This is a genomic window from Streptomyces sp. NPDC002574, from assembly GCF_042889545.1.
Taxonomy (GTDB): Bacteria; Actinomycetota; Actinomycetes; order Streptomycetales; family Streptomycetaceae; genus Actinacidiphila.
On sequence record NZ_JBIARB010000009.1, the window covers coordinates 280,586 to 465,798 of the forward strand.

General features: G+C 72.4%; 167 protein-coding genes, 1 tRNA gene and 2 riboswitches (1 of these 170 cut by a window edge). Of the genes, 74 read left to right on the top strand and 94 right to left on the bottom strand.

Features of this window, described 5'->3' with window-relative positions; genetic code table 11:
- The 6 genes from murF to mraZ all read right to left on the bottom strand — a co-directional run.
- A protein-coding gene (murF, locus tag ACFYXS_RS23790; RefSeq protein ID WP_389251346.1) for a UDP-N-acetylmuramoyl-tripeptide--D-alanyl-D-alanine ligase crosses the window boundary here: on the bottom strand, window positions 1-266 show its 5' portion. Its footprint begins 1,159 nt before the window's first position; only the first 266 of its 1,425 coding nucleotides appear in the window; the start codon lies at window positions 264-266; its stop codon lies off the left edge, out of view.
- Entirely contained in the window at window positions 263-2,008 is a 1,746-nt protein-coding gene (locus tag ACFYXS_RS23795; RefSeq protein WP_389251348.1) for a UDP-N-acetylmuramoyl-L-alanyl-D-glutamate--2,6-diaminopimelate ligase, read from the bottom strand. The genes murF and ACFYXS_RS23795 overlap by 4 nt, the downstream gene beginning before the upstream one ends.
- A 95-nt stretch (window positions 2,009-2,103) precedes the next feature.
- The gene (locus tag ACFYXS_RS23800) at window positions 2,104-4,134 is read right to left on the bottom strand and encodes a peptidoglycan D,D-transpeptidase FtsI family protein (protein WP_389251350.1); all 2,031 of its coding nucleotides are present in this window, start codon (window positions 4,132-4,134) and stop codon (window positions 2,104-2,106) included.
- A 64-nt stretch (window positions 4,135-4,198) separates the two neighbouring features.
- The gene (locus tag ACFYXS_RS23805) at window positions 4,199-4,669 is read right to left on the bottom strand and encodes a septum formation initiator family protein (RefSeq protein WP_389251352.1); all 471 of its coding nucleotides are present in this window, start codon (window positions 4,667-4,669) and stop codon (window positions 4,199-4,201) included.
- Window positions 4,666-5,634: a 16S rRNA (cytosine(1402)-N(4))-methyltransferase RsmH gene (gene rsmH, locus ACFYXS_RS23810; protein WP_389251354.1), complete on the bottom strand. Its 969-nt coding sequence runs from the start codon at window positions 5,632-5,634 to the stop codon at window positions 4,666-4,668. The genes ACFYXS_RS23805 and rsmH overlap by 4 nt, the downstream gene beginning before the upstream one ends.
- A 214-nt stretch (window positions 5,635-5,848) precedes the next feature.
- Window positions 5,849-6,280, bottom strand: a complete 432-nt coding sequence (mraZ, locus tag ACFYXS_RS23815; RefSeq protein WP_389251356.1) for a division/cell wall cluster transcriptional repressor MraZ — start codon at window positions 6,278-6,280, stop codon at window positions 5,849-5,851.
- A gap of 244 nt (window positions 6,281-6,524) precedes the next feature.
- On the opposite strand from mraZ, the gene ACFYXS_RS23820 reads away from it, so the two are divergent.
- The 4 genes from ACFYXS_RS23820 (at window position 6,525) to ACFYXS_RS23835 (ending at window position 12,017) form a co-directional block, all read left to right on the top strand.
- Window positions 6,525-7,067 carry a beta-class carbonic anhydrase gene (locus ACFYXS_RS23820; RefSeq protein WP_389251358.1) on the top strand — a complete coding sequence of 181 codons (543 nt, stop codon included), beginning with the start codon at window positions 6,525-6,527 and terminating at the stop codon, window positions 7,065-7,067.
- A gap of 109 nt (window positions 7,068-7,176) precedes the next feature.
- Entirely contained in the window at window positions 7,177-8,154 is a 978-nt protein-coding gene (locus ACFYXS_RS23825) for an AAA family ATPase (RefSeq protein WP_389251360.1), read from the top strand.
- Window positions 8,155-8,187: 33 nt separating this feature from the next.
- Window positions 8,188-9,531 carry a DUF58 domain-containing protein gene (locus ACFYXS_RS23830; RefSeq protein ID WP_389251362.1) on the top strand — a complete coding sequence of 448 codons (1,344 nt, stop codon included), beginning with the start codon at window positions 8,188-8,190 and terminating at the stop codon, window positions 9,529-9,531.
- On the top strand, window positions 9,531-12,017 hold the full coding sequence (locus ACFYXS_RS23835; protein WP_389251682.1) for a DUF3488 and DUF4129 domain-containing transglutaminase family protein: 2,487 nt from the start codon (window positions 9,531-9,533) through the stop codon (window positions 12,015-12,017). Before ACFYXS_RS23830 ends, ACFYXS_RS23835 begins: the two co-directional genes overlap by 1 nt.
- Window positions 12,018-12,252: 235 nt before the next feature.
- Here the strand turns inward: ACFYXS_RS23835 and ACFYXS_RS23840 are convergent, their stop codons facing one another.
- From ACFYXS_RS23840 to ACFYXS_RS23850, 3 genes are all read right to left on the bottom strand, one after another.
- On the bottom strand, window positions 12,253-12,660 hold the full coding sequence (locus ACFYXS_RS23840) for a DUF3040 domain-containing protein (protein ID WP_389251364.1): 408 nt from the start codon (window positions 12,658-12,660) through the stop codon (window positions 12,253-12,255).
- 235 nt (window positions 12,661-12,895) lie between these two features.
- Window positions 12,896-13,666: a methyltransferase gene (locus tag ACFYXS_RS23845; protein WP_389251366.1), complete on the bottom strand. Its 771-nt coding sequence runs from the start codon at window positions 13,664-13,666 to the stop codon at window positions 12,896-12,898.
- 87 nt (window positions 13,667-13,753) lie between these two features.
- Window positions 13,754-14,242 carry an SAV_6107 family HEPN domain-containing protein gene (locus ACFYXS_RS23850; RefSeq protein WP_389251368.1) on the bottom strand — a complete coding sequence of 163 codons (489 nt, stop codon included), beginning with the start codon at window positions 14,240-14,242 and terminating at the stop codon, window positions 13,754-13,756.
- 225 nt (window positions 14,243-14,467) lie between these two features.
- Here ACFYXS_RS23850 and ACFYXS_RS23855 point away from each other — a divergent pair, with 225 nt between their 5' ends.
- The 5 genes from ACFYXS_RS23855 (at window position 14,468) to ACFYXS_RS23875 (ending at window position 20,350) form a co-directional block, all read left to right on the top strand.
- Window positions 14,468-15,208: an ATP-binding cassette domain-containing protein gene (locus tag ACFYXS_RS23855; RefSeq protein ID WP_389251370.1), complete on the top strand. Its 741-nt coding sequence runs from the start codon at window positions 14,468-14,470 to the stop codon at window positions 15,206-15,208.
- Window positions 15,180-17,294: a YhgE/Pip family protein gene (locus tag ACFYXS_RS23860; RefSeq protein WP_389251372.1), complete on the top strand. Its 2,115-nt coding sequence runs from the start codon at window positions 15,180-15,182 to the stop codon at window positions 17,292-17,294. The genes ACFYXS_RS23855 and ACFYXS_RS23860 overlap by 29 nt, the downstream gene beginning before the upstream one ends.
- A gap of 34 nt (window positions 17,295-17,328) precedes the next feature.
- On the top strand, window positions 17,329-17,940 hold the full coding sequence (locus ACFYXS_RS23865; RefSeq protein ID WP_389251374.1) for a TetR/AcrR family transcriptional regulator: 612 nt from the start codon (window positions 17,329-17,331) through the stop codon (window positions 17,938-17,940).
- Window positions 17,941-18,225: 285 nt separating this feature from the next.
- Entirely contained in the window at window positions 18,226-18,840 is a 615-nt protein-coding gene (locus tag ACFYXS_RS23870) for a DUF4126 domain-containing protein (protein ID WP_389251376.1), read from the top strand.
- A 10-nt stretch (window positions 18,841-18,850) separates the two neighbouring features.
- Complete coding sequence (locus ACFYXS_RS23875; RefSeq protein ID WP_389251378.1) at window positions 18,851-20,350, top strand: phytoene desaturase family protein; 1,500 nt, start codon at window positions 18,851-18,853, stop codon at window positions 20,348-20,350.
- Here the strand turns inward: ACFYXS_RS23875 and ACFYXS_RS23880 are convergent.
- The 5 genes from ACFYXS_RS23880 to ACFYXS_RS23900 form a co-directional block, all read right to left on the bottom strand.
- Window positions 20,347-21,372, bottom strand: coding sequence for a hypothetical protein (locus ACFYXS_RS23880; RefSeq protein WP_389251380.1), 1,026 nt, complete (start codon window positions 21,370-21,372; stop codon window positions 20,347-20,349). The genes ACFYXS_RS23875 and ACFYXS_RS23880 overlap by 4 nt on opposite strands.
- A 56-nt stretch (window positions 21,373-21,428) precedes the next feature.
- Window positions 21,429-22,346: a methylenetetrahydrofolate reductase [NAD(P)H] gene (gene metF / locus ACFYXS_RS23885; RefSeq protein ID WP_389251382.1), complete on the bottom strand. Its 918-nt coding sequence runs from the start codon at window positions 22,344-22,346 to the stop codon at window positions 21,429-21,431.
- A gap of 123 nt (window positions 22,347-22,469) precedes the next feature.
- Complete coding sequence (gene thiE / locus ACFYXS_RS23890; RefSeq protein ID WP_389251384.1) at window positions 22,470-23,135, bottom strand: thiamine phosphate synthase; 666 nt, start codon at window positions 23,133-23,135, stop codon at window positions 22,470-22,472.
- A gap of 90 nt (window positions 23,136-23,225) precedes the next feature.
- On the bottom strand, window positions 23,226-23,591 hold the full coding sequence (locus ACFYXS_RS23895) for an Rv2175c family DNA-binding protein (RefSeq protein ID WP_389251386.1): 366 nt from the start codon (window positions 23,589-23,591) through the stop codon (window positions 23,226-23,228).
- A gap of 100 nt (window positions 23,592-23,691) precedes the next feature.
- Complete coding sequence (locus tag ACFYXS_RS23900; protein ID WP_389251388.1) at window positions 23,692-24,903, bottom strand: NAD(P)/FAD-dependent oxidoreductase; 1,212 nt, start codon at window positions 24,901-24,903, stop codon at window positions 23,692-23,694.
- Window positions 24,904-24,984: 81 nt separating this feature from the next.
- Window positions 24,985-25,097, top strand: a riboswitch (TPP riboswitch).
- Here ACFYXS_RS23900 and thiO point away from each other — a divergent pair.
- From thiO to ACFYXS_RS23930, 6 genes are all read left to right on the top strand, one after another.
- The gene (thiO, locus tag ACFYXS_RS23905; protein ID WP_389251390.1) at window positions 25,095-26,252 is read left to right on the top strand and encodes a glycine oxidase ThiO; all 1,158 of its coding nucleotides are present in this window, start codon (window positions 25,095-25,097) and stop codon (window positions 26,250-26,252) included. (Overlaps the previous riboswitch by 3 nt.)
- A 5-nt stretch (window positions 26,253-26,257) precedes the next feature.
- The gene (gene thiS, locus ACFYXS_RS23910) at window positions 26,258-26,458 is read left to right on the top strand and encodes a sulfur carrier protein ThiS (RefSeq protein WP_389251684.1); all 201 of its coding nucleotides are present in this window, start codon (window positions 26,258-26,260) and stop codon (window positions 26,456-26,458) included.
- 5 nt (window positions 26,459-26,463) lie between these two features.
- Window positions 26,464-27,264, top strand: coding sequence for a thiazole synthase (locus tag ACFYXS_RS23915; protein WP_389251392.1), 801 nt, complete (start codon window positions 26,464-26,466; stop codon window positions 27,262-27,264).
- 130 nt (window positions 27,265-27,394) lie between these two features.
- On the top strand, window positions 27,395-29,314 hold the full coding sequence (pknB, locus tag ACFYXS_RS23920; RefSeq protein WP_389251394.1) for a Stk1 family PASTA domain-containing Ser/Thr kinase: 1,920 nt from the start codon (window positions 27,395-27,397) through the stop codon (window positions 29,312-29,314).
- 23 nt (window positions 29,315-29,337) lie between these two features.
- Window positions 29,338-30,198 (top strand): deoxyribonuclease IV, encoded by an 861-nt coding sequence (locus ACFYXS_RS23925; protein WP_389251686.1) that lies wholly within the window; start codon window positions 29,338-29,340, stop codon window positions 30,196-30,198.
- A gap of 104 nt (window positions 30,199-30,302) precedes the next feature.
- Window positions 30,303-30,800 (top strand): DUF4396 domain-containing protein, encoded by a 498-nt coding sequence (locus ACFYXS_RS23930; RefSeq protein WP_389251396.1) that lies wholly within the window; start codon window positions 30,303-30,305, stop codon window positions 30,798-30,800.
- A gap of 16 nt (window positions 30,801-30,816) precedes the next feature.
- On the opposite strand, the gene ACFYXS_RS23935 is transcribed toward ACFYXS_RS23930, so the two are convergent.
- Window positions 30,817-31,431 carry a sulfite oxidase-like oxidoreductase gene (locus ACFYXS_RS23935; RefSeq protein ID WP_389251398.1) on the bottom strand — a complete coding sequence of 205 codons (615 nt, stop codon included), beginning with the start codon at window positions 31,429-31,431 and terminating at the stop codon, window positions 30,817-30,819.
- Window positions 31,432-31,598: 167 nt separating this feature from the next.
- Between ACFYXS_RS23935 and bfr the strand changes: the two genes are divergently transcribed.
- Complete coding sequence (gene bfr, locus ACFYXS_RS23940) at window positions 31,599-32,078, top strand: bacterioferritin (protein ID WP_389251401.1); 480 nt, start codon at window positions 31,599-31,601, stop codon at window positions 32,076-32,078.
- A gap of 9 nt (window positions 32,079-32,087) precedes the next feature.
- Here bfr and ACFYXS_RS23945 read toward each other — a convergent pair whose 3' ends face one another.
- The 3 genes from ACFYXS_RS23945 to ACFYXS_RS23955 form a co-directional block, all read right to left on the bottom strand.
- Window positions 32,088-32,384, bottom strand: a complete 297-nt coding sequence (locus tag ACFYXS_RS23945) for a bacterioferritin-associated ferredoxin (RefSeq protein WP_389251403.1) — start codon at window positions 32,382-32,384, stop codon at window positions 32,088-32,090.
- 141 nt (window positions 32,385-32,525) lie between these two features.
- The gene (locus ACFYXS_RS23950) at window positions 32,526-33,875 is read right to left on the bottom strand and encodes a class II 3-deoxy-7-phosphoheptulonate synthase (RefSeq protein ID WP_389251405.1); all 1,350 of its coding nucleotides are present in this window, start codon (window positions 33,873-33,875) and stop codon (window positions 32,526-32,528) included.
- A 108-nt stretch (window positions 33,876-33,983) separates the two neighbouring features.
- Window positions 33,984-34,490 carry a DUF1772 domain-containing protein gene (locus ACFYXS_RS23955; protein WP_389251407.1) on the bottom strand — a complete coding sequence of 169 codons (507 nt, stop codon included), beginning with the start codon at window positions 34,488-34,490 and terminating at the stop codon, window positions 33,984-33,986.
- Between the two features lie 238 nt (window positions 34,491-34,728).
- On the opposite strand from ACFYXS_RS23955, the gene erm reads away from it, so the two are divergent.
- The 3 genes from erm (at window position 34,729) to ACFYXS_RS23970 (ending at window position 38,300) form a co-directional block, all read left to right on the top strand.
- The gene (erm, locus tag ACFYXS_RS23960) at window positions 34,729-35,526 is read left to right on the top strand and encodes a 23S ribosomal RNA methyltransferase Erm (RefSeq protein WP_389251409.1); all 798 of its coding nucleotides are present in this window, start codon (window positions 34,729-34,731) and stop codon (window positions 35,524-35,526) included.
- 185 nt (window positions 35,527-35,711) lie between these two features.
- A complete protein-coding gene (locus ACFYXS_RS23965; protein WP_389251412.1) occupies window positions 35,712-37,697 on the top strand; it encodes an anthranilate synthase family protein in 1,986 nt (661 codons plus the stop codon).
- Window positions 37,698-37,874: 177 nt separating this feature from the next.
- Window positions 37,875-38,300, top strand: a complete 426-nt coding sequence (locus ACFYXS_RS23970) for a hypothetical protein (protein ID WP_389251414.1) — start codon at window positions 37,875-37,877, stop codon at window positions 38,298-38,300.
- A gap of 4 nt (window positions 38,301-38,304) precedes the next feature.
- Here the strand turns inward: ACFYXS_RS23970 and ACFYXS_RS23975 are convergent, their stop codons facing one another.
- The 5 genes from ACFYXS_RS23975 to ACFYXS_RS23995 all read right to left on the bottom strand — a co-directional run bounded on the left by ACFYXS_RS23975 (window position 38,305) and on the right by ACFYXS_RS23995 (window position 42,926).
- A complete protein-coding gene (locus tag ACFYXS_RS23975) occupies window positions 38,305-38,952 on the bottom strand; it encodes a uridine kinase (protein WP_389251416.1) in 648 nt (215 codons plus the stop codon).
- Window positions 38,953-39,083: 131 nt separating this feature from the next.
- Window positions 39,084-40,112 carry a 6-phosphofructokinase gene (locus ACFYXS_RS23980; protein ID WP_389251418.1) on the bottom strand — a complete coding sequence of 343 codons (1,029 nt, stop codon included), beginning with the start codon at window positions 40,110-40,112 and terminating at the stop codon, window positions 39,084-39,086.
- Window positions 40,113-40,286: 174 nt separating this feature from the next.
- A complete protein-coding gene (locus tag ACFYXS_RS23985; RefSeq protein ID WP_319662094.1) occupies window positions 40,287-40,946 on the bottom strand; it encodes a response regulator transcription factor in 660 nt (219 codons plus the stop codon).
- Window positions 40,947-40,963: 17 nt separating this feature from the next.
- A complete protein-coding gene (macS, locus tag ACFYXS_RS23990) occupies window positions 40,964-42,100 on the bottom strand; it encodes a MacS family sensor histidine kinase (protein WP_389251688.1) in 1,137 nt (378 codons plus the stop codon).
- Window positions 42,101-42,209: 109 nt separating this feature from the next.
- Window positions 42,210-42,926 (bottom strand): lysophospholipid acyltransferase family protein, encoded by a 717-nt coding sequence (locus ACFYXS_RS23995; RefSeq protein ID WP_319662095.1) that lies wholly within the window; start codon window positions 42,924-42,926, stop codon window positions 42,210-42,212.
- 127 nt (window positions 42,927-43,053) lie between these two features.
- Here ACFYXS_RS23995 and ACFYXS_RS24000 point away from each other — a divergent pair, with 127 nt between their 5' ends.
- Both ACFYXS_RS24000 and ACFYXS_RS24005 read left to right on the top strand, forming a co-directional pair.
- The gene (locus ACFYXS_RS24000) at window positions 43,054-43,857 is read left to right on the top strand and encodes an alpha/beta hydrolase (protein WP_389251421.1); all 804 of its coding nucleotides are present in this window, start codon (window positions 43,054-43,056) and stop codon (window positions 43,855-43,857) included.
- Complete coding sequence (locus ACFYXS_RS24005) at window positions 43,850-44,377, top strand: hypothetical protein (protein ID WP_389251423.1); 528 nt, start codon at window positions 43,850-43,852, stop codon at window positions 44,375-44,377. The genes ACFYXS_RS24000 and ACFYXS_RS24005 overlap by 8 nt, the downstream gene beginning before the upstream one ends.
- A 6-nt stretch (window positions 44,378-44,383) precedes the next feature.
- On the opposite strand, the gene ACFYXS_RS24010 is transcribed toward ACFYXS_RS24005, so the two are convergent.
- From ACFYXS_RS24010 to ACFYXS_RS24035, 6 genes are all read right to left on the bottom strand, one after another.
- Window positions 44,384-45,148 (bottom strand): endonuclease/exonuclease/phosphatase family protein, encoded by a 765-nt coding sequence (locus tag ACFYXS_RS24010; protein WP_389251425.1) that lies wholly within the window; start codon window positions 45,146-45,148, stop codon window positions 44,384-44,386.
- A gap of 92 nt (window positions 45,149-45,240) precedes the next feature.
- Window positions 45,241-46,182, bottom strand: coding sequence for an ROK family glucokinase (locus ACFYXS_RS24015; protein WP_319662104.1), 942 nt, complete (start codon window positions 46,180-46,182; stop codon window positions 45,241-45,243).
- A gap of 89 nt (window positions 46,183-46,271) precedes the next feature.
- Window positions 46,272-46,673, bottom strand: a complete 402-nt coding sequence (locus tag ACFYXS_RS24020) for a DUF5304 family protein (RefSeq protein WP_319662106.1) — start codon at window positions 46,671-46,673, stop codon at window positions 46,272-46,274.
- Between the two features lie 79 nt (window positions 46,674-46,752).
- Window positions 46,753-47,985 carry an ArsA family ATPase gene (locus ACFYXS_RS24025; protein ID WP_389251428.1) on the bottom strand — a complete coding sequence of 411 codons (1,233 nt, stop codon included), beginning with the start codon at window positions 47,983-47,985 and terminating at the stop codon, window positions 46,753-46,755.
- A gap of 1 nt (window position 47,986) precedes the next feature.
- Window positions 47,987-48,430, bottom strand: coding sequence for an SRPBCC family protein (locus ACFYXS_RS24030; protein ID WP_389251430.1), 444 nt, complete (start codon window positions 48,428-48,430; stop codon window positions 47,987-47,989).
- Window positions 48,431-48,529: 99 nt separating this feature from the next.
- The gene (locus ACFYXS_RS24035; protein WP_389251432.1) at window positions 48,530-49,297 is read right to left on the bottom strand and encodes a metallophosphoesterase; all 768 of its coding nucleotides are present in this window, start codon (window positions 49,295-49,297) and stop codon (window positions 48,530-48,532) included.
- Between the two features lie 285 nt (window positions 49,298-49,582).
- Here ACFYXS_RS24035 and ACFYXS_RS24040 point away from each other — a divergent pair, with 285 nt between their 5' ends.
- Window positions 49,583-51,379: an AMP-dependent synthetase/ligase gene (locus ACFYXS_RS24040; protein WP_389251434.1), complete on the top strand. Its 1,797-nt coding sequence runs from the start codon at window positions 49,583-49,585 to the stop codon at window positions 51,377-51,379.
- 140 nt (window positions 51,380-51,519) lie between these two features.
- Here ACFYXS_RS24040 and ACFYXS_RS24045 read toward each other — a convergent pair whose 3' ends face one another.
- The gene (locus ACFYXS_RS24045) at window positions 51,520-52,650 is read right to left on the bottom strand and encodes a glycosyltransferase family 4 protein (protein ID WP_389251436.1); all 1,131 of its coding nucleotides are present in this window, start codon (window positions 52,648-52,650) and stop codon (window positions 51,520-51,522) included.
- Window positions 52,651-52,785: 135 nt separating this feature from the next.
- Between ACFYXS_RS24045 and ACFYXS_RS24050 the strand changes: the two genes are divergently transcribed.
- Entirely contained in the window at window positions 52,786-54,048 is a 1,263-nt protein-coding gene (locus tag ACFYXS_RS24050) for a glycosyltransferase 87 family protein (protein ID WP_389251438.1), read from the top strand.
- Window positions 54,049-54,384: 336 nt separating this feature from the next.
- On the opposite strand, the gene ACFYXS_RS24055 is transcribed toward ACFYXS_RS24050, so the two are convergent.
- From ACFYXS_RS24055 to ACFYXS_RS24080, 6 genes are all read right to left on the bottom strand, one after another.
- On the bottom strand, window positions 54,385-55,470 hold the full coding sequence (locus ACFYXS_RS24055) for a M48 family metalloprotease (protein WP_389251440.1): 1,086 nt from the start codon (window positions 55,468-55,470) through the stop codon (window positions 54,385-54,387).
- Complete coding sequence (locus ACFYXS_RS24060; protein WP_389251442.1) at window positions 55,467-56,636, bottom strand: hypothetical protein; 1,170 nt, start codon at window positions 56,634-56,636, stop codon at window positions 55,467-55,469. Before ACFYXS_RS24060 ends, ACFYXS_RS24055 begins: the two co-directional genes overlap by 4 nt.
- A gap of 52 nt (window positions 56,637-56,688) precedes the next feature.
- Window positions 56,689-57,741: an NlpC/P60 family protein gene (locus ACFYXS_RS24065; protein WP_389251445.1), complete on the bottom strand. Its 1,053-nt coding sequence runs from the start codon at window positions 57,739-57,741 to the stop codon at window positions 56,689-56,691.
- A 159-nt stretch (window positions 57,742-57,900) separates the two neighbouring features.
- Window positions 57,901-58,926, bottom strand: coding sequence for an NlpC/P60 family protein (locus ACFYXS_RS24070; protein WP_389251447.1), 1,026 nt, complete (start codon window positions 58,924-58,926; stop codon window positions 57,901-57,903).
- 316 nt (window positions 58,927-59,242) lie between these two features.
- Window positions 59,243-60,646: an NYN domain-containing protein gene (locus ACFYXS_RS24075; RefSeq protein WP_389251449.1), complete on the bottom strand. Its 1,404-nt coding sequence runs from the start codon at window positions 60,644-60,646 to the stop codon at window positions 59,243-59,245.
- Window positions 60,647-60,735: 89 nt separating this feature from the next.
- The gene (locus ACFYXS_RS24080; RefSeq protein ID WP_384292321.1) at window positions 60,736-60,984 is read right to left on the bottom strand and encodes a hypothetical protein; all 249 of its coding nucleotides are present in this window, start codon (window positions 60,982-60,984) and stop codon (window positions 60,736-60,738) included.
- A gap of 115 nt (window positions 60,985-61,099) precedes the next feature.
- On the opposite strand from ACFYXS_RS24080, the gene ACFYXS_RS24085 reads away from it, so the two are divergent.
- Window positions 61,100-61,879, top strand: a complete 780-nt coding sequence (locus tag ACFYXS_RS24085) for a rhomboid family intramembrane serine protease (protein WP_389251452.1) — start codon at window positions 61,100-61,102, stop codon at window positions 61,877-61,879.
- Entirely contained in the window at window positions 61,876-62,157 is a 282-nt protein-coding gene (locus tag ACFYXS_RS24090) for an Lrp/AsnC ligand binding domain-containing protein (protein ID WP_319662123.1), read from the top strand. The genes ACFYXS_RS24085 and ACFYXS_RS24090 overlap by 4 nt, the downstream gene beginning before the upstream one ends.
- Before the next feature lie 31 nt (window positions 62,158-62,188).
- Here the strand turns inward: ACFYXS_RS24090 and ACFYXS_RS24095 are convergent, their stop codons facing one another.
- The 6 genes from ACFYXS_RS24095 to ACFYXS_RS24120 all read right to left on the bottom strand — a co-directional run bounded on the left by ACFYXS_RS24095 (window position 62,189) and on the right by ACFYXS_RS24120 (window position 69,366).
- Window positions 62,189-63,523 carry an aminotransferase class V-fold PLP-dependent enzyme gene (locus ACFYXS_RS24095; RefSeq protein WP_389251457.1) on the bottom strand — a complete coding sequence of 445 codons (1,335 nt, stop codon included), beginning with the start codon at window positions 63,521-63,523 and terminating at the stop codon, window positions 62,189-62,191.
- A 155-nt stretch (window positions 63,524-63,678) separates the two neighbouring features.
- Window positions 63,679-63,795, bottom strand: a riboswitch (SAM riboswitch).
- Window positions 63,796-63,959: 164 nt separating this feature from the next.
- Window positions 63,960-65,024 (bottom strand): anthranilate phosphoribosyltransferase, encoded by a 1,065-nt coding sequence (gene trpD, locus ACFYXS_RS24100; protein WP_389251459.1) that lies wholly within the window; start codon window positions 65,022-65,024, stop codon window positions 63,960-63,962.
- 148 nt (window positions 65,025-65,172) lie between these two features.
- Complete coding sequence (locus ACFYXS_RS24105) at window positions 65,173-66,810, bottom strand: cytochrome bc complex cytochrome b subunit (RefSeq protein WP_389251461.1); 1,638 nt, start codon at window positions 66,808-66,810, stop codon at window positions 65,173-65,175.
- Window positions 66,807-67,847 (bottom strand): Rieske 2Fe-2S domain-containing protein, encoded by a 1,041-nt coding sequence (locus ACFYXS_RS24110; protein ID WP_389251463.1) that lies wholly within the window; start codon window positions 67,845-67,847, stop codon window positions 66,807-66,809. The genes ACFYXS_RS24105 and ACFYXS_RS24110 overlap by 4 nt, the downstream gene beginning before the upstream one ends.
- A gap of 8 nt (window positions 67,848-67,855) precedes the next feature.
- The gene (locus ACFYXS_RS24115) at window positions 67,856-68,665 is read right to left on the bottom strand and encodes a c-type cytochrome (RefSeq protein WP_389251465.1); all 810 of its coding nucleotides are present in this window, start codon (window positions 68,663-68,665) and stop codon (window positions 67,856-67,858) included.
- A gap of 80 nt (window positions 68,666-68,745) precedes the next feature.
- Window positions 68,746-69,366: a heme-copper oxidase subunit III gene (locus ACFYXS_RS24120; RefSeq protein WP_389251467.1), complete on the bottom strand. Its 621-nt coding sequence runs from the start codon at window positions 69,364-69,366 to the stop codon at window positions 68,746-68,748.
- A gap of 169 nt (window positions 69,367-69,535) precedes the next feature.
- On the opposite strand from ACFYXS_RS24120, the gene ACFYXS_RS24125 reads away from it, so the two are divergent.
- A complete protein-coding gene (locus ACFYXS_RS24125) occupies window positions 69,536-69,937 on the top strand; it encodes a hypothetical protein (protein WP_319662131.1) in 402 nt (133 codons plus the stop codon).
- A 12-nt stretch (window positions 69,938-69,949) separates the two neighbouring features.
- Here ACFYXS_RS24125 and ACFYXS_RS24130 read toward each other — a convergent pair whose 3' ends face one another.
- The 4 genes from ACFYXS_RS24130 to coxB all read right to left on the bottom strand — a co-directional run bounded on the left by ACFYXS_RS24130 (window position 69,950) and on the right by coxB (window position 74,423).
- Entirely contained in the window at window positions 69,950-71,188 is a 1,239-nt protein-coding gene (locus ACFYXS_RS24130; protein ID WP_389251691.1) for an Ig-like domain-containing protein, read from the bottom strand.
- 132 nt (window positions 71,189-71,320) lie between these two features.
- Window positions 71,321-71,719: a cytochrome c oxidase subunit 4 gene (locus ACFYXS_RS24135; RefSeq protein WP_389251469.1), complete on the bottom strand. Its 399-nt coding sequence runs from the start codon at window positions 71,717-71,719 to the stop codon at window positions 71,321-71,323.
- Complete coding sequence (gene ctaD, locus ACFYXS_RS24140) at window positions 71,716-73,461, bottom strand: cytochrome c oxidase subunit I (RefSeq protein WP_389251471.1); 1,746 nt, start codon at window positions 73,459-73,461, stop codon at window positions 71,716-71,718. Before ctaD ends, ACFYXS_RS24135 begins: the two co-directional genes overlap by 4 nt.
- Window positions 73,458-74,423, bottom strand: a complete 966-nt coding sequence (gene coxB / locus ACFYXS_RS24145) for a cytochrome c oxidase subunit II (protein ID WP_389251473.1) — start codon at window positions 74,421-74,423, stop codon at window positions 73,458-73,460. Before coxB ends, ctaD begins: the two co-directional genes overlap by 4 nt.
- Before the next feature lie 268 nt (window positions 74,424-74,691).
- Between coxB and ACFYXS_RS24150 the strand changes: the two genes are divergently transcribed.
- Window positions 74,692-76,071, top strand: coding sequence for a cysteine desulfurase/sulfurtransferase TusA family protein (locus ACFYXS_RS24150; protein ID WP_389251475.1), 1,380 nt, complete (start codon window positions 74,692-74,694; stop codon window positions 76,069-76,071).
- Between the two features lie 66 nt (window positions 76,072-76,137).
- Here ACFYXS_RS24150 and ACFYXS_RS24155 read toward each other — a convergent pair whose 3' ends face one another.
- Window positions 76,138-77,112, bottom strand: a complete 975-nt coding sequence (locus ACFYXS_RS24155) for a carbohydrate kinase family protein (RefSeq protein WP_389251477.1) — start codon at window positions 77,110-77,112, stop codon at window positions 76,138-76,140.
- 145 nt (window positions 77,113-77,257) lie between these two features.
- On the opposite strand from ACFYXS_RS24155, the gene ACFYXS_RS24160 reads away from it, so the two are divergent.
- Window positions 77,258-77,461 carry a hypothetical protein gene (locus tag ACFYXS_RS24160; protein WP_389251479.1) on the top strand — a complete coding sequence of 68 codons (204 nt, stop codon included), beginning with the start codon at window positions 77,258-77,260 and terminating at the stop codon, window positions 77,459-77,461.
- A 103-nt stretch (window positions 77,462-77,564) separates the two neighbouring features.
- Window positions 77,565-78,947 (top strand): hypothetical protein, encoded by a 1,383-nt coding sequence (locus ACFYXS_RS24165; RefSeq protein WP_389251481.1) that lies wholly within the window; start codon window positions 77,565-77,567, stop codon window positions 78,945-78,947.
- A 76-nt stretch (window positions 78,948-79,023) separates the two neighbouring features.
- Here the strand turns inward: ACFYXS_RS24165 and ACFYXS_RS24170 are convergent, their stop codons facing one another.
- Window positions 79,024-79,377 carry an iron-sulfur cluster assembly accessory protein gene (locus ACFYXS_RS24170; RefSeq protein ID WP_319662142.1) on the bottom strand — a complete coding sequence of 118 codons (354 nt, stop codon included), beginning with the start codon at window positions 79,375-79,377 and terminating at the stop codon, window positions 79,024-79,026.
- A gap of 241 nt (window positions 79,378-79,618) precedes the next feature.
- On the opposite strand from ACFYXS_RS24170, the gene nadA reads away from it, so the two are divergent.
- Together nadA and ACFYXS_RS24180 are read left to right on the top strand one after the other, a co-directional pair.
- Window positions 79,619-80,806 carry a quinolinate synthase NadA gene (nadA, locus tag ACFYXS_RS24175; protein ID WP_389251483.1) on the top strand — a complete coding sequence of 396 codons (1,188 nt, stop codon included), beginning with the start codon at window positions 79,619-79,621 and terminating at the stop codon, window positions 80,804-80,806.
- Between the two features lie 16 nt (window positions 80,807-80,822).
- On the top strand, window positions 80,823-81,707 hold the full coding sequence (locus tag ACFYXS_RS24180) for a GNAT family N-acetyltransferase (RefSeq protein WP_389251485.1): 885 nt from the start codon (window positions 80,823-80,825) through the stop codon (window positions 81,705-81,707).
- 81 nt (window positions 81,708-81,788) lie between these two features.
- Here ACFYXS_RS24180 and ACFYXS_RS24185 read toward each other — a convergent pair whose 3' ends face one another.
- The 5 genes from ACFYXS_RS24185 to ACFYXS_RS24205 all read right to left on the bottom strand — a co-directional run bounded on the left by ACFYXS_RS24185 (window position 81,789) and on the right by ACFYXS_RS24205 (window position 88,221).
- The gene (locus ACFYXS_RS24185; protein ID WP_389251487.1) at window positions 81,789-84,929 is read right to left on the bottom strand and encodes an efflux RND transporter permease subunit; all 3,141 of its coding nucleotides are present in this window, start codon (window positions 84,927-84,929) and stop codon (window positions 81,789-81,791) included.
- A 156-nt stretch (window positions 84,930-85,085) separates the two neighbouring features.
- Window positions 85,086-85,751: a response regulator gene (locus ACFYXS_RS24190; protein WP_389251489.1), complete on the bottom strand. Its 666-nt coding sequence runs from the start codon at window positions 85,749-85,751 to the stop codon at window positions 85,086-85,088.
- 40 nt (window positions 85,752-85,791) lie between these two features.
- The gene (locus tag ACFYXS_RS24195) at window positions 85,792-86,982 is read right to left on the bottom strand and encodes a sensor histidine kinase (RefSeq protein WP_389251693.1); all 1,191 of its coding nucleotides are present in this window, start codon (window positions 86,980-86,982) and stop codon (window positions 85,792-85,794) included.
- Between the two features lie 107 nt (window positions 86,983-87,089).
- Window positions 87,090-87,368, bottom strand: a complete 279-nt coding sequence (locus ACFYXS_RS24200) for a hypothetical protein (RefSeq protein WP_389251491.1) — start codon at window positions 87,366-87,368, stop codon at window positions 87,090-87,092.
- Window positions 87,369-87,432: 64 nt separating this feature from the next.
- Window positions 87,433-88,221, bottom strand: a complete 789-nt coding sequence (locus tag ACFYXS_RS24205) for a PspA/IM30 family protein (RefSeq protein WP_389251493.1) — start codon at window positions 88,219-88,221, stop codon at window positions 87,433-87,435.
- Window positions 88,222-88,417: 196 nt separating this feature from the next.
- On the opposite strand from ACFYXS_RS24205, the gene ACFYXS_RS24210 reads away from it, so the two are divergent.
- The 3 genes from ACFYXS_RS24210 to ACFYXS_RS24220 all read left to right on the top strand — a co-directional run bounded on the left by ACFYXS_RS24210 (window position 88,418) and on the right by ACFYXS_RS24220 (window position 90,949).
- A complete protein-coding gene (locus ACFYXS_RS24210; RefSeq protein WP_389251495.1) occupies window positions 88,418-89,011 on the top strand; it encodes a DUF3043 domain-containing protein in 594 nt (197 codons plus the stop codon).
- A gap of 83 nt (window positions 89,012-89,094) precedes the next feature.
- Window positions 89,095-89,808 carry a class I SAM-dependent methyltransferase gene (locus ACFYXS_RS24215; RefSeq protein ID WP_389251497.1) on the top strand — a complete coding sequence of 238 codons (714 nt, stop codon included), beginning with the start codon at window positions 89,095-89,097 and terminating at the stop codon, window positions 89,806-89,808.
- Window positions 89,809-89,857: 49 nt separating this feature from the next.
- The gene (locus ACFYXS_RS24220; protein WP_389251499.1) at window positions 89,858-90,949 is read left to right on the top strand and encodes a S1C family serine protease; all 1,092 of its coding nucleotides are present in this window, start codon (window positions 89,858-89,860) and stop codon (window positions 90,947-90,949) included.
- A gap of 90 nt (window positions 90,950-91,039) precedes the next feature.
- On the opposite strand, the gene ACFYXS_RS24225 is transcribed toward ACFYXS_RS24220, so the two are convergent.
- Window positions 91,040-91,246: a hypothetical protein gene (locus ACFYXS_RS24225; RefSeq protein ID WP_389251501.1), complete on the bottom strand. Its 207-nt coding sequence runs from the start codon at window positions 91,244-91,246 to the stop codon at window positions 91,040-91,042.
- Window positions 91,247-91,315: 69 nt separating this feature from the next.
- Here ACFYXS_RS24225 and ACFYXS_RS24230 point away from each other — a divergent pair, with 69 nt between their 5' ends.
- Both ACFYXS_RS24230 and cobT read left to right on the top strand, forming a co-directional pair.
- Complete coding sequence (locus tag ACFYXS_RS24230) at window positions 91,316-92,518, top strand: bifunctional adenosylcobinamide kinase/adenosylcobinamide-phosphate guanylyltransferase (protein ID WP_389251503.1); 1,203 nt, start codon at window positions 91,316-91,318, stop codon at window positions 92,516-92,518.
- Between the two features lie 40 nt (window positions 92,519-92,558).
- On the top strand, window positions 92,559-93,602 hold the full coding sequence (gene cobT / locus ACFYXS_RS24235; protein WP_389251505.1) for a nicotinate-nucleotide--dimethylbenzimidazole phosphoribosyltransferase: 1,044 nt from the start codon (window positions 92,559-92,561) through the stop codon (window positions 93,600-93,602).
- A gap of 269 nt (window positions 93,603-93,871) precedes the next feature.
- On the opposite strand, the gene ACFYXS_RS24240 is transcribed toward cobT, so the two are convergent.
- On the bottom strand, window positions 93,872-94,609 hold the full coding sequence (locus ACFYXS_RS24240) for a hypothetical protein (protein WP_389251507.1): 738 nt from the start codon (window positions 94,607-94,609) through the stop codon (window positions 93,872-93,874).
- A 68-nt stretch (window positions 94,610-94,677) separates the two neighbouring features.
- Here ACFYXS_RS24240 and ACFYXS_RS24245 point away from each other — a divergent pair, with 68 nt between their 5' ends.
- The 6 genes from ACFYXS_RS24245 to ACFYXS_RS24270 all read left to right on the top strand — a co-directional run bounded on the left by ACFYXS_RS24245 (window position 94,678) and on the right by ACFYXS_RS24270 (window position 102,623).
- Window positions 94,678-95,484 (top strand): adenosylcobinamide-GDP ribazoletransferase, encoded by an 807-nt coding sequence (locus ACFYXS_RS24245; protein WP_389251509.1) that lies wholly within the window; start codon window positions 94,678-94,680, stop codon window positions 95,482-95,484.
- A gap of 151 nt (window positions 95,485-95,635) precedes the next feature.
- Window positions 95,636-97,147: a leucyl aminopeptidase gene (locus ACFYXS_RS24250; protein ID WP_389251511.1), complete on the top strand. Its 1,512-nt coding sequence runs from the start codon at window positions 95,636-95,638 to the stop codon at window positions 97,145-97,147.
- A gap of 304 nt (window positions 97,148-97,451) precedes the next feature.
- Window positions 97,452-98,840, top strand: coding sequence for a dihydrolipoyl dehydrogenase (lpdA, locus tag ACFYXS_RS24255; RefSeq protein WP_389251513.1), 1,389 nt, complete (start codon window positions 97,452-97,454; stop codon window positions 98,838-98,840).
- Window positions 98,841-98,891: 51 nt separating this feature from the next.
- The gene (gene sucB / locus ACFYXS_RS24260; protein ID WP_389251515.1) at window positions 98,892-100,658 is read left to right on the top strand and encodes a 2-oxoglutarate dehydrogenase, E2 component, dihydrolipoamide succinyltransferase; all 1,767 of its coding nucleotides are present in this window, start codon (window positions 98,892-98,894) and stop codon (window positions 100,656-100,658) included.
- Between the two features lie 321 nt (window positions 100,659-100,979).
- Window positions 100,980-101,948 (top strand): helix-turn-helix transcriptional regulator, encoded by a 969-nt coding sequence (locus ACFYXS_RS24265; protein WP_389251517.1) that lies wholly within the window; start codon window positions 100,980-100,982, stop codon window positions 101,946-101,948.
- Between the two features lie 159 nt (window positions 101,949-102,107).
- Window positions 102,108-102,623, top strand: coding sequence for a DUF4240 domain-containing protein (locus ACFYXS_RS24270; protein ID WP_389251519.1), 516 nt, complete (start codon window positions 102,108-102,110; stop codon window positions 102,621-102,623).
- A 34-nt stretch (window positions 102,624-102,657) separates the two neighbouring features.
- On the opposite strand, the gene ACFYXS_RS24275 is transcribed toward ACFYXS_RS24270, so the two are convergent.
- Window positions 102,658-103,143 carry a GNAT family N-acetyltransferase gene (locus ACFYXS_RS24275; protein ID WP_389251521.1) on the bottom strand — a complete coding sequence of 162 codons (486 nt, stop codon included), beginning with the start codon at window positions 103,141-103,143 and terminating at the stop codon, window positions 102,658-102,660.
- A 49-nt stretch (window positions 103,144-103,192) separates the two neighbouring features.
- Here ACFYXS_RS24275 and ACFYXS_RS24280 point away from each other — a divergent pair, with 49 nt between their 5' ends.
- Together ACFYXS_RS24280 and ACFYXS_RS24285 are read left to right on the top strand one after the other, a co-directional pair.
- A complete protein-coding gene (locus ACFYXS_RS24280; RefSeq protein WP_389251523.1) occupies window positions 103,193-104,095 on the top strand; it encodes a TIGR01777 family oxidoreductase in 903 nt (300 codons plus the stop codon).
- Window positions 104,096-104,250: 155 nt separating this feature from the next.
- Window positions 104,251-105,492, top strand: a complete 1,242-nt coding sequence (locus tag ACFYXS_RS24285; protein ID WP_389251525.1) for an NAD(P)/FAD-dependent oxidoreductase — start codon at window positions 104,251-104,253, stop codon at window positions 105,490-105,492.
- A 65-nt stretch (window positions 105,493-105,557) separates the two neighbouring features.
- Here the strand turns inward: ACFYXS_RS24285 and ACFYXS_RS24290 are convergent, their stop codons facing one another.
- Window positions 105,558-107,021 carry a regulator gene (locus ACFYXS_RS24290; protein WP_389251527.1) on the bottom strand — a complete coding sequence of 488 codons (1,464 nt, stop codon included), beginning with the start codon at window positions 107,019-107,021 and terminating at the stop codon, window positions 105,558-105,560.
- A gap of 263 nt (window positions 107,022-107,284) precedes the next feature.
- Here ACFYXS_RS24290 and lipB point away from each other — a divergent pair, with 263 nt between their 5' ends.
- From lipB to ACFYXS_RS24310, 4 genes are all read left to right on the top strand, one after another.
- Window positions 107,285-108,070: a lipoyl(octanoyl) transferase LipB gene (lipB, locus tag ACFYXS_RS24295; protein ID WP_389251529.1), complete on the top strand. Its 786-nt coding sequence runs from the start codon at window positions 107,285-107,287 to the stop codon at window positions 108,068-108,070.
- A gap of 65 nt (window positions 108,071-108,135) precedes the next feature.
- Entirely contained in the window at window positions 108,136-109,098 is a 963-nt protein-coding gene (lipA, locus tag ACFYXS_RS24300) for a lipoyl synthase (RefSeq protein WP_389251531.1), read from the top strand.
- A 227-nt stretch (window positions 109,099-109,325) separates the two neighbouring features.
- Window positions 109,326-109,556 carry a hypothetical protein gene (locus ACFYXS_RS24305; protein WP_389251695.1) on the top strand — a complete coding sequence of 77 codons (231 nt, stop codon included), beginning with the start codon at window positions 109,326-109,328 and terminating at the stop codon, window positions 109,554-109,556.
- A gap of 59 nt (window positions 109,557-109,615) precedes the next feature.
- Window positions 109,616-110,296 (top strand): DUF4191 domain-containing protein, encoded by a 681-nt coding sequence (locus ACFYXS_RS24310; protein ID WP_389251533.1) that lies wholly within the window; start codon window positions 109,616-109,618, stop codon window positions 110,294-110,296.
- A 126-nt stretch (window positions 110,297-110,422) separates the two neighbouring features.
- Here ACFYXS_RS24310 and ACFYXS_RS24315 read toward each other — a convergent pair whose 3' ends face one another.
- Window positions 110,423-110,890, bottom strand: a complete 468-nt coding sequence (locus ACFYXS_RS24315; protein WP_389251535.1) for an RDD family protein — start codon at window positions 110,888-110,890, stop codon at window positions 110,423-110,425.
- 199 nt (window positions 110,891-111,089) lie between these two features.
- On the opposite strand from ACFYXS_RS24315, the gene glnA (ACFYXS_RS24320) reads away from it, so the two are divergent.
- Together glnA (ACFYXS_RS24320) and ACFYXS_RS24325 are read left to right on the top strand one after the other, a co-directional pair.
- Window positions 111,090-112,502 (top strand): type I glutamate--ammonia ligase, encoded by a 1,413-nt coding sequence (gene glnA / locus ACFYXS_RS24320; RefSeq protein ID WP_389251537.1) that lies wholly within the window; start codon window positions 111,090-111,092, stop codon window positions 112,500-112,502.
- Between the two features lie 277 nt (window positions 112,503-112,779).
- Window positions 112,780-112,854 (top strand) — tRNA-Trp (locus tag ACFYXS_RS24325).
- 182 nt (window positions 112,855-113,036) lie between these two features.
- Here ACFYXS_RS24325 and ACFYXS_RS24330 read toward each other — a convergent pair.
- Window positions 113,037-113,399, bottom strand: a complete 363-nt coding sequence (locus ACFYXS_RS24330; protein WP_389251540.1) for a hypothetical protein — start codon at window positions 113,397-113,399, stop codon at window positions 113,037-113,039.
- A 335-nt stretch (window positions 113,400-113,734) separates the two neighbouring features.
- Between ACFYXS_RS24330 and ACFYXS_RS24335 the strand changes: the two genes are divergently transcribed.
- Window positions 113,735-115,129, top strand: coding sequence for an MFS transporter (locus ACFYXS_RS24335; protein WP_389251542.1), 1,395 nt, complete (start codon window positions 113,735-113,737; stop codon window positions 115,127-115,129).
- A 238-nt stretch (window positions 115,130-115,367) separates the two neighbouring features.
- On the opposite strand, the gene ACFYXS_RS24340 is transcribed toward ACFYXS_RS24335, so the two are convergent.
- From ACFYXS_RS24340 to ACFYXS_RS24375, 8 genes are all read right to left on the bottom strand, one after another.
- Window positions 115,368-116,042, bottom strand: coding sequence for a (2Fe-2S)-binding protein (locus tag ACFYXS_RS24340; protein WP_389251544.1), 675 nt, complete (start codon window positions 116,040-116,042; stop codon window positions 115,368-115,370).
- Window positions 116,043-116,188: 146 nt separating this feature from the next.
- Entirely contained in the window at window positions 116,189-116,857 is a 669-nt protein-coding gene (locus tag ACFYXS_RS24345; protein ID WP_389251546.1) for a GntR family transcriptional regulator, read from the bottom strand.
- A gap of 60 nt (window positions 116,858-116,917) precedes the next feature.
- Complete coding sequence (locus ACFYXS_RS24350) at window positions 116,918-117,919, bottom strand: proline racemase family protein (RefSeq protein WP_389251548.1); 1,002 nt, start codon at window positions 117,917-117,919, stop codon at window positions 116,918-116,920.
- 14 nt (window positions 117,920-117,933) lie between these two features.
- Window positions 117,934-118,830: a dihydrodipicolinate synthase family protein gene (locus ACFYXS_RS24355; protein WP_389251550.1), complete on the bottom strand. Its 897-nt coding sequence runs from the start codon at window positions 118,828-118,830 to the stop codon at window positions 117,934-117,936.
- Complete coding sequence (locus ACFYXS_RS24360) at window positions 118,817-120,202, bottom strand: FAD-dependent oxidoreductase (protein WP_389251552.1); 1,386 nt, start codon at window positions 120,200-120,202, stop codon at window positions 118,817-118,819. The genes ACFYXS_RS24355 and ACFYXS_RS24360 overlap by 14 nt, the downstream gene beginning before the upstream one ends.
- Window positions 120,199-120,522, bottom strand: a complete 324-nt coding sequence (locus ACFYXS_RS24365) for a (2Fe-2S)-binding protein (protein ID WP_389251554.1) — start codon at window positions 120,520-120,522, stop codon at window positions 120,199-120,201. Before ACFYXS_RS24365 ends, ACFYXS_RS24360 begins: the two co-directional genes overlap by 4 nt.
- Window positions 120,519-121,691, bottom strand: coding sequence for an NAD(P)/FAD-dependent oxidoreductase (locus tag ACFYXS_RS24370; RefSeq protein ID WP_389251556.1), 1,173 nt, complete (start codon window positions 121,689-121,691; stop codon window positions 120,519-120,521). The genes ACFYXS_RS24365 and ACFYXS_RS24370 overlap by 4 nt, the downstream gene beginning before the upstream one ends.
- A gap of 50 nt (window positions 121,692-121,741) precedes the next feature.
- Complete coding sequence (locus ACFYXS_RS24375; protein ID WP_389251558.1) at window positions 121,742-122,836, bottom strand: magnesium and cobalt transport protein CorA; 1,095 nt, start codon at window positions 122,834-122,836, stop codon at window positions 121,742-121,744.
- Between the two features lie 218 nt (window positions 122,837-123,054).
- Here ACFYXS_RS24375 and ACFYXS_RS24380 point away from each other — a divergent pair, with 218 nt between their 5' ends.
- The gene (locus tag ACFYXS_RS24380) at window positions 123,055-123,891 is read left to right on the top strand and encodes an undecaprenyl-diphosphate phosphatase (RefSeq protein ID WP_389251560.1); all 837 of its coding nucleotides are present in this window, start codon (window positions 123,055-123,057) and stop codon (window positions 123,889-123,891) included.
- A 26-nt stretch (window positions 123,892-123,917) separates the two neighbouring features.
- On the opposite strand, the gene ACFYXS_RS24385 is transcribed toward ACFYXS_RS24380, so the two are convergent.
- From ACFYXS_RS24385 to ACFYXS_RS24405, 5 genes are all read right to left on the bottom strand, one after another.
- Complete coding sequence (locus ACFYXS_RS24385) at window positions 123,918-124,502, bottom strand: TIGR03086 family metal-binding protein (RefSeq protein WP_389251562.1); 585 nt, start codon at window positions 124,500-124,502, stop codon at window positions 123,918-123,920.
- A 69-nt stretch (window positions 124,503-124,571) separates the two neighbouring features.
- Window positions 124,572-125,579, bottom strand: coding sequence for an NADPH:quinone reductase (locus tag ACFYXS_RS24390; RefSeq protein ID WP_389251564.1), 1,008 nt, complete (start codon window positions 125,577-125,579; stop codon window positions 124,572-124,574).
- A 55-nt stretch (window positions 125,580-125,634) separates the two neighbouring features.
- A complete protein-coding gene (locus ACFYXS_RS24395) occupies window positions 125,635-126,036 on the bottom strand; it encodes a hypothetical protein (protein WP_389251566.1) in 402 nt (133 codons plus the stop codon).
- Window positions 126,037-126,115: 79 nt separating this feature from the next.
- Entirely contained in the window at window positions 126,116-126,976 is an 861-nt protein-coding gene (locus ACFYXS_RS24400; RefSeq protein WP_389251697.1) for a Gfo/Idh/MocA family protein, read from the bottom strand.
- A 2-nt stretch (window positions 126,977-126,978) separates the two neighbouring features.
- Window positions 126,979-127,353, bottom strand: a complete 375-nt coding sequence (locus ACFYXS_RS24405) for a 5-carboxymethyl-2-hydroxymuconate Delta-isomerase (protein WP_389251568.1) — start codon at window positions 127,351-127,353, stop codon at window positions 126,979-126,981.
- Between the two features lie 196 nt (window positions 127,354-127,549).
- Here ACFYXS_RS24405 and glnII point away from each other — a divergent pair, with 196 nt between their 5' ends.
- Complete coding sequence (gene glnII / locus ACFYXS_RS24410) at window positions 127,550-128,569, top strand: glutamine synthetase (RefSeq protein ID WP_389251570.1); 1,020 nt, start codon at window positions 127,550-127,552, stop codon at window positions 128,567-128,569.
- A gap of 67 nt (window positions 128,570-128,636) precedes the next feature.
- Here the strand turns inward: glnII and ACFYXS_RS24415 are convergent, their stop codons facing one another.
- The gene (locus ACFYXS_RS24415) at window positions 128,637-129,170 is read right to left on the bottom strand and encodes a DUF1203 domain-containing protein (RefSeq protein ID WP_389251572.1); all 534 of its coding nucleotides are present in this window, start codon (window positions 129,168-129,170) and stop codon (window positions 128,637-128,639) included.
- Between the two features lie 178 nt (window positions 129,171-129,348).
- Between ACFYXS_RS24415 and ACFYXS_RS24420 the strand changes: the two genes are divergently transcribed.
- Complete coding sequence (locus ACFYXS_RS24420; protein WP_389251574.1) at window positions 129,349-131,328, top strand: hypothetical protein; 1,980 nt, start codon at window positions 129,349-129,351, stop codon at window positions 131,326-131,328.
- Window positions 131,329-131,687: 359 nt separating this feature from the next.
- Entirely contained in the window at window positions 131,688-132,194 is a 507-nt protein-coding gene (locus tag ACFYXS_RS24425) for a GNAT family N-acetyltransferase (protein WP_389251576.1), read from the top strand.
- Between the two features lie 75 nt (window positions 132,195-132,269).
- Here the strand turns inward: ACFYXS_RS24425 and ACFYXS_RS24430 are convergent, their stop codons facing one another.
- From ACFYXS_RS24430 to pulA, 3 genes are all read right to left on the bottom strand, one after another.
- Window positions 132,270-132,620, bottom strand: a complete 351-nt coding sequence (locus ACFYXS_RS24430) for a hypothetical protein (RefSeq protein WP_389251578.1) — start codon at window positions 132,618-132,620, stop codon at window positions 132,270-132,272.
- 10 nt (window positions 132,621-132,630) lie between these two features.
- Window positions 132,631-133,344 carry a TNT domain-containing protein gene (locus tag ACFYXS_RS24435; protein ID WP_389251580.1) on the bottom strand — a complete coding sequence of 238 codons (714 nt, stop codon included), beginning with the start codon at window positions 133,342-133,344 and terminating at the stop codon, window positions 132,631-132,633.
- 304 nt (window positions 133,345-133,648) lie between these two features.
- On the bottom strand, window positions 133,649-139,081 hold the full coding sequence (gene pulA / locus ACFYXS_RS24440; protein ID WP_389251582.1) for a pullulanase-type alpha-1,6-glucosidase: 5,433 nt from the start codon (window positions 139,079-139,081) through the stop codon (window positions 133,649-133,651).
- Between the two features lie 324 nt (window positions 139,082-139,405).
- On the opposite strand from pulA, the gene ACFYXS_RS24445 reads away from it, so the two are divergent.
- The gene (locus tag ACFYXS_RS24445) at window positions 139,406-140,911 is read left to right on the top strand and encodes a hypothetical protein (protein WP_389251584.1); all 1,506 of its coding nucleotides are present in this window, start codon (window positions 139,406-139,408) and stop codon (window positions 140,909-140,911) included.
- 304 nt (window positions 140,912-141,215) lie between these two features.
- Here ACFYXS_RS24445 and ACFYXS_RS24450 read toward each other — a convergent pair whose 3' ends face one another.
- From ACFYXS_RS24450 to ACFYXS_RS24470, 5 genes are all read right to left on the bottom strand, one after another.
- Window positions 141,216-142,253, bottom strand: a complete 1,038-nt coding sequence (locus ACFYXS_RS24450; protein WP_389251586.1) for a LacI family DNA-binding transcriptional regulator — start codon at window positions 142,251-142,253, stop codon at window positions 141,216-141,218.
- Window positions 142,254-142,284: 31 nt separating this feature from the next.
- Window positions 142,285-143,931: a glycoside hydrolase family 13 protein gene (locus ACFYXS_RS24455; protein ID WP_389251588.1), complete on the bottom strand. Its 1,647-nt coding sequence runs from the start codon at window positions 143,929-143,931 to the stop codon at window positions 142,285-142,287.
- A gap of 92 nt (window positions 143,932-144,023) precedes the next feature.
- A complete protein-coding gene (locus ACFYXS_RS24460; RefSeq protein ID WP_389251591.1) occupies window positions 144,024-144,950 on the bottom strand; it encodes a sugar ABC transporter permease in 927 nt (308 codons plus the stop codon).
- 13 nt (window positions 144,951-144,963) lie between these two features.
- Window positions 144,964-145,965: a sugar ABC transporter permease gene (locus ACFYXS_RS24465; protein ID WP_319662194.1), complete on the bottom strand. Its 1,002-nt coding sequence runs from the start codon at window positions 145,963-145,965 to the stop codon at window positions 144,964-144,966.
- A gap of 118 nt (window positions 145,966-146,083) precedes the next feature.
- Complete coding sequence (locus ACFYXS_RS24470; protein ID WP_389251594.1) at window positions 146,084-147,355, bottom strand: extracellular solute-binding protein; 1,272 nt, start codon at window positions 147,353-147,355, stop codon at window positions 146,084-146,086.
- A gap of 326 nt (window positions 147,356-147,681) precedes the next feature.
- Between ACFYXS_RS24470 and ACFYXS_RS24475 the strand changes: the two genes are divergently transcribed.
- The 3 genes from ACFYXS_RS24475 to ACFYXS_RS24485 are packed head-to-tail and all read left to right on the top strand — an operon-like array spanning window position 147,682 to window position 151,307.
- Entirely contained in the window at window positions 147,682-149,313 is a 1,632-nt protein-coding gene (locus ACFYXS_RS24475; RefSeq protein ID WP_389251596.1) for a glycoside hydrolase family 13 protein, read from the top strand.
- A 25-nt stretch (window positions 149,314-149,338) separates the two neighbouring features.
- Window positions 149,339-150,427: a LacI family DNA-binding transcriptional regulator gene (locus tag ACFYXS_RS24480; protein WP_389251598.1), complete on the top strand. Its 1,089-nt coding sequence runs from the start codon at window positions 149,339-149,341 to the stop codon at window positions 150,425-150,427.
- Between the two features lie 37 nt (window positions 150,428-150,464).
- Complete coding sequence (locus ACFYXS_RS24485; protein ID WP_389251600.1) at window positions 150,465-151,307, top strand: phosphatase PAP2 family protein; 843 nt, start codon at window positions 150,465-150,467, stop codon at window positions 151,305-151,307.
- A 33-nt stretch (window positions 151,308-151,340) separates the two neighbouring features.
- Here the strand turns inward: ACFYXS_RS24485 and ACFYXS_RS24490 are convergent, their stop codons facing one another.
- A complete protein-coding gene (locus ACFYXS_RS24490; RefSeq protein ID WP_389251602.1) occupies window positions 151,341-154,313 on the bottom strand; it encodes a bifunctional [glutamine synthetase] adenylyltransferase/[glutamine synthetase]-adenylyl-L-tyrosine phosphorylase in 2,973 nt (990 codons plus the stop codon).
- A 353-nt stretch (window positions 154,314-154,666) separates the two neighbouring features.
- Between ACFYXS_RS24490 and ACFYXS_RS24495 the strand changes: the two genes are divergently transcribed.
- From ACFYXS_RS24495 to ACFYXS_RS24510, 4 genes are all read left to right on the top strand, one after another.
- Window positions 154,667-156,955, top strand: coding sequence for an N-acetylmuramoyl-L-alanine amidase (locus ACFYXS_RS24495; RefSeq protein ID WP_389251604.1), 2,289 nt, complete (start codon window positions 154,667-154,669; stop codon window positions 156,953-156,955).
- A 210-nt stretch (window positions 156,956-157,165) separates the two neighbouring features.
- Entirely contained in the window at window positions 157,166-158,065 is a 900-nt protein-coding gene (locus ACFYXS_RS24500) for an alkaline phosphatase family protein (RefSeq protein ID WP_389251606.1), read from the top strand.
- A 2-nt stretch (window positions 158,066-158,067) separates the two neighbouring features.
- A complete protein-coding gene (locus ACFYXS_RS24505) occupies window positions 158,068-159,348 on the top strand; it encodes an MFS transporter (protein ID WP_389251608.1) in 1,281 nt (426 codons plus the stop codon).
- Between the two features lie 20 nt (window positions 159,349-159,368).
- The gene (locus ACFYXS_RS24510; protein WP_389251610.1) at window positions 159,369-160,406 is read left to right on the top strand and encodes a TolB family protein; all 1,038 of its coding nucleotides are present in this window, start codon (window positions 159,369-159,371) and stop codon (window positions 160,404-160,406) included.
- A gap of 19 nt (window positions 160,407-160,425) precedes the next feature.
- Here ACFYXS_RS24510 and ACFYXS_RS24515 read toward each other — a convergent pair whose 3' ends face one another.
- Window positions 160,426-160,860 (bottom strand): ATP-binding protein, encoded by a 435-nt coding sequence (locus ACFYXS_RS24515; protein WP_389251612.1) that lies wholly within the window; start codon window positions 160,858-160,860, stop codon window positions 160,426-160,428.
- Window positions 160,861-161,039: 179 nt separating this feature from the next.
- Between ACFYXS_RS24515 and ACFYXS_RS24520 the strand changes: the two genes are divergently transcribed.
- From ACFYXS_RS24520 to ACFYXS_RS24535, 4 genes are all read left to right on the top strand, one after another.
- The gene (locus tag ACFYXS_RS24520) at window positions 161,040-161,807 is read left to right on the top strand and encodes an IclR family transcriptional regulator (protein ID WP_389251615.1); all 768 of its coding nucleotides are present in this window, start codon (window positions 161,040-161,042) and stop codon (window positions 161,805-161,807) included.
- Window positions 161,808-161,854: 47 nt separating this feature from the next.
- Window positions 161,855-163,369, top strand: a complete 1,515-nt coding sequence (glpK, locus tag ACFYXS_RS24525) for a glycerol kinase GlpK (protein WP_389251618.1) — start codon at window positions 161,855-161,857, stop codon at window positions 163,367-163,369.
- Between the two features lie 122 nt (window positions 163,370-163,491).
- Complete coding sequence (locus tag ACFYXS_RS24530; protein ID WP_389251620.1) at window positions 163,492-163,896, top strand: DUF6416 domain-containing protein; 405 nt, start codon at window positions 163,492-163,494, stop codon at window positions 163,894-163,896.
- A gap of 127 nt (window positions 163,897-164,023) precedes the next feature.
- A complete protein-coding gene (locus ACFYXS_RS24535) occupies window positions 164,024-164,701 on the top strand; it encodes a hypothetical protein (RefSeq protein ID WP_389251624.1) in 678 nt (225 codons plus the stop codon).
- 14 nt (window positions 164,702-164,715) lie between these two features.
- On the opposite strand, the gene ACFYXS_RS24540 is transcribed toward ACFYXS_RS24535, so the two are convergent.
- Window positions 164,716-165,273, bottom strand: coding sequence for a DUF1990 family protein (locus tag ACFYXS_RS24540; RefSeq protein WP_389251626.1), 558 nt, complete (start codon window positions 165,271-165,273; stop codon window positions 164,716-164,718).
- A 368-nt stretch (window positions 165,274-165,641) separates the two neighbouring features.
- Between ACFYXS_RS24540 and ACFYXS_RS24545 the strand changes: the two genes are divergently transcribed.
- Both ACFYXS_RS24545 and ACFYXS_RS24550 read left to right on the top strand, forming a co-directional pair.
- A complete protein-coding gene (locus tag ACFYXS_RS24545) occupies window positions 165,642-165,872 on the top strand; it encodes a hypothetical protein (protein ID WP_389251628.1) in 231 nt (76 codons plus the stop codon).
- Between the two features lie 195 nt (window positions 165,873-166,067).
- Window positions 166,068-166,538, top strand: coding sequence for a VOC family protein (locus tag ACFYXS_RS24550; RefSeq protein ID WP_389251630.1), 471 nt, complete (start codon window positions 166,068-166,070; stop codon window positions 166,536-166,538).
- Window positions 166,539-166,958: 420 nt separating this feature from the next.
- Here the strand turns inward: ACFYXS_RS24550 and ACFYXS_RS24555 are convergent, their stop codons facing one another.
- From ACFYXS_RS24555 to glnA (ACFYXS_RS24570), 4 genes are all read right to left on the bottom strand, one after another.
- Entirely contained in the window at window positions 166,959-167,171 is a 213-nt protein-coding gene (locus ACFYXS_RS24555; protein WP_389251632.1) for a hypothetical protein, read from the bottom strand.
- A 31-nt stretch (window positions 167,172-167,202) separates the two neighbouring features.
- Window positions 167,203-167,502 (bottom strand): putative quinol monooxygenase, encoded by a 300-nt coding sequence (locus ACFYXS_RS24560; RefSeq protein ID WP_389251634.1) that lies wholly within the window; start codon window positions 167,500-167,502, stop codon window positions 167,203-167,205.
- Between the two features lie 381 nt (window positions 167,503-167,883).
- Window positions 167,884-169,935: a SpoIIE family protein phosphatase gene (locus ACFYXS_RS24565; RefSeq protein ID WP_389251636.1), complete on the bottom strand. Its 2,052-nt coding sequence runs from the start codon at window positions 169,933-169,935 to the stop codon at window positions 167,884-167,886.
- Window positions 169,936-170,294: 359 nt separating this feature from the next.
- Window positions 170,295-171,656, bottom strand: a complete 1,362-nt coding sequence (gene glnA / locus ACFYXS_RS24570) for a type I glutamate--ammonia ligase (protein WP_389251638.1) — start codon at window positions 171,654-171,656, stop codon at window positions 170,295-170,297.
- A 198-nt stretch (window positions 171,657-171,854) separates the two neighbouring features.
- Here glnA (ACFYXS_RS24570) and ACFYXS_RS24575 point away from each other — a divergent pair, with 198 nt between their 5' ends.
- Complete coding sequence (locus ACFYXS_RS24575; RefSeq protein ID WP_389251640.1) at window positions 171,855-173,612, top strand: NAD+ synthase; 1,758 nt, start codon at window positions 171,855-171,857, stop codon at window positions 173,610-173,612.
- A 502-nt stretch (window positions 173,613-174,114) separates the two neighbouring features.
- On the opposite strand, the gene ACFYXS_RS24580 is transcribed toward ACFYXS_RS24575, so the two are convergent.
- From ACFYXS_RS24580 to ACFYXS_RS24595, 4 genes are all read right to left on the bottom strand, one after another.
- Window positions 174,115-175,323 carry an MFS transporter gene (locus ACFYXS_RS24580; RefSeq protein WP_389251642.1) on the bottom strand — a complete coding sequence of 403 codons (1,209 nt, stop codon included), beginning with the start codon at window positions 175,321-175,323 and terminating at the stop codon, window positions 174,115-174,117.
- A gap of 122 nt (window positions 175,324-175,445) precedes the next feature.
- Window positions 175,446-176,366, bottom strand: a complete 921-nt coding sequence (locus tag ACFYXS_RS24585) for an endonuclease/exonuclease/phosphatase family protein (RefSeq protein ID WP_389251699.1) — start codon at window positions 176,364-176,366, stop codon at window positions 175,446-175,448.
- Between the two features lie 261 nt (window positions 176,367-176,627).
- Window positions 176,628-177,275 (bottom strand): TetR/AcrR family transcriptional regulator, encoded by a 648-nt coding sequence (locus ACFYXS_RS24590; protein ID WP_389251644.1) that lies wholly within the window; start codon window positions 177,273-177,275, stop codon window positions 176,628-176,630.
- Window positions 177,272-178,876, bottom strand: coding sequence for an MFS transporter (locus ACFYXS_RS24595; protein WP_389251646.1), 1,605 nt, complete (start codon window positions 178,874-178,876; stop codon window positions 177,272-177,274). Before ACFYXS_RS24595 ends, ACFYXS_RS24590 begins: the two co-directional genes overlap by 4 nt.
- Window positions 178,877-179,044: 168 nt before the next feature.
- On the opposite strand from ACFYXS_RS24595, the gene panB reads away from it, so the two are divergent.
- The 4 genes from panB (at window position 179,045) to ACFYXS_RS24615 (ending at window position 181,978) form a co-directional block, all read left to right on the top strand.
- The gene (panB, locus tag ACFYXS_RS24600; protein ID WP_389251648.1) at window positions 179,045-179,926 is read left to right on the top strand and encodes a 3-methyl-2-oxobutanoate hydroxymethyltransferase; all 882 of its coding nucleotides are present in this window, start codon (window positions 179,045-179,047) and stop codon (window positions 179,924-179,926) included.
- Window positions 179,927-180,129: 203 nt separating this feature from the next.
- Complete coding sequence (locus tag ACFYXS_RS24605) at window positions 180,130-180,678, top strand: hypothetical protein (protein ID WP_389251650.1); 549 nt, start codon at window positions 180,130-180,132, stop codon at window positions 180,676-180,678.
- Window positions 180,678-181,271, top strand: coding sequence for a sigma-70 family RNA polymerase sigma factor (locus ACFYXS_RS24610; protein ID WP_389251652.1), 594 nt, complete (start codon window positions 180,678-180,680; stop codon window positions 181,269-181,271). Before ACFYXS_RS24605 ends, ACFYXS_RS24610 begins: the two co-directional genes overlap by 1 nt.
- Window positions 181,268-181,978: an anti-sigma factor family protein gene (locus tag ACFYXS_RS24615; RefSeq protein WP_389251654.1), complete on the top strand. Its 711-nt coding sequence runs from the start codon at window positions 181,268-181,270 to the stop codon at window positions 181,976-181,978. Before ACFYXS_RS24610 ends, ACFYXS_RS24615 begins: the two co-directional genes overlap by 4 nt.
- A gap of 65 nt (window positions 181,979-182,043) precedes the next feature.
- Here ACFYXS_RS24615 and ACFYXS_RS24620 read toward each other — a convergent pair whose 3' ends face one another.
- Entirely contained in the window at window positions 182,044-182,760 is a 717-nt protein-coding gene (locus tag ACFYXS_RS24620) for a DUF6193 family natural product biosynthesis protein (protein WP_389251701.1), read from the bottom strand.
- 35 nt (window positions 182,761-182,795) lie between these two features.
- Window positions 182,796-185,213: polymorphic toxin-type HINT domain-containing protein (locus ACFYXS_RS24625; protein WP_389251656.1), on the bottom strand; the 2,418-nt coding region annotated here is incomplete at its 5' end.

Consider the following 185,213-nt stretch of genomic DNA (forward strand, 5'->3'; position numbering starts at 1 on the left):
AGGGCGAGCTGGACGTCGTCCACGACGATCGCGGGCACACCGACCGGCCGGGCGGCCAGTACGGCGACCGCGCCGGCCGCGACGGCCCGCTCCGCGTAGTCGTGACCGTCCACGCGCTCGCCCTGGAAGGCGACGAACAGCCCGCCCGGCTGCACCTGACGGGAGTCGATCTCCACGGACCCGGTGACCCGAAGGCCGGGGTCCGGTATGTCGTACGTGCTCCCGCCGACCGCCTGGGCGACCTCGGCGAGGGTGAGTGGGATCACAGCTGGTCCTGGTCCTTCTCCTGCGCTGGCGTGCCCGCGGCGTGCCCGATGGCAGCGCGGAGTACTTCTCGGTCGTCGAAGGGGCGTACCACTCCGGCGATGTCCTGACCCTGCTCATGGCCCTTGCCGGCCACCAGTACGGTGTCGCCGGGCCGGGCCATCGCGACGGCCGTCGCGATGGCGGCCGCCCGTTCCGGCTCGACGACGACGTGGCCCCGCTCGTGCGCCGGCACCCCGGCGGCACCGGAGAGCATCGCGGTGAGGATCGCGAGCGGGTCCTCGGAGCGGGGGTTGTCGGAGGTGAGCACCACGGTGTCGGCGAGCCGCGCGGCGGCGGCGCCCATCGGGCCCCGCTTGGTCTGGTCGCGGTCGCCGCCGCAGCCGAGCACGATGTGCAGGCTGCCCTTGGTGACCTTGCGCAGCGCCCGCAGCACCGACTCGACGGCGTCGGTCTTGTGCGCGTAGTCCACGACCGCCAGGTACGGCTGACCCGCGTCGACCCGCTCCAGCCGGCCCGGTACGCCCGGCACGGCGGCCACGCCGTCGGCGGCCGTCTGCGGGTCGATCCCGGCCACCGCCAGGGCGGTGATCGCCGCGAGCGCGTTGGCGACGTTGAAGGGGCCGGGCAGCGGCGAGACGGCACTGACGCGCCGTCCCCCGGGGCCCACGGCGGTGAACGTGGAGCGCGACGCGCCGATCTCGACGTGCTCGGCCCGCCAGTCGGCGTCCGGGTGGCCCTCGGCGGAGAAGGTCGTCACCGGCACGCCCGCCTCGCGGACCAGCCGGCGGCCGTACTCGTCGTCGATGTTGACCACGCCGAGCCGGCTGCGGCGCGGGGTGAACAACTGCGCCTTGGCCTGGAAGTAGTCCTCCATCCCCGAGTGGAACTCCATGTGCTCGGGGCTGAGGTTGTTGAAGACGGCGACGTCGAACACCGCGCCGTCCACCCGGCCCAGCACCAGGGCGTGGCTGGAGACCTCCATGACGACCGCGCCGACGGCCCGTTCGCGCATCACCGCGAACAGCGCCTGCAGGTCGGTGGCCTCGGGGGTGGTGCGCTCGCTCTTGATGCGCTCGTCGCCGATCCGCGACTCGACGGTGCCGATGAGGCCGGTGTGCGTGCCGTGCACCGCGCGCAGACCGCCCTCGACGAGGTACGCGGTCGTGGTCTTGCCTGAGGTGCCGGTGATGCCGATCTGCAGCAGGTCCTCGCCCGGCCGGTCGTAGATCTCGGCGGCCAGTTCGCCCATCGAGGACCGGGGGTCCTCGACGGTCAGGACCGGCAGCCCGGTCGCGGCGGCGCGCTCGGCGCCCGCCGGGTCGGTGAGGATCGCGACGGCGCCCAGATCGGCCGCCTGGGCGGCGAAGTCGGCGCCGTGGAAACGGGCCCCCGGCAGGGCCGCGTAGAGGTCGCCGGGGCGGACGGCACGCGAGTCGTGGGTGATCCCGGTGACCGGGGCGGCGTCCTGTGCGGGCGGCTGTGCGCCCAGCCTCGCGGCCAGATCCGCGGGCGACTTGGGGCGGACCCGGGACGGGCGGGGCGCGCCGGGCTGGGGCTGTTCGGGTGTGGGGGACTGATCAGCGAGTGACACGGCGGTGAGAGTACCCGCCGGGCCGGGCCCGGGGCCAAAAGGCCTCCGCCCCTCTTCCCGCGCGGCCCTTCGCCCGCCGGGGTGCCCGGTACGTTCCGCGTCCGCGGCGCGACCGTGCGTGCCCGCCGCGGCGGGGCCGTCCTGCGTCATGTCCGCCGTCCCCTTCCCGCCTTCACGTCGTGCGCGAATTTCGGGCGGTTCGCGCCCTTCGCGCCTTTCCTGTCCTTCTTGCCCGTGACGCCCTTTCACGATGTCGACGGGTCCCACTCGACCGGCAGGCTCGGCGTCCGCGTGCCGCTCGGCGCCACCCGCAGGGACTTCAGGGCGAACTCCATGACCTGTTTGAAGACCGGGCCGCAGATCTGGCCGCCGAAGTAGCTGCCGCGCGTGGGGTTCTGGATCACGCAGGAGACGGTCAGCCGTGGCTTGTCCGCCGGAGCGAAGCCCATGAAGGAGGCGGTGTAGCCACTGTAGGTGCCGGTGTCCGGGTCCACCCGGTTGGCCGTGCCGGTCTTGCCCGCCACGCGGTACCCGGCGATCCGGGCCTTGACCCCGGTGCCCTGCTCGCTGCCGACGACCGACTCCAGCATCGTCGCGAGCGTCCGCGCGGTCTTCGTGCTGACCACCCGGGTCTTCTTCGGCGCGGCGGCGGGCACGAACTGCCCGTCGGGGCCGGTCGTCCCGCGCACCAGGCTGGGTTCCACCCGGACGCCGCCGTTGGCGATCGTCGAGTAGACCGAGGTGGCCTGCACGGCGTTCAGCGACAGGCCCTGCCCAAACGGGATCGTGTACTGCTGGGAGGCGTTCCAGTCGTCCGGCTTCGCCAGGATGCCCGGCGTCTCGCCGGGGAAGTCGAGACCGGTGAGCCGCCCGATGCCGAACCTGTGCAAGTAGGAGTAGAGGACGCGATTGGCCTGTTTCTGGTTCTTGCCGAGCTGTTCCGCGGCGAGGATCGTGCCGATGTTGCTCGACTTGGCGAGCACGCCGTTCAGCGTCAGGTACCAGGTGCCGTGGTCCACGTCGTCGTGGAAGACCCGGTCGGCGCGGGGCAGCGTGCCCGGCACCGTCACATGGGTCTGCGGGGTGGCCACGCCCTCGTCGAGGACGGCGGCCATGGACATCAGCTTGCTGACGCTGCCGGGCTCGTAGGCGTCCTCGATCGCGAAGTTGTGCAGCGCCGAGGCGTCCGCCCGGGACAGGTCGTTGGCGTCGAAGCCGGGCGAGTTGGCCATGGCCAGGATCTGCCCGGTGCGGGTGTCCTGGACGACGACGTAGCCGCGGTCCGCGTCGGACTGCGCGACCTGGTCGGTGATGGCCCGCTGCGCCGCCCACTGGATGTCCCGGTCGAGGGTCAGCTCCACGTCCGTGCCGGGCTCCGCGGCCTGTTCGCGCACACTGGCCGTGGGCACCCGGCGGCCTCCGGACTGGGCGTAGGTGATCGTGCCGTCCTTGCCCGCCAGGAGCTTGTTGAGGCTGTTCTCCAGCCCGCCGCCGCCCACGTCGGAGGCATTGACCCAGCCGATGACGCCGGCGGCGAGGTCCCCCGCGGGATAGACCCGCTTGCTGTGCCGCAGCCGGAAGACACCGGCCAGGTAGTTGCCGTCGTCGCCCTTGGCGGCCTTGTCGGCCAGCGCGTTCTGCAGGTCCCTGATCTGGTTCCAGACCTGTGGCGACTGCTGGCGGGCGATGATCTCGTTGCGCGACTTGGGGTAGTTCGCCAGCTGCTTGGCGATGGTCTGCGCGTCGCCGTCGACGATCGGGGCCAGCAGTTCGGCCGCGCGCTGCGGGGCGTCCTTGACCTTGGCGTACTCGGGGGTGAACAGCAGCGGGTCGGCGGTGATGTCGTACGCGTCGACCGTGGTGGCCAGGTCGATGCCGTTGCGGTCGGTGACCGTGCCCCGCTCGGCCGGCAGAGTGGCCTTGAAGTTCCGGTTGATCTCGGCCTTGGCGGTGAACGTCGCCGCGTCGACGGCCTGCACCTGGAAGAGCCGGATCACGAAGGTCAGCATCACCAGGGAGAGCGCCAGGCTCACCAGCCGCAGCCGGGGGCGCGGCCTGCCCAGCCGCAGCAGCGCCGCCCCGGAGGGCGAGACCGGTCCCCGCGACGCGGGACGACGCGCCCGCTGCCGCGGCGGGGGGTTGCCGCGGGCGTGCGCCTCACGGGGCGGAACGGGCCTGCGCCCGCCGCCGCGCGGGGGCTGGCGGCGCCCCGCCGCCTCGCGGCCGGCGCCGGGCGCGGGCCGCCTGCGCGGCGGTTCGCCGTCGTGGCTCACCACGCGGCGGTACCTTCACCGGCGCGGGACGGCGGGGTGCGCCGGCGTCCCGGTACGGGGGCGGGGGTCACGGCGTCTCCTGGGGGGTGACGGACGGACTGGCGGACGAACTGACGGTCGGGCTCCCGGACGGGCCGACGGAGGGCACCGGGCCGAGGGAGGCGGCGGCGGAGCCGCTGGGGGCCACCGTGGCCGGGGCGGTGCTCGGGGACAGCGGGGGCACCGGGGCATCGGTCGCGTTGCCCGGGTCGCCGAGCACGGAGCCGTCGGGGGCGAGGAAGGCCGGGTTGCCGCCGGGCACCATGCCGAGGTCGCGGGCGCGCCGGTCGAGCGCGTCGGGGGCGGAGTACTGGTCGACCTCCTGCTGCAGCTCCTGCTCGTCGTCGGTGTACTGGGTGGTCTCCTTCTGCAGCTCGCTGAGCTTGAAGGAGTCCCGGTTCACCGCGGAGTTGAGCAGCAGCAGGGTGATCAGGCCGCCGCCGAGCAGGAGCACGATCAGCAGGACGAAGGGCGAGCGTGCCGCGGTGCGCCGTCTCATGCCCGGGCCTCCCTGATCCGTTGTGCGCCGCGCAACCGGGCGGGGGCCGCGCGGCGGTTGGCGGCGATCTCGTCCTCCGTGGGGAGTTCGGCGCCGCGCGTGAGCAGCTTGAGCCGGGGCTGGTACTCCTCGGGGACGACCGGCAGCCCCTGCGGCGCGGTGGTGGCCGCGCCGGCCGCGAAGACGCCCTTGACCAGGCGGTCCTCCAGCGAGTGGTAGGACAGCACGGCGATCCGGCCGCCCACCGCCAGCGCGGCGACGGCGGCCGGGATCGCCCGCTCGAGCACCGTCAGCTCGCCGTTGACCTCGATGCGCAGCGCCTGGAAGGTGCGCTTGGCCGGGTTGCCCCCGGTGCGCTTGGCGGCCTGGGGAAGCGCCTCACGGATCAGCTCGACCAGCCGCGCGCTGTGCGAGAAGGGCTCCTGGGTCCGTTGCCTGACGACCGCCTCGACGATCTTGCGGGCGAACTTCTCCTCGCCGTACTCGCGCAGGACGCGGACCAGTTCGCCCGGCGGGTAGGTGTTGAGCACCTCGGCGGCGCTGATGCCCCTGCTCTGGTCCATCCGCATGTCCAGCGGCGCGTCCTGGGCGTAGGCGAAGCCCCGGTCGGCCTCGTCGAGCTGCATGGAGGAGACGCCGAGGTCGAACAGGACGCCCTGTACGCGCGGGACGCCCAGCCGGTCGAGCACCTCGGGCAGCTCGTCGTAGACGGCGTGCACGAGCGTGGCCCGGTCGCCGTACGGGGCGAGCCGCTCCCCCGCCAGCCGCAGCGCGGCGGGATCGCGGTCCACGGCGACGAGCCGGGCCTCCGGGAAACGCCGCAGCAGCGCCTCGCTGTGCCCGCCGAGGCCGAGGGTGGCGTCCACGACCACGGCGCCCGGGGCGCCGAGGGCGGGGGCCAGCATGTCCAGGCAGCGGTCCAGCATGACCGGGACGTGGCGTGGCTCGGAGGGGGTGGTGCTCATGGGGCCCTTCTCAAGTACTTCCGGGGACGTACCACTGGGTCCCCGCCCGCTCGTGGACGGACCCCTGGCACCGGGGAAGGAGTGCCGGCGGACCGGAGAGCGGGAGGAGGCCGAGTGTCACGTACTCGTACGTGAGCCATCAGGCTAGATCAGCGGGTGTGCGCGGCTCCTCGGAAGGTTCGGTGTACGGCGGGGCGGGGCGGAACGGGCGGGGTCACAGTAGGCCGGGCGGCACCTCCTGCGACAACGCCGAGAAGGCGTCCTCCTGGGCGGTCAGGTACTCCTCCCAGGCGGTCGCGTCCCACACCTCGACCCGGGTGTTGGCGCCGATGACGGCGCAGTCCCGGCGCAGGCCGGCGTAGTCGCGGAGCGGCTGCGGAAGGGTGACACGGCCCTGTTTGTCGGGCACCTCGTCGTGGGCGCCGGCGAACAGCACGCGCATGTAGTCCCGAGCCGCCTTCGAGGTGACCGGCGCCCTGCCAAGCTCCTCGGTGAAGGCGCGGAAGCCCGCCACGGGCCAGACGTAGAGGCAGCGTTCCTGCCCCTTGGTGATGACCAGGCCGTCGGCGAGCTGCTCGCGGAACTTCGCAGGCAGGACCAGCCGGCTCTTGTCGTCCAGCCGCGGCGCGTACGTCCCGAGGAACATCCGCACCTCCCGCTTGACCGGCCACTGGCTGGCGACCCACTTCGCGCCACTTTACTCCACCGGGCCCCACGGTCAACGAGAAGCCCGCCCCGGCACGGGCGTACGAGGGTGCGGCCGCACCGGAATCACTCGCATGGGCGATCGGCGACGGCCCCTGTGGGTTACCTCACACTGCGGGTGTTTGACCGAGTTTTGCCGGTCCCGGCAGCGGGTGTGTCGGCCCCACGCCGTCTACGGTCGTCCCATGTCGACAAACGCGCAGCAGCCGGCGGACCGCGCCGGCACCGGCACCTCCTCCGTCACCGATCGCCTGGTCGAGGCGAACCGCGGTTACGCGGCGCGGTTCGACGACCCCGGCATGGACGCCCGGCCGGTCCTCCAGGTCGCCGTGGTCGCCTGCATGGACGCCCGGATCGACCTGCACGCCGCGCTCGGCCTCGAGCTCGGCGACTGCCACACGATCCGCAACGCGGGCGGCGTGGTCACCGACGACACCATCCGCTCGCTCACCATCAGCCAGCGCGCCCTCGGCACCCGCTCGGTGGTGCTGATCCACCACACCGGCTGCGGCCTGGAGTCGCTGACCGAGGACTTCCGCACCGAACTGGAGGAGGAGGTCGGCCAGCGGCCGACCTGGGCGGTGGAGGCGTTCCGCGATGTCGACCAGGACGTCCGGCAGTCGATACGGCGCGTGCGGACCTCGCCGTTCCTGGCCCATACGGACGATGTGCGGGGATTTGTCTTCGACGTGCACACCGGCCTGCTGCGGGAAATCACGAACGAGTAACGGAAGCCGAGTGACGCGGAGCATAGTTGAAGGGGAGAATGCTCCATGAACACGGGGAGGGCCGGTCCAGGAATGGCCGCGACCCTAGGAACGGGCCGAGGAGAACCGGGTGACGACCTATGAGTCGCGAGCAAGCCTCAGCGATCTGACCGCCACGGCGGACCGCGTACGACGGTCGGTGGAGAACGTGATCGAGGGCAAGCCCGAGGTCGTACGGACTGCCCTGACAGTGCTGCTCGCCGAGGGACACCTCCTGATCGAGGATGTCCCCGGCGTCGGCAAGACAATGCTCTCCAAGGCGCTGGCCCGGTCGATCGACTGCTCGGTCCGGCGCATCCAGTTCACGCCGGACCTGCTGCCGTCCGACATCACCGGCGTCAGCGTCTTCGACCAGCAGCGCCGCGACTTCGAGTTCAAGCCGGGCGCGATCTTCGCCCAGATCGTCGTGGGCGACGAGATCAACCGCGCGTCGCCCAAGACGCAGTCGGCGCTGCTGGAGTCGATGGAGGAGCGGCAGGTCACCATCGACGGCAGCACCTACCCGCTGCCGAGCCCCTTCATGGTCATCGCCACCCAGAACCCGGTGGAGATGGAGGGGACCTACCCGCTGCCCGAGGCACAGCGCGACCGCTTCATGGCCCGGGTCTCCATCGGCTACCCGAGCATGGAGGCGGAACTGGAGATGCTGGACGTGCACTCCGGCGCCAGCCCGCTGGACGACCTCCAGCCGGTGGCCCACGCCCACGAGATCGTCAAGCTGGTCGACGCGGTGCGCACCGTGCACGTGTCGGCCGCGGTGCGGCACTACGCCGTCTCCCTGGTCACCGCCACCCGCGACCACCCCGACCTGCGCCTGGGCGCCTCCCCCCGCGCGACGCTGCACCTGGTGCGCGCCGCCCGCGCGGCGGCGGCCCTGGACGGCCGGGACTTCGTCCTCCCGGACGACGTCCAGTCGCTGGCCTCCACCGTTCTGGCGCACCGTCTGCTGCCCACGGCGCAGGCACAGTTGAACCGGCGCACGCCGGAACAGGTGGTCGCCGAGATCCTGCAGCGCACCCCGGTTCCCGACCCGTACGGCAGCCGATGAATCCGAGACGGGGCGGGGCGCAGGAGGCATCACGTGACCGAGCGTGAAGGCGGCCTCCGCGCCGCCCTGGGCGGCCTCACGACCCGAGGCCGCTCCTTCCTCGCGGCGGGCGTGGCCGCCGCGGTCTGCGCGTTCGTGCTCGGCCAGACCGACCTGCTGCGCGTCGGTCTGCTGCTGGCCGTACTGCCGCTGCTGTGCGTGACCGTGCTCCACCGGACGCGGTACCGCGTCGCGGGCAGCCGCCGGCTGACGCCGTCGCGGGTGCCGGCGATGTCGGAGGCCCGGGTCCACCTGCGGGTGGACAACGTGTCACGGCTGCCCACCGGGCTGCTGATGCTCCAGGACCGGGTGCCGTACGTGCTGGGGCCGCGGCCGCGGTTCGTGCTGGACCGCGTGGAGCCCGGCGGCCACCGGGAGGTCTCCTACCGGGTCCGCTCCGACCTGCGCGGCCGCTACCCGCTGGGGCCGCTGCAACTGCGGCTGACGGACCCCTTCGGCATGTGCGAACTGACCCGTTCCTTCAGCGCGCAGGACACCCTCACCGTCGTGCCCCGGGTCGAGTCGCTGCCCGCGGTCAAGCTCAAGGGCGACTCCTCCGGCTACGGCGAGAGCCGCACCCGTGCCCTGGCGCTGGCCGGCGAGGACGACGTGATCCCGCGCGGCTACCGCTACGGGGACGACCTGCGCCGCGTGCACTGGCGCTCCACCGCCAAGTACGGCGAGCTGATGGTGCGCCGCGAGGAGCAGCCGCACCGGGCCCGCTGCACGGTCCTGCTGGACACCCGGGAGCTCGCCTACTTCGGGGCCGGGCCCGACTCCGCCTTCGAGTGGGCGGTCTCCGGTGCCGCGTCCGTGGCGGTGCACATGCTGGAGCGGGGCTACACGGTGCGGCTGCTGACCGACAACGGCAGCACCGTGCCCGGCAACGAGGGCTTCGGCTCGGACACCTCGGACGCGGCCGGGGTGCTGCTCGACACGCTGGCCGTGATCGACCACTCCGACGGCGCGGGGCTGTCGCGGGCGCTCGACGTGCTGCGGGCCGGCACCGAAGGGCTGATCGTGGCGTTCTTCGGCGACCTGGACGAGGAGCAGGCCGCGATGGCCGCCCGGATGCGCCAGCGCGCCGGCGGGGCCGTCGCCTTCCTGATGAGCCGCGAGGCCTGGGGCGGGGCGGACACCGGCGACGGCTACCGCGGCGCGGGCCCGCCCGACCCGTCGGCGGGCCCGGAGAGCGACCACGACGGCACTGCGCGCGGCGTACGGATGCTGCGCGAGGCCGGCTGGACGGTGCTGACGGTCTCCCACGGTGACGGTCTGGCGGAGCTGTGGCAGCGCGCCGACCGGCGCCGCGCCCAGGAGGAGGCGGGATCCCGATGATGAGCGGACGCGCACGGATCGCGGCGTTCGCGGCACTGGCGACGATCCTGACCTCCTTCGCCCTGACGCCGCTGGCGACACCGAGCTCATGGGTCCTGCAGGCGATGGTCCTGGTGCTGCTGCAGACCGGCGTCGGCGCCGCGGCCCGGCGGGTGCCGCTGGCCCGGCCGCTGACGATCGGGGCGCAGGCGATCGTGTCGCTGCTGGCGCTGACCCTGCTCTTCGTCCACGACCAGGCCGTGCTCGGGGTGTTCCCCGGGCCCCCTGCCTTCACCGAGTTCGGGCGTCTGCTGACGGCGGGCGTGCAGGACGTGGGCCAGTTCGCGATCCCGGCGCCGGTCACCGAGGGCATCCGCCTGCTGCTGGTGGGCGGCGTCGTGCTCATCGGGCTGGTCGTCGACGCGCTGGCGGTCACCTACGGCACCGCGGCCCCGGCGGGGCTGCCGCTGCTGGCGCTGTACTCGGTCGCGGCCGGGCTGTCCGGGGGCGCGAGCAAGTGGTGGCTCTTCCTGCTGGCCGGCGTGGGCTACCTGCTGCTCCTGCTCGCCGAGGGCCGGGACCGACTCTCCCGCTGGGGCCGGATATTCGGCGGTGCGGGCCGCGCGCCGCGCAGCGGGAGCGGCCCCGCGGCGCTGTCGGCGGGCGGCCCGGTGGCACCGGTGCGCACCGGGCACCGCATCGGGGCGGTCGCCCTGGGCGTCGCGCTCATGGCGGGCCTGGCACCCGGGCTCGGCGGCGGGCTGCTCGGTGCCACGGGCGCGGGCCAGGGCGGCGGGGGCGGAGGCGGGACGATCGCCGCGGTCAACCCCGTGGTCGCCCTGCAGGACAACCTGAACCAGCCCGAGGACCGCGAGGTGCTCCGCTACCGCACCAACGCCCAGACGACCGCGGACATGTACCTGCGGATCGTCTCCCTCGACCAGTTCACCGGCGACAAGTGGGAGCCCTCGCAGCGCGCCCTCACCGACGTCCCCAAGGTGCTGCCGGTCCCCCAGGGGCTCGGTCCGCAGATCGCGACCTCGCTGACCGAGACCTCGGTCGTGGCCGACCGCGGCTATGTGCAGATGTGGCTGCCGATGCCGTACCCGGCGCAGAAGGTGCACGTCGACGGCCGCTGGCGGTACGAGCCCGAGGGCCGCACCATCATCGGCGACCGCGGGCAGAACACCTCCGGTGCCAGCTACGAGGTCACCAGCCTGCGGCTGCAGCCGACGGCCCAGCAGTTGGCCGACGCCCCGCCGGCACCGGCCACGTTGCGCGAGGAGTACACCAAGGTCCCGGACTCGCTGCCGGACGAGGTCAACCGCACCGCGCTGGAGATCACCAAGAACGCCACCAACGACTACGAGCGGGCCGTGGCGCTGCAGCGCTGGTTCACCTCGGGCGCCTTCACGTACGACACGTCGGTGCGGTCGGGCACGGGCGTCCAGGCGATCACGCGCTTCCTGCAGAACAAGGAAGGCTTCTGCATCCACTTCGCCTTCACCATGGCGGCGATGTCCCGCACGCTCGGCATCCCGGCCCGGGTGGCCGTGGGCTTCACCCCGGGCACGCCGCAGTCGGACGGCACGTACTCGGTGGGGCTGAAGGACGCGCACGCCTGGCCCGAGCTGTACTTCGAGGGCGTCGGGTGGACCCGCTTCGAGCCCACTCCTACCCGGGGCACCACCCCGGACTACACCGTGGAGACCTCGGCCGCGGATCCGGCCGGCGCCACCCCGGACACCCCCCAGCAGAACGCGACCACCGCCCCGAGCACCGGACCGACCGCCTCGCCGAGCTGCCAGGCCAAGGACATCCAGCTCGGCGACTGCGACCCGCTGGCCGGCTCCGCCGACAGCACCCCGCCGGACGGAGGCTTCTGGCAGAGCGTGCGGGACGTGCTGGCCAACGTGTGGTTCGGGTCCGGGATCCTGCTCGCGCTGCTGGTCCTCCTGCCCTTCGCGCCGCTGCTGTGGCGGCACCGGCTGCGGGTGCGCCGGCTGACCGGCGGGAGCGACCCGGCGGCCGTCGCCGCCTGGCTGCGGCTGACCGGACGGGACCCGTCCGATCCGGGCGCCCCTGAGGGCGCGCGCACGCTGGCGGCCTGGCAGGAGCTCACCGATACCGCCTGGGACTACGGACTGCAACCCGACGACTCGGAGACACCGCGCGCGGTGGTGGCCCGGCTGGTCAGGGTCGGCGGGCTGGAGGGCCCCGCGGAGGAGGCGGCCAGGCGGCTCGCCGGCGCCGTGGAGCAGGCCCTGTTCTCACCGCGGCCGGTCGCGGCCATGGGGAGCGCCGCCGACGTGCACCTGGTGATGGACGGCCTGCGGCACTCCGCCGACCGTCTCACCCGGTTGCGGGCGCTGATGCTGCCGCGTTCGGCGGTCAGGGTCGTGTGGCGGCTGAGCGAGGCCTGGTCCGACCGGAGGGTCCGCGCCTCCGAGCGTCTCCGCGACGTCGGTGACGCGCTGCGCAGGCCGCTGCGGCGCGACACCCCCTGAGCGGGGCCCACGGACGGCGGAGGGGCGGCATCCCCGGCAGGGAGGCCGCCCCTTTACCGTGCCCGGCCACGCCGCGACCGGGGAGGGGGCACCACGCGACACGCGCGGGGGCGGCTCCAGGGGGACGCTGCCGCCTCTCGGGCAGCAGGCCCCGCGGGGGACGCGAATGGGGGCGGGGTCCCGGTCGGGATCCCGCCCCCATGGGCGAAGACGGTGGAGGTCGGTGGGTCGTGGCTCACTGACCCTGTTCGTCGCGGCGGCGCTGCCACCGCTCCTCGATGCGGTCCATCATGCCGCGGCGCGACTGACGACGTGCACGGCCCGGGTTGCCCGGATGGGAGTGTCCTGCAGGGGCCGCGGTGGAGCCCGGTCGCGCAGCGCGACGCCAGCCGGTGACGGCGAGGACGGCACAGCCGAGCATGACCAGGAAGCCCACGACACTGATCCACGGCTGCTGGGCGATCATGCCGGCCATCAGCAGCCCGATGCCTACCAGGAAGCCCGCCACAGCCAGGTAGACCCGCCGCCTGGTGTAGGTGCGCAGCCCGCTTCCCTCAAGCGCCGACGCGAACTTGGGATCTTCGGCGTACAGCGCTCGCTCCATCTGCTCGAGCATGCGCTGCTCGTGCTCCGAGAGCGGCACGGAGTCCTCCTACTCGTCGGTCGCGGGGGAGCGACCGTTACGACCCTTCCAGGATAGGCAGGGAATCGCCCCCGTGAAACCCGCCCCACTGCGCCAATCCGACGGGGGAGGTTTTCCCCGTCGAACGCCACGTCATGCCAGCATACGGCCCGGAACCCCTTCTCGGGGGGCGTGTGACGGACTCCTCCCGCTGGGTGACCGGAAGGTGTAAGGCGCCCCGGCCCGGGGGACGGTGTCAGCCGCGCTCGGCCAGCACGTGCAGTTGGGTGGCCACCGCGTGAAACGCGGGTTGCTCCGCGGCGGCGAGTTCCAGTCGCAGGAGTGCCTCCAGGGCGCCCGGTTCGGTGTCCACCAGGACGCCGGGGACCAGATCGGCGAAGACCCGCACGCCGTGCACCGCGCCGACCCGCAGGCCCGCGTCGGCGACCAGGCCGGTCAGTTCCTCCGCGGTGAAGCGGCGCGGCACCGGATCGCCCTCGCCCCAACGGCCGTCGGCGTCGTCGAGGGTGTGCCGGGCCTCGGTGAAGTGACCGGCGATGGCGCGCGCGAGCACGGCCCCGTGACGGCCGGCGGCGAGCAGGCTCAGGGTCCCGGAGGGACGCAGGCTGCCGACGGCGTTGCGGATGCCCTCGGCGGGATCGTCCACGTACTCCAGCACACCGTGACAGAGCACCACGTCCTGGCTGCCGGCGGGCACGACGTCCAGGAGTCCGTGGGCGTCGCCCTGGACGCCGTGGACACGTTCGGTCACGCCGGCCTCGGCGGCGCGCCGCTCCAGGGCGAAGAGCGCGTCGGGGCTGGGGTCGACGACCGTGACGCGGTGGCCCAGACTGGCCACCGGCACCGCGAAGTTGCCGGTGCCCCCGCCTGTGTCGAGCACGTCGAGGACGTCCCGGCCGGCGGCCTTGGCCTGCCGGTCCAGCGCCTCGCGCAGGACCTCCCAGACCACGGCAGTACGCAGGGCTGCGCGGGGACGCAGCGGTTCGGCCCCTCCTGGACGGGACATGCGGACGGCTCCTCGCGGGCGGTCGGGGCTCGGGACCGGTCGGCCCGGCCTGGCACCCACTCTAGTGGGCCGCGCGAAGCCTCCCGATCAAGCCGGGCGGTCCACCTGCTGCCGCGGCAGGGCGGGCTGGAGCGTGAGCATGCGCTCCACGAGCCGCAGGAACATCCCGGCGGCCCGGACCAGGTCGTCGGCGTCCCGCCGGGTGGCGGCGCCCTGTATCCCGGCCTCGGCCAGGGCCCGGCGTCGCGCGCCCGCCTCGAACAGGGCGCTCCACTCGGCCAGTTCGGGCGCGACCTCGGGCAGCACCTCCCACGCGCTGCGGATGCGCTGCCGGCGCCGCTTCGTCGGTTCCGGGCGGCCGCGCACGGCGAGCACGGCGGCCGCGGTGCGCAGCGCTGCCAAGTGGGCGGTGGCGTAGCGGTCGTTGGCGGTCTCCAGCACGGCGGCCTCCTGCAGCCCCCGCGCGGCCTGGGCGAGCAGATCGAGCGCGGCCGCGGGCGCGCCCGCCCTGCGCAGCACGGGATGGACGTCGGTGGCACCGCCGCCGGCGGCGGTCCTGCGAGCTGGCGCGGTCATCACGTACCTCCTGTCTTCGTATGACGTGTCCGACAGTTCCTGGCCTTCGCAACTCATCGTGAAGCACACCTCTGACAATCGCCCTGACCTGCTCATTCGATGGGGAACGACGGAGTGCGCTACAGTTTTTGCACTGACTGGTCAGTTCAATTACACGGAGAAGGGGACGGGGGCGGGCGAGTGATCACCGCGGAAGGGTTCGGGCTCAAGGGGCCGCGGGGGTGGGTGTTCCATGACGTCACCTTCACGGCGCCGACGGGCAGTCTGATCGCCGTCGAAGGGGCTTCGGGGTCCGGCCGCACGTGTCTTCTGCTCGCGCTCACCGGGCGCATGCGGGCCGGCGAGGGACACGCCGAGGTGGCCGGGCTCCGGCTGCCCCGGCAGCTCGCCGCCGTACGGCAGGTCGCCGCGCTCGGCCCGGTCGACGGGGTCTCCGAACTCGACCCCGCGCTCAGCGTGGGCGAGCACCTGCGCGAACGGGTGCTGCTGCAGCAGCGGTTCGGCGGCTCGCTGCGCCAACTGGTGCGACCGCGCGCCGAGCGGGCGGCGGCAGGACGGCTCCGTGTCACGGAGGCACTGGAGGCGGCGGGGCTGGACCCGGCCACGCTGCCCAAGGCCGAGCGCACCGCCGCCCGCGACCTGGAACGGTTGGAGGCCCTGCGCCTGGGCGTCGCGCTCGCCCTGCTCGGCCGTCCCCAGGTCCTGGCCGTCGACGACGCCGACCACAAGCTGGGCCCGGCCGAACGCGACCTGGCCTGGGCGATGCTGCGCGGGATCGCCGCCGGCGGCACCACTGTGCTGGCGGTCTGCACACAGGCGCCCGAGGACGTCGTCGTGGTCCGCACGCACCCGCCCGTGGCCACGACCGGAACCGGGACCGAGTCCGACACCGCGACCGGCGGGAGCGCCGGCACCACGAGCGAGGAGGGGGCGGCGGATGCGCACGCCGAGGCTTGCAGCGCTTGAGCTGAGGAGGTTCGGCAGGGGGCGGTTGCCCCGCGCGGCGATGGTGTCGCTGCTGCTCCTGCCGCTGCTCTACGGCGCCTTGTACCTGTGGTCGTTCTGGGACCCGTACGGGCGCCTGGACAAGATCCCGGTCGCCCTGGTGAACGCCGACCAGGGCGCCACCGTGGACGGCGACCGGCTCGCCGCGGGCGACTCCATCGTCGACGGGCTGCGCCGCAGCGACACCTTCGACTGGCACGAGACCACCGCCGCCGAGGCCGCCCAAGGCGTCGAGGACGGCACCTACTACCTGTCGCTGACCATCCCGTCCGACTTCAGCGCCCGGATCGGCTCCAGCGCGGGCCGGCGGCCCGAGACCGGCGCCCTCCAGGTGCGCACGAACGACGCCAACAACTACATCGTCGGCCAGATCTCCCGCACGGTGTTCTCCGAGGTGCGCTCGGCCGCCTCCACCAAGGCGTCGCGCGGCTTCTACGACAAGATCTTCGTCTCCTTCTCCGACCTCCACGACCGAACGGTGAAGGCCGCCGACGGCGCGGACGACGTCACCAAGGGAGCCGGAACGGCGCGCACGGGCTCCGAGGAACTCGGTGACGGCATCAACAGCGCCGAGGACGGCGCGCGGCGGCTGGCGAACGGTCTGCGCGACGCGAAGAAGGGCAGCCACGCCCTGGCCACCGGGCTGGACACGCTGGACACCGGCGCCGGCCGCGTCGCGGCGGGTACCCGGACGCTGGCCGACAAGGTGAACGGCGCGTCCGACGAACTCGCCTTCGTCAAGAAGCACGTCAAGGAGATCAACGCGGTGGCGCGACTGGTCGCGCAGGGATCCAGGGCCGCGCAGGACGGTCTCGGTGATCTGCCGGGGCAGGCGCAGCGCGCCGTCACCGACGCCAGGGTCGCCGCCGCCCAGGTGCACAGCGCCTACGCGCAGCAGTGCCCGCTCGGCGCGGTCACCCCCGAGTGCCGGGCCCTCGACAAGGCCGGGCACGCCGCGGACGAGGTGGTGGGGGTCGCCGGCCGGCTCGACACCTATGTGCGCAGCCACGGCGAGCAACTGGACGATCTCCGCGGCGACCTGGGCACGCTGCACTCGGTCGCGACGGACCTGTCCGACCCGCACCTCGCCGGCAGGCTGCAGAGCGCCGTCGACAGCGTGAACGAGCTCAACGACGGGGCCAGGAAGGTCTCCAACGGTCTGCACACCGCCTCGTCGGGCGCCGGCACCCTCGACAGCGGACTGACGGACCTGTCCTCCGGCGCGAACGGCCTGGCCCGCGGCATGTACCGGCTGTCGGACGGCAGCAACCGGCTGACCGGCGGCCTGACCCGGCTGACCGACGGCAGCGCGGAGCTCGCCGACGGCCTCCACGACGGCGCCGCGCAGATCCCCGACTACGGCACCAAGGACCGCGACGACCGCACCGAGGTGATGGCCGACCCGGTACGGCTGGCGTCGGGCGCGCTGCACAAGGCGCCCAACTACGGCACCGGCTTCGCCCCCTACTTCATCCCGCTCTCGCTCTGGGTGGGCGCCATGGTCGCCTACATGCTGCTGCAGCCGCTGAGCAAGCGCGCCCTGGCGGCGGGCGCCCCCGCGTGGCGCATCGCGGTGGCGGGCTGGCTGCCGGTCGTCGCCATCGGCGTCCTGCAGGCGCTCGCGCTCATGGCCGTGCTGCACTGGGCCATCGGTCTCCAGATGGCCCGCGCCGGGGGCACGATCGGCTTCCTGGCGCTGGTGACCGCCTGCTTCGGCGCGATCGTCCAGTGGCTCAACGCCCGCTTCGGCCCGGCGGGCCGCGTCCTGGTGCTGGCGCTGCTCATGCTCCAGCTGACCTCGGCCGGGGGCACCTACCCCGTGCAGACCAGCCCGGGCTTCTTCAACGCCGTCCACCCGTTCCTGCCGATGAGCTACGTCGTCGAGGGACTGCGGCACCTCATCACGGGCGGCGGCCTGTGGCCGGTGTGGCGGGCCTGCCTGGTGCTGGCGGTCTTCACGGCGGGCGCGCTGGCGCTCACCGCGTGGTCGGCGCGCCGCAAGCAGGTCTGGACGCCGGCGCGGTTGCACCCGGAGCTGTCCCTGTGACGCCTGTGCGGCGCGGCCGGAGACAATCGACGTCATGAACAGTGCACGACGGCAGGCCACCCGGCAGAAGCTCTTCCAGGCCGCGGTCACCCTCATCGCCGAGCAGGGCTTCTCCGCCACCACGGTGGACGAGATCGCCGAGCGCGCCGGCGTGGCCAAGGGCACGGTCTACTACAACTTCACCAGCAAGAACGAGCTCTTCGAGGAGCTGCTGCGGCACGGCGTCGGCCTGCTCACCACCTCGCTGCGGGAGGCGGGCGACGCCGTGACCGCCCGCGGCGGCACCCATGTGGACGCGATCGACGCGATGATCCGCGCGGGCCTGGCCTTCATCGCGGAGTACCCGTCGTTCACGCAGCTGTACGTGGCCGAGTTGTGGCGCACCAACCGGGCGTGGCAGGACACCCTCATGGTGCTGCGCAAGGAGGCGGTGGCCGTCGTGGAGCGCACGCTGCAGGCTGCCGTGGAGGCGGGCGAGTTGAGCGACGAGATCGACGTGCCGCTGACGGCGGCCGCCCTGTTCGGGATGGTGCTGGTGGCGGCGCTGGACTGGCTGTCGTTCCAGCCGGAGCGGTCGATCGACGACGTGCACGCCGCCCTGTCCCGGCTGTTGCAGGGCCGGGTCGCGGGCCAGGCACGCACCTAGAAGCGGAAAACGAGAGCGCGCCGCCCCGGTGCGACCCGATCCCCCGTCGGGTCGTGCCGGGGCGACGCTCCCCCGTGGTGCCCCCGTGCACGTCCGGGCGCCGCGTCGTTCCGCCGCCCCGTGCCGGCGGTTCCGGCGCCTCGCCCGTCCGTTGACACCACCTTGGCGTCCCGGCGGGGTCGCGCTCATCCGCGCGCGTACTCAAGTGCGCGTCTAGGTACGGATACTCAGTACTGGGCGGTACCGCTCAAAGCCCCGGGCGCGGCTTCGCTAGCATCAGCGCCCATGTCGGTTCTTCCGCTCGTATTCACCAGCGGCTGGGCGAGCGGGATCAACGCCTACGCCGTGGTCTTCCTGCTCGGCCTGATGGGCGCCACCGGGATCAGCGACGAGGTGCCCGCCGCACTGGAGCGCCCGGACGTGCTGATCGTGGCGGGCGTGCTCTTCCTGTGCGAGGCGGTGGCGGACAAGATCCCTTATGTCGACACGGCGTGGGACGCCGTGCACACCGCGATCCGGCCCGTCGCGGGCGCCGTCGTGGCCGCCCTGCTGGCGGGTCACGACGGCTCACTGCCGGAGCTGGCGGCCGGGGCGGTCGGCGGCACGACGGCACTGGCCAGCCATCTGGTGAAGGCCGGACTGCGCATGGGGGTCAACACCTCGCCCGAGCCCGCGAGCAACATCGTGGTCAGTCTCGCCGAGGACATCGGCGTCTCCGGGGTCATCGTGCTCGCGCTGTTCCACCCGGTCGCGGCGGCGGTCGTCGCGGCGACGCTGCTCGCGCTCGGCACCGTCACGGTGTTCTTCGTGATGTCCCGGATCCGCCGCTACTGGCGGCGCTGGCGGGAACGCCGCCGTCAGCGCCGGTCCGGCCCCGGGACTGTCAGCGGGTGGGGATAGGGTCCTCGGCATGGCACGGATTGCGGTGATCGGCGCGGGTATGGGCGCCATGGCGGCCGCCGCCCGGCTCGCCACGGGCGGGCACCGGGTGGCGGTGTACGAGCGCGCGGACACGTACGGCGGTGCCGTCCGCCGGTTCGAGCGCGACGGCTTCGGGTTCGACACCGGGCCCGGCCTGCTGCATCTCCCCGCGGTCTACCGCGACCTGTTCCTCAAGACCGGCAAGAAGAGCCTGGAGCAGAGCGTCGCGCTGTCCCAGGTGGACCCCTCCGGCCGTCATCTGTTCGCGGACCGCACGGACGTGGTGCTGCCCAACGCGTCGCGCGGCGGTGTGGTGGCCGCGCTGGACGCCGCCTTGGGGCAGGGCTCGGGCGAGCGCTGGAGCGACCTGCTGGTGCGCGCCCGCGACGTGTGGGACGCCACCCGTCGGCCCCTGCTGGAGGACGCGCTCGCCGCCGACCCGGCCGTCCTCGGCCGCGACCCGTACCCGGCGGCGCCGGTCCGCCGCGGCCTGTTCCGGCGGGGCGCGCCGACGCTGGCCGAGACCGCCGCACGCGAGCTGCGCGACCCGCGGCTCGCCGGTCTGCTCGGCTCCTACGCCCTCGCCCACGGCTTCGACCCGCGGACCGCCCCCGCGAGCGCCGCCGTTCTGCCGTACATCGAGCAGACCTTCGGCTCCTGGTACGTGCGCGGCGGCATGCGCGCGCTGGCGGACGCCGTGCACCAGCGGTGCCTGGAGCGGCGGGTGGAGTTCCACTTCGGCGCGGAGGTGACGGCGGTCGTGGAGAAGGACGGCCGCGCGGCGGGGCTCGAACTCGCCGACGGCACAAAGGTGGAGGCCGATCAGGTCGTCGCGGGCGTCGCGCCCCTGGTGCTGTCCGCACTGCTGCCAGACGCCGGGAGCCCCGCACCGCACGGCCTGGACGGCGCGGGCCCCGGCCGGCTCACGGTGTGCCTCGCGCTGCGCGGCGCCCGGCCCGCCGGGACCCCGCACCGCACGGTCGTCCACGCCCCGGACCAGGCGGCGGAGGCGGCGGCCCTGGCCGGCGGTGAGCTGTACGAGCGGATGACCGTCACGGTGCTGCGGCCCGACGACGACACCCTGCGCCCTGACGACCGGTCGGAGGCGGTCACCGTCAGCGCGACCGTGCCGCCGCAGGGCGCCCACGGGCTGGACTGGGACGCCCCCGGCGTCGCGGACCGGTACGCGGACGCAGTGCTGGCGGCGGCCTCCGCCGCCCTGCCGGACCTCGCGGACCGGCTGCTGTGGCGCACGGTGCACACCCCGGCCCACACCGAGCGCGAAACGGGGCTCCCGGGCGGCCGGCTCCCCCGCCCGGCCCTGGCCGGCGCCGACGGGGCGCACCTCCACCCGGGGAACCGCACCCCGGTCCCCGGCCTCCACCTCGTCGGAGGCTGGTCCCACCCCGGTGGCGGGCTCGCCCACACCGGCATGTCCGGAGCCGTCACCGCCGACCTGATCATGGGCGGCCCCGGCGGCAGCCGCTAGTTGTAGCGGTAGGGGTCGTACGGGTCGTACTGACCCTGACCCTGGCCCTGCTGCTGCTCGTGCGGCTGCTGCTGCTGTTGTTGCTGCTGCTGGTCGTAGGTGTTCTGCTGCTGCGGGATGTACGGCTGCTCGCCGCCCTGCTGCGGCACCCAGACACCGCCCGCGGGCGTGTCGTAGCCGTACCCCTGCTGCTGCGGGGCTCCGGCGCCCTGCTGCCCCTGCTGTCCCTGCTGGTAGGGGTCCTGGTAGCCGCCGTAGTTGCCGTACGCCTGCTGGGTCTCCCAGCCGCCGGTCTGCTGCGGCTGGCCGTAGGCGTCGTACGAGGCCGCGGCGGGCTGCTGCTGCGCCCCGTTGTTCCAGTCGCCGTAGCCCGTGGTGCCGTATCCCTCGTAGCCGCCGCTGGTGTACGGGTCAGGGGTGTAGCCGGGCTGCTGCCCGTCGAACATCGGGTACTCACCGCTGTCCTCGTGCATGGGCATGGGCTGGTAGACCTGCGTGGAGTCCATGCCGTGCGCCGCCGGCACCTGGCCGGCGCCCTGGGGGCCGGCGTAGGCGTCGTACGACTGCCCGACGCCCGCGCCCTCCGGCACGCCCGCGCCCTGCTCCTCGGCCGGACCCTGCGTCACGGACTCGGCACCGTAACCGTCGTAGCCCTCGGCGGCCTCGCCGCGCGCGCCCCGGCCGCGGCGTCCGCCGGCCCGCCGGGAAGCGGGCGCGGGCTCGGCCGGGTCGTCGTCGGAGTCGCCGTCGCCGAGGTCGTCGTCCTTGGGGGCGTTGAGGGCCCAGCCCTCGACGAAGCCCCGCCGATAGGAGAGCGTCACGAAGGTCTGACCGGTGCCGAAGGCGAGCGCGCCCAGCACGATCACGACGACGGACGGCAGGTAGACGCCGAGGACGACGCCCATGAATCCCGCGAAGGCGAGCAGCCGCCACCTGAGCCGGGCCTTGTACTGGAGCAGCACTTCGCCGAGCAGCCACAGCGCGACCACGCCGAAGGCGATGTAGAGCACTGTGTAGGCCATGAGAGCACTTCCTCACCGTTCACCGTCGTCGGCCCACCGGGGCGGCGGCTCCGCCCTCACGACCTCTGGTGCAGTCCCAGATTCTCGTAGATTTCCAACGACGCCGTGGAGTGATTAAGGGTAATGAAGTGCAGCCCGGGAATGTCCTCGGCCATCAGCCGCCGGCACATCTCCGTCGCGTACTCGACCCCGATCGCCCGCACCGCGGCCGGATCGTCCTTGACCGCGAGGATACGGTCCGCGAGCTCCGGCGGGAAAGGCGCGTTGCCGAGCTGGGCGAAGCGCTCGATCTGCCGCACGTTCGTGACCGGCATGATCTCCGGAATGATGGGCGTCTCGCAACCGCCCTTCCCGACCCGGTCACGCAGCCGCAGGTAGTCCTCGGCGTCGAAGAACATCTGGGTGATGGCGTAGTCGGCGCCCGCACGGCACTTCGCGATGAAGTGACGCGTATCACTCTCCCAGTCCGTCGAGCGCGGGTGCATCTCCGTGAAGGCCGCGACGCCGACGCAGAAGTCGCCCGACTCCTTGATGAGCCGGACGAGTTCGTAGGCGTAGTCCACTCCCTCGGGGTGCCGCTGCCACTCCCCCAGCGGGTCGCCGGGCGGGTCGCCGCGCAGCGCGAGCATGTTGCGGATCCCGGCGTCGGCGTACTGGCCGATGATGTTGCGCAGCTCCGCGACGGAGTGGTCGACCGCGGTCAGATGCGCCACGGGCGTGAGGGTGGTGTCGGAGGCGATGCGCTCGGTCGCCCGGACGGTGCCGGACCGCGAGGTGCCGCCCGCGCCGTACGTGACGGAGACGAAGGTGGGACCCACCGCCTCGATGCGGCGGATGGCGTCCCACAGCGTCCGCTCGCCCTTCTCGGTCCTCGGCGCCATGAACTCGAAGGAGTACGAGCGCTGCCCTGAGGCCAGCAGCTCACGAATGGTGACCGCGTGATCGGTCCTGGTGGAAGGGGTTCCGAGGGCCATGCGCCTCAGGCTAGCCGCGGGGGCCGGAGGGCCCCAACAGGACGCGGTGAAATGCTCACTCCCTGGACACGCCGGGCCCGGCCGACGGGACCTCCGCTGTCCGGGGCACCGCTCCGCGCGCGGTCAGACGGTGTAGGAGCGGACCCGCTTGGCGAGCTCCGCGGCGGCCGCGCCGGGGTCCTCGGCCTCGGTGACGGCCCGTACGACGACGATCCGCCGGGCACCGGCGTCCAGCACCTGCTCGGCGTTGTCCAGGTCGATGCCGCCGATCGCGAACCACGGCCGGTCCGTGCCGAGCCCCGCCGCGTACCGGACGAGGCCGAGCCCCGGCGCGGGACGGCCCGGCTTGGTGGGGGTCGGCCACACCGGCCCGGTGCAGAAGTAGTCCGCACCGGGCTCCACGGCGGCCGCGGCCGCCTCGGACTCGGAGTGGCACGACCGTCCGACGACCGGGGAGTCCGCGCCGGAACCGAGGATCGCCCGCGCGGCCGGCACCGGCAGGTCGCCCTGCCCGAGGTGCAGCACGTCGGCCCCGGCCGCGTGCGCCACGTCCGCGCGGTCGTTCACCGCGAGGAGCGCGCCGTGCCGCCGGCACGCGTCACCGAGGACCGCGAGGTACTCCAGCTCCTCGCGGGCCTCGATGCCCTTGTCGCGCAGCTGCACGATGTCCACCCCGGAGGCCAGCACGGCGTCCGCGAAGGCCGCGAACTCGGCGATGCCGCCCTGGCGCCGGCGGGCGTCGGTGCACAGGTAGAGCCGGGCGTCGTCGAGCCGCGCGCGGATGCTCATGCGGTGGGTCCCCCTCGGGTGCGGTACGTGCCGTACGAGCGGTGAAACGGTTGAGTGCGGTGAGCGCGGTGAGTGCGCTGGTCGGACGGCTCAGACGGCCAGCGCCTGGGCCCGGCGCTTCACCTCGGTCCCGCGGTTCTCGCACAGGGCCTGCACCGGGGTGCCGGGCAGGCTCTCGTCCGGGGTGAACAGCCACTCCAGGGCTTCCTCGTCGCTGAACCCGTCGTCCTTGAGCAGGTTGAGCGTGCCGGCGAGGCCCTTCACGATCTTCCCGTCGCCGATGAAGTCGGCGGGGACCATCAGCACCCTGTTCTCTCCGCGGCGCACCGCGATGAGCTGCCCTTCCTTGATCAGCTGGCGGACCCGGGTCACCTCCACGTCGAGTTGCTCGGCGATCTCGGGGACGTTGAGCCAGGAGGGTACGAGGGCATCAATCTTTGCGTCGATCTCGGTCACAGGACAAGCGTGCCATCCCGGACCCCTACCGCGGTACTCGTGGCGTCCACCAGGGGCATGCGGGGCGTTCCGCGGGGCCGGCCGCCCGGCCCCGCGGCCGTCAGACGACGGCGGCCCGGAGCTGCACGGCAGGGTCGGCCACCAGGGCCCGGTCGACACGGGCCTCCCGGGCGATGAGCTTGCGGGCCTGGGCGAGGTCGCGCGGACGGCCCACCGCGAACAGGGCGACCAGCACCCCGTCGCGCAGCCACAGCACGGACCAGGCGAGGCCGTCCGGGTCGCCCCGCAGCAGCATCTCGTCGGAGTCGACGTGGTGCCCCGCGTACTGGACGAAGCGGCCGAACTGCTCGGACCAGAAGTACGGGACGGGGTCGTAGACCTCGTCGCCGCCCAGGATGTTGGCGGCCGCTGTGCGGGGCCCCTGGACCGCGTTGTCCCAGTGGTGGATGAGCAGCCGCTGCCCGTACCGGGCGGAGGGGAAGGAGGCGCAGTCGCCGACGGCGTACACGTCGGGCACGGAGGTGCGCAGCCGGTCGTCGGCCAGGACCGACCGGTCCGGGCCGAGGTCGACCCCGGAGCCGGCCAGCCAGCCCGTCGCCGGCCGGGCGCCGATGCCGACGACGACGGCCTCCGCGTCGATCACGCTGCCGTCGGCGAGCCGCACGACGCCCGGCTCGACCGCGGCGACGGCGGCGCCCGTGCGCAGTTCGACGTCGGCCTCCGCGTACCAGCCGCGCATCCGGTCGGCGATCCGCTCGGGCAGCACGCCCGCGAGCGGGCGGTCGGCGGCCTCGACGACGGTCACGGCGCAGCCCGCGTGCCGGGCGGCGGTGGCGAACTCGGCGCCGATCCAGCCCGCGCCGACCACGACCACGGAGTTCCGCGCCTCCAGGACGGGCCGCAGCCGGGCGGCGTCGTCCAGGGTGCGCAGCACGTGCACGCCGGGCACGCCCTCGCTGCCGGGCAGCGTCAGCGGCTCGGCGCCGCTGGCCACGACGAGCTTGTCGTACTCCACCGGTCCCGCGTCGGTGAGCACTCGGCGCTCGTCCGGGCGCAGCGCGCTCGCGTGCCGGCCGAGCAGCAGCTGGACGCCGATGCCGCCGAAGTCCACGTCCAGCAGCGCGCCCGGGCCCTCGTCGGCGCCGAAGAGGACGCCTTTGGACAGCGGGGGCCGGTCGTACGGCGGATGGCGCTCCGCGCCGAGCAGCGTGATCGTGCCGCCCCAGCCCTGCTCGCGCAGGGACACGGCGGTCTGCACCCCGGCCATCCCGGCCCCGACGACGACGACTCGCTGCTCGCTGCTGCTGGTCACGCTGATCACCGTAACGCCGCGCGGCGCGCGGTCCGGTACCGGCGCCCTACTCGCCGTCAGTCGTGCGTACTAAAGTGGCGGTCGAAGCACTCGCGGGAGCCCGGCGCACCGGGCTGAGAGGGCGGCTGGCCGGCCGCCGACCGTACGAACCTGATCCGGGTCATGCCGGCGAAGGGAGGAGCGGTACACCGATGCACCGTCATGACGTGCCCGACACCGTCGTCATCGGTGGCGGGATCATCGGCCTGGTCACCGCCTGGCGGGCGGCCCAACGCGGGCTGCGCACGGTGGTCGCAGACCCCGATCCGGGCGGCGGCGCGGCCCTGGTGGCCGCCGGGATGCTGGCCCCCGTCACCGAGCTGCAGTACGGCGAGCGGGCCCTGCTCGACCTCAACCTCGCCGCGATCCGCCGCTATCCGGCGTTCACGGCCGAGCTGGAGGAGACCACGGGCCTGGACCTCGGCTACCGGACCTGCGGCACCCTCGCCGTGGCCCTGGACGCCGACGACCGCGCCGAGCTGCGCGAACTGCACGCGTTCCAGACCTCCTTGGGGCTGCGGGCAGAGTGGCTGAGCGGACGCGAGTGCCGCCGCCTGGAACCGATGCTCGCGCCCGGCGTCCGCGGCGGCCTGCGCGTCGACGGCGACCACCAGGTCGACCCGCGACGCCTGGTGGCGGCGCTGCTGCGGGCCTGCGAGCTGTCCGGGGTGGCCTTCCGCCGCACGGCGGTGGCCGCGGTGGACGTGGCCGGCGACCGGGCGCGCGGGGTCGTGCTCGACGACGGCAGCGTGCTGGCCGCGGGGCAGACCGTGCTGGCCGCCGGGAGCCGCAGCGGCCGGCTCGGCGGGCTGCCGGAGCGCCTTCTGCCGCCGGTACGCCCGGTGAAGGGCCAGGTCCTGCGGCTGCGGGTGCCCGCGGCGTACGCGCCCTTCCTGTCCCGCACGGTGCGCGCCGTGGTGCGCGGCGCGCATGTCTACCTGGTGCCGCGCGAGAACGGCGAGCTGGTCGTCGGTGCCACCAGCGAGGAGATGGGCTGGGACACCACCGTCACGGCCGGCGGCGTGTACGAGCTGCTGCGCGACGCCCACGAGCTGGTGCCGGGCATCACCGAACTACCGCTGGTGGAAACGGTCGCGGGGCTGCGCCCCGGCTCCCCGGACAACGCCCCGCTGCTGGGCCGCAGCGCGCTGGAGGGCCTGCTCATGGCCACCGGCCACCACCGCAACGGCGTGCTGCTCACCCCGCTGACCGGCGACGTGATGGCCGAGGTGCTGACCGGCGGAGAGCTGCCCGAGGTGGCCCGTCCCTTCTCCCCCGGCCGTTTCACCCCTCAGGAGCAGTACGCATGAACGCGATGACCGTCTCCGTCAACGGCGAGCCGCGCCAGGTGGCCCCTGGCCTCACTCTCGACCGGCTGGTCGCCGGGCTGACCACCGCCTCCTCCGGTGTCGCCGCCGCGCTCAACGAGACCGTGGTGCCCCGCGGGCAGTGGCCCGCCACCGCGCTGACCGACGGCGACCGCGTCGAGGTCCTGACCGCGGTGCAGGGAGGCTGACCCGCATGGCCGACGACCCGCTGACCATCGCCGGCACGGCGTTCGGCTCCCGTCTGATCATGGGGACCGGCGGCGCGCCGAGCCTGGAGGTGCTGGAGCAGGCGCTGCTCGCCTCCGGAACCGAGCTCACCACGGTCGCCATGCGGCGGCTCGATCCCACGGTCAAGGGCTCCGTGCTGTCGGTGCTGTCCCGCCACGGCGTCCGCGTCCTGCCCAACACCGCGGGCTGCCGGACGGCGGGCGAGGCCGTCCTCACCGCCCGGCTGGCCCGGGAGGCACTGGGCACGGACTGGGTGAAGCTGGAGGTGATCGCGGACGAGCACACCCTGCTGCCCGACCCGGTCGAGCTCCTGGACGCGGCCGAGGTCCTGGTCGACGACGGCTTCACGGTGCTGCCGTACACCAACGACGACCCGGTGCTGGCCCGTCGGCTGGAGGACCTCGGCTGCGCCGCGGTCATGCCGCTGGGATCGCCCATCGGCTCCGGGCTCGGCATCCGCAACCCGCACAACTTCGAGCTGATCGTGGAGCGCGCCTCCGTGCCGGTGATCCTGGACGCCGGGGCGGGCACGGCCTCCGACGCGGCCTTCGCGATGGAGCTGGGCTGCGCCGCCGTGATGCTCGCCTCCGCGGTCACCCGGGCGCGGGAGCCGGTGCTCATGGCCGGCGCCATGCGCCATGCCGTGGAGGCCGGCCGCCTCGCGCACCGCGCGGGGCGCATCCCGCGGCGCCGGCACGCCCTGGCCTCCTCGCCGTCCGAGGGCGTCGCGGCCTTCGACCCGGAGCGGCCGGCCTTCGGCGCCTGAGGTGTCGTGCGGTGGTCCGGCGGGCGGCCGGCGCACCGCATCACGGTTTCGTGTCGGTACCGCACGACCGCGACACAACGTTGCCGCGTTAGCCCAAGCGGGTAAAGCGAACACCGTAAACTGCACGTTTGTGGATATGACCCTTCAAGACCCGCTGGTCGGGCGCACGCTCGACGGCCGCTACCGGGTGGAGGCCCGGATCGCGGTCGGCGGGATGGCGACGGTCTACCGGGCACTGGACACCCGTCTGGACCGTGTGCTCGCGCTGAAGGTGATGCACCCGGCGCTGGCGGCCGAGCCCGGCTTCGTGGAGCGCTTCATCCGTGAGGCGAAGTCCGTGGCGCGGCTGGACCACGCCAATGTGGTGCAGATCTACGACCAGGGCACGGACGGCACGTACGTGTACCTGGCGATGGAGTACATCGCCGGCTGCACGCTCCGTGACCTGCTGCGCGACCGGGGCGCGCTGCCGCCCCGCGCGGCGCTGGACATCCTGGAGCCCGTGCTGGCGGCCCTCGGCGCGGCGCACCGCGCGGGCCTGGTGCACCGCGACATGAAGCCGGAGAACGTCCTCATCGGCGACGACGGCCGGGTGAAGGTGGCGGACTTCGGCCTGGTCAGGGCCGTGGACGCGCACACCACGACGACCTCGACCACCGGCGTCGTGCTGGGCACCGTGTCCTACATGGCACCGGAGCAGATCGAGAGCGGCACGACCGACCCGCGCAGCGATGTGTACGCCTGCGGGGTGCTGCTCTACGAGATGCTCACCGGCGGCAAGCCCCGGGCGGGCGGCACGCCGATGCAGGTGATCTACCAGCACCTCAACGAGGACATCCCCGCGCCCTCGGCCACCGTGCCGGGGCTGGCCGCGCAGCTGGACGCCCTCGTGGCGAGCGCGGCGGCCCGCGAGCCCGCGCTGCGTCCCGCGGACGCCGTGGAGCTGCTGGGCCGGTTGCACTCGACACGCGCCGCCCTGAGCCCGGCGCAGCTGGACGCCGTACCGCCCACGGCGCACGCGCCCGCGCCCCCGGCGGCGCCGCGGCCGGCCGGGGCGGAGGAGGCGACGTCCGTGGTGCACCGCACCACGCGGCTGGAGATGCCGCCGGAGCCGACGCGCCGGCAGCCCGTCCCCGGCCCCGGGCACGCGGCCCCCGACGGCGCCCGGCTGCGGGCCCGGCCGGGCATGATCGCCGTGGTGATCGCCCTGCTGCTCGTCGCCGGCATCGGCGCGAGCGTCTGGTACATCAACGACGGCCAGTTCACCAGGACCCCCGCGGTGCTGGACCTGGCGCGGGCGGACGCCGAGAAGCAGCTGCGCGCGGCCGGGCTCAAGGTCGAGGTGGTCGAGGCGTTCGACGCGGCCACGCCGAAGGGCAGGGTCAGCGGTACCGATCCCGGCCCGGGCACGCGGATCCGCGACGACGGCACGGTCACCCTCACCGTCTCCAAGGGGCCGGAGCAGGTGAAGGTGCCGGATGTGACGGGCAGGTCGCTGGCCCGGGCCCGGCAGGACCTGGCGTCCGCCGGCCTGACGGCGGGCCGGGTGACCCGGGAGTTCAGCGACGACGTCCCCCAGGGCGAGGTGATCTCCACCGACCCGGGCAGCGAGACGACCCGCAAGCCGGACTCGGCGGTGGCGCTCGTGGTCAGCAAGGGTGTGCCGGTGGAGATGCCCGACGTCGTCGGCGCCCCGCTGGAGGACGCCCGCAAGGAGTTGCAGGAGGCCGGGCTGCGGGTGCGGGTCGCGCCGCAGCGGGTCTTCTCCGACCAGGCGGACGAGGGCGGGATCGCCGCGCAGAACAAGGACGCGGGGCAGCAGTTGGCGGCCGGCGACACGGTCACCCTGACCGTGTCCAAGGGCCAGCAGATGGTCGATGTCCCGGACGTCGGGGGCAAGGACGTCGAGACGGCCCGCCAGGAGCTGAAGGCCGCCGGATTCGACGTGCGGGTGATCCGCTTCTTCTTCACCGGCGAGGTCAGCAACCAGTCGCCGGCCGCCGGCAGCCAGGCACCGAAGGGGAGCACGATCACGCTGTGGGTGCGCTGAGCGAGTCCCGTGCACCCGCCGTCGTGCGCAATCCGGTCGGCGCCCACGTGCCCGTCGCGGGGGGCCTGGCCGCCACGGGCCTGGCGGCGGCCGCCCGGCTGGGGGCGGAGGCCGTGCAGGTCTTCGTCGCCAACCCGCGCGGCTGGGCCACTCCGGCGGGCGACCCGCGGCAGGACGAGCTCTTCCGCGAGCGCTGCGCCGCGGAGCGGATCCCGGCCTACGTCCACGCCCCCTACCTGATCAACTTCGGTTCGCACACCCCCGCCACCGTCGACCACTCGGTGGTCTCCCTCCGGCACTCGCTGCGCCGGGGCAGGGACATCGGCGCGCTCGGCACGGTCGTGCACACCGGCTCCGCGACCGGCGGACGCGCGCGGGAGACCGCTCTGGCGCAGGTGCGGGAGCGGATGCGGCCGCTGCTCGACGAGCTGACGCACGACGACGACCCCTGGCTGCTGCTGGAGCCCACGGCGGGGCAGGGCTTCTCGCTGTGCGCGCTGGTCGAGGACCTGGGCCCGTACTTCGAGGCGCTCGACCACCACCCGCGCCTCGGGGTCTGCCTGGACACCTGCCATGTCTTCGCCGCCGGGCACGACCTGGCGGCGGCCGGCGGCGTGAAGGCCGTACTGGACGAACTGGTCGCCACGGTCGGCCCGGGCAGGCTGCGGCTGGTCCATGCCAACGACTCCAAGGACGTCGTCGGCGCGCACAAGGACCGTCACGAGAACATCGGCGCCGGTCACATCGGCGCCGCGGCCTTCGCGGAGCTGTTCCACCATCCCGCGGCCGCCGGTGTCCCCCTGATCGTGGAGACACCGGACGGCCCCGACAAGACGGGGATGGCCAGGGACGTGGCGACGCTTCAGGCGCTCCGGGACGTCTGACCCGACTTGTCACCGCCATGGTCAGGAATACCCCACGGGGGTATGTTGTCGTACCGGGCGGCCAAGCTCCCGTCCTTCGGACGCGCACATGAGGGAGATGCACCATGCAGCACCTCGAGCACCCGCAGGAGCCGCACACCTCCACCGCGCACCACCACCCCGCGGCGCCGGCCGGCTGGCCGGACGCCGTCCGTGCGACGCTGCACTGCCTGACCGGCTGCGCCATCGGCGAGGTCGTCGGCATGGCCGTGGGCACCGCGCTCGGCTGGCACAACGTGCCGACCATGATCCTGGCCATCGTGCTGGCCTTCGTCTTCGGCTACTCGCTCACCATGCGCGGGGTCCTGCGGGCCGGCGTGGACTTCCGCTCCGCCGTGCGGGTGGCGCTCGCCGCCGACACCGTCTCGATCATCTTCATGGAGCTCGCCGACAACGCGACGATCGCGGTCTTCCCGGGCGCGATGGACGCGACGCTCGCCGACGCGCTGTTCTGGGTCAGCCTGGCGCTGTCCTTCGTGGTGGCGTTCCTGGTCACCACGCCCGTCAACAAGTGGATGCTGGGCCGCGGCAAGGGTCACGCGGTCGTCCACCAGTACCACTGAGCGCCGGGGCGAGGGGCTACAGCTCCGGCCCGTCGCCGGGCTCCTCCTGGTACGAGTAGCGCTGCTCCGCCCAGGGGTCGCCGAGGTTGTGGTAACCCCGCTCCTCCCAGAAGCCGCGGCGGTCGGCGGTCATGTACTCCACGCCCCTGACCCACTTGGGGCCCTTCCAGGCGTACAGGTGGGGCACGACCAGCCGGGCCGGGAAGCCGTGCTCGGCGGTCAGCGGTTCGCCGCCGCGGTGGGTCGCGAATATGGAGGTGCCGGCGGCGAAGTCGGACAGCCGCAGGTTGGAGCTGAAGCCGTACTCGGCCCACACCATCACATGGCTGACCTCGGGCGCGGGCGGCGCGAGCCGCAGCAGCTCGGCGGCGGCGACGCCGCCCCACTCGACACCGAGCATGCTGAACTTGGTGACGCAGTGGAAGTCGGCCATGACCGTCGCGTACGGCAGCGCCGAGAACTCGTCGTGGTTCCAGGCGTGCTTGCCGCCGTCGGCCGTGGCACCGAAGACCTGGAAGTCCCACCGGTCGGGCTTGAACCGCGGCACCGGACCGTAATGGGTCACCGGCCAGCCCCGCTGGAGCCGCTGCCCCGGAGGAAGCGCTCCTTCGTGGCGTTCGGACCGACCCATACGTCCATGGTGACAGACCGGACGCAGTGCTACCGACCAGCGAAGGGCCGGGGACCGGCAACCGGGCCCGGGCCTTCGGAGTAAGTGTCGACTTACTGGATCACCCCCGCCCGGCGGTGCGAGGATGCCCGCATCGTGTCGATTACTCCGGAAAGGACGGGTTTGCCATGCAAGGCGACCCCGAGGTCATCGAGTTCCTGAACGAGCAGCTGACGGGCGAGCTCACCGCCATCAACCAGTACTTCCTGCACGCCAAGATGCAGGAGAACTTCGGCTGGACGAAGCTCGCCAAGTACACGCGGCACGAGTCGTTCGACGAGATGAAGCACGCCGAGGTGCTGACGGACCGCATCCTCTTCCTCGAAGGCCTGCCGAACTACCAGCGGCTCTTCCATGTGCGGGTGGGACAGACCGTCACGGAGATGTTCCAGGCCGACCGCCAGGTCGAGGTGGAGGCGATCGACCGGCTCCGGCGCGGCATCGAGGTCATGCGGGCCAAGGGGGACATCACCTCGGCCAACATCTTCGAGGACATCCTCGCGGACGAGGAGCACCACATCGACTACCTCGACACGCAGCTCGAACTCATCGAGAAGCTCGGGGAGCCGCTCTACATCGCCCAGGTCATCGAGCAGCCGGACAGCTGAGCCGTCCGCTCAGGCGGCGCTCGCCGCGGCCGGTACCGCACTGGGTGCGGGCGACACGGCCGGCAGGGCGGCGGGGCGCGCCAACGGCGACGGAGCCGGCGTCGGCGCGGAGCTCCCGGCGGCGGGCGCGGTACGGCCGGCCCAGCTCTCGCCGCGGCCGAGAAGCGCCTGGATGCGGCGGACGCACGAGCCGCAGTCGGTGCCCGCCTTGCAGGCGGAGGCTATCTGGCGCGGGGTGCAGCGGCCGGCGTCCGCATGCTGCTTGACCTGCTCCTCGGTGATGCCGAAGCATGAGCAGACGTACACGCGGACTCACCCCACTTCTCGGTTCCGGCTGAGGTTAACCTAACCTTACCCGGCCATCGAGTGGCTGAAAACCGTCGAGGGGCGCGGATCGATGTGATCCGCGCCCCTTCGCGTGGGCGTCCGCGGTCAGCGGACTGCCGGCTACTGCCCGCGGTACATCTCGGCCACGAGGAACGCCAGGTCCAGCGACTGGCTGCGGTTGAGCCGCGGGTCGCAGGCCGTCTCGTAGCGCTGGTGCAGGTCGTCGACGAAGATCTCGTCGCCGCCGCCGACGCACTCGGTGACGTCCTCGCCGGTCAGCTCGACGTGGATGCCGCCGGGGTGGGTGCCGAGGGCGTGGTGCACCTCGAAGAAGCCCTTGACCTCGTCCAGGACGTCGTCGAAGCGGCGGGTCTTGTGGCCGGAGGCCGCCTCGAAGGTGTTGCCGTGCATCGGGTCGCACACCCAGGCCACCTGGGCGCCGGAGGCGGTGACCTTCTCCACCAGGTTCGGCAGCAGGTCGCGCACCTTGCCCGCGCCCATGCGCGTGATGAAGGTCAGCCGGCCCGGCTCGCGGTCCGGGTCCAGCCGATCGATCAGCGCCAGGGCTTCCTCGGGCGTGGTCGTCGGGCCGAGCTTCACCCCGAGCGGGTTGCGGATCCGGGACGCGAACTCGATGTGCGCGTGGTCCATCTGCCGGGTGCGCTCGCCGACCCACACCATGTGCGCGGAGACGTCGTACAGTCGGCCGGTCCGCGAGTCGACGCGGGTCAGCGCGCTCTCGTAGTCGAGCAGCAGCGCCTCGTGGGAGGAGTAGAACTCGACGGTCTTGAACTCCTCCGGGTCCGCGCCGCAGGCGTGCATGAAGTTCAGCGCGCGGTCGATCTCGCGGGCCAGGGCCTCGTAACGCTGCCCGGACGGAGAGGACTTGACGAAGTCCTGGTTCCAGGCGTGCACCTGGCGCAGGTCCGCGTAGCCGCCGGTGGTGAAGGCACGCACCAGGTTCAGCGTGGCGGAGGAGGCGTGGTACATCCGCTTCAGCCGGTCCGGGTCGGGCACCCGGGAGGCCTCGGTGAAGTCGAAGCCGTTCACCGAGTCACCGCGGTAGGTGGGCAGGGTCACCCCGTCGCGGGTCTCCGTCGGCTTGGAGCGCGGCTTGCTGTACTGGCCGGCAATGCGGCCCACCTTGACCACCGGCACGGAGGCGGCGTAGGTGAGCACCGCGCCCATCTGGAGCAGCGTCTTGAGCTTGCTGCGGATCTGGTCGGCGCCGATGTGGTCGAAGGCCTCGGCGCAGTCGCCGCCCTGGAGCAGGAACGCCTCACCGCGGGCCACGGCCCCCATACGGTCGCGCAGCTGATCGCACTCGCCGGCGAAGACGAGAGGGGGATACGACTCGAGTTCCGCGATCACTCGGCTCAGCGCCTCGGTGTCGGGGTACTCGGGCTGCTGGGCCGCGGGCAGAGAGCGCCAGGTGTTGCGCCCGGCGAGGGAATCAGCGTTCACGGTCACGCACCCCACATTACGTGGTTGTGTCCGGTGCTCGGCGCACCGGACCAGTGAATGAGACGGCGATTCCACATCGCGCGTACGGCCGGTCGGGGGCCGGCGGGGTCCCGGTCAGGACCCGGTGGCGCCGGCCCGCCCGCTGAGGACCAACGCCCAGCCGAGGCACGCCAGGGCACCGGTGCACAGCAGGGTGCGCACCAGGTTCCAGCGGACCCAGGCGGCCTCGAAACGGTCGCGCACCGCGGCGGGATCGGTCACGGCGTCCGGCGGCCCCGCGGCGTCCAGCCGGTCGTTGAGCGGGATGTTGACGACGAAGGTGACGACGAGGACCAGCAGGTAGCAGAGCGTGCCCGCGACCACCCAGGGCAGGACGGTCCGGGCGCCGTCGCGGACGCAGAGCACCACGCCGGCCGCGCCGAGCAGGAGGGCGCCCGCGAGGACGAGAAGGAACCATCCGTTCTGGATGGCCGCGTTGATCCGCTGCATGGCGTCGACCAGGGTGCGGTCGCCGGTCCGGGCGAGGCCGGGCATCACGGCGACGGAGAAGGCGAAGAAGAGGCCGGCCATCAGACCGGTGGCGACCGCGGCCGCTGTGAGGACTGCGTCTCGGGTTGTCATGGCACCAGTGAAGGACCGGCACCGTGAGACGGGACATGGCCGGAAGGCTCGATCGCATACGCGAGCGTCCACGCGACGCCGCGAAAAACCGGATGCGCCGAGGCGGCGGTCCCCGCTAGCGTGCCGCGCATGGGTTGCACGTACTACATCCGGATGCGCCGGGCATAACCGCGGCGCACACCGCCGCGGCATCGGGTCCACCGTCGGAGCCAGTCCACATGTCGCGGAGTACACACCCATGTCTGACCACCAGTCCCTGGTGGGCGGCCGGCACGAGCTCGGCCAGAACTTCCTCACCGACCGCACGGTCATCGCCTCCATCGAGGCCCTCGTCGCCCGCACCAGCGGCCCCATCGTCGAGATCGGGCCCGGCGACGGCGCGCTGACCGTCCCCCTCAGCCGCACCGGCCGTCCCCTGACGGCCGTCGAGATCGATCCCCGGCGCGCGCGGCGCCTGGCCCGGCGGCTGCCGCCGGGCGCGCGGGTCGTCAACGCCGACATCCTGCGCCACCGGCTGCCGCGCGAGCCGCACGTCGTCGTCGGCAACCTCCCCTTCCACCTCACCACCCCGATCCTGCGGCGGCTGCTGTCCGCCGGCGGGTGGGAGTCCGCCGTGCTGCTCGTCCAGTGGGAGGTCGCCCGCCGCCGCGCGGGCGTCGGCGGCGCCAGCATGCTGACCGCCGCCTGGTGGCCCTGGTACGACTTCGTCCTGCACTCCCGGGTGCCCGCGCGGGCGTTCCGCCCGGCACCGTCCGTCGACGGCGGTCTGCTCACGGTCGTCCGGCGCCGCGACCCGCTCGTCGCCCCGGCCGACCGGGACCCCTACCAGGCGTTCGTCCGGCGGGTCTTCACCGGGCCGGGCCGCGGCGTGCGCGAAGTCCTCGCGCGGACCGGGCACTTCGACCGCCGGGAGCTGCACGCCTGGCTGCGAGCCGAACGCCCGGCGCCGAACGCGCTGCCCAAGCACCTCACGGCGCGGCAGTGGGCGTCGCTGTGGGAAGTCGCCACGCCCCGGCCGGCCCGCGGCCGCGAGTGAAGGTGCGCGGCGGCGGAATGCGTTATCGTGCAGAACATGTACGCACAGCAGACGCACCTGCAGTGGTGGTGGACCGCGGATCCGGCGGCCCACTGACAACGCGTACGCACTGAACTGACGCGAAGGCCGCCCGAAGGGCGGCCTTCGGTGTTCCTGCGGCCGTCCCTTCCCTGGTGGTCCCCCTGATGGACGACGACCGGACGACGGAAGGAACCGCCGTGGACGACGAGAAGAACCCGCTTTCCGCAGCAGCACTCGTGGAGCGCCTGCTGGACCCGGCCTGCCCGCCGTTCGCGCTGATCCGGCGCAGGACGCCGGGGCGCGACGCGGACACGGTCGACGTGCTGCTCGGCCCGGTCTCCTCGGTGGAACGGCTGACGGACATCGCGCTGCCGAAGGGCGCGCCGGAGGCCGGACGGCCGGTCGCCGACGCGCTGGCCCTGGTGCCGTACCGGCAGATCAGGGAGCGCGGCTTCGAGGCGCGGGACGACGGGACGCCACTGGTGGTCCTGCACCCGCGCGAGGCGTACGAGATCCCCCTGCCGGAGCTCGAGCGGGCGCTGCCCGCCCACGGGGTGCACGTGGAGCACGGCGACTTCGACGTGGACGACGACACCTACGCCGGGATCGTGGACCGGGTGATCGAGGACGAGATCGGCCGCGGCGAGGGCGCGAACTTCGTCATCCGGCGGACCTTCCGCGGGCAGATCCCGGGCTTCTCCGCGTCGGACGCGCTCGCGTTGTTCCGGCGCCTGCTGGACGGCGAGCGCGGCGCGTACTGGACGTTCGTGGTGCGCACACCGGAGCGGACGCTGGTCGGCGCGAGCCCGGAGGTGCACGTGCGCATGGCGGGCGGCACGGTCGTGATGAACCCGATCAGCGGCACCTACCGCTACCCGGCGCAGGGACCGGACATGGACGGGCTGCTCGCCTTCCTCCGCGACGTGAAGGAGATGGAGGAGCTGACCATGGTCGTCGACGAGGAGCTGAAGATGATGTGCACCGTCGGCGACCTCGGCGGCGTGGTGGTCGGCCCGCGCCTGAAGGAGATGGCGCACCTGGCGCACACCGAGTACGAGCTGCGCGGCCGCAGCACCATGGACATCCGCGACGTGCTGCGCGAGACGATGTTCGCCGCGACGGTCACCGGTTCGCCGGTGCAGAACGCCTGCCGGGTCATCGAGCGGTACGAGCCAGGGGGCCGCGGTTACTACGCCGGGGCGCTGGCGCTGATCGGCCGCGACGGCGGCGGCGTCCAGACCCTGGACTCCCCCATCCTGATCCGCACCGCGGACATCGACGCCGGGGGCGCGCTGAAGGTGCCGGTCGGGGCGACGCTGGTGCGCCGCTCGGACCCGTACGGCGAGGTCGCCGAGACGCACGCGAAGGCGGCGGGCGTGCTGGCGGCGCTGGGGGTGCGGCCGGGCGCGGCGCGCGAGGCCGGGGGGCCGCGGCGCAGGCTCGGCGACGACACCCGTGTGCAGGCCGCGCTCGCGGGACGCCGCCGCAACCTCGCGCCGTTCTGGCTGCGGATGCAGGCCCCCGCGGGTGAGCAGGAGCGGCCGGGCCCGCTCGCCGGCCGGCACGCCTTCGTGGTCGACGGCGAGGACACCTTCACCGCGATGCTGGCGCACGTCCTGCGCTCCTCGGGGCTGGAGGTGACCGTGCGCCGCTACGACGAGCCCGGCCTGCGCGAGGCCGTCCTCGCGCACCGCGGCCCGGTCGTGCTCGGCCCCGGCCCGGGCAATCCGGCGGACACCACGGACCCCAAGATGGCGTTCCTGCGCGGCCTCGCCGCGCGCCTGGTGCGCGACCACCGGCACGGGCTGCTGGGGGTGTGCCTCGGCCACGAGCTGGTCGCCGCCGAGCTGGGGCTCGCCATCGAGCGCAAGGACGTGCCGTTCCAGGGCGCGCAGACGGCGGTCGACCTGTTCGGGCGCACGGAGACGGTCGGCTTCTACAACTCCTTCACCGCGCGCTGCGACGCCAGGACGGCGGAGGAGCTGGCCATGCACCGCGTCGAGCTGAGCCGCGACCCGGCCACGGGCGACGTGCACGCCATGCGCGGGCCCGGCTTCGCCGGGGTGCAGTTCCACCCCGAGTCCGTGCTCACCCTGAACGGCACGGCGATCGTGACGGAGCTGATGGCATCGGTGGTGGTCGCCGGCTGATGCGGCGGGCGGGGCGCCGCGGCGCGAAAAGGAAGCAGCGCGGCAGAAGAGTTGAACGCGTTCAAGAAATCTGCCACGCTGCTGCCCGGCCGGACAGCCGAACGGACGGGGTGGGCGGGGACGTTGAACGGCACATGGAGTCCGCGCACGCCTGTGCCGTCCCGCACGGACAGCCCCATGATGCTCGGAGTGCTCCTGGCGGCGGCTCCGCTGGTCCTGCTGGTCCTCTTCGCCCAGGGCGCGGTCTTCGCCCGGTCCGCGATGCAGCCGTACCCAGTGGACTGCGAGGAGACCGAGACCTTCCTCGGCGGCGCGGTCCCCGCCGAGGCCACGGACGTCAGATGCCGGGACGACGGCGGAGTGATGGACCGCGGCTACCGGGTCGACTTCCGGCTGCCGGGCGAACGGGCCGGCTCACTGCTGACCGCCGCGTATCCCCGGCTGACGGACGCGGACCCCTCCCCCTGCGACGCCGACCTGTGCCTGGAGGGTGGGGACCACGACCAGTGGCGGGACCACGCACTGTCGTGGTCCATGGACGTCACGGTGACCCACCGGTCCGACGGCAGCGCGGACGTGCACATCGACGCCCACGACGTGTGAGGCCTCAGACGGCGGCGGCCGGCAGCTGGCGCGTCCGGGCGGCGGCGCGGGAGCGCCGGGGGCGGACGGCGGCGACCGGCTCCGGGGCGGGAGTCAGGGCGGGGCCGACGAGGCCGAGGACCGCGGCCAGCATCTCGGGGCCGTCGGTGGTGCCGTCGACCACCAGGTCGGCCCGGGCCCGTGAGGGCGCCACATGGGCGGCGTGGCGGTCACGGCCGGTCTGCAGGTAGTTCCGCAGCGAAAGCCGCGGGTCCTGCCGCTGGACCTCGATCTTCCGCAGGATCTTGCGTGCCAGCCGGACGTCGTCGGGGGCGTCCACGTACACCCGCCAGGCCGCCCGTGACAGGACGGCCGGGAGGGTGAGCGCGAACAGCCCCTCGACGACGACCAGGCGCACCCCGGGGCGCAGCCGCGCCGCGTCGATGGCCTCGCCGACGGCGGTCTCGTCGATGGAGCCGGGGTGGTTCCAGTCCAGGACCGCGTGCCCGCCGGCGCTGACCGTCCACACGCCCCTCAGCGGGTCGTGCGCGGGCACGTAGTGGTCGTCCAGGTGGATCAGTGCGATGGTCTCGGGACACGTCAGCGACAGCGCCTCGGCAAGCGTGGACTTGCCGGATGCGGTGCCGCCTGCGACCGCCAGTACACCCGTCATGCCGGGCGCTCCTCATGTGCTCAAGGGGGATAAACGAAGCGGCCGGACAAGCCGGGTGGAGGGAATGTACGGCCGCGTGATCGCCCATGGCAAGCGGGGAAAGCCCAGGAGACGGCAGGGAAACGAGGTGTTTACCCGAAGAAGACGCCGGCCTCGGCGTAGAGCTTCGGGTCGACGGTCTTGAGCTGCTTGGTCGCGTCCGCCAGCGGGACCCGGACGATGTCCGTGCCGCGCAGCGCCACCATCTTCCCGAAGTCCCGGTCGCGGACCGCGTCGATGGCGTGCAGGCCGAAGCGGGTGGCCAGCCAGCGGTCGAAGGCACTGGGGGTGCCGCCGCGCTGGACGTGGCCGAGCACGGTGGTGCGGGCCTCCTTGCCGGTGCGGCTCTCGATCTCCTTGGCCAGCCACTCGCCGACGCCGGACAGGCGGACGTGGCCGAAGGAGTCCAGGGTGCCGTCCTTCAGCACCATGTCGCCGTCCTTGGGCATGGCGCCCTCGGCGATCACCACGATGGGCGCGTACCGGATCTTGAAGCGGCTCTCCACCCAGGCGCAGACCTGGTCCACGTCGAAGCGCTGCTCCGGCACCAGGATGACGTTGGCGCCGCCGGCCAGGCCGGAGTGCAGGGCGATCCAGCCCGCGTGCCGGCCCATGACCTCGACCACCAGGACCCGCATGTGCGACTCGGCGGTGGTGTGGAGGCGGTCGATGGCCTCGGTGGCGATGTTGACGGCCGTGTCGAAGCCGAAGGTGTAGTCGGTGGCGGCCAGGTCGTTGTCAATGGTCTTCGGTACGCCGACGCAGGGGATCCCGTACTCGTCCGACAGGGCGGTCGCCACGCCGAGGGTGTCCTCGCCCCCGATCGCGACGAGCGCCTCCACCTCGAACTTGGCGAGGTTCTCCTTGACCCGGCGCACGCCGTTCTCCACCTTGAGCGGATTCGTGCGCGAGGAGCCGAGGATCGTACCGCCGCGCGGCAGGATGCCGCGGACGGCCGGGATGTCGAGGGGCACGGTGTCCCCTTCGAGCGGCCCGCGCCAGCCGTCCCTGAATCCGACGAACTCGTACGCGTACTCCTGGACACCCTTGCGCACGATGGCACGGATGACCGCGTTGAGCCCGGGGCAGTCACCGCCGCCGGTCAGCACGCCAACTCGCATGATCCTTCCCCTTCCCGTTCGCACCATTTGCCTGCGCCAACGACGCTAGCGTGACCGGTGTCACATGTGGGATGGGCCGTTCGGTGAAATCCCTTGGCGTGCGGGGAGGTTGGAGCGGCGGATTCACTCGTCCGAGTGCGGCAGGCGGACCAGTGCCGTGATCGCGGCGAGAAGTTATTCCTCGTCCAGACCGCGCTCGATGGCGTAGCGGACCAGCTCGACGCGGTTGTGCAACTGGAGCTTGCCGAGGGTGTTCTGCACGTGGTTCTGCACGGTGCGGTGCGAGATGACGAGCCGTTCGGCGATCTGCTTGTAGCTCAGTCCCTTGGCCACCAGGCGCAGTACCTCGGTCTCGCGGTCGGTGAGCCGCGGCGCCTCGGGCCGGTCGGCCGCCGCGGGCGCGGGGTCGGAGGCCAGCCGCCGGTACTCGCCGAGGACGAGGCCGGCCAGGCCCGGGGTGAAGACGGGGTCGCCGACGGCGGTGCGGCTCACGGCGTCGAGGAGTTCGTCCCGGCCCGCGGACTTCAGCAGATAGCCGGTGGCCCCGGACTTCACGGCCTCCAGGACGTCCTCGTGCTCACCGCTGGCCGACAGCACCAGTACCCGCAGGGCGGGGTTCTCCGCGATGACGTCCTTGCAGACCTGGACGCCGGACAGGCCCGGCAGATTGAGGTCGAGGACCAGCACCTCCGGGAGGGCGGCCTTGGCGCGGCGCACCGCCTCCGGGCCGTCGCCGGCGGTCGCCACCACGACGTACCCGGCTTCGGTGAGGTCGCGCGCGACCGCGTCCCGCCACATGGGGTGGTCGTCCACCACCATCACCTTTACGGCCATGAGCCCAATCTCCTCTCTCATTTGCCGAGCCTCAACTCGACTTCTGTCCCCTGGCCCGGCACCGACACCAGCTCGGCCGTGCCGCCGAGGTCGCGCAGCCGCCCCTGGATGGACTGGGCGACGCCGAGCCGCCCCTCCGCCTCGGCGTCGGCGAGCCGGCGCTCGGGGATGCCGGGGCCGTCGTCGCGGACGCTGACGAGGACCGCGTCGGGCGCGTCCTCCACCAGGATCCAGGCGTGCGCCCGCTCCCCCGCGTGCTTGCGCACGTTCTCCAGGGCGGCGCCCACCGCGGCGGCGAGTTCGGCGGCCGCGTGCGCGGGCAGCAGGACGGGGGTGCCGGGGGCGGCCACGGTGACGCGGGTACTGCTGAACGGGGTGAGCAGGACCCTCAGGTCGCGGGGGGTGTCCGGGTCCGCGTCCGCGTCGCGCGGGCCGGGCACCCCGGACAGCGCCGTGGGACCGCCGCTGATCAGGGCGCGCAGCGCGGCCTCCTGCTCGCCGGCCATCGTGCCCAGCGCCTCGGCCTCGCCGCCGATCTCGGTGCCGCGCCGCTGCACCATGGCGAGCACCTGGAGCACGTTGTCGTGGATGTCGCGGGCCAGCCGCTCCCGCTCACGGGTGGCGGCCTCGATCTGCAGGGCGCGGGCGAGGGTGCGCTCGCTGGCGCGGGCGACCTCGACGACGTAGCCGATCGCGATGCTGGCGATGGCCACCAGCAGCACGTTGTGGACGGTGTCGCGGGCGAGCGCTCCGCGTTCGACCATGTTGGCCCCGCCGACCAGGCAGGACGCGGCCGCCGCCCACCGCCAGCCGCCCTTGATGGCGAAGGCGAGGACCGAGCCCGCCGTCCATATCGACGGCAGGGTGGGCCCGCCGTCGACGATGCGCTGGTGCGTCTCGACGAACGGGGTGAGGAGGATACCGGTGAGCGCGATGCCGAGGTCCACGAAGAGGAAGCCGCGGGTGCACCGCCGGGGCGAGGTGACCCTGCCGAGCGTGGCCAGCGTCCACACCACGAGGACCGCCATGAAGGCCATGCCCGGCACCGGCCGGGCATGCCCCTCGTAGCCGACGACGAACAGCGCGACGGCGTAGCCGGCGGTGAGCACCCGGTAGCCCGTCAGCGCGCGCCACAGCGGCTGCTCGACGGACATGCGCACGACGCGCTCCGGCGGGCGCCCGGCCGCTCCCGCCGCCGGGCGCGCCTCCGGCCCGCCGGCCGTGTCCCTGGCCATGGGCCTCCCCCGTTCCCCCTGGCCGGGGCTACGCCCCGGGTTCTGCCTGCTGCTTCTTCGCCGCCTCGGCGATCTGGCGCTTGGCGGCGGAGGCGTAGACGTCCACGTACTCCTGGCCGGAGAGCTTCATGATCTCGTACATCACCTCGTCGGTGACCGAGCGCAGGATGAAACGGTCCTGCTCCATGCCCTGGTACCGGCTGAAGTCGAGCGGCTTGCCGATCCGGATGCCGGGCCGCATGAGCTTGGGCACGACCTTGCCGGGCGGCTGGATCTTCTCGGTGTCGATCATGGCGACCGGGATCACCGGGGCGCCCGTGGCGAGCGCGATCCGGGCCAGGCCGCCGGGCTTGCCGCGGTAGAGGCGGCCGTCGGGCGAGCGGGTGCCCTCGGGGTAGATGCCGAAGAGCTCGCCGGACTCGATGACCTTTATCCCGCTGCGGATGGCCGCCTCGCCGGCGCCGCGCGCGCCCGAGCGGTCCACCGGCAGCTGGCCGACGCCCTTGAAGAACGCCGCGGTGAGCTTGCCCTTGACGCCCGGCGTGGTGAAGTACTCGGCCTTGGCGATGAAGGTGACCTTGCGGTCGAGCACGGCGGGCAGGAAGAAGGAGTCGGAGAAGGACAGATGGTTGCTCGCCAGTATCGCGGGTCCCTGCTTGGGGATGTTCTCCATGCCCTCCACCCACGGCCGGAAGGCGGCTCGCAGGGGGTGGCCGATCGCGATCTTCATCACGCCGTACAACAACCGATGACCTCCTGTGTCTGACGGGAAGACCTTAACGCCAGATCGGGCAGGGCTCTCCCCCGGTGTGGGCCGTCCGCGTACTGTGAGGTATCGCTTTCCGCGCATTCCACCGAACAGGAGACCTACGGTGCCGCTCATGCCCGGGGCCGAGCCCTATCGCCACGACGGCGGCGACATCGGCGTCCTGCTGTGCCACGGCTTCACCGGCACTCCGCAGTCCATGCGGCCGTGGGGCGAGTACCTGGCGGGGCGCGGTCTGAGTGTGTCGGCACCGCTGCTGCCCGGGCACGGGACGCGCTGGCAGGACATGCAGGTCACCGGCTGGCAGGACTGGTACGCCGAGGTGGACCGGGAATTCCGCGCGCTGTCCGGACGCTGTGAACGCGTGTTTGTCTTCGGAATGTCCATGGGCGGTGCGCTGACACTGCGCCTCGCCGCCCAGCACGGCGCGGCGGTCAGCGGCATCGCCCTCGTGAACCCCTCGGTCAAGGCCGACAGCCATCAACTCAAGGCCGTGCCGGTGCTGAGGCACTTCGTGCCCTCGGTGCCCGGCATCGCCAGCGACATCGCGAAGGAGGGCTCCGTGGAGGTGGGCTACGACCGCACCCCGCTGCACGCGGTGCACTCCCTGAGCCGCTTCTGGAACCTGGTGCGGCGCGACCTGCCCCAGGTGACCCAGCCGCTGCTGCTCCTGCGCAGCCGGGTCGACCACGTCGTCCACCCGTCCAACTCGGCGCTCGTGCTCAGCCGCGTCTCGTCGACGGACGTGACGGAGACGGTGCTGGAGCGCAGCTACCACGTGGCCACCCTCGACCACGACGCCGAGACGATCTTCGAGCAGTCGTACGCGTTCGTGGGCCGGCTCACCGGCACCGGGCCGGCCGCGGGCGACGACGAGAGCAACGAGAAGGAGGACGCCGCACGTGGCTGAGCCCGAGGACGACCGCCGTCCGCTGCCCGAGGGCGGCGAGCCCGAGCCCAAGCCGGTCGACGAGGCCGAGGCCTGGGCGCAGATCGTGGCGGGGTACGACGCCGACCCGGAGCCCGGCACGGCGTCCTGGCCGGAGGCCGAGGACGTCGCCGAGGGCTCCTCGAAGCCCGGCCCCTTCGTCGTGCCGACGACGCCCGAGACGACCTCCATCGTCATCCACCCCGTCATCTCCGGCCCCCGCGACTACGAACTCGACGAGGACGAGGACGAGGGCCACTTCGTACCGCCGGAGCCGCCGCCGCTGCCGAACGCCGACGTCACCACGAAGTTCGCCTGGCTGGCGGCGCTGGGCGGTCCGCTGCTGATCTTCGCGTTCATCCTCTTCCAGGAGGAGATGCCGTGGTGGGCCGTCACCGTCGGCATCGGCGGATTCCTCGGCGGATTCGCCACCCTGGTCACGCGGATGCGGCCGGGCGGCGACGAGGACGACGACCTGCCGGGCGGCGGCGCGGTCGTCTGACCGCGGTCACGACACCGACGGCACCCTGAGGGCGGCCAGGACCGGAAGATGGTCCGTGGCCGCCCTCAGGTCGTTCCTGGTGATGCCCGGCAGCGACTCCGGGACGCCGCAGCCGAGGACCTCGATGCCGGACGTGGTGAAGACGGCGTCGATGCGCTGGTGCGGGTCGCCGGGCGTGGAGGTGTACTCGCCGCCCCAGGGCCGGACCGCCCGGGCGTCCTGCAGTTCTCGGGCGAGCCGGCGGAAAGTGCGGCCCTGCGGGCGGTCGTTCAGGTCGCCGCCGGCAACGGCGTGGGGCTCGCCCATCGCGGCGAGGCGGTCCAGCAGCATGCCGCCCTGCTCGTAGCGCTCGTCGGCCCGCAACGACAGATGGCAGCTCAGCACGGACAGCCGGGCGCCGCCGACGCGGACCACGGCGGTGGCGAAGCCGCGCTGGTGCAGCCCGGGGGTGCGCGGCAGCAGGACGTCCTCCGTGCGCTCCACGTGGACCCGCAGCGAGGACAGGACGAGCGGGCCGGCGGCGGTCGCCCCTCCGGTGACGGTCACCAGGCCCGAGTCGCGGGCGAGCCGGGCGGCGGCCTTGCGCCAGCGGAAGAAGCGGGGGGCCTCCTGGATCAGCGCGATGTCGGGCGCGCAGGCGCGGATGACCCGGGCGAGGGCGGCCTCGTCGTCCCTCATCGAGCGGATGTTGTAGCTCAGGACGCGGATGACGGCGGAGCCGTCCGGCTCGGTGCGGGATGCCGGCAGACCCGGCCGCGGGACCTCGCTCACGCCGTCACCCTACCCGGCCGGAACGCCGGTGCCCCCGTACTCCGCGGAAGCGGGGTACGGGGGCACCGGCACACGACGGACGGCCCTCCGGGCTAGCCCTGGCGGGCGAGGTCGGCGGCGCCGACCAGTCCGGCCTTGCCGCCGAGTTGGGCGGCGAGGACCTGGGCGTGCGGCCGCAGCTGACCGCCGACCAGCCAGCGGCGGAAGGACTTGCGGATGGGGTCGAGGACGAGCTCGCCCTCGTCCGAGACACCGCCGCCGACGATGAAGGCGGAGGGGTCGAAGAGCGAGGCGAGGTCGGCCAGTCCCGCGCCGGCCCAGCGGGCGAGTTCGCGAAACGAGTCCACCGCCACGCTGTCGCCGCCGCGCGCGGCCTGGCTGATGTGCTGGCCCTGGATGCCGTCGGGGGTGCCGTCACCGAGCGACAGCAGCAACGCCGCGTTCTCGGGCTGGGCGACGGCGCGCTGCTTGGCGTAGCGCACCAGGGCGCGGCCGGAGGCGTACTGCTCCCAGCAGCCCTGGCTGCCGCAGCCGCACAGCAGGCCGTCCGGGACCATGCGGATGTGGCCGAACTCGCCGGCCACGCCGAAGCGGCCGCGGCGCAGCTTGTTGCCGATGATGATGCCGCCACCGAGGCCGGTGCCGAGCGTGATGCAGATGACGTCGTCGTGGCCCTGGCCGGCGCCGAAGCGGTACTCGCCCCAGGCGGCGGCGTTGGCGTCGTTCTCCACCACGACGGGGAGACCGACGCGCTGCTCGACCTTGTCCTTCAGCGGCTCGTGCCGCCAGCGGATGTTGGGCGCGAAGAGCACGGTGGCCCGCTTGTCGTCGACGTAGCCGGCGGCACCGATGCCCACGGCCTCGACCGTGTGGCTCGTGCTGACGTCGTGGACGGCGGCGGCGATGGCGTCGACGACGCCTTCGGAGGTCGACGGAGTCGGCACCTTGACGATTTCGAGAATCGAGCCTTCCTCGTCGACCACGCCGGCCGCGATCTTCGTGCCGCCGATGTCGACGCCGATGGTGAGTCCCATGTGTCCCTCAGTATTCGGTCGATCCCCGCTGCGTCCAACCGTACCGGAGGGCGAGGTGCGCCCCGTTCCGCCCTTTGTTCAGTTCGCGTTCAGTCCAGGTCAATGCGCTCGCTGGACGGCCCGCCGTCGCCGGACGTCCAGCGCCGTTCCTGGCGGCTGACGGCGGCCCGGTAGGCGGCCAGCAGTTCGGCGCCGGCCGCCGCGAGGTGGTCGAAGACCTCGGGGTTGCGTTCGACGACGGGCTCGACGGCCTGCTTCACCTGGGCGATGATCCCCTGCGCGGCCATCTCGGCGGCGGGGCTGCGCAGCAGGGAGATCCGCTCGGCCACGGCCTCGGCGAGCCGTCGCAGTTCCTCCGCGGCGCTGCCCGGCTCCTGTCCGGACTGCTGCCGGCGGCGGGCCTTCTCCGCGGCGATGTCCTCCGCGCTCGCCTTGGCCCAGGCGTCGTGATCGGCCTCGGGGCGGTCGGTACGGTCCGTGGATTCGCTCATGGTGGGCTCCGTAGGGCGCTCCGGCTTTTGACTACGACGTTACCCGAACGAAGCCGGTGCGTTCAGGGGGCCGTCGCCGTCATCGGGGCCACACGGCGGGGTCGGGGACGAACCGGACCTGCAGCACACCGTCGCGCAGCGCGGCCCCCTCCACGGTGCAGCGGCGCAGCGCGGAGGGCAGTGGCAGGACGCGCCGGTGGCCCTCGGCGTCCACGACGAGTTCGTCGCCGCGCCGGACGAGGTCCACGGTGTGCCGCAGCGCGCCGGGAAGCGGCAGCAGCCACAGGAAGTGGCCCTCGGCCGCGAGCCGGTCCTCGGTGGTCCAGGGCGGCGCGGCGGGGCCCTCGGCGGCCGGGGCGGGCGGCTCGGCCGCGAGCCGCGCCAGGTCCTCGGTCCCGCGCGGTTCGCGTCCCAGGTGCGGCAGTTCGTGCAGGGAGGTCCCCGTGCCCGCGATCTCGGCGCGCAGGGCGCGCAGTTCCTTGCGCTGCAGGCCCGACAGTTCGGCCAGCCACGGGTCGGGCGAGTGCGCGGGCAGCAGCCGGTTGGCCACGACCGCCTCCAGCCGGTGGCCGTACAGGGCGAGGCCGGCCCGGGCGTGGCGCACCGCCTCGGCGGCGTGCGCGCCGGGCTCGACCACCAGCCGTACGGTCGTTGCCGCGTCCTCCACCACCGCCTGGGCGGCGCCCAGTTCGCGGTCGGCACGGGCGGCGGCCTCGTACGCCCAGGGGCCGGGCGCGGGGACGCCGGCGAGCTGGGCGAGCATCGGGCGCAGGGCGCGGGCGGCCTGGCGCTGCTCGGGCAGCAGCCGGGCGAGGTAGCGGCGCAGTTGCTCCGGCAGGGCGAGCGCGGCGAGGGCGGCGCGCACCGGCGGGAGGTCGACCACGACCAGGTCCCAGCCGTCCGCGGTGTCGCGCAGGGCGCGCAGCAGCGCGAGCGGTTCCGCGCCGGGGAGTTCCGTGAGCTCCTCGGGGTCCAGCGGCGCGGCGCCGAGCAGTTCGAGCAGCGCGCCGACCCGGCCCTGGAACTCGATGGCGTCGGCGCGGAAGGAGGCGGCCGGGTCGATCCGGCCGGCCCACAGCCCGGGCACGGAGGGGACGGGGGCCGCGGAGACGGCGCGGCCGGCGCTCGGGCCGGACCCGTCGGGGACGGTGCCGGCACCGACGGCGGTGCCGAGGACGCGTGCCAGCGCCTCGCCGCGGTCCGCGGACAGCACCAGGACCCGGCGCCCGGGTGCGGCCGCGGTCACGGCGGTGGCGGCCGCGACGGTGGTGCGGCCCGCGCCGCCCGCGCCGGTGACCAGGACCGTGCGCACGTCAGTCCTGGGACTCGACGCGCTTCTTCAGGCCGGCCAGCGCCCGGTCGATGATGACCTTCTCGGCCTTGCGCTTGATCATGCCGAGCATGGGGATCTTGACGTCGACGGTCAGCTGGTAGGTGACCTCGGTGCGCTTGCCGTCCTCGACCGGGGCGAGGATGTAGGCGCCGTCCAGCACGCGCAGCATCTGGGACTTGACCAGCGTCCAGTGCACCTCGCTGGTGCCGACCCAGGTGTAGGCGAGCGTGTGGTCGTCCTTGATCGCACCGGCGTCGAGGAGGAGGCGGACCTGCTCGGCGCGGCCCTGGGCGTCGGCGGCGAGGATCTCTGCCTCCTTCACCTCCCCGGTCCACTCCGGGTAGCGGGCGAAGTCGGAGATGACACCCATGACATCGGCCGGGGCCGCGTCGATCGTGATGCTGGACCTCGTGTGTTCCGCCATCTCCGTGGCCCCTCCGGGACGTCGCTGCCTGTGCCTGCTGTCGTGTGTCTGCCGGTGAAGGCTACCGCCTGGTCGGGCGCCCGCAGACCTCCGGGGCGGTCACCATTGCAGCGCCCACGGCGTTCTCCTGGAGTTGAAGTGACCGACGTTCACGCATTCGGTCGTGCCGATCCGCATCCGGGGCACCAGAGGCTGGTGGACGTGCCCGAAGAGCGCGTACTTGGGCCGGATGCTGCGGATCGCGTCGAGCAGGGCCTCGCTGCCGCGTTCGAAGCGGCGGGCGACGGTGTCGTAGCAGAGCTCGGGCACGGCGGGCGGGATGTGCGAGCACAGCACGTCGACCTTGCCGAGGGCGGCCACCTTGGCGGCGTAGGTCTCGTCGTCGATCTCGTACGGGGTGCGGTAGGCCGTGCGCAGGCCGCCGCCGACGAACCCGAAGACCAGGCCGCCGATCTCGGCGGTGGCGCCGTCCAGCACCGTCGTACCGGGCCCGGCGTACTCCGCCCACAGCGCGGGGATGTCGACGTTCCCGTAGGTGGCGTACGTCGGTGCGGGGAAGGCGGCGAACAGTTCGGCGTACTGGCGGCGCACGGCGGCCTCGATGGCGGTGCGCCGGTCGGTGCCGAGGCCGTCCCACAGCTCGCGGTCCAGGGCCCGGGCCTCGTCCCAGCGCAGCGCGGTGCGCAGGGCGACCATGCGGGAGGCGTTCTCGGCGCCGAACAGGTCGGGGAAGATGCCGCGCGAGTGGTCCGCGTAGTCCAGGAAGAGGACGAGGTCCCCGAGGCAGATCAGGGCGTCGGCCCCGTCCCCGGCCTTGGCGAGCGCCTCGGCGGCGCCGTGGACATCACTGACGACATGGACGCGCATGACGATCACTCTAGGACGCCGGGACCCGCCGCGGGCGGCGAGTGCCGGGACGCTTGTTACCTGCGGGTCATAAAAGGCCTCGACTAGGCTTCCAACCAGTGGATACGCGCTGCGCCGCAGCCGGCCGCCGGTGTGTGACGACGGTGTGACACACAAAACATCTACACGGCACCCCCTACCGCTGGAGCTTTACCGGTGGGTAACGTCCGGGCAGTCCGCTCCACTGTTCAACGCCGCAGTGGACGCAGCCAGCACCGCCGCCGGCGCCGATGAGGAGCAGCAGTCTTGCGCGAGTTCAGCCTTCCGGCTCTTTACGAGGTCCCCGCGGACGGCAATCTGACGGATCTCATCCGCCGCAACGCCGCTCAGCACCCGGACGTTGCCGTCATCGCCCGCAAGACCGCCGCCGGGGACTGGGCGGACGTCACCGCCACCGCCTTCCTCGCCGAGGTCCGCGCGGTCGCCAAGGGCCTGATCGCCTCGGGCGTGCAGCCCGGCGACCGGGTCGCCCTGATCTCCCGCACCCGGTACGAGTGGACCCTGTTCGACTTCGCCGTCTGGAGCGCGGGCGCGGTCACCGTCCCGGTCTACGAGACCTCCTCGGCCGAGCAGATCGAGTGGATCCTCTCCGACTCCGGCGCCGTGGCCACCATCGTGGAGAGCGAGGCGCACGAGAAGTCGGTGGAGTCCGTCCGGGAGCGCCTGCCGCAGCTGAAGCACGTGTGGCGCATCGAGGGCGGCGCCGTGGAGACGCTGACCGCCACCGGGACCGACATCGCCGAGGCGACGGTCGACGAGCGCGGCGCGTTCGCCAAGGCCGACTCCCCCGCCACGATCGTCTACACGTCGGGCACCACCGGCCGCCCCAAGGGGTGCGTGCTCAGCCACCGCGCCTTCTTCGCCGAGTGCGGCAACGTGGTGGAGCGGCTCAAGCCGCTGTTCCGGACCGGCGACTCCTCGGTGCTGCTCTTCCTGCCGCTGGCGCACGTCTTCGGCCGGCTGGTCGAGGTGGCCAGTGTGATGGCCCCGATCAAGCTCGGGCACGTCAGCGACATCAAGAACCTCACCGGCGAGCTGTCCTCGTTCCGGCCGACGATGCTGCTGGGTGTGCCGCGCGTCTTCGAGAAGGTCTACAACTCCGCCCGCGCGCAGGCGCAGGCGGGCGGCAAGGGCAAGGTCTTCGACAAGGCGTCCGACGTCGCGATCGAGTTCAGCCGCGCGCTGGACTCGGCGAACGGGCCCTCGCTCGCCCTGCGCTTCAAGCACAAGGTCTTCGACCGGCTGGTCTACAGCAAGCTGCGCGCTGTCCTCGGCGGCCGCGCCGAGTACTCCATCTCCGGCGGCGCGCCGCTCGGCGAGCGGCTCGGCCACTTCTACCGGGGCATCGGCTTCACCGTCCTGGAGGGCTACGGCCTGACCGAGTCCTGTGCGGCCACGGCCTTCAACCCCTGGGACCGTACGAAGATCGGCACCGTCGGCCAGCCGCTGCCCGGCTCCACGGTCCGCATCGCCGACGACGGCGAAGTGCTGCTCCACGGCGAGCACCTGTTCAGCGGCTACTGGAACAACGAGGCCGCGACGGCGGAGGCCGTCACCGACGGCTGGTTCCACAGCGGCGACATCGGCGCGCTGGACGAGGACGGCTACATCACCATCACCGGCCGCAAGAAGGAGATCATCGTCACGGCGGGCGGCAAGAACGTCGCCCCGGCGGTGATCGAGGACCGCATCCGCGCCCACGCCCTGGTCGCGGAGTGCATGGTGGTCGGCGACGGCCGGCCCTTCATCGGCGCGCTGGTGACCCTGGACGAGGAGTTCCTGCCCCGCTGGGCCGAGCAGCACGACAAGGCCGGCCGCACGGCGGCGGAGCTGCGCGAGGACCCGGAGCTGCTGGCCGAGGTGCAGTCGGCGATCGACGACGGCAACGCCGCGGTGTCCAAGGCCGAGTCGGTGAAGAAGTTCCGCATCCTGGCGACGCAGTTCACCGAGGAGTCCGGGCACGTGACGCCGTCGCTGAAGCTGAAGCGCAATGTGGTGCTGCGGGAGTTCGCGGACGAGATCGCCGCGATCTACGCCAAGTGAGTCCCGCGCGTCCCGCTCGTTCCTGAGTCGACCACGGCCGCCGTACGCCTCGCGCGTGCGGCGGCCGGCGGCGTTCACGGGCCCGAGGGGCTGAGGGCCTCAGCGCCTGAGGGCCTCAGCGCCTGCCACCGAACAGCCTTCTACAGAAGGGCCTTCAGCCGGTCGGCGAGCAGGTCCCAGCGCCAGGCGTCCTCGACCCACTTGCGCCCGCGTTCGCCCATCCGCTGCCGCAGTTCGGCGTCGCCGAGCAGGGCCAGGATGCGGTCCGCCGCGTCCTCCGGCACGCCGCCGCGCACCACCCAGCCGGTCTCGCCGTCCAGCACCGCGTCCGGCGCGCCGCCGGAGTCGCCGGCCACCACCGGCAGCCCGGTCGCGGACGCCTCCAGGTAGACGATGCCGAGCCCCTCGACGTCCAGCCCGCGGCGCCGGGTGCGGCAGGGCATGGCGAAGACGTCGCCCGCGCCGAAGTGCGCGGGCAGTTCCTCCCAGGGCACCGCCCCGGTGAAGACGACGGAGTCGGTCACCCCGGTCTCCGCCGCGAGCCGCTTCAGCTCGTTCGCGTACGGGCCGCCGCCGACGACCAGCAGCACCGCGTCAGGCTGGACGGCCAGGATGCGCGGGAGCGCGAGGATCAGGGTGTCCTGGCCCTTGCGCGGCACCAGGCGGGACACGCACACGATCACCGGCCGGTCGGCCAGCCCGAGCCGGGCCCGGACCTTGTCGCCGCCGGAGGCGGGGTGGAAGGTCTTCTCGTCGACCCCCGGCGGCAACTGCACCATGCGCGCCGCGGCGCCCGGGGTGAGCGCGGGAGCGATCCGCGACCGGGTGTACTCACCCAGATAGGTGATGGTGTCGGTGCCCTCGCCGATCCGGCGCAGCAGTTGACGGCTCGCGGGCAACTGCGCCCACCCCGCCTCGTGGCCGTGCGTCGTCGCCACGATCCGCCGGGCCCCGGCCTTCCGCAGCGCGGGCGCCATCAGGCCCAGCGGCGCCGCCGCGCCGAACCACACCGACGTGCAGCCGTGCTCGCGCAGCAGCCCCGCGGCCCGCCCGGTCACGCGCGGGGTCGGCAGCAGCATCGACGTACGATCGCGGACGACGGGGAAGGGCTGCTCGGCGTCAAAGCGGGCGACCTCTGAGCCGTCGCGCCACGTGGAGGCGTACACCACGACCTGCCCGGGGTCCAGGCGCAGCGCCATGCTGTGCACGAAGGCCTGGATGCCGCCGGGGCGGGGCGGGAAGTCATTCGTGACGATCAAGGTCTTGTCCATACGGCGCCGAGCGTAGCGCTTGGCGGCCCCGGCAACCGACCGCGGCCGCGAATGCGTCCTTGAGAACCGGGGCCCGTCCACAGGCGCGACCGGCATCGTGCATCATCTCAGCAGAAGCGAAACGACGAGGTGGACATGGCAGGCAGTAACGGCGGGAGGTCCCGGGTGGGACCCGTCCTCGCCTGGGTGATCACCCGGATCGTGCTGCTGCTGTGCGTGTTCAAGGTGTTCAGCGTGTCGCCGCTCGACGTCACCAGCGACGTCTCGGCGATCTACCACGGCTGGTACGAAGTGCTGCGCTCCGGCACCTTCCCGCTCCACGACGTCACCTGGCAGTACCCGCCCGCCGCGGCACTGGCGGTGCTCTCCCCCGGGCTGCTGCCCTTCCTCGACTACACCACCGCCTTTTTCTGGCTCGCCTGTGCGGCCGACGCCGTCACCTTCGCCGTGCTGCTGCGCGGCTCGCGCGGCGAGGGGCGCCGGCAGGCGGGCGTCTGGGTCTGGGTGGTCGGCGTGCCGCTGCTGGGACCGACCGCCTACGCCCGGTACGACGTGATGGTCACCGCCGTGGCCGTGGCCGCGATGCCGGCGACGGTGCGGCGGCCCAAGGTCGCCGGCGCGCTCATCGCGTTCGCCGCGATGCTCAAGGTCTGGCCGGTGCTGCTGCTCACCGGGGTGCGGGACCGGCGGGTGTGGGCGGCGGCGGTGGCCTCGGCGGCCGTCCTCGCGCTGGGCTTCTGGCTGTGGATGCCGGGGGCCTTCGCGTTCCTGCGGTTCCAGGGCGAGCGGGGCACCGAGATCGAGTCGCTGGGCTCCCTGGTCTTCCACTTCGCCCGGCACCACGGCTGGCAGGGCCAGGTACTGCTCAACTACGGCTCCGTGGAGTTCCTCGGCCCCTACGTCGGCCTGGTGAGCGACATCGCGCTCACGCTCACCGTCACGGCCTTCGCCTGGCTGCTGCTGTGGCGGGTGCGGGCCCGCACCCTCGGAGCGGCGACGCCCTTCGACGCGGCCTTCACGGCGGTCCTGCTGTTCACCACGACCAGCAGGGTCATCAGCCCCCAGTACATGATCTGGCTGATCGGCATGGCCGCCGTCTGCCTCACGCTGCGTGCGAGCGTCATGGCCCTGCCCGCGGGGCTCGTGGTCGCCGCCACGGCCGTCACCCTCTACGAGTTCCCGATCCGCTTCGGCGACGTCGTCGGCAGCAGCCCGCTCGGGATCACGCTCCTCGTGCTCCGCAACGGCCTGCTCGTCGCCGCCTGCCTCATCGCCTGCCGCCGCCTGTGGACCGCCACGGCCCGCGACCCCGGCCCCTTCCCCGCCGCCCCCGCGGACCGTCCCGCCTCCGAGACGGAACCGGAGCCCGACGGCGGCCGCGAGCTCCTCACCTGGTGACGCCACACCCCTGACGGGGGGCTCACCGCCCCGGGAAGCGTGGGCCCGGGCAATGCGCCGGCCCGTCCGGGCGCGCGGAACGACCGCTCCGCCGGGCGGAGCACCAGCGGGCACCAGCCCAAAGCGGCACGGCGCCGGCCGAAGGCCCCTGGAGCGCGAGGAGTTCGGCCGGGCGCTGCACGGAGCAAGGCCGTGCGCTCGCCCTTTGCGCGCCCACGGCCCCGGCCCGCCGGCCGAAGGCTCCTGCGGAGCCCCAGCAGGCGACCGGCTCCTCCGCACTCCCGTGCGGCGCGCACCTCGCCCGTGTGCCGGCAAGCGGCGTGAGGTGCTCGCGGCTCAGGCGGCGGGCGTCGCGAAGGTGCGGGCGGCGGCGATGCGCTGGACGGGGGTGGGGTGGGTGCCGAAGAGGAGGTGGAGGGCGCGCGGGGGGTCGGGGTCGGAGACGTTGGCGACCGTGAGGCGGCGTTGCATGGCGATGAACTCGGCCGGGTCGCCGGTGAGTTCGAGGGCGTGGCGGTCCGCGCGGCGTTCGGCGCGGCGGCTGACGGCGCAGCCGAGGGGGCCGGCCAGTGCGGAGCCGACGGCCGCCGCCGCGGCGAGCAGGAAGAGGCCGCGGGGGTCGTCGGCGGCATAGGGGGAGGCGGCGGCGAGGAAGGCGGCCAGGACGCAGACGCCCGCGGCGGCGCCGAGCGCTCCGAAGAGGGTGCCGCGCAGGACGTCGCGGTGCTTGACGTGGCCGAGTTCGTGGGCGACGACGAGGGCCACCTCGCCGGCCGGGGCGGTCGTCAGGAGGGTGTCGTAGGCGACGATGCGCCGGGTCCTGCCGAAGCCGGAGACGTACGCGTTGAGGGCGGTCGTGCGGCGTGAGGCGTCCGCGACCAGGACGTCGCGCACCGGGACGCCGTCGCGTGCGGCCAGTTCCAGCAGCGCGTCGCGCAAGGGCCCGGCGTCCATGGGCCGGAAGCGGTTGAAGAGCGGTTCGAGGACGACGGGGGCGAGCCAGGACAGCGCCACGGCCGCACAGGCCGCGCCGAGGGCGGCCCAGGCCCAGCCGAGCCCGTAGAAGCCGTACAGGGCGGCGAGGACGAGCGGCACGGAGACCATGAGGCCGCGCGCGACGTCGGCCGCCCAGCCGCCCCAGCCCTGGGTCACCAGGCCGTAGCGGTGGCGGACGACCCTCACCCGGGCGGAGAAGGGCAGTGTGACGGCCTGCCGGAGCACGACCAGGAGGAGCCCGCCGGCCAGGACGCGCAGTCCCCACGCGTCGCCGAACACCCCGGTCAGCGCGGCCCCCGCGGGGGTGAGGCCGAGGACGAGCAGGAGGGTGAGTCCGGCGAGGCGGCCGGCCATGACGGGCGGCAGCTGGGCCCGGCGCAGCGCCCTGCCGCGTTCGGTCTCGGCGGGGCTGAAGTCCTCGGTCATCCCAACTCCCGCTCGACGTAGGCGCGCCAGCGCGCGGTGAGCTCGTCCGTGCCGATCCCGAGCACACGGCGTGTGTCCGCACCGGCACGGTACAGGGCGACGAGGCGGGCGTCGCCCCATTGCTCCGCGATGAACCGGCAGGCCAGCCACGCGCCCTCGTAGGCCTGCGCCAGCCCGGCGGCCCGCGTGCCGAAGTCCGCGTCGGAGGGGAGCGCCCGGGGCACGCGGCCCGCGGCGACGTCGCGGGCGAGTTCGGGGGCGACGTCCGGTGCGGAGCGGCCGGTGCCGCGGTAGGCGACCCAGTCGGCGAAGCCCTCGGAGAGCCAGAGCGGGGTGCCGGGGGCCGTGGCGGAGCGGGTCGCCACATGGGTGGCCTCGTGGGTGAGCACGACGCGGCGGCCGAAGGCGGACAGCTCCCCGAAGGCCTCGGGGTTGACGATGACACGGCCGCCGGGGGCGTCCGAGGCGGGGCCGCCGGCCTCGCCCGTGGTGACGGCGGCGATGCCCTGGTAGGCGTCGGCGGGGGCGTCGAGCAGTTCGCCCATGCTCCGCAGCGACGCGGGGACCTCGACGACGATCCTGCCGCTCCAGCCGCGGGTCCCCCAGGCCCGCAGCACGGCGGGGACCGCCCGGTCGGCGTCGGCGGCGTACGACTTCAGCGAGGCGGTGCCCACGGTGCCGAGGACGAGGCTGTACGTGCCGCGCACCACCCGTACCGGGCCCTGCTCCCACAACTGGTCGCCGTCCGCGCCCTCGGCGGCGACGCGCCACCGGCCGTCGCCGCCCCGTCCCAGCCGCACCGACTCCTGCGCGGCGACGGGCGCGCTGTCGTACCCCTTGACGCGGTAGTCCAGTTCGACGCGGGCGGACGGCCGGTCGCCGCCGTCCACCGAGACGACCCGGTACGACCAGGAGGCCAGCGGCACGTCCGCCAGATTGCGGAAGACCTGCCGTTCGGCGGCCCGCCGGGCGGGCACCGCACCCGCGAGGTACGCCTGCTCGTCCCGGTCCAGCAGTGCCGCCGCCCGCCCGTCCAGCAGCCGCTGCACGGCCGTACGGTCCGGGCGGTCGCCGGAGGCGCCGATGGGCCCGCAGCCGGCCGACACCGCCGCGCAGCACAGCGCGGCGGCGGCGAGTTCGACGAGGGGACGAGGGATGCGGGCCACGCCGCCGATCGTACGGTCCCGCGGACGCGTGGATCGGAGCACGTGGGCCGGGTCACGCGGGCCGGGTCACCGCCGCGACCGGCATCATCCCGATCGGGTCGTAGCGCACGCGCGCCCCTGGGTAGGGGGCGTGCACGACCTGGCCGCTCCCGACGTACATGCCGACATGGCTGGCGTCGCCCCGGTAGACGACCAGGTCGCCGGGGCGTGCCTGGCTGAGCGGCACCTGCCGCCCGGCGTGCATCTGTGCCTGGGAGGTGCGCGGCAGCCCGACACCGGCCTGCCGGTACGCCCAGACCATGAGCCCGGAGCAGTCGAAGGCGCCGGGGCCGGTGCTGCCCCAGGCGTAGGGGGCGCCGACGACGGACCGCACGGCCGCGACGGCCGCGGCGGCGCGTGCGGAGGACGCCCCGAGGTCCGGGATGTCGATCAGCCGTCCGGAACGGGAGGCACGCTGCTCCAGGCGGGAGGCGAGCCGCTCCCGCTCCTCGTCGGAGAGGGAGTTGACCAGGCGTGCGGCGGCCATCAGCTTGCGCTGCACCGTCCTCTTGCGGGCGTTGAGCGTGGTGCGGGCCTGCTCCAGCTCCACCAGCCGGCCCGCGGCCTGCGTGCGTTCCTGGTCCAGTACCCGCTGGGCGTCGCGCAGTTCGCCGAGCCGGGCGTTGCCGCGGCTGCTGATCCGGTCCACGGTGGCGGCCCGGTCGAGGTAGGTGCCCGGATCGGGCGAGAGCAGCAGGGCGAGCGTGGGGTCCACTCCCCCACTGCGGTACTGGGCGCCGGCGAGCATGCCGAGGTCGTTGCGGAGCCCGTTGACCCGTTCCTGGCCGCGTGCGGCGCGGTCCTGCAGGACCTCCACCTGGCCGCGGAGTTGCTCCGAGCGCTCCTTGGCCGCGTTGAACTGCTCGGTGGCCCGCTCGGCCTGCTCGTAGAGGTGGTCGATGCGGGTGGCCACGTCGGTCGCGGTGTCCGCGGGCCGGGCCTGCGCGTTCGGCGCGGAGGCGGCACCCGCCACCGCCGCGGCGGTGGCGGCAGCGGCGGTCAGGACCGTGACCCGTGCGGTACGGGGGCCCTGGCCGGGCTGCGGAATGCGTCGATGGGAAGGCACGTCGACCGACAGTAGTCAGCCGCGCACGCGGAGTTCAAAGACCCGGGGACGCGCAAAGGCCGGGCGACGCCCCACTTGTGCAGGTCACCGCCCGGCCGTCACCGTACGAGATCACCCGATAGGTTCAACCGGACCGCTCGGATGGTGATGAGATGCGGATCAGATGCGGACGCCGAACTGGAACGGCATGTTGTTGATCGACTCGTAGCGGACGACCGTGCCGGTGCGCGGCGCGTGCAGGACCATGCCGTTGCCCGCGTAGAGCGCAACGTGGTGCTGGTCGCCGTAGAAGATGACCAGGTCGCCGGGCATCAGCTCGCTCATCGACAGGTGCGTGCCGGCGTACGCCTGGGACTGGGAGGTCCGGGGTATGGAGACACCGGCCTGGGCGTAGGCCCAGGAGGTGAGGCCGGAGCAGTCGAAGGAGCTGGGGCCGGTGGCGCCGTAGACGTACGGCGAGCCGAGCTTGCTCTGGGCGGCCGAGAGCGCGGCGGCGGCGCGGCCGGAGGCCGGGGTGTCGTTGCCCAGGTTGACCCGCTCGTTGCTGCGGCTGGCACGCGCGTCCGCGGCGGCGACCGCCGCGCGCTGGGCGGCGGTCAGCGAGTTGAGCAACCGCTGCGCCTCGGCCAGCTTGCCCTGGACTTCCTTCTTCTTCTTGCCCAGTTCGGTGCGGGTCTGGTCGAGCTCGGAGAGCTTGCTCGCCGCTTCCGCCTTCTGCTGGTTGAGCGTGCGCTTCTTCTCCGCGATCTGCTGGAGACCTTCGGCCTGCTTGGTGCTCACCTGGTCGAGGGTGGACGCCTTGTCGAGGTAGCTGTCCGGGTCGGCGGAGAGGAAGAGCTGCAGCGTCGGGTCGATGCCGCCGCTGCGGTACTGGGCGCTGGCGAGGGTGCCGAGGTCGTCCTGGAGGTCGTTGAGCCCGGCCTGCTCGCGGGCCACCTCATCCTGGATGTCCTCGACCTGCTTCTGCAGCTGCTGCTGCTTCTCCTTGGCACCGTTGAACTTCTCGGTCGCCTGCTCGGCCTGCTCGTACAGGGCGTCGACCTTGGCCTTGACGCTCTTGACGGACTGCTTGGCGGGAGCGGCCTGGGCGGCCTGGGCGGAGAGCGCCACGGCTGCGGCGGCGGTCGCGGTGAGCACAGTGACACGTGCGCGACTGGTCTGCTTGGGTCGACGGTGGGACGCCACTCGGGCGAGCTCCTTCTTCCTCCAGCCGCCTGCCGCGTGCATCGGGAACCACGGTTCCCCGGCCCCGAGCGTCGGCGTCCCCCGTCGTACGCACGCCACTTCGGATCGGCGGGACCTCCGCTGCCACCCTGATTGGGTGATCGACTGCGCAGAGGTTCGAGGCCTGACCCTAGTGACCATCTTGTGATCGGATCAAATCTCTGAAGGAAAAAAGTCATTCACTCGCGTTTTCTTTACACACATCGCACGCGCTGTGATGGTGAGTTGACGCAGAGCTCCGAAAAACCGCCCCACCCGCCCCACGGTGTGCTCCAGGTCACACCCGGGCAAGTCGCTTGAGCAACAAGGTGGATGCGACGGGTCGCGCGCCGGCGCGAGCCACCCCGTCCGCGACCTCACGGTCGGACGAAACCACCACAATCGGACGACCGGGAGGTTCCGCCCGAACCAGACGCCGGATCAACTCGTCAGCCGTCTCACCGGCCTTGCTGAACAGCACCCGCACCCCGCGCGGCGGGGCGAGCAGCACCGGCGCGTCCAGGTCCGCGCCGTCGAAGACACAGGTGACCTCCGCGCCGCTCTGCGCGGCCAGCACCGCCAGGCCACCCAGCAGCCGCAGCCGCTGCTTCTCCAACGGCAGGGCGGGATAACCGGTCTTCGTGACGTTGTAGCCGTCGATGACCAGATGGGCCTGCGGGAGCGCGAGCAACTGGTCCAGCAGCGCCGGGTCGTCCTCCGACAGGGCGCGGCGCGCGATGTCCTTCGGGCTGATCGCCCCCGGCGCCACCGCGTCCACGGTGTCGGCAGGGCGCACGCCCAGGGTGTCGCGCGGCGGCAGCGCCAGCTCCCGGCGCAGTCCGGACGCGGCGTCCAGCACGGTGTCGAGCAGCAGTCGCAGCCGCATGTCCTCTACGGTGCGCCCCTCGCGCGCCGCCCGGCGGCCCGCCTCGACCGCCGACTCCGCCTCGGCCAGCCGGGCCCGCAGCCGGCGTGCCTCGCCGTCAGCGGCCGCCTTGTCCGCCGCGGCGGACGAACGCGTCTCGTCCAGTTCGGCCTCGACCTTGCGCAGCGCCGCCTCGGCGCGCTTCACATCGCTGGCGGCGCTGCGCAGTTTGCGCTGCAGCGACTCCGCCTCCTTGCGGGCCGCGTCCAGGTCGGCGCGGGCCCGGAGGGCCTCGGTGCGGGACTGCGCCCGTACCTCGTCGAGTTCGGTCCTCAGCTTCCGCAGTTCACGCAGCGCTTCCTCGCCGGCCCGCTCCGCGCCGGCGCGCTGCGCCTCCTCGCCGGCGGCGGCGACCAGCTTCGCCCAGCCCGCGGGCCGCAGCAGATAGGCGGCCGCGGCCACATCGAGCGGATCCACGGCCGGCGGCGGGGTGCCTGCGTCCAGCGCCTCGCACAGATCGGGCTCCGCCTCGCGCAGCCGTCCGGCGACGCGCTGCCGGAAGGCGGGATCGCTCTCCAGCGCGGTGGCCAGAGCGGTGGCCGCGAACTTGGCACGGCGACTCGGGGTGAACCGGGCGTAGGGGCGCAGCACCGCGGGCAGCTCGCCCAGGGTCAGCCCGCCGAAGGCATCGGCCGCCAGCGAGACCACGCGGTGGCGCACGCCCTCGGGCAGCGGACGGTCGAGGGCCTCGGGCGGGGCCGAGCCGTCCGGGGCAGCCGGAGCCGCGGGCCCGGCCGCCTCGTCGCCGTGGCCCGGATTACCGCCGGTCCGGTCCACCAGTCACTCCTGTCCAGTTCTTCGGCGCCTCCCCGGCCCCGCTCGGCCTCTCGGGCCACGCCGCGCCCCTCCATTGTCCCCGGCGGCGGTCAGGCCTGCGCAGCCGCCGCGTCGGGACGGTCCACCAGCTCGACCCGGTCCACGGCGTTGCACCAGCGGCAGCGCACCGACTCGACGGTCTCGCTGAGCACCTCGCGCTCCTCGACCTTGGGCTCCCCCGCGAGGTCCAGGTGCACGTACTCGACGACCCTGCTGGACCGCGTGACGTCGAACCGGGTCAGATTTCCGCAGAGGGTGCAGCGCCACCGGGTCGTGGACGTCGGCAGTGGAACCGTCATCGGATCTGCTCCTAGGTCGCGCGTTTGCGTTCCGGTCACCCTACGGCCTCGGCGGGATCCGGCGCTGCGGCGAGGCGTCCTGTGCCCGTTACACCCGTTCCGTCATGATCGATCCATGGTCATCCCGGTGTACGACAAGAACCCTGTCCGCCGCAGACCCGTGGTGACGTACGCCCTGATCGGGCTGTGCGTGGCGGTCTTCCTGATCGGCCCGGCCTCCGGGCTCAACCCCGTGTACGGCACCGGCCACGAGCTGGCGTGCGCCCAGGCCTCGTACTTCGCCCGGTGGGGTGTCATTCCCGCGGAACTGTGGCACGGGCGTGTCCCCGCCGCGTCGGTCGTGATGCCGACCGGGTGCCCCCCGCCGGGCGACCTCGGACGATCGCCCTTCGTCTCGGTGCTCACGGCGCTTTTCGTGCACGGGAGTTGGGTGCACCTGCTGGGCAACATGCTGTTCTTCTACGTCTTCGGCGACAACGTCGAGAACCGCATGGGCCGGCTGCGCTACCTCGTCTTCTACGTGGTGTGCGGCTACCTGGCCACCTACGGCTACGCCCTGGCGCACACCACATCCACCCAGGCACTGGTCGGCGCGTCCGGCGCCATCTCCGGCGTGCTCGGCGCGTACCTCTACCTCTATCCCCGGGCACGCGTGACCAGTCTCTTCCCCTTCCTCTTCTTCCTGCCGCTGCGCTTCCCCGCGTGGATGGTGCTGGTCTTCTGGTTCGTGCTGCAGTCCCTCGCCGGGCAGGCCCCCCAGTCCGGCCCGGGCGTGGCGTACCTGGCGCACATCACCGGCTTCCTCTTCGGTTTCCTGTGCGCCTGGGGGTGCTACCGGGCAAGGCCTAAGCTTGAGGCCGCAGCCAGGGCGACCCAAGGAGACCTACAACCGTGATCACCGCGATCGTGCTCATCAAGACCAGCGTCGACCGGATCCCCGAGATCGCGCAGTCCATCGCGGCGCTCGACAGCGTCAGCGAGGTCTACTCCGTCACCGGCACGTACGACCTGGTCGCCATGGTCCGGGTCGCCCAGCACGACCAGCTCGCGGACGTCATCCCCGGCCGCATCAGCAAGATCCCGGGCGTCGAGGCCACCGACACGCACGTGGCCTTCCGCACCTACTCCCAGCACGACCTCGAGGCCGCCTTCGCCATCGGCCTCGACTCCTAGGTTCCCGGCAGCCGGCGCCCCCGGCGCGCCGCTACGCGGGAACGCAGCGGCCGTTCTCGGTGCGGTAGCGCCACTGGGCGCCGTCGGTGACGAGGCCGGCGACGGCGGTGAGGAAGCGCTCGACGTGCTCGTCGGGGGTGCCCGCGCCGAAGGAGACGCGGACGGCGTTGAGGGTGGTGTCGCCCCCGCAGTCGCCCGGTTCCGTGTGGTCGCCGAGCAGGGTTCGGACCAGGGGATGGGCACAGAACAGCCCGTCGCGGACGCCGATGCCGTACTCGGCGGACAGCGCCGCGGCGAAATGGGAGCTGTTCCAGCCGTCGACCACGAAGGACAGGACGCCCACCCGCGGGGCGTCCTCGCCGAACAGCGAGAGCACCCGCACCTGCGGGATCCCCGCGAGCCCGTCGCGCACCCGGGCGACCAGTGCCTGCTCGCGCTCGACGAGGGACTCGAAACCCGCCTCGCGCAGGGCCCGGCAGGCTGAGGCGATGGCGTAGACGCCGATGACGTTGGGCGAACCGGCCTCGTGGCGGGCCTCCGTGGTGTGCCAGTCCACGTCGACGCCGCCGTCCTCGCGGCGGGTCACGCGCCGGGAGGCGCCGCCTCCCGCGAGATAGGGCTCGGCCTCGCGGAGCCAGTCGGCGCGGCCGGCCAGGACGCCGGAGCCGAAGGGCGCGTAGAGCTTGTGCCCGGAGAAGGCGACCCAGTCCACGTCGAGCGCCTCCACGTCGACGGGGTGGTGCGGCGCGAGCTGCGCGGCGTCCAGGACGATGCGCGCACCGTGCGCGTGGGCCGCGGCCGCCAGCTCGCGCACCGGCCAGAGCTCACCGGTCACATTGGACGCACCCGTCACGCAGACCAGCGCCGGACCCGGCGACCGACGCGCGGCGAGCGCGCGCTCCAGTACGGCCACGGCCTCCGCGGGGGTCCGGGGCGCGCTCAGGTAGGTGACGTCGCCGTCCCGCCAGGGCAGCAGCGAGGCGTGGTGCTCGGTCTCGAAAACGAAGACGCGGGTGCCGTCGGGCACGACGGACGCCAGCAGGTTGAGCGAATCCGTGGTCGACCGGGTGAAGACCACCTGGTCGTCGGCCCGACAGCCGAGGAAGGCGGCCACCTCCGCGCGGCTCTGCTCGAACAGGTCGGTCGACAGCTGCGAGAGGTAGCCCGCGCCCCGGTGCACGCTGCCGTAGTAGGGCGCGTACGCGGCCACGTCGTCCCACACCCGCTGCAGCGCGGGCGCGCTCGCGGCGTAGTCGAGGGCGGCGTAGGCGACCTCGCCGCCGGTGACCAGCGGGACGAGGACGTCACGGCCGAGGACGGGCAGCGGGGTGGTGGTGCGGACGGTCGCGGCAGAGTGCACGGACATGGCGAAGTCTCCTGTGGGCAGGGGGAAGCGACAGGGCGTCAGGGATGACGGGAAAGCCCTCGCGGCGCCGGACGGCACACGGCCGCGCGCCCGGGGAGGGTGGAAAGGGGCCTTCGGGCCCTAGCGCATTCGCTTGCTCATGGAAGAACTCCTCATGACCGTGCTTGCCGCGGACCTCGCTGCCTGCGGCCTGGTCATCACCCGGGGCACCCCGCCACGGAAGGAGGGTTGCCGGACAGCGGGCCGGGGCCGTGTCGCTGTCACTCGTGACCTGCGCAGCATCCTGCCACAGACGCCCGGCGCCGCAAGCCGCGGTCCGCATCCCGGACATCGCGCGCCGGCACCCGGGCCGTCGGCCGTGGCCGTGGCCGTGGCCGGGCAACGCGCGAGGGCCGGGGCACCCGGCCCCGGCCCTCGCGTACGAACGTCCGCGCGGCTACGCGTGCGTGGCCGCCGCCCACCGTTCCAGGGTCTTCGCGGCCGCGCCCGAGTCGATGGACTCCGCCGCCCGTACCATCCCCGCGGCGATCCGCTCCGTCAAGGTGCCCTCCGCGGCCTCCAGCGCCACCAGCGCGGCAGCGGAGTTGAGCAGGACGGCGTCCCGCACCGGCCCGGTCTCGCCGGCCAGCAGCCGGCGCGCCACATCGGCGTTGTAGGCCGCGTCGGCACCCCGCAACGCCTCGATCTCCACCAGCTCGATGCCGACGTCGCGCGGGTCGAAGGGGACCTGCTCCACGGTGCCTTCGCGCACGATCCACACCTGGGAGGTGGAGGTGACCGTCAGCTCGTCCAGTCCGTCGTCGCCCCGGAACACCAGCGCGGAGGAGCCGCGCCGCGCCAGTACGCCCGCGATCAGACCCGCCATCCGGGTGTCGAAGCAGCCGACCGCGGACGCCCCGACGCGGGCCGGATTGGTCAGCGGGCCGAGGATGTTGAAGGAGGTCGGCACCCCCAGGTCGCGCCGCGCCGAGGCCACGTAGCGCATCGCGGGGTGGAACTTGGCGGCGAAGCAGAAGGTGATGCCGGTCTCCTCGGCCACCCGGGCGACGCGGTCGGGCGACAGGTCCAGGTTGATGCCCAGTTTCTCCAGCACGTCGGAGGCCCCGCTGGCGCTGCTGGCCGCGCGGTTGCCGTGCTTGACGACCTTGGTCCCGGTCCCCGCGATGACGATGGCGGACATCGTCGAGATGTTGACGGTCCTGGCCCGGTCGCCACCGGTGCCCACGATGTCGACGGCCGGCCCGGGGATGTCGAGCGGCTGCGCGTGCGCGTACATCGACTCGACGAGGCCCGTGACCTCGTCGACCGTCTCGCCCTTGGCCCGCAGCGCCACCATGAAGCCGGCGATCTGGGCGTCGGAGGCCCCGCCGCTCATGATGCGGTCCATCGCCCAGGCGGTCTCCGCGGTGCTCAGGTCCTGCCCCGCCAGCAGGGCTCCCAGGATCCCGGGCCAGGAGCGGCCCGCCGCGGTGTCGCCTCCAGCGGGGTTCACAACGCTCATGGTCCACACTCCGGGTGGTCTGACGTGCAATGGACGGGCAATGGACTTCCTCGCCCCCACCCTATCGGCGCGAGGGAACGGGAAAGGGCCCCGTCCATCGGATGAACTCCGACGAACAGGGCCCTTCCCGGTGGCACAGCTTCCGGGATCAGTGGTGGCCGTGGCCGCTCGTGATCTCCTCGTACTCCTCGGCCGACGGCTTGGGGATCTGGGTGCCCTCGCCGTAGTAGCCGCGCGACAGCCTCGCGCGCAGTCGCGTGGTGAGACCGACCTTCTTCTCCACGCCGTTCTCGTCCGTGGCCGGGCCGATGGCCAGCGGCTCCGGCTGCTCGTGCGAGGTGAGCGTGAACAGCTTGGACTGGTCCAGCGGCTCGTGGATCTCGATGAACTCACCGTGCGGCAGCCGCTTGATGATGCCGGTCTCACGACCGTGCAGCACCTTGTCGCGGTCGCGCCGCTGCAGGCCCAGGCAGATCCGCTTCGTGATGAAGAAGACCAGCACCGGCAGCACGAAGAAGGAGATCCGGACCACCCAGGTGATCGCGTTGATCGACAGGTGGAACCGGGTGGCGAACAGGTCGTTGCCACCACCGACCAGCAGGATCAGGTAGAGGCTGATCCAGGCCGCGCCGATGCCGGTGCGGACCGGGCGGTTGCGCGGGCGGTCGAGCAGGTGGTGTTCGCGCTTGTCACCAGTGACCCACGACTCCAGGAACGGGTAGACGCCCATGAAGCCCAGGACCATGGGGAAGATCACCAGCGGGATGAAGACGCCCAGGACGAGGGTGTGGCCCCACAGGCTGATCTCCCAGCCCGGCATGATGCGGATCAGGCCCTCGGAGAAGCCCATGTACCAGTCGGGCTGCGCGTCGGTCGACACCTGGTCCGGCCGGTACGGGCCGTACGCCCAGACCGGGTTGACGGACACCAGCGCGGACATGGCCGCGATGACGCCGAAGACCAGGAAGAAGAAGCCGCCCGCCTTCGCGGTGTAGACCGGCAGCAGCGGCATGCCGACCACGTTCTTCTCGGTCTTGCCGGGACCGGGGAACTGCGTGTGCTTGTGGTAGAAGACCAGGATCAGGTGGGCCACCAGCAGGCCCGCCATGATGCCCGGGATCAGCAGCACGTGGATCGTGTAGAACCGCGGCACGATGTCGTGCCCCGGGAACTCCCCGCCGAAGAGGAAGAACGACAGGTACGTGCCCACGATCGGCACGGACAGGACCGCGCCCTCCATGAAGCGGATACCGGTGCCCGACAGCAGGTCGTCCGGCAGCGAGTAGCCCATGAAGCCGTCGAACATGCCGAGGAACAGCAGCAGGAAGCCGAAGAGCCAGTTGACCTCGCGCGGCTTGCGGAAGGCGCCGGTGAAGAAGACGCGCATCATGTGCACGAGCATCGCGGCCACGAAGACGATGGCCGCCCAGTGGTGGATCTGCCGGACCAGCAGACCGCCGCGCACGTCGAAGCTGATGTGCAGCGTCGAGGCGTACGCCTCGGACATCCTGATGCCCTGCAGCGGGGTGTACGAGCCGTCGTAGACGACCTCGTTCATCGCCGGGTGGAAGAACAGCGTCAGGTAGACACCGGTCAGGATGACGATGATGAAGCTGTAGAGGGAGATCTCGCCCAGCATGAAGGACCAGTGGTCCGGGAAGATCTTCCGCATGTTGGCCTTGGCCAGGCTGAAGATGCCCAGCCGGCCGTCCGCCCAGTCGGCGACACGCTCACCCGCGGGCGCCTTGCCGCGCGGCTTGGCGCTCACGCTCTCGTTGGTACTCATCCACGCTCCCAGAAGGCAGGGCCCACGGGCTCTTCGAAGTCGCCGAGCGCCTCGAGGTAGCCCTCGTCGTTCACGCTGATCCGCAGCTGCGGCAGAGCGTGGCCCGCCGGGCCGAAGATCACCCGGGCACCGTCGGACAGGTCGAACGTCGACTGGTGGCAGGGGCAGAGCACGTGGTGCGTCTGCTGCTCGTACAGGCTGATCGGGCAGCCGACGTGGGTGCAGATCTTCGAGTAGGCCAGGATGCCCTGGTGCGCCCAGTCGCGCGCCCGCTTGTCCTTGATGTCCTCCGGCTCGATGCGGACGATCATCAGCGCGGACTTGGCGATCTGCTCCTGGAAGTCCTCCTGGTCCTCCTCCAGCCCCTCGGGCACGGCGAAGGTCAGGGAACCGACGGCGACGTCCTCGGGACGCAGCGGCTGGTTGGTGTTCTGGTTGACCAGCAGCTTGCCCTTGGCCCACAGGGTGTGGCGGAGCTTCTCCTCCGGCAGCGGGCCGAGGTCGCGCAGCAGCATGACGCCGGACAGCGGGACCAGGGTGAGCGCACCGAGCAGGGTGTTGCGGATCAGCTTGCGGCGGCCGAGCTGGCTCTCGCGCGCGCCGTCGCCGAAGTCCTGCATCACCTGGGCCCGGGTCTCCGGGTCGGCCTCGATCGGGTGCCGCTCGGCCGGGCGCTCGGTGTCGTCCATCAGGGTGCGGGCCCAGTGGACCGCGCCGGCGCCGATGGCGAACAGGGAGACGCCCAGCGTCATGCCCAGCGCGAAGTTGAGCGCGCTGATGTGACCCAGCGGCCAGACGTAGACGATCTTGTCGATCGGGATGACGACGAAGCTCGCGATGAAACCGAGCGTGGCGATCATCGAGGCGGTGAACAGCAGCGCCACGGCGCGCTCGGAGGACTTCGCGGCCTTCTCGTCGATGTCCTGGCGACGCGGCAGGTGCGCGGGCAGGCCCGGGTCGGCGAACGGGTGCTCATCCGCGAGGCCGACCTGGCCACGATCGTGAGCCGAACGCTCCGGCAGGTTCTCTTCTGACATGTCCTGACTCATGACTTCTTGGCCTTGGTGGTGTGGGCGCCGATCCAGCACGCACAGACGATCAGAACGCCGAGGCCGAAGATCCAGCCGAACAGACCCTCGGTGACCGGGCCGAGGCTGCCCAGCGACATGCCGCCGGGGCTCGGTGCCTTGTCGCCGTTGACGGCGTTCAGGTAGGCGATGATGTCGCGCTTGTTCTGCTCGGGCATCGTGCTGTTGGGGAACGACGGCATGTTCTGCGGGCCGGTGAGCATGGCCTCGTACATGTGCTTGTTGCTCACGCCCGAGAGGGACGGGGCGTACTTGCCGTTCGTCAGGGCGCCACCCTTGCCCTGGTAGTTGTGGCACTGCGCGCAGTTGGTGCGGAACAGCTCCCCGCCCCGCGCCATGTCCGCGCCGTTCGGGCTGGTCTGCTCCTTGGTGGGCGTGGACGGGCCCGGGCCCAGCGACGCGATGTAGGCGCCGAGCTGGTCGATCTCCTTCTGCGAGTAGATGACCTTCTTGCTCGGAACCTGCGCGCCGGGCTGCTGGGCCGGCATGCGGCCGGTGCCGACCTGGAAGTCCACGGCCGCGGAGCCGACGCCCACCAGGCTGGGGCCGTCACTGCTTCCCTGGCCCGACGTACCGTGGCAGCTGGAGCAACCGACGGAGTACAGCTTCTTGCCCTCTTCGATGGCGAGGGACTGGGAGCTGTCGTCGGCCTGCGCCTTGGGCGCGGGCGCGAGCGCCGCGTACAGCCCCCCGATGGCCGTGAGCGCGAGAAGTAGGACGACAAGCGCCGCCATCGGGTGGCGCCGTCGTGCGGAGAGCTTTTTCACGGATTACCCCGGTGTCAGGATCTCTTGCGTCGATGGGTCTGGGACACGGACCGAAGGCCGCGGCGGTCGCGGCGGTCCGCTTACTTGATCAGGTAGATCGTGGCAAAGAGGCCGATCCAGACGACATCGACGAAGTGCCAGTAGTAGGAGACGACGATGGCGGCGGTGGCCTGTTCGTGGGTGAACCGCCTGGCCGCGTAGGTCCGTCCCAGGACCAGCAGGAAGGCGATGAGACCGCCCGTCACGTGCAGACCGTGGAAGCCGGTGGTCAGGTAGAACACCGAACCGTACGGGTCCGAGGAGAGCGAAAGGCCCTCCTCCTTCACCAGGTTCGTGTACTCGAAGATCTGACCGCCGACGAAGATCGCGCCCATGATGAAGGTCACGATGAACCACGCGCGCAGCTTCTTCACATCGCCGCGCTCGGCCGCGAAGACACCCATCTGGCAGGTGAAGGAGGAGAGCACGAGGATCGTCGTGTTCGTCGCCGAGAACGGGATGTTCAGAAAGTCGGCGTGAGCCTTCCAGTACTCGGCACCCGTCACCGAGCGAAGGGTGAAGTACATCGCGAAGAGGGCCGCGAAGAACATCAGCTCGGAACTCAGCCAGATGATGGTTCCGACGCTGGTGAGGTTCGGCCGGTTGACCGACGGGTGCGCGTGCCCGGTTTCTACTGCTGTTGCTGTCGCCACGACCGACATTATGTCGGTCCCTTATCTCGCGCTCACTCCGGGGGGTGCCATTCGGTGTGTCAACGCTGTTGGGACAGCGGCAGAGATCGCCCGAAGGGGCTAACACTCCTCGAAGGACCCTGCTCAGGAGTAAGGTTCGGCCACAGGCAGGCGACTCCACGAAGGCGAGGAGGCACGGATGCAGACGACCGCGACGGTGCTGGTCTACAGCGACGACAGGAACACCCGGGAGCAGGTCCGTCTGGCCGTCGGGCGCCGCCCCGCAGCCGACTTGCCGCCGGTGGAGTACCTGGAGTGCGCGACCCTTCCCGCCGTGCTGAGCGCGCTGGAGAACGGCGGCATCGACGCGTGCGTGCTGGACGGCGAGTCCGTACCGGCGGGCGGCATGGGTGTGTGCCGGCAGGTCAAGGACGAGATCTTCCGCTGCCCGCCGGTGCTGGTGCTGATCGGACGCCCCCAGGACGCCTGGCTGGCCAGCTGGAGCCGGGCCGACGCGGCGGTGAGCCACCCCGTCGACCCGGTCGAGCTGAGCGCCGCCCTGGCGGGGCTGCTCAGGCAGCGTCTGTCCGTCGACGCGTAACCGGCGCAGGGGTCACAGGACGGGCCGCAGGCGGGCCTGCGGGTCGTCCGTGTCGTCCGCCGCGGCCGGGTCGGAGCCGGCCCGCGCCCCGGCGGCGCTGCCCTTGCGCCAGTCGGCCCAACTGAGGTTCCAGTCGCCGAATCCGTTCCCGAACGGCGCCATTTCCTCACCCAGGCTGTGCGTGACCACCACGATGTCCCCACGCCGCACGTTCTCGAAGAACCAGTGGGCGTTGTCCGTGCTCATGCCGGTGCAGCCGTGGCTGACGTTGGCGACGCCCTGCGAGCCCACCGACCAGGGCGCGGCGTGCACGTACTCGCCGCTCCAGGTCACCCGGGTGGCCCACTGCACGGGCAGGTCGTAGGCGTCCGAACTGCCCGAGGCGATGCCCACGGTCTCGCTGCGCATCCGCACGTTGGCCTCCTGGCCCAGCACGACCTTGATGCCGTTGCGGGTGGAGAAGCCGGGCTTGCCGGTGGTGACCGGGATGGTGCGCACGACGCGGCCGTTGCGCTTGAAGGTCATGGTGTGCGTCTCGGCGTCCGTGAGAGCCTCCACGCGGTCGCCGGTGCGCAGCGTCAGGGGTTTGGCCGGGCCGCCGTACACGCCGCCCTTGATGTGCAGGCCGTCGAGGGTGCTGCGCACCTCGATCCGGGCGTGCGCGGGCCAGTAGGTGCGCGGGCGGTAGTGCAGGGTGCGGTCGTCCACCCAGTACCAGGCGCCCTGGCCGGCCGACGGCGCGGAGTCGACGTGCAGACTGCGCTCGACGGCGATGCGGGCGTTGATGTCCTTGACCGGGGCGCTGAGTTCGGCGGTGACGGGCTGTCCGACGCCGTAGGTGCCGCTCTCCGGGCCGAAGGTGACCCGCAGCAGCTTGTCGGGGGCACGGGTGTCCAGCGCCAGCGTCTTGCGGCCCTGACGGCCGTCCTTGTCCTCGGTGCTCACCCGAACGGTGTAGTGGGCCCCCGCCCCCAGTGCGGAGGTGCTCTGCCAGTGCCTGCCGTCCTCGGAGAGCCGCCCGCGGATGAATCGGCCGGCGCCGTCCGTGGCCGTCACATCCGTGATGCGTTTGCCGTCACCCTTGACGGTGATTTCCAGCGGCTTCCCGGGGTCGGCCTTCTTCGTGCCCGTGCCCGCGGCCCACACCACGTCGCCCGAAGCGTCGTAGGGAGCTTTGGCCAACGGATCGCCGCCACCCGAGCAGCTGGCCAACGGCGCTGCCACCACCGCTGTCACGAGTGCGATCGCCATTCGGCGGGGAGAAAAGAGACCCATGATCACACGTTATGCATAAGAGGCCGTTCGCGCGCGTCGGGCGCGTGCGAACGGGCGAGGCCCGGACCCCATTCGGGTGTCCGGGCCTCGCCCGTGTGCGCTACGAGCTCACTGGGTGCGGTTCTCGCCCCGGTAGTACTCGAAGACCCAGCCCCACAGTCCGAAGAGGATGAAGGGCGCGCCGAAGTAGATCAGCCACCAGCCGAAGATGATGCCGAGGAAGACGGTGGCACCACCGAAGGCCAGCAGCAGCGGCTGCCAGCTGTGCGGGCTGAAGAAGCCCATCTCGCCGGCGTCGTCAGCGACGTCCGCGTCCTCGCGGTCCTGGGCACCGGTGTCCGCCCGGCGGGCGGTGAAGGCCAGGTAGAAGCCGATCATCACGGCCAGGCCGAAGGAGAGGAACAGCGCCGTGGTGCCGACCGGCTCCTTGGACCACAGGCCGTAGATGATGGCCATGGCCAGGAAGAAGAAGGAGAGCCACAGGAACAGCCTGCCCTGGAACTTCACTTGCCCGTCTCCTTCTCATCGCCGCCGGAGACGGCCCTGGGGGCCGGACCGACGTTCTCCAGCTGGTCCTGAGCGGCGATCTCCGGGTGGTGGAGGTCGAACGCCGGGGATTCGGACCGGATGCGCGGCAGCGTGAGGAAGTTGTGCCGCGGCGGCGGGCAGGAGGTCGCCCACTCCAGCGAGCGGCCGTAGCCCCACGGGTCGTCGACCTCGACCGGCTTGCCGTACTTGGCGGTCTTCCACACGTTGTAGAAGAACGGCAGCATCGACAGGCCCAGCAGGAACGAGCTGATGGTCGAGATGGTGTTCAGCGTGGTGAAGCCGTCCGCGGCCAGGTAGTCCGCGTAGCGGCGCGGCATGCCCTCGGCGCCCAGCCAGTGCTGGACGAGGAACGTGCCGTGGAAGCCGAAGAACAGCGTCCAGAAGGTGATCTTGCCCAGTCGCTCGTCCAGCATCTTGCCGGTGAACTTCGGCCACCAGAAGTGGAAGCCGGAGAACATCGCGAAGACGACGGTTCCGAAGACGACGTAGTGGAAGTGCGCCACCACGAAGTACGAGTCGGAGACGTGGAAGTCCAGCGGTGGCGAGGCCAGGATGACACCGGTCAGACCACCGAAGGCGAAGGTGATCAGGAAGCCGATCGCCCAGAGCATCGGTGTCTCGAAACTCAGTGAGCCCTTCCACATCGTGCCGATCCAGTTGAAGAACTTCACACCGGTCGGTACCGCGATCAGGAAGGTCATGAACGAGAAGAACGGCAGCAGCACACCGCCGGTGACGTACATGTGGTGCGCCCACACGGTCGCCGAGAGGCCGGCGATGGAGATGGTCGCCGCGATGAGGCTGACGTAACCGAACATCGGTTTCCGGGAGAAGACCGGAATGACCTCACTGATGATGCCGAAGAACGGCAACGCGATGATGTACACCTCTGGATGCCCGAAGAACCAGAACAGGTGTTGCCATAGCAAGGCGCCGCCGTTGGCGGCGTCGAACACATGGGCACCGAACTTGCGGTCCGCCTCCAGGGCGAGCAGCGCGGCGGCCAGCACCGGGAAGGCGAAGAGCACCAGCACACCGGTGAGCAGCACGTTCCAGACGAAGATCGGCATCCGGAACATCGTCATGCCGGGGGCGCGCATGCAGATGATCGTGGTGATGAAGTTGACCGAGCCGAGGATCGTACCGAAGCCGGAGAAGGCCAGACCCATGATCCACAGGTCGCCGCCGATGCCCGGCGAGCGGACCGCGTCGGTGAGCGGGGAGTAGGCGAACCAGCCGAAGTCGGCGGCGCCGTTCGGGGTCAGGAAGCCGGCGACCGCGATGAGCGAGCCGAACAGGTAGAGCCAGTAGGCGAACATGTTCAGCCGCGGGAACGCGACGTCGGGGGCGCCGATCTGCAGCGGCATGATCCAGTTCGCGAAGCCGGCGAACAGCGGCGTCGCGAACATCAGCAGCATCACGGTGCCGTGCATCGTGAAGAGCTGGTTGAACTGCTCGTTCGACACCACCTGGGTGCCGGGGCGGGCGAGCTCGGCGCGCATGATGAGCGCCATGATGCCGCCGATGATGAAGAAGAAGAACGACGTCGCGAGGTAGAGCGAGCCGATCGTCTTGTGGTCGGTCGTGGTCAGCCACTTCACGACCGCCACGCCGGGCTGCTTCGTGCGCAGCGGCAGCTCGTCCTCGTACGTGTCTTCGTGCGCCGCGGCCGCGCCGTGGGGTTCGTTGAGAATGCTCACTGGGTCTTGGTCTCCGCGTTCTTGGCGTTGCCGGTGGTGGCAATGCCTGCCGGGACGTAACCGGTCTGGCCCTTCTTCGCCAGGTCCTTCAGGTGCTGCTGGTACTGCGCCGGAGAGACGACCTTGACGTTGAAGAGCATCCGGGAGTGGTCCACGCCGCACAGCTCGGCGCACTTGCCCATGAAGGTGCCCTCCTTGTTGGGGGTCACCTGGAAGACGTTGGTGTGGCCGGGGATGACGTCCATCTTCATCAGGAAGGGGACCACCCAGAAGTCGTGGATGACGTCACGCGAGGTGAGTACAAAACGAACCGACTCGCCCTTCGGCAGCCACAGGGTCGGGCCGGGGTTGCCGGTGTCCGGGTCCTTGGTGGCCGCGGATCCGAAGTCGTAGACGCCGTCCGCGCCTGCGGGCGCGTCCAGCTTCTTCGCCGAGATCGTGGAGAGCTCCGCGGGCACCTTGCCCGCCGGGGGCGTCGACGGGTTGCCGTCCACGTCCTCGACGTAGTTGAAGGCCCAGCTCCACTGGAAACCGACGACGTTGACGACGTGGTCGGGCCGCTTCGAGGTCTCCAGGAGCTTGGACTCGTCCCGCGCGGTGAAGTAGAAGAGCACCGAGATGATGACCAGCGGAACCGTGGTGAAGAGCGCCTCGATCGGCATGTTGTACCGGATCTGGGGCGGCACCTCCACCTTGGTGCGGCTGCGGCGGTGGAAGATGATGCTCCAGAGGATCAGCCCCCAGACGAGCACACCGACCGCGAACGCGGCCGCCCAGGAACCCTGCCAGAGCGAGAGGATCCGCGGTGCCTCGGCTGTTGCGGGGCTGGGCATGCCGAGGCGGGGGAAGTCCTCGTATGTGCAACCGGTGGCGGTCGCAAGGACCAGGCCCGCGGCCAGCGCCTGCGGCAGAATCCGCCGCATCGGGCGCCGCGACGAGCGGTCGGAGCCGTAGGGACTCACGTAGCGCCTTCCCGAGAGTCTCGCCCGCGCGTCCGGATTCCCGGCCTGTGCTGGTCGGTCGCCCTGGCGCGGGCAGTGGTGTGGATGTTTATGCGGACCAAACCCTACTGGACTCGTTTTTGGGCCGCGCGGGGAGGGGTGCCAACGCGCCGGGGCGGCCCCCGAAGGGGTGTCGGACGCCGTCCCGCACTCACGGAACGCCCCGTTCCGGGGTCTTCTGACGCAGGCCCAGACGCCGGCCGGACCCACGGGGCGTACCGTGCGGGACGTGCCCTATTTCGATGCCGCGTCCGCCGCTCCCTTGCATCCCGTCGCCCGTCAGGCCCTGCTCGCCGCCCTCGACGAGGGCTGGGCCGACCCCGCCCGGCTGTACCGGGAGGGGCGCCGTGCCCGGCTGCTGCTGGACGCGGCGCGGGAGGCCGCGGCGGAGGCCGTGGGATGCCGGCCGGACGAACTGGTTTTCACTCCTTCGGGGACACGCGCGGTCCACGCGGCGGTCTCCGGAGCGTTGGCCGGACGGCGGCGGGTGGGGCGGCACGCGGTCGTCTCGGCGGTCGAGCACTCCTCCGTCCTGCACGCGGTGGAGGACGGCCCGGTGACCGAGGTGGAGGTGGACCGTACCGGCCTGGTCGACGCCGCCGCCTTCGCGGAGGCGCTGCGGGAGGACACCGCGCTGGCGTGTCTGCAGTCCGCCAACCACGAGGTGGGCACGGTGCAGCCGGTCGCCCAGGTGGCGGAACTGTGCCGGGCGGCCGGGGTGCCGCTGCTGGTGGACGCCGCGCAGTCGCTGGGCTGGGGGCCGGTCGAGGGCCCCTGGTCCCTGCTGGCGGCGAGCGCGCACAAGTGGGGTGGGCCGTCCGGGGTCGGACTGCTCGCGGTGCGCAAGGGCACCCGCTTCGCTCCCCAGGGACCCGCGGACGAAAGGGAGTCCGGCCGCGCCCCGGGCTTCGAGAACCTCCCGGCCATCGTCGCGGCGGCCGCCTCGCTGCGCGCGGTGCGCGCGGAGGCGGTCGCGGAGGCGGCGCGCCTGTCGGCACTGGTCGACCGGATCCGCGCCCGGGTGCCGGAACTGGTGCCGGACGTCGAGGTCGTCGGGCACCCTTCGCTGCGACTGCCCAACGTCGTGACGTTCTCCTGCCTTTACGTCGACGGCGAGGCGCTGCTGCACGAACTCGACCGGGCGGGCTGGTCCGTCTCCTCCGGGTCGTCGTGCACGTCGAGCACCCTGACGCCCAGCCATGTCCTCAAGGCCATGGGCGTGCTGTCGGAGGGGAACGTCCGCGTGTCGCTCCCGTCCGGCGCGGTGGCCGACGACGTCGAGGGCTTCCTGGAGACCCTGCCCGGCGTGGTCCGGACCGTCCGCGAACGGCTCGGCGCCCCCGAGCCGTCGGCCCGTGCGACCGGTGGGGCGCGCGAGGGCCTGCCCGAGCTGGTGGTGGACTCGCTCGGCAAGCGGTGCCCGATCCCGGTCATCGAGCTGGCGAAGGTCATCGAGGACGTGCCGGTCGGCGGCATCGTCTCCGTCCTGTCCGACGACGAGGCCGCCCGGCTCGACATCCCCGCCTGGTGCGAGATGCGCGGCCAGGAGTACGCCGGTGCGCACGAGGCGCCGCACGGCGTCGCCTACTGGGTGCGCCGGTTGTCCTGACGACGCCACGCACCGCGCCCCGCCGCCCGGGAGGGGCGGCGGGGCGCGGTACGCGTCGCGGTGGGGTCAGCGCAGGTGCGTGCGGACCTCGTCGGCGGCCTCGTCGCCGTAGGCCTTGGTGAAGCGGTCCATGAAGTGCGCCCGGCGCAGCTGGTACTCCTGGGTGCCGAGGGTCTCGATGACCAGGGTGGCGAGCATGCAGCCCACCTGCGCGGCGCGCTCGTGCCCGACGCCCCAGGCGAGGCCGGACAGGAAGCCGGCGCGGAAGGCGTCGCCCACCCCGGTGGGGTCGACCTTGGCCTCCTCCTCGGCGCAGCCGACGACGACCGGCTCCTCGCCGACGCGGTCGATGCGCACACCGCGGGACCCCAGGGTGGTGACCCGGGTGCCGACACGGGCGAGGATCTCCTGCTCGGTCCAGCCGGTCTTGGACTCGATGAGGCCCTTCTCGTACTCGTTGGAGAAGAGGTAGGCCGCGCCGTCCAGCAGTATCCGGATCTCGTCGCCGTTCATGCGGGCGATCTGCTGCGAGAAGTCCGCGGCCCACGGGATGTCGCGCGAACGGCACTCCTCGGTGTGGCGGAGCATCGCCTCCGGGTCGTCGGCGCCGATGAGGACCAGGTCGAGACCGCCGACGCGGGCGGCGACGGAGTGCAGCTCGATGAGGCGGGCCTCGCTCATCGCACCGGTGTAGAAGGAGCCGATCTGGTTGTGGTCGGCGTCGGTGGTGCAGACGAAGCGCGCGGTGTGCAGGACCTCGGAGATCCGCACGGAGGCGGTGTCCACACCGTGCCGGTCCAGCCACGCCCGGTAGTCGTCGAAGTCGGAGCCGGCGGCCCCGACCAGCACGGGCCGTACACCCAGTTGGCCCATTCCGAAGCAGATGTTCGCGCCGACGCCTCCGCGGCGCACGTCGAGGGTGTCGACCAGGAAGGACAGGGAGACCGTGTGCAGCTGGTCCGCGACGAGCTGGTCGGCGAATCGGCCGGGGAAGGTCATCAGATGGTCGGTGGCGATGGAGCCGGTGACTGCGATACGCACGGCTGGGCTGCTCCTGCGGGGGGCGGACATTGGAAACGGGCAAGGGAACTGTCAACGCTACCGGGTGGGCCGGTGAACGCCGACACGGAGAAACTACCCGATAGTAGGGCTTTCTCATGTGATTCAGGATGCCTAGGGTCGGCTTATGACCCCTTCCCTGCCCGCCGCTCCGCTCGGCGAACCTGAGACGCTCGCCGAGCTGCTCGGCGACTGCCGCAAGATGGCCCAGCACTGGGAGACCCCCGCCACGCCGAAGGTCTCACGGGTCGCCCCGTCCACACTGCACGGCATCACGGTGCCCGAGGCATCCGCGCACGTCGTGGAGGGCATGGCCGAGTACGGCGACTGATCGGAACCGCGACGCGCTCCGGCCCGTCCAAGTGACGTCCCGCTCCTGAGTCACAGGGGCGTCATGTGCTGTACCCCGTGGTACGGGAGCCGAAGGAGCCATCGTGGAGAGCGAGAGCGCCCCGCCGCACCGCCGGCGCAGGCCGTCCTGGGCCGTCACCGCGGTCGCCGCGGCCGTGCTCGCCGCCGGGGGCGGCGGCGCCTACTGGGCGAACGCCCAGGCCGGTACGCCCCGCGCACCCGGTGATGCCGGGCACGGCGGCGGGAACGAGTCCCCGGCGCCGCTGGAACTCGACAGCCCCCCGCACGGCCCGGTCGGCGACCCGGTCCTGAGGACCGACCTGCCCGCCGGCCCGTCCTCCGCCGCCCTGCAGCGCCCCGGCACGGTCTCCCGCGCGGCGGTGGAGAAGCTGGCCCGCGCCCTGGGCGTGCCCGGGACGGTCCGCTCCGACCACGGTGCGTGGAAAGCCGGCGGCACCCCGGACGGCGGCGGGCCCGCGCTGCGGGTGGACCAGCAGGCGCCCGGCGACTGGGCGTACTCCCTCTACACGGTCTCCCCGCAGAAGAAGCGCGTCCCCGCCCCGGGCAGCGACCAGGCGGTGCCCGCGGACCGGGCGCTGCGCGAAGCGGCCCCGGTGCTCGCGGCACTCGGCCTGGAGGACGCCCGCACCGACGCGGGCGAATCCGTGGGAGCCCTGCGCGAGGTCACCGCGGACCCGCGGGTGGCGGGGCTGCCGACACACGGGTGGCGCACGGTGCTGACCGTGGGCCACGAGGGCGTGGTCATGGCGTACGGGACGATGGCGCCGCTGACCCGCGGCGCCACCTATCCCGTGGTGTCGGCCGCGGAGGCCCTGGAGCAGCTGCGGGGCTCCGGCACCGGCGGTGACCTGGGTCTGCGCAACTGCCCGACGGTGGCGCCCAAGGAGTCCCGGGCGCCCGGCGAGGACCCGGCGCTGCCGAGGCAGCTGCCGTGCCTGCCGTCCGGCCCCCGGGGCCAGGAGGTGCGCAAGGCCGAGTTCGGGCTGTCGTCGCAGTTCGTGGGCGGGCGGCGGGCGCTGGTCCCGTCGTGGCTGTTCTCGCTGACGCAGCCCGGCGTGCGGGGCACCTCGGTGCTGGCGCAGCCCGCCGTGGACCCGGCGTACGTGCGCAGCGGCCCCTCCCCCTCGCGGACCGGACCCGGCGCGCCCGGCGTCCCCGGTCCGGGCACGGCGCCGCGGGCGGGGACGACGAAGGTGGAGTCGTACGCCGTCGAGGGCTCGAAGCTGACCCTGCGCTTCTGGGGCGGCGTCTGCAGCAGCTACGCGGCGACCGCCGACGGCTCGGGCCGGGTGGTGGAGGTGCGCGTCACCTCGGTGGAGAAGAACCCCGGCGCCGTCTGCATCATGATCGCCAAGAAGTTCACCCGCACGGTCCCCCTCGACCGGCCGCTCGGCGACCGGAAGGTCGTGGACCTCTCCGACGGCAGCACCGTGCCGCACGCCTGACCCCGCACAACGCCGGAGGCGGCGGACACCGTTCGGTGTCCGCCGCCTCCGTGTGCGTGCGCGTCCGCGCCGGGACTCAGTGGAAGGAGTCGCCGCAGGCGCAGGAGCCGGTCGCGTTCGGGTTGTCGATCGTGAAGCCCTGCTTCTCGATCGTGTCCACGAAGTCGATCGAGGCGCCGCCGAGGTACGGGGCGCTCATGCGGTCGGTGACGACCTTGACGCCGCCGAAGTCCTTGACGACATCGCCGTCGAGCGCGCGCTCGTCGAAGAAGAGCTGGTAGCGAAGACCGGAGCAGCCGCCGGGCTGGACGGCGACACGCAGCGCGAGGTCTTCGCGGCCCTCCTGCTCGAGCAGGCTCTTGACCTTGGAGGCCGCTGCGTCGGACAGCAGGATGCCCTCGCTCTGGCTGGTCTCGTCCTGAACCGTCATCTGATCACTCCCGGGTTGTACGGACTGCTGCCACGACGGTCAACCGGTGGCTTCCCGGATTCATTCCTCCGGGTCCGACCGTCTTTCGCGTCATCCATGCTCGCACACCGAGGCCGCTCCGGGTAATGCGTCACAGTGACGCGATGCCCATCGTCATCCTGACGCGAACAGGTTATGATAGATAGCGTCAAATAGACGAAAAGGTTGAGCCGCAGTTCCGCAGAGAAAGGGCTCCGGGCCCGTGACCACCACCACCGAACCGCTGGACGTCCAGCCGACCCCGCTCGCGCTGCTTCTCCTGGGCCGCGAGTCCGATCCCCGCAGCGAGCGCGGTGTGGACTGTCCCGGCGACCTGCCTGCCGCCTCCGACCCGGACCTGGTGGAACGGGCCCGCGCCGCCAAGGAGAAGCTCGGCGACAAGGTCTTCGTCCTGGGCCACCACTACCAGCGCGACGAGGTCATCCAGTTCGCCGACGTCACCGGCGACTCCTTCAAGCTGGCGCGCGACGCCGCCGCCCGGCCCGACGCCGAGTACATCGTCTTCTGCGGTGTGCACTTCATGGCCGAGTCCGCGGACATCCTGACCTCCGACGACCAGGCGGTGATCCTTCCCGACCTGGCCGCCGGCTGCTCGATGGCCGACATGGCCACCGCCGAGCAGGTCGCCGAGTGCTGGGACGTGCTCACCGAGGCCGGCGTCGCCGGCATCACGGTGCCCGTCTCGTACATGAACTCCTCCGCCGACATCAAGGCGTTCACCGGCCGGCACGGCGGCACGATCTGCACCTCCAGCAACGCCAAGCGCGCCCTGGAGTGGGCCTTCGAGCAGGGCGAGGGCCGGGAGAACAAGGTGCTCTTCCTCCCCGACCAGCACCTCGGCCGCAACACCGCCGTCCGCGACATGGGCTTCTCCCTCGAGGACTGCGTCGTCTACAACCCGCACAAGCCGAACGGCGGGCTCACCACGGAGCAGCTGCGGGACGCCAGGATGATCCTGTGGCGCGGCCACTGCTCGGTGCACGGCCGCTTCTCGCTGGAGTCGGTCGAGGACGTCCGCGCCCGCATTCCCGGCGTCAACGTCCTGGTGCACCCCGAGTGCAAGCACGAGGTCGTGGCCGCGGCCGACGAGGTCGGCTCGACCGAGTACATCATCAAGGCGCTGGAGGCGGCCCCGGCCGGCTCCTCCTGGGCGATCGGCACCGAGCTCAACCTCGTGCGCCGGCTGGCCAAGGCGCACCCGGACAAGCAGATCGTCTTCCTCGACAAGACCGTCTGCTTCTGCTCGACCATGAACCGGATCGACCTGCCGCACCTGGTGTGGACGTTGGAGTCGCTGGCCGACGGCAAGGTCGTCAACCGCATCCAAGTCGACAAGGAGACCGAGCACTTCGCCAAGCTCGCGCTGGAGCGGATGCTCGCCCTGCCGTAGCGGGCAGGATGGGCGCATGATCCTGCGCCCTCTCCGCGACTCCGACGAGGACGCCGACGCGATAGCGGTCGTGGCCGCCGCCGCGTTCGGCGCCTCCGACGCACTGCCCGGCAGCGGCCCGCCCGAGGAGATGCCTCCCGAGCCGGCCGCCCTGCTGCGGCGGCGCAACCGGCACGTCGCGCGCACCGACCCCGGTGGCTGCTGGCTGGCCGTGGACGAGACCTCCGGCATGCCGCTCGGGGTCGCCCTGTCGACGCGCCGCGAGGGGACCTGGGTGCTGTCCACGTTCGCCGTGCTGCCGTCCGCGCAGCGGCAGGGGGTCGGACGCGAACTGCTCGCCGCCGCCCTGGCCTACGGGCGTGGCTGCCTGCGCGGCATCATCTGCAGCTCCCCCGACCCGCGGGCGGCGGCAACCTATCGCCGGGCGGGATTCGCGCTGCACCCGGCGACGCGCCTGGAGGGTGCCGTCCGCAAGGGCGACCTGCCGGCGCCGGACGGGGCGGTGCACGAGGGATCGGCCAAGCACCGCGACATCATGGACTCCGTCGACCGGCGCACCCGGGGCGGCGCCCACGGCCCCGACCACGACCAACTGCTCACCGAGAGCGCCCTGCTGGTGGTCGACGACCTGGCCGGCAGCGGCTACTGCTACATCGACCGGTACGGGAACGTGAGGCTGCTCGCCGCCACCTCCCGCAGGCTGGCGACCCGGCTGCTCACGGCCGCACTGCTCAGCCTGCCCGAGGGAACCCCTGCGCAGGTCGGCAATCTGACGGCCGAGCAGCAGTGGGCGGTGGACGTCGGCCTGACGGCGGGTCTGGAACTCAGCACGTCCGGCTGGGTCTGCCTGCGCGGAATGCGGCCACCGGAGCCGTACATCCCCTCGGGATTCTTCGGGTGAGAGCGCTACGGGCAGCAACGGACGGAGGGACCAGGGGCGTTCGCCCCTGGTCCCTCCGTCGTCAGGCCCTGCTCACGGGTGTCAGACCTTGGTCAGCTCGGGCGTCGGCTCGGCCTCGCCCGCGTCGGAACCGTCGGCCTTCGCGGCCCGCTTGAGCGCCTTGCGCTTGGCCCGCCGCTCCTTGCGGAGCTCGACCATCGTGTAGAGGGTCGGCACGAGCAGCAGCGTGAGCAGCGTCGACGTCAGCAGACCGCCGATGACGACCACGGCGAGCGGCTGGGCGATGAAGCCGCCCTCACCGGTGACCCCGAGGGCCATCGGCAGCAGCGCGAAGATGGTCGCCAGCGCGGTCATCAGGATCGGCCGCAGACGGTGCCGGCCACCCTCGATGACCGCCTCCACCACGCCGTAACCCTGCGCGCGGTACTGGTTGATGAGGTCCATCAGCACGATCGCGTTCGTCACCACGACGCCGATGAGCATCAGCATGCCGATCAGCGACGGCACACCCAGAGGGGTACCGGTGATGAGCAGCAGGCCGATGGCGCCGGTCGAGGCGAACGGGATGGACACCAGCAGCACCAGAGGCTGGACCAGGCTGCGGAAGGTACCGACCAGCAGCATGAAGACGATCGCCACGGCGGCGAGCATCGCCAGCGCGAGCCCGGAGAAGGCGTCGCCCTGGTCCGAGGAGACACCGCCGATCTCGGCGGTCGCCCCCTTGGGGAGGTGGAGCGACTTGATCTTGCTCTGCAGTGCTGTGCTGACCGCGCCGGTGTTGTCGGCGGTCGGCGTCGCCGTGATCGTCGCCGCTCGCGCGCCGTCGATCCGGGTCTTCTGCACCGGCCCGGGGGCCTCCACCACGTCGGCGACCTTGTCCAGCTTCACCGGGCCCACCGGGGTCTCGATGGTGAGCGCCTTGAGCCCGGCGAGGGTCGTGGCGCCCTGCTCGGAGGTGACCCGCACATCGCGCTCGGTGTCGTCCAGCACCGCCTTGCCGACGCTCGTGCCCTTCACGGCCTGGGTGACGGCGGCACCGATGGTGGTGTCGTTCAGGCCGTACCTTGCCGCCTCGGCCTGCTTGGCGTGGACCTCGATCCGGGGCACGGACTGCGCGAGGTCGCTGGTGACGTCGGTGACGTCGTCCAGTCCGGCCACGGCGTCGCGGACCTGCTCGGCGGCCTTGGCGAGGGTGTCGCCGTCGGCGGCCTTCACCACGACCGACAGGTTCTGGCTGCCGAAGCCGCCGCCCGCGGAGACCGACGTCGTGCCGACGCCGTCGAGCGCCTTCAGGCCGGTGCGGATCTTGTCCAGGGCGGCGGCGCTGTCGCCGGCGTCCTTCAGACGGACCTGGAAGCTGGCCTGGTTGGCACCGGTGCCGCCGCCGAAGGCCGCCAGGAAGCCGGAGGAACCGACGGTGACCTGGTAGTCCTTGACCTCGTCGATGCTCCCCAGCAGCTTCTCGACCTTGCCGGCCGCGGCGTCGGAGGTCTTCAGGCTGGTGCCCGGAGCGAGCTGCTGCTTGACCGTCAGGGTGTCCTGGTCGCCCTGGTCGAAGAAGTTGGTCTTCAGCAGCGGGACCAGGCCGAAGGTGCAGAACAGCACCGCGACCGCGATCACGACGCTGGTGATGCGGCGACGCGTGGCGAAGCGCAGCACCGGGACGTACAGCCGCTGCAGGAGGCTGCCCGCCTCCTTCGCCTCGGCCGCGCGGCGGATCTCCTCCGGGTCCACCGTCCCGGCGTCGGCCGGGGGCTTGAGGAACCAGTAGGAGAGGACCGGCACCACCGTCAGCGACACCAGCAGCGAGGAGAGCAGCGCCGCCGCCACGGTCAGCGAGAAGGAGCCGAACAGCGCTCCGACGAGGCCGCCGACCAGGCCGATCGGCAGGAAGACCGCGACCGTGGTGAGCGTGGACGCGGTGACCGCGCCGGAGACCTCGCGCACCGCGGCGATGATCGCCGAGTGCTTCTCCTCGCCGTAGGCGAGGTGCCGCTTGATGTTCTCCAGCACCACGATCGAGTCGTCGACGACCCGGCCGATGGCGATCGTCAGCGCGCCCAGGGTGAGCATGTTGAGCGACAGGTCGCGGGTCCACAGCACGATCAGCGTCAGCACGACCGACAGCGGGATGGAGACCGCCGTCACCAGCGTCGAGCGCAGCGACGCCAGGAAGACCAGGATGACGATGACCGCGAAGAGCAGGCCGAGCAGGCCCTCGGTGGTCAGGCCGTCGATCGCCTTGGAGACCGCCGGGCCCTGGTCGCTGACGACAGTGAGCTTCGCGCCCTTGCCGAGGTCCCGCTCCAGGTCCGCCAGCTTGTCCTTGACCGCCGTGGAGATCGCGACGGCGCTGCCGTCCTGGGTCATGGTGACGGCGATGCCGAGGCTCGGCTCGCCGTCGGTGCGCGTGATGGAGTCCGTGGCGTCCGGCGCCTCCTGGACGGTGGCGATGTCACCGAGCCGCACGGGCTTGGGGGCGGCCGGGATGCGCAGGTCCTTGATCTCGTCCAGCGAGGCGTACTCGCCGCCGACCTGGACCGTACGGCTCTTGCCGCTCTCGTCGAAGGAGCCGGCGGGCACCGGGTGGCCGCCGGCCTGCAGCGCCTGCACCACGGCGGCCGCGCCGATCTTGGCACTGGCGAGCTTCGCGTCGTCCGGGGTGACCGTGACGACCTGGTCCTGCACGCCGGTGACGGTGACCTGGCCGACGCCGTCGATGTCCTGCAGGACGGGGACCACGGAGCGGTCCAGACCGTCGGCGAGCGCCTGCTGGTCCAGCCCGGTGGAGGTGGCGGCGAGCACCACGGTCGGGATGTCGTCGGTCGAGCCGGCCACGACCTGCGGGTCCGCGGCCTCCGGCAGACGCGAGGAGACCCGGTTCACGGCCTGCTGGACGTTGGCCACCAGCTTGTCGCTGTCGCTGCCGTAGTCGAACTGGGCCATGATCACGGCCGAGCCCTCGCTGGCCGTCGAGGTGATGCCGGTGATCCCGTCGACACCCTTGATGCCGTCCTCGATCGGCTCGACGACCTGCTTCTCGACGACATCGGGCGAGGCACCCTGGAAGGTCGTGATCACCGAGACGATGGGCAGGTCGATGGAGGGCAGCAGCTGCTGCTTGAGCGAAGGTATCGCGATCGCGCCGAATACGACGGCGACCACGGCCATGAGCGCGATCAGGGCGCGCTGGGCGAGGCTGATTCTGGACAGCCAGGACATCGTGGTGCGGTCTCTTCTCTGGGTCAGAGGATGCGGATACAGATATCGGTCATCAGACCACCCCAGCTTCTCCTGTCCCGGAGGCCGGTTTCCTCACTCCGAGGTCGTGGTGTGCGGCCGTCGCGTACTGCGGCTGCGGTACGGCGCCGGGCGTAGTCAGCGCCCCGCCGGGCGCACCAGGCCGGACTCGTACGCCGCCACCACCAGCTGGGCGCGGTCACGGGCGCCCAGCTTGGCCATGGTGCGGTTGACATGGGTCTTGACGGTGAGCGGGCTCACGCCGAGGCGTTCGGCGATCTCGTCGTTCGGCAGACCCATCGCGACCTCGATCAGCACCTCGCGCTCGCGGGCGGTGAGCGCGTCCAGCTCGGGGGCGGGGCGGGACGGTGTGCCCGCCTGCGCCAGGAACTGCCCGATCAGGCTCTTCGTCGCGGACGGCGACAGCAGCGCGTCCCCGGCGGCCACGGTGCGGATCGCGCCCAGGAGTTCGTCGGGTTCGGCGCCCTTGCCGAGGAATCCGGCGGCGCCGGCGCGCAGCGCCTGGGCCACGTACTCGTCGGCCTCGAAGGTGGTGAGGACCAGTACGGCCACTCCCACCAGGTCCTCGTCGCCGGTGATCGCCCGGGTCGCGGCCAGGCCGTCCGTGCCGGGCATCCGGATGTCCATGAGCACGACGTCGGCCCGCGTGCTGCGGGCCATCACGATCGCCTCGGCGCCGTCGGAGGCCTCCCCGACGACCTCCATGTCCGGCTCGGACTCCACGAGGACGCGGAACGCACCCCGCAGCAGCGCCTGGTCGTCCGCGAGCAGCACCCTGATCATGGGGGCATCCTCCCACTGCCGCCGGGTGGCCGTGCCGCCCTCAGGCGGTCACCGCCAGCGGCAGCCGGGCATGCACGCGGAACCCGCCGTCCGGGCAGGGACCGGCCTCGCAGGTGCCGCCGAGGGCCGCGGCGCGTTCCCGCATGCCGATGAGGCCGTGGCCGCCGCCGGGGGCGGCGGGGGCCGGCACGGTGGCGTCGGGGCGGCCGCCGCGGTCCACGACGGTGACCTCCAGGGCGCCGGCGGCGCGGGCGATCCGCACCTCGGCGCGCGCGCCCCGGCCGGCGTGCTTGTGGACGTTGGTCAGCGACTCCTGGATCAGCCGGTAGGCCGTCAGGTCGACGGTCGCGGGCAGCGTGCCGGCGCCGTCCTCGTCGATGTCGACCGGCAGTCCGGCGCGCCGGAAGCCCTCGACGAGCTGGTCCAGGACGCCGAGCCCCGGCGCGGGTTCCATGGGCGCCGCGGGATCGCCGGACTGGCGGAGCAGTCCGACCGTGGCGCGCAGCTCGTCCAGGGCGGAACGGCTGGCCTCGCGGACGTGGGCGAGGGCCTGCTTGGCCTGGTCGGGCCGGGTGTCCATGACGTGGGCGGCGACGCCCGCCTGGACGTTGACCAGGGCGATGTGGTGGGCGACCACGTCGTGCAGCTCGCGGGCGATGCGCATGCGCTCCTCCGCGACCCGCCGCTTCGCCTCCTCCTCCCGGGTCCGTTCCGCGCGTTCGGCCCGCTCCTCGACGGCGACGATGTACGCACGCCGGCTGCGGGTGGCCTCACCGGCCGCGGCGGCCATGCCGGACCAGGCGAACAGGGCGATGTTCTCGGCGGAGTACCAGGGCCTGGCCCCGAAGAGCATGGCGACCGCGGTCAGCACCAGGCACGAGGCGAGCCCGATGCGGAAGGTGGTGGCGCGGTCGGTGCGGGCGGAGGCGGAGTACAGCGCGACGATGACGGCACCGGCCACCGGGCCCCGGCTGTCGCCGCTCGCGGTGAGCAGGTAGACGACGGTGACGGCGCCGGTGAACACCAGCACGCCCAGCGGGCTGCGGCGGCGCAGCAGCAGGGCGGCGCAGGCGACGACGCTGAGCACGATGTCGGTGACGGAGGTGTCGTACCGCTCCGCGTGCGGCCCGATGAACATGTTGCCGAGGATGATCGCCAGAACCGCGGCCGCCAGCCCGGCGTCGAGGGCGACGGGGTGGGCCGTCGGCCACAGGCGGGCCCGGTCCCGCATGGAACGATGCTGCACGCTGACCAACGGTACGGGCCCGGCGGGACGACCGTGCCCCGGTCCGGTACGGAACCGGGGCCGGGGCACGGTCGGGTGCGCTGGTGGGTGGGTCAGCCGGGGATCAACCCGTCGTCGCGGAGCATGGCCCGGACCTCCTCCAAGGTGGCGTCCGAGCCGGGCAGGATCAGCTCGGACGGCTCCAGGGAGTCGTCCGGAAGCGGTGTGCCGAGCCTGCGGACCGCGTCGAGGAGTGCGGTCAGCGTGCGCCGGAACGCGGTCTCGTCGCCGTTCTCCATCTCGGCCAGGAGCTCGTCGTCGAGCTTGTTGAGTTCGGCGAGGTGGCTCTCGTCCACCGTCACCTGGCCCTCCCCCATGATCCTCACGATCACGACGCCCTCCTCAGGGGTGCCTCAACGTTGCTTCCCACTGCGGGTCACTGCTTGTCGCTGCTCGTCACTGCTTGTCGAAACGCGGCTGGTCCTGCGGCTGTGCCTGCTGCTGGCCGGGCTGCCCGCTCTCGAGGGCCTGCTGCGGGGAACCCCCGGCGAGCTCCGCCTTCATGCGCTGCAGTTCCAGCTCCACGTCGCTGCCGCCGGACAGCCGGTCCAGCTCGGCCTGGATGTCGTCCTTGGCGATGCCGGTCGGGTCGTCCAACGCGCCGGAGGCCAGGAGCTCGTCCAAAGCCCCCGCGCGGGCGCGCAGTTGCTCGGTCTTGTCCTCGGCCCGCTGGATCGCCAGGCCGACGTCGCCCATCTCCTCGGAGATGCCGGAGAAGGCCTCGCCGATCTGGGTCTGGGCCTTGGCGGCGCTGTAGGTGGCCTTGATGGTCTCCTTCTTGGTGCGGAAGGCGTCCACCTTGGCCTGCAGCCGCTGGGCGGCGAGGGTGAGCTTCTCCTCCTCGCCCTGCAGGGTCTGGTGCTGCGTCTCGAGGTCGGTGACCTGCTGCTGCAGCGCGGCCCGGCGCGACAGCGCCTCGCGGGCCAGGTCCTCACGGCCCAGGGCGAGCGCCTTGCGGCCCTGGTCCTCGTACTTCGCGGACTGCTGCTGCAGCTGGTTCAGCTGCAGCTCCAGGCGCTTGCGGGACGTCGCGACGTCCGCCACCCCCCGGCGCACCTTCTGCAGCAGTTCCAGCTGCTTCTGGTACGAGTAGTCGAGGGTCTCGCGCGGATCCTCGGCCCGGTCAAGGGCCTTGTTGGCCTTCGCGCGGAAGATCATCCCCATCCGCTTCATGACACCGCTCATGGGCCTCGCGCGCCCCCTTCAGTCGGCTGGCCGGCACACCATCTACAGACCCCACAGTACGGGGCGTGGTTCCATTACCCCACTGTTCTGTTGCGGAAGCGCTCATCCTTGAGAACGATCACAGTTCGGTGACCTCAGGCCCAGGGAGTAGGTGAGGGGCTGGGGGTCCGCTCGGCGACCACGTAACCTTGGTGTTGTGTTCCGACGTCGTTCTCAAGATGAGCAGGCCTCAGCCACCACGGTGGTCGAGGACCAGCAGACCCGTGACCCGCAGGCCCCCAAGGGCCGCCCTACCCCCAAGCGCAGCGAGGCCCAGACGCAGCGGCGCAAGGTCGTGACCGCGCCCGGCGACCGCAAGGCGGCCGCCCGGCAGGCGCGCGACGCGCGCCGCACGGACATGACCAAGCAGCGCGAGGCGCTGATGAACGGCGACGAGCGCTACCTGCCCGCGCGTGACAAGGGCCCGGTGCGCAAGTTCGCCCGCAATTACGTGGACTCCCGCTTCCGCGCCGCCGAGTTCTTCCTGCCCATGGCCGTGGTCATCCTCGTGCTGAGCATCGTGCAGAACGACGCGCTGAAGCAGCTCTCGCTGCTGCTGTGGCTGGTGGTGATCGTGGTGATCGTCGCCGACTCGGCCCTCAGCGCCTTCCTCCTGCGCCGCGAACTGGCCAAGCGCTTCCCCGGCCAGAACACCCGGGGCGCCGTTCCCTACGCGCTGATGCGCTCCCTCCAGATGCGCCGCCTGCGCCTGCCCAAGCCGCAGGTCAAGCGCGGCACGAAGCAGCTCTGAGCGCGGACGGCGGGTTCGCCTCCGTCGCCGGCCGCTGGCTGGACGGGCTGGGCGGACTCCGGAACACAGTGCGCCAGGAGCTGGTGGCCCGCCAGCTCGACGAACAGATCACGGCCCGCTTCCCGGTGGGCCGGCGGCTGCGCATCCTCGACGTCGGCCCCGGCCAGGGCACCCAGGCCCTGCGGCTGGCCCGCGCCGGCCACCTCGTCACCGGCCTGGAGGCCGATCCGGCGATGGCGGGCACACTGCGCGAGGCGCTGGCCGTCGAGCCCGAGGGCATACGCGAGCGCGTCACCCTGGTCGAGGGCGACGGCCGGGAGACCGGCCGGCACTTCGGGCCCGGCAGCTTCGACGTGGTGCTCTGCCACGGGGTGCTCATGTACGTGCCCGAGCCCGACCCGATGCTCGCCGGGCTGGCCCGCGTGCTGGCCCCGGGCGGGCTGCTCTCCCTGCTGGTCCGCAACGCCGACGCGCTGGCGATGCGCCCCGCGCTGCAGGGCGACTGGCCGACCGCGCTGGCAGCGCTCTCGGGCGGCGGCACCACGTACACCAACCGGCTGGGAGTGACCGCCCGCGCCGACCGGCTCGCGGCACTCACCGCCACCCTGAACGGCATCGGCGCGCCGCTGCACGCCTGGTACGGGGTGCGGGTCTTCACCGACACCGCTCCGGACGGTGACGGCACCGCGCCCGGCAAGGTGCCGGACGAGCTGCTCGCCGCGGAGGAACTCGCCGGGCGCACCGATCCGTACCGTTCGGTGGCGGCACTGCTGCATCTGTGCGGCGTCCGGGACTGACCGGGGCGGGCTACACGCCGCAGCGTGCGCCGAAAGCGACACTTCCGGCATGACCGATTCCATGCCGACCTCCCGACGCACGCTCGGGGCCCTGTGCGCGGCGACCGCGACGCTGCTGATGCTCGCCGGATGCACCTCCGGCTCCCCCTCCTCCCCCCAGTCCCCCGCGGCGAAGACGTCCGCGGCGCCGGAGGTCTCGGAGGCCGCCGGCGCCCGCGAGCTGCAGGACAACTACCAGGACGTGGTCCGGAACGTGCTGCCCTCGGTCGTGCAGATCACGACGTCCGAGGAGCTCGGTTCCGGCATCGTCTACGACACCAAGGGCCACATCGTCACCAACGCCCATGTGGTCGGGAAGAACACCACCTTCCAGGTGACGCTGGCCAACGGCAACGAGCCGCGGAAGGCCACGCTGGTGGCGAGCTACCCGGAGCAGGACCTCGCGGTGATCGCCCTCGACAAACCGCCGTCCGACCTGCGCGCGGCCCGCTTCGCGGACTCCGCGAAGGTCGAGGTGGGGCAGATCGCGCTCGCCATGGGCAGCCCGCTGGGGCTCAGCGGCAGCGTCACCCAGGGCATCGTCTCCGCGCTGGGCCGCACCGTCACCGAGACCGCGTCCAGCGGCACCCCGGGGGCCACCATCGCCAACCTGGTGCAGACCTCCGCGCCCATCAACCCGGGCAACAGCGGCGGGGCACTGGTCAACCTGTCCGGCGAGATCATCGGCATCCCCACCCTCGGCGCGATCAACCCGACCTCCGGGAACGGGAACAACTCGGCGCCGGGCATCGGCTTCGCGATCCCCTCCTCGACGATCACCCGTATCGCCGATCAGATCATCAAGAACGGCAAGGTCACGTCGTCCGGGCGGGCCGCGCTCGGCGTCACGGGCCGCACCGTGCTCGGGCCGGACTTCAGCCCGGCCGGCGTCGCCGTCATCTCCGTCGTCAAGGGCGGCCCGGCCGACAAGGCGGGCATCGAGCCCGGCGACATCATCGTCGGCGTCGGCAACACCGAGATCCAGACCTCGCAGGCGCTCTCCGAGGCGCTGGCCCCGTCCGCTCCGGGCAAGAAGGTGGACGTCACCTTCGTGCGCGACGGCAACGAGAAGACGGTCAGCGTGACCCTGGGCGAGCTCTAGTACCTCTGGGACCCCCGGAGATCCCGCCCCTCGCGGGACACCCGGCGTGGAGGGCGCCGCACCGCGCCCTCCACGCCGCGGACGCGGCGGCTACTCGTCGCCGTGCAGGCTCATGGGGCCGTAGATCTTGGTGGAGTCCTCGAAGAGGACGACCTGATCGGCGCCGCCCTCGACCAGGTCCTTCCAGACCTCGCCGATCCAGGACTCGGCGTCGCCCTGTGTGGTGAACTCCTCGGGCTCGACCGCGGGTACGACCTCCGTGCCGTCGGTCTTCTCGAAACGCCAGGTCCACGCCATGTCCGTCTCCTCGTCCCTGGGGGTGCCTGCCCGGCAGCGTAGCGTGCGCGGACGCGAAAGAATCGGGACGTGGAACTGACACTTCTCGGCACCGGGGGCCCCGAGGGCCTGCCGCTGCCCGGCTGCCCGTGCGCGGCGTGCGCGGTGGCGGTGGGCGAGCGGGCGCGGGCGGCCACCTCCCTCCTCGTGGACGGGGTGCTGCTGCTGGACCTCACGCCCGGCGTGGCGCTGGCGGCCGCCCGGTCGGGGCATTCACTGGCCGGTGTGCAGCAGGTGCTGCTGTCGCATCCGCACGACGGGCCGGCCGTGGAGATCCCGGCGGGCCTGCCGGCCCCCGCGCGACTGCCCGCCGGGCAGGAGATGACGCTGCCGACGCGGCACCGGGTCCGGTCGGTGCCGGTGGACGCGCCCGGGGCCGGGTACGAGGTGGTGGCGCCGACGGGCGAACGGCTGCTGTACCTGCCGCCGGAGTGCGGCCCCGCGGGGCTCGCGGAGGCGGAACGTCCGTACGGGACCGTGCTGCTGGACGTCGTGGCGCGGCCCGACGCGCTGGCCCGGCTGCGCGCCGCGGGAGCGGTCACCGGCACGACGGACGTGGTCGCCGTGCACCTCGACCACACGGTGCACCCCGGACCGGAGACGCGCCGCCGGCTGGCCGCGCTCGGGGCGCGCGCCGTGCCGGACGGGACGACGCTGACCGTCGGCGACTTCCACGAGGTGCCGGACGTACCGCGCCGCACGCTCGTGCTGGGCGGGGCCCGTTCGGGCAAGTCGGCGGAGGCCGAGCGACGGCTGTCGGCCGTCCCGGACGTGCTGTACGTCGCCACCGGCGGGACCCGGGACGAGGACCCGGAGTGGGCGCGGCGCGTGGCCCTGCACCGGGAGCGGCGGCCGGGCGGCTGGCGGACACTGGAGACCTGCGACCTGGTGCCGCTGCTCGCGATGGACGGGGGCCCGGCGCTGCTGGTCGACTGCCTGTCGCTGTGGCTGACGCACGCGATGGACGAGGTCGGCGCCTGGTCCGACGAGAAGTGGGCGGACGGCGCCGAGCGTGAACTGCGCCGTCGCGTCGGGGAGTTGACGGCGGCGTGGCGCGCCACCCGGCGGACCGTGGTCGCCGTCAGCAACGAGGTGGGCTCCGGCGTGGTCCCGGCCACCGCGAGCGGGCGCCGTTTCCGGGACGAACTGGGCCGTCTGAACGCGATGGTGGCCGGCGAGTCGGAGCACGTGCTGCTGGTCGTGGCGGGACAGACGCTGACGCTGCGGGGCTGACCTCGGCGCGGGGCGCGGTGGAACGGTAGTGTTCGATCCCGTGAGCGGCCTGAATCTCGATGACTTCGCCTCCCGTGTGGAACGCCCGGACGCCGGCGTACGCCGTGACGCGCACGACCGCTGGCAGCGGCTGGTGCGCCCGGCCGGGGCACTGGGCAACCTGGCCGAACTCGCGGAGTGGCTCTCCGCGGCGCAGAGCGCGGCCACCGTGCGGCCGATCGAGCACCCCAAGGCCGTGCTGTTCGCGGCGGACCACGGGGTGGCGGCGCTGAAGGTGTCGGCGCGCCCGGCGGGCACCGCCGTGGAGCTGGTCCGCGCGGTCCTGGACGGGGCGTCGCCGGTGAACGTGCTGGCGCGTCAGTACGGCGCGGCGGTCCGGGTGGTGGACGTGGGTGTGGACTCCCCCGCCGAGGAACTGCCCGCCGACGTCACGACGCACCGGGTGCGGCGCGGCTCGGGCCGGATCGACGTCGAGGACGCGCTGACGGCCGAGGAGGCCGAGGCCGCGTTCCGCGCGGGCATGGCGGTCGCCGACGAGGAGGCGGACTCCGGCACCGACCTGGTCCTGCTCGGCGATCTGAGCGTCGGCGGCACCACGGTCGCCGGGGTGCTGATCGCCGCGCTCTGCGGCACGGACGCGTCCGTGGTGACGGGCCGGGGCTCCGGCATCGACGACGTGGCCTGGATGCGCAAGTGCGCGGCCATCCGGGACGCGCTGCGCCGGGCGCGGCCGGTCCTCGGCGACCAGTTGGAGCTGCTGGCCGCGGTGGGCGGCGCCGACGTGGCCGCGATCACCGGCTTCCTGCTGCAGGCCGCGGTGCGCAAGCTGCCCGTGGTCCTGGACGGCGTGGTGTCGGCGGCGTGCGCGCTCGTCGCGCAGCGCATCGCCTTCCGGGCGCCGGACTGGTGGCTGGCCGGGCAGGCGAGCGGCGAACCGGGGCAGGCCAAGGCGCTGGACCGGCTGTCGATCGAGCCGCAGCTGGACCTGAAGGTGACGGCCGGCGAGGGCACGGGCGCCCTGCTGGTGCTGCCCCTGCTCAAGGCCGCCGCGGCACTCTCCGCGGAACTGCCCGAGCGCGTCTGAGGCCTGACGGCCTCGGCGACCCGGAGCGCGGGGCCGCTCGGTATCCGGCGGCCGGCCGCCCCGCGCCGCTGGGGTGCGCGATGCCGAGGCAGGCGGGGCCCGGCTCGGCTCCGCGCCTCGGGATCCGCACGGGTTGCCGTCATCCGGCAGGCGAACGAGGTCGGCGCGGAACCCTTGATCAGGTACCGCCGAACATCGCGGAGCTCCGCTCGGTCCCTTGGTGCGGCACGCGGTGGGAAGCCTGACCGGTGCCGCCGGCCCCGGCCGGGTCAGTGTTCGGTGAAGCCGCCGAGCCAGTCCTGGAGGCGCCGGGTCGGGCCGCGCCAGCGGGCGGCGTGCTTGGCGGCGCGCAGCTCCGCGCGGTGTGCCGTCTTCGGGCGCCGCCCGTACAGCCGCTCGGCCCACAGGGAGTCCGGGCGGGCCAGCCGGAGCGCGCCGACGAGGGCGACGAAGGGCACGAAGACGCCCACGACGGCGGTGCGGAACTTGCCCTTCACGAGGGCGGCCAGGACGAAGAGGAAGTTGACGACGATCGTGGCGATCGCCGTCAGGCGGTTCTGCTGCTGGTCGGCGGAGAGCGAGTTGACCTCGAACGGGGCGAGGCCGCCGAGCAGCATGAGCACGAGGGAGAAGGTGATCACGACGGCCTCCACGCTCTTGCGGCCGCGGTCGCTCCAGTACACGTCGTCCAGGTAGAGCACGAGCGCGAACTCGTCCAGGACGAGCCCCGCCCCGATGCCGAAGACCACGGCCGCCAGCCCCGCTCCGAAGCCGTGCGTGGAACTGGCGACGGCCCCGAAGCCGCCGATCGTCATGAGGATGATGCCGGGCACCACGTGGTGGATGTGCGTCCCGCCCGAGGAGATGTTCCGGAACGGGCCCTTCCCGGCGCGGATCAGACGGGTGATGGTCCGTGTGATCACGAAGGTCGCGACGAAGGCGAAGAGGGCGAGGAGCAGTGGCAGCTTTCCCGGCTCGATGATGTTGCGGTACCACCAGTCGCTCATACCGATTGCTCCCGTTCGGCCTGGTATGCGCACTATACGGTCGGGAAGCGGCCGTTACCCTGCACGCCATGACCGCCAGCCCCACCGCCGCGACCCCCGCCGACGGACTGCGGTTCGCCTTCGGCACCCTGACCGTGCTGCGTGTGCGGGTCACCCGCTGGGACCGCCCGGCGGCCCGGGCGGGGATGCTGGCGGCGCCCCTGGTCGGCCTGGTCGCCGGGCTGTTCGCGGCCGCGGCCGGCGGGGTGCTGCTGCTGCTCGGCTGCGGACCGCTGCTCGCCGCGGCCGGCACCGTCGCGGTGACCGCGGCGCTCACCAGGGGACTGCATCTGGACGGACTCGCCGACACCGCCGACGGACTGGGCAGCGGACGGCCCGCCGAGGACGCGCTGCGCATCATGCGGCAGTCGGACATCGGGCCCTTCGGCGTACTCACCCTGGTCCTGGTCCTGCTCGGCCAAGTCGCCGCGCTGGCCGGGGCGTACGGGACCTCGTGGGCCCGCGGGGCGGCCGGCTTCGCGGTCGCGTCGGTGGCCGCCCGCACCGCCATGACGCTCGCCTGCCGCCAAGGGGTGCCCCCGGCCCGGCCGGAGGGGCTGGGCGCGGCGGTGGCCGGCGCGGTTCCGGCACGGGCGGCGTGGGGGCTGGCCGCCGGAGTGCCGGCGCTCTGCGCCGCGGCGGGGCTGCCGTTCGGGCCGTACGCGGTGGCGCAGTTCGCCGCGGCGGCCCTACTCGCCCTGGGCGCCGCGGAGTTGATGTTGCGTCGCTGCCGGGCGCGGCTGGGCGGTGTCACGGGCGACGTCTTCGGCGCGTTGTGCGAGACGGCGTGCACCGCCGCCCTGGTCGTGCTGGCCGCGGGCAGTGGAACCGGATAGGGAAAACCCGCGCCTTCGGCCTCGGGGTGCACGCCGCGGGCGGAAGTGTCAGGAGTGAGCGTAAGGTCGGTCCTGCACCCCCGCCCCGCGCCGCCGGGCGATGCCCGGTGCCAAGAATTCGGGCCTCTGAAGGAACAGGATCTCCATCACCGTGACTGCACTGACTCTCAGCACCTCCTCCGCCGCGGCGCTGCGCGCGGACGCCGTCGTCATCGGCGTGACCAAGGGGACGAAGGGCCCCGAGGTCGCCACCGGGGCGGAGGCGGTCGACCAGGCCTTCGACGGCAGGCTCGCCGCGACGCTCGAGACGCTGGGCGCCTCGGGCGCTGAGGGTGAGGTGACCAAGCTCCCCGCCCCGGCCGGGCTGAAGGCACCGGTCGTGCTGGCGGTCGGCCTCGGGGAGGCCCCGGCGGACGGTGCCGCGTTCGACACCGAGGTGCTGCGCAAGGCGGCCGGTGTCGCCGCCCGCACCCTGGCCGGCTCCAAGAAGGCCGCCTTCGCGCTGCCGGTGGAGGACGCCGCGGCCGCCCAGGCGGTCGCCGAGGGCGCGCTGCTGGGTGCGTACGCGTACACCGCGTACCAGGCGGGCAACGGCAAGGCCCCGCTGACGGAGGTGGCGCTGGTCGGCGCCAAGCCGCGCGACAAGGCCTTCAAGGCCGCCGCCGAGCGTGCCACGGTCATCGCCGAAGAGGTCAACCGCTCCCGTGACCTGATCAACATGCCGCCGAACGACCTCACGCCGAAGGCCTTCGCCGGCTTCGTGCAGGAGGCCGCCAAGGAGCACGGCCTCAAGGTCGAGGTGCTGGACGAGAAGGCGCTCCTCAAGGGCGGCTACGGCGGCATCATGGGCGTCGGCCAGGGCTCGGCGAACCCGCCGCGCCTGGTGAAGGTCGTCTACAGCGGCGGCAAGGGCCGCGACGCCAAGCACCTCGCGCTGGTCGGCAAGGGCATCACCTACGACTCGGGCGGCATCTCGCTGAAGCCGGCCGGCCACAACGAGACCATGAAGTGCGACATGAGCGGCGCCGCCGCCGTGTTCTCCACCGTGGTCGCCGCCGCCCGCCTGGGCCTGCCCGTCACCGTCACCGGCTGGCTGGCGCTCGCCGAGAACATGCCGTCCGGCGCGGCCACCCGCCCCGGCGACGTGCTGCGGATGTACAGCGGCAAGACCGTCGAGGTGCTCAACACCGACGCCGAGGGCCGCCTGGTCATGGCCGACGCGATCACCCGCGCCTCCGAGGAGAACCCGGACGCGATCATCGACGTGGCGACCCTGACCGGCGCCATGGTGCTGGCGCTCGGCACCCGCATCTTCGGCGTCATGTCCAACGACGACGCCTTCCGCACCGCGGTGCACGAGACGGCGGGCGAGGTCGGCGAGCAGTCCTGGCCCATGCCGCTCCCGACCGACCTGCGCAAGGCGATGGACTCCCCCACCGCCGACATCTCGAACATGGGCGAGCGGATGGGCGGCGGCCTGGCGGCCGGCCTGTTCCTGAAGGAGTTCGTCGGCGAGGGCATCACTTGGGCCCACGTGGACATCGCGGGCCCCGCCTTCAACGAGTCCGGCCCGTTCGGCTACACCCCCAAGGGTGGAACCGGCTCCGCCGTGCGCACCCTGGTGCGGCTGGCCGAGAAGGCCGGCGAGGGCGAGCTGCTCTGACCGCGGTGTAAGCCTCGGCACATTCCGTACGGCCCCGGGTATGACATCCGGGGCCGTACGCGTTCGCCAAGAGCGAGCAAAGGGACAACGCACTCCCGTATTTATCCGGGGATACCGGCGAGTAAGCCTGGCCAGGGACGTTCCGTACGTCTCACAGCCCGGCCCGGTGCCTCGTCCGCCCCGAACAAGTGCGAAGATGTTGTCTCGGCACGACAGGGCCCCGTTTAACAGAAGCGGCCGAACAAAAGCCGCCGCCCGGTCATGACGGACCGGCTCCGGCGTATCCATGCATGGAGGACGTGACGTGGCGAACGACGCCAGCACCGTTTTCGACCTAGTGATCCTCGGTGGCGGTAGCGGCGGCTACGCCGCAGCGCTGCGCGCGGCGCAGCTCGGTCTGGACGTCGCCCTGATCGAGAAGGACAAGCTCGGCGGCACCTGCCTGCACCGTGGCTGCATCCCCACAAAGGCTCTGCTGCACGCCGGTGAGATCGCGGACCAGGCCCGTGAGGCCGAGCAGTTCGGTGTCAAGGCCACCCTCGAGGGCATCGACATCGCCGGGGTCCACAAGTACAAGGACGACGTGATCGCGGGCCTGTACAAGGGTCTGCAGGGTCTGGTGGCCTCCCGCAAGGTCACCTACGTGACCGGCGAGGGCCGGCTCTCCTCCCCGACCTCGGTGGACGTCAACGGCCAGCGCTACACCGGCCGCCACGTGCTCCTGGCGACCGGCTCCGTGCCGAAGTCGCTGCCGGGCCTGGCCATCGACGGCGACCGGATCATCTCCTCCGACCACGCGCTGGTCCTGGACCGCATCCCGAAGTCCGCCATCGTGCTCGGCGGCGGCGTCATCGGCGTCGAGTTCGCCTCCGCGTGGAAGTCCTTCGGTGTCGACGTCACGGTCGTCGAGGGCCTGCCCCACCTCGTGCCGGTCGAGGACGAGAACAGCTCCAAGCTGCTGGAGCGCGCCTTCCGCAAGCGCGGCATCAAGTTCAACCTCGGCACCTTCTTCTCCAAGGCCGAGTACACCGCCGACGGCGTCAAGGTCACCCTCGCCGACGGCAAGGAGTTCGAGGCCGAGCTGCTGCTCGTCGCCGTCGGCCGCGGCCCGGTCTCCCAGGGCCTGGGCTACGAGGAGGCCGGGGTCGCGATGGACCGCGGCTACGTCCTGGTCGACGAGTACATGCGCACCAACGTGCCCACCATCTCCGCGGTCGGCGACCTGGTCCCGACCCTGCAGCTGGCCCACGTCGGCTTCGCCGAGGGCATCCTCGTCGCGGAGCGGCTGGCCGGTCTGAAGACCGTGCCGATCGACTACGACGGCGTGCCGCGCGTGACGTACTGCCACCCGGAGGTCGCCTCCGTGGGTATCTCCGAGGCCAAGGCCAAGGAGCTCTACGGTGCCGACAAGGTCGTCACCCTGAAGTACAGCCTGGCCGGCAACGGCAAGAGCAAGATCCTCAAGACCGCCGGCGAGATCAAGCTCGTCCAGGTCCGCGACGGCGCCGTGGTCGGCGTCCACATGGTCGGCGACCGTATGGGCGAGCAGGTCGGTGAGGCGCAGCTGGTCTACAACTGGGAGGCCCTGCCCGCCGAGGTCGCCCAGCTCATCCACGCGCACCCGACGCAGAACGAGGCGCTCGGCGAGGCTCACCTGGCGCTGGCCGGCAAGCCGCTGCACGCGCACGACTGATCCACGGACACGCAGACCAATCCGCACAGATCGTTAGGAGCAACCGAAACCATGGCGGTTTCCGTAACCCTGCCGGCGCTCGGCGAGAGCGTGTCCGAGGGCACCGTCACCCGCTGGCTCAAGGCCGAGGGTGAGCGCGTCGAGGCCGACGAGCCGCTGCTCGAGGTGTCGACCGACAAGGTCGACACCGAGATCCCGGCGCCCGCTTCGGGCATCCTCTCGTCCATCAAGGTGGCCGAGGACGAGACGGTGGAGGTCGGCGCCGAGCTGGCCGTCATCGACGACGGCACGGGCGCGCCCGCTGCCGCTCCCGCCCCGGCCGCCGCCGCAGCGCCGGCTCCGGTGCAGGAGGCCCCCGCCCCCGCCCCGGCGCCCGCCGCCGCGGCTCCCGTCCCCGCTCCGGCCCCGGCCGGCGCCGCCGAGGGCACCGCGGTGCTCCTGCCGGCGCTGGGCGAGTCGGTGACCGAGGGCACCGTCACCCGCTGGCTGAAGTCGGTCGGCGAGACCGTCGAGGCCGACGAGCCGCTGCTCGAGGTGTCGACCGACAAGGTCGACACCGAGATCCCGGCGCCCGCCTCGGGCACCCTGCTGGAGATCCTGGTCGGCGAGGACGAGACCGCCGAGGTCGGCGCCAAGCTCGCCGTCATCGGTGTCGCGGGTGCCGCTCCCGCGGCCGCCCCGGCCCCCGCCGCTCCGGCCCCGGCCCCGGCGGCGCCCGCTCCGGCCCCGGCTCCCGCCCCGGTCGCCGCTCCGGCCCCGGCCCCCGTGGCCGCTCCGGCTCCGGTGGCTCCGGCCCCGGCCCCGGCGGCGCCCGCTCCGGCCCCGGCTCCCGCCCCGGTCGCCGCTCCGGCCCCGGCCCCGGCCGCCGCCCCCTCGGCCACGGCGCCGACCGACGAGGGTGCGTACGTGACCCCGCTGGTCCGCAAGCTCGCCGCCGAGAACGGTGTGGACCTGGCCTCGGTCAAGGGCACCGGTGTCGGTGGCCGGATCCGCAAGCAGGACGTCCTGGCCGCCGCGGAGGCCGCCAAGACCGCCGCTGCCGCGCCGACCGCGCCCGCCCCGTCCGCGGGTGTCACGGTGCCGGCCGCCGCTGCCGCGCTGCGCGGGCAGACCGTCAAGATGTCGCGCATCCGCAAGGTGATCGCCGACAACATGATGAAGGCCCTGCACAGCCAGGCGCAGCTGTCGACCGTGGTCGAGGTGGACGTCACCAGGATCATGAAGCTGCGGGCCCGGGCCAAGGAGTCCTTCCTGGCCCGCGAGGGCGTCAAGCTCTCGCCGATGCCGTTCTTCGTCAAGGCGGCCGCCGAGGCGCTGAAGGCCCACCCGGTCGTCAACGCCAAGATCAACGACGACGGCACGATCACCTACCACGACGCCGAGAACATCGGCATCGCGGTGGACTCCGAGCAGGGCCTGATGGTCCCGGTCATCAAGGGTGCCGGCGACCTGAGCCTGGCGGGCATCGCCAAGAAGACCGCCGAGCTGGCCGGCAAGGTCCGCAACAAGAAGATCAGCCCGGACGACCTGTCCGGCGGCACGTTCACGATCAGCAACACCGGCTCGCGCGGTGCGCTGTTCGACACGATCATCGTGAACTACCCGCAGGTCGCCGAGCTGGGCATCGGCGCCACCGTGCGCCGCCCGATGGTGGTCGACCACCCGGACCTGGGCGAGACCATCGCGATCCGCGACGTGGCGTACCTGACCCTGTCGTACGACCACCAGCTGGTCGACGGCGCGGACGCCGCCCGCTACCTGAACGACGTCAAGGCCCGCCTGGAGGCCGGCGAGTTCGAGGGCGACCTCGGTCTGTAATCGACCGCACGTCGCCGCGGGACCGTACGACGGCCGAGGCCCCAGCCCTTCCCGGGCCGGGGCCTCGGCCGTTCCCGCGGGAAATCCCGTGCCGCGGTGAGTGGTTGGGGCGCGGCGCCCGTACTCCGGGGTGCATGGCCATGCACCGCCGGCAAGGACGGGGAGGCACCGCCCCCCTCAGTGGCCTCAACGCCCTTGCGGGTCGCGCGCTGCGTCGACCTTCCCCCGCGCCGAGGCGCGCGCAGCGGGCGCACAGGGGCCGGTCCGGATGTCCGGACCGGCCCCGCCGCGGTGTCGGACCCAGGGCTTAGCCTCGACGGCATGCGCGCGGCACGGCTGATCCACCTCGTCCTCCTCCTGCAGTCCCACGGCTCGATGACGTCGGCCGAGCTCGCGGGGGCCCTGGAGGTGTCCGAGCGGACGGTCGGCCGGGACGTGCTGGCGCTGTCGGAGGCGGGCGTGCCGGTGTACGCGGAACGGGGGCGCGCCGGCGGCTACCGGCTGGTGGACGGCTACCGGACCCGGCTCACCGGGCTCGCCCGCGCGGAGGCGGAGGCGCTGTTCCTGTCCGGTGTGCCCGCGGCCCTGGAGGCGATGGGGCTGCAGGACACGGGATCCGCGGCCCGGCTGAAGGTGGCGGCCGCGCTGCTGCCCGAGCTGCGGGACGCCCCGCGCACCGCGGCGCAGCGCTTCCACCTGGACGCGCCCGGGTGGTGGCAGGAGCCGGCCACGCCCCCGTTGCTGCCGGCCCTGGCGGAGGCGGTGTGGGGCGACCGCCGGCTGCGGGCGCGGTACCGGCGGGCGGACACGGAGGTGGAACGGAAGCTGGATCCGTACGCGCTCGTGCTGAAGGCGGGCGTCTGGTACGCGGTCGCCCGCACCGAGGGGGACGTCCGGGTCTACCGGGTGGACCGCTTCACCGCCGCGGACGTCCTGCCCGAACGATTCGCCAGGGACCCGGGGTTCGACCTGCCCGGGTTCTGGCAGGCGCGGGCCGCCGAGTTCGCCCGGTCCGTGCTGCGGGCCGAGGTCGTGCTGCGGCTCACCCCGGAGGGCGCCCGGCACCTGCCGTACGTCGCCGACGGCGCCGCCGCCCGCGAGGCGCTGGCCGCGGCCGCGCCGCCCGACGCGGACGGCCGGGTCACCGTCACCCTCCCCGTGGAGTCCCTCGACGTCGCGTACCACCAGCTCCTGGCCCTCGGCCCGGAGGCCGAACTCCTCTCCCCCGCCCCGCTGCGCGCCCGCTTCGCCGGCGCGGCCCGCACCATGGCGGCGACCTACGACGCCTGACCCCCGCCGCCCCGTCACCACCCGCGTCGCCCACCCGTCCCGGCGGCGTCAACACCCGGGCGGGCAGGCCCCCGCGCGGGCAGAGTAACGTCACGACACGGGCGCATCCGCGTCTCCCCGCGTGCGGGGGCAGACCGCAGACAGGATGCTGGAGCGGTGATGGACGAGACGGAGTTCTGGGAGATCGTCGACAGTACCCGGACGGCGGCGGGCGGGGACCCGGAGGAGCACGCCGATCTGCTGGTGGAGCGGCTGACGCAGCTCGACCCGGAGTCCGTCGTCGATTTCGCGCGGCACTTCGAGAGCCGCTTCAACCGGGCGTACCGGTGGGACGTGTGGGGCGCCGCGGATCTGATGCTGGGCGGCGCGGGTGACGACGCGTTCGACTTCTTCCGGTGCTGGCTGATCGGGCAGGGCCGGCACGTGTTCGAGGGCGCAGTGCACGACCCGGACGCGCTGGCGGAGCTGGCCGAGCACTTCGACCCCGAGGTGGACGGCGACGCCGAGGACCTGGGGTACGCGGCCGACGAGGCGTACGAGCAGCTGACCGGGATGCGGCTGCCGGATCTCGACCTGCCGCCGCAGCCGGCCGAGCCGGAGGGCGTCTACGTCGACTTCGAGAACGCCGACGCCGTGGCGCAGCGCTTCCCCCGGCTCTGGGAGCGCTTCGGCTGAGCCGCGCCCCGCGCGGCGCCGGGCGCGGCGGCCGTCACAATGCCCGCCCCATGAACACGTCGTCCACGTAGGCACCGTCCAGCCGGAACTCCCCGGGCAGGACGCCCTCGACCGTGAAGCCGGCCGCCTCGTACAGCCGCCGGGCCGGGGTGTTGTGGCCCAGCACCCGCAGGGTCACACGCCGCGCGCCCTGCCCGCGGGCGGCCTCCAGTGCCGCCAGGACGAGTTCGAGCCCGACGCCGCGGCCGCGGGCCCAGGTGTCGACCGCCAGGCCCTGGATCTGGCGTACATGGGCGTGGGAGGGCAGCGGCGTCGGCGGCACGAGGCGGATGTATCCGGCCGTCCGCCCGTCGACCTCCGCGACCAGGTGCGCGTCGGGTCCGCAGCGGTCGCCGAAGAAGTCCCGGTGCTCCTCCGGCGGAGGAGCGACCGCGTGCAGCGTCGACCACGTGGCACGGTCCAGCCGGGCCAGGGCCGGGTCGTCGGAGAGCAGGGCGGCTCGCACACGTATACCGGACATGCCCGTCACCCTGCCACAACGGGCAGCGCCGAGGCGCGACCATGTCCCCATGCGCATCGCGATCACCGGTTCGTCCGGCCTCATCGGTTCCGCCCTGGTCCGCTCCCTGCTCGCCGACGGCCACGAGGTCGTACGCCTCGTCAGGCGCCCGCCCTCCGGGGCGGACGAGGCGCGCTGGGACCCCGAGGGGGGCGGGATCGACGCCGCGGCACTGGAGGGTGCCGACGCCGTGGTCAACCTCGCCGGCGCGGGGGTGGGCGACCACCGCTGGACGGACGCGTACAAGCGGACCGTCCACGACAGCCGGGTGCGGGGCACCGCGACGCTCGCGGGCGCGCTGGCCTCGCTGGCCGCTCCGCCGCGTGTGCTGGTGAGCGGGTCCGGGATCACCGCGTACGGCGACACCGGCGACCGCCGGGTCGAGGAGAGCGCACCGTACGGGGACGGCTTCCTGCCGGAGGTGTGCCGCGACTGGGAGGCCGCCGCGGCCCCGGCCCAGGACGCGGGCATCCGGACGGCGTTCGCCCGCACGGGCCTGGTCGTCTCGGGCCGGGGCGGCGCCTGGGCGCGGCTGTTCCCGTTGTTCAAGGCGGGGCTGGGCGGACGGCTGGGCAGCGGACGGCAGTACTGGAGCTTCATCTCGCTGCACGACCAGGTCGCCGCGCTGCGCCACATCATCGACCACGACACGGTCTCCGGGCCGGTCAACCTGTGCGCGCCCGAGCCGCTGACCAACGCCGAGGTGACCGCCGCCATGTCCCGGGTGCTGCGCCGGCCCGCGCTGTTCCCGGTCCCCGCGCCCGTCCTGCGCACCGTCGTCGGGGAGTTCTCCACCGACATCCTCGGCAGTACCCGGGCCGTGCCGCGCAAGCTCCTCGACACCTCGTTCGTCTGGACCCACCCCGGCATCGAGGAGGCGATCCGCGCGGCGCTGGCCGAAGAAAGGCACTGAATGCCACCACGCGGCCCTCGGGCGGCATCAGTTGGCGAAGTTCTGGGCATGACGCTTCCAGCGCCAGCTGACGCGAGCGGGGAAACGTGCCGACCTCGGGGAGGGGCAACGTGCTCTCAACAGCACGCTCTACCGGTTCTTCTACGGACGTATGCGTGATCGGGGCCGGCGTCGCCGGCCTGTCGGCGGCGCATCATCTGATCAGTGCCGGGCTCCAGGTGACCGTCCTGGAAGCCGACGACCGGGTCGGTGGGCGCATGGCCACCGACGAGGTGGACGGCTTCCTGCTGGACCGGGGGCCGCAATTGCTCAACACCTCCTATCCGGAGCTGCTCCGCACTCCGGGTCTGGACAACCTCCAGCTGCGGCCCTTCTCACCCGCCGTCCTGGTGCGGGCCGCCGGCCGCGGCTACCGCGTCGGCGACCCGCGCGGGGCACTGGCGGCCGCCCGCGCCCCGCTGGGCTCGCCGCTGGACAAGGCCCGGCTGCGGGCGGCGCTCCACCGCCTGGCCGACACCCCGGTCGAACGCCTCCTGGAGCGGCCCGAGACGACGGCCGCCGAAGCGCTCTCCTCGCGCGGGCTCGCGCCCCGCGCGGTCGACGGGTACCTGCGGCCGCTGCTCTCCGCGCTGCTCTGCGACCCCTACCTGACGACGTCCAGCCGCTGCGCCGACCTGGTGCTGCGCGCCTTCGCCCTCGGGCGCACCTGCGTGCCCGCGGGGGGCGCGCAGGCCCTGCCGCGGCAGCTCGCGGCGGCGCTGCCGGAGGGGTCGCTGCGGCTGGGCACGCGCGCGGTGGCGGCCTCCACCAACGCGGTGCTGACCGAGGACAAGGAGGAACTGCCGTGCCGGGCCGTGGTGGTGGCCACCGGGGCCCGCGCGGCGGCCGAACTCCTGCCGGGGCTGCGCGTGCCGGACTTCCACGCCGTCACCGTGGTCCACCACTCGGCGCCGACGGCGCCACTGCGGGAGGCCGCGCTCGTACTGGACGCGGACCGGCGCGGACCGGTCTCGCACTCGCTGCCGGCGAGCCTGGTCGACCCGTCCCGGGCGCCGGTCGGCCGGACGCTGGTGACCTCGGTGCTCCTCGGAGCCGCCGCCGTTCCCGACCCGGACGACGGCGCCGTGCGCGCCCATCTCGCCGAGCTCTACGGCACCTCCACCGCGGGCTGGCGGCGGCTGGCCGTGCACCACGACCCAGAGGCCGTGCCCGCCATGCCCGCGCCGCACGATCTGCGCCGCCCGGTGCGCATCCTGCAGGGGCTGTACGTCTGCGGCGACCACCGGGACACCAGCACGGTGCAGGGCGCGATGCTCTCCGGCCGCCGGGCGGCGCAGCGGCTGCTGCGCGACGTCGGCCTCCGCCCGCGGTCCCGGACGGAGCCGCTGGCCGCGTGAGCGGCACCGGCCGGCCCGGGGAGGCAGCGCCCCCGGGGCCGGCCGGCCGCGCGGGAGCCCGTGCGTCAGCCCACGAGGACCCCGAGGGCCGCGGCCCGGTCGTGGAAGGCCCGCACCGAGGACGCGTCGCGGTGCGCGTCGAGGCGGCGGCCGAAGTCCCGGACGTACTCCAGGGCGCGCACCGAGCGCATCTCGACGGCGGCCTGCATGGCCTCGGCACCCAGCGCGCAGGCCGCGTCGACCTCGCCGAGCCCGAGGCGGGCGGTGGCGAGCACGGTCCGGCAGAACAGCCGGCTGCGGGCGTAGGCGGCGGGCCGCAGTTGCAGCGAGCGTTCGGCGTGCTGGGAGGCGGCGCGGTACTGCTGGAGGTCGCGGTGGCAGTGCCCGAACTCGTCGGCGAGCTGGGCCTCGTCGACGAACCGGGCCCAGGCCGGCACGTCGTCCCCGGCCCGGGCGGCCTCCAGCGCGCGTTCGGCGCGCACCAGCGCGGCCGTGCACGCCCGGACCTCGCCGAGCAGGCCGTGCCCGCGCGCCTCCGCCGCGTGCAGCAGCGCCTGGACGACCGGCGGGGCCCCACTGCCCACGCCCTGCTGGGCGACCCGGGCGAGCTGGACGGCCTCGCGGCCGTGCCCGAGGTAGACCGCCTGGCGGCTCATCGTGACCAGGACGTAGCCCCCGTAGACCCGGTCGCCGGCCGCCTGGGCGAGCCGCAGCGACTGGACGAAGTAGCGCTGGGCGAGGCCGTGGGCGCCGATGTCGTACGAGGTCCAGCCGGCGAGCCGGGTCAGGTCGGCGACGGCCGCGAACAGGCGGCGGCCCATCGTTTCGCCGTAGGTGCCGCGCAGCATCGGCTCGGCCTCGTGCTCCAGGTAGCGGACGAGGGCCTGCCGGGCGTGGCCGCCGCCGAAGGCGTTGTCCAGGGAACGGAAGAGTTCGCCGACCGAGCGCAGGGCGGCGAGGTCGCCCATGGTCACGCGGTTCCCGCCCGGACCTCCCGGCACCCGGGGCGCCGCGTCGCCGCGGGTGCGCTGGGCGGGCAGCCGGGGTGTGCCGCCCTGCGGGCCCGGGTCGGCGTTGCGCCCGACCCGGTCGTCGGCGCGCCCGATGAGCCAGTCGCGGCTGGGCACGACCAGGCCCGCCGGGGTGAAGGCGATCTTGCGAAGGTCGGCCTGGCTGCCGGTGTCCTTGCGCCACAGCCCGGAGACGATCTCCACGGCCTCCTCGGGGGACACGGCGAACTCCAGTCCCGCGTAGACCGGGGCCACCGCGTCGAGGCCGAGGTCGTGGGCGGACAGCCGCCGCCCGAGCCGCCGGGTGAAGACCTCGGCGATCAGCGCGGGGGTGGTGCCGCGCGGCTGCTGGCCGCGCAGCCAGCGGGTGACGGAGGTCTTGTCGTACCGCAGGTCGAGCCCGTGCTCGATGCCGAGCTGGTCCACGCGGCGGGCGAGTCCCGCGTTGGAGAAGCCGGCTTCGGCGATGAGGGCCGCGAGTTGGCGGTTGGGGGGGCGCTGCGAGGAACGGTCGGACATCAGTGGTGCGGTCCCCTGCCTTCCGGGCTATCTCCAGAACGGCGCGAATGTAACGTTCTGTGCCGGGACGCTCACTACCAGGGCCTCGCATTCGCTGTAACGGGTGAACCTTCCCCCGCATAAGCCCGGAATCCCTCCGTCCGCCCTACCCGGCTGCTATTCGCAGCCCGCTGCAAGGCAGGGCCGCGGCGGACGTACAGTTGCCAAGGCGTCCGCTATCGATGAACGGGGGCGCCGCAGCAGGCGATCACAAGGGAGCGGCCGTGAGTGAGCTGCACTTCGTCCATCTGGGCTTCGGCGAGGACGCCGTGGAGTATCAGGAGGCATGGCAGGAGCAGCGCCGGGTGCACGCCGCGCGCTTCGCGGACGAGATCCCCGACACCTGCCTGCTGCTGGAGCACCCGCCGGTGTACACCGCCGGCCGCCGCACCGAGGACAGCGAGCGGCCGCTGGACGGTACGCCGGTGATCGACGTGGACCGCGGCGGCAAGATCACCTGGCACGGTCCCGGCCAGCTCGTCGGCTACCCGATCATGAAGCTGCCGCGCCCCGTCGACGTCGTCGCCCATGTGCGCCGGCTGGAGGAGGCGCTGATCAACGCGTGCTCCGAGTTCGGCCTGGAGACCACCCGTGTGGAGGGCCGCAGCGGGGTGTGGGTGCTCGGTGACCCGATCGAGGACCGCCCGCCGGTCATCCCCGGGCTGACACTGGACTTCGACCCCCGTCTGCACGACGACGAGTTCGACCCGCGGCTGTCCGGCCCCGAGTACGCCCCCTCCAACGCCGGCCAGCGCCGCGAGGACCGCAAGCTGGCCGCGATCGGCATCCGGGTCGCCAAGGGCGTCACCATGCACGGCTTCGCGCTCAACTGCAATCCGGACAACACCTGGTTCGACCGGATCGTGCCGTGCGGCATCCGGGACGCGGGCGTGGCCTCGCTCAGCAACGAGCTGGGGCGCGAGATCGGCGTCACGGACGTACTGCCGGTCGTCGAGAAGCACCTGCGAGCCGTTCTGGAGTCGGCCGAGCCGCTGCCGCGCGCGGTCTGAGATGGGAATCCACGGGCGTAGGCTGATGTTCACCGAGGAAATGAAGTCGCGAGAGGGAGTCGACCGTGTCAGCTGTGGCACCTGAGGGCCGCAAGATGCTCCGTCTGGAGGTCCGCAACAGCCAGACCCCCATCGAGCGCAAGCCCGAGTGGATCAAGACCCGGGCGAAGATGGGCCCCGAGTACACCGAGCTGCACGGTCTGGTGAAGCGCGAGGGCCTGCACACGGTGTGCCAGGAGGCGGGCTGCCCCAACATCTTCGAGTGCTGGGAGGACCGCGAGGCCACCTTCCTCATCGGCGGCGACCAGTGCACCCGGCGCTGCGACTTCTGCCAGATCGACACCGGCAAGCCGCAGGCCCTCGACCGCGACGAGCCGCGCCGCGTCGGCGAGTCCGTCGTCACCATGGACCTGAACTACGCCACCATCACCGGCGTCGCCCGCGACGACCTGGAGGACGGCGGCGCCTGGCTGTACGCCGAGACCGTGCGCCGGATCCACGCGATGACCGACGCCCGCGCGGCCGGCCGCACCAAGGTCGAGCTGCTGATCCCGGACTTCAACGCCGACCCCGCGCAGCTCGCCGAGGTCTTCGGCGCCCGGCCCGAGGTGCTCGCGCACAACGTCGAGACGGTCCCCCGGATCTTCAAGCGCATCCGCCCCGGCTTCCGCTACGAGCGCTCGCTGGAGGTCATCACCAAGGCCCGCGAGGCCGGTCTGGTGACCAAGTCCAACCTGATCCTCGGCATGGGCGAGGAGCGCGCGGAGATCAGCCAGGCCCTGCAGGACCTGCACGACGCGGGCTGCGAGCTGATCACCATCACGCAGTACCTGCGGCCGAGCCTGCGCCACCACCCGGTGGAGCGCTGGGTCAAGCCCCAGGAGTTCGTGGAGCTCAAGGAGGAGGCCGAGGAGATCGGCTTCGCCGGTGTCATGTCCGGCCCCCTCGTGCGGTCCTCGTACCGGGCGGGACGCCTCTTCCAGCAGGCGATGGAGCGGCGCGGCGCGGTGGCCGCCGAAGCGGTCTGATCACCCACCGCACTCGAGCGGCGAACGTGCGGTTCGTCACGTGAGGGGCCCCACTCGGGCCCCTTTCGTGTCCCTGACGTGCGGCAGCCGCAGCGGGCCGACGCAAAGGGACCGCCCGGGTTTCACGACGGTTTGACCGACCAGTCACGGGCTGGTAACACAATGTGGTGACTCTGGATAAGCGGAACATCCACATGCGTCTGAGCCGTCCTGAGGGGGACACCACCATGCAGGCCGAGGCCGTACGACTCCATCGCCAGAGCACCATCCCCGGCGCCGCGGCGGGCGCCCTGCGCGCCGTGGAGTCCTTCCTGTTCCGCGGCGCCGAGGCGACCGCGCGCCGCAACGCCTGGTCGGCCGTGCTCGAGGACCGCAAGCGGGCCAAGGACCGCCGCGAGGCCCAGCACGTCATGGACGCCCTGGTCTCCGCCCGCACGGGCCGTCCGGACGGCTTCTAGCCTCCTTCCCGGCCCCTCCGGTGGGGCCGGCGCCGCGCGGGACACGTATCCTGTGCGGCATGGCGAGGGAAGAATCCGAGAACAACCCTGGACGTCTCAAGCAGATCGTCCAGACGTACAAGATGACCAGGCGGGTCGACTCCAAGGTCGGCCTCGTCCTCGCGGCTGTGGGAGTCGTCACCTTCGGTGTCATCCTCGCCATCGGCTTCGCGATCGGTCACCCCATCTACGCGGGCATCCTGGGCCTCCTGCTGGCCCTCCTCGCGATGGCGGTCGTCTTCGGGCGGCGTGCCGAGCGAGCGGCCTTCGGCCAGCTCGAGGGACAGCCGGGCGCCGCGGCGGCCGTGCTGGACAACGTCGGCCGGGGCTGGTCGGTGACTCCCGCGGTGGCCATGAACCGCAACCAGGACGTCGTGCACCGCGCGGTCGGCAAGGCCGGCATCGTGCTGGTGGGCGAGGGCAACCCGAACCGGGTCAAGAGCCTGCTGGCGTCCGAGAAGAAGAAGATGGCGCGGGTGGTCTACGACGTGCCGGTGACCGACATCATCGTCGGCAACGGCGAGGGCGAGGTCTCCCTGAAGAAGATCCGCGCCACGCTGCTGAAGCTGCCGCGCGTGGTGCCGGGCCCCAAGGTCACCGAGGTGAACGACCGCCTGCGGGCGCTCGGCGACCTGATGAGCAACATGCCGGTCCCCAAGGGCCCGATGCCCAAGGGCATGCGGATGCCGAAGGGCCGCTGAGCCCGCGGGACCGTATACGAAACGGAAACGGGAGTGCCCCGGACGAGTCGCATCGTCCGGGGCACTCCCGTTTCCGTCGCGCGGTGCCGTCGGGCGTTTCCGTCGCGCGTTTACGTCCCGCCCGGATCACATCCGGACCTGGACCGCCTTCACGGCCCTGTCGTGCATGCCGCGGGTATCGCGGTCCCAGACCACCGCCGGGATCACCAGCAGGAGGAGGAAGGTGCGCAGCACCGCCGCGCCGAGGCCGAGCCGCCCGCCGTCCTCCCGCACCACACGCAGTCCCAGCAGGCGCTTGCCCGGGGTGGTGCCGATGGTGCCCAGCAGCAGCACGCTCATGACGCCGAAGACGACCGTGGTCCACGGATTGGCCGCGGCCGCGTCACGGTGCGCGATCAGGCCGTATGCGATCAGCGCGCACAGGCCCCAGTCGATGAAGAGCGCCGCGATCCGCCGCCCGACCGGGGCGATCGAGCCGGGGCCCTCCTCCGGCAGACCGAGGCGCTTGCCGCGGTAGCCGAACTCGACGCCCATCCGCTCCGCGGCCGCCTTCGGGCCCTCGATCCACGATCCGATGACATCCCTGTTGTCCACGCGTCCACGGTACGCGGTGGTCCCGGGCCCCCCGCGCCCGACCCGTCGCCCACCCGGCGGCTCGGTTAACCTGCAAGAAACAAACGGGTCACGACGGGGAAATGCCCGGTCTCTATCGTCACCCTCAACGTGCGCCACCGCACTGGTCGCACCCATGAGCTGCAATCCGGCCTCCCGGGCCGGGCCAAGGAGGAGTTGGATGTCGTTCCAAAACGCCGACGAGGTGAAGAAGTTCATCTCGGACAACGACGTCAAGTTCGTGGACGTCCGGTTCTGCGACCTGCCCGGTGTGATGCAGCACTTCACCGTCCCGGTCGAGTCCTTCGACCCGGACGAGCAGCTGATGTTCGACGGCTCCTCGATCCGCGGCTTCCAGGCCATCCACGAGTCCGACATGGCGCTGATCGCGGACCTGTCGACGGCCAAGCTGGACCCGTTCCGCAAGGACTCCACGCTCAACGTCAACTTCTTCATCCACGACCCGATCACCGGCGAGCAGTACAGCCGTGACCCGCGCAACGTGGCGAAGAAGGCCGAGGCCTACCTGGCCTCCTCGGGCATCGCCGACACCGCGTACTTCGGCCCCGAGGCCGAGTTCTACGTCTTCGACAGCGCCCGGTTCGAGACCAGCGCGAACCAGTCCTTCTACCACATCGACTCCGAGGCCGGCGCCTGGAACAGCGGTGCGGAGCAGGACAACCGCGGGTACAAGGTCAAGTACAAGGGCGGCTACTTCCCGGTCCCGCCGGTCGACCACTTCGCCGACCTGCGCGCCGAGATCACCCTCGAGCTGATGAAGTCCGGCCTCCAGGTCGAGCGCCAGCACCACGAGGTGGGCACCGCGGGCCAGGCCGAGATCAACTACAAGTTCAACACGCTGCTCGCCGCGGCCGACGACCTGATGCTCTTCAAGTACATCGTGAAGAACGTCGCCTGGCGCGCCGGCAAGACCGCGACCTTCATGCCCAAGCCGATCTTCGGCGACAACGGCTCCGGCATGCACGTCCACCAGTCCCTGTGGACCAACGGTGCCCCGCTGTTCTACGACGAGCAGGGCTACGCGGGCCTGTCCGACACCGCCCGCTACTACATCGGCGGCATCCTCAGGCACGCCCCGGCGCTGCTGGCGTTCACCAACCCCACGGTGAACTCCTACCACCGCCTGGTGCCCGGCTTCGAGGCCCCGGTCAACCTGGTCTACTCGCAGCGCAACCGCTCCGCGGCCATCCGCATCCCGATCACGGGCGCCAACCCCAAGGCGAAGCGCATCGAGTTCCGCGCCCCGGACTCCTCCGGCAACCCGTACCTGGCCTTCTCGGCGCTGCTGCTCGCCGGTCTCGACGGCATCAAGAACAAGATCGAGCCGGCCGAGCCCGTCGACAAGGACCTCTACGAGCTCGCCCCCGAGGAGCACGCGGGCGTCCCGCAGGTCCCGACCTCGCTGTCGGCGGTCCTGGAGTCCCTCGAGGCCGACCACGAGTTCCTCCTCCAGGGCGGGGTCTTCACCCCGGACCTGATCGAGACCTGGGTCGACTACAAGCGGACCAACGAGATCGCGCCGATCGCGCTGCGCCCGCACCCGCACGAGTTCGAGCTCTACTTCGACGTCTAGGAAGTCCGCAGGTCAGGGCCATGATTCCCTGACCTGGGCCGTCCATGGGCCGTGGGCCGTGTCTCCCTCGTCGGGAGGCACGGCCCACGGGTCGTTGGGGGGCTCCCAAGGAGCCGCAGATGGGGAAGTCCGTCTCGTTCTCCGTCTCACTCATCGGCGTCCAGGCCATTCGCCTGTGTGTCTCAGTAGCTTTGAACAACTCCGTGAACTGGGCCGGAGGCGTATTGAGCGTCCACAGCCTCGCGCGTAGCCGGCGGGGCTAGGATCACAGCCGGGCGAAGTCGTAGCGCAGAGGTAGTCGCGCGCGGTCTCCAAAATCGCGAGGACGCCGGTTCGAATCCGGTCGGCTTCGCCTGCTTCGGATGTCCATCCAGGAGAAGCAGCGACCGCGCCCGTTGCGTGCCCGTTCCGGCGGGACACAGCGGGGGCTCACGGGGAACAGCGGCGCCAACCACGCTCCGTCGCAGGTCAGGGAGTCACCAGGTCAGCCGGCACCCGCATACGGCATCTTCCGGACCGGGGCCGTCTACTTCTCTACGCCTTGGCGATGTAGAGAAGCGCGTGGGCGAAGCCCGGCCAGGTGGTCGCGTCGGGCGGGCCGATGTGCACACGCCGCGTGATGGCCGACCGGGCTTCGGGGCCGCCCTGCAGGAAGCCGTCGAGGTCGCCGGCTATGTCGTCCAGATCCTCCAGCACTTCGGGGGTCTCTCTGCGTACTGCAGCGTGGATGACGACCTCACCCTGCCGAGGCTCCACAGCCAGCCCAAGAAGATCAGCGCCGATCAGCCCCAATGCAGCCTGCCCTGTCATGAGAAGAAGGTAGTTCCGGCGAAGCAAAGCACGTTCTTCTCCGGCACTCAGATCGGGGTCGTAGTACTGCTGAGCCGGGTGCGCCATGGGCCCAGAGTAGCGAGGTGCTCTCGTGCGACAGCCCGAGGCGAGGACGGCGTCGGCGCTGGGCCGTCCCAGGGCCGTCCGAGGGCGCACGACGACCAACGCCGACCACCCTGGACCACTCGAGCGCAGGTCACAGCCGACAACGCCGCGGGCACCGGCCCGCGCCGTGCCGCGCTGTTCCCGGCTCCGGGCGGGTGGCTGCCGGTGACCATTGGGGGCGGACTGGCGTGGCGCGTTGATCGGCCGGGACCGGTGACCTTCACTCCCTGCGTGTGGTGACCAACAGCTCTCCCCGCACGTCACAGCCGCTCGGTGCGGCGCTGGACAGTGCCCCCATGTCGCGGCTGCACATGAGGTTCTGGTTGCTGGCGGGGCTCGGGATCCTGCTGGACGGGTTCGACTTCTTCATCATCGGGGTGGCGAACCCGCTGATCGCGAAGGACTTCGGGGGGTCCGCCGCGGAGCGCGGACTGCTGTCGGCGGCGGCGATCGTGGGGGCGGTGTTCGGGGCGGCGGCGCTGGGGCCGCTCGGGGACCGGATCGGGCGGAGCCGGATCTTCAAGGTCGACCTGTGGCTGTTCGTGGTGTTCTCGGTGGCGTGCGCCTGCGCGTGGGACATCTGGTCGCTGATCGTGTTCCGGCTGCTGCTGGGCATCGCGGTGGGGCTGGACTACCCGATCGCCGCGAGCTACGTGGCCGAGATCCTGCCCGCGCGCAATCGCGGGCGCTGGCTGGTGAGCGCGTTCAGCCTCCAGGCGGCGGGGATCGTGCTGGGGGCCGCGGCGGGAGTGGTGATCCTGCTGGCGCTGCCGCAGACCGGGTCCTGGCGGATCATGCTGGGCTTCGGGGTGGTGCCGGCGCTGGTGATCATCTGGCTGCGGCGGAACGTTCCGGAGAGCCCGCGCTGGCTGGCGCAGAACGGCCGGGAGGCGGAGGCGTGCGCGATCACCCGGGCGATGACCGGGCGGGACTGTCATGTGTCGGAGGCGGACCGGGAGCGCGGTGAGGCGCCGCCGGAGGGGCTGAAGGCCTTCCTGCAGCCGCAGTTGTTCTCGCGCCGGCTGGCGCGGCGCACGGTCTTCACCGCGGTGCCGTGGTTCCTGATGGACATCGCGACGTACGGGGTGGGGATCTTCACGCCGACCCTGCTGGCGGGGCTGGCGCTGGGCGGGGCGAACGCGACGTTCATCGCGGACGACATCGCCTCGACCGAGGGCACCGCGCTCCTGGACGTCTTCCTGGTGGTCGGCTTCGTGCTGGCGATCTTCCTGGTGGAGCGGGTGGGGCGGGTACCGCTCCAGATCGCCGGCTTCGCGATGATGACCGTGGCGCTGTGCATGCTGGCGGTGGCGGAGCAGTCGTCCGGCGGGGGCGACGCGCATCTGCCGCTGGTGTTCGTGGGCTTCGCGCTGTTCAACACCTTCATGAACCTGGGTCCGAACGCGACGACGTTCACGCTGCCCGCCGAGGTCTTCCCCTCCGACGTGCGGGCGGCGGGCCACGGCTTCGCGGCGGGCTGCGGCAAGCTCGGCGCGGCGCTGGGCACCTTCCTCTTCCCGGTGCTGCTGAACGCCGTCGGGACCAGCGCGCTGCTGTACGGCGTGGCCGCCACGAGCGCGCTGGGTCTGCTCGTGACGTGGTGCTTCCGCATCGAAACCCGCGGGCGTTCGCTGGAGGAGCTGTCGGGCAGGGAGGCCGCGTCGCTGGCCGCGCGTGTCACCCCGCCGTGACGGCCCGGGGGCCGTGGTCAGCGGGCGGGCGCGGGCGGGCACGGCCCGCCCGGTGCGGCCGCACGGCGACCTTTGTTGCATATCACTTGCAACAACGGAAAGGACGCATCAGCATGGTGGACGAGGGCGGGGCCGGCCCGTCAGCCTTCGGAGCGAGCGCACCCGCGGTCCCAGGTGCGTCCTTCCCGCGGGGTGATCGTCTTTCCGCCCGGCGTCCGCCGGTCCGGTCGGCCCGCCCTCAGCGCAGCGCGCAGTCCCCGCACAGACCGCCGCCGGGCACCCGGTAGTACAGGCAGCAGCTGCGGCGCATGTAGGCCGGGGCGGCGGGTCCGGCGAGATCGAGCGTGCCGGCGTCCCGCAGCAGGGGGTCGGCCAGCAGTGCCGCCGTCAGGCCGGCCGCGCGGGCCGCGGCCTCGGGACGGCCGCCCTCCCCCAGGCACCACGTGTGCAGCACCCGCAGCGTCCCGGCCAGCGCCGAGGCCGCGTTCCCCCACAGCAGCCCGGCGGAGACGCCGGACTCCGCCCGGACGGCCTCGGTGAGCGGGACGAGGTGCCTGTGCAGCACCGCCGCGCCGAGCCGGTCCGCCGGCAACCGCTCCCCCGCCGCGGGCAGCCAGAGCTCGTCCGGCACGGCGCGGTCCGGGTGCCACCACAGGCGCCCGCCGGTCAGGTCGGGCAGGTGCCCGGTCAGCGCCGCAGGGCCGAGGGCGACCGACCACAGGCGCGCGGCGAGTCCCTGGTGGGCCAGTGAGGCCGCGACCCGGCCCTCGTCGGTACCGAGCCGCCGGCCGACCTCGGCGATCCGCCCGGCCAGTGCCTCCCGCCCGGGGCCGTCGTACACCTCCGCCAGCGGCACGAAGCCCTCGGCGCGCGGCTCCCCGGGCTCCGTGCGCAGGGTGAAGAAGGGCCCCACGGCTCCCCCTTACGGGCGGACGGCGGCGCGCGCCGCGGCCGACGGGGCAGACGCAACGGGCAGGGTCATGTGCTTCACGCTCCAGCGCCTGGTGGGCACGCGACGGCGGCGGCCGGTGACCGGTGGCTCGGAGTCCGGCCACCGTATCAGCGCGCCCACAGACCCCTGACGTGCCCGAGGTGGCGCGTCATCACGGCCCGCACCGCCTCCTCGTCGCGGGCGAGCAGGGCGTCGAGCAGTTCCAGGTGCTCCTGGGCCGAGGCGGTCAGCAGACCGCGTTCGGCGAGCGCGGTCAGGCCGTACAGGCGGGACCGCTTGCGCAGATCGCCGACCACCTCGACCAGGTGCTCGTTGCCGGCCAGGGCGAGCAGGCCGAGGTGGAAGCGCCGGTCGGCCTCGACGTACCCGATGAGGTCCCCGGTCGCCGCGGCGCTGACGATGGCCGTCGCGGCCGGGCGCAGCGCCTCCAGCGCGGCGGGGTCGGCGACGGCGGCCAGTCCGGCGACGGTGGGGATCTCGATGAGGGCACGGATGTGCGTGTACTCGTCGAGCTGCCGCTCGGAGACCTCGGTGACCCGGAAGCCCTTGTTGGGCACCGGGTCCACCAGGCCCTCCTTCACCAGGTCGAGCAGCGCCTCGCGCACCGGGGTGGCCGAGACCCCGAAGCGGCCCGCCAGGGCGGGCGCGGAGTGCACCTCCCCGGGGCGCAGCTCGCCCGCCACGAGCGCGGCCCGCAGGGCGTCCGCGACGCGTTCGCGGTAGCTGGGCCGCTGCCCGCCGAGGGAGGGCAGGGCGGGCCCGTCGTGAGCGGTCATCGGGCCGGTCCTCCTCGGGTGCCGGGCATGGGGTCGGCGACCAGTATCGGGGCCGGGCGGCTACAGCACGAAACCGGCCGGGAAGGGGTCGTCGGGATCCAGCAGGTACTGGGCGGTGCCGGTGATCCAGGCACGTCCGGTGATCGAGGGCAGGACGGCAGGCCGCCCGGCGACCTCGGTGGTGCCGGTGAGGCGGCCGGTGAAGTGCGTGCCGATGAAGGACTCGTTCACGAAGTCCTGGTCCAGCGGGAGTTCACCGCGCGCGTGCAGCTGCGCCATGCGCGCGCTGGTGCCCGTTCCGCACGGGGAGCGGTCGAACCAGCCGGGGTGGATGGCCATCGCGTGCCGCGAGCGGGCAGCGTCGGAGCCGGGGGCGAGCAACTGGACGTGCTTGCAGCCGCGGATGGTCGGGTCCTCCGGGTGGACGGGCGGGTCCTCGGCGTCGATGGCGTCCATGAGGGCCAGCCCGGCGGCGAGGATGTCGTCCTTGCGGGCCCGGTCGAAGGGCAGGCCGAAGGCCTCCAGGGGCAGGATCGCGTAGAAGTTGCCGCCGTAGGCGAGGTCGTACGTCACCGTGCGGCCGTCGGCGAGGGTGGCCTTGCGGTCCAGGGCGACGGAGAACGACGGCACGTTGCGCAGGGTCACGGCGGTGGCGGCGCCACCGCTGACGGCGACCTCGGCGACGACGAGACCGGCCGGGGTGTCCAGGCGGATCGTGGTGACCGGCTCGGTCACCGGCACCATGCCCGTCTCGACGAGGACGGTGGCCACACCGATCGTGCCGTGGCCGCACATCGGCAGATAGCCGGAGACCTCGATGTAGATGACGCCCCAGTCGGCGTCCGGGCGGGTGGGCGGCTGCAGGACCGCCCCGCTCATGGCGGCGTGGCCGCGCGGTTCGTCCATCAGCAGGTGGCGGAGGTGGTCGAGGTGGTCCCGGAAGTAGAGTCGGCGCTCGTTCATGGTGGCGCCGGGGACGGTGCCGATGCCGCCGGTGACGACCCGGGTGGGCATGCCCTCGGTGTGGGAGTCGACGGCGTGCAGGACGAGGGAGCTGCGCATCGTGCGGCCCCCGCTCAGTTCGCGCCGGCCGCGAGGGCCTGCTCGGTCGCCGCCCGGACGGCCTTCTCCTGCTCCGGCAGGAGCGGCTGGCGCGGCTGGCGGCAGGGGCCGCCGTACCGGCCCGCGACGTCCATCGACACCTTCACCGCCTGCACGAACTCCGTCCGGGAGTCCCAGCGCAGCAGGGGGTGCAGCGCGCGGTACAGCGGCTGCGCCGCCGGGTCGCCCGCGATCGCCACGCGGAACAGCGCGGTGGTGACCTGCGGGAGCGCGTTGGGGAAGCCGGCGACCCAGCCCTTGGCCCCGGCGGCGGCCAGTTCGAGCAGAACGTCGTCGGCGCCGACCAGCAGGTCGAGCTCCGGGGCGAGTTCGGCGATCTCGTACGCCCGGCGCACGTCGCCGCTGAACTCCTTCACGGCCCGGATGTGACCCTCCGCGTGCAGCGCGGCCAGCAGTGGCGGGGTCAGGTCGACCTTGGTGTCGTGCGGGTTGTTGTACGCCACCACGGGCAGGCCCGCCTTGGCGACCTCCGCGTAGTGCGCGCGCACCGACCGCTCGTCCGCCCGGTAGGCGTTGGGCGGCAGCAGCATCACGGACGCGCACCCCGCGTCCGCCGCCTGCTCGGCCCACCGGCGCGCCTCACCGGAGCCGTAGGCGGCCACCCCGGGCATCACCCGCTCCCCGCCGACCGCCGCGACCGCCGTCTCCACGACCTTGGCCCGCTCCGCCGGGGTGAGCACCTGGTACTCGCCGAGCGATCCGTTGGGGACCACGCCGTCGCAGCCGTTCGCCACCAGCCACCGGCAGTGGTCGGCGTACGCGTCGTAGTCCACCGCGAGGTCCGCCGTGCGCAGCGGCAACGCGGTCGCGACGAGCACCCCCCGCCACGGCTGTCCTTCACTTCGGGTCATCCTGTGTCCCCTCTCGTGTGGCTGACTCTGGTCGCGGTTGCGCCGTGGTCGTAGTGCGCCCTTCCGGGGCCGGTGTCCCGCCGCCGGCGAGCAGGCCGAGCGGCACGGGGCGGGCGAAGGGCCGGGCGGGCGGGGTGAAGGGGCAGCCGGCGACGGCGGCGACGGCGGGGCCGCAGACCCGCCCCTGGCAGTGGCCCATGCCGGCCCGGGTCAGCAGTTTGACCGTCCGCAGGTCGCCGGCGCCGAGGTCGCGCACGGCGGAGCGCACCGCGGAGGCGGGCACCTCCTCGCAGCGGCACACGACGGTCCCGTCCGTGACGACGCTGTCGGCCCAGGCGTCGGGCACCCGGTAGACGGCGTCGAGGGCGGCGGCGAAGCGGCGCAGCCGGTCGCGGGCGCGGGCGGCGCGGGCCCAGGTCGTGGGGTCGGGTTCCGTGCCGCGCAGCCGGGCCGCGGCGGAGCGGCCCGCGATCTCGCCCTCGGCCAGGGCGAGTTCGGCGCCCCCGATGCCGGTGGCCTCGCCCGCGGCCCACAGTCCCGGCAGCGGGGTGCGCTGCTCGGCGTCGGTGTGCGGGACGTCGGCGAGGTCGGTGTGCGGCAGCATGCCGTGGCTGACGGCGAGGGTGTCGCAGGGCACCGTGCGCCTGGCGCCGCCGGGCCCGGCAAGGGTGACGGCCTCGACGCGGGTCGTGCCGTGGGCGGCGACGACGGTGTGCCGGCGCAGCGGCCGGACCCCGTGCCGGGCGAGCCGGGCGGCGTACCCGGCGCCCTCGGCGAGCTTGCCGGGCGGCACGGCGCCGGGGCGGCGCAGCAGGGCCAGGGGGTCGGCCGCCTCGGCGAGGGCGGCGATGCGCGCCCCGGCCGCGGCCAGTCCGGCGGCGACGGGCATCAGGAGCGGCCCGGTCCCGGCGACGACGACGGTGCGGCCCGGCAGGACGAGCCCGCCCTTGAGCATGGCCTGCGCGCCGCCCGCGGTGACCACGCCGGGCAGGGTCCACCCGGGGAAGGGCAGCACCTTCTCGTACCCGCCGGTGGCGACGACGACCGCGTCCGCCCGCAGGGCACCCGACTCCAGGGTGTGCACAGTGAACCCGGGTTCCAGCAGCCAGACTTGATGACCCGGCAGGTGCGTGACGCGCTCCGCCGCGATGTGGGCGTCGAGCCGTCCGCGCAGCCGCCGCCAGGTGCGCCAGGCGTGGTGGAGGGCCTGCGGCCGGCGGGCGCCGAGCCCGGCGGCGGGCTGCCGGTAGTACTGGCCGCCCGCCTCGGGCGCGGCGTCCACGAGGGTGACCCGCAGCCCTCCGTCGGCGGCCGCCACCGCGGCCGCGACCCCGGCGGGCCCGGCGCCGACGACGATCAGACGCGCGCTCACGCCCGCTCCCCCGTCCCGACCGTCCCGTCCGTCCCGTCCGTCTCGATGATGTCGCCCGGCCGCGCCTCGACCACACAGGCCCGTTGCCCCGGGCGCCCGTTGACCGTGACCAGGCAGTCGAAGCACACCCCGATCCCGCAGAACACCCCGCGCGGTTCACCACCGGTGCGGGTCGTGCGCCAGGCGACGACCCCTGCCGACCAGAGCGCGGCCGCGACGGTGCGGCCGGGCAGGACCGGGATCTCCCGCCCGTCCAGGGTGACCGTGAAGGCGGGCCCGGGTGCGGCGCGGGCGAGGCGGAGCGGCGTGCGGCGGGTCACGGGGTCTCCATCGCGGGGAAGCGCTCGGGGCGGAAGGACGTGAGGTCGAGGTCGGGCCGCGCGCCGGTCAGCACCTGAGCGATCAAGTGACCGGTGGCGGGGGCGAGTCCGATACCGGCCCCCTCGTGGCCGCAGGCGTGGTGGAGGCCGGGGACGCGCGGGTCGGGGCCGATCGCGGGCAGGTGGTCAGGCAGGTAGGGGCGGAAGCCGGCGTACGCGCGGATCGCGGCGACGTCGGCGAGCCGCGGGAAGAGTGCGACCGCCTGCGCGGCCAAGCGCCGCAGGGCGGGCACGGACAGGGTGCGGTCGAAGCCGACGCGTTCACGGCTGGCACCGATGAGGACGGGGCCCGCGGCGGTGGACTCCACGACCGCGGAGGTCTGCAGGGCGGCCGAGTCGCTGGCGACGTCGGCGACGTAGTCGGCCGCGTAGACCTTGTGCCGGATGGTGCCGGGCGGCAGCGGCTCGGTGACGAGGATGAAGCCGCGCCGCGGGAGCACGGGCAGCGCCACCCCGGCGAGGGCGGCGATCTCGCCGCCCCAGGTGCCCGCGGCGTTGACCACGGCGGGGGCGTGGATCTCCTCCGTCGCGGTGCGCACCCCGCGCAGCGAGCCGTCCGCCGCGCGCAGCAGCGCCGTGACGGCGGAGCCGGTGCGCAGTTCCGCGCCCAGGTCGCGTGCGGCACGCACCAGGTGGGCGGCCGCGAGCGCGGGCTGCACCTGGGCGTCCTGGGGGTAGAGGACGCCGCCCGCGAGACCGGGGGCGAGGTGCGGTTCGAGGTCGCGCAGGGCGTCCGCGGCGACGCGCACGGCGTCCACGCCGGCCTGCCGCTGGGTGGCGGCGAACGCGCCGAGCGCCCGGACGCCCGCCTCGTCGGCGGCGACGACCAGCCCGCCCTTGGGCTCGTACTCCACGGCCCGGCCGAGGCCGGGGAGCCCGGCCAGTTCGCGCCACAGTCGCGCGGACAGCAGGGCGAGCCGTAGCTCCGGACCCGGCTCCTTGTCGGAGACCAGCAGATTGCCCTCGCCGGCCCCGGTGGTGCCGCCGGCAACGGGTCCGCGGTCCACCAGGACCGTGCGGAGACCCGCCGAGGCGGCGTAGTAGGCGCATGCCGCGCCCACCATTCCGGCGCCGACCACCACGACATCGCAGTTCGTCGGCCTGCTCACGTCAGTAATATGTCACACAGCACGCCTCCCGAACAGTCCCGCGAACAGCCTCACAACCACCCGTTGCGCCGGAATCCCCGGTGGATGACGAAACAGGCGACGACCATGACCCCGACGGCGAGCGGATAGCCGTAGGTCCAGCGCAGTTCCGGCATGTGCTCGAAGTTCATGCCGTACAGCCCGCAGATCATGGTCGGCACGGCGAGGATCGCGACCCAGGCGCTGATCTTGCGCATGTCCTCGTTCTGGGCCATCGTCACCTGCGCGATATTGGCCTGCAGGATCGAGTTGAGCAGGTCGTCGAAGGCGGTCACCTGCTCGGTGGCGCGCGTGAGATGGTCCGCGGCGTCGCGGAAGTAGGCGCGCAGATCGGCGTCGACGCCGGGCAGCTGGTCCTGGGAGAGGGACTGCAGGGGGCGGCCGAGCGGCGCCACCGCCCGCTTGAGCTCCAGCAGTTCGCGCTTGAGCTGGTAGATCCGGCCGGCGTCGGTGCCGCGGCCGCGGTGGTCGGAGAAGACGTCCGCCTCCACCTCGTCGATGTCCCGCTGCACGGCGGCCGTGACGGCGAGGTACTGGTCGACGACGTGGTCGGTGATCGCGTGCAGCACCGCGGCCGGTCCCTTGACGAGCTGGTCGGGAACGGTCTCCAGCCCCTCGCGGAGCGGCCCGAGGGAGCCGTGCCCGCCGTGCCGCACGGTGATGACGAAGTCGGCGCCGGTGAAGACCATGATGTCGCCGCTCTCCACGATCTCGCTGGTCGCCGTCAACCGGTCGTGGTCCACGTAGCGGACGGTCCTCAGGATCGTGAAGAGGGTGTCCCCGTACCGCTCCAGCTTGGGCCGCTGCTCACCGTGCACGGCGTCCTCGACGGCGAGCGGGTGCAGCCCGAACAGCTCGGCGACGCCCGCGAATTCGGCCTCGGACGGCTCGTGCAGCCCGATCCACACGAACCCCCGGCCCGACTTGCGCACCCTGGCTATCGCCTCGTACGCGGCGCAGTCGCCCTGCCGCAACCCCTCTTGATAGACGACGCAGTTGACCACCGCGCTGCCCAGGGGCGAGCGCCCGGGATGGCTCAGGTCCACGCGCCGGTGGCGCAGATGGGCGAAACGGACGGCTTTGCGGAGATTGCTGATCATCGACATATGAGGCTCCTGAACGCGTCTGGCCTGCGCCAGTATGCCCAAGGGCCCGTCGCGCGCGGGATGGCAGGCGTGAAGGGGCAGCCCGGTTCCGGGCACCGTGTGATGGGCCACGTGACCGGCGCCCTGGTTCGCCGGGGGCGCGACGTGTCTTTTACACTCCGTAGGGCTCCGGCCGTGACGGTCGCAGGCACGCCACGTACTCCGCAGAGATGGGTCCCATGAGCGCCATCAGTATCGGTCAGGCAGCTGTGCTCGGCGTGGTGGAGGGGGTCACGGAATTCCTTCCGATCTCGTCCACCGGCCATCTGAAGATCACCGAAGGCCTCATGGGCATCGACGTCGACGACAAGGCCGTCGTCGCCTTCTCCGCGGTGATCCAGTCCGGTGCCATCGCCGCGGTCCTGGTGTACTTCTTCAAGGACATCGTCCGGATCTGCAAGGCGTGGTTCACCGGCCTGGTCAACCGCGAGGAGCGGTACCACCACGACTACAAGTTCGGCTGGTGGGTGATCTTCGCGACGATCCCGATCGTGGTGGTCGGCCTCGCTGCCAAGCCGCTCATCGAGGGCCCGCTGGCCTCACTGTGGGTGGTCGCCGGATCGCTGATCGTCGGCAGCGGTGTGATGTGGGCCGCCGACCAGATGGGCCGCCACAAGCGCGGCGAGGACGACACCACCTTCAAGGACGCCATGCTCGTCGGCTCCTCGCAGATCCTCGCCCTGCTCTTCCCCGGTTTCTCCCGCTCCGGCGCGACGATGTCCACCGCGCTCATCCTCGACCTGGACCGGGTCGCCGCCACCCGCCTGTCGTTCTTCCTCGGCATCCCGGCCCTCGTCGGCGCCGGCCTGTACGAGCTGAAGGACGCCCTCGGCGCCGGCATCGACACCGCCCCCCTGGTCGTCGGCACCGCGGTGTCCTTCGTCGTCGCCTACGCCTCGATCGCCTGGCTGCTGAAGTTCGTCGCCAAGCACTCCTTCAACGCCTTCATCGTCTACCGCATCATCATCGGCGCCCTCCTCTTCGGCCTCCTCGCCACGGACGCCATCGCCGCCTGAGCCGGGTCGGTCCTGAGCCGGGTCGGTCAGGCCCAGGGGGTGCGGCCGGACAGCGCGAGCGCGCGGTCGAAGGCCGGTACCGCGGCGGTGCCGGGGAGCGCGACCGGCGCGGCGAAGCCGTCGTACTGGCGGTACACCTCCGCGTGACGGTCGACGACGCCGAGCACGAGTTCGCCGAGGCCGTCGCCGCAGCGGTACTCCTGGCCGGTCGCCCGGGCGACGTCCCAGCCGTGCACGGCCAGCTCCTTGATGATCATCGAGGCGATCTCGGCCGCGGGCATCCGCGTGTGGCCGAGGTCGATCTCTCCCTCCCAGACGGCGGGATCGGCCCAGGCTGCGACGGCGCGGTCCAGTTGCTCCGCGTAGGCCCGCGCCCAGTCGGGGTCGGCGGTGAAGTCGCGGGCGGTCAGCTCCTCGGGGAGCGGCTGGCGCAGGGCGCGGTGCTCCAGGCCGTGCGAGGTGTAGAGGATCCAGTGGTTGAGCAGGGCCCGGGTGTCCCATGCGGCGCAGGGCGTCGGGGCGGCGAGCTGCTCCGGGCCGGGACGGACACCGTGGGCGAGGCGGGCGGCCTCGGCGGCGGCCTCGTTCAGGTACGCGTGAAGATCGGTCATGCCGCCCACGCTAGGAACGCGGGCGGCAGCCGGTCTTGAACAAACGCGACACGCCCTGGACGTCGGCCCCTAGACGTCGATGAGGACCTTGCCCACCGCGCCGCCCTCGACGGCGGCGTGCGCCTCCGCGGTGCGTTCCAGCGGGAAGCGGTGCAGCGGCAGCCCCGCCTCCTCGCCGACCCGCAGGGCGCCCACGGTCAAGGCGGCGGTGATCGCCGCGATCGCCTCGCGCTTGGCGGCGGCCGGCATGGTGTAGACGAGCACGCCCTGCCAGCGCAGGTTGCGGGAGAAGGTCTCGCGCACGGGCAGCGTCAGCTCCGGGCCGCCGTTGTCCGCGTAGTAGGCGACGACGCCGTTCGGCGCGAGCACCGCGAGGTCGAGCGGCACGTTGACCGCCGCCGAGACCTCCGCGACGATGTCGACGCCGTCGGGGGCGACCCGGCGGATCTCCTCCGCCGCGTCCCCGGCCCGGTAGTTCACCACGTGATGGGCGCCTGCGGCGACGGCCAGTCCCGCCTTGTGCGGACTGCTGACCGTGGTGATCACGGTCGCGTCCGACCAGCGCGCGAGCTGGATGGCCGCGTTGCCGACCGCGCCCGCGCCGCCGGCGACCAGCACGGTGCGGCCGCGGAGCGTGCCGGGACCGAGCCGGTGCGGGCCGCCCTCCAGCACGCTCAGCGCGCGGTGCGCGGTCATCGCGGGGATGGGGATGCTCGCGCCGAGGTCGAAGGAGGCCCCGTCGGGCAGCGGGACGGCCTGCCGCTCGGGCACCGTCACGTACTCCTGCGCGGTGCCGCCGGGACGCTGGTAGGCGGCCTCCCAGATCCAGACGCGCTCTCCGTTCCTGGCGGGGTCGACGCCCTCGCCCACGGCGTCGACCACACCGGCGCCGTCCTGGCCCGGTACCCGCTCGCCGCCGCCGGGCGGGGCGGCCGTCCTCGATTTCCAGTCCGTGGGATTCACCCCGGACACCTCGACCCGCACCCGTACCTCGCCCGGAGCCGGCTCCGGGACGGGGCGCTCGGTCAGGCGCAGCACCTCCGGGCCGCCGCCCTCCGTGTACACGATCGCCTTCATGATCCGTACAAGTCCCGCCGGGGCGGGTTTCTTCCCGTCCCCGGCGGCCGGGGCGTCAGACGCGGCCGATCCCGTCGCACAGCACGGGGCCGCCCCCGGGCGCCGGCGGCGGCTCGGGGAGCGCGCGCGCCGCGGCGCCCGGGGAGCGCCGCGGCGACCGCGGGACGTACGCGCCGCTGGTGCCGCCGCGGCCGCGGTGCACCAGCACGCCGGAAACAGGATCGGGCACGGCGTCGAGCGCCGCCCGGATGCCGGGCAGGGCGCGCCAGCCGAGCCAGTGCTCCTCCTCGCGGAAGCACAGCTCGAAGACCACGCCCCAACCGAACGTGTGCCATTCCCACGCCAGCGCACGGTTGGTGACCGCGGATTCCACGAGGGCCGGCGCGTACGCGTCGCGCCATGCCGCGGCGGATGTGCTGGCGTTGAGGACTTCGATGGACCACCAGTCCGCTGCCATACCCAAAACGATAGGCACTTCGCAAGCCCCCCGCCAGGGTTTGGCACCTGACGGCGCGTCACCGTCTCCGCGCGGCGCCTCACACGGAGGCGAGCAGCTCCGTCACACGGAATCCGAAGCGGGCGTCGCAGGGGTGGGCGACACCCGTCTCCACCGCCGTGAGCAGGGCGTCCACCGCGTTGCTGAAGGCGGCGACGGGTCCGTCACCGCGCTCGGGCAGGACGGCGACCCCGTGGGTGCCACGGAATTCGACGGTCATCCCCGCCGCCTCGGGGGGCGTGGTCAGACTCAGCGTCGCAGTGCTGGACGCGCCGCTCGCGTGCCGGAGCACGAGGTGGACGGTGTCCCCGGGGCCACGGCCGGAGGTGATCCCGGTGACGTCGCCGAGCACCGGCATCAGCACGGACAGCGCGTGCGGTCCGACGTCCCACAGCGCGCCCTTCTCTCGCCGCCAGGGCGAGTTGGCGAACGGGCTGTCGCCGGAGGTGAACACCGAGCCGAGCCATTCGGCACGGGCGACGAACCAGCCGTCCTCGGTGGAGCGTTCGTCGATCCACGCGGCACTGGGGGCGGCGAAGCGCAGGGTGAAGAAGACGACCGACGCCACCCCGGCCGCCTCGGCGGCCTCGGCGACGCGGCGCGCGTCGTCCACGTTCGTCGCCACCGGCTTGTCCAACAGCAGGTGCCGGCCGGCCTCGGCGGCCCGTACGGCCAGCGGTGCCTGGACGTCCGGGGGCAGCGCGACGGCCACCGCGTCCACGTCGGCGATCAGGTCGTCGACGTCGGCGTACGCGCGCGTGCCGTGCTCCGCGGCGAGCGCGGCCGCCGCCTCGGGGCGGCGGCCCCAGATGCCGGTGAACTCCACGCCGGGGTGGGCGGCGAGGGCGGGGGCGTGGGTGATTCCCGCCCAGGGGCCGGTGCCGAGCAGTCCGATGCGCATGGTCATGCCTCCTTCGCGGGCTCGATGTGCTTGCGGTACCAGGCGGGGTCGAGCTCGCTGATGTCGACGGCGCTCTGCACCCGCAGTCGCGGCGTGGGCGCCAGGTGCGCGGCCACGAGTTCCAGGACGGCCTCGCTCAGCTCGGCCTTGAGCCGCGGGCTGCGCCCGGCGATCAGGGCGATCTGCGCGTACACCATGGCGTGCTCCGCGCCGCCGTCGGCGATGACCGCCTCGTCGACGCGGCGGAAACGGGTCTTGCAGGCCTCGGCCTTCGTGTCGGCGATCTTGGCGATGAGCGGGTGGAGGGCGAGCGCGAAGGCGCGCCGGTCGAACGCGTCCGCCAGTTCGGCGGAGTAGTCCACGGTGATGTGAGGCATGGCACACAGCGTAAGCGCTGCCCAGAGGCCGTGCCGGGCAGGGGTGCCGCGGCCCCGGGCGGTGCCCGGCGCGCAGGGCGCGGGCTCGTTCACACCGGGTTAACAACTGGGCAATGGATGTGAAATCACGGATTGTGACGCTGCAGCGGAACAGACCACCCGCCCCGCAAGGCCCGCGCCCCCAAGGATGACACCCGTGAGTTACAAGGCCGAGTACATCTGGATCGACGGCACCGAGCCGACCGCCAAGTTGCGCTCGAAGACCAAGATCCTCGCCGACGGCGTGGAGCCGGGTGTCTGGGGCTTCGACGGGTCGAGCACGAACCAGGCCGTGGGCCACAGCTCCGACCGGGTGCTGCGGCCGGTGGCCAGCTACCCGGACCCGATCCGCGGCGAGGGCAACCTGCTGGTGCTGTGCGAGGTGTTCAACATCGACGGCACCCCGCACGAGTCCAACACCCGCGCGCTGCTGCGCCCGGTCGCCGAGCGGTTCGCGGCGCAGGAGTCGCTGTTCGGCATCGAGCAGGAGTACACCTTCTTCCAGGGCGGCCGGCCGCTCGGCTTCCCCGAGGGCGGCTACCCGGCCCCGCAGGGCGGCTACTACTGCGGTGTCGGCGCGGACGAGATCCACGGCCGTGACGTGGTCGAGGCCCACCTCGACAACTGCCTGGCCGCGGGCCTGGGCATCTCCGGCATCAACGCCGAGGTCATGCCCGGCCAGTGGGAGTTCCAGGTGGGCCCGCTGTCCCCGCTGGAGGTCGCCGACCAGCTGTGGGTCGCGCGCTGGCTGCTCTACCGCACCGCCGAGGACTTCGGGATCTCCGCGACGCTGGACCCCAAGCCCGCCAAGGGCGACTGGAACGGCGCCGGGGCCCACACCAACTTCTCCACCAAGGCCATGCGCGAGGGCTACGACGCGATCATCGAGGCGGCCGAGTCCCTGGGCCGCGACGACAAGCCGTTGGAGCACATCCGCAGCTACGGCGTCGGCGTCGAGGAGCGCCTCACCGGCGCCCACGAGACCGCCCCCTGGAGCCAGTACAGCTACGGCGTCTCCGACCGCGGCGCCTCGGTGCGCATCCCCTGGCAGGTCGAGGTCGACAAGAAGGGCTACATCGAGGACCGGCGCCCCAACGCCAACGTCGACCCCTACACGGTCACCCGCCTCATCGTCGACACCTGCTGCTCCGCCCTGGAGAAGGCCGACCTGGTCTGACCCACCGCTTCCGCGCGCCGAGGGCGCCCGTCACGACGACGGGCGCCCTCGGCGCGTGCCCGCGGCCTCACCTCACGCGCACGGCCTCGTAGAGGAAGCAGCCGTACTCCACGGCCCGTACGTGCACCAGAGCGACCCGCGGGTCGGCGAACCGGGTGGCGAGCACGGCCTCCGCGGCGCCCGCCGCGGCCTCCTCCGCACTCAACTGCACCAGGCGGCCGCCGAGGATGCGGCCGCCGGCGTCGTACGCGCGCAGGACGCGCCGCTCGCCGTGCAGGCCGAGCGCCGGGGCGTGACCGGCGCCCGCGGGCGGCCCCGGGCAGTCCTCCGCGCGGGCGTGCACGAAGACGGGTCCTGTCTCGTCGTACGGGCCGGGCCGGGCGCCGGTCGCGGCCGCCCAGCGGCGCAACGGGGCGTACGCGACAAGGGACACGCGCTCGCCGGGGCGGCTGCGGCGCAGGCAGCAGCGCAGCGGGGCGCCGCCCTCGGCGTCGACCGCGGGCTCGGGCGTCAGCCCCGCGTCGTCGGCGAGGCGCAGTCGCTCCAGGACGGCCGGGGCGACGGCGCGGACGCGGAAAGGGGAGGTGTACGTCGTGGTCATGCCCCCAGCCTCGCCGCGAACGGCCTGGCGGTCCGGCGGGATCCGGACCTCGTGCTCGACGCCGACCCGGCCTCACACATCGCCAACTCCCGTGTGGGAAACGGTGCTTCCGCGGCACGGCCGATCCGTCCCGTATGCGGCGGGGTGACCTCCCCGGGCTTCACTCGTTCTACGGAACGTGACTTCTCAACAAGCGACCGCCACCCGGACCCGGCGCGGCGCTCCCGTGATCGTGGACGTCGAGGAGGCCGAGGCCGCGCTCGTCGAGAACTACCCGCATCTGGTCCGGCTCGCGTATCTGATCCTGCCCGCGGGGCTCGGCAGGCACCGCCGGGTGATGAACGCGCACACCCTGGTGCAGCGCGCCCTGCCGAGGTCGGCGAGCGAGCCGGACCCGGCCTCGCTCGGCGTGCCGGGGCCCCGCGGCCCGGTGGACCGGTCGTACGCCCTGATGCGGCAGGAAGTGCTGTGCGCGGCGCTGGCGTTCGAGCAGGAGGAGGGCGCCCGCGGCTGGCTGCGGAAGGTGGCCACGGGTGTCCTGCCGCCGCACGTCTGGGGCCTGCGGCTGCATCCGAAGGCGGGCGGGACGGACGAGGCCGCCCTCGACCGGGCGCTGGCCGGGCTCGACGCCCCGGCCCGGGCGGCGTACGCGCTGCTGGAGCTGGAGAACCTGCGCCGCTCCGACGGCCGCGAGGTGCGCAAACTGCTCGCCGCCGCCGACGCGCCCGACCCGCGGGCGGCGCTCAAGTCCGCGGAGGCGGTCCCGTACGGGCTGCTCGGCGCGGGCGGCTTCGACCCGTGCACGGTGCAGGCCCGGCCGACGGATCTGCTGCGCAGGCGGCAGCACGGCCGGGCCGGGCTGATCGCGGGCGCCGCGGTGGCGGTCACCGCGGTCCTGGTGGCCGTGCTGGGCGGCGGCCCGGAACCGTACTCCGCCGGCGGCCCCCCGAACGCGTACGGCGCGGGATTCCTGGACCCGGCGCAGCTGGTCCGGGTGGACAACACCGCGTGGAAGCGCGCCTCCCGGGTGGACTTCACCGTCTGGCCGACCCGCGGCGGCCGCGCCAAGGACGCGGGGCTGCTCGGCCGGGCGCTCCAGGTGTGGGCGCACCCCGGCGAGCGGGTGGCGGTCTCGGCCACCAAGGGCACCACCGAGGGCCTGCCCGCGCAGCCCCCGCAACTGCTGTACGCGGGCGACGTCGACGCCGCCACCGTGGTGCTGATGTACGACGGCCTGCGGCTCGTGCGCTACGCGGAGCCGCGCGACGGCAAGGGCGAGGCGGCCCTGGACTTCACGCGGGTGGACGGCGCGGACGCGTCGACCGCCGCCGTGGTGCTCGGCAGGATCGACGGCAACACCCGCTTCCTGACCGCCCCGTGGGTGACCGGGTCGGCGTCCCGTGATCTGCTCGGACCGGGCCGGCCCGCCCAGAAGCTGGGGCGGACGGCGGACGGGGTGACCGACCCCGTGCGGATGCCGGGCGCGGCGAGCGACACCTCTTCGGCCGGCGCCGACGGGCCGTGCGGCACCTCGTGGCCGGCGCTGGAGTTCCAGGCGGCGAAGGGCGTGGGCCCGGACAAGCCGTTCCTCCTCACCGACCTGGGCGACCTCGTGCCGGTGCACCTGACGTACCAGGCGGCGGACAGCGCGGCGCCGGCCGAGGCCGCCGGCAAGGACGCCCTGGCGAGCTGGGCGCGCACCGCCTGCCACCTCGGCTCCATGCGGGGCATGGGGGTCCGTACGGTCAACACCTGGCAGTACGCCGAGCAGCGGCTGCCCGAGGACAACGGCCGCGCCGCCTGGCTGTGCACCCGTGCCGACACCTGGACGGGCACGAACGGCCGGACCCTGGCCCTGTTCCTGCCGCCGGTCGCCGAGCCGACCAGCCCGGGCGCGCCGGTGGGCCAGAGCACCAAGGACACCGGGGCGTGCGGACGGTCGGTGCCCCAGGTGCTGGCCGGGGTGCTGTGGAAGTCCACGGCCGGGCACTGGTACCTGCTGGCGGCCGGCAGCCCCGACGTCGCCCGGATCAACGCCACCGGCGGCGTGACCGGTTCCGCCGAGGGCCCGACGATGGCGGTGCGGGCCGAGCAGGGCGCCCGGGCCGAGCTGTCGGCGGTGCTCGACTCGGGCACCGGGATCACCACGCTGCGCTGACCCCTCAGGGCCGTCGGCCCGGTGGCCTCCACCGGCCCGGCGGCCCCGTCCGTCGCCCCGCCCGCTGGGCTGCGGCCCGCGCCGGAAGGCGGTCTCTCCTGCCGGGTGCCTGGTCCTCCGGGAGCCGCTTCGACCGCCGTGCGCCCCAGGACCGGGTCCGGCACCGGAGCGCGCGGACACCGGTCTCCGGCCTCGGTCCACGCAGGGCCGGGGGTGTGCGGGAACCCGGGCGCCCGCACACGCGCCGGGCGGACGCACGGCACCGTGACGCCGCGTGCTCGGCGTGCTCGGCGTGCTGCGCCAGGTCGCGGTGCGGCCCGCCCGGCGAGGGCCCGGGGACGGTCGGCGACAATGGCGGCATGAACGACCTCGGCTTCCGGCTCGCGGAGCACTCCGACGCCCCCCTCCTCGTACGCCTCCGGGACGGCGCCGCGCGCTGGATGCTCGAACGGGGCATCGACCAGTGGAAGCCCGGCGAGATGGGCGAGGACCACTTCCGGGCCCGCATGGCCGAGGGCGAGGTGTGGCTCGCCGAGAACGGCGGCCGGGTCGTCGGCGGCTGGGAGCTGTGGTGGACGGACGAGGCCGCCTGGGGCGTCCGGCCGCCGGACGCCGGCTATGTGCACCGGCTGATGGTGGACCGCGCGGCGGCCCCGCGCGGCGCCGGCCGGGCCATGCTTGCCGAGGCCGAACGCCGCACAGCCGCCGCGGGGCGCGGCTGGGTCCGGCTGGACTGCGTGGCCGGCAACCTGCAACTGCGCGGCTGGTACGAGGCGGCCGGCTACACCGTCGTCGGTGAGCAGCCCCGCAAACAGGGCGGCAAGGGCAGCCCGTACGCGGTGACGCTGCTGGAGAAGAAGCTGTAGGAACGCCGGAAGCGGAGCGGCCCGCCCCGGGGTCCGGGGGCGGGCCGCTCCGCCGCTGAGGTGACCGGGCCCCGGTCAGGGCTGTGCGCGACGGGCCCGGTCGTACGCCGCGTCGGCCGCACGCAGGATCTCCTCGCGGTCCCGCAGGACCGCCTCCATCTCCTCGCCGGCGCCGTGCCCGGGACCGGGTCCCCGGTCCGTGAGCTGCTCGTGGAGGAAGCGGCAGGCCGCGTCCTCGGTGCCGAACCGCCCGTGCGGATCGTCCGCACCCCGTTCGTGGTTGCCCACGACCCAGGCGTCGCCCTCCTGCCGGAGGTACCTGAAGTCCACGGGGCGCGGGGTGTTCTCGTGGAATCCGGGAATCTCGTACAACCCGTCGGCCACACCCGCGGCGGCGAGCGCCTCGCACAGCTCACGTCGGTTCATGCCCGTCCCGTCAGTTCAGGCGCGCCAGGTCGCCGTTGGCCACGTGGGCGGCGACGCTGTCGCCCGGGGGCAGGACGTACTGCAGGCCGTTGCCCGGCTGCCCGAACCAGGGCTCGATGGGTCCCGCGAGGACCGGGACGGCCGCGACGTTGAACGGCCTGAGGACCTTGTACAGGTGGTAGTTGAACGGGTACCCGCCCTCGATGGTGTTGAGGCTCTGCGGCGGAAGGGAGCGCTGGGAGAACGGGGTGCCGGCCGGCGCCAGGAACCTGCCGCCCTCGCCTCCGAAGCGGTCGAGTTTCTGCCCGGTGGTGAAGACCAGGGCGATGGCGAAGGGCGCCGTGCCCGTCCGGAAGCCGTCCGGCGGCGGCGGGGCCGGGAAGCGGTAGCCCGTCGCGGGGCTCCACCAGGTCTGGATGAACCCGTTCGCGGTCTGGCCCGCGAGGCGCCGGTAGTCGGCGAGGATGGCGCCCAGGGGGCCCTTCTTCGGCAGGAACCGCGGGCCGAGCCGGGGGTCGCCGCAGAAGAACGCGGGGTCGGTGAAGGGGATGCCGCGGCAGGCGCGGGGGTTCTTCGGGTCGCCGACCAGGGGCGACTTCGGCTTCGCGCCCGGCCCATGGTCCGCCGGGGCACGGTGCCCGACGACCGGGGCCACGGCCGCCGGCCCCCGTTCGTCGGCCTGCGCCGACCCGCCCGCCCCGGCCAGCGTGCTGCCGAGCAGCACCAGAAGGGCCGAAACGGTGGAAAGCGATATTCGACGGCGACGCTTCAAGGAATCCTCCAAGGGTGGTCCGCGGCACGCCGTTGCATGGGCGGGCGGCCGCGGTGACACGGTGGGGCTTCCGGGGACCAGGCTGTTTACGGAGTGTCACCGGAGCCGCCCGATACGTACCCCTCGGAGATCACGATGCCGGGAGGACATGCCCGGTATTCACGCGGATGGACGCGGAGTTCGCCCGTACGCAGCACCGCCCGGCCGGGGCACCCCTGGCAGGGGTGCGCCGACCGGGCGGTGACGGAGCGTCGCGTTACCGGCGGACGTACACCGCGACGGTCCGCGCCGGGACGGTGAAGGTGCCCGAGGCGGCGTCGTAGGCGGACCGCTTGACCACGGGATCGGAACCCGCGGCCTGGACCGGGTGGAGGGCGTAGCCCGTACCGGCGAGGGCGGCGACCCGCTGCTCCTGGGCCCGCGGGGTGGCGTTGAGGACCACGACCAGGTCGCCGAGCCTCATGGTGATGACACCCGGGGTCTCGTCCTTGCCGGACAGCGGGAAGGAGAGCCGGTCCCGCACCTGCGCGGCCGTCGTGAGCCCGAAGGCGGGCTCGGTCGAGCGGATGCGCAGCAGGTCCTGGTACGCCGCCGAGGCCGCGGTGATCTCCGGGCAGCCGACCGTGAGGGTGGGCGCGGTCAGCAGGGGCTCGGCGTACGGCCACTTGGACTCGTTGTCGGCCCTCGGCGGCAGGCCCCGGCCGAAGCCGTTGCCGGTCCGGCAGTCCCAGTGGACGGCGTTGAACCAGTCCCCGGAGTCGAAGGAGTTGCGGTCCAGGGACTTGGATCGCAATAGGTCGGAACCGGCCTGGTAGAGCGCCGGACCCTGGGAGAGGGCCGGGACGGACTCGGCGAGCACCTGCATCCGGGCCCGGTCGGCGGGCGCGGTGCCCTTCGGCAGTTTGTAGGCGAGGGCGTCGAAGAGCGACTCGTTGTCGTGGGCGTCCACGTAGGCGAGGGCGTCGCCCGGCGCGTCCGCGTAACCGGCGGGCGAGTCGTTGTAGTCGACCTCGGCGCCGGTGACCTCCTTGCCGCTGGTGTCGGTGAAGGAGAAGGACTTCAGGTTGCCGGTGAGGCCGACCTTGATGAGGTCCTGGTAGTGCAGCAGGCGGGCCTTCTGCTCGGCCTCGGTGCCGTTGGCGGCGGAGCCGTTGGGGTCGGTGAACAGGCCCGAGGCGAAGCCCTGGACGCCGGGGTCGGAGTCGAAGGGGCCGCCGCCGCGGACCGCGTCGCGGGCCCGGTCGGAGAAGGTGGCGACGCCGGTGCCGGCCATGTTCTTCTGGGTGGCCTGCACAAAGCGGGCGTCGTCGGCGACCTCGCCGAAGTTCCAGCCCTCGCCGTACAGGATGATCTTCTTGCCGTCGACGCCGTCCTTCGCGAGGGTCAGGGCGTCGAGGGCCTTGCGGACGGCGAGGATGTTCGCCTTGGGGTGGTGGCCCATCAGGTCGAAGCGGAAGCCGTCGACCTTGTACTCCTTGGCCCAGGTGACGATCGAGTCGACGACCAGCTTGCCCATCATCGCGTTCTCGGGCGCGGTGTTGGAGCAGCAGGTGGAGTTGGCCACGGTGCCGTCGTCCAGCAGCCGCTGGTAGTAGCCGGGCACGACCTTGTCGAGGACGGACGTGTCGTCCTGGCCGCTCGCGGCGGTGTGGTTGTAGACCACGTCCATGACGACCCGCAGCCCCGAGGTGTTGAGGCTCTGCACCATCCTGCGGAACTCGACGGTGCGCCGGGTGCCGTCCGGGTCGGTGGCGTAGGAGCCCTCGGGGACGGTGTAGTGGAAGGGGTCGTAGCCCCAGTTGTAGGCGTCCTTGGCGGCGACGGCCGCCAGGCACTCCTGCTGCCGGTCGGAGTCGGCCGGGTAGCCGGCGAGGTCGCAGTCGACGCGGGCCTGGTCGGCGGTCTTCTCGGCGACGGTGGCGAAGTCGAAGGCCGGCAGCAGGTGGACGTAGGAGACACCGGACTTCGCGAGCGCCCGCAGGTGGCTCATCCCGGCGGAGCCGGTGTCGGTGAAGGCGGTGTACTTGCCCCGGTCCGCGGCCGGGACGGTGGCGTCCTCGGCGGAGAAGTCCCGGATGTGGAGTTCCTGGATCTGGGCGTTGTTCAGACCGACCGCCTTGGGCTTGGTCAGCTGCGACCAGCCGCTCGGGGCGAGCGCCCTGTCGTCGAGGTCGACGACGAGGCTCTGCTTCGAGTCGGCGGTCAGGGCCACCGAGTAGGGGTCGGTGACCGTGTTGGTGACGACCTTCCGGACGCTCGGCGCCCAGACCTTCACGGCGTAGCGGTAGGGCTTGCCGGTCCAGCTGCGCTCACCGGTCACGCTCCACACGCCGGTGGCCGCGTCGCGCCGCATCGGAACGGTGCGTCCGGCCAGGTCCAGGGAGACGGACTGGGCGGTCGGGGCCCAAACGGAGAGCGTGGGCCTGCCGTGGGAGAAGACCGGGCCGAGCGCGGCCCTGGTCGCCCCGGCCGCGTACAGGTCGTCCAGGACACCCGCGATCTGGACGCCGGTCGCGGCGAGCAGTGCCCCATTGGCCAGGCGCTGCGTGGCGACGACCTGCCCGGTGAGGGCGGTACGCACGCGATCGCGGTCGCGCGGGTCGATCGTGAAGGCCGCGTAGTCCTTCAGGTGCGGGAAGCGGGCCTTCTGTGCGTCGGTGAGGCCGCCCGCGACCCGGTTGAGGCGGAGCCAGTGGCCCTCTCCGGCCAGCGCGCCGTCCTTCACGGTCAGGCCGCCGTCGGGGGTGTAGACCAGCTGGACGCTGGCGGCGGTGTCACCGGTCCTCCAGGCGACGGTGTCCGCGTCGATCCACTGGGCCTTGGCCGAGGACAGGTCGAGGTCGGCGGAGGAGCCGGCGGTGGAGGGCAGCAGGTATTTCTCGGTGCCGTTCAGGAGCCACACCTCGTGTCCGTAGGTGGCGAGGTCGAGCGACTGGTCGGCGGGCAGGTCCTTGGTGTCGCCGTCGTGCAGGATGTAGCTGAGCGACGTGGCGCCCGCGGCGAGCGGCACCTCGAAGACGGCGCCGAAGGCGTCGGTCCTGACCGGCTGCAACGGGGCGGTCCAGTCGGTCGGGTTCGCGGCGCCGGTCCAGGTGTGCAGACCCCAGCCGGTGTAGTCTCCGTCGGCCCGGTGGTAGTGCAGGACAGCCTTCGAGGTGTCCTGCCCCGGCTCGGTGCCGGAGGGTGCCTGGGTGGCGACGGCCTCCTTGCCCTGTTCGACCCAGATCTCACCGGTCTTGGTGACGTCGATGAACCGGTCGGCGGCGACGTCCTTGGTGCCGTCCTTGTCGATGACGAGGTAACCGACGCTGGACGCACCGGGCTTGAGCTTGACGTAGGCGAAGGCTCCGTAGGCGTCCCGGCCGATGAAGTCGTGCCCGGCGGGCCAGGTGGTGCCCTCGCCGTCGGCGATGTCGCCCCAGGCGTACAGGCGCCAGTCGGCGTAAGCGTTGTCGGCCCGCTTGTAGTGGACGATCGCGTAGTCGCGGCTGCTCGCCACGGGTGTCTCCGGCGGGGCCGGGGTGCCGCTGGTGGTCTCGGCGGTGGCGCTCGCGGTGCGGCCGGCGGAATCGATCACGACCGCCTTGTACCGCAGCGCGGTGCCGGGCGTCACGTCGTCGCCGACCACCTGGGTGACCCGGTACGGCGCGTGGTCCGCGGAGCCGAGCACCTTCCACGGCCCGTTGCCGGTCTGGGCGGCGAAGACGACCCGGTTCAACTGCCCGCCGTCCACGCCTGCGGAGAGCTCGACGGTGCCGGTGGCGCCCGCGGCGGGGGCCGTGAGGGTCAGGGCCGGACGGGCGGACGGGGTACCGAGCGGCTTCGCCGCCTTGTAGACCACGGCGGACAGGGCCGGGACCGTGACAGCGATCTTCGTGTCGGCGCCGCTGGTGACGGAGCCCTGCGTGCCGTAGAGCGCGGTGAAGGCGGTGTTCGCGGAGCCGGTCGGAACGGCGGCGGTCCTCGCCTCCGTTGCGTTGTTCACCGCGACGACGTACTCGCCGCGGGACGTGGCGTCCGTGCGCGAGAAGGCGTAGATCCCGGCGCCGTCGGCCGCGTAGCGCTCGGTCTGGACACCGTCGGCCAGGGCAGGGTCGGTCCTGCGGAGCGCGGACAGCTTCGCGATCGCCCGGTAGAGCGGGGCGTTCGTGTCGTAGGCGTCGCTCGCGTGGGTGCGGTCGGTGCCCAGTTCGTCGTCGTCGAGGTAGTCGGCGACCTTGGAGGCGAACATCGTCTGGCGGGCGTCCTTGTCACCGCCCGCACCGGTGAAGCCCTGCTCGTCGCCGTAGTAGACGACGGGGTTGCCGCGCGAGAGGAACATCAGCTCGTTGGCGAGCCGGTCGCGCCGGACGAGTTCGGCGTCGTCGGCCTTCGGGTTGTCCTGCTTCAGGAACGTGCCGATGCGGCCCATGTCGTGGTTGCCGAGGAAGGTGACCTGCTCGTACGCGTTGGCCTTGTCGGTGGTGTACCGGTAGTCGTCGCCGAAGACCGAGCCGAGCCGGGCCGCGGAGCCGCCCTGGGAGGCGTACTGGCGGGCGGCGTCCTGGAAGGGGAAGTCGAGCGTCGAGTCCAGCCGCCCCTGCGTGACGTACGGGGAGGTGATGGCGGTGTCGGCGGAGTACACCTCGCCGAACATGAAGAAGTCCTTGCGGCCGTGCCGCGCGGCGTACGCGTCGAGGGCCGTGGCCCACTGGGTCCAGAACGGCAGGTCGACGTGTTTGACGGTGTCGATGCGGAAGCCGTCGACGGCGAAGTCGCGGACCCACTTCTCGTAGATCGCCTCCATGCCCCTCACGACCTCGGGACGCTCGGTCCACAGGTCGTCCAGGCCGGAGAAGTCGCCCTGGTCGGCGCTCTCGCCGGCGAAGGTGGAGTCGCCCCGGTCGTGGTACATCGTCGGGTCGTTGAGCCAGGCCGGGACCTTGCTGTTCGCGGTGACGACGGGGGTGCGGGGGAAGGAGTCGCGGTCGACGGCGGGGAAGCCCTTGCCGCCCTTCGCGTAGTCGCTGTCGTCGAAGGGCACGCCGTCCTTCGTCAGGTACGGGAACGCGCCCTTGGAGAGGTAGCCGTAGGACTTCTCGTCGTAGTCCACGACGTCGGCGGTGTGGTTGGTGATGACGTCGAAGAAGACCTTCATGCCCTTGGCGTGGGCCTTGGAGATCAGCGACGTGAGGTCGGCGTTGGTGCCGAAGTGCGGGTCGACCTGGGTGAAGTCGGTGATCCAGTAACCGTGGTAGCCGGCCGAGGCCTGGTCCCCCGTGCCCTGGACGGGCCGGTTCTTGAAGATCGGGGCCATCCATATCGCGGTGGTGCCGAGGCCCTTGATGTAGTCGAGCCGCCGGGCGAGCCCCTTGAGGTCGCCGCCCTGGTAGAAGCCCTTGTCGGCGGGGTCGTAGCCGGTGCCGAGCCGGGTACCGGTCAGGCCGCCCCTGTCGTTGGAGGGGTCGCCGTTGGCGAAACGATCCGGCAGGACGAAGTAGAACTGCTCCCGCGTCAGGTCGTGGCGTGCCGGCTGTGCGGCGAGCACGGCGTCGGACGGCGGGGCGGGCGGGGCGGCGGCCGAGGCCGCGGGGGCCGAGGCGGGAACAGCGAGAGCGGCGGCGAGGGCCGCCACCGCGACGGCTGCGGCTCCGCGTCTGCGCGCGCGTGAACGCGCGGCGGACGCGGGCAGCCCGGTGGGCTGGGCCACGGGGGTTCTCCTTGCGGAATCCGTGTGCGGACGGGTGTACCTCTGGGAGCCCACGCGCCATGAGCCGTGGCCCGGCGGCAGTGCCGGACCGTGAGCGGGACCGTACCTCTTGCGCGGGTCTTACAGCAAGATGTCGCAAGGATTTCCAATGCGGTCACGCCCCAACGGTGCCGCGTCCCGACACGCCCCCGCCGCACCGTATCTGACGGGTCGTCACCGAACACTATGAACGCAAACCCGGAGTCCCTGGACCCCCGACCTGCGGTCATCGACCATCGGTGCGCCGCGCAACGGTGCGCGGGAAGACCGAAGGGAGACGAGGAGATGCTCCGACACTTCTCTCGCCGCACACGCTCCGCGGTACCTGCGCCATCGGTACGGAGCCGGTCCGCGCGGCGCCGCGTCGCCGCCGTCGCCGGCGCCCTCGCCGGACTCCTCGCCGCCGGTGCGGCCGGCCCCGCCCCGGCCGCCGCGGCCGGCGGGCCCGCCCCGGCGCCGTGCCCGGCGAACCTCGCGGCGGAGGCCACCTGCTACCGGGGCCAGGACGCCAACGGCGCCTTCTACGCGATGGCCGTCCCGCACGACTGGAACGGCTCGCTGGTCGTGCACGCCCACGGCGGCCCCGACCTCGGCGACAGCTCCGACCCCGAGCGCAGCACCGGGGACCTGGAGCGCTGGTCGGTGATGGTCGAGGAGGGCTACGCCTGGGCGGGTTCCTCGTACCGCCGCGGCGGCTACGGCACGCGGATGGCCGCCGCGGACACCGAGAACGTCCGGCGGCTGTTCGTCGGGCGGTTCGGCACCCCGCGCCGGACCTTCGTCCACGGCCAGTCCTGGGGCGGGAACGTGGCGGCCAAGGTCGCCGAGATCTACGGCACGGGCCGGCACGCCCCGTACGACGGCGCCCTGCTGACCAGCGGTGTCCTGGGCGGCGGTTCGCGCGGCTACGACTACCGGGTGGACCTGCGCGTGGTCTACCAGTACTACTGCCGGAACCACCCGCGCCCGACCGAACCCCCGTACCCGCTGTGGACGGGGCTGCGCGCGGACTCGACGATGACCACGGCGGGCCTGCGCTCCAGGCTCCAGGAGTGCACCGGTCTCGCGTCACCACCGCAGGAGCGCACGCCCCTGCAGCAGCGGAACCTGGACGACATCCTCGCGGTGACGCGGATCCCCGAGCGGACGCTGGAGTCGCACCTGCGCTTCGCGACCTTCACCTTCCGCGACATCGTCGCCAACCGGCTGGGCGGACGCAACCCGTTCGGCAACGAGTCGGTGCGCTACACCGGATCGCACGACGACGCGGCGCTCAACGCGGGTGTGGAGCGCTTCTCCCCGGACCCCACGGCCCTGCGCGACCTGTCCTTCGACAGCGACGTCACCGGCGCCGTCTCCCTTCCCGTGCTCACGGTGCACGCCATCGACGACCCCACGGCGTTCGTCGAGCACGAGGCGGCCTACCGGGCGTCCCTGGAGGGCGCCCACGGTACCCACGGCGCCCACGGCCGCCGGGGAATCGGTCTCGTGCAGACCTTCACCCGGGAGACCGAGCACAGCGAGCTGAGCGCCGCGGAGTACGCCGCCGCCGTCGACGCCCTGGCGGACTGGGCGCGCACCGGCCGCAGGCCCACGCCGGCGTCGGTCGCGGCCTCCTGCCCGGCGTTCGACGCCACCTACGGCACCGGGTGCTTCTTCGACCCGGGCTACTCCCCGCGCCCGTACGCCACCCGCGTCCGGCCGCGGCCGGGGGGCCTGCACTGGCCGGCGCTGTCCGCCGCGCGGGAGCGGGTGCTCAGCCGGCTGCCGGGTGTGGGCATCGCGCCCTGAGTCCTCGCGGGCACCACCCCCACCGCGTCTACCTGCAGAATCTTGCAGAAACTTTCTGCAGGGGCCTTCCATCCCGCGGTGAGGCGCTGTTACGTTCCTCCTCATCCCGGTCCGGCCGGCCGGGGGTCCGCCCCTGACGGCGGCCCCACGCGCCCGGCCGGCTGGACCGGAGACATCGACGGCGGCGGATCCCGGGGCCGAAGAGCCACCCCGCCACGCCCCGCCCGGGGCGGGTCCCGGGGTCCGCCCCGGCGAAGCACGGCGCAGCCCGCCCCACCGAGGCGGACCCCGCGCGCGCCCTCCGTCAGGAGCGCCTGCCGCCGCCGGGAGCCTGGCCGGTGGAGCCGCGCACGACGAGCTCCGTCTGGAAGACGAACTCCGAACGCTGCACCGGATTGCCGCCGATCTCCTCCAGCAGCGCGTTCACGGCGGCCGCGCCCATCGCCTCGACCGGCTGCCGGACCGTGGTCAGCGGCGGATCGGTGAAGGCGATCAGCGGCGAGTCGTCGTAGCCGACCACCGAGACGTCCCCGGGGACCGCCAGGCCCCGCTCCCGCGCCGCCCGCACGGCCCCCAGCGCCATCAGGTCGCTGCCGCACACGATGCCCGTGCAGCCCCGGTCCAGCAGCGCGCCGGCGGCCGCATGACCGCCCTCGACGGAGAACAGCGTGTGCTGCACACAGCCCGCGGCCTCCTCCTCGCCGAGGCCCAGGAAGTCGCCGAGCGCCTCGACGAACCCGTCCACCTTGCGGTGCACCGGCACATAGCGGTTGGGTCCCACGGCCAGGCCGATCCGCTGGTGGCCGAGCTCCACCAGGTGCTGCACGGCGATGCGCGCCGAGGCGCGCTCGTCCGGCGAGATGTACGGCCCGGCGATCGCCGGGTTGTAGCCGTTGACCAGCACGTAGGGCACGCCCTGGCCGAGGAGCCGGGCGTAGCGCTCGGGGTCGGCGGTGACGTCGGCGTGCAGGCCGGACAGGAAGACGATGCCGCGCACCCCGCGCTCCACCAGCGCCTCCACCAGTTCGTCCTCGGTGGAGCCGCCGGGGTGCTGGGTGCACAGCACCGCGGTGTAGCCGTAGCCGGTCAGGTTCTGCTCGATGACCTGGGCGAAGGCCGGGAAGATCGGGTTGTTGAGCTCGGGGGTGATCAGACCGATCTGGCCGGCGCTGCGCTGGCGCAGCCGCACCGGGCGCTCGTAACCGAGCACGTCCAGTGCGGCCAGCACCTTCTGCCGGGTGGCGGGGGCGACCCCCGCCTTCCCGTTCAGCACGCGGCTGGCGGTGGCCTCACTGACCCCCGCCTGGGCCGCGATGTCGGCGAGGCGGGCCGTGGTGTTCACAGTCCCCGACCCTATGCGACCGCGGCGCACGTCAAACGGCCCACCAGACGGTCGCGTCGGACGGGAGGACCACCCCGTCCGCCGTGACCTCGACGGGAGCGCTGCTCAGCAGCACCGTGCCGGGCGCCGGCAGGGTCACCGGGGCGCCGGTGGTGTTGACGGTGCACGCGAAGCCGGGGCGGCGGAAGACCAGCACGCCCTGCGGGGCGTCCTGCCAGTGCACCGACTCCCCCGCGCCGAGGCCGGGCAGCTCGCGGCGCAGCCGCAGCGCTGCGCGGTACAGCTCCAGGGTGGAGTCGGGGTCCCCGGTCTGGGCCTCGACGCTCAGCCCGGCCCAGGAGGCGGGCTGCGGCAGCCAGCTGCCACCGCTGCCGAAGCCGTACGAAGTGCCCTCCGCCGACCACGGGATCGGCACCCGGCAGCCGTCGCGGAAGCCGTCCTGACCGGCCGCGCGGAAGAACGCCGGGTCCTGGCGGGCCTCGTCCGGCAGGTCGGTGACCTCGGGCAGGCCGAGCTCCTCGCCCTGGTAGACGTACGCCGAGCCGGGCAGCGCCAGCATGAGCAGGGAGGCGGCGCGGGCGCGGCGCACGTCGTAGGTCTTCTCGTCGGCGGACAGCCGGGTGGCGTGGCGGACGACGTCGTGGTTGGACAGCACCCAGGTGGTGGGCGCGGCGACCGGGCGCATGGCGTCCAGCGAGCGGTCGATGACCTCGCGCAGCTCCGGGGCGTCCCACTTGGTGCCCAGGTACTGGAAGTTGAAGGCCTGGTGCAGCTCGTCGGAGCGGACGTAGTGGGCCGTGCGCTCCACGGTGGGGGTCCAGGCCTCGGCGACCGCGATGCGCTGGCCGTCGAATTCGTCGAGGATGCGCCGCCACGAGCGGTAGATCTCGTGGACGCCGTCCTGGTCGAAGAACGGCAGGACATCGTTGCCAAGGAGCTTGAGCTGCTCGTGGGCGCCGATGTCGGGCAGGCCTGCGGCCTTCACCAGACCGTGCGCGACGTCGATGCGGAAGCCGTCGACGCCCATGTCGAGCCAGAACCGCAGGATCGAGCGGAACTCGTCGTGGACGGCCGGGTGCTCCCAGTTGAAGTCGGGCTGCTCGGGCGCGAACAGGTGCAGGAACCATTCCTCCCCCTTGCCGTCCCGGCCGATCGCGCGGGTCCAGGCCGGGCCGCCGAAGATGGACTCCCAGTCGTTGGGCGGCAGTTCGCCGTTCTCGCCCTTGCCGGGACGGAAGTGGTAGCGCTGCCGCAGCGGCGAGCCGGGGCCTTCGCGCAGCGCCTGCTTGAACCACTCGTGCTGGTCGGAGGAGTGGTTGGGGACCAGGTCGACGATGATCCGCAGGCCCAGCCGGTGGGCGTCGCGGATCAGGCCGTCGGCGTCGTGCAGGGTGCCGAACATCGGGTCGATGGCCCGGTAGTCGGCGACGTCGTAACCGGCGTCGGCCTGCGGCGAGGCGTAGAAGGGGCTCAGCCAGACGGCGTCGACACCGAGGTCGCGCAGGTACGGGAGGCGCTCGCGGACACCGGGGATGTCGCCCATGCCGTCGCCGTTCCCGTCGGCGAAACTCCGGGGGTAGACCTGGTAGATGACCGCGTCTCTCCACCAGTCCGTGGCGGCCACGGGCTGGTCGGAGTCGTGGGGGTGACGGGTGGAGTCCGCCAGGTACTGGGTCATGGTGATCCCTTGGAGGATTGGAGGCGCGGTACGGCGATGCAGGCAGGGCCGGGGCACCCGGCCGGTCGGGCCGGGTGCCCCGGGTCGTGCGGTCAGGACTTGGCCGCGCCGGCGGTGAGGCCGGTGACCAGGTGCTTCTGCACGAGGTAGAAGACGAAGCTGACGGGGATGGCGATGAGCACCGCGGTGGCGGCCATGTAGTTCCACTGCGCGTCGTGCTCGCTGACGAAGCTGCTCAGGCCGACGGCGAGGGTGTACTTGCCGTCGTCGAGCATGAAGGTGGTCGCGAAGGCGACCTCGCCCCAGGCGGTGAGGCAGGTGTAGAAGGCGGCCACCGCCAGGCCGGGCCGGGCCAGCGGCAGCACCAGCCGCCAGAAGGTGCCGAAGGGGCTGAGCCCGTCGACGCGGCCGGCCTCGTCGATCTCGAAGGGGATCGTGTCGAAGTAGCCCTTGAGCATCCACGCGCAGTACGGCACGGCGGTGGAGCAGTAGATGAGGATCAGGCCGCCGTAGGTGTCGATCAGGCCCAGGTCCGAGAGGATCACGTACATCGGGACCATGAGCACGGCGACCGGGAACATCTGGGTGACCAGCAGCGCCCACATGAACTTCTTGTAGCCCGGGAAGCGCATGCGGGAGACCGCGTAGCCGGTGGTGGCCGCGATCAGCACGCCGATGACGCAGGTGGCCCCGGCGACGATCAGGGTGTTCCCGAACCAGGTCAGGAAGCCCGTGTGCTCCAGGACGAAGGAGTAGTTGGAGAAGCCGGCCTTGTCCAGGATCCGGCCGGGGTGCAGGTAGTCGTCCTTGTCGGGGCCGAGGGAGAGGAAGACCAGCCAGCCGATGGGGAAGAGGGCGATGACGCTGGCGGCGATCAGCACGCCGTGCGACAGCACCGACGCGGTGCGGCTGCGCCGGCCGCGGCTGTAGCCGCCCGGGCGCTGCTTCCCGGCCGCGGCGCCCTGCGGATCGCCGGCGGGGCCGGAGCCCGGGATCGTGGTCTGGGTCGTGGTGCTCATGCTGCTGATCCCCTCAGGCGGCGAGCTGGTCATGGCGGGCCAGCCAGCGGCGGTAGAAGGTGGTGAAGACGATCAGGATCGACAGCAGGAGCACGCCGTAGGCGGCGGACTGCGCGTAGTCGCGCGGCTGCTGGCCGAACCCGAGTTGGTAGGCCCAGGTCACGAGGATCTGCGCGTCCGGTGCGCCGCTGCCGAAGAGCAGGTAGATGATGGCGAACTGGTTGAACGTCCAGATGATGCCGAGCAGCACGACGGTGCTGCTGACCGAGCGCAGACCCGGCAGGGTCACGTTGCGGAAGCGCTGCCAGGCGTTGGCGCCGTCCATCTCGGCGGCCTCGTACAGCTCCGAGGGGATCGACTGCAGGCCGCCGAGGAGCGAGACCATCATGAAGGGCACGCCCACCCAGGTGTTGACGCCGATCGCGGCGATCTGCTGGAAGGTGGAGTCCTCCAGCCACTGCGGCTGCGGCAGATGCAGGCCCCCCAGGACGGAGTTCACCACCCCGGAGTCGCTGAGCATGATCCGCCAGGAGAAGACGGTGACGAAGGTCGGCACCGCCCAGGGCAGGATCAGCATCATGCGGTAGAAGGTGCGGCCGCGCAGCTTCTGGTTGAGCAGCAGCGCGAGGCCCAGGCCCAGGCCGTAGTGGAGGGCGACGCAGACCGCGGTCCAGATCACCGTCCAGATGAAGTGCGACCAGAAGCGGTCGTAGGAGGTCGGGCCCCACAGGATGTCGGCGTAGTTGTGCAGGCCGATGAACTGGTAGGTGGCGTCGATGTGGTTGACGCCGATGGTGCGGGCCGAGTTCAGGCTGTTGGCGTCGGTGAGCGTGAGGTACAGGCCCTGGGCGAGCGGGTAGCCCACCAGGACGCCGAGCACGACGACCACCGGGGCGATCATCGCGTACGCGTACCAGTGCTTCTGGTAGGAGCGCTTGAGGCGCTCGATCGGACCGGGGCGTGATCCGCGCGTGTCGCGCGACTTCTGCACCGCGCCCTCGACGGCGACTGTCATCGTTGGGGCCTTCTCTACGGGGTGTCTTCCGGGGTGACTTGCGGGGCGTCTTCCGGGGTGGAACAGCCGGTGGCCGCCGGCCCGCCCGGTTCGGGGGCGGGGCCGGCGGCCGCGGGGATCACTTGCTGTAGTCGGGCAGCAGCTTGGCCATCGCGACGGCCGCGTTGTCCAGGCCCTTGTCCAGCGGCTCCTTGCCGCCGGCGACCTTGGTCAGCTCGTCGCCGAACGGGCCCCACAGGGAGCTGTACTCGGGCAGTTCCGGACGCGGCTGGGCGGACGACAGGACCGACTGGAAGCCCTTGACGCCGGGGTCGGCGGTCACCTCGGCGGTGTACGCGTCCGAGCGGGTCGGCAGCGTGGAGTTCTTCAGGGCGATGGTGGTCTGGCTCTTCGCCGAGGTCATGAAGTTCACGAACTTCAGCGAGGCCTCCTGGTGGGCCTTGTCCGAGCCGGCGTAGACGGCGAGGTTGTGGCCACCGGTGGGGGCCCCGGCCGAACCGGCGGACCCGGCCGGGACGGGGGCGATGCCGAGGTTGTCCTTCTCGGCGAACGCGGAGCCCTTGTAGAAGTTGGTGATCTCCCACGGGCCCTGGATGATCGCGGCGACCTTGCCGTTGACGAAGGCGTCCTGGATGTGGGCGTAGGCGTCCGCGGTGGTGTCGGCCTTGTGCAGCCCGGCGCCGGAGAACATGCTCTGCCACGTGGTGAGGCCCTTGACGGCGGCCGCACTGTTGATGGTGATCTTCTTGGCGGAGGTGTCGACCATGTCGGTGCCCTCGCCGTACAGGAACGGCTGGGCGTAGTAGGACGCGGTGTTCAGCCAGAAGCCGTCGGCACCGGTCTTCGCCTTGATGGTCTTGGCGGCGGCCTTCAGGTCGTCCCAGGTCTTGGGGGCGTCGGCGATACCGGCCTGCTGGAACAGCTTCTTGTTGTAGACCAGCGCCAGGGTGTCGGTGGTGAAGGGGACACCGTAGGTCTTGCCGTCGAACTGGGCCTGCTTGAGCAGGGACGCCTGGAACTTGTCCTGGTCGGCGAGGGCCTCGGTGCCGTCCAGCGGCAGGAAGAAGCTCTTCTTGGCGAACGCGGGCGTCCAGCCGACCTCGGAGCGGAGCACGTCGGGGGCGCCCTTGCTGCCGGCGGCGGTGTCGAACTTGTTCTGCGCCGCGTCGAAGGGGACGTTGACGTACTTGACCTTGATGGTCGGGTTCGCCTTCTCGAAGTCCGCGACCAGGGCCTTGTAGGTCGGCGCCTCATTGGTGGCGTTCGAGGTGTCCCACCAGGTGATGGTGACGGGACCGTCGGCCTTGTCACTGCCGCCGTCGCCGCCGCAAGCCGTTGCCGCGAGCCCGAGCGCCGCAACCAGCGCGGTGGCCGCTATGCCACGCCGCATGTGATCTCCTCCAGGATGAAAGCCCGTGATAGTGCGGGGCGCGTCTCCACGTCCCCCCTGCCGACTGCACCTTTGCGGCCGCCGGGCTGTCGAGGAACGTAACAGGGATGAAAGCTCCCCGAAAGACCTTGCTGCAAAGACTTGCAAGATCTTCCGATCGTTACGTCCGTGTGTCCTCGCAGTTGCCGAGAGGAGACGTGCCGTGGGAACGTCGGCGGCCTGGAAGCCGTTACGCCATCTTCCGCAAATTTCTGAAAGGCATTGCCGATCAGGGCGGTGGATGGGAATCATCGGCAGGGACCGGCGCCGACTCACGAGGGACCGACATGACCCAAGAGCTCGCACCCGTCGCCCACGGCACGGCCCCCGCGGCCGCGGACCACCCCGAGGGCGCGCATCCCGACTGGTGGCGCAGCGCCGTCATCTACCAGGTGTACGTGCGCTCCTTCGCGGACGGCGACGGCGACGGCGTGGGCGACCTGCCCGGCATCCGCGCGCGGCTGCCCTATCTCGCGGAGCTGGGGGCCGACGCCGTCTGGCTGACCCCGTTCTACGCCTCCCCACAGGCCGACGGCGGCTACGACGTCGCCGACTACCGGACCGTGGACCCCCTCTTCGGCTCCCTCGCGGACGCCGACGACCTCGTCCGGACCGCGCACGAGCTGGGTCTGAGGGTGATCGTGGACATCGTCCCGAACCACACCTCCGACCGGCACGCGTGGTTCCGGGCCGCGCTCGCGGACCGGCACGGGGGTCCGGACCGCGAGCGCTACCACTTCCGTCCCGGCAAGGGCGAGCACGGCGAACTGCCGCCCAACGACTGGGAGTCGGTCTTCGGCGGGCCGGCCTGGACCCGCGTCCCCGACGGGGACTGGTATCTGCACCTGTTCGCGCCCGAGCAGCCCGACCTCGACTGGGACCACCCCCAGGTGCGGGAGGAGTTCGACCGGATCCTGCGCTTCTGGCTCGACCTCGGCGTCGACGGCTTCCGCATCGACGTGGCCCACGGCATGGTCAAGGCCCCCGGCCTGCCCGACATCGGGCACCAGGAGCAGGTCAAGATGATCGGCTCCCAGGTGCTGCCGTTCTTCGACCAGGACGGCGTGCACGAGATCCACCGCTCCTGGCGGCGACTGCTGGACGGCTACCCCGGCGAGCGCATCGGCGTCGCCGAGGCCTGGGCCCCCACCCCCGAGCGCATGGCGCTGTACGTGCGCCCCGACGAGCTGCACCAGGCCTTCAACTTCCACTTCCTGCGCTGCGACTGGGACGCCGCCGCCATGCGCGCGGTGATCGACGAGTCGCTGGCCGCCACCGTCTCCGTCGGCGCCCCCACCACCTGGGTGCTCTCCAACCACGACGTGGTCCGCCACGTCACCCGCTACGGCGGCGGCGCCACCGGGCTGCGCCGTGCGCGCGCCGCGGCGATGCTGATGCTGGCGCTGCCCGGCTCGGTCTACGTCTACCAGGGCGAGGAGCTGGGTCTGCCGGAGGTCACCGACCTGCCCGACGAGGTCCGCCAGGACCCGTCCTTCTTCCGCGACAACGGGCAGGACGGCCTGCGCGACGGCTGCCGGGTGCCGATCCCGTGGACGACGGAGGGGACCTCGTACGGCTTCGGCAGCGGCGGCAGCTGGCTGCCGCAGCCCGCCTCCTGGGGCGACCTGAGCGTCGCGGCCCAGACCGGCGACCCCGACTCCACCCTGGAGCTGTACCGCACGGCCCTGCGGCTGCGCCGCGAACTGCCCGGCCTCGGCGACGGCCCGATGCGGTGGCTGGACGCCCCGCAGGGCGTGCTGGCCCTCGGCCGGCCCGGTCTGGTCTGCACCGTGAACACCCGCTCCACGCCCGTCGAACTGCCCGTTCCCGGGCGGCCGGTGCTCTCCAGCGAACCCGTGACGCCCACCGGCGGAAACATCCGTCTTCCGGCCCATTCGTGCATCTGGTGGGCGATCTGAGATGCGACCGGTACAGTCCAATCCTGTGACCGCAAGGCTTGCCGACATCGCAGCCCAGGCGGGGGTGAGCGAAGCGACGGTCAGCCGTGTCCTGAACGGCAAGCCCGGAGTCTCCGCGGCAACCCGCCAGTCCGTGCTGGCCGCACTCGATCTGCTCGGCTACGAACGGCCGGTCCGGCTGCGCCGGCGCAGCGCGGGCCTCGTCGGACTCATCACGCCCGAGCTGGAGAACCCGATCTTCCCGGCCTTCGCCCAGATCATCGGGCAGGCGCTGACCCGCCAGGGGTACACACCCGTGCTGGCCACCCAGACACCCGGCGGTTCCACCGAGGACGAACTGGTCGAGATGCTGGTCGAGCGCGGCGTCGCCGGGATCATCTTCGTCTCCGGCCTGCACGCGGACTCCACCGCCGACATGGAGCGCTACGACCGACTGCACGGCCAGGGCGTGCCCTTCGTGCTCATCAACGGCTTCTCCGACAAGATCAAGGCCCCCTTCGTGTCCCCCGACGACCGGGGCGCGATGCGGCTGGCCGTCACTCATCTGGCATCGCTCGGGCACGAGCGGATCGGCCTGGCGGTCGGACCCAAGCGCTTCGTCCCGGTGCAGCGCAAGATCGAGGGCTTCCTGCGCAGCATGGACCTGGTGCTCGGCATACCGGCGCGGGAGGCCGAGGACCGGATCCAGCACTCCCTGTTCACCTTGGAGGGCGGCCAGGCGGCCGCCTCGGGACTGATCGAGGCCGGCTGCACCGCCGTGGTGTGCGCCTCGGACATGATGGCGCTCGGCGCCATCCGGGCGGCCCGGCAGCACGGTCTGTCCGTGCCGGGCGATGTCTCCGTCGTCGGGTTCGACGACTCCCCGCTCATCGCGTTCACCGATCCGCCGCTCACCACGATCCGCCAGCCGGTCACGGCGATGGGCCAGGCCGCGGTGCGCGCGCTGCTGGAGGAAGTCGGGGGCACCCCGGCGCCCCACAGCGAGTTCGTCTTCCTGCCTGAACTGGTCGTACGCGGCTCGACGGCATCAGGTCCCCAAGCCGGGGCAGCCGTACCGGTACAGCAGTCGGCCTGGAGGCGTACACGGGATGCACAGAATCCGACCGGGGGCTGATCGGACGGCCTACCACCGCATGGCAGACTATCGCCCCATGGGGGAATCGACCGCGAAGATCCTGGCACGCCGAACCGCTACGGCAGACCCGCCGCGCTCCATCGATTCCCGTGACGCCGATGGAGCGACGACGGGCAATGGGCGGCTGTCACCACGCCGACCACGACTGTGGTTCGAGATCCTGCTGATCGCCGTCAGCTACTGGATCTACTCACTCGTGCGCAACGCCGTGCCCGAACAGAAGACAGCGGCCATGCGCAACGCGGACCGGGTGTGGGACCTGGAGCAGTCCTTCGGTCTCGCCTTCGAGCACGCGATCAACCATGCCGTGAACTCGGTAACGTGGCTCATCGTCGGGATGAACTATTACTACGCCACGCTGCACTTCGTGGTAACTCTGACGGTGCTCGTCTGGCTCTTCCGCCGGCACCCCGGGCGCTACGCGCCGACCCGGCTGGTGCTGTTCGTGACGACCGGCATCGCGCTGCTCGGGTACTACTTCTTCCCGCTGGCGCCGCCGCGCCTGATGGGCAGCGGGTTCGTCGACACGGTGCGGATCCACCACACATGGGGCTCCATGGCGTCCGGCGACCTCGCCCATGTGTCCAACCAGTACGCGGCCATGCCCTCGATGCACATCGGCTGGTCGCTGTGGTGCGGCATCACCGTAGCGATGCTGGCGCGGCACACCTGGGTCCGGGTGCTCGGGGCGCTCTACCCCGTCACGACGCTGCTGGTGATCGTGTCCACCGCCAACCACTTCTGGCTGGACGCGGCCGGCGGCACCGCCTGCCTCGCGGTCGGCTTCGCCGCCTCCTGGGCGGTCTACGGGGGGCTGGCCTACCGGCTCCCGCGCCAGGTGCGGGTCGCCACCGCTTAGCGCCGCGGGGGCGGGGCGGTCGCCCCGCCCCTCCTACGCGTCGTAGAAGAGGCGCTCGACCACCGCACGCGCCCGACGGGTGGTGCGGCGGTAGTCCTCCACCATGTCGCCCACGTGCCCGGGTTCGTACCCGAGGTGGCGGCCGACCGCGGCGAGTTCCCTGCCGTCGCCGGGGAAGGTGTCGCCCGGGCGGGCGCGGACGAGCATCACGGCGTTGCGGACGCGGCCGGCCAGCACCCAGGCGGCGTCCAGGACTTCGGCGTCCTCCTCGCCGAGCAGGCCCGCCTCCGCCGTGGCGGCGAGCGCGGGCCGGGTACGGGTGGTCCGCAGGCCCGGGATCCGCGCGCCGTGCTGCAGCTGGAAGAGCTGCACGGTCCACTCGACGTCGCTGAGCCCGCCCCGGCCCAGCTTGGCGTGGGTCGTCGGATCGGCGCCGCGCGGCAGGCGTTCGGACTCCATGCGGGCCTTGAGACGGCGGATCTCCCGGACCGCCTCCTCCGTCAGGCCGCCCGCCGGGTAGCGCAGCGGGTCCGCGAGCTCCATGAAGCGTGCCCCCAGCTGCTCGTCCCCCGCGATGTGTTCGGCCCGCAACAGGGCGTGACTCTCCCAGGCCAGCGACCAGCGCCGGTAGTAGGCGGCGTAGGAGGCCAGCGTGCGCACCAGGGGGCCGCTCTTGCCCTCCGGGCGCAGGTCGGCGTCGATGAGGAGCGGCGGATCGGTGGTCGGGATCTGCAACAGGCGCCGCAGCTCGTTGGCGACCTTCACGGCCACGCGGGAGGCGTGGTGCTCCTCCACCCCCTCGTACGGCTCGTGGACGAACAGGACGTCGGCGTCGGAGCCGTAGCCGAGCTCGTGACCGCCGAAGCGGCCCATGCCGATGACGGTGAAGCGGGTCGGCAGCGGCTCGCCGTCCGCCGCCTCGACGGCGTTGACAGCGGCCTGCAAGGCCCCTGCGACTGCGGCGGCGTTGACGTCGGTGAGGGCCGCGCCCACGGCGTCGGGCGCCCCCCGGTGGACCCCGGTCACGTCGGCCGCGGCGGTACGGAACAGCTCCCGGCGCCGGACGCCGCGCACGGCGGCCACGGCCTGCTCGGCGGAGCCGGCGCGGTGGACCGCGGCCAGCACCTCCTGGTCGAGCGCGGCACGTGAACGCGGCTGCAGGCCCTCGTCGTCGGCCAGGAGGGCGACCGCCTCGGGGGCGCGCATCAGCAGGTCCGGGGCGAGCCGCCCGGAGGACAGCACCCGGGCGAGGTTCTCGGCGGCCGCGCCCTCGTCGCGCAGCAGCCGCAGGTACCAGGGGGTCCGGCCCAGCGCGTCGCTGACCTTGCGGAAGTTCAGCAGGCCCGCGTCCGGGTCGGCGGAGTCGGCGAACCAGCCCAGCAGCACCGGCAGCAGGGTGCGCTGGATGGCGGCCTTGCGGCTGACGCCGGAGGCCAGCGCCTCCAGGTGGCGCAGCGCGGCGGCGGGATCGGCGTAGCCGAGCGCCTCCAGGCGCTGCTTGGCCGCGTCCGGGGTGAGGCCGACCTCGCCGGGCGCCAGCTGGGCCACGGCGTCCAGCAGCGGCCGGTAGAAGAGCTTCTCGTGCAGCCGGCGCACCTCCCGGGCGTGCCGCTTCCACTCCCGGTGCAGCTCGGCGACGGAGTCGGCGCGGAAGCCCAGGGAGCGGCCGAGCCGGCGCAGGTCCGCCTCGTCCTCGGGCACGAGGTGGGTGCGGCGCAGCTTCTGCAGCTGGATGCGGTGCTCCATCGTGCGCAGGAAGCGGTACGAGGCGTCGAGCGCCGCCGCGTCCGCGCGCCCCACGTAGCCGCCCGCGGCGAGCTGGGCGAGCGCGGTCAAGGTGGTGCCGCTGCGCAGCGCGGGGTCGGTGCGGCCGTGCACGAGCTGGAGCAGCTGCACGGCGAACTCCACGTCCCGCAGACCGCCGGGGCCCAGCTTGAGCTCGCGGTCCACGTGCGCGACGGGGATGTTCTCCACGACCCGGCGCCGCATCTCCTGCACGTCCGGCACGAAGTGGTCGCGTTCCGCGGCCTGCCACACCATAGGCGACAGGGCCTCGACGTACTCCTGGCCGAGCGCCGGGTCGCCGGCGACCGGGCGGGCCTTGAGCAGCGCCTGGAACTCCCAGGTCTTCGCCCACCGCTTGTAGTACGCGACGTGGCTGGAGAGCGTCCGCACCAGGGGGCCGCGCCGGCCCTCGGGGCGCAGGTTGGCGTCGACCTGCCAGATGCTGCCCTCGGCGGTGGTGTCGGAGCAGATCCGCATCATGCGCGAGGCCAGCCGCGTGGCCGCCTGGACCGCCTTGGCCTCGTCCTCCAGGCCCTCGGTCTCCCCGCGGGCCTCGGCGACGAAGATGACGTCCACGTCGGAGATGTAGTTGAGCTCGTGGCCGCCGCACTTGCCCATGGCGATCACCGCGAGCCGGCACTGCGCGGCGTCGCCGGGGGCCTCCGCCTCGGCCATGGCGAGTGCGACGCGCAGCGTGGCGGTCGCCAGGTCGGCCAGTTCGGCGGCGGTCTGCACGAGGTCGCTGGTGCCGCACACGTCCCGGGCGGCGATGCCCAGCAGGCAGCGCCGGTAGGCGGCCCGCAGCGCGTCGGGGTCGGCGGCGCTGCGAAGGCCGCGCTCGAACTCCGTTGTCCCCGGGTGCAGATCCGCGTGCTCGTAGGTCACCAGGGCGTGCCAGTCGCGCGGGTGCCGGGTCAGGTGGTCGGCCAGCGCCTCGGAGGCGCCCAGCACCCCGAGCAGCCGGTCGCGCAGCGGCTTGGCGGCGGTGATCGTGTCGAGCAGGGTGCGGCGCTCGCCCTCGTCCAGGGCCTCCACCAGCCGCACGAGGCCGGTCAGCGCCTGGTCCGGGTCCGCGGTGGCGCCCAGGGCGTCCAGGAGCACCGGGTCGTTGCCGACGGACGCCAGTTCCTCGCCGCCCAGCAGGCCCTCGGCGGCCACGGGGTCGGCGAAGCCGCGTTTGAGCAGCCGCCCGAACCTGGTGTCCCGTCGCCCTTCCAGCACTCCGACCACCTTCCGCCGTCTCCCGGCGTCACGGCGTCCGGCCCTCGGCCGCGCCGCTCCGCACTTCAGAGGGTATCCGGCTCGTTCCGACTCCGATAAGCAACGATATGGGCGCTTTCTCGCGAACCCCGACCGCGCCGCGAGGGGCCAATGGGCCATCTGATAAAAAGCGTTGGTCATTTGAACGTACAACCAGCCGGTCGATCGGTCATCAGGGGCGGGGCGAGGGAATGCCAAAGGGATCCAGGAGATCCGCAGGGTCGCGACGACTGCCGGGACTGCCGCCGCTGCGCGGACGCGCCTGGCTCGCGATCGGGGCGGTCGTGCTGGGCGGTGCGGGAGCGGTGACGGCCGTGACCGTCGCACGGGGGCCGGAGGGCACCGCCGCGTCGGCGGCCGGCAAGCCCGTGCCCACCGTCGTCCGCTCGGTGAAGCTGGAGGGCCAGGGCGGCGAGCGCACCGTGCCGCAGCGCTCCACCGACACCTTCGGGCTGGTCGGTGTGACGTGGGACGACCCGCGCACCGTGCTGGACGGCTCCGTGCAGGTCCGCACCCGGTCGGTGGCCACCGGCCAGTGGTCCGACTGGAACACGGTCGACCCGCACAACGACGACGCGCCGGACCCGGGCGCCGAGCAGGGCATGCGCGGCGGTTCCTCGCCGCTGTACGTGGGGCCCTCCGACGGCGTGCAGCTGAAGGTCGTCTCCGCGAGCGGCGAGTCGGGCCGGCTGCCCGAGGGCATGCGCCTGGAACTCGTCGGCGACGCCGCGCACACCGACTCCCCGAGCGACGGCTCCGGCCTGGCGATGGCCCCCGCGGCCTTCGCGGAGGACGCCGCCGACGGCGAGGAGTCCCCCAGCGCCACCCCCGGTGAGCCCACGGCGACGGACACCGCGACCGGCACCACCGAGAGCCCGTCCGCCACCTCCGGCACCACCGAGAGCCCGTCCGCGCCGGCCTCGGCCCCGGCCTCGCAGACGACCACGCCGCCGGCCACCACCACGACGTCCGCGAGCCCGACGCCGACGAAGGCCTCCCCGACCACCACGCCGACCAAGAGCGCCAGCCCCACCCCCACCTCGACCCGGCCGACCGCCCCGGCGTCCACCGTGGCGAAGCCGCCCATCGTCTCCCGGGCCGGCTGGGGCGCCGACGAGAAGATCCGTGAGGCCGGCGACCCGGACTACGCCACGGACGTCACCGCGGTCTTCGTCCACCACACCGACACCGCCGTCAGCTACGACTGCTCCGCCTCGGCGAGCATCGTGCGCTCGGTCTACGCGTACCACGTGCAGGCCGAGGGCTGGCGCGACATCGGCTACAACGCCCTGGTCGACAAGTGCGGCACGATCTTCGAGGGCCGCTACGGCGGCATCGACCTGCCCGTGATCGGCGCGCACACCTACGGCTTCAACACCCGCAGCTTCGGCATCGCGGTGCTCGGCACGTACCAGGTGATCGGCGGCAAGGCCGCCACGCCCATCAGCTCGCAGATGCTGGGGTCGGTCGCGGCGCTCGCCGCGTGGAAGCTCGGCCAGTACAAGATCAACCCCAACCCGGGCAGCAAGACGCAGATCCTGACGGAGGGCGCGAGCGACAGCCCGCCCTTCAAGCTGGGCACCAAGTACACGTTCAACGCGATCTCCGGGCACCGTGACGGCTTCGCCACCGCCTGCCCGGGCCAGGACCTGTACGACAAGTTGCCCACGATCCGCTCGTACGCGGCCGGTCCCGTCGCGACGCCCACGCTCGGCACGCCGACCGGCGCCACGAAGTCCGGCTCCACGTACTACACCAAGGGCGCCATGACGGTGACCTGGAAGACCACCACGCCGGCCGTGCTCGTCAAGCGCTTCGAGGTGCTGGTCGACGGCGTCGTGAAGGCCACGACGACCCACACGGCCACCTCGGCCGCGATCACGGTGCCGACGGGCAAGCACACGGTGGCGGTGCGCGCGGTGCACATCAACGACAAGACGTCGGTGTCCGCGTCGCTCGCGGTGACCGGCGACACCACCAAGCCGACGTTCACCACCGCCCCCGCGGTGAAGATCCGCAACGCCACGGTGTCCAACACCTCCGTGCCGGTCACCGTGACCTGGAAGGCCGCGGACAACGCCGCCCTCAAGAGCTCCTCGGCGACCACGCCGTCCGCCGCCACCTTCGGCCCCACGACCACGAGTTGGAGCACCGCGGGCAAGGCCGGCAGCGCCGTCACGTACAACCTCAGGGCCACCGACATGGCCGGCAACTACGGCACCGCCGCGGTGAGCCGCACCGCCGCGATCATCCAGGAGACCTCGGCGGTGAAGACCGGATCGTGGTCCGCCAAGAGCTCCACCAGCTACCTCGGCGGCAAGTCGCTCACCTCCTCGTCCAAGAACGCCAGCCTCACCTGGACCTTCACCGGACGCTCGGTGGGCTGGGTGGTCTCGCGGGCCTCGACCTCGGGACAGGCGTACGTCTACGTGGACGGCGTCAAGAAGGCCACCGTGGAGCTGAAGTCCTCGAGCACGCTGTACCGGCAGACCATCTGGTCCACGACCTGGAGCACCAGCGCCAAGCACACCCTGAAGATCGTCGTGGTGGGCACCTCCGGCCGCCCGGCCATCACCACGGACGGCATCACGTACGTGAAGTGACGTGACCTGACGTCATGTGACGTTCCGACAGCGAGAGCCCGGGGGACGCGAGTTGCGCGTCCGCCGGGCTCTTTGCCTGCGCTTGACCCGACGGTACCCGGTCCTACGCAGCGTTCCACGTACCTTCATCTGCGGAGCGCTTCCGGCTTCCGCGGCCCCCTCCTAACCTGGCGCGGCGCCACTCCCTGTCCCCCGCCCCGGAGGTCCGCCGTGTCCGGCTGGTCCCTGTCCAGTCCCCGCCGCACCGTCACCGCTCTCGCGTCCGCCTGCGGCATCGCCGCCGCCTCGCTCGGCCTGTGGGCCGCGCTCGGCGGTTCCGACACCGCCCACGCCGCAGGCAGCGTGCCCAACCCCGACCACGTGGTCGTGGTGATGATGGAGAACCACGCGTACAGCCAGGTCATCGGCAGTTCCAGCGCCCCGTACCTGAACAACACGCTGAAGGCCGGCGGCGCCAGCCTCACGCAGTCGTACGGCGTCACGCACCCGAGCCAGCCCAACTACCTGCAGATCTTCTCGGGCGGCAACCAGGGCGTCACCGACGACGGCTGCTACACGCCGGGCTTCAGCAAGGCCGCCAACCTCGCCTCGGAGCTGATCGCCGCGGGCAAGAGCTGGGCCAGCTACAACGAGACGCTGCCGAGCCAGGGTTCCACCACCTGCAGCAGCGGCGACTACGCGCGCAAGCACAACCCGTGGTTCGCCTTCAGCAACGTCCCCACCTCGACGGCGAAGACCTTCGCCCAGTTCCCGACGGACTTCACCACGCTGCCGAAGGTCTCCTTCGTCACGCCGAACCTGTGCAGCGACATGCACGACTGCTCCGTCTCCACCGGTGACACCTGGCTGAAGAACAAGCTGGGCGCCTACGCCACCTGGGCGAAGACCCACAACAGCGTGCTCGTCGTCACCTTCGACGAGGACAACCGCCTGGCGGGCAACCGCATCCCGACCGTCCTGTACGGCCAGCCGGTCACGGCCGGTTCGTCGTCGGCGACGACCTACAACCACTACAACGTGCTCCGTACGCTGGAGGACCTGGCCGGTCTCACCACGCACGCGGGCAACGCCGCCTCGGCCTCCGACATCACCGGCATCTGGGCGAGCTGAGCGTGTACGTCGCGGACAGCCGCGGCGCCGCCGGCAACGAGGCCCGGGACGCGACGCGTCCCGGGCCTCGGGTCGCGGCCGCCGTCGCCCCCACGGTCCTCGTCCTGGGCACGGTCAGCCTCATCACCGACGTCTCGTCGGAGATGGTCACCGCCGTCCTGCCGCTCTACCTGGTCGCCGGGCTCGGCCTCTCACCGCTCGGCTTCGGCCTGCTCGACGGCGTCTACAACGGCTTCAGCGCGCTGGTGCGGCTGGTCGGCGGCCACCTCGCCGACCGCGGCGGCGGCCGCCACAAGGCCGTCGCCGCCTTCGGCTACGGCCTGTCGGCGGTGTGCAAGCCGGCCCTGCTGCTGGTCCACAGTCTGCCGCTGATCGGCGCGGTCCTGGCCGTCGACCGCACGGGCAAGGGCCTGCGCACGGCGCCGCGCGACGCGCTGATCTCGCTCTCCTCCGCGCCCGAGACGCGCGGGCGGGCCTTCGGCGTGCACCGCGCCATGGACACCGCAGGGGCGCTGCTCGGCCCGCTGGCCGCCTTCCTCATCCTGCGGCAGGCGGCCGAGGGCTACGACGCCGTCTTCACCGTCAGCTTCTGCGTGGCGGCGCTGGGCGTGCTCGTACTGCTGCTCTTCGTCCCGGGCGGCCGGGGGCGTGCGGCGGGCGACCCGGCGGTGCCCGCGACCCCCGCGGCACAGCCCTCGCTGCGCGCGTCGGTGGCACTGCTGCGGCGCCCGGACGTGCGCCGCCTGACGATCTGCGCCACCCTGCTCGGGCTGTCGACGGTCAGCGACTCCTTCGTCTACCTGCTGCTCCAGCACCGCCTCGGGGTACCCGACCGGTGGTTCGCCCTGATGCCGCTGGGCACCGCGGCCGCCTTCCTGCTGCTCGCCATCCCGCTGGGGCGGCTCGCCGACCGCCTGGGGCGCTGGCGGATGTTCCTCGGCGGGCACGTGGCGCTGCTCGGCGCGTACGCCCTGCTGCTCGCGCACGGGCCCGCCTACCTCGTCCTGCTGCTGCACGGCGCCTTCTACGCCGCCACGGACGGCGTCCTGATGGCGGCCGCCTCCACCGCGGTGCCCGCCGAGCTGCGCGGCGCCGGGCTCGCCCTCATCCAGACCGGGCAGGCCGCCGCCCGTTTCGCCGCGTCCCTGGCCTTCGGCGCCGCCTGGACGGCCTGGGGCGACCGTACGGCCCTGACCACCGCCACCGCGGCGCTGGCGGTCTGCGCGGCCTGCGCGGTGTGGCTGCGCCCGGCACGACCGACACCACCGGGACCAGCCTCCTGACCCCCGCAGAAAGGCCGCGCATGGACACCGCACCGCTCAGCCCCCGGAACCGCCTGCTCGTGCTGCTGGCCGCCGTGGCGGTCCTCGCCGCCGTCGCCGCGGCGGCGGTGCTGCACGCCGCGGACCGGGCCGCCGAGAAAGACCGCCCCCAGGCGGGCGGCCCGGCCGTCACCGAGGGCAACGTCTCCCTCGCGCCGGACGCGCCCCGCATGGTCTTCCGGAACATGGCCTGGGGCCCGCACCGCGACGAGCTGGCGACCGTCCCCGCCGACCGCCCCACCGGCGCCCGCACCGCCTCCGGCGTCAAGTGCCTGCGCTTCTACGCGGCCGCCGGCACCGGCATCTGCCTGCAGTCCGTGCACGGCACCGTCCAGGACACCTACCGGGCGGTCGTGCTCGACGCGCACCTGGAGGAGCTCCGCCACTACCCGCTGGCGGGTATCCCGACCCGGGCCCGGGTCTCCCCCAGTGGCCGCATGGTCGCCTGGACGGTCTTCGTCGGCGGCGACTCGTACGCCGGCACCAACTTCTCCACCCGCACCTCAGTCCTCGACACACGCACCTGGGACCTGCGGGCGAACCTCGAGGACTTCACGATCACCAAGGACGGCAGGCCCTACCGCGCGTCCGACGTCAATTTCTGGGGCGTGACCTTCGCCGACGACGGTCACTTCTACGCCACCCTGGGCACCGCGGGCCGCACCTACCTCGTGCGCGGCGACATCGCCGCGCGTTCCGTACGCACCCTGCGCAGCAACGTCGAATGCCCCTCGCTGTCCCCCGACGGCACCCGCCTGGTCTTCAAGAAGCGCGTCGCGGGCCTGTCCCCCGACGCCCCGTGGCGGCTGTACGTACTGGACCTCGCCACGATGCGGGAGCGGCCGCTCGCCGAGGACCGCAGCGTCGACGACCAGGTCGTCTGGCGGGACGACCGCACGATCGTCTACGCCCTCGCGGGCGACTTCGGCGCCGACCTGTGGACGGTGCCGGCCGACGGCACCGGGAAGGCGCGCCGGATGGCCACGGCCGCGCTGGCACCGGCCTACCTCGGGCAGTGACCGGCGGGCACGACCCGGCTCAGGCGGCCGCCACCCGCACGGGGAGGTCCGCCCAGCGGGTGACGCCGTCGCAGTCGGTGCGCATGCCGTAGCGGGCCGACAGCGCCTTCACGATGCCGAGCCCCCGGCCGTGCTCGTCCGGATCGATCTCGCCGGGCGGCCCGCAGGGGTTGGCCGGGCCGGAGTCGGTCACCTCGATGTGCAGGGCGCTCAGGCCCTCCAGCGCGATCCACGACACCCGCAGGGTCGCGGGCCCCAGGGCGTGCACGATCGCGTTGGTGGTCAGCTCGGAGATCACCAGGAGCACGTCCTCGGCCAGCTCAGGGCAGAGGTTCCAGTCGGCCAGGACCGCGCGGACCCGCCGGCGTACGACGGACAGGGCGCCGGGGATGTGGGACAGCGGGGCGACGTGCACGTCCTCACGCTGCGGCATCGTGTTCGGCTCCGCCGTCATGTGTCCTCCCTCCGAGGAGCCCTGCCGGGCGGGCACCCGGACGTCGAGGGAACGCTATTGACAGACCGGGCGAAGGGCAATGAAACCGGGTCGGCATTACCGAACGCCGCATACGGCCCGCCGGAGGGGTCCGGAGCGCGTCCGCTGCCGACCGGTAACAGCCGGGCTACGATCGATACATGGCCGGCCCGCTCCAGTCCATCGAACGGGCGGCGGCGATCCTGCGCCTGCTGGCCGGGGGCTCCCGCCGGCTGGGTCTCGGCGAGGTGGCGGCCTCGCTGGGTCTGGCGAAGGGCACCGCCCACGGAATTCTGCGCACCCTCCAGCACGTCGACTTCGTCGAACAGGACCCGTCGACCGGGAAGTACCAGCTCGGTGCCGCCCTCCTGCACCTGGGCAGCAGCTACCTGGACGTCAACGACCTGCGCTCGCGCTCCATCAACTGGGCCGACGCCCTGGCCGCGCGGAGCGGCGAGACGGTACGGCTGGGCACGCCCCTGGAGGGGCAGGTGCTCATCGTCCACCACGTCTTCCGGCCCGACGACAGCCTGCAGACCCTCGACGTGGGGGCGCTGCTGCCGCTGCACGCCTCCGCCCTGGGCAAGGTGCTGCTGGCGTTCGGGGCCAGCCATGTGGAGGCGGCGGTCGCCGCCGGTCTGGAGGCGTACACCCGGCACACCGTGACCGACCCGGAGGAGCTGGTCCGCGCCCTCGCCGAGGTCCGCGAGCAGGGCTGGGGCGCGGAGGTGCAGGAGATGTCGATGGGCGAGTCGGGCGTCGCCGCGCCCATCCGCGGCCACGGCGGACTGGTCGTGGGCGCGATCGGCGTCGCCGGGCCCGTCGAGCGGATCTGCGACTCCAAGGGCCGGCCGCACCCGGCCATGGTCACCCTGCTCCGGGAGGCGGCACGGGCGATCTCCAGAGACCTGGGCGCGGCCCGTTGGTAGCAGGTCCCGCAGCTGGCCCCGAACGCATCGGAAGGCAGGCCCCCGACATGGTTGAACGGTATGTGTTGTCCATCGACCAGGGCACCACCTCCACCCGATGCATCCTGTTCGACCACCGCGGGCGCCTGGTGGCGGTCGCGCAGCGTGAGCACCAGCAGCACTTCCCGAGGCCGGGGTGGGTGGAGCACGACGCCCTGGAGATCTGGCGCAACCTCCAGCGCATCGTGCCGCAGGCCCTGTCCGAGGCGGGCATCACCCCCGAGGAGGTCGCCGCCATCGGGATCGCGAACCAGCGGGAGACCACCGTGCTGTGGGACCGCGCCACGGGTGTCCCGCTGGGGCGGGCCATCGTCTGGCAGGACACCCGCACCGCTCCCCTGGTCGACGAGCTGTCGCGGGAGCCCGGCTCGGAGTTCTTCATGGAGCGGTGCGGCCTGCCGCCCTCCACCTACTTCTCCGCCCCCCGCCTGCGCTGGACCTTCGAGAACTCCCCGGGGCTGCGGGAACGCGCCGCGGACGGCGACGTGCTCTTCGGCACCATGGAGACCTGGCTGCTGTGGAACCTCACCGGCGGGCCCGACGGCGGTCTGCACATCACCGACGTCACCAACGCCAGCCGCACCATGCTGATGAGCATCCGTTCGCTGGCCTGGGACGACGAGCTGCTGGACTTCTTCGGCGTCCCCCGCGCCATGCTCCCCGAGATCCGCGCCTCGGCCGAGGTCTACGGGGAGGCCAAGGTCGTCCTCCCCGGAGTCCGTCTCGCCGCCGCCCTCGGCGACCAGCAGGCCGCGCTGTTCGGCCAGACCTGCTTCTCCCCCGGCGAGGCGAAGTGCACCTACGGCACCGGCAGCTTCCTGCTGCTCAACACCGGCGACCGCCTCGTGCGCTCGACGCACGGGCTGATCACCACCATCGCGTACAAGATCGACGGGCAGCCCGCGGTCTACGCCCTGGAGGGCCCGATCGCCGTCACCGGCTCCCTCGTCCAGTGGTTCCGCGACCGGCTCGGCCTGATCAGCAGCGCCCCGGAGATCGAGACCCTGGCGCGCACGGTCGAGGACAACGGCGGCTGCTACATCGTCCCCGCCTTCTCCGGGCTGTTCGCCCCGCACTGGCGCAGCGACGCCCGCGGCGTCATCGTCGGACTCACCTCGTACATCACCAAGGGCCACCTGGCCCGCGCCGTCCTGGAGGCCACGGGCTGGCAGACCCGCGAGGTCGTCGACGCGATGAACGCCGACTCCTCGATCGCCCTGAAGGAGCTCAAGGTCGACGGCGGCATGACCGCCGACAACCTCCTCATGCAGTTCCTCGCCGACGTGCTCGACGTCCCCGTCGTCCGCCCCATGGTCGCCGAGACCGTCTCCCTCGGCGCCGCCTACGCCGCCGGCCTCGCCGCCGGCTACTGGCCGGACCTGAAGGTCCTGCGCCGCAACTGGCACCGCGCCGCGCAGTGGCTGCCCGCGATGGAGCCCGCACGGCGCGAGACCGAGTACGACAGCTGGAAGCGCGCCGTCGAACGCTCCGTCGGCTGGATCCAGCCCCCCCGGGCCTCGTGAGGCCCGGGCCGGACCCTACGGATCTTCCGGGCGGGTGGGAGCCCAGCCGTGCCCATCTGTGCCCGCGGTGTGCTCGTGCCGGGCAGAATGGCCGGGTCCATTCACCAGCCTGGGGGGCCGATGTGACGCTGTTCCTGATCGAGACCGACTCGCGGTGGGCTCAGCACTCCGGTGACGAGGGGCATCACGGCGCCCCGGAATGGGGCCCGGAGGACCTGGAGCGCGCCGCGGTGTTCCTGGCCGAACTCCCCGCACAGACCCTGCGGGTGTTCCAGTACCTGCTCCGCAATCCCGGGCGGAGCATCCACTGCACGCAGTTGGTGGACGAGGTCATGGGCGGGGCGAACGAGGGCAATCCCGCGCACCGGGTGGCAGGCGTGCTGTCCGGGATGAGCAAGGCACACGGCAACAGTGGGCGGCGGCTTCCGTTCTCCTGGTGGGAGGCCCCCGAGGGCGGCACGGGCGCGACGTACGCGGTCCGCCCTTCGGTCGCGGCCGTGTTTCTGGCCGCCCAGCTGGGCGGTTGACTCCGCCGGCCGGATTTCGCAGCGGGAGATCTTGGTCGCCTCGTCGGCTGCTACCGTGACCGCCGGGATCGGAGTGCGGGGGGACGCCCCCCGGGGTTGGTCGGGGGGACCTTCTGTGCGGAGTCTGGTGCGTGGTGTTGTCCTCGTGGCCGTCGCGGCGGCCGTGGCGGTGTCCGCCGGGTGCGGGAGCCGTCCGGGGGCGGCGAAAGCCGTCGACGACAGGCCGTTGAGCAAGGGCGAGTTGACGAAGGCCCTGCTCCGTGACTCGGATGTGCCGGGTCTCAGTGCCGACATCGGGCCGGGGATGCCGCTGTTCGACCCGGACGATGTGGTGACCGCGTCGCCGGCCAGGTGCCAGCCGCTGGCCGACATGATGAGCGTGCGTCCCCGCCATGCGCGCAAAGCGCTGGTGTGGGAGGCGCTGGACGGCGTGCGCGGCGCCGGTGGGAAAACGGCGGGGAGCGTGGCGCTGAGCAGCCACACGGAGGCCGAGGCGCGGGCCTGGCTGGCGGACCTCAAGGAGGCGGTGCCCCGGTGCGGCAGCTTCAGGGCCGCGTCCGCCTCCGGCTGGGAGTACGGCTTCACCGTCAAGGGCGTCGCACCCGTCGGGGTCGGCGACGAGGCGGTGTCCTACCTGATCACGAACGCGTCCGCGCCCGACGGCAAGGGCAACGTGGAGTCCGTCGTCCGCACCGGCGGCACGTTGTCGCAGTTCCTGCTGCCGCAGGGTGAGGGCGATCCGGTGGCCGTACCCGAGGCCGTCGCACGCCGCCAGCACGAGCGCCTGCTGAACGTTCGAGGGTGACGCGTCCGCCCGCTTCAGGTGCGCGCCGTCAGGGCCCGTAGATAACGCCGCCGGAAGAATCGCTGCGCCAGGAGCAGCGCCGGGAACAGGAGCCGCCACGGACCCTGCGGAGCGGCACGGGTCAGGGAGCGGATCGTCAGCGAGACTGCCCCGTCAGGGGAGCGGTGGACCACGAAGGCCTCCTCGCCGCAGACAGGGTGCCCGGGCAGCGTCCCGTAGGCGAAGCCGCACCGGTCCGGCGTGTCCACCACCGCCACGACCCGCACGGGCTCATGCACGACGAAGGGGCCGAAACCCGCGGTGATGCGGTACTCGGCCCCCACGGCGACCCGCTCCCCGGCACCGTCGCAGCCCGTGACGGTGAAGCCGCTTCGCCGCTTGACGCCCCAGCGCAGCACGGCGTGCGCCGCGGCGCGCCAGTCCGCGTCCCCGTGTCCGATGACGACGGTGCGGGAGAAGGGGCGCAAGCCCGTCGCCCAGGCCGACCATCGCTCCTCCGTAGGGCGCGTCGCTCCGACGGAACCGTAGGTGAGCGCACCGGCCGGGGAGCCGCTGGTACCGCGGTGGGCCATGGGACTCCTGCCGAACGTGGTCGCGACACCATGGCCTCCCCCGGGCCGCATCAGCACGGTACCGGGCCGGCGGCGTCATCGACGGGAGCAGCCTGACCTGGGCGCCGACGATCGTCGGCCGTGGCAACGTCCAGTCCGTCACGGCAGGCCCCCTGGTCGCGCCCGGCGACGGCAGCGGCCTCAAGGACGCCCGGACGCTGGCCACCGGCGTCGGCCCCGGCACCGCGGACCTCGGGGCCGGACTCGCCCTGGACGCACCGACCTCCACGCCGCCCGGCACGTACACGGCGGTCCTGACGCTGACCGTCATCTGATCCGCTCCGCCGTTGCCCTCCCGCCCGGCTACGGTCGGGAGGGAAGGCAACCGGGTGCCGGACGACGCGGTCGCGTTGAAGGGGGATGAGGCTGTGGCACAGGGAGACGAACTGGTCAGAGCCCTTCTGACAGCGATCGCCACCCTGGAGGATCTCGTCCGGGCCGAACACGACGCGCACATGGCGTTGAGCACGTTGGAAGGCATCGCCTCCGAGCTCGGCACGATGGATGCCGGAGAGCGCCGGCGCTTCCTCGACGCGCTGGAGCACGTGGCCGCGCAGTAAGCGGAGCTGGCCTCCTGGATCCGGGGCCTGCCCGACGCGCTCGGCCTGCTGGACTAGGGCGCTCCCCCGCCCTCGACCCGGTGGCCAGGGCGCGCCAAGGTCGCCCGAGGGGAGCGGGAGAGCGTCCGATGAGTTCCGGCGGCCGGCCCGGTCTATCCGTACGTACGCCATCGAGCCACCGACTGGAGACCCACCATGCCGCATCCCGCACATCCCGGCCGCATGCTGTTCGTGAACATCCCGGTAGCGGACCTCGAGCTCAGCAAGGCGTTCTTCGCCAAGCTCGGGTTCGGCTTCAACCCGGCGTTCACCGACGAGACCGCCGCCTGCATGCTGGTCGGCGAGCACGCCTTCGTCATGCTGCTCACCCGTGAGAAGTTCGCGGAGTTCGCGAAACTGCCGATGGCCGACCCCACCACGCACACGCTGGCGTTGTACTGCTTCAGCGTGTCGTCCCGCGACGAGGTCGACGCGGTCAGCGCCGCCGCACTCGCGGCGGGCGGCTCCGAGGCGGATGACGCCGAGGACCACGGCTTCATGTACTCACGCAGCTTCTACGACCTCGACGGCCACGGCTGGCAGGTCATGTGGATGGACCCGGCAGCGGCGGAGCAGGGCCCCGAGGCGTTCGTGGCCTCCGCCCAGGAGGCCGACACCCTGGGCTGACCCACCGCCGCGCAAGGCCGCCCGCCACGGGTTGCACGAGGCTGCGTCAGACGGCCCGGGGCGCACAGCCTGCTCCAGGCCGACAGCTTCGCGCCGCCGGCCCGGATCGGACGTCGCGGGCACCCCGGGGCGAGGCGGTGACCCGGCTCCGGGCCTGAGCTGCAAGCGGGGCCCGATGCGTGCCCACAGGGCCTGAGCACGTACGCCGGCCATGCCGTCGCGGGTCCCGGGACACAGCGGCGGACAGGGTCCCTCTGCCTGTTCGGTGGAGGTACTCCTCGACGCTGTATCAACGGAGGTCGACAAGCTCTTCGGGCCTGCGATCCGTCGGGTCGGCAAGGCCGCAAATCCCGCCTGAGCGCTCAGCCTTCCACTCCGCGGAGCCTCGCTGCTCGCACGGCGGACAACAGGACGTACCTGTCAGTGGAGCCAGATCCCGCCCGCGGCATCGTCGAACTCGTCCACTTCGATTGCCAGCCCGCCGGCCGCCGTCCTCCCATCCGGCGCCTCAGGGTCGTCCATAGCGAGCCCGAATCGGCCGGGATCCTCCCCCACTGCCTCGGCGAGCTCCGGAAGACGCGTGGCCTCGCTTGGGGTGAGAGGTCGCAGCCTCTCTTCGTTCTCTTCGTTCACGGGTCAGCGACTGATGCAGTCTTGACAGCGTCTAAAGTCCCAGCCCGCCCATAACAGACAACTCCTGCCTGGTGAACTCTCCCGTCAACATCGGCATCGCCTTGCCGATGGCAGCCTTTGCCTCCGGCAGCTCCAGCGAAGCATCGTGATGCTCCTTGCTCTGCCAGACCTCGGTCACCCAGATCGTCACGTCATCGTCGTCGGACACACTCACAACGTAGAGCCGGCATCCCGCCTCGCGGAGACCGTCCACACCACTCAACAAAATGGAGACGACTTCCTCGCGGGAACCGGGCTGGGTCTTCATCGAGGCGACGTAGCCGTAGGTCATCGTGACTCCCTCTCCCAGGGACGGGCCGGTGCTTGCCTGGACCAGGACCCTGCCATCGGCGGTCTGGAGACGCAAGAGAGACAGGGACTGGACGTCACAGCCCGAACACCCTCTCCGCGGCTGCCGTCCCTGCCGCCAAAAGATCGCCGGATTCAGGTGATTGAGCGGTACTCCTCCCGCACCTGCTTCTTGTTGCGGAGGAGGTGAATCAGGGCCCTGTGGCCTGCGATCAGCCCGTCAATGGTTGTCACCCCTCGCTGCCGCCGAGCGCTCTTGGACGGCCAGGGACGGGCCGCAATCGTGGTCGCTTTGCTGGGTGACGCTCGCTTGTGGCGTCCGGCTGGGATCAACGGCCCTCGATTCCCCCAGAGGGCGACCGGGTCAGGGAGTCTGCGTGGTCCAGACCGTCTTGCCGTCGCGGGAGTAGCGGACGCCCCAGTTGTCTGCGAGTTGGGCGATGATGAACAAGCCGCGCCCGCCTTCGTCGATGGTCTTCGCGTGGCGCAGGCGCGGCGCGAGGGGGTTGCCGTCGTGGACCTCGCAGGTGAGGGTGCGGTCCTTGATGAGCCGCAGCCGCAGAGGCGGGGTGCCGTAGCGGACGGCGTTGGTGACCAGTTCGCTGACGATCATTTCGGTGGCGTAGGCGGTTTCCTCATCCACTTCCCAATGGGCGAGCCGGTGTCGTGTGTGGGCGCGTGCTGTCGCGACGCCCTTGGGGTCGCGGTCGAGATGCCACGTGGCGACCCCATCGGCGGGGAACGCGTGGGTACGGGCGAGGAGGAGGACGACGTCGCCCTGGCCGGTTTCGTCCCGCAGCCGGTAGAGCAGGTCGTCGCACAGATCCTGCAGCGGCCGCTCAGGGTGGGCCAGCACTTGGTGGAGTGTGTCCGGGGACGGGGAGATGCGCAGGAGGGGGGCCGTGTAAAAGGCGAGGACGCTGCCGTCGGGGACGGGGATCGTGGTGGCGGCGAAGGGGGGTCCCTCGGCCGTGCCCAGGGGAGGTCCGCTGGGCAGATGAAGGGTCTCGGCTCTCCCGTCGGGATGGGCGATGACGGGTGGGGGGTGGCCGGCGAGGGCGATGGTGCAGGTCCGGGCCAGCGGGTCGTGGACCGCGTACGCGCAGCTTGCCCTGAGCGGCATGCAGTCGCCGGGCGGTAGAGCTGCGCGTTCCTGGGCCAGGCTTGTGTAGGTGTCGTTGAGGCGTGCGAGGAGCTCGTCGGGCTCCAGGTCGAGTGCGGCCAGGGAGTGGATGGCGATCCCCAGCTGTCCCATGGTGGTGGCCGCGTAGATGCCTTGCCCGGCGACGTCGCCGACCACCAACGCGGTGCGGGCGCCGGACAGGGCGAAGGTGTCGAACCCGCCGCCCCCGCCCACCTCGGAGGGCACGTGAAGGTGGGCGGTTTCCACGGTGCTCTGCGACGCCGGGCAGGGAGGCAGCAGATGACGCTGGATCGTCAACGCGATGGTGTGTTCGCGGGTGTAGTGGCGGGCGTTGTCGACGCACAGCGCAGTGTGAGCGGCCACCGCAGCGGCGACTGTGACGTCGCCCGGCTCGTAGACGTTCGCCTGGTCGGTGCGGTAAAGGCTCAGCAGCCCCAGCACGGTTCCGCGCAGCGTCAGGGGCACGGTGATGAGGCTGCGGGCACCGGATACGCGGATCGCCTGCCCGCGCTGCGGGTCAGCCGCCAGCCAGGGCGTCTCGGGGCCCAGGGCGACGAGGCGGGGCTTGAGGTCGGCCAGCGTCTGAACGTACGGCGTCGGGAACGGCAGAGCGCGCACGTCACCCACCGGATGCGCCTGGATCTGCTCCTCACCGCCACTGCGGCTGAACGCGACCCGGCGCAGGGGCACCTCCCGGGGCAGAGGGCTCGGCGGAGGGTTTTCGCCACGTATCACGGCGTCGACCACTTCCACGACGGCGATGTCGGCGAGGTGGGGCACCATCTCCTGCGCCAGCTCCTCACAGGTGGCGACCACGTCGAGGGTCTGCCCCACGTGCTCGCGCACCGAGCGGAGGACGTGCAGGCGGGCGCGAACCTTTTCGCGCTCGGTGACGTCGAGCATCTCCGCCAGTACCCCCCAAATCCTCCCCTGCGAGTCCTCCAGGCGGGACGCGGAGACGGAGAACAGGTACTCCGTCCTCGGCGCGCCTTTCGGACGCAACCCCACCAACTGCTCCCGGGCGGGCACGCCGCTCTCCAGCACGCCGTACAGCATCGCCTCGACCTCACCGGGTGCGGAAAGGTCATATACGTCGGCGACGTGTCGGCCGACGATCGGTTCAGGGGGCGTTTCGTGCAGAGCCGGCCTGGTGACGTTGAGCCGCAGGATTCGCAGTTCCGTGTCCAAGATCAGCAGGCCCGTGGGGGACTGGTGGAACAAGGTCTCCAATACGGCAGCGTCCTCGGCGGGCGAGATGGCTTCGTTCGCCACGGCGGTCCACCTCCACTATCCAGCCTGCGCCTGGCGTCCACGCGCCGCTCCCTCGCTTCGCGGGAGGTGTCGGAGGTCGGGGGAGATCGGGAGACATATGCGGTTCTGGGCGGCCGCCCTGCCCAGACTTCCCCCCGCAGCCACGGCCTCTACGCTACGAGGGGATGATCACCGTCGGCTGCTGCGGTCACGTTGCCGCGCCCGCCCAGCGGAGCGAAGCGACGACGGATGCTTGATGCCCGGCCGCGAACAGGCGGTACGAGGCCGCGGAGGCTGCGCCGGACGGCCCACGGACGGCCCAGGGTGATTGAGACCTCTCCGGGCCGACAGCTTGGCGCCGCCGGCCCGGATCGCAGGCGCTACAAATTCGGGAGGTTCTTGCGGAGCTCGAACGCCGTGACCTCGGAGCGGTACTCCTCCCACTCCTGCTTCTTGTTGCGGAGGAAGAAGTCGAAGACGTGCTCGCCGAGCGTCTCGGCGACCAGTTCGCTGCGCTCCATGAGGTGGATGGCCTCGCCGAGGTTCTGCGGCAGGGGCTCGATGCCGAGGGCGCGGCGTTCGGCGTCGGACAGGGCCCAGACGTCGTCGTCGGCGCCCGGGGGGAGTTCGATGCCCTGCTCGATGCCCTTGAGGCCGGCCGCGAGGAGGACGGCGTAGGCGAGGTAGGGGTTGGCGCCGGAGTCGATGGAGCGGACCTCGACGCGGGTGGAGCCGGTCTTGCCGGGCTTGTACATCGGGACGCGGATCAGCGCGGAGCGGTTGTTGTGGCCCCAGCAGATGTACGAGGGGGCCTCGCCGCCGGCGCCCGCGGGGCGGTTGGCGCCGCCCCAGATGCGCTTGTAGGAGTTGACCCACTGGTTGGTGACCGCGGAGATCTCGCCGGCGTACTTCAGCAGGCCGGCGATGAAGGAGCGGCCGACCTTGGAGAGCTGGTACTCGGAGCCGGACTCGTGGAAGGCGTTGCGGTCGCCCTCGAAGAGCGACAGGTGGGTGTGCATGCCGGAGCCGGGGTGCTCGCTGAAGGGCTTGGGCATGAAGGTGGCGTTCACGCCCTGCTCCAGCGCGACCTGCTTCATGACCAGCCGGAAGGTCATGATGTTGTCGGCGGTGGACAGCGCGTCCGCGTAGCGCAGGTCGATCTCCTGCTGGCCGGGGGCGCCCTCGTGGTGGGAGAACTCCACCGAGATGCCCATCGACTCCAGCATCGTGATCGCCTGGCGTCGGAAGTCCTGGCCCACGTTCTGGGGTGTGTGGTCGAAGTAGCCGGAGTTGTCGGCCGGGACCGGCACGGTGCCGTCCAGCGGCAGGTTCTTCAGCAGGAAGAACTCGATCTCGGGGTGCGTGTAGAAGGTGAACCCCAGGTCGGAGGCCTTGGCCAGGGACCGCTTGAGGACGAAGCGCGGGTCCGCGTACGACGGGGAGCCGTCCGGCATGAGGATGTCGCAGAACATCCGGGCGGTGCCGGGCGCCTCGGCGCGCCAGGGCAGGATCTGGAAGCTGCCGGGGTCCGGCTTGGCGATCATGTCGGACTCGTACACCCGGGCGAAGCCCTCGATCGCGGAGCCGTCGAAGCCGATGCCCTCGTCGAAGGCCTGCTCCAGCTCGGCCGGCGCGACGGCCACGGACTTCAGATAACCCAGCACGTCCGTGAACCAAAGCCGCACAAAGCGGATGTCCCGCTCCTCAAGGGTGCGGAGAACGAACTCCTGCTGCTTGTCCATAGCTACATCCTTGCAGGTCATACCACCTGTGCACCACAGCCAAAGGCATGGCGGGGGCACGCCAGTATCACCCGCCGCGGTTTCCACCAGATTACGCATCCGTCGCGCCGCTCCGACAGTCGTCACTACGGGGACGTGGGCCGCGCCACACAGCGCGCAGCCCTACATCGCGTCGGTCTGACGATTACACTGGGCGCCGTGCCTCAACTACGCCTCGCTCTGAATCAGATCGACTCCACCGTGGGCGACCTCGCCGGCAACGCGGAGTCGGTGGTGCGCTGGACCCGGCACGCGGCCGAACAGGGGGCCCACCTCGTGGCGTTCCCCGAGATGGTGCTGACCGGGTACCCCGTCGAGGATCTCGTGCTGCGCTCCTCCTTCGTGGAAGCCAGCCGGACCGCCCTGGAGCAGCTCGCGGCCCGCCTGGCCGCGGAGGGCTTCGGGGATCTGCCGGTGATCGTCGGCTACCTCGACCGCAGTGAGAAGGCCCAGCCGCGCTACGGCCAGCCGGCCGGCTCGCCCCGCAACGCCGGCGCCGTGCTGCACGGCGGGAAGGTCGTGCTGAAGTTCGCCAAGCACCACCTCCCCAACTACGGCGTCTTCGACGAGTTCCGCTACTTCGTCCCCGGCGACACCCTGCCGATGATCCGGGTGCGCGGGGTCGACGTCGCCCTCGCCATCTGCGAGGACCTCTGGCAGGACGGCGGCCGCGTGCCCGCCGCCCGCACCGCGGAGGCCGGGCTGCTGGTCGCGATCAACGCCTCCCCGTACGAGGTCGCCAAGGACGACACCCGGCTGGAGCTGGTGCGCAAGCGCGCCCAGGAGGCCGGCTGCACCCTCGCCTACGGCGCGATGATCGGCGGCCAGGACGAGCTGGTCTTCGACGGCGACTCGATCGTCGTCTCCGCCGCGGGCGACGTGATCGGGCGCGCCCCGCAGTTCGAGGAGGGCTGCGTCCTGCTCGACCTCGACCTGCCGGCCGCCGACCCCGCCCGGGTGCCGGGCGGCATCGCGGACGACGGCCTGGAGATCGAGCACGTCACGCTCTCCGCCGAGCCGCTCCCGGCGTACGAGCCGGAGGTCCGCGGCGAGGAGGCGGCCCGGCTCGGCGACGACGAGGAGATCTACACCGCGCTCGTGGTCGGCCTGCGCGCCTACGTCGCCAAGAACGGCTTCCGCTCGGTGCTCATCGGGCTCTCCGGCGGCATCGACTCGGCCCTCGTCGCGGCGATCGCGTGCGACGCGGTCGGGGCGGCCAACGTGTACGGCGTCTCCATGCCGTCGCGGTACTCCTCGGACCACTCCAAGGACGACGCCGCCGAGCTCGCCCGGCGCACCGGCCTCAACTTCCGCACCGTCCCGATCGCCCCGATGTTCGACGCCTACATGGGCGCCCTCGGGCTCACCGGCCTCGCCGAGGAGAACCTCCAGTCCCGGCTGCGCGGCACGATGCTCATGGCCATCTCCAACCAGGAGGGGCACATCGTCCTCGCCCCGGGCAACAAGAGCGAGCTCGCGGTCGGCTACTCCACCCTGTACGGCGACTCCGTCGGCGCGTACGGGCCCATCAAGGACGTCTACAAGACCACCGTCTTCCGCCTCGCCCGCTGGCGGAACGAGGCGGCCGGCGAGCGCGGCCAGACCCCTCCGATCCCGGAGAACTCCCTCACCAAGCCGCCGAGCGCGGAACTGCGGCCGGGGCAGGTCGACACGGACTCCCTGCCGGACTACGACGTCCTCGACCGCATGCTGGCGATGTACGTCGACCAGGACCAGGGGCGCGACGCGATCGTCGCCGCCGGGTTCGACGCGGAGCTCGTCTCGAAGGTGCTGCGGATGGTGGACACGGCGGAGTACAAGCGGCGGCAGTATCCGCCGGGGACGAAGATCTCGGCCAAGGGGTTCGGCAAGGACCGGCGGCTTCCGATCACGAACCGCTGGCGCGAACACGCCTGACGCCTCGCGTCCGGACCGGTTAGGTTTTTTCCCCGCCCGCCCTCCCACCCCCGACCTTCGGCCGGGGGTGCCCCCACCTCCCCCGCCCCCTCCGTGAGCTTTCGCGCCTGATCCCCAGTGGGGGGTATAGGGGCGGCCATGGTGCGGGCACCCGTAGGCGCAGCGCCGTCCACGTGCCCAACCGTCACGCCGCGCGCCCGGCGCCCGGGCAACCGGGGTCACCCGGACCGCCCCTTCCCCCCACTGGGGATCAGGCGCATGACGAAACAGAGGGGGCGGGGGTGCAGGGGTGGGTGTTCTGGACGCTGCGGGATATTTGTGCGCACCACCCGGGCAAGGACGGGACCAGCAAGTGCTGGAAACGCGCGTAAATATCCCAGTCCAGAATGGCCAGCCCCGGAGGCCCCGAACCCGGCCCACGAACAACAGGCGCCGGGGCGCCAGACCGCGCCGGGCACACGGGAGGGCGGGCGGGGAAAAAACCCACCCGGACAGCCAGGCGCTAGCCGACCCGCTCCGGCGCAGAACGCACCGCCCCCGTCGCCACGACCCGCGACGCGGACCCCCCGGAGCGCCGCTCGAGCAGCCCCGCCGCCCCCGCTATCAGGACGCCGCTCACCGCGAGCCCCGCGCCCGCCACCGCGGGCGCGACGTACCCGAACCCGCTTGCGATGACGTATCCGCCCAGCCACGCCCCACCCGCGTTGGCCAGGTTGAACGCCGCCTGGTTCGCGGCGGAGGCCAGTCCGGGGGCGTGCCGGGCCTTGTCCATGACGAGCATCATCAGGGGCGAGCCCGCGGCGAACGCGGCGATCCCGAGGAGGACGACGGTGAGCGCCGCGCTCCACCGCGCGTGCGAGGTGACCGTGAACAGCAGCAGGACCACCGCGAGCGCGGCGAGGCTGCCGAGCAGGGCGGGCCGCAGGGCCCGGTCGGCGAGGCGGCCGCCGAGCAGGTTGCCGATGGTGGCGCCGACGCCGAAGAGCGCCAGCACGATCGTGACGCTGCCCTCGCCGAACCCGGCGACCTCGGTGAGCAGCGGGGTGACGTAGCTGTAGACCGTGAAGACCGCGGCGAAGCCGAAGATCGTGGTGGCCAGCGCCAGCCACACCTGTCCGTTGCGGAAGGCCGACAGTTCGTGCCGCAGTCCGCCGCCCGGCGCCACGGGCATGCGCGGGACGAGGAGCGCGATGCTGGCCATGGCGACGAGACCGATCACGCCGACGGCGAGGAAGGTGGCCCGCCATCCCAGGTGCTGGCCCATGAGTGTGGCCGCGGGGACGCCGACGATGTTCGCGACGGTGAGCCCGGCGATCATGAGGGAGACCGCGCGGGCCCTGCGGGCCGGGTCGACCATGCCGGCCGCCACGACCGCGCCGGCGCCGAAGAAGGCGCCGTGGGGCAGCCCGGCGAGGATGCGTCCGGCCAGCAGCCAGCCGAAGCCGGGGGCGAGCGCGGACAGGGTGTTGCCGACCGTGAACAGGCCCATGAGCATGATGAGCAGGGCCTTGCGCGGCATGCGCGTGGTGAGGGCGGCCAGCAGGGGCGCGCCGATGACGACACCGAGGGCGTAGCCGGAGACGAGGTAGCCGGCGGTCGGGATGGAGGTGTGCAGGTCGTCGGCGACGTTGGGCAGCAGGCCCATCATCACGAACTCCGTCGTACCGATGCCGAATGCGCTGATCGCCAGTGCGAGCAGGGCGAGAGGCATGAGTGACCCTTCCGGGGAGGTGGGAGGCGGGGAGCCCTATAAGTTTATCCGCGGAACAAACTCTCCCCGACCATTCTTCCCGTGGTGTCACCCACAGACGAACGCCGTGTTAAGCCCTCTCGCTACGAAAGCGCCACTTTGGCGGCCACCGGCCGGTGGTCGCTGTCGGTGGGCGGCAGCACCCAGGAGTCGGTGGGCTCCGCGCCCCTCACGAGGATCTGGTCGATCCGCGCCATCGGAAAGTCGGCGGGCCAGCTGAAGCCGAACCCATGGCCGGCGGCGCCCTGCGTGGAGCGCATCTGCGAGGTGATGTTGGCCAGCGCGCGGTCGTTCATGGTGCCGTTGAGGTCGCCCATGAGGATCACGTCGGGCAGCTTCTCGCCGGCGATGGCCTCGCCGAGGTCGTCGGCGCTGTGGTCCCGCTCCCCCGCCGTGAAGCCCGCGTTGAACTTGACGCGCACCGAGGGCAGATGGGCGACGTAGACCGCGGCCTTCCCGTCCGGTGTGGTGATCGCGGCCCGCATGGCGCGGACCCAGCCGAGCCCGATGTCGACCGGGCGCACGCCGGTGAGCGGGTACTTGCTCCACAGCCCGATCGTGCCCTGCACGGAGTGGTAACGGTAGGTGCCCGCGAGGCCCTTCTCGTACGCGGGGGCCTGGCCGGCCGCGATCTCCTCCAGGGCGATCACGTCGGCGCCGGAGGCGATGAGGTCGCGGGCGGTGCCGGCGGGGTCGGGGTTGTCGGCGTTGACGTTGTGCGTGAGCACGGTCAGGTCGCCACCACCGGTGTGCTTGTCGGACAGCAGACCGCCGAAGAAGTTGACCCAGACCAGCGCCGGCAGCAGGAGCGCGATCAGCGCGGTCGCCGAGCGCCTCAGCAGGGCCACCACGAGCAGCACCGGGATCGCCAGTCCGACCCACGGCAGGAAGGTCTCCAGCAGGCTGCCCACGTTGCCGATCCGGTTGGGCAGCGCCCCGTGAAAGCCCATCACCACGGCTGTGAGGACGGCCAGTACGGCGGTGATGATGCCGCGCCGCCACATGCCGTCCCTGAACTTCCCGACATAACGCCTGAATCGCCCCGCCGCGCCGGACCCGCGCCGCGGTTTCCCGCCGCCTTCGGTGGTCACGTCCGCGTCGTACGCCTGCGCCATAAGGGAAGTCCTCACTGTCTTGCGAAGTGCTCAGTCGACCATAGGGGATCGACACGTGAAGGACGGGGCGCGCCGGGCGGCGGGTTCCCGCGAGGGGCGGCAAGCGGGCGCCTGTGACACAACGGGCACATTCCGCCCGTTACGCACCGTTCAGCGCACCGCCCGCACGCCGCCCAGCACCGAGTCCACGATCTGCTCGGACAGTCCGTCCGGCAGCGACGCCTCCGGTCGCAGCATCACACGGGAGAGCATCGGACCGATGAAGAGGTCGCCGAGGAGTTCCAGGTCGATGTCGTCGCGCAGTTCGCCCTCGCGGATACCGCGTGCCAGGACCTCGGCGACCTGCCGGCGGCGGGTGACGATGACCGTGTCGTGGTAGGCGGCCCACAGCTCGGGAACGTTCTGGAACTGGGCGAGGACGTTGCGCATGAGCGCGGACGAGCGCTTCACCAGGGCGCGGCGCCGTATGAACTCGACGCAGGTCACCAGGTCGTCCCGGACGGAGACCCCGGCGAGCTCGGGCGCGGTCTCGTCGAGGGACCGCAGGACGTCGAGCATGAGGGCGTCCTTGCCGGGCCAGCGCCGGTAGACGGTGGACTTGCCGACGCCCGCGGCGCGGGCGATGCCCTCCATGGACAGCCCGCCGATGGTGGCGCCCTCCTCGATGAGCCGGAGCACGGCCTCGACGATCGCCGAGTCGGCCTCGGCGCTGCGCGGACGCCCGCGCGGGCACCGGGGCCGTCCGGCCTCGGAGTGCTCCCGCGCGGGCGTCGCAGGTACCGGCGCCGGCACCGTCATCGGCCTACCTCGACCGGACGGGCCTCACGCTCCTCGCCGCCCGTGGGCCGCGCCCCCGCGCCCTTGCGGGGCAGGAAGAGCAGCACGACGACCATCCCGAGCAGGGCGACGGCGGTCGAGGCCCAGGCGGTGACGTGGATGGCGTGGATGAACGCGTCGGTGGCGGGACCGATGAGCGCCTTGCCCGCGGGGCCCATGTGCTCGGCGACGGCCCGCGTCGCCTCGATGGACTCGCCGGCCTGGTGCTGTGCGCCGGCGGGGAGGCCGGTCAGATGGTCCTTGATGCCGTCACGGTAGACCGTGGACATCACCGAGCCGAGGACTGCCACGCCGAGGGCGCCGCCGACCTGCCGGAAGGTGTTGTTGACGGCGGAGCCCGAGCCGGCCTTCTCACGCGGCAGCGAGGACATGATCGCGACGGTGGCGGGCGGCATGACGTGCGCCATGGCCGTCCCCATCAGGAAGAACAGCAGCTCCAGGATCCAGATCGGGCTGTCCCCGTCCAGCAGCTGGAAGCCGAGGAAGGACAGCGCGATCAGCCCGAGGCCGGCGCCGCAGGTGGCCCGGGCGCCGATGCGGTCGACGACGAGCCGGGCCCGCGGCGCGAAGATCAGCTGGGCGACGGCCAGCGGGAGCAGCAGCAGCCCGGACTCCAGGGCGCTGTAGCCGCGCACGCTCTGCATGTAGAAGACCATGAAGAACGTCACGCCCATGAGCGCGAAGAAGACCAGGCCGATCGCGGAGACCGAGGCCGAGAAGGTCGGGTTGCGGAAGTACGCCACGTCGAAGGCGGGGTGCGTGCTGCGCGCCTCGAACCAGACGAACGCGCCGAGGATCAGCAGGCCGCCGACGATGGTCGTCCAGGCCTCCGGGGCACCGAAGTCGGCCAGCTGGCCGCCCTTGATGATGCCGTACACCAGCAGCACGAGGCCGACGATGGACAGCAGGACGCCGATCGGGTCGAGCCGGCCCGGCCGCGGGTCGCGGGAGTCGGGGACGAGCAGCACCATCGCGACCAGCGCGACCAGGATGATCGGCACGTTGACCAGGAAGACCGAGCCCCACCAGAAGTGCTGCAGCAGCAGACCGCCGGTGACCGGGCCGATCGCGATGGCCAGGCCCACGGCGCCGGTCCATATGCCGATCGCCTTGGGCTGCTCCTCGCGCTCGAAGACGTTGATGATGATGGCGAGGGTGGCCGGCATGACGAAGGCGCCGCCGAAGCCCATGACGGCGCGGAAGCCGATCAGCTCCCCGGAGGAGCCGGCGAAGGCCGACAGCACCGATCCGATGCCGAACACGACCATGCCGAAGAGGAGCACCTTCTTGCGGCCGAGCCGGTCGCCGAGCAGGCCGGCGGTGAAGAGCAGGCCGGCGAAGACCAGCGTGTAGGAGTTGATCGCCCATTCCAGCTGACTCTGGGTGGCACCCAGGCCGGTGGGGGCGGGCTCGGCGATGGTCTTCATCGCCACGTTGAGGATCGAGTTGTCCAGCACCACCACGAGGAGGCTGAGCAACAGGACGCTGAGGATGGCCCAGCGGCGGCGATGGACCGCCTCCGGGACGCTGAGGGGCCGGATCTGCGGCACGTCGGCGGACATGGTTCCACGCTAGACCCGCATTTCGATACGGGACCGTCTCGTATTGTAAAACCTCGGCAAAGCGAAGTGCCCGGAGTCCCCCTTTGCGCGGACGGCAGGTCGTGTCAGCATGGAAACGGTCCGGGGACGCCGTCAGGGCGCCTCGAGATGAACACAAGGAGCGTTGCGATGACGCACGCCGTTTCGGCTGCCCAGGCGACTTCCCAGCCCGCGTCCGACAGCAGCAGGGCGCTGTACGGGGGCAAGGGGACCCGCCGCATCACGGTCCGGGACATCGCCGCCGCCAAGGAGCGCGGCGAGAAGTGGCCCATGCTCACCGCCTACGACGCGATGACCGCCTCCGTCTTCGACGAGGCCGGCATCCCCGTTCTGCTGGTCGGCGACTCGATGGGCAACTGCCACCTCGGCTACGACAGCACCGTCCCGGTCACGCTGGACGAGATGACGATGCTCGCCGCCGCCGTCGTGCGCGGCACCAAGCGCGCGATGGTGATCGGCGACCTGCCCTTCGGCTCGTACCAGGAGGGCCCGACGCAGGCGCTGCGCACCGCGACCCGCCTGCTGAAGGAGGCCGGGGTCGGCGCGGTGAAGCTGGAGGGCGGCGAGCGGTCCGCCCACCAGATCGAGCTGCTGGTCCAGGCCGGCATCCCCGTGATGGCCCACATCGGCCTCACCCCGCAGTCGGTCAACGCCTTCGGCGGCTACACCGTCCAGGGCCGCGGCGAGGAGGCGGCGCAGCAGCTGCTGCGCGACGCCAAGGCCGTGCAGGACGCGGGCGCCTTCGCCGTCGTCCTGGAGCTGGTCCCGGCGGAGCTGGCCGCGGAGGTCACCCGCAGTCTGCACATCCCGACGGTCGGCATCGGCGCCGGCGCGGAGTGCGACGCCCAGGTGCTGGTGTGGACCGACATGGCGGGGATGACGGGCGGCCGCGTGCCGCGCTTCGTGAAGCAGTACGCCGCCCTGCGCGAGACGCTCGGCGACGCCGCGAAGGCCTTCGCGGAGGACGTCACCGGCGGCGCCTACCCCGCCGCGGAGCACAGCTTCCACTGAGGTCTCCCACCCAGGTCCGGCCCACCGAGGACCCCCCTGTGCGGCGGTGTGCCCTGCCGCCTGCTTCCGCCCCGGGAATCCCCCTCCCCGGGGCGGAAGTTTTTTCCGGGGCGGTTGAGTACACCCGGTCCCCCGCGCGTATGAGTGGGCAACCGCCCACCAGGGGGCGGTTGCACCGACCAGGAATGCCGGGGGCCTTGGCAATGAGCCTGAGCAAGCTGCACCGATCAGTGATCGCGGGGGCCTTCGCCGCCACGATGCTGATCGCTGCCACCGCCTGCAACGCGAGCGGCGGCAGCGGTCCCCCGGTGGACGCGGTCCTTCCCTTCCCCTCCGCCTCCCAGTCGGCGGTGGGACTGCGGACCGTGGACAACGCCCAGCTGGGCACCCTCGTCACCGACAACCAGGGTTGGGTCCTCTACCGCTTCGACCAGGACAAGAACGTCCCGCCGACCTCGACCTGCGCCGGTCCGTGCGCGACCCGGTGGCTGCCGGCCGCTGCGGTCTCCGACACCCAGGTGCAGGGCGTGGACCAGAACCTGGTCGGCAGCGTCAAGCGTCCTGACGGTTCCCTCCAGCTCACGCTCAACGGCTGGCCGCTCTATCGCTTCACGGGAGACAAGAACCCGGGCGACACCAAGGGCCAGGGCCTGGACAGGGTCTGGTTCGCGGCCGACATCCAAGGCGAGAAGGCCGTGCCCGGTGCACGGGCGAAGAGCGCCACCACCCAGAACGGGTCAGACGGATACTGATGGGACAGCAGGCATTGCGAGGACTCGACCCGCAGCGATCAGTAGGGCAGGATGCGCTCGTGGCCGACCATCGCTCAGGTGGGGTCCCCGAAGAGGACCTCATGCGGGCGCTCTACCGCGAACACGCGGGTGCGCTCTTCGCATACGTCCTTCGGCAGGTCGGCGGTGACCGCTACCTCGCCGAGGACGTCGTGCAGGAGACCCTCCTGCGCGCGTGGAAGAGTGCGTCGCGGCTCGACCCCGGCGCCCGGTCATTGCGGCCCTGGTTGGTGACGGTCGCCCGAAGGATCGTGATAGACGGCCACCGCAGCCGTCAGGCACGGCCCCCGGAGGCCTCCCCGGCCGCCCTCGACCAGCTCCCGGCCGAGGACGAACTCGAACGCTCCCTGAGGCTGATGACGATCTCCGACGCACTGGAAGATCTCACCGAGGCCCACCGCCAGGTGCTGATCGAAACGTACTTCAAGGGCCGGACGGTCAACGAGGCCGCGGCGGCGCTGGGGGTACCGCCCGGCACCGTGCGCTCGCGGGTCTTCTATGCCCTCCGCTCACTGAAAATCGCTCTTGAGGAAAGGGGTGTGACCACCTCGTGACGGTCTACGGTTACGGTTCCGGGGCGGGTACGCCTCACGACCCGCACGTCGACGTCGGGGCCTACGTCCTCGGCGTGCTCGACGACGCCGACATGGCGCGCTTCGAGGAGCACCTCGCCATCTGCCACCAGTGCGGGCAGCAGCTCGACGAGCTGAGCGGGCTCGTGCCCGTGCTCGCCGAACTCGCCCCCGCGGGGGCCGGCGCGCCGCTGCCGCCCAGCGGCGACGCGGTCCTCGGCAAGCTCCTCGGCAAGGTGTCGGACGAGCGCAAGACCCGCGCCCGGCGCAGGATGTTCGCGCTCGCCGCCTCGGTCGCCCTGATCATCGGCGGCCCGACGGTCGCGGTGCTGGCCTCCGGCGGTTCGGACACCCCGGCGACGCAGGCCTACGCCCAGGAGTTCAAGAGCGCCGACAAGGGCACCGGCGTCAAGGCCACCGTCGGACTCAACGAGAAGAAGTGGGGCAGCCAGATCGGCCTCAACCTCTCCGGTGTCCAGGGCCCGCTCACCTGCCGGCTGGTCGCCATCGGCAAGGACGGCTCCCAGCAGACCGTGTCCACCTGGAGCGTCCCCACGGCGGGCTACGGCACCACGGCCCAGCCGCAGCCGCTGACGCTCGACGGGTCCGCGGGCATGCAGCCGGACGACATCGCGCGCTTCGACGTCATCACGGCGCAGGGGCAGCGACTGGTCTCGGTCGACGTCTGAGGGCTTGCGCCGTCGTGGCACGGTACCGCGGAGGGGGACGCGCGACGCGCGTCCCCCTCCGCCGTTCACCTGGGGCGGTCGCCGTGAAGAAGCCCGACCGCTGCTTGCCGCACTTCCGCCAGGGCGCCGACCGTGCGCACCACGGCCGAGTCCGTGTCCTCCACGCGGTAACGTCCATGGCCGAGCGGGCTGATGAACATCTCCCGAGCCCCCTGCACCCCCCGCCCCGTACTCAGCCGCAGGACCCCGTGGCTGATGTACGGAAAGAGCGCGCGGAGGTGGCTGTCCCCGTAGAGCGCATCCACCAGGGGTCTTTCTCCGGCGTAGACCTCTGCGGTCCGTAGCCATTCCCATTGCGCCGCGACCGGATCGCCGCTCTCGTACGCGCGAGCAAGCCGGCCTGCCGCCATGAACGGAAACATCTCGGTGAAATCGTCCACGGGAACACCGCGCTGCCAGGCCCCCACCGCGCTCACCAGATCGTGCAGATCACTCGTCATTCCGTCCGCCCACGTGAATCCACGCCCCTGGATGTTCAGCGAGAACATCCGCTCGCGCCTACCGAGCAGGACGGAAATCCTGCCGCGGTGTGAATCAGCCACGGCGCTGTTGAAGAGCCCCGGCCCCGATCCGTACTCGCTGCAGAGCGTTCCCAGATCGACATCGTTCTCGGTCGCCAGCGCCCGCATGGCCGAAGAGAGACCACCCATCTCGACGAGATCCGGATACAGACGGGCATCCAGGAATCGCGAGAGGTCAGGACCGGCGGGCTGTTCATTCATCTCCACGGCGGAGGAGGCTCCTTGATGTCTGATTCCTAGCACTTGCACAAAGGGCTCGCATCATTGATGAAGGGCCGCAATCTGCCAAAAGTACTCCAGTCGGGCTCATCGACACTGAAGCTCGCCTTCAGCCCCGTTCGGGGGTCCGTCTTGTACCACTGGATGGAATCCCATGAACGTTCCCCATTGGCCACAGCCCTGGCGATCCAGCCCATTTCGATCTCGGTGGACTTGGCGCCCGGTTCGAGTCCGGCCTTGGCCGCCCCGGTGAAGGTTCCCAGATCGTCCAGGTTCACGTGCAGCGTGACCGATCGGTCCCGAATCGCATTCTCCACCGGGCCCATCCAGTTGGTGCCCTTGTACTCGTCGCCACCGAAGTGCTTGAACCCCATGCTTTCGGCCCACTTGTACGTACCCTCCGCGGCCCTGCCGAGAGCTACATCGCAGTTGTGGACCAGGACCGGCGTCGTGCCCGCCAGCACATAGTACGAGTGCAGCTCCGCGACGGTGAGGTTGTACATGTCCGCCGCACCGGCCCGCTGCAGCACGCGGACCAGTCGGACCCGCCCGTCGCCGGCGGTGGTCAGGTCATGCCCCGCGGTGAGCGTCCCGGCAGGAATCCAGGCGCGTGCGGTGGCGTCCCAGAACGGGTGCTTGAAGGTGGTGCGGACGGTGCTGGTGCGGCCGCGGCTGTCCCGGACCTTGAGATCGATCAGGTCGTCGTCGTGATGCAGCCCCTGTGCGGTGACCTTTCGGGCACCCAGGTGCTTTCCCGTCGCCGGGTCCGCCGCCTCGACCTCGTCACCCGGCTTGATCTTGCCGATGGCCTTGGTGCGGCCCCCCTTCATGAGGACCTTGGTCGACGGGGTGAAGCTGCAAAGGAAGCGGCCGGCCTTGCTCATTGCGCGGAGGAAACGGGCCGCTCCGACCTCCACCCCGCCCGCGTCGAAGGTGGACATGGCCAGACCCAGGGTGTCGCACTTGTCCTGGTTGTGGTTGAACGCACACTGGTACCAGGGCTCGATCAGCGTCATGTCGCCGAAGGCGGAGGCGACGGTCTTCAACAGCTGCTTGTCGGAGTCGAGCTCTGCCTGGGTCATACAGATCGTGTACCTGTCGAGTCCCATCGGGTCGCCGGTGCACGTCTTCGGCTTGAAGAAGTAGTCGTAGAGCTTCTTCGCCTCCTTCTTCTTCTTGTTCCTGAAGTACTCCTCGGTCGCCTTGTTGGCGTCCTCGACCTTCTTCTTGTTGGCCTTCACGCAAGCCGCGTCGCAGCGGTTGTCGTGGTGCCCGCACAGCTCCGGCTCCACGTCGCACTTGGTGCGGCCGGTGGGGTCGCTGTAGGTGACCGGGTTGTTCTCCGTGTAGGCGTAGCCGTTCATCTGCTGCGGGTCGCCCGTGTCCATGACGGGGTCGACGCTGAGGAAGCGGCCGGTGGCCTGGTCGTACTCGCGGGCGCCGAGGTGGGTGAGCCCGGTGGTGGGGTCGTCGGTGCCGCCGACGAAGCCCTTCTGGCCCGGCCAGTTGTCCGGGGCATCGCCGCGTGGGCCGCCGAAGGGGGTGGCGCGGCGTTGCTGCATGGTCAGGTCGGTGGCGCTGACGGCGAGTTCGGAGGTGCCGTGGTGGTCGCCGAGGAGGAAGGAGAGTGTGCCGTCGTCGGTGCGGATGGCCTGGTTGCCGCCGCCGAGGTCGTAGTAGCGGGTGGCCTTGGCGGTCGAGGCGCCCTTGTTCAGGGTGAGTTCGGTGGTACCGAGGTAGAGCGTGGTCTCGTTGTCGGTGCGGCGGATGAGGCGGTTGCCGTCGGCGTCGTAGACGTAGGAGGTGGTCTTGGTGCCTTGGGTGACCTTGGCGAGGTGACCTTCGGCGTCCCAGTCGAGGGTCTGCTGGTCGCCGCCGATGGTGCGGGTGTGGGTGTTGCCGACTGTGTCGTAGGTGTACGAGTCGATCGCGCTGCCGGTGGGTCCGTCCGTGGTGACCTGGGTCAGGCCGTGCGGGCGGGGCGACTTGGCGGGCGGGTAGTCGTAGGTGCGGGTGACGTCCTGGGAAGCATTGCCGGCGGGGTCGTGCTGGGTCTCGGTGCGGCGGTTGCCGGTGGCGTCGTAGGAGTAGGACTGCCAGTACGGGGCCGGGCCGCCGAGCAGCGAGCCTGCTGTGGACGAGCAGCCGCCGCTGCCTTGGGCCCAGGCGTCGGTGAGGCGGCCGAGGTGGTCGTAAGTGAAGCACTGGTTGTCGGTGCCGTCGCGCGAGGTGTCGGCGATGGAGGTGATGTTGCCGGCCTGGTCGTAGCCGTAGGTGGCGTACTTGTCGACCCCGGGCACGCCCTCACGGTCCACCCGTGAGGTGTCCAGGCGCTGGGTACCCCACTGGTAGGTGTTGGTGACCTGGGTCTTCTTGCCGCCGCTCTGGTAGGTGAACTGCAGCGGCTTGCCGGTCAGGCTGTACGCGGTGTCAGT

Bases quoted from the DNA above. Each gene is read 5' to 3' on its own strand.
- ACFYXS_RS24620 (WP_389251701.1), bottom strand. From the start codon at position 182,760: ATGAATGAACAGCCCGCCGGTCCTGACCTCTCGCGATTCCTGGATGCC.
- ACFYXS_RS24590 (WP_389251644.1), bottom strand. From the start codon at position 177,275: ATGACGGTGCCGGCGCCGGTACCTGCGACGCCCGCGCGGGAGCACTCC.
- ACFYXS_RS24205 (WP_389251493.1), bottom strand. From the start codon at position 88,221: ATGAGCGGTGTCATGAAGCGGATGGGGATGATCTTCCGCGCGAAGGCC.
- ACFYXS_RS24050 (WP_389251438.1), top strand. From the start codon at position 52,786: ATGGCAGGCAGTAACGGCGGGAGGTCCCGGGTGGGACCCGTCCTCGCC.
- ACFYXS_RS24240 (WP_389251507.1), bottom strand. From the start codon at position 94,609: ATGAGCGACTGGTGGTACCGCAACATCATCGAGCCGGGAAAGCTGCCA.
- ACFYXS_RS24425 (WP_389251576.1), top strand. From the start codon at position 131,688: ATGAACGACCTCGGCTTCCGGCTCGCGGAGCACTCCGACGCCCCCCTC.
- ACFYXS_RS24485 (WP_389251600.1), top strand. From the start codon at position 150,465: ATGGGGGAATCGACCGCGAAGATCCTGGCACGCCGAACCGCTACGGCA.
- thiS (WP_389251684.1), top strand. From the start codon at position 26,258: ATGACCGTCTCCGTCAACGGCGAGCCGCGCCAGGTGGCCCCTGGCCTC.
- ACFYXS_RS23850 (WP_389251368.1), bottom strand. From the start codon at position 14,242: ATGACCGCGCCAGCTCGCAGGACCGCCGCCGGCGGCGGTGCCACCGAC.
- ACFYXS_RS24405 (WP_389251568.1), bottom strand. From the start codon at position 127,353: ATGCCTCACATCACCGTGGACTACTCCGCCGAACTGGCGGACGCGTTC.
- glnA (WP_389251638.1), bottom strand. From the start codon at position 171,656: ATGGACAAGCAGCAGGAGTTCGTTCTCCGCACCCTTGAGGAGCGGGAC.
- ACFYXS_RS24605 (WP_389251650.1), top strand. From the start codon at position 180,130: ATGAGCCTGAGCAAGCTGCACCGATCAGTGATCGCGGGGGCCTTCGCC.
- ACFYXS_RS24585 (WP_389251699.1), bottom strand. From the start codon at position 176,366: ATGTGGCGGCGCGGCATCATCACCGCCGTACTGGCCGTCCTCACAGCC.
- ACFYXS_RS24455 (WP_389251588.1), bottom strand. From the start codon at position 143,931: ATGACCCAGTACCTGGCGGACTCCACCCGTCACCCCCACGACTCCGAC.
- ACFYXS_RS24510 (WP_389251610.1), top strand. From the start codon at position 159,369: ATGGACACCGCACCGCTCAGCCCCCGGAACCGCCTGCTCGTGCTGCTG.
- metF (WP_389251382.1), bottom strand. From the start codon at position 22,346: ATGGCCCTCGGAACCCCTTCCACCAGGACCGATCACGCGGTCACCATT.
- ACFYXS_RS24080 (WP_384292321.1), bottom strand. From the start codon at position 60,984: ATGACGGTTCCACTGCCGACGTCCACGACCCGGTGGCGCTGCACCCTC.
- ACFYXS_RS24375 (WP_389251558.1), bottom strand. From the start codon at position 122,836: ATGTCGATGATCAGCAATCTCCGCAAAGCCGTCCGTTTCGCCCATCTG.
- ACFYXS_RS23805 (WP_389251352.1), bottom strand. From the start codon at position 4,669: ATGAGACGGCGCACCGCGGCACGCTCGCCCTTCGTCCTGCTGATCGTG.
- ACFYXS_RS24275 (WP_389251521.1), bottom strand. From the start codon at position 103,143: ATGTCCGGTATACGTGTGCGAGCCGCCCTGCTCTCCGACGACCCGGCC.
- ACFYXS_RS23880 (WP_389251380.1), bottom strand. From the start codon at position 21,372: ATGGCCTACACAGTGCTCTACATCGCCTTCGGCGTGGTCGCGCTGTGG.
- ACFYXS_RS24350 (WP_389251548.1), bottom strand. From the start codon at position 117,919: ATGCGCAGCTCCCTCGTCCTGCACGCCGTCGACTCCCACACCGAGGGC.
- rsmH (WP_389251354.1), bottom strand. From the start codon at position 5,634: ATGAGCACCACCCCCTCCGAGCCACGCCACGTCCCGGTCATGCTGGAC.
- ACFYXS_RS24270 (WP_389251519.1), top strand. From the start codon at position 102,108: ATGGACGAGACGGAGTTCTGGGAGATCGTCGACAGTACCCGGACGGCG.
- ACFYXS_RS23915 (WP_389251392.1), top strand. From the start codon at position 26,464: ATGGCCGACGACCCGCTGACCATCGCCGGCACGGCGTTCGGCTCCCGT.
- thiE (WP_389251384.1), bottom strand. From the start codon at position 23,135: ATGAGCATCCGCGCGCGGCTCGACGACGCCCGGCTCTACCTGTGCACC.
- ACFYXS_RS24355 (WP_389251550.1), bottom strand. From the start codon at position 118,830: ATGACCCGAAGTGAAGGACAGCCGTGGCGGGGGGTGCTCGTCGCGACC.
- ACFYXS_RS24470 (WP_389251594.1), bottom strand. From the start codon at position 147,355: ATGCGGCGTGGCATAGCGGCCACCGCGCTGGTTGCGGCGCTCGGGCTC.
- ACFYXS_RS24245 (WP_389251509.1), top strand. From the start codon at position 94,678: ATGACCGCCAGCCCCACCGCCGCGACCCCCGCCGACGGACTGCGGTTC.
- ACFYXS_RS24170 (WP_319662142.1), bottom strand. From the start codon at position 79,377: ATGACGGTTCAGGACGAGACCAGCCAGAGCGAGGGCATCCTGCTGTCC.
- ACFYXS_RS24105 (WP_389251461.1), bottom strand. From the start codon at position 66,810: ATGAGTACCAACGAGAGCGTGAGCGCCAAGCCGCGCGGCAAGGCGCCC.
- ACFYXS_RS24515 (WP_389251612.1), bottom strand. From the start codon at position 160,860: ATGACGGCGGAGCCGAACACGATGCCGCAGCGTGAGGACGTGCACGTC.
- ACFYXS_RS24160 (WP_389251479.1), top strand. From the start codon at position 77,258: ATGACCCCTTCCCTGCCCGCCGCTCCGCTCGGCGAACCTGAGACGCTC.
- ACFYXS_RS23955 (WP_389251407.1), bottom strand. From the start codon at position 34,490: ATGACAACCCGAGACGCAGTCCTCACAGCGGCCGCGGTCGCCACCGGT.
- ACFYXS_RS24130 (WP_389251691.1), bottom strand. From the start codon at position 71,188: ATGGCGATCGCACTCGTGACAGCGGTGGTGGCAGCGCCGTTGGCCAGC.
- ACFYXS_RS24385 (WP_389251562.1), bottom strand. From the start codon at position 124,502: ATGACCGATCTTCACGCGTACCTGAACGAGGCCGCCGCCGAGGCCGCC.
- ACFYXS_RS24560 (WP_389251634.1), bottom strand. From the start codon at position 167,502: ATGACCTACGGCTACGTCGCCTCGATGAAGACCCAGCCCGGTTCCCGC.
- ACFYXS_RS24580 (WP_389251642.1), bottom strand. From the start codon at position 175,323: ATGCCTCTCGCCCTGCTCGCACTGGCGATCAGCGCATTCGGCATCGGT.
- ACFYXS_RS24265 (WP_389251517.1), top strand. From the start codon at position 100,980: ATGCGCGCGGCACGGCTGATCCACCTCGTCCTCCTCCTGCAGTCCCAC.
- ACFYXS_RS24310 (WP_389251533.1), top strand. From the start codon at position 109,616: ATGGCGAGGGAAGAATCCGAGAACAACCCTGGACGTCTCAAGCAGATC.
- panB (WP_389251648.1), top strand. From the start codon at position 179,045: ATGACGCACGCCGTTTCGGCTGCCCAGGCGACTTCCCAGCCCGCGTCC.
- thiO (WP_389251390.1), top strand. From the start codon at position 25,095: ATGCACCGTCATGACGTGCCCGACACCGTCGTCATCGGTGGCGGGATC.
- bfr (WP_389251401.1), top strand. From the start codon at position 31,599: ATGCAAGGCGACCCCGAGGTCATCGAGTTCCTGAACGAGCAGCTGACG.
- ACFYXS_RS24020 (WP_319662106.1), bottom strand. From the start codon at position 46,673: ATGAGCGAATCCACGGACCGTACCGACCGCCCCGAGGCCGATCACGAC.
- ACFYXS_RS24195 (WP_389251693.1), bottom strand. From the start codon at position 86,982: ATGCGGGACCGGGCCCGCCTGTGGCCGACGGCCCACCCCGTCGCCCTC.
- ACFYXS_RS24110 (WP_389251463.1), bottom strand. From the start codon at position 67,847: ATGTCAGAAGAGAACCTGCCGGAGCGTTCGGCTCACGATCGTGGCCAG.
- ACFYXS_RS24035 (WP_389251432.1), bottom strand. From the start codon at position 49,297: ATGCGCGTCCATGTCGTCAGTGATGTCCACGGCGCCGCCGAGGCGCTC.
- ACFYXS_RS23835 (WP_389251682.1), top strand. From the start codon at position 9,531: ATGAGCGGACGCGCACGGATCGCGGCGTTCGCGGCACTGGCGACGATC.
- ACFYXS_RS24540 (WP_389251626.1), bottom strand. From the start codon at position 165,273: ATGGCCCACCGCGGTACCAGCGGCTCCCCGGCCGGTGCGCTCACCTAC.
- ACFYXS_RS24395 (WP_389251566.1), bottom strand. From the start codon at position 126,036: ATGGCAGCGGACTGGTGGTCCATCGAAGTCCTCAACGCCAGCACATCC.
- ACFYXS_RS23865 (WP_389251374.1), top strand. From the start codon at position 17,329: ATGAACAGTGCACGACGGCAGGCCACCCGGCAGAAGCTCTTCCAGGCC.
- ACFYXS_RS24430 (WP_389251578.1), bottom strand. From the start codon at position 132,620: ATGAACCGACGTGAGCTGTGCGAGGCGCTCGCCGCCGCGGGTGTGGCC.
- ACFYXS_RS24125 (WP_319662131.1), top strand. From the start codon at position 69,536: ATGCAGACGACCGCGACGGTGCTGGTCTACAGCGACGACAGGAACACC.
- mraZ (WP_389251356.1), bottom strand. From the start codon at position 6,280: ATGTTCCTCGGGACGTACGCGCCGCGGCTGGACGACAAGAGCCGGCTG.
- ACFYXS_RS24390 (WP_389251564.1), bottom strand. From the start codon at position 125,579: ATGAAGGCGATCGTGTACACGGAGGGCGGCGGCCCGGAGGTGCTGCGC.
- ACFYXS_RS23845 (WP_389251366.1), bottom strand. From the start codon at position 13,666: ATGTCCCGTCCAGGAGGGGCCGAACCGCTGCGTCCCCGCGCAGCCCTG.
- ACFYXS_RS24185 (WP_389251487.1), bottom strand. From the start codon at position 84,929: ATGTCCTGGCTGTCCAGAATCAGCCTCGCCCAGCGCGCCCTGATCGCG.
- erm (WP_389251409.1), top strand. From the start codon at position 34,729: ATGTCTGACCACCAGTCCCTGGTGGGCGGCCGGCACGAGCTCGGCCAG.
- ACFYXS_RS24015 (WP_319662104.1), bottom strand. From the start codon at position 46,182: ATGGGACTCACCATCGGCGTCGACATCGGCGGCACGAAGATCGCGGCC.
- ACFYXS_RS24120 (WP_389251467.1), bottom strand. From the start codon at position 69,366: ATGTCGGTCGTGGCGACAGCAACAGCAGTAGAAACCGGGCACGCGCAC.
- ACFYXS_RS24180 (WP_389251485.1), top strand. From the start codon at position 80,823: ATGATCCTGCGCCCTCTCCGCGACTCCGACGAGGACGCCGACGCGATA.
- ACFYXS_RS24330 (WP_389251540.1), bottom strand. From the start codon at position 113,399: ATGGCGCACCCGGCTCAGCAGTACTACGACCCCGATCTGAGTGCCGGA.
- ACFYXS_RS23935 (WP_389251398.1), bottom strand. From the start codon at position 31,431: ATGGGTCGGTCCGAACGCCACGAAGGAGCGCTTCCTCCGGGGCAGCGG.
- ACFYXS_RS24520 (WP_389251615.1), top strand. From the start codon at position 161,040: ATGGCCGGCCCGCTCCAGTCCATCGAACGGGCGGCGGCGATCCTGCGC.
- glpK (WP_389251618.1), top strand. From the start codon at position 161,855: ATGGTTGAACGGTATGTGTTGTCCATCGACCAGGGCACCACCTCCACC.
- ACFYXS_RS24415 (WP_389251572.1), bottom strand. From the start codon at position 129,170: ATGACCACGACGTACACCTCCCCTTTCCGCGTCCGCGCCGTCGCCCCG.
- sucB (WP_389251515.1), top strand. From the start codon at position 98,892: ATGGCGGTTTCCGTAACCCTGCCGGCGCTCGGCGAGAGCGTGTCCGAG.
- ACFYXS_RS24220 (WP_389251499.1), top strand. From the start codon at position 89,858: ATGACCGATTCCATGCCGACCTCCCGACGCACGCTCGGGGCCCTGTGC.
- ACFYXS_RS23980 (WP_389251418.1), bottom strand. From the start codon at position 40,112: ATGCGAGTTGGCGTGCTGACCGGCGGCGGTGACTGCCCCGGGCTCAAC.
- ACFYXS_RS23970 (WP_389251414.1), top strand. From the start codon at position 37,875: ATGATGCTCGGAGTGCTCCTGGCGGCGGCTCCGCTGGTCCTGCTGGTC.
- ACFYXS_RS23870 (WP_389251376.1), top strand. From the start codon at position 18,226: ATGTCGGTTCTTCCGCTCGTATTCACCAGCGGCTGGGCGAGCGGGATC.
- ACFYXS_RS24095 (WP_389251457.1), bottom strand. From the start codon at position 63,523: ATGTCCGTGCACTCTGCCGCGACCGTCCGCACCACCACCCCGCTGCCC.
- ACFYXS_RS24335 (WP_389251542.1), top strand. From the start codon at position 113,735: ATGTCGCGGCTGCACATGAGGTTCTGGTTGCTGGCGGGGCTCGGGATC.
- ACFYXS_RS24055 (WP_389251440.1), bottom strand. From the start codon at position 55,470: ATGACCGAGGACTTCAGCCCCGCCGAGACCGAACGCGGCAGGGCGCTG.
- ACFYXS_RS24465 (WP_319662194.1), bottom strand. From the start codon at position 145,965: ATGACAGTCGCCGTCGAGGGCGCGGTGCAGAAGTCGCGCGACACGCGC.
- ACFYXS_RS24225 (WP_389251501.1), bottom strand. From the start codon at position 91,246: ATGGCGTGGACCTGGCGTTTCGAGAAGACCGACGGCACGGAGGTCGTA.
- ACFYXS_RS24045 (WP_389251436.1), bottom strand. From the start codon at position 52,650: ATGGACAAGACCTTGATCGTCACGAATGACTTCCCGCCCCGCCCCGGC.
- trpD (WP_389251459.1), bottom strand. From the start codon at position 65,024: ATGAGCGTTGTGAACCCCGCTGGAGGCGACACCGCGGCGGGCCGCTCC.
- ACFYXS_RS24085 (WP_389251452.1), top strand. From the start codon at position 61,100: ATGGTCATCCCGGTGTACGACAAGAACCCTGTCCGCCGCAGACCCGTG.
- ACFYXS_RS24280 (WP_389251523.1), top strand. From the start codon at position 103,193: ATGCGCATCGCGATCACCGGTTCGTCCGGCCTCATCGGTTCCGCCCTG.
- ACFYXS_RS24550 (WP_389251630.1), top strand. From the start codon at position 166,068: ATGCCGCATCCCGCACATCCCGGCCGCATGCTGTTCGTGAACATCCCG.
- ACFYXS_RS24190 (WP_389251489.1), bottom strand. From the start codon at position 85,751: ATGATCAGGGTGCTGCTCGCGGACGACCAGGCGCTGCTGCGGGGTGCG.
- ACFYXS_RS23930 (WP_389251396.1), top strand. From the start codon at position 30,303: ATGCAGCACCTCGAGCACCCGCAGGAGCCGCACACCTCCACCGCGCAC.
- ACFYXS_RS23875 (WP_389251378.1), top strand. From the start codon at position 18,851: ATGGCACGGATTGCGGTGATCGGCGCGGGTATGGGCGCCATGGCGGCC.
- ACFYXS_RS23975 (WP_389251416.1), bottom strand. From the start codon at position 38,952: ATGACGGGTGTACTGGCGGTCGCAGGCGGCACCGCATCCGGCAAGTCC.
- glnA (WP_389251537.1), top strand. From the start codon at position 111,090: ATGTCGTTCCAAAACGCCGACGAGGTGAAGAAGTTCATCTCGGACAAC.
- ACFYXS_RS23985 (WP_319662094.1), bottom strand. From the start codon at position 40,946: ATGGCCGTAAAGGTGATGGTGGTGGACGACCACCCCATGTGGCGGGAC.
- ACFYXS_RS24445 (WP_389251584.1), top strand. From the start codon at position 139,406: ATGCTCCGACACTTCTCTCGCCGCACACGCTCCGCGGTACCTGCGCCA.
- ACFYXS_RS24610 (WP_389251652.1), top strand. From the start codon at position 180,678: ATGGGACAGCAGGCATTGCGAGGACTCGACCCGCAGCGATCAGTAGGG.
- ACFYXS_RS24345 (WP_389251546.1), bottom strand. From the start codon at position 116,857: ATGACCGCTCACGACGGGCCCGCCCTGCCCTCCCTCGGCGGGCAGCGG.
- ACFYXS_RS24460 (WP_389251591.1), bottom strand. From the start codon at position 144,950: ATGAGCACCACGACCCAGACCACGATCCCGGGCTCCGGCCCCGCCGGC.
- ACFYXS_RS23820 (WP_389251358.1), top strand. From the start codon at position 6,525: ATGTCGACAAACGCGCAGCAGCCGGCGGACCGCGCCGGCACCGGCACC.
- ACFYXS_RS24380 (WP_389251560.1), top strand. From the start codon at position 123,055: ATGAGCGCCATCAGTATCGGTCAGGCAGCTGTGCTCGGCGTGGTGGAG.
- ACFYXS_RS23860 (WP_389251372.1), top strand. From the start codon at position 15,180: ATGCGCACGCCGAGGCTTGCAGCGCTTGAGCTGAGGAGGTTCGGCAGG.
- ACFYXS_RS24290 (WP_389251527.1), bottom strand. From the start codon at position 107,021: ATGTCCGACCGTTCCTCGCAGCGCCCCCCCAACCGCCAACTCGCGGCC.
- ACFYXS_RS24475 (WP_389251596.1), top strand. From the start codon at position 147,682: ATGACCCAAGAGCTCGCACCCGTCGCCCACGGCACGGCCCCCGCGGCC.
- ACFYXS_RS24030 (WP_389251430.1), bottom strand. From the start codon at position 48,430: ATGGCGGAACACACGAGGTCCAGCATCACGATCGACGCGGCCCCGGCC.
- ACFYXS_RS23795 (WP_389251348.1), bottom strand. From the start codon at position 2,008: ATGACGCAGGACGGCCCCGCCGCGGCGGGCACGCACGGTCGCGCCGCG.
- ACFYXS_RS23965 (WP_389251412.1), top strand. From the start codon at position 35,712: ATGGACGACGACCGGACGACGGAAGGAACCGCCGTGGACGACGAGAAG.
- ACFYXS_RS24595 (WP_389251646.1), bottom strand. From the start codon at position 178,876: ATGTCCGCCGACGTGCCGCAGATCCGGCCCCTCAGCGTCCCGGAGGCG.
- ACFYXS_RS24305 (WP_389251695.1), top strand. From the start codon at position 109,326: ATGCAGGCCGAGGCCGTACGACTCCATCGCCAGAGCACCATCCCCGGC.
- ACFYXS_RS24400 (WP_389251697.1), bottom strand. From the start codon at position 126,976: ATGCGCATCGGACTGCTCGGCACCGGCCCCTGGGCGGGAATCACCCAC.
- macS (WP_389251688.1), bottom strand. From the start codon at position 42,100: ATGTCCGTCGAGCAGCCGCTGTGGCGCGCGCTGACGGGCTACCGGGTG.